We start from the raw sequence: 230,686 nt of genomic DNA, 5'->3' as shown, positions 1-230,686 counted from the left end.
AAAGGCTTATCGGCCGATCAGAAACAAAAAGTATCTATGGGTCGCGGTTTGGTTCGCGACAATGTGTCGGCAATTTTGTTTGATGAACCGCTTACGGTTATCGATCCTCAGTTGAAATGGAAATTGCGTCGTAAGCTCAAGCAAATCCATGAACAGTTCAACATCACCATGGTGTATGTGACTCACGATCAGCTCGAAGCGTCTACTTTTGCCGATAAAATCGCGGTGATGTACAACGGACAAATCGTCCAATTCGGTACACCACGAGAATTGTTTGAAAATCCGGCTCATACCTTTGTTGGTTACTTTATTGGTAGTCCAGGCATGAACTTCTTAGACGTCGAGCTAAACGACACGCTGACCTTTGGCGGCCATGAAATAGCCACCAGCGGCGCCATGCTTACGCGTTTAAAAGCCATGAACGCCAGCAACATCAAGATAGGCATTCGTCCAGAGTTTGTTCATGTTTGGGATGGTAAGAATAACGATGCTTTTCCAGTAGAAGTGGATTTCGTAGAAGACCTTGGCACTTACAAGATTTTATCTTTCTTGTTCAATGGTCAAATAATGAAAGCACGCCTTAGCGAAGACCAACAAGTACCTTCTGGACAAATCTATGTGAGCTTTCCGGAGCAGTGGACAAAGGTCTATGTGGATGAATACCTGGTGGACCTAAGTATTCAAGCTGTCGCTACTGCTATCAATAACGATAAGGAGACCGACCATGCAAACTAAAGTCGAAAACAATAAGGCGTGGCTCCTTGTTATGCCTGTTTTCCTTATTGTTGCTTTCTCTGCCATCATCCCTTTGATGACCGTAGTGAACTATTCGGTACAGGACATATTTGATCCTCAGACGCGCTACTTCGTTGGCACAGAGTGGTTCAAACAAGTCATGTTAGACAGCCGCTTACACGAAGCATTGCTGCGCCAATTTATCTATTCCATCACCATTCTTGCAATAGAAGTCCCGCTGGGTATTTGTGTTGCCTTGATGATGCCAACCAAGGGCCGAGGCGCATCGTTGGCTTTGATCTTAGTGGCTATCCCTCTGCTAATTCCTTGGAACGTAGTCGGTACTATTTGGCAAATCTTCGGTCGTGCAGACATTGGGTTATTCGGTGCGTTTATGAATTATATCGGTGTCGATTATAATTATGCCTCCAACCCGACGGATGCCTGGCTAACCGTAGTATTAATGGACGTCTGGCATTGGACTCCCTTGATAGCCCTTTTATGCTACTCCGGTTTACGTGCAATCCCTGAAGTGTATTACCAAGCGGCACGAATTGACCAAGCCTCTCGGTGGGCGGTGTTCCGCCATATCCAACTGCCTAAACTAGCGAATGTTTTAGTCATCGGCATGTTATTGCGCTTTATGGATTCTTTCATGATCTACACCGAACCGTTTGTATTAACCGGCGGTGGTCCTGGCAGCTCAACGACATTCTTGAGCCAAGCCTTAGTACAGCAAGCCATAGGACAGTTTGACCTTGGTCCAGCCGCGGCATTCTCATTGGTGTACTTCTTAATCATCTTGCTCGTGTGTTGGGTTTTCTACACCACCATCATGAACATGCAAAAAGACAAGTAGGAGCGGATCATGACTCAATCATCAACACCTATATCACACAATAATGATTCTCATGGAGGAGCATCACACGGCTATAAAGTCACCAAGGAGCAAGCCCCGGTTTATAGCCGTGCGGAGCGTAAAGCCCGCAATGCAAATACTCGCGGCCGCTTTGGTCTGGTGCTCTATGTGATTTTGTTGCTATTGCCTATTTATTGGCTCATCAACATGTCATTTAAAACCAATACTGAAATTCTCAGCGGCTTGTCTTTCTTCCCTGCAGATTTCACTTGGGAAAACTACGCCAAGATTTTTAGTGATTCAACGTGGTACATGGGTTACGTCAACTCGATTTTTTACGTTTCCATGAATATGGTCATTAGCTTATTGGTCGCATTACCTGCTGCTTACGCCTTTAGCCGCTATAAGTTTATTGGTGATAAGCACATGTTCTTCTGGTTGCTTTCAAACCGTATGGCACCACCAGCGGTGTTCTTACTGCCTTTCTTCCAGCTGTACTCTTCAGTCGGCTTGTTCGATACACACATTGCGGTGGCACTGGCTCATTGTATTTTCACCGTGCCTCTAGCTGTGTGGATCTTGGAAGGCTTTATGAGTGGCGTGCCTCGTGAAATTGACGAAACCGCCTATATCGATGGTTACTCTTTTCCAAAATTCTTTGTGCGTATCTTCATTCCTTTGATTCGCTCTGGTATCGGTGTGACGGCATTCTTTTGCTTCATGTTCTCTTGGGTAGAGCTGCTATTGGCGCGTACGTTAACGTCGGTCGATGCCAAACCTATCGCCGCTATTATGACGCGTACCGTTTCGGCTTCAGGAATGGATTGGGGTCTTCTCGCTGCGGCGGGTGTGCTTACTATTCTGCCAGGAATGTTGGTCATTTATTTCGTTCGTAACCATGTCGCGAAGGGCTTTGCCCTTGGTCGAGTGTAAGGAGAATCATTATGGCTTGGATGTCTTGGACATTACCTACTGCTCTATTCTTTATCGGCATTGCTGTGATCTTGGTCGGTATGACCACATGGCAAATTGTCTCACCTTGTGTGGAACGTCGTGGTTTTTTACCACTGGCAACCACTCGAGGAGATCGCTTATTCATAGGCCTGCTCAGCAGCGCCTTTATCCACCTCGCATTCGTTGCTTTAACGGATGTGAACATCGCGGTGGTAACCGTCCTGTGCGCATTTTGGATGATTATCCTAATGCGTTGGGGCTAGAGAAAGTATTCGTACTTTCTCTCATCAGCGTCCCTAATCAATAGGAACGATGGATTATCTGGCACGGAAGCCAATAAAAAAACTAAACTTTGTTGAGGTAAAACATGCGCTACAATAAGAAGAAAATTGCACTAGCCGCCTTACCCTTTGCTGTTATGTTGCACTCTGCCAATATTTGGGCCGATGCATACTCTGACGCAGCAGAAAAATGGGTAGATAACGAATTTACTGTTTCCACGTTGAATAAAAAACAACAGCTTGACGAAATGCACTGGTTTACCGACGCCGCGAAAAAATTCCGCGGTATGGAAATCAATGTTGCGTCAGAAACCCTAACAACGCACCAATACGAGTCTCAAGTATTAGCCAAAGCTTTCGAAGAAATCACTGGCATTAAGGTCAACCATGACCTTATTCAAGAAGGTGACGTCGTCGAAAAACTGCAAACGCAAATGCAGTCTGGTCGTAATATCTATGATGCTTACGTAAACGACTCTGATTTGATCGGTACGCATTTCCGTTACGGTAAAGTCGTTCCTATCTCTGACATGATGATGGGTGATGGTAAAGATTACACGTTGCCAACACTGGATCTTGCCGACTTTATCGGTTTAGATTTCACGACAGGCCCAGATGGTAAACTTTACCAATTGCCAACACAGCAGTTTGCTAACCTTTATTGGTTCCGTGCTGACTGGTTTGCTCGCCCTGACCTAAAAGCGAAATTCAAATCTATTTACGGCTACGAACTTGGCGTACCAGTAAACTGGTCTGCTTACGAAGACATCGCTGAATTCTTCACTGATAAAGTGAAAACCATCGATGGCGAACGCATTTATGGACACATGGATTACGGTAAAAAAGATCCGTCTCTTGGCTGGCGTTTCACCGATGCTTGGTTCTCTATGGCGGGTGCGGGTGATAAGGGTACACCAAATGGTTTGCCTGTGGATGAATGGGGTATTCGTATCAAAGATGCGTGTTCACCTGTTGGTTCAAGCGTCTCTCGTGGCGGTGCTACCAATGGCCCAGCGGCCGTTTATGCAACGACAAAGTACGTAGACTGGTTGCGTAAGTACGCGCCACCAGAAGCGCAAGGCATGACATTCTCTGAATCTGGTCCTGTACCAGCTCAAGGTGGCATCGCTCAGCAAATCTTCTGGTACACCGCGTTTACGGCTGACATGACGACTAAAGGTCTTCCTGTTGTAAACGAAGATGGCACTCCGAAATGGCGCATGGCACCATCTCCTGTTGGGCCATATTGGGAAGAAGGCATGAAAAAAGGCTATCAAGACGTTGGCGCTTGGACCTTCATGAACTCAACGCCAGACGATCGTCGTCTAGCGGCATGGATGTACGCTCAGTTCACAACATCTAAAACAGTCTCTTTGAAGAAAACCTTAGTAGGTCTAACGCCTATTCGTGAGTCGGATATCAACTCACCTGAAATGGCGGCTGCAGCACCTAAATTGGGTGGCTTAGTAGAGTTCTACAAAGGACCAGCTCGTAAACAGTGGTCTCCAACTGGAATTAACGTACCTGATTATCCTAAGCTAGCTCAGCTTTGGTGGCAGTACATTTCTCAAGCAGCCAGTGGCGAAGCGACACCTCAAGAAGCCTTGAACGGTCTAGCAGCGGCACAAGACAAAGTAATGGAACGTTTAGAGCGTGCTAACGTACAGCCTCTATGTGGACCAAAAATGAATACGCCACGTGACGAAGCTTACTGGTTGGCTCAACCAGGTTCGCCAAAACCGAAATTGGCGAATGAAAAACCACAAGGCGTTACTGTTTCCTATGACGATTTAATTCGCTCTTGGGAATAATATCACCTTACACTCTCTGAACGTTTGACCGGCTTAGGCCGGTCTTTTTTTAAGCAAAATATGGAAAGTCTAGCTTAATGAGTTGAGGATTTTTCTTTATTTACCAGTACTTTCAATTCGTCCTGCAAACTTTCGATTTTTTCAGCCAGTATGTGCTGCTGAGAAAGTGGAATTTGAGATATATCTTGAAGTGAGATTTTCTCTAAATCTTCGAGTAAATTGACCAAATGTGTCATGCCTTCGTCCTGTTTTTTCATGCTAGCTCTCTCCTTAAACTGCGTTTTGACTACTAAACATAGCTAACTTTTAAAGGTTACACTGTCATAAATCAGAAAATTTCTGTGAAAAATTAAAACCTTTATTAATTTGGGTCAAATACTTCGCACTAAGTCTTTTCTAATGAAACACTTACGAGTGCTTTAGCCAATCCGAACTTTATCTCAGCAACCAAAATTAAATTCTTTAAAGTTTACGTTAAGCACATCACTACACTGTGATTAGCGCATTTTTTGTAAAACACGTCCCAATTAAAGACCACATCAGGCAGCTTCCATCCACGAGACCATCAACTTAATGATGTCGCTGAAAATCTATATTTAAAAGCGTCGTAACTTAATAAGAAAAAAAAACGAAAGCCAGAAACGACTTTCGTTTTTTATTTGTTTGTTTAAAGAAGGTAACCACCTTCCACTTCTATCACTGCATTTCGCAGAGCGATAGAATCATCACCCAATAGGTACATAATAGCACCGACATGGTCAGCCGAGTTTAACCCGCGACCTAATGGCGTTGCCCGAAGGCTTTCAAACAAAGAGTCTTCCTGCTCTTTCGTCATGCCGGCTTTAGATTGAATTTCTGTCGCCGTCACACCTGGACGTACGATATTAATTCGCACTTCTGTGTTCGCCAATTCCATATTCGCCACACGAACTATTGCCTCAAATGCCGCTTTACTGGCAGCGTACGTGGCACAACCTTCAAAGCTTTTTGTCACCGCAATACTGGAAATAAACACCACACTAGCCGGTTTCGCGAGACTAGGTAGAAGCGCCTGTAAGGTGAAAAAAGGTCCTTTAGTATTAATTGTCATGGTTGTATCAAATGCGTCTGGCGTCGTTTCAGAAAAGACATCGGGGTAAAAAATACCAGCATTTAATACAACACCATCAATTACTTTGCCTTCGCTTTTTAAGGTTTCACCTAACCAGCGAATTTGTCCCATATCCGCGTTGTCTACAAGATACCCAGTCACACCAAGCGCCACTGACACTCGATCCAACTTAGATTGGTCTCGACCAGTAATAATCACGTTATGCCCCAAATCGATACAATGCTTAGCTAATGTAAAACCGATACCCGATGTCGCACCTGTAATAAGAAATGTTTTTTGGTTCATGTTATTTATTTACCCTAACTATGTGAGAGAACAAACACACATGTTATGGCTTTTTACAGTTTCTAATTAGATACCAATAAAGAAACATTAAGTTTCCCTATTGGAACTTTCAATATTCAGATACATCCCTTATTCTGTTTCTTTCGCTTGCCTATTTACTATAAGAAAATACACCTATGAAAGCCTTACTGAACCACCTTTCTCATCTGTATTTGTTTCAGGAAGTGATCCGCTTAGGAAGCTTTCAAGCCGCCGCTATACAATGCAATCTACCACGTTCGTCGGTGAGTAAAAAAATCCAGCAACTCGAAGCTCACTTAGGGCAAAGACTCATTCAACGAAGCTCACGTAAATTAAGCCTAACAGAAGCGGGGGTATCCTTATTAGATGCCAGTCAGCCACTTAAAGCTCTAATAGAAGACTCACAACGAGTCATGGAAGATCTAGATTTCACACCATCGGGAAAGGTAAAAATCAGCTGCTCTTCGCTCATTGGTCAACATTATTTGTTACCTTTATTTAGCCAACTACGAGAGCAATATCCTAATATTTCACTAGAACTGAGTTTAAGCGACAAATATATAGACCTGATTGAAGAACAAGTAGACATTGCCATCCGAATTGGGCACTTGCCAAATTCATCCCTAGTAGCAAGAAAAATAGGCGAGAAACGCTGGGGCTGGTACGCAAGTCCAGAGTACCTTGAAATATACGGCACTCCGACACACCCAAATGAATTAAGCGACCATCAATGTTTAGTCTTTAAAAACAGCAACATAGAGTTAAAAAATTGGCCTTTCGATAATGGTGATGGCCGAATAGAAAGCATTCAAATACAGAGTAACATTACAACAGATGATAGCAGAGCGCTTGTTGAAATGGCTCGCTTAGGGCTAGGAATCGTCATGATTGACCCATTGCTCATCCGCAAAGACATTGAGCAAAAAGCACTTATTCCTATACTGACCGACTGGAAACACCCTAGTACAGACCCAATCAATCTAGTCTGTTTAGGGCGCAACTATCGCAGTCGCGCTTCCACTAGTATCTGGGAAGCGCTTTATCAAACACTCAAGTTTGATTAGCCATTCAAGTATGAATTAAAAAGTCTCCATCAATATATAAGGCAAAAGCGGGAAGATCACCTGTTAAGCTAAACACAACAAGTAGCAACAAAAAAAGCCGAGTGACGCTAGCCAACCAGCACCTAATGTTTTTCCTGAAAAAAACGTTGGCTCAATTTGGCCGCCAAATGCGATCCAAATACAGGATGAGGAACAGGTGCCACCGCGAGTACAATATCGACAGATGGTAAGGCCGGCAGGTTCGAATTTTCAATAATGTCCAATCCATAGGAAACACTGGAAACCGCCATCGCACTGATACCTTGACCACGTCGTAATAAACTTTTTATTGCCGTCGCGCTGGAACTGCTGCACACCAACCGATATTCTCGACCTTGTTTTTCCAAACCATCAATGGCCGTGCTGTGGAACTTGCAATCCGGTTCGTACAAGAGCAAAGAGAGCGGCGTTTGGTTTTCTATTTCTGCGTAGGTTGCATCGTCGCCTTTTACCCAAACGCCTATATCGTGCTTAAGCAAATACCCTTCTTCAGCATCTGGTGAACGAGTCAAAATGGCGATATCTATCTTTCCTTGATCCAACATCAAACGCAATTGTGTGCTGCAATCACAAACAATGCGCAGGCTTTGTTGAGGAAGCTCCCGTCGAATGAAATCCACCATGGATGGTAAAATCGATTCGGCGTAGTCGTCTGGGCAGCCAATGGTTAAAGGTGGATGCTGTAAATGCGCCGAAAAATGCCCAAGCGCTTCATCGTGTAATGACACCAGTCGTCTGGCATAACTCACCAATTGCTGACCTTGTTCCGTCAGCGCGAGATTTCGCCCTTCCTTCACAAACAAGCTGTGACCCGTGTCTTCTTCGAGCCGTTTCATTTGCATGCTGATGGCGCTTTGTGTGCGAAAAGTTTGCTTGGCTGCACGCGTAAAACTACCCGTGTCGACAAACGCAATGAAACTACGAAGTGCATCAATATCCATGACGAAACCATTTATCACTATTTAGAATGGGAGGCATCAAAACTATTCGTTAGTCTTCACAAAAACAAGCAGTAATAATGAGTTCCACAAAAAGGAGCGCAACACATGAAACTCATTATCGGCAACAAAAATTATTCCTCTTGGTCTTTACGAGGCTGGTTGGCATTAAAAGCCTTCGATGTTCCATTTGAAGAAATAAAGCTCAGTTTGTTTAGCGACGAATTCTATACAGAACTTGCTAAACACTCTCCTGTGGGTAAAGTGCCGGTTTTGGTAGATGGCGATTTGAGCGTGTGGGATTCTCTTGCCATTTGCGAATACATTAATGAAACCTATTTAGACGGAAAGGGCTGGCCAGTAGACAAGAGCAAACGAGCCGTGGCACGCTCTGTTGTTGCGGACATGCATTCTGGACTGTTTGGTATTCGCACTGAGATGCCAATGAACTGCCGAGCACGACGTCATGTCGAACTGAGCGATCAAGCCAAAAAAGAAGTCGCCACGCTGGATGCGCTTTGGTCAAAATTACGCGCCGAAAACGCACAAAACGGCGACTATTTGTTCGGCAAATTCAGCTTAGCCGATGCCTTTTTCGCGCCTGTTATGTTTCGTTTTAAAACGTATGGCATCGCGTTGTCGGCAGCGGCAAGTGACTACCAAACTACCATGCTCATGCACCCAGCGATGCAAGAATGGCTTGACGATGCCATCGCCGAAACCGACGTCTACGCCGCAGGTGAAATAGGCGAAGCCGTTTAGGTTCTCGCAACATTTAGTCTCTCCAACATAAAAAACGAAAGCCCCTAATAGGGCTTTCGTATTTTCAATATGTCAAAGCGTCACTTATTAAATACCTCAGTTTGCTCGACTGACGCTTTAAATTTACCCATTGCCCGAATGCCCGAATGCCCGAATGGTATTCGACATTGCTGATCTACAAAGTAGGTCAAATTCATGTCATCCGTTTCAGAATAAAATTAGCTTTTGCCATAGTGCACAGGTGCTTCTTTCAAGTGAGCTCAATGGTATTATTCGCCATAGGCAAAAAATGCACTGAGACGCTAACGCTGAACGGGAAACCAATTCGATGACAACGACTGAATTATCTAAACTTGAAGACTTCCAAAACAAAGGGGTACTTAAACTCTCCAATGTCATCGATATTGAAAAGGTTGTCGATGTACGAACCCATTTTTGGCATGAAATTAACCGCAAATTTGGCATTAATGTCGATGAACCTAGCACCTGGTTTTCCGATACTAACAACCCTGTCGGAAACGCTCGCGCAAAACGATTGAACGGTATGGGCTCGATTATGCGAGATCTCAAAGCATCGGGTAAATTGGACGAAATAGAACATGCGATCCAGCCTGCTATCGATCATGTATTTGGCGCTCACGCATGGCGCCCTCTGGATCTTTGGTATTCTTTATTGAGTTTTCCAGGATCCGAGACGGTTTGGAATGTGCCCCATCAATCTTGGCATAATGATGAACCCACTGTGGTGGGAGACGCCGAACCTTGGAGTTTATTTGTCTTTGTATTTCTCGATAATGTGAGCGCGGACATGGGAGCCACAACCGTCGTTTCAGGATCGCACCGCCGTATAGCGTCTCTCGCCAAAGTACTCGGCACATCCAATAACGAAGCGTTAATAAACGCCTTTGAATCGGTGAATAGCGGACTTTTTGAAAACCCTAAAGACGTAACTCTATTGCCTATGGATCAGGTTTTAGAACCGCTAATTCAAGAAGACCCTTGGTTCCAAGCGCTGGTTAACGAAGGCCCCCCTGATAAACGCATCCAACGATTCATAGAGGAAGGCAGTACGCATAATAGTTTCGAACAAAAAGTCGTCCCATTAACTGGCGTGGCTGGTGATATCATTGTGTTTGATCCACGCTGCCTTCACACTTTTTCAGCGAATATTTCCAACCTTCCTCGACAAGTATTACGACTCGATTTTAGGCGCCAATGATAACTACCGACAAATGATCCTGCGTCGACATTTTTATTCAGACAATGAATAAGAATGCAGTCGCGGTGATTTCCCAATAAAATACAGCGCATACTCACTTCACTCTTCCTAAGGTTCTCATGACAACATTTACGCAACCCGATGATGACCTAGTACATGCGAGAAACGCGTTTGAAATCAGCGTGTCTAACTTTGCGACGGATCACACAGAAGTCGTTGCTGATATGCAGAAAGTGGTTGAAATATTGCTAACTAAAAAGCAGTTCGCTGAGGCATTAAAAGAGATAGAGCAATTAAAGAAGCTGGCCGTCACGAACAAAAAGATAAAAATCGCGATGCTGGAAATGAAAGGTCGTATCAAACAAGTGGGCGCTAGATCCGGTTTTCGATCCAGAGCCACCAAAAAATATACGACAAAAAATCCTAAGAGCGCTTAATCAAACCGAAAGCTCGATGCGGTCGTTCCGCCGAAAACGCCTTTTTCATGATAAACACACGTGGCTTGTGCGTTTTCTGCGGCACCAACAGCGACCATGAGTGGTATTAAGTGATCTTCTCTTGGATGACAAATTCGCGCGTAAGGCGCCTGCTCCCAATCGACTAATGACTGTGTTCTTTGCTCTGGCGTTGTGTGCATCAAGGCATTTTGTAACCAGGTATCAAACGCTGTTGACGGGACTTTGGCTTGCGGCCCCATCATGCGTAGATTGTGATAACTCAAGCCGCTACCGACGATCAATACACCTTCTTCACGCAATAGTTTCAGTGCACGACCAAGTGCCAAATGCTCCTCTGGATCAAGATTAGATTTGAGCGACAATTGTACCAAAGGGACATCCGCTTTTGGGTACATGACTTCCATCGGCGTGAACGCACCATGGTCAAAGCCTTTTTTGTCATCAAGTTCCACTGCAAAGCCAGCGTTTTTTATCAACGCAGCCACTCTTGAAGCCACTTCTGGGGAACCTGGTGCGGCGTATTTAACGTCATAAGTATGTGCCGGAAAACCGGAGTAATCGTATTCCATACCCGGCGTTGGATTGGATTGAACGCCAAAGGTTTTACGTTCCCAATGACCAGAAATCATCAGAACGGCTTTGGGTTTTTCTTTAAGCTGATTTGGCATATCTGCGAGCGCAGTTTCAAGATGAGCAAACATCGCACGCATGTCTGGAATGTAAGGCCAAGGGCCGCCGCCGTGGGAAATAAAATAAGTCGGTAACATAATGGTAAACCTCTGAAATAGCATAATTGGCCACCAAACTCATCGCTTCTTTGGCACAATTTGATGTTACTCAGTCTAGGCTTGCCACTGGGCTTGATCAATGCACATCTAGTTAACCCACTATTTCTAAATACGAAACAATATTCACCAACCCATTACTTATATTTCTTTTAAGTTCGATCAAAAAGAACTCATTAGTCACCTAATAAGTTCTTCAGAGGGTCAGTTGTTAACTTTTTTCATTACAAAAAACACGCAATCGATGGCCGTCTGGATCAAGTACTGTAAAGGTAGTTCCAAAGTCTAGCTCTGTGGTTTCTTGAATAATCTTCACACCTAATTCACGCCATTTGGCGTAATGAACTTGTAACGTACTAATACCATCCACGGTTAACGCCACCTCCATTGCACCTGCTTTCACATCGCCTACTTTAGGGATCACGTCATTTTTCGCCCACAGCGCAAATTTGTTGCCGGTTTCGGAGACAAACATGGCAAAACCGTCCATTGATTCCACTGGCTCTCGATCGAATAATGGACGATAAAAGTCCACGCTACGTTGAACATTGTCGACATACAAAATAATAAAGTTTGAAAGATCCATGCTGTTTTCCTATTCAATGTTTTGCTTATAAAAAAGCGTCGTTGCTGTCACCGAGTTTTGCCTCGATGACGATAGAATAAACAGCAGGTATGTCAGTTTCTGTCAGCAGTAATCAGTTGGCTTTTGTAGTGCTAATGTCATGAAGTGTCGCTCGCCAACGCTTTAACAAAGCATGGCGAGGTGTCGGATAACGCGTCTTTTCTAGTTCACAAGTCAGAAGTCGATCGGTACGAAAATTCCGAATTTCTTGTCGTAATTCACACCACGCTACCAACACACGGACTTCATCAAAATAACCCAATGCAAAAGGCCAAATACGACGCGTGGTTTTATTGTCTTTTAAGTCGTAATAGGTAATAGAAAGAATTTTTTCATCTCGGATCGCTAAGCGAACCTCAGGCATATTAACCGAGTCGATCACCGTATCTTTACTAGGACCAATCAGCAAAGAAGTGTCATCTAGTGTGTTCTTGAGTTCTGGCGGTAACACGGTGGCGATTTTATTCAGTGCGTTTTTTGCACCATCACTTAACTGGCTGTCAGTCCGTTGCGCCACCCAACGAGCGCCTAATACCAAGGCCTCTATTTCCTCATCATTGAACATCAAAGGCGGCAATAAAAAACCTGGCTTTAGGACATAACCCATTCCCGCTTCGCCTTCAATATTAGCACCTTGTTCTTGCAAGGTAGCAATATCGCGGTACAAGGTTCTTAGGCTAATTTCTAATGTCTCAGCAAGATGCTTACCTGCCACCGGATAACGATGGCTGCGTAGTAACTCAATCAGAGTAAGTAAGCGTTGGGAGCGAGACAAACTATTATTCTCCTGAAAAAGCCTTCATATTAGGCGGATAATCAGTGAAACCGAGTGCTAGCACATCCAAGGTAACGTCTTTAAAGCGCGCTAGTAACAATGCTTCTGCTTCAATCAGCGCATCGCTAATGGCTTTGTTTACCGCAATTTCAATGGGGCAAGACGTGTGTTCATCAGACAGTCCTATGGTGAAAACTGAACTGTCCCCCAGCGCATCATGAATGTCGAACAAGGTAATCTTGGATAGAGGGATCTCCAGCGACCAACCACCGCCGTGGCCTTTAACCGAAGTAACGTAACCTTTATCTCTCAAACCGGCCATGGTGCGGCGTACGACCACAGGATTGGTATTAAGCATACTGGCAATTTTGTCGGACGTTGCCGGAGCATCAAGCTGATCCATGTGAATCAATACGTGCAACATACGCGATAAACGACTGTCTTTTCTCATCAAAAATCTCATTAGCATTGATAATGCCGTTATTCTAACTCAGTTTTCATGAAACATTTAAAGTATCGTGAGTTGACTTTATTATTTCATGTAACTTATGATGTTTCTTGATGTAATTATTCAAACTTACAAATGAGGAACAAACTAATGCAACAAGATGTCATCATAATAGGCGGGAGTTTTGCTGGCTTATCCGCTGCTATGCAGCTAGTAAGAGGACAAAGAAAGGTGACGGTTATTGACGCGGGCGAACCCAGAAATCGCTTTGCCGACCAGTCACACGGATTTTTTGGATTAGATGGCGCATCGCCGCTGGCGATTCAACAGGAAACATACCGCCAATTACTAAAATATCCGACAGCCAGCATTGTTGAAGGAAAAGCGAGCGCGGTGGAAAAAAGTGCAGCAGGGTTCAACGTCACTCTGGAAGACGGTAGTACGCTGCACAGTAAAAAACTCATTTTAGCCACTGGTCTAAGAGACGAACTGCCCAATATTCCGGGGTTAAAAGAGCGCTGGGGTGCGACCGTCATTCATTGCCCTTATTGCCATGGTTATGAGGTGCGTAATCAACCACTTGGTGTCATCGCAAGCAGTGTGCTATCCGCTCATCAGGCGGGAATGATTCCTGATTGGGGGCCGACCACTTATTTTACTCAAGGTCTATACGAACCAGATGACGAACAACGTGCGTTTCTAATGAAACGCGGCGTGACCATTGAAAGCACGCAAGTATTAGAAGTACTCGGAAGGCCGCCAAAGATTTCCAGCGTATATCTTGCCGATGGCCGAACCATTTATATAGCGGCATTGTTTGTCGCTCCCAAAACACACATGTCGAGTCCCTTTGCAGAACAGCTAGGATGTGAATTCGAAGAAGGTCCGCTGGGTCTTGTCATTAAGACAGATGATTTTCAACAAACCAGTGTGAAAGGTCTTTTCGCCGCTGGCGATGTGTCTAATCCGATGCAAAACGCCACGCTCGCGTCGGCGTCTGGCGTTATGGCCGGTGTCGGAGCTCATAAGTCATTAATGCACGATTAAAAACAACACCGTCGCCTTTATCATGCCATTCAGAGGTAGAAAGCCAATTTTCACCTCTGTTTTGGCTCACTGGAATGCAAAACTCGTGTAATTAATATCTCCTTTGCTACGCTTTTTTTCGCCTCTACGTTGCCCACTCTGTGTTGAAAGCGCTTGTTAAGTAAACTCTACGTCATGAATATGAAATCCCAGATGACATAAGGGTTTCAGCGTATTTTCACGACATTTTTAAGCATCATAAAACAGGCTATGCTGTGAAAAAGAACGACACAACACAGATATTTATCAGGAGATAAAACATGTCTTTCAACATAGCAAAGCGCACTATTTTAAGCAGCATTATTGCCGCGTCATCTGTTTCAACCTTGGCGTTAGCGCAACAAGAAGAAGGTTTCACCGTAACGCCAAGTATTAGCTACTACAACATGGATGACGACCGAGTCATCAAGGATGACAAAGCCTATTCATTGGGTCTTGGTTATCAATTTAATAACCCTTGGGCAGTGGAGTTTGTTTACCTAAACGCCGACACGGAACAATCGAGCAGCGGCAGTAACGTCGATGTAGATCAATATCGACTAGACGGTTTGTACCACTTGCCAACAATCCGTTCGGCCAATCTCACGCCTTACCTAGCGGCTGGGGTGGGGACTACTGATTTTGGCAATTCGTCGAGCCACAACAACGTACAATTAAACGCTGGTGGCGGCTTGAAATACGCCGTAAATGATACGGTTTCCCTTCGTGCTGATTTCCGTTTGGTGGATGACGTAGAAGACCATCAAGTCGACAACATCACCTCGCTTGGCGTTCAAATGACCTTTGGTCGACCCTCCGCAAAATCGACTTCTGACGACAGTGGTTACACGCCGGTTGAAGCCACAACGTACACACAAATTGAGCCAGAACCAGAGCCGGTTTCAGCGACTGAACCACAGCAAGCCATTGAACCTGACGTTGCCAACACAAAAGCGGTACCTGCCGAAGACGTCATGCAAGACGAACCCGTAATGGTAGCGCCAGTTGTGGCTCAAAACGAAGAACCAGAATTAACGGAGCAAGCGCCCGAAGTCGCCGCATTACCTCCTGTTAAATTAAACGTTCTATTCGGTAACAACAAAACCGATGTGGAACAAAAGTACTACCCTGAAATAGAAAAGCTTGCCATGTACCTTAAAGAACACCCACAAAGCACCGTATTAATCGAAGGTCATACCGACGACAGCGGTGCCGCAAGCTACAATCAAACCGTTTCTGAAAAACGCGCTAAAGCCATTGCCGATGTGTTGATTAGAACCTTTGAAGTATCCGAAGATCGCGTCAGTGCCATTGGTTACGGTGAAGATACGCCTTTGTTTGACAATGACACCGCAGAACACCGCAAAGCCAACCGTCGTGTTGTGGCCATTATTTCATCGAAATAAAAACAACCACAAACTGTTCTAAAAACACAAAACGTCCGATGGAAACATCGGGCGTTTTTTTGCAAAATTGCTACTTTATGAACGTGCAGTGCTTACTTCTACCACAATCAATTTTCGTCATTCTGAAGTGAAAATTTACTGTAATAAGAAACGTATTTTCTACACTCTTTTACGCACTTTTTCATCGTCTAATCGCCCCAACACATCCCCATTGGTAAAGCTTACGTCATGATTGAGTAGCGGTGGTTCACGTCCTATTTTTTGCACTTTTTAGAGGGGCTTTTCAATAAAAAAATTGAAGCGTAATCTGAGTAGCGAACAACATAACACTATGTTCATTAGGAGAAATTCACATGTCTACCTCTTTTAAAACACGTACTCTTTTTAGCGGTGTCCTGATTGCTTCATCCATCGCGACCATGACCTATGCCGCAACGCCAAAAGAAGGCATCACAGTGACGCCGAGCATCGGCTACTACAACACAGATGGTGATAGACAAGCTGGCAATGATACATCTTACTCCATTGGAGTCGGCTACCAAACAAACAGCCCACTGGCCTTAGAGGCGGTTTACCTTCATTCAGATGCCAGTAAGCGCGGTCGCAACAACGATTTAGACCAGTACCGAGTTGATGGCTTATACAGCCTACCTGAGTTCACCACAGTGAGCTTAACCCCTTACTTGGCCGCTGGTGTTGGTATAACCGATGTTGATGGCGACTCAAACAACTTATTGGTCAATGCAGGTGGTGGCGTAAAATACGCCATTAATAGCGATGTCGATCTTCGTGCCGACTTCCGCATAGTAAAAGACATAGAAGACAACCATTTGGATAACGTTACATCGATTGGTGTGCAATACAGTTTCGGTATGCCAGGCCAGCAAGCGTCTAACTAAACGCTCGCAAGAACACGACTAGCCGAAAAAAGCCCCATCAAAACAAAAATGCCCAATGTTTCCATTGGGCATTTTTTATGCGTACTGTCCGTAAACCAAACCTTATGTCACGCCGCGATCCGCTAAAAAATCGCACACGCCTTTGGCCGCTAAACGCCCTGTGGCAAAACACGCCGTTAGCAAATACCCACCGGTTGGCGCTTCCCAATCTAACATTTCACCGGCACAAAAAACGCCCGGAACAGCGTTCAACATCAAGACGGAATCCACACTGCTTTCGCACACACCACCGGCGCTGGAAATCGCTTCATCGATCGACTTCGTTTTATAAAAACTCACTGGCACCGCTTTTAAACAACGCGCTAACGATTCCGGCGTATGAAACGCTTCTTTCGAGAAAAACTCATGCAGTAAAGCCGCTTTCACACCACTGATACCCAACGTACGTTTTAAATATTTACCAAATGATTCCTTCGCCTTGGTATTACGCAGTTTTTTAATCACTTGTTCTTCGTTTTGTAGAGGCAAAAAATCCATCAACAAAGACGATTGACCTGAATCATTAATACCATCTCGTAAGTACTTAGAAAAAGCATAAACCAGACTGCCTTCCATGCCGTCTTTGGTGACAATGCATTCGCCTTTTTTCGTCACCACGTGACCATCGTTTAAGGTGAAAGAAAACGCGACGTCTTTCAATGGACTGCCAGCGAACTTCGTTTGCAGATGCTCGCTCCACTCGCTGTAAAAGCCACAATTAGCACTTTGTAGTGGTGCAACCGAAACACCACTATCTTGTAAAGTAGACAGCCAAGCACCGTCAGAGCCAAGCTTAGGCCAGCTAGCCCCGCCCATCGCCAACACAATCGCATCCGCCTGAACGACAACATCGTCGCCATTGTGGTCAAACGTCACTCGGTTATTGTCCAATGCGATCATTTTGTGGCGCATATGGAATACCACACCCGACTCACGCAAACGCGTCAACCAATGACGTAGTAATGGCGCGGCTTTCATGTCTTTAGGAAATACTCGACCGGACGTTCCCACAAAGGTTTCAATGCCCAAGTTATGAATCCAATCACACAAGGCATCGGCGTCAAACTGACCGATTGCCGTGTCTAACCAATTGGCTTTGTCGTAATAACGTTGAATGAACTCAGGATACGCTTCGGAATGGGTAATGTTCATGCCACCCACACCAGCCAATAAAAACTTACGGCACGCGCTGGGTTTAGCGTCGTAGACATGAACCTGATGACCGGCGGCACAAATACCTTCAGCCGCCATCAAGCCCGCAGGGCCCGCGCCGACAACAATGACTGTTTTTTGCATTTGCACCACTTCTTGCATACTTGCCAACATCACTTTAAAGAGTTACTAAAAAAGAAGCGCATGATAAAGAATTTTGCTGCTAGCACCAATGGCTCACAGCAAAATAGTAATCGTTAGCTTATGTTTTAGGTTTACTCTGCACGCCAGCCGTCAACGCAAGTCGCATGGCCTCTTCAACGCCGACATCCAATTCAGTTAAGCGATCTCGTGAAATATACAGAGTAATTCCGCCAATTTGATAACTTAACGGCACATACACACCCACTAAGTCTTGCTCACCAAACAGCTGTTTTCCAGTTTGTTCGCCGGTCACAAACCCAATCACTTGAGCGCCGTTCCATTCCAGCGACACCACGTTTTTCATTTCTTTCTTTTCGGCGAGGTTGAACACCATCATCATGTCTTTGATCGCACCATAAATGGACTTCACCAAAGGAATGCGTTCAAAAATGTTATGACTGAGCTTCACCAAATAACGCACACCATAAAGATTGACCAAGAAACCAATCAACATCAAGGTGCCCAATGTGGCAAGGAGCCCCAATCCAGGAAAATACAAAACATCAGGAATCAGGAACAACAAGATCGGCTGAGCGAGTGCTTCTCCTGTGGCCAATAACCAATAAATCAAATACACCGTCAAGCCTATCGGCAAAACCGCGACCAAGCCTTTTAACAATAAAGAAATCAGTTTGTTCATTTTATGAATGATCCTATGAATTTGTTCACAGCATAACGCAAGCTTTGTGCCACACCTATGACTCTCGCACCACTTAACGAAAAGATTGCCGAAACATCATAGGCCTTATACTCTTTTGCTCAATATCTACTTATTTACTGTCTCTTATTACTCAACGGAGTAAAAATGTGAATTACAAACGTCTAGAAACCTTTGTCTGGGTTGCCTCATTAGGTAATTTCCGCAAAGCCGCAGAACGACTTCACACCACACAACCCGCGATTTCGGCTCGAATTGCGGGGCTAGAAGCTGAGTTAGGCGTCAAACTCTTTGAGCGCGAAGGCGGCTCAAGCCCAATTATGCTGACGTCAAAAGGCAAAGAACTGTTGCCCTATATTGAAAAAATTCTTTATCAAACAGAACAATTACGAAAACGCGCAGGCATTTCAAATGCATACTCTGGCGTACTGCGTTTGGGCGTATCGGAAACCATCGTCAACACTTGGTTGCCCGATTTCCTGTCGCGGCTGCACAAGGACATGCCCAACCTAGATGTCGAAATGACGGTGGATGTCACCGCGAACCTAACGACAAGTATCAAAGACCGAACCTTGGATTTAGGTTTATTAATGGGGCCAATTTCAGAGCCAAATATCATCAATCGTGAACTCTGTACTTTTTCGCTCTCTTGGGTCGCCAGCCCAACATTAGACTTACCAGATCGGCTCTTATATTTGGAAGAATTAGCTAAATGGCCAATTATTACTTACGCCCGCGCCACCAAACCCTATATAGAAATCAATCAAAAATTCCGTGAACTCGACGGACCACCAGCACACTTTTTTGCCTCGACTTCTTTAGCCGCCTGCCGCAGTTTAGCAATTGATTCCGTCGGTATTTCAACACTACCAAACATCATGATTACAAAAGAACTAGAAGCGGGAACTTTACGAAAGATAAAAGCCGTTTGGACGCCAAGCGACCTCACATTCACCGCGTCCTATTCGGATGAGCCGTTTAATCCCATTGCGGAAGTGGCGACCAATATCGCCGTCATCGCTGCTCAGGAATACAACAAAAAACAGAGCACTGATTAAAGCCTCAAGCCTAAAAATTCTGACAAGAAAAAAGCTTGGCGCTCTATACGCCAAGCTTTGAGAAATTCATAAAAAACACAAAACTAACCATTTACGATAGGCTGCCATTGTTTTGCCAAATCCAATAGTGCCTGATCCATACCATTGCCCGCAGTCAACATCAGCCCCATTGGCTCTTGTTGAAAGCAAAATGGCAAAGAAAGGCTACAGCCATTTAAGACATTCGCTAACGACGTATTACGCAAGCACAATACATTCAAACGATCGTATTCAGAGTCTTGTTCTAAATCAGACAACTTAGGCGCGACAACGGCAACGGTCGGCAGCAAGAAAACCGTATTCGGCTCATCCTCTGCCATCTGCTGAATAAATGCATGTCGAGCAGCTTGAGTCTGCTGAAAATCTTCAGATTTAATGGTGTTAGCACGCACTATGCGAGAAGCGACTCGCGGGTCAATGTTCGCCGTCGCCAAATCATAAGCCTTGCTATAAAAAGCCTGACATTCAAACGCCGAGAACTGCCATACAGGCAAGGTTTTGTAGCTTTCTAGTGCTGCAATAAAGCGTCGTTCAACCACAATACCCGCGGCCTCAAGACGCGCTAATTTCTCGTTAAAGCCTTGCTCAACCAGAGCATCCAAATCATTCATACCAAAGTTACTTGGCACGACGAATGTCAGTTGAGAAAGATCGGCTCCATTTTTCGTGCCAGAAGCCCCAGACAATATATGCCAAAGCCGTTCGCATTCTTCAACCGTTTTGGCAATAGGACCAACTGAATCAAGCGCATCTGATAAAGGCAAACTGCCTTCTCTTGATACCGTTTGCTGAGACGGTTTAAACCCCGTTAAACCACAAAATGCCGCCGGAATACGCAACGAACCACCCGTATCCGTACCCAATGCGGCATCGGCTGCGCCCAAGGCGACAGACGCGGCACCACCACTGGTTGATCCTCCGGTAATACGACCCGGATTTATTGGATTATCCGGCGTGCCATAATGCGGATTTAATCCCAATCCAGAATACGCCAGTTCCGTCATATTGGTGTGACCCAAGAAACTCGCACCCGCTTTTCTTAACAAGGCAACCGCCGCCGCATCCTGTAGAGCGGGCTGTTTGTTGATAAAAACGGATCCCGCTTGAGTTTTATAGCCTTCCACTTGAAACAGGTCTTTAATCGAAATAATTGCTCCGTTTAAGGGACCTTCTTGTGGTGCCACATAATCAAAAAGCTCTGTAAAAACGTTTCGCCCTTTTGCATCCAATATTTCCTGTGCTTGTTTCCACTGAGTAATCAACTCTCGGCCTTGCCAAGCAAAATTCAGTTGTTTTGATTGCGTCATACATTAGCCCACTGTTAACCATGCTTTGAAGGTGTCTTCACACGAAATAACCCCTCACGTTTTTCTGGAAAATTACCTTTATTGGACCACTCCGTCAAAGAGAGAATAATCGACAACGATCTCTTGATAAAAAAAATTGATCAAATAGCCCAAAAAAACACGATTAGACTTTTAAGGTAAGCTAGATCTACTCTTAATGAACCAATTGTGGCAAGAATAAGGAAAACGTTAATGAAGCAAGCACCGTCACCTTTACTGCAACAAACCTCTGATTTGCGCCACGCGATCCGCAATAAAACACATACCGGCGTGACTAGCGGCTTAGCGCAAGGCGCAATGCAAGGTAATGTGGTTATTTTGCCTGCGGATTGGGCAAGCGAATTTTTGCTTTATTGCCAGAAGAATCCTGTTTCTTGTCCTTTGATTGGCGTGTCTGAAGTTGGCAGCTTTGCCATGCCAGAACTTGGCGATGACATCGACATGCGCCACGACATCCCAGAATACTATGTGTATCGCAATGGTGTGAAAGTTGAAAGCCGCTCAGACATCGAGGATTTATGGCAAGATGACATGGTGGCTTTTGTATTAGGCTGTTCTTTTTCTTTTGAACATGCCTTGTCTCAAGCGGGCCTTACTCCTAGAAACATAGAAGAAGATGTGAACGTTTCTATGTTTGAAACCTCGATTGCCACCGTACCAGCAGGACGTTTTTTCGGTAACACCGTTGTAACGATGCGTCCATATACACCAAAAAATGCGATCCGAGCGATTCAAATCACCACACGCTTTCCAAAAGCACACGGTGCACCGCTACACTTTGGTACACCACAAGACATTGGCATTACGGACTTAAGCAAACCTGAATACGGTGACGCCGTTACGGTAAAAGAAGGCGAAGTCCCTGTTTTTTGGGCCTGTGGCGTGACGCCGCAAGTGGCCATTCGCAACGCTAAACCCCCTATTTGCATTACTCATGCTCCGGGTAAAATGCTAGTGACTGATATTTTGGACACCGATCTCGCGGTTCTTTAGGAAATTAAAAAAGAACTCAGCCTCCACACAGGGCTTAATACTGTGTAATACATAACAACAACGACATGTAAAAAAGGAACGAGAACTATGTTGAAATTAACCAGCGCGTTACTTATTGGTGGACTTGCGTCTACCGCCAGCTTTGCAGAAAAATGGCACATGCCTACGCCTTACGGAGACGGTAACCTACCGACTCAAATCGCTTATACTTTTGCTCAAGAAATCAAAGACAACACCAAAGGTGAACTTGATATTACGGTTCACTCCGGTGGTTCATTGGTTAAACACACTGAAATCCCTCGCTCTGTTAAAACAGGACAAGTACAAATCGGTGAAGTGTTTCTCGGCATTTTAGGCAACGAAAATCCTATTTATAAGCATGACAATATTCCTTTTTTAGCCACGTCTTTTGAAGACGCGCAAAAACTATGGGAAGCCGCTAAACCAGAAGTATCAAAACAACTGGATAAAGACGGTATGATGTTGCTGTACGCCGTAGCTTGGCCTGCTCAAAGCCTTTACAGCGAAGAACCGGTAAATACACTAGCTGACTTAGCAGGCACAAAAATGCGTGCTTACAGCCCGTCTACGTCACGCCTTGCGGACTTAATGGGTACGACACCAACAACGATTCAAGTACCAGACATTCCTCAAGCGTTTAGCACGGGGATCATCCAAGCAATGATCACGTCACCTTCTACCGGTGTTGACAGCCAAGCGTGGGATTATGTTAACAACTACACGGATATCCAAGCTTGGATCCCGAAAAATATTATTGTGGTGAACAAACGTGCTTTCCGCCGTTTAGATAAAGCCACCCAGCAAGTCATACTTGATGCTGCAAAACACGCAGAAGCAGCAGGTTGGACAAAAGTGGCAGCACGTGCAGAGAAAGATAAAGCGACCTTGGTTGAGAACGGCATGACCGTATCAGACCCTTCTCCTGCGTTGCTAAAAGAACTGCAAGCCATTGGTAAAACCATGACAGAAGAATGGACAGCTGAATCTCCAAAAGATGTTGGCGCTATTTTGTCTCGTTACCAGAACGGAATGTAAAGAGAACAACCCCTCCCTAGCCCTCCCCTTCCAAGACATAAGGGGAGGGGACAAGTGCTAAAGCCTGACCCTTTGAAGATATGAAAGGAAGGGACAAGTGCTAAACCCCGACTCTTTGAGATATGAAGGGGGGAGGCAAAGCTCTAAGCTCCTCCCCCTGACAAGGGGGAGGTTGGGAGGGGGTTCCATGAACCTGCCTCAATTCTCTTCAAAAAAGTGAACACTATGAGCCAAATAAAAGAAAAACTTTACCAATGCTCTGGCCTGTTGTCCGGTTTGTGTATCGTCATTATTACCTTGTTATTGTTAGCACAAATCGTTGGCCGCTTATTCGGTTTCATTGTGCCGTCTGCAGATGACTTTGCAGGCTATGCTCTGGCGTCCTCTACCTTTTTAGGGCTGGCTTATACTTTCCGTGAAGGTGGGCATATTCGTGTCACTCTGCTGATACAACGCTTCTCGCCTGTGCCTCGTAAAATACAGGAAGGCATTATCCTCATATTGTCTCTCGGGTTGCTGTGTTACTTGTCTTACGCTTGTTCTTATATGGTGTACGAATCTTACATTTACGACGAAGTCTCTTACGGCTACGTCCCTGTTCCTCTGTGGATACCACAAATGCCCGTTGCAATTGGTGTTATCGCGCTCAACTTAGCGATCTTGGATGCATTCATTATGGTGCTTAGAGGCAAAAAACCAACTTACAGTGAACAAGAAGACGCGCTGTCTTTGGAGGAAATCTAATGGATATGATGTGGATTTCAATCTTCTTGGCGGTTGCCATGCTCGTCCTTTTATCCTTAGGCGTTTGGGTGTCTTTTACCCTAATCGCCATTGGTGGTTTGGGCTTAATTCTTTCTGAAAATTATCAAGTCGATTTGCTTTTCGCGACGTCTAGTTGGGGCGCCAGCACCGCGTGGTCGCTGACGGCTTTGCCTCTGTTTATTTGGATGGGTGAAGTCCTTTTTAGAACACGACTATCAGAAGATTTATTCAAAGGTCTGTCGCCTTGGTTGGGCAACGTTCCAGGTAAATTATTGCATGTGAACATTCTTAGCTGCGGCATTTTTGCTGCGGTGTCTGGTTCATCAGCGGCCACCGCCGCAACGATTGGACGTATGACCTTGCCTGAACTGCGCAAGCAAGGTTACAGCGATCGCATGGCCATAGGTACGCTGGCTGGATCGGGGACGTTGGGATTACTGATTCCACCGTCGATTATTTTGATTGTGTATGGCGTTGCCGCTGAAGTATCTATCGCTCGCTTGTTTATCGCTGGCGCGTTACCAGGCTTATTATTAGTGTCCTTATTTATGGGTTTCACCATGATTTGGGGCCATCTGCACAAAGACGAATTACCTAAAACAACGGGGCATGAAACCAGCTGGTCTGCACGTATCAAAGGCTTACGTAAGCTCTTGCCTGTAGTCGGTTTGATTGGCTTTGTTTTAGGTTCTATCTACGGTGGTATTACCACACCGACCGAAGCCGCCGCCATTGGCGTAACAGGCGCGCTGATCCTTGCCGCTTGTACTGGCTCGCTCAGCCGTCATAGCTTCATGGAAAGCTTATTAGGCGCGGTAAAAAGCTCCTGCATGATTGGTTTCATCTTGGTTGGCGCGCACTTTTTAACGCTTGCAATGGGCTTCTTAGGCATTCCTAAAGCTTTGGCTGTGTGGATTGCGGGCATGTCGCTTTCACCGATGGAACTGATTTTATATCTGACGGTTTTATTTGTGATATTGGGCTGTTTCTTAGATGGTATTTCTGTCGTAGTACTCACCGTTGCCGTGATATTGCCTATGGTACAAGCCGCGAATATCGATCTGTTATGGTTTGGTATCTTCATTGTTTTGGTGGTGGAAATGTCGCAAATAACCCCGCCCGTTGGCTTCAATCTATTTGTGATTCAGGCCCTGACAGGGAAAAACATTCTCTATGTCGCAAAAGCCGCATTGCCATTCTTCTTGCTCATTGGCGTCGCGATTCTTTTGATCAGCATTTTTCCTGAAATTGTGACGTATTTACCGACCACCATGTCGCAAAATTAACCCGCCTCATTATTAAACAGGCAAGAGGAATCAAACATGAAATTAAATTGCGATATGGGCGAAGCATTTGGCGCTTGGACAATGGGCTTAGATGATAAAATTATGCCCTTTGTGGATCAAGCCAACATTGCCTGCGGCTTTCACGCGTCCGACCCATTAACCATGGCGAAAACCGTTGCCTTAGCCAAACAACACAATGTAACCATTGGCGCACATCCGGCTTATCCAGATTTGGTCGGCTTTGGCCGACGTAATATGGACATTGCACCAGCCGAGTTAAAAGCAATCATTCAATACCAAATTGGCGCGCTAAAAGGCCTTTGTGAAAGCCAAAACACCCAAGTGGATTACGTGAAACCTCATGGTGCTTTGTACAACACCATGATGGCGGATTTCACGGTATTAGAAACGGTAATGCAGGCGGTAAGCGAGTTAGACGCCACATTAATCTTGATGGTAATGGCCGTTCCAGAAGCACCTGAAATTAAAAAAATGGCTAAGAAATACGGCCTCACCATTTGGTTTGAAGCCTTCTCTGATCGTTTGTACACAGACGAAGGGCGTCTTATGCCACGCAAAGAACCCAACGCGGTTCATGCCAGCTTTGACCTGATTGAAAGACAAGTCGAGCAGTTATGCGAAACAGGCACGCTCACCACGGCATCGGGCAAACAGCTTGCCATTCATGCGGACACCATCTGCGTACACGGCGACGGCGCTCACGCCTTGGATGCTGTCACGCGCATTCGTACGCTGGTCGATCGACTTAAACTTAATCCTCCAAGTAAGACAAGCGCGAAATAAACCATGAGCCATGCAGATTTTCCGAACATTGACATGGTCAGTAATCAGGCTTGCTTACTGACCTTTAGTCACGTTATTAGCGAAGCGACCTCAAACTACATTGCCCAAGTGACGCAGAACCTAAAAAACCTTGCTGGCATTGTGGATTTGGTGCCGTCTTACACCACCTTATTGGTTGTTTTTGATGATGATCATTACGATCGTTTTGCCATTTTTAAAGCCATTCGCCAGACCATAGAGGCCATTGATCCAAACAACGTTTCCCTAATCGACAGCCGTGAAGTAGTGATTCCAGTGTATTACGGCCAAGAAGTTGGCCCAGATATGGAAGACGTAGCAAAGCATTGTCAGCTCAGCATGGAAGAGATCATTAAACGCCACAGTGAAACAGTTTATCGCGCCTACGCGATCGGCTTCACGCCGGGCTTCGCCTTTTTAGGCAATACGCCCGATGAACTGCATGTACCAAGAAAAACCACACCACGATTAAAAGTACCCATTGGTAGTGTGGCCATTGCGGAAAACCAAACGGCGGTTTACCCCAGTGTGACACCGGGTGGTTGGCAAATTATTGGCCGCACCCCCATTAATTTGATTGATTGGGGCAGTAAAAACCTCGCCCTGATTGCGATGGGCGATTCTGTACGATTCGAGTCAATTTCTCGAGATGAGTTCTTAGTACAAGGAGGTCAGCTCGATGGCTTTTAAAGTAATCAAACCCGGTTTATTGGCCTTAGTTCAAGATTTAGGCCGTCACGGTCATCAGTCTATTGGCTTAACCACTGGCGGCCCGATGGATGAAGTGGCGTTTCGCTGGGGCAATGCACTACTCGATAACGACCCCAATAGCGCGCAGATTGAAATCACCTTCGGTATGTTCACCTTAGAAGCACAAGCCAATACCAGCATCGCCATCACAGGTGCAGATCTTGGAGCAACACTGAACGATAAAAGTATTCCGCCTTGGCAAACTTACGCCATCAAAAAAGGCGACATTCTGGCGTTTCATCAACCTGTTTGGGGATTACGAGCGTACCTCGCGGTAAAAGGCGGGTTCCTTTGTGAACCCACATTAGGCAGCGTAGCGACCGTCATGCGTGAAAAAATTGGTGGCTTAACAAGTAAAGGTGACAAGCTGAAAAAAGGCGATTCACTTAGCTATCATACGAGCCATGATCACCAACAACGCGCCGTCCCTCGTTTGGCTATTCCAAATTATGGCAATAAAGAAATCCCGGTGATTTTGGGCTACCAATATCAATCCTTCTCGTCTTTAGAGCGCGCTAATTTCTTCTCCAGCGACTACACAGTGTCATCAAATTCGGATCGAATGGGTTATCGACTGGAAGGCAAAGCCGTTCACACGGAGCTTAAAGGCATTATTTCGGAAGGCATTGCGTATGGTGCGATTCAGATCCCGAAAGACGGCCAGCCGATTGTGTTACTACGCGACAGACAAACCATTGGCGGTTACCCAAAAATGGGCTGTGTGACGCGAGTCGGCGGCGGCATTCTTGCGCAACAAAAGCCAGGGGATATTATTCAATTCACGCCGATTACGGTGGATCAAGCCGAGCAAGAACGTCACCTGCAAATGGCGCGTCTTGCTCAATGGCGCTAGCGAATAAATGAACCCGCTGAAATGTTAACCGTGTGTCACTAACCGTAACACTTTCTTACAAAATTCCAGACTCCCCCCCCTCTTTATTATCCTAAACTGATTAAGTAACACTCAACCACGCAAATGCGTGGTTTTAGTGTCTCTAATAAAAAAATAACAATGAGAATGATTGTAGATGGTTAAGCTCCCTTTAAAAACCGCAGGAAAACTGCTTCCTCAAGCACTCATTTGGCTGTTGATTATCGCCGTAACGACCTCAACTTTCTTTGTCTATTGGATCACTCACGAGCAAAGCCTCTTGGTAAAACAAGAAAGACAAACGTACTTTCAGCAATTGATGTCTGAATACTCGTTAATATTTACCTACAGCTATCAGTATTTAGATGAACAGAGTTTGCAGCCGTACTTTCTTTCTTTGTTACGCCATGACGGCATTGATGCCGTAAAAGCGCAATTTGATAACGGCGTCATCATTGAAGAAAGTAAACTAACCACGCCGACGAATAACTGGTCGCTTCAAGCGCCGATCTACCAAAGTATTAACTCAAAAGAAACCATCGGCCAATTCTATTTATCCGTCAATACTGAGTTCCAAGACAGTCACTTAGGCCAGCTAAAAAAGAACCTTATCCTTTTATTTGTTTGCATTTGGACTATCTTACTGGCGTTTATTACGGTCTTTATGCATAAAAAGATAACGTCTCGCTTGTCACACATTTCATCGCAGCTAGATAGCCTGAAAGACAATGATTTCAATGAATCAACAACGCCCATCGGCTTAATGTTTGAGAAAAAATCAAAAAACGAAGTCGACGATGTCATGCTCAGTGTCATACGAATTTTGCGAATGAGCCGGGTGAGTTCTCGATTTAATAAACGCCAGTTTGGGAGCCTCAGTAAACAGCAAGAAAACAATGAACAATTGATTGAAGACCAATCCGAGATAATAGAAAGTTACACCCTTCATCTAAAAGAAACGCAGCATCAACAACAGGCAGTGCTTGATAGCCTTCCATTGCGAATTTTTTGGAAAGATAAAGAAGGCGCTTACCTTGGTGCTAATCGTCTTTACTTACAAGATATGGGCTGCGACATGGACACACTGATCGGTCACAAAGACGATGAGTTTTCGTGGCAAAAACGAGCGCAGTTAACCATGGCAGATGACCGATCAGTAATGGAATCTGGTAAAGGACAACACGACTTCAAAGAAAACATTTTACTGCACAACAATACCTGTGAATGGGTGATTAAAAGCAAACTGCCTTTATGGTCTTCAGAACAGTTCTCAGAACAAAAAATCCTCGGGATGATTGGTTTCTATCAACACATTGCAAACAGCCAGCCAGTTGACCTTAAGAAGAATGACGAGCGCTCATGATTCGACGTCTGACTCTTTATATCACCCTGTTTTTCTCTTGCTTAATAGGTCAAGCGTACGCTGACGAGCTGCGCTTTGGTTTTACCGGTCCGTTAACAGGACAGAATGCGTTCCTCGGCAACGAAGCAGTAAGAGGCATACGGTTAGGTTTTGAACGCATTAATAATCGTGGAGAATTGAATTATCGAGTGTCTTTATTTCCCTTAGACGATCAATATGAGCCGAGTAAAACGGTACCTCAAGTCGAAAGGTTAATTGAAAATGTTGGCGTGAAAGCCTTGATCGGGAGTATTGGAACGCCCACTAATCTGGCTACACTGGATACATTAGCAAAATACGGCATTCCACTGATTACACCGCTTTCGGGCGCGAAATCACTTCGTGCAGAACGCGCCGCACCGTTCATTTTCAATGTAAGAGCAAGCTATACTGATGAAGTGTATTTTTTAATCAATACGTTGACAAAGATATACAACATCCGTCCGGATGAAATTGCAATTTTCGCCCAAAAGGACAGTTATGGTGATGCAGGATTAAGCAGCGCCATGCAGGCGTTATCTCAAGCGGGACTAAAAGACCCAACGTCTGTATTACAGATTCGACACCCCCGAAATAACACAGAGGTCGATCATGTGGTGGCTGATATCTTGGGCGTGTTCCCAATACCAAAGGCCATTATTATGGTCAGCACTTATGAAACCACCAGCAATATCATTGAGCGCCTCGCGCAATTTGACATTCACCCACTCTATGCGACCTTGTCTCTCTCCGGTTTAGAAGCGATATCACTGCGCACAAAAAATACGTCCTGCAATATCATCATCTCGAAAACGGTACCGCCGTTAACACAGTCGGATTCTCCGTTGGTGAAACAATTTATCGAAGACATGGCGAAATCAGGCGATACATTGCCGCCCACCACAATACAATTTGAAAGCTACATCAATGCATTGGTGGTTGAACAAGCCCTTTTGCCGCTAAAAGGCATGCCCACGAGCCAAGCCATTGAAACCAGTTTGAAACAGCTCGCCGAAGACAACAAATACAACCAAAGCGAATCGATACTGCAGTTTTTTAATCAGAACAAACAGCGATTATGGATACAACTTATTGGCAACGGATTCAGTAAAGATATGGGTGCAGAACACAGCATGACACCCTCTCATTCCAATCGAGACCTAACGGACTAATATGATGAAAGCCTTAAAAAAACGTCCTTTATCTATCGCGCCACTCATATGGTTACTCACTGCTGTTGCCTTAATCTCATCTATTATTGGCGCAGTCATCCTAACGGCCACGTTGCAAGAGCTGTCACAACAACGACAAAGTCTAAGAGCAAAGCAGTCACTATTACTCGATGCCACCGCAGAAATTAGGGAAATAGTACCGGCTCAAAAAAATCGTCTTCGCCAAGCGTTATTTGACGGTTCAAACGAAATGTCGGAAGACCGGAGCAATGTGCAGCGCTATCAAGCGGCTGTTCTCGCCCTTCACAGCGCCTCGACGGGCAACACAGAAATCTCCAATATCACATCTCAACTGGAAAACAGTGGTCAAGAAATCCAAGCGCTGACCAGCAGAATTAACCGCTGGTACATATACAAATCCCGCTACCTCACGAAAAAAGAAACCACTAATACACAAGGCAAAACACTGGCTCATTTGGACAATTTGAAGCAGCTTATTTATTCCATGACAGGCAAAGCGAGGCTAAAAGAAAACGCGTTAATCTACCAATACAACACGTCAAAAAATGCTGAAAGAGACACACTGGCCAAGCAGTATTTAACACTGCGTTTGGCTAGGTTAGAATCCGCGCTTAATACCGCCATGGAAGACGTGACCACGCTTGAGCTCGCGGTGAGCGTGATTGTTCACTCAGATTCTCTCAATACCATCATCGATCTCAAAGACAATCAAATGAAGTCCTCTTTGGATCGTTTGGATTATGTCATCGCTGAAACCGCCAAGACTTACCCTGAAGCCGCCAAGATGCTGCAAGACGAACGTCACGCGCTTGGGGAAACCTTATTTGGTACAAACTATATATTTGACCAAAATGACCAAGTCATTCGATTGGGAGCAGGTGGCTTGTTTAAGGAGCGGTTAGAGCTGCGATTAATCGGCCAAGGGAAAACAGAACTCAATAACCAGCTGGAATCTATTTTTCTGCCATTGCCGAGGTTCTTGGACCAAATTGGCGAATTTGTACAATCCAACTCCAAGGAGTTAGAACAAGAAATCGGTGATCAGCTCACCGATGTGAGATTACGCATCATCTGGATCAGCGCCATCGGCATCGTCATTCTGCTGTTATTGGCGTGGGCCATTTCTCGTAAAATGACGCGCCAATTATCAGGGTTCGTAGAAAGTGAAGAACGCTTTCGTTCTATATTCGAAATCACACCCGATCCAGCTTGGATATTAGTCGACAAAAAAATGGTGGAGTGCAATCAGGCCGCTATTACTACGCTTCAATACCCAACGGTGGGGAAATTGCTCGGTACAGAGTTGAATCGTCTGTCGCCTGTCACTCAAGCGGATGGCGCGAACTCCATACTCAGTTTAGAAGACCATTTGGAAGAAGCGGCGCTCAAAGGCCACACGCTCACCGAGTGGGTCTTCCAGCGGACGGATGGCGAACTGATCTATGCCGACATGACCATTTTATCGATTGTTTTTGATAATAAACCCGCCGCCATTATTACTTGGCGAGACGTGACCGAACGCTATATGTCACAACAATCTCTCACTCACTACAAAGTTCAATTGGAAACGGAGATAGAAAAACAAACTCGAGAATTACAAGCGGCCAAAGAAATCGCCGAGAACGCAAACTTGGCGAAAAGTGAATTCCTCGCCAACATGAGCCATGAAATTCGCACACCAATGAACTCGATCATTGGCATGTCGTCTCTTGCACTTCAAACGGATCTGGACAGTAAGCAACGTAATTACATTGAAAAAGTCAGTTATTCGGCGGAATCCTTGCTGAACATTATCAATGACATTTTGGACTTTTCAAAAATCGAAGCGCGCAAAATGGACATTGAAAATGTGCCCTTCACATTACAAAACGTCGTCGATGATGCGGCGACCATTTTAGAGCTAAAAGTCGAAGAAAAAGAACTAGAGCTCATCATTGATATGCACCCTGATATTCCCGAAAAACTCATTGGGGATTCGACAAGGTTGCGTCAAATATTACTCAACCTTGGCAACAACGCGGTTAAATTCACCCAAAAAGGTGAAATTGTCCTGCGCATTTTGCCTTTCAAACAAAGCTCTGATGAACACATCATTCATTTCTCGGTACAAGACACAGGCATCGGTATCAGTAAAGAACAACAAGACAAGCTCTTTCAATCTTTTTCTCAAGCAGATACGTCGACCACCCGACGATTTGGTGGCACAGGGTTGGGGCTCGCCATTTCTAAGCGCCTGATTGAGTTAATGGGCGGCAGTATTTGGGTCGAAAGTGAAGAAGGCAAAGGCAGCACATTTAATTTTACGGTGTGTTTTCAGCATTGCGAAAACACACCAGTTGATTATTCATTTGATGACAAAACCGCCTTTAAACAAGTGCTCATTGTGGATGACAATGACACGGCAAGAGAAGTATTGCAGGCCAATGTGAAAGCGCTTGGTTTTGACTATCATAGTTGCAGCAGTGGACAAGAAGCTGTCCGTTATATTGAGTCTCTTAAAGGCAGTTCTCAACCTTATCCACTCATGCTAATTGACTGGAAAATGCCGGATCTCGACGGCATAGAAACCTGCAAAGCTATTTTGGAAAAAATACCCGACGAGTCCACGCTGACCTTGATCATGGTCACGGCGTATGGGCAAGAAGAAGCTCGTACTGCGGGCGCCAACCTTCCCATTGCAGGCTACTTGACCAAACCCGTTACGACCTCCAGTTTGTTTGATGAAATCATCAAGGTCTGCGGCCCTAAATCCCAACATATCATCAGCCAAAACGACTGCCAAGCTGACACTACGTTGTTGTGTCAGCTTGAGGGCGCAAACGTATTATTAGTAGAAGACAATGAAATAAACCAAGAACTCGCCGTCGAAATTTTGTCCAAATATGGCATTAAAGTCACCACAGCAAACCATGGCCAAGAAGCCATAGACATGCTTAAACCTGGACGTTTTGACTGCATATTAATGGATTGCCAAATGCCGATTATGGATGGTTATACCGCAACGCGTCACATTCGAACTCTGCCTGAATACGATGACACGCCCATCATTGCCATGACCGCGAATGTGATGCTAAATGACATTAAACAAGCTGAAGACGCGGGTATGGACGATCACATCGCCAAGCCAATTCATTTGGAAACCATGTTTGCCACCCTACTCAAATGGATTAAGGTGACGCCGTATTCTATGGCTCAAAAAACAATCGCTGCGACGCGCCACACGAAGCGCAATTTATTCCCCAACAGTCCAATCATTGACACCGAACTAGGGCTCGCAAGAACACAAACCAGCACCCTCTACATTCGATTGTTGAAACGTTTTTTAGCCACTCAAACGAACTTCATTCAGGAGTGTCGTACTTATCTAGACAACCAAGATCCGTTGGCGGCCACGCGACACGCTCATACCTTAAAAGGCGTCGCAGGCACATTGGGCATGACGGCACTGGAAACCTCATCAGGCAAATTGGAAAAAGCGCTTGATGACGCAAAAAATGATATTTCACCTATACTGTTTTTAGTAGAAAGTGATTTGAACCTCACTCTAAAAGCATTACAACATTGGCAGGACATCACTAAAGAGAGCGATAAAACTACGGAAAGCGATGCTCAAACTGTGCCGGCGATTGACGCAATAGCGTTACAAGAAAAACTAAACACATTAAAGACTTATCTAGACGACCATTTTGCGGAAGCACTCACGATTGCTGAAGAGTTGCTTCCTCATATGAAAGACCGCCAAACGCATAAACACATGACGAAGCTAATTTCCGCACTGAATGTGTATGACTTTGATTTGGCAATCGAACATTTCACTCTACTTAAACCGTATTTGGAAGGGCCTTGAGCTGTAATGATCATGACAGACACAAAATTTGAACACGGTACCATTGAACCATCGCTAGACAAACCCACGCTTTTGATTGTTGATGACACACCACAAAACATCGATGTATTGGTTGCCTCATTGTCTGATGAATACACCATAAAAGTCGCACTTAATGGCTTAAAGGCCTTGGCGATTGCCGCGACGAATCCACGTCCAGACATTATTCTGTTGGATGTCATGATGCCCGACATGGATGGCTACGAGGTCTGCAAACGCCTAAAAGAAAGCCCAATGACAGCAAAAATCCCTGTCATTTTCGTGACCGCAAAACACGACATCAAAGACGAAGAACGCGGCTTTGCAATGGGTGCGGTGGATTACATTATTAAACCCATCAGCCCACCGATTGTGCGAGCTCGAGTCCGAACGCACATCGCGCTATACGACCAAAACAGACAACTACAGAAAAAAGTCGCCGAACGCACCCAAGCGCTCGAAGCCAGCCAATTAAGAATCATCCATCATTTAGGCCAAGCCGTTGAATACCGAGACAATGAAACGGGGGCGCATGTTATTCGCATGAGTCACTACACTCGTTTTATTGCAAAAGCCTACGGTGGTAATGACGATTGGGTGAGGAAAATTTTCCTCGCGGCGCCCATGCATGACGTTGGTAAAATAGGCATTCCTGATTCCATTTTATTAAAACCGGGCAAGCTCACACCGGATGAATGGGAAATCATGAAACGTCATACCATTTTTGGCGGAGAGATTTTTTCTGATGACGATGATCCTATGCTAAAAATAGCGAAAACCATTGCCCTAACCCATCATGAAAAGTGGGATGGCAGCGGTTACCCCAATGGTTTAAAAGGCGAAGAGATTCCCATCGAAGGCCGCATTGTGGCGATTGCGGATGTGCTGGATGCACTGATGTCTAAGCGCCCGTACAAAGAAGCATGGTCACTAGAAGAGTCACTGGCCTATATTCAAGATAACTCTGGGTCTCATTTTGACCCAAGCCTCACACCCTTAATGGAAGGTATCACCACAAAAATTCTTGACGTTCGAAAACAGTATCCAGACGAATAGTGAAATCGTATTGATAAAACCAAGTCATAGCTTTAGACAATCGAAACATTAGAAAACAACAATTTCATCAATCGATCATTTTTCCTTAGTATGTGTTTTGTTGGTAACGCAAACACAAACACTTATTAGGAGATACACCATGATCAACACTCAAATCAAACCATTCAATGCAACCGCTTTTAAAACGGGCGAATTCGTAGAAATTTCTGAAAAAGACGTATTAGGAAAATGGTCTATCTTCTTCTTCTACCCAGCTGACTTCACGTTTGTTTGCCCTACAGAACTGGGTGACGTTGCGGATCATTACGCAGACCTTCAAGCACGTGGCGTTGAAGTCTTCTCTGTTTCTACTGACACTCATTTCACTCATAAAGCGTGGCATGACAGCTCTGAAACCATCGGCAAAATCAACTACTTCATGGTAGGCGACCAATCAGGCAAGATCACCAACAACTTTGGCGTGATGCGTGAAGGCCAAGGCCTTGCAGATCGTGCGACTTTCTTGGTCGATCCAGAAGGCATTATCCAAGCAATGGAAATCACAGCGGAAGGTATTGGTCGTGACGCAGAAGATCTAATGCGCAAAGTGAAAGCTGCACAATATGTCGCGGCTCACCCAGGTGAAGTTTGCCCAGCGAAATGGAAAGAAGGCGAAGCCACTCTTGCCCCTTCTCTAGACCTAGTCGGCAAAATCTAAGCTAACGGTTGGTTAGACCTGAAATAGGTCTTGGCTCCTTCTCCTAGAAGGAGCCAATCCACCGCCCCGCACATCACAACCTTTAAACACAGTACATTACTCAATCAGAAAACGGGGTTTACATCATGTTAGAAGCAAACATCAAACAACAGTTGGGCACATACCTACAAAATATCGTTAATCCGATTGAAATTACTGTGTCTACGAATGGTTCTGCAAAAGCAGAAGAATTACTTAGCTTAGCTCGTGAAATTACCGAGATGAAAAGCGACAAAATCACCTTGTCTGTCAACGAAAATTCAGCGGGTCGTGCACCACAAATGGCGATTGGTCCACTAGGGCAAGTGCCTCGTGTTCGTTTTGCTGGCATTCCAATGGGCCACGAATTTACCTCTTTGGTATTGGCATTATTGCAAGCAGGTGGTCACCCATCCAAAGCCGCTCCAGCAACGCTTGAGCAAATCAAAGGCTTGGACATAGAATTAAACTTTGAGGTGTACATTTCCCTCTCTTGCCACAACTGTCCAGACGTTGTGCAAGCCGTCAACTTAATGGCGGTGCTTAACCCTAAAATCACCGCCACCATGATCGATGGCGCCTTGTTCCAAGATGAAGTCGAAAAACGCGAAATCATGGCAGTGCCATCCGTTTATTTAAACGGCGAATTATTCGGCCAAGGTCGCATGACCCTAGACGAAATCCTCAACAAAGTAGACACAGGCGCAGCCAACAAACAGGCAACGGCCTTGTCTGAAAAAGCCCCTTACGATGTACTTGTCGTCGGTGGTGGCCCAGCTGGCGCGGCGGCGGCCATTTATGCGGCTCGTAAAGGCATACGTACGGGTGTCGTGGCAGAACGTTTTGGTGGTCAAGTGGCTGACACCATGGCGATTGAAAACTTCATTTCTATGAAAGCCACCGACGGTCCAAAATTGGTCGCGGGTCTTGAACAACACGTTTTAGATTACGACGTTGACCTGATGAAAACGCAAAAAGCGGTTCGTCTTGAGAAAAAAGAATTCGTTGAAATCGAACTAGAAAACGGTGCAATACTAAAAAGTAAAACCGTCATCTTAGCCACTGGTGCACGCTGGAGAGAAATGAACGTACCAGGTGAACAAGAATACCGAGGCAAAGGTGTCGCTTACTGCCCACACTGCGATGGCCCATTGTTCAAAGGCAAGAAAACTGCGGTTATTGGTGGTGGTAATTCCGGTATCGAAGCCGCGATAGACCTTGCCGGTATCGTAGAACACGTGACCGTTCTTGAGTTTGGTGACACATTACGTGCGGATGCCGTATTGGTGAAAAAAGCCAACTCTTTGCCAAACATCACCATCATCAAAAACGCCATGACAACCGAAGTCATCGGTGATGGTCAACGGGTTATCGGCCTAAAATACACAGACCGCTTAACCGATGAGTCACACCTTGTTGACGTTGCTGGGATCTTTGTTCAAATCGGCTTGGTGCCAAACAGCGAGTTCCTAAAAGACACACTGAAACTGACTAACAGAGGCGAAATCGTCATCAACGCACACGGCCAAACATCGATTCCAGGTGTGTTTGCCGCCGGTGACGTAACGACAACACCTTACAAGCAAATCATCATCTCCATGGGCGGTGGTGCAACCGCAGCCCTTGGCGCGTTTGATTACTTGATTCGTAACTAAACAGAACTGCGCAAAACATGTTAGTAGAATCCCCTTATTCTTACCGACGCACGCTATTCTTTTTAACCGCCCTCTGGCTTACCTAGAGGGTGGTTTTTTTTACTTTCTACGTTACAAAACTACCGCTCAAGTATTACTTCTTCGACATAAAAAAACAGGGTAATTACGCTGACGAGCGTCAAACGTAAAACACCCTGTTTTTATTGAACATATTAAATTCTTTTTTAAACGCTATGCAGAAGCTTTTTTGACGAACTGGGATTTCAGCATCATGTCGCCCGCGCCGTCGACTTTACAGTCAATATCGTGGTCGCCGTCAACTAGACGTTTGATGGTCGCTTTGGTGCCGATTTTTAGGACTTGAGAAGAACCTTTTACTTTTAGGTCTTTTGCCAAGGTCACTTTGTCGCCTTCTTGTAATAGTTTGCCGCTCATGTCTTTGATAATCAAAGCATCTTCGTCAACAACGACTTCGTTGGGGTTCCACTCGTGTGCGCACTCTGGGCAAATCAACATGGTTTGATCTTCGTACACGTAAGTGGAGTTACATTGTGGGCAATTAGGAAGACTCATAGTTATCACTACCTTTGGCGTATATGGGAAAATTTGGCGCATTATACCCTTATTTTCACTGTGGTTTTTGACCTGTGATAAAAAATACTTTCTTGCCCACGTTTCCACACCTTTTTACGCGTCTATTCTGATCGCCATTGGATGATCAGGATTAAGCTGTAACAAGTCCCAAAGGTTGCCATATAAGTCTTCAAATACGGCAACCCAGCCGTAATCTTGTTCTTTTGGCTCGCGCACAAAGTGAATGCCGATGTCGATCATGCGTTCATAATCTCGCCAAAAGTCGTCCGTATTGAGGAACAAAAAGACACGTCCGCCCGCTTGATTGCCAATGAAACTGTGCTGTTCAGGTTTAGATGCGCGAGCTAATAAAATGGAAGCACCAGTGGAATTTGGCGGTGCAACCACAACCCAACGTTTATCCTGTTCTGGCTGATACGTGTCTTCAACCAAGTCGAATTTTAGCTTATTGACGTAAAAATCAATGGCGTCGTCGTAATCTTTCACAACCAGTGCGATATGAACAATATTCTGCTTCATGGTGTTTTCCATTTCCTATGATTGACATATTGTCCAATTATGAAGGAGCCAAAGCGCTTTAAACACGCTTCTATCGAAAAACGGTGGACTCGTACGCTAAGAGGGAGTCAGTCCCGACATCCAAAAATTCGCAATGGTATGGCTTGGCGTTTGAGAGATTGAACCATCAACGGCTCTTTCTGACGGTTTGGTGTGGAAAATAGTCTGAGCAATATGACGGCCAGTGCGCTGTATGGCCGTGGTTTTATCGATACGTTTTGCTTGAAACTGTTGGAGCACAACATCGATATCATCGTGTTTTAATAATAACTGAGCTAACGTCCATGCGTCTTCTAACGCTTGGCATGCGCCTTGTCCTGACGTGGGCAATGCCGCATGGGCAGCGTCACCGATCAGTAATACATTGCCGTTGTGCCAAGAAGTAATAGGATTTATATCGTGAACATAAATGGTGTTAATCGATCCACTTTGTGACTGTTGTAACACGTCGGTCACTGGCTTTGGCCAATGCTGAAAACGCTGAATTAGGTCTTCTTGAGTAAAAGGCTGGTCACTTTTTCTTTTGGGTGAAGATGCCCAACCCGCCGCCCAGTAGCAGGTTTTGTCGTTTATGGGGACGATTCCAAAGCGCTCTCCATCACCCCAATAATCCTGAATGACGCCTTTGTCGATAAGCGTTAAAGGCGATTGGGTAATACCTATCACGTTGATAAAGCCTTGATAAATTGCTTCATTGTCGACAGGCAGTTCAGTACTCAATACGGCGATAATGTTCTGTCGAGCGGCGGAATGCATACGTCCGCCGGCGCCGATCACAAGATCGTATTCGGCTTTCAATTGAGCCAACTCTTCCGCTTGAATAGGATGAGAAAAATGGATACGTGCCTGCGTTTTTTGCAAGGCATCAAACAGGATTTCCATCAAATCTCGACGCAGAATACTGTAGGTTTCATACTGGGCCTGTCGATTAATTTCGTGGATCACCAGCCGACTTTTTTCGCGGAACGGCTCATTGAGCTGCTCACTAGAATACTGATCAAATCGCACCATACTTTTTGGTTTACCAGACACCTTAACAATGTCATCTAACAAGCCCATTTGCTTAAGCACGAAACTGGCATTTGGCCATAAGGTCACACCCGCCCCCAATTCACTGCCTACCTGTGGCCGACGCTCAAACACATTAACAAAATGGCCTTGCCTTGCGGCGAGTATCGCGAACGCCATGCCCGCTACACCCGCGCCGATAATCGCGATTCGTTTTTTTGCCGTCATAGTCATACTCAAGTCATCTCATTGATTAGAAGAGGGCTCAGTATTCATCAATCACGTCATGTGATAAATATGGGACTATTGGATTAATAAACCCATTAATTGAGTGAATTATGATTGAGAAAATAGAACTTCCTTGGCTACTCAGTTTTCAATCTGTATTCGAACGCCGTAGCTTTAAACAGGCGGCCGAGACGCTCGGTTTGCCGTCATCCAATGTCAGCCGACATGTTGCTTTACTAGAAGAAACGCTCAACGTACGTTTATTAGAAAGGACCACGCGGCGTATGTCGCCAACGGAAGCAGGACAAACGTTATACGATCAAATTCTACCTCTGTTGGCCGCATTGGATGAGGGTTTAGAGGGTATTTGTAAACAGGGTCAAGAAGTATCTGGTCACCTTCGCGTTATCATGCCAGATTTGCCTATTTTAGCGAAACAACTGGCTTCTTTTTGTGCCCGCTATCCCGATCTTACCTTAAGTTGTGACACGGGTTTGGTACCAACAAAAGGTCTGCTCGACGGCTTCGATGTGGTACTGCAATTCGGGCGTGGTGGTCTTGATGATTCGGACTGGGTCGCCACCGAACTAATGCGTTGGCCCAGTGTTGTAGTCGCGACACCAGAATTAGTGACGCGTTATGAAGGTCACTTGTCGTTAGAAAATCTGGTCAATTTACCTTGTATTACCAGCTTAAGCGCGCTGAGTGGCTCACCTTGGGTGTTTAAAAACGGCAAACAAACCAGTGCGATTCATGTCACATCACAGTACCGAGTAAACAGCGCGCACATAGCAAAAGAAGCCGCCTTGTCTGGACTTGGTTTTGCCATTCTTCCTCAACAAATCTGCCATGCGGACATTCAACAAGGCAAGCTCATCGCCTTAACCTTTGATAAAACACCAGAAGACCTTGTGCTGTACGCTTATTCAGGAAGACACAAACACTCGGCTAGAAAGGTCAAAGCGCTGCTTGATCACCTACATTTCGAGAAAATTTAAACACGTTAGGAAACGATCTAAACCAATATCCTCTTCAATGCGTATCAGTATTAATTGAAGCAATAGTAATGAAGAGGTATGGCAATGAAATTGGGGCTCATTTGGTTTGGTAATGATCTGCGCAGTACAGACCAAAAAATGCTGTGGCGAGCAGCACAAGAAGTCGACCAGTTAGTGTGTTTGTACTGTGACGAGCCTCACGTAAAACACCCCAGTCGTTACGCCACTCAGGGTATGTCGACGATTCGTCGTGACTTTCTATTAGAAGGACTTGACGATTTAGCCATGCATCTGGAAAGCCTAGAGCAAAGCTTGTTTGTCAGTCAACATGACGCGGCCACCAGTATTACATTACTTTTAAATGCGTTGCCGATTTCCCATATTTATCGCAATCATCATGGCGGTTGGGACGAGCAACAAACATTAAGACAAGTTGCCAATGATTTTCCGGATGTGCATTTTCATATCGACCATGGCTTAACGTTATTTGAACCATGGCAGCTGCCTTTTCAAGTAACTGCCCTGCCGGCGTCTTTTTCGACCTTCCGACGTTTGGTCGAAAACATTGATATTGCGTCACCAATGCCTATTGTCCGTGAACTGCCGCCTGCTCCTAATCTAAACTTGCCTCTTATTCGCCCTTGGCAAGTAGAGCCTATTCAAGGATTTCATACTTTTGTGGGTGGTGAAGAAGCTGCTCAACAACAACTAAGCGATTACTTTGCAACCGACCTTCCTCGTAACTATAAAGAGGTACGAAATGCCTTAGACGGTTGGGAAAACTCCACGAAATTGTCGCCTTGGCTAGCGCAAGGCAGTCTATCAGCCAAGCAAATTAAAGCCTGTTTAGACGTTTACGAGCGCGACAACGGCGCCAATGAATCGACGTACTGGATTTACTTTGAGCTGTTGTGGAGAGAGTACTTTCATTGGTATGCAACCTGTTATGGTAAAAAACTTTTCTTGCCCGGTGGTTTGTCTAACAAGCAGACACAAACCAGTTTCTACGCTGAACGCTTTCGTAAATGGAGCCAAGGCAACACGCCCTATCCGATCGTAAACGCCTGTATGAAACAGTTAAACAAAACCGGCTTTATGAGTAATAGGGGGCGTCAGATTGTCGCAAGCTGTTTAATCTACGAATTAGGCATCGACTGGCGTTATGGCGCCGCCTATTTTGAAGAGCAGTTGATTGATTATGACGTAGGTTCAAACTGGGGAAACTGGCAATACATTGCAGGCGTTGGCGCAGACCCAAAAGGCGGTCGTCATTTCAACCTAGAAAAACAAACCGAGCAATACGATCCGAATCAGCATTTTATTAAGAAATGGCAAGGCCATGAATTCGATGAACAACTGGACTCGGTCGACGCAGCAGATTGGCCGATTTCCCCGCATTAATGAAAACGAATGATACCCGAAAGCCTGTTATCGTTTGGTTGAAGCGCGACTTACGCCTAACCGATCATGCTCCGTTAACTCAAGCAATACAGCAGAATAGACCGATGATTCTGCTGTATATTTTTGAGCCTATTCTGCTGTCTGATCCTCATTATGATGAACGTCATTGGCGGTTTGTCTGGCAGTCTCTGGAAGACATGAATCGCCAACTTGCAGAGTATAACGGCCAAGTTCATATCATGGTAAACGATGCACAAACCGCACTTGAAGTACTGCACAAAGACACTCAATTTGACATATTGTTGAGCAGCGAAGAAATTGGTCTAGGCGTTACATTCCAACGAGACATCAACATTAAAAAATGGTGTTGGCAACAAGGCGTCGATTGGCATGAATCGCCAACGGGCGCCATCATTCGACCCCTGAAAACCAGAGAAAGCTGGGATCAAAAATGGCAAAAGACAATGCGTGCGCCCATTGTCGACATCGATCTAAATAACATTTTATGGCATAACGTAACCATTACAGAACCACGCATTCCAGAGGCTTGGAAGCAGTTTAGAAAGGGCATACAAACCGGTGGATCGACACTGGCGTGGCAAACATTAGAAAGCTTCTATGCAGGCCGCGGCAAAGATTATTACCGATCTATATCCAGTCCACTGACCAGCCGATCGGCTTGTACTCGTCTTTCCCCTTATTTGACTTGGGGAAATATTAGCTTAAGGGAGGTCTACCAAGACCTTCTATTGCACTGGGAAACAAAAGGCTGGCGGCGTACCCTTATCGCCCTCAGTTCGCGCTTGCACTGGCATTGCCATTTTATGCAAAAATTCGAGAGCGAATGCAGTATGGAATTCCAAGCAGTAAACAGTGGTTATGCGCAATTTCCTTATCGCCAAGACGATCAAGTCCCATTAGATTTGCAGGCATGGAGCAAAGGTATGACAGGATACCCCATGATAGATGCTTGCATGCGGGCATTACAGGCAACGGGGTATATGAATTTTCGTATGCGCGCCATGTTAGTCAGTTTTCTATGTCACCACTTGAACATTGATTGGCGTTTAGGTGTACACCATCTGGCACGACTTTTCCTAGACTTCGAGCCAGGGATTCATTATCCACAGTTTCAAATGCAAGCCGGAATCACGGGGACAAATACTATCCGTATTTATAACCCCGTAAAACAAGCACAAGATCAAGACCCTGAGGGCGAGTTTATCCGACGCTGGGTGCCAGAACTAAGCGAGGTACCGGCCCCTCTCATTCACGCACCCTGGGAGATCACACCCATGGAAGAAATGTTGTATCAATGCCAGATTGGCAAAGATTATCCAGCGCCTATTGTCTCCCTTGCTGAAGCGAGCAAAGCGGCTCGAGATCGCTTGTGGGGCTACCGTCAACAACCTAATGTAAAACAAGAAAAGCGGCGTATTTTGGCAACTCACGTTCGATTAAAGAGCAAGCCTCGCTCATCAAAAAAACTCTAAGGAAATCATTATGAGTCAGTACCACACACTACGTGTGATTCTTGGCGATCAATTAAACGCCGCGCATTCTTGGTTTCGTGAAAACGATCAGGGAATTTTATATTTAATCGCCGAATTACATCCCGAAGCAACGTACGTAAAACATCACATTCAAAAGCTGTGCGCTTTTTTTCTCGCCATGGAGTATTTTGCTAACGCGCTTAAAAGCGCAAACCACCAAGTGTGTTACCTAACGCTAGACGAGACCAAAAACCAAAGCTTAGAAACGGTCATTCTTACGCAGGCCGTCAAACACAAAGTAACGACTATTGAACTGCAACGGCCGGATGAATATCGTGTTTTACAACAATATCGATCACTTGAATCCAATACGACAAAGCACAGCGTCAGAGTGGTCGACAGCGAACATTTCTTATTGCCATTCGATGATATTTCGCAAAATTTTAAACCTCAGCACAGCGTACGCATGGAAAATTTTTATCGAAAAATGCGCCAGCGCTTCAACATATTGATGGACGTCGATGGCCAGCCAGAAGGGGGGCAATGGAACTACGACAGCGCCAATCGGAATAAATTAAAAACGAAAGACCTGAACGCCATTCCAGCGCCTTTGTGCTTTCAACACAACGTGCGTCATTTGCTCGAACGTATTGAGCGTCACGATATTGCGTCTATTGGTCGTGCAGAGCCTGACTTGCTTTGGCCCGTTACACGCCAAGATGCGCTGAATTTATTAGCGTATTTTTGCGAGCATTTATTGCCGAACTTTGGGCGCTTTCAAGATTCAATGACAAGCCAAACCCCACACAGTTGGAGCTTGTACCACTCGCGTCTGTCCTTTGCTTTAAACAGCAAACTGATCAACCCGAAGCACGTCATAAAATTCGCCATCACCGCTTATCACGAAAACGACGACATCGACATCGCTCAGATAGAAGGCTTTGTTCGTCAAATACTGGGGTGGCGCGAATACGTTCGCGGCATGTATTGGATCAACATGCCCGATTACAAAGAACAAAATGCGTTACAAGCAGAGCGAGATTTACCCGCGTTTTTTTGGAGTGGTGACACCAAGATGCATTGTCTTTCCAGCGCCATTGGACAATCACTCGATTACGCCTACGCGCATCATATACAGCGGCTTATGGTGACAGGTAACTTTTGCTTATTGACTGAGATACAGCCAAAACAAGTCGATGAATGGTATTTGGGGATTTATATCGATGCGTTGGAATGGGTGGAGTTGCCCAATACACGAGGCATGAGTCAATTTGCCGATGGGGGTTGGATTGCCTCCAAACCCTATGCAGCCAGTGGCAATTATATTCATAAAATGAGCGATTATTGTGGCTCATGCCATTATAAGGTAAAAGAAAAAACAGGCGAGCAAGCTTGCCCTCTTAATAGCCTTTACTGGCACTTCATGGTCAAACACCGCGAGCGCCTCGCAAAGAACCCACGTATTGGTATGATTTATGGTAACTGGGACAAACAAGACGACGCGCAAAAGCACGCCGTTTTACAAAGAGCAGAATGGTGTTTGGACAACATAGAAACACTGTAACTGTAGACTAAGAAACCACCGCCTACGCAAATTGATTAACGGATAACTCGACAATCAAATCACTACTAATATTTTCTAAAGCGGCTTCCAACTCAGGCAATGACAGGTTTTTTGGTACCGATAAGACCATTTCGGTTTTGAATAGCATATCAGAGCTCATCGGCGCAGGTTCGCATGAAGTGGTGAGTTCTTTCACGTTAACCATAAGAGAGTGCAGTACTTGAGACACTTCTTTAACAATACCTGGTCGGTCATTTCCAACAACAGACAAAGACAAAGTTGACCCTTCAGAAACACTCTGATTCGCCGCTTCTACCGTGACATGCAAGCCCAGTTTTTCGAAGTTTCGTAGCGCATTGATCAAGGCCTCTTGATGTTCTAACGGCACAGACAGGGTCAGGATACCGGCAAATTTATCCGCCAAATGTGCCATTCTACTTTCTAGCCAATTACCATGATGGCGGGAAATGGTATCGGATAGGCGTTCGACAAGACCTGGGCGGTCTTCTCCAATAAAGCTCAAGACAAGATGCTGCGACATAGGATTCTCCATCAATATTTTTAGAATTATGTAAAAGAATTAACCGCTTCACGCGACAATAAAATCAGCGTTATATCAAATCTAGACTACTGCAATTCACCCAGAGAGCCAAGCTAAGAGACACTCTCTTTTCGCTCAGCTTTTGTCTGCGTATGAAGAAACCAAAAACCCAACGCCGTCGCAATAAGACCAGAAACACCGCCCATGCCGATTGACCATCGCGCCCCAAGAGTATCCGCTACCCAACCCACTAATGGTGCGCCTAATGCAGTACTGCCCATTGCTGTGGCTAATACTACCGCCATCACTCGACCACGATAGCGTTTTTCTGTGGCCACTTGCATGTAAGATACGGTCGATGTTGTGAACAGCTGCAAACTCAATCCGAGTAGAATCAATAAAACAGCAAACGACCAAAATGATGCGCTAATAGACACTAAAAAGCAGCTTACTGAAAACAGTGCGGCGACATAGATCATCGAACGAAAAGAAGGGGAAGACCGTCGGCTTGCGGTGACCATAGCACCCGAAATAGAACCAATGGCCATCATGGAGATCAAGAAACCATATTGATCTGCATGGCCTTGGAAAACATGCACTGTCATAGCAGACAAATACACCGAAAAATTCATACCTAAACTGCAAATTAGAAATGACATAACGAGGATCACTGTCATTTCTTTGTACTGCCAAATATAACGAAAGCCATCTAAAAATTTTGCGACATCCGGCGTTGCCTTGCTCGTGTTGGGCGCCACGATAGATAAACGTTTTTTAAACAGATACAAAGCAAACAATAGCGGAATAAAAGACAGCACATTGATCATAAATACCCAGCCGGTTCCGATCAAAGCGATCAATATCCCAGCGATTGCAGGCCCAACTAACCGAGCACTATTAAACGCCACAGAATTTAAGCCGACCGCATTCGACAGTTCTTTTTCACTGACAAGATCGGAAACAAAAGCATGGCGAGCTGGCGCATCAAATGCGGCAACACAACCCAAAGCGAAGGCGCAAACGCATACTTGCCAATATTCCACCTGTCCGCTCAGCACCAGCAAACCTAATATCAAGGCCAACATGGCCATCAAAGACTGAGTAATAAAAAGCAACTTACGACGCTCCATGCGATCCGCCGCCCAGCCAGTGATAGGCAAAAGAAGAATTTGGGGGGCAAATTGCAAAAAGACCACAAAACCAACCGCTGAGGCATTTTGATCAGACAACTCGGCAATCACGATCCAATCTTGCGCTGTACGCTGTAGCCAAGCGCCAATATTAGAAATAAACGCACCACCAAACCAAAGCCGATAGTTTGGATTTGATAAGGATCGAAATGGTCGACTCAACTCAAACTCCTTCGATTGCTCAATAACATGTTCTTACATAACCTAAAAGCGTCATTTATCGTGTGATAACATAATACGGGGACACAATAAAAGGTGCTTATTAAACAAACTTTCTTGTAAAATAAATACACAAATTTTATGCTGTAAACCTATAGAATTATTAAAGATTCACTTTAATGTCACAATAGAACCATCACAAGCAGGTAGCCAATCGTGATCTTCAACAAAATGTCTCTGAAAGCACAGTTCTTGTTCGTAATTGCATTGCCATGCCTTGTATTAGTTCTGGTCGGTTGGGCCGGTTTATACGGTCTTGCAAATGCTCAACAACAAACCAAAAAACTCGCTGAAAACACCAGCGCTCCGATGCGATCGCTAGCCGAAGTTGCGTCTCGTATACCGCGTATGCGGGTCGGTATCGATGTGATGCTGCTACAAGAAATTCCAGCAATGCAGGATAAAAAAGGTGTATTAACACGCGTAAAAGAAACGCGTGCAGAAGACATTCCTGAAATGGATGATGCGTTGAAACAAGCCCTAAATGCTCAAGTAAACCCAAAAATACGCGCTGATGTACAAAAGATCATCGATATTTTTGCGAAAGTTAAAAGAGACGAACTAACACCAATGCTTGCCGCTCTAGAGAAAAATGATCTAGCAACGGCGCAAGAAATATACAAATCAAAATACGCTGCCAGCTACGGCGTCATGCGTAAAGCGGTTAACGCCATTCTTGACGATCTATTAACTCAGGGTGAGCAAAACTACGCGAAGAGTCAGGAAAGTTATGAGACCAGCCGAACAGAAATGTTGACGTTGATCATCGTCGCACTGTCGCTTTCTATTTTCTTAGCGTGGTTAATGTTACGTCGTCTTAGCCAACGAGTCTCCTATCTACAGCAACACATTTCAAGTGCCAGTGACAAACTTGACCTTGGTAATATGATGATACTGGATGGTAAAGATGAGTTAAGCGATATCGCTCTGCATTTTAACCAATTCATAACCAAAGTACGCACGGCAATTGAAGATGTTGCAGAGAACTCTCGTCAGCTTGCTCACACAGCAAATGATGTTGCGGCGAAAGCGAAGGCAACTCACAACAACTGCCTAAACGAACGCGATCGTACTACTCAGATCGCCACGGCCATTCATGAAATGGGCGTAACGGTAGAGAACATTGCAGAAAACGCGTCACACGCCGCAAAAGCAGCCCAAGAAGCCGATAAGCAAGCTCATCACGGAGCAGAGTTAGTTGCACGAGCTCGTAAAGGTGTCACTGCGCTCTCTACTGAAATACAGCACATCAGTACTGACATTGGTTCATTGGCCACACAAACCGATTCGATCGGTAGCATTTTGGATACGATTCGCAGTATTTCAGAACAAACTAACTTACTCGCACTAAACGCGGCGATTGAAGCGGCGCGTGCTGGCGAACAAGGTCGAGGGTTTGCCGTCGTTGCGGATGAAGTTCGTAATCTTGCAAGTCGTTCAGCTGAGTCCACCAACGAAATTCAGAAAATGATCGACAAACTGCAAGAGCAATCATCGAAAACAGTCGCCACCATTCAAACAGGTCAAGATCAGAGCAACACCGTTGTGACACAAGCGAACGAAGCCAACACATCACTTGAGCAAATCACAACGCACATCGGTAAGATTAGTGACATGAACATTCAAGTGGCTACGGCGACAGAAGAGCAGTCTCTTGTAGTGAACGACATGAGCAAAAACGTCGAAGAGATCAATCAACTGACGACCGAAACGTCTGAAATCGCGGATGAACTAACCGCCTCTAGTACCAACCTGCAAAAATTGTCTTCTCAACTGGATAAGCTGGTTACCCAGTTCAAATTGTAAATCCATTGCTAGACGGATCGTTAAAAACAAAAAAGGGAAGCGCATGCTTCCCTTTTTTTTTACCAATATTACGACCCTAGGTTAACTTATTTTTATCGTCTGCAAGACAAGCCGCCGCCGTAAATAATACATCCGTCGAACTGTTCAATGCGGTTTCAGCCGAGTCCTGTAAGACCCCAATAATAAAACCAACCGCAACAACTTGCATCGCGATCTCATTAGGAATATTGAACAAGCTACACGCTAATGGAATCAACAATAAAGAGCCACCAGCAACACCCGATGCACCACATGCCGATACCGCCGCAATAATACTAAGCAATAACGCTGTACCAAAATCCAATGAAATACCTAATGTATTCACCGCCGCTAAGGTTAAAACGGTAATGGTAATCGCCGCACCCGCCATATTAATCGTGGCGCCAAGTGGAATAGAAACGGAATAGGTATCCTCATCCAGCTCTAAACGCTGACACAAATCTAAGTTAACCGGAATGTTTGCCGCAGAGCTACGCGTAAAAAACGCCGTTACGCCACTTTCTTTCAAGCACTTAAACACCAAAGGGTAAGGATTACGGCGAATTTTCCAAAAAACCAATAACGGATTAGTAACCAGAGCGATAAACAACATCGCGCCAATCAATACCGCCAATAAGTGAGAATAACCAAGCAATGCTCCAAAACCTGTTTCGGCGATAGTGCTGGCAACCAACCCAAAAATACCAAAGGGCGCTAACCGAATAATCACCGATACAATACGGGTCACACTGCTCGCAAGATTCTGAAGCACAACCTTCGTTGCTTCAGAAGCATGACGTAAACCCAAACCAAAGCCGACCGCCCACGTTAAAATGCCAACATAATTTCCCTGCACAAGTGCATTGACCGGATTGTCGACCATTTTGAACACCAAGGTGCGCAACACTTCACCAATGCCCTGCGGCGCGCTCTGGCTTAAGTCGGGCGCAACCAGACTCAGTTGAGTGGGGAACACAAAACTGAATACCACTGCCGTTAAGGCCGCCACAAAGGTGCCAGCTATGTACAAGATAAGCACAGGACGAATATGGCTTTGCTGAGCTTGTTTATGATTAGCAATAGAGGCTATTACCAGTAAAAACACGAGAATCGGCGCGATTGCTTTGAGTGCCTTTACAAAAAAACCGCCCAGCAAATTAGTAGACAACGCCATGCTCGGAGAAACATAGGCCAACACAACACCACAGAGGATACCAATGGCTATTTGTAGCACTAAACTGCCGCGCATATAGCGCTGCAATAACGATGGTTTAGAATGAAACGTCATGAGAAAAGGGTCCATTGAAATTTTCGAAAAAGCACCTTACTGCATACCACCGTAAAAATGAACCATTTTGGGGCATTATTAATACTGTAATAGTAGCGAATACAGTAGACACCATCTTTTAGATCGTAAAATGCTAGGCCTTCCAATATCACCTTAAGTTTTCGCTCCACTTCCACACTTTGTTCTTAAAGCAACCCTTGAAGTTAGTCCGCGTTAAGCCCATATTTCTTGCATACACAAACCCTTATTAAGGAATTGAAATGTCGAATTTGTTGGACAAGTTAAACTGGCGTTATGCCACGAAAAAAATGGATTCAAGCAAAGCGGTTGAGCAAGAAAAAGTGGATCGTATATTAGAAGCCATTCGTCTGACGGCGACATCAAGCGGTTTACAGCCGTACGAAGTGATTGTGGTAACCAATAAAGAATTACGTGAAAAGATTGTTCCTCATGCTTGGAATCAAGCTCAAATCACCGATGGCTCTCACCTTTTGGTTTTTGCAGCGTGGGACAACTACACAGAAGATCGCATCAATGAGATGTTCGACCTAGTCAATGACGAGCGAGGCTTCAAAAACGAAGGCTGGGAAAACTATCGCCAAATGATATTAGGCGCTTACCCTCCTCGTGATGCAGAAGTCAATTACCAACACGCGGCTCGTCAAGCTTATATTGGCCTTGGTACAGCATTGATTGCAGCGGCAGAAGAAGGCGTTGACAGTACGCCAATGGAAGGGTTTGATCCTGCTAAAGTAGACGACATTCTAGGACTCACAGAACGAGGTCTTCGTTCTGTTGTTCTATTACCTCTAGGCTACCGTGCCGAAGAAGGCGATTGGCTAAAAGGCATGAAAAAAGTACGTCGTTCTACCGCGCAATTCATTACAGAAATGAAATAACACATTCAATCGTATTATTTTTAATAATGAAAAAAACGCCAATCGTCTTTGGCGTTTTTTTTGCTTATACCGTATGAAAAATATTTTTGCCTGCGTAAAAAAGGATCGACAAGATGATAAAGTACATTGGATTACTCCTCATTAGCGTATTACTGAGCGCTTGTTCAACAAATGACAGCTGGCGCACAGCAAGCCGTGAATCTGCGGGTATTGCACCTGCACCGGAAACAGAAAAAGAAGCTGTCATTGAATTCTATGCTGCAGATGCCTACAGCTGGCGCGGTTGGTTTGCGGTTCATACCTGGGTTGCCACAAAAGAAAAAAACGCAACTGAATACACGGTATATGAAGTCGTTGGCTGGCGAGTTAATCGCGGATTGCCTGCATTATCAGAATACAAAACAGCCACACCCGATCGTTATTGGTTTGGAGCAAAACCAGAAAAAATTCTTTCTATCATTGGTCCAAATGCCGACGCTCTCATTCCAAAAATTAGCGAAGCAGTAAAACACTATCCTTGGGCAAACGAATACACTGTATTCCCAGGCCCAAACAGCAACACCTTCCCAACGTGGATAGGACGGCAAGTGCCTGAACTTGATCTTAATATGCCGTTCAACGCCATTGGCAGCGGTTACGCCGACAAAGGCTAATGCCTGGTGCTCCGAGGTATTTTATGCCTCGGAAATTAAGTTAGTATTTAGAAAGCCGCTATATTGACCCATCATGGCCCTTACGCTACGTTGCCATGTGTGAAATATTAGACATACTAATCTTGTCGCTAGAATAAATGATCCAACCAATTCTCTAATCAAGACAGTAATAGCTTAACTTGTACTCGTTTCACGAGCCCTTCTTAATAAGGTAATAAATGGCGATGGATTTCGAAGCGAAAAAAACCAAACAACGTCTGCTATCCGAATTGGATTTTAGTTCACTAACATCTCAACAAAAATCCATTTTCATGCAACGGTTCGATGTGAGCTTCCTGTCTCTTTTTGAACAATTATTTCCGCTCTATGGGCACTGTTACGATCTGCATTACCATTTAAAAATATTGCTGCAATCCTTGATGGATTTTCAGAAAAAGAAGCGTCCAGTCCAAATCAAAGATAAATCCGACTTTTGGTTCGAATCAAATCAAAACGTCGGTATCGCGGTATATGTGGATTTGCTGGCAGACGATTTAGCGTCTTTGATCGATAAAATCCCTTACTTTGAATCATTAGGAATTAATTATCTGCATTTAATGCCGCTGTATTTAGCACCAGAAGGCAACAGTGACGGCGGCTACGCTATTTCAGATTATCGTACCGTCTCGCCAAATTTGGGCAGCAATAAAGACCTGAAAGACCTCGCTTCTGCGCTGCATAAGAAAGGCATTCGCATGGTTTTAGACTTTGTTTTTAACCATACATCAGACGAGCACCGCTGGGCAGAAGCCGCCAAATCGGGCGATAAAGAGTACCAAGCGTATTACCACTTACTAAACGAAGAGGACGCCGTAGAATACAACCAAACGGTACGCGAGATCTTCCCGCAGGTTCGTCGCGGTAGCTTCACCCATTTACCCGAATTAAACCGTCATGTTTGGACTACCTTTAACTCTTTCCAGTGGGATTTAAACTATTCAAACCCTGCGGTTTTTGTTGCTGTGGTGGACGAAATGTTACACCTAATTCTAAATGGTTGTGATGTATTGAGACTGGATGCCCTTGCTTTTGTATGGAAAGAAAAAGGCACGGTTTGCGAAAATCTTCCTCAAGCACACAACCTGATTAAAGCCTTTAAAACCTGTTTAGACATTGCCGCACCTCATGTGGTTTTTAAATCCGAAGCCATCGTTCATCCTGACGAGGTCAACAAATACATAGCCGCAGACGAATGCACACTGTCGTATAACCCGTTAATGATGGCGCTATTGTGGGAAAGTCTGGCTACACGACAAACTCACTTGTTGTATCAATCACTCGAACGCAGCTTTCAAATCCCAGAACACACCAATTGGGTTAACTACATTCGCTGCCATGACGACATTGGCTGGTTATGGGACGACGCCATTTCAGATCGACTCGGTATTAACGGTATCGGCCACCGCCGCTTTTTGAATCAGTTCTACACGGGTCAATATGAAGGGTCTTTCGCCGCAGGCGTGCCTTTTCAGGAAAACCCAATAAACGGAGATTGTCGTGTTTGTGGCACTTTAGCGTCACTCGCTGGAGTCGAAATCGCGATAAAAGCCGGCGATACCGTTTTACTCGATCATGCCATCAAGCGTATTCGCGTATTAAACGGCATTAACTTTGCCATGCCCGGTATACCATTATTGTATCAAGGAGATGACCTTGGTGTGCTCAACGATGATGACTATTTAACGGATCCAACGAAAGCAGAAGATAGCCGCTGGGTGCATCGCAAGAAGCTCATTCAAAAGGATTTCGTCTTAGCACAAGACAAAGCGACACCGCAGGGCAAAATCGCTCAGATGATCCGAGAGATGATTCAAATCCGCAAAGCTAATTCCATTTTTTCTGCGCAAGCGTTTGAATTGGTTTCATTGGGCTGCGAACACCTATTCGCCTTCAAAAGAACCTCGGGGAATAAAACCCTTTTGGTTATCGCGAACATGAGTGAACACCTCGTTCCTCTTGGTCAGTCTCTAAGCAACGTTATCGGGCAACATTCAGTATTCAACTTGCTAGACAAAAACGAGGTTGATTTAGCGTCTCTCGATTCCATTAAACCGCTGGATATTCTCTGGTTAACAAAGAGTTAGACTTGTCTATTATCCTCAAACCTTAATGTCGAAAACAATCTACTAAGAGCATAAAAAACGGATTCACTGCAAAGTGAATCCGTTTTTCTTCATTCAAACTATTTCGATCAGTGCTTTGTCATGCCTGGATTTGGAATAAAGTTAATCACAACTTCTTCTGCTTCGGGTGAGCTACTGTGCGGTTGGTTTACCCGCGTGACAATTTCAGTCGGCTGCGCCTGAACCACTGTCGACTGGACATCTTCATAGCCACAGGATATGCATTCACGAAACTGTTTCTCAGCGTCATCATCACGCCACGCACGAATCTTATCCATCTCACTACAGCGTGGGCACACGGCCCCCGCGATAAAACGTTTTACTGTCATAATTTCAATTACCTTTTAACGCTATGCCGCGATGCCACTGTGTCTCAATAACGCATCCGTACTTGGCTCACGTCCACGAAATTCAGCGAACAATTGAGCGGCTGGACGAGAACCACCATTGGCTAATATGGTATCACGGAAGTGCGCGCCCGTATCCGCATTGAAGATACCGTCTTCCTCGAATTTAGAGAACGCATCCGCTGACAAAACCTCAGCCCATTTATAACTGTAGTAGCCCGCGGCATAACCACCAGCAAAGACATGCGAAAAGCTGGTTTGGAAACGGTTAAACTCTGGTGGTGTTGTAACCGCCACTTTGCTGCGGACATCGTCAATAACAGATTGAACAGAGATACCTTTTTTGTATTCCATGTGCAGACGAAAATCAAATAACGAGATCTCCAGCTGACGCATCATTTGCATACCCGATTGGAAATTTTTCGCCGCGAGCATTTTGTCTAGTAAGTCCTGAGGTAAAGGCTCACCGGTTTCATAATGTCCTGCGATATGCGCTAAGGCTTCTGGCTCATAACACCAGTTTTCCATGAATTGGCTCGGTAATTCAACCGCGTCCCACGCCACACCATTGATACCTGATACGGATGAAACCTCTACTTGGGTCAGCATATGATGCAAACCGTGACCAAATTCATGGAACAAGGTTGTTACTTCGTCATGTGTTAACAAAGCGGGTTTATCGCCAATTGGTGGCGTGAAATTACACACAAGATAAGCAATGGGCAGCTGTAGGCGATTGTCGCTTAAACGGCGACGTGTACGACAAGAATCCATCCACGCGCCACCACGTTTTGCTTCACGCGAATAAGGGTCTAGATAGAAACGAGAGATGTCTTCGCCGTCTTTACTGATCGTAAATAACTTCAAGTCATTGTTATAGCTATCAAATTCTTTTTCTTCACGAATATCCACACCGAACAAAGTTTGTGCCACGTGAAACAATCCTGACAACACCTTATTCATTGGAAAGTAAGGACGAAGCTCTTCTTGAGAAATACTGTACTTATGCTGACGCAATTTTTCAGCGTAGTAAACCATGTCCCAAGCATTGAGCTTTTCGACGCCATTTTCGTCTTTTGCGAAAGCCGTTAGCTGCGCAAGGTCTTGTTCTGCCGAGCTTTTTGACTTCCCTGCAAGGTCTTGTAAGAAGTCGATAACCTGCTGACCGTTCTCAGCCATTTTGGTGGCGACCGACAATTCAGCGTAATTATCAAATCCCAATATCTGTGCCATTTCATGACGCAATGACAAAATCTCATCGATCAACGGCGCGTTGTTGTATTTGATATCACCGCCCTGATCCGAAGCACGAGTCACAAACGCGCGATACATTTCTTCGCGTAGTTCCGCATTGTCAGCGTAATTCATCACAGGAATGTAAGAAGGGAAATCCAACGTAAATAACCAACCTTGTTGCGATTTAGCGTCCGCCATTTGTTTGGCTTGAGCAAGCGCAGACTCTGGTAAGCCGGCCAATTCACTTTCATCTGTAATCAACTTGCTCCACGCTTGTGTTGCATCCAAAACGTTTTCACCAAATTGACTGCCCAACTCAGATAAACGCTGGCTCATTTCGCCGTAGCGCTTTTTAGCGCCACCTTCTAAACCAACACCTGATAATTCAAAGTCACGAATCGTTTGAGTTAACGCTTCCGTTTGCGCTGGCGTTAGGTCTTTCGCGACCTCACTGTCAGCCAATGTTTTGTAGGCTTGATAAAGCGCTTTGTTCTGACCAAGATCCGTATAGAACTGAGTCAATTTTGGTAAACACGCATTGTAAGCCGCTCGAAGCGCTGGCGTATCTTTTACCGAGTTTAAATGCCCAATGGGCGACCAAAAGTTATTAAGGTCGTCGTGTAATTGATCCAGTGGTAAAACAAGGCTTTCCCACGTTGGGTTCGCGTTTTCACTCACACAAGCATCAATGGCATTTTTGTTAATCTCAAGAAGCGCGTCCAAGTCGGATTCGATGCTCGCAACATCGACGCCGGTAAAATTTGGCAAGCTGGTCGCATCCCATACAGACTGTGACATATCGTGGTATCCTTTTATGAAATTTAAGGCCGTTTGACTCGGCGTTTTCGCATTTCCATACCGTCGTCTTAAAACGACACAGTAAGAATGTACTAATGATCTCTATGCTTAATAAGATAGGTGGTCTTTGTCGTTTTTCAATGCGTCTACCGCTATTGTATTAATAGTTCCTTCATTTATAACGTAAAACATTCTGTATAGAGAGGATTTATGGTGATGAAATCTTTCCGTGGCAAAATGCCACAACTCGGAGACCGAGTTTGGGTCGATGAAAGCGCAGTTATCATTGGCGATGTCACCATTGGTGATGACAGCTCAGTTTGGCCTTTAGTCGCCATTCGTGGCGACATGCACAGTATCACTATTGGCGCTCGCACCAGCATTCAAGACAACTCCTGTTTACACATCACTCACGCCAGCACTTACAAGCCTGAAGGTTACCCTTTGTCGATTGGTGATGATGTGACGGTCGGGCACATGGCAATGCTGCACGGCTGCACCGTCGGCAGTAGAGTGTTAGTAGGTATGGGCACCACTATTTTAGATGGCGCCGTCATTGAAGACGAAATCATTATCGGTGCAGGTTCATTAGTACCACCTGGTAAACGTTTAGAATCTGGTTTTATGTACATGGGGTCGCCAGTAAAAAAAGTTCGTCCGTTAAACGAAAAAGAAATCGAATACTTTCAATACGCTGGCCTAAATTACGTCAAGCTGAAAGATGAATACCTCGCAGAAGCCGAACTTTTGCCTAAGAAAGAAGACTAAAACAGCTAAGTCGAAAAAATCGACTATTTTGTAATAAAGCGAGCACTAACATCGTCTAACCATTGCACATGATCCGAGGCTTAAATGACTAATGTGAACCTATCTCCAGAGATAGACAATTCAGCAATGACGAACGCATTTCATGATGCCGAGTTTATAGCAGAACTGCGTAGACAAATGCTGAAATTTGCAACATTGCAAGTTCGAGATAGCCAACTAGCAGAAGATGCAGTGCAAGAAGCCATGTTATCGGCGTATCAACATATTGATCGTTTTGCTCGGCAATCAGCCTTTAAAACGTGGGTTTTTTCTATCTTGAAAAATAAAGTGATTGATTTGTTACGTAAAGAAAAGCGCCATACTGCCGTCAGTCAGTTAGAAGATGGTCCAAACCTAAACGGTGAAGAATTAATGGACCAATTATTCAAAGACAACGGTCACTGGCAAAAGCATGAACGCCCACAAAAATGGGATCAACCAGATCACGAGGTAGAGAATGCCCATTTTTGGCGTGTGTTTGATGCTTGCTTGAATGCGTTACCAGAAAAATATGGCCGATTCTTTATGATGCGTGAATTTCTAGAAATGGAAACACCAGAAATCTGTCATAACGAAGAAGTATCGGTTAGCAATCTTAATGTCACCTTGTATCGTGCTCGACTACGTTTACGAGAGTGTCTAGAAGACAATTGGTATCAAGCTAAGGTGTCCTAACATGTTGAACTGCAAACAAGCGACCCAAATGCTCTCTGAAAAACTTGACCGACCGCTTTCGACAAAGGAAAAGCTGAGTCTAGGAATACACACTTCTATGTGCTTACCTTGTCGTCAATTTGGTAAGCAAATGCAAGAATTGCGTTTTATTTCAAAGCGTTATACAAAAGGCGAAAACGAGAGTGAAAAATAATGTGTTTCATCTGTAATAAACGCAAACCTCGCTACGTCAAAGTAATGTAACAATAAGACTTCCCTGTCTTTCCCTTTATATCGAATGAGGATCTGCCCATGAAAAACAAAACAGCATCACTAGCACTTGCACTTGGTACTGCCGTCGCTATCTCTGCGGTATCTGTTCCTGCACAAGCCGCAAGCAAAGAAAAATGTTACGGCGTAGCACTTGCTGGACAAAACGATTGCGCTGCTGGCCCAGGCACCTCTTGCGCTGGTACATCTAAAGCTGACTACCAAGCAAATGCATGGAAATTGGTTCCGGCTGGTTCTTGTGTCGACATGGAATCTAAAACGTCTTCAACTGGCCACGGCCAACTGAAAGCGTTCTAAGAGACGGATACACAAAATGTCTCCTGTTCTTTCTGAACAAGCGCTTACGCAAGCCGAAGATGCTCCCTTTTCTTCGCGCTTTGCGGAGCGTTTTCTTTCTCGTTCCGGTATCAGTCTAAAACCCGCGTACTACAAACATATCTTAGCTGAATTACCTGACGTCGGTTTCTTTGAAATTCACGCCGAAAACTATTTGAGCAAAGGTGGGCCAGCACGTCATTATTTGCCACTAATTCGTCAGCATTATCCAATGACGATACACGGCGTCGGATTGTCTATCGGCGGCGAACATCCTATTAATACGCAACATCTCGATCGAGTTGCGCGATTAGTCGATGAGGTAGAGCCTGAAGTCTTTTCAGAACATTTAGCTTGGTCTTCGCACGACAACGCCTTTTTAAACGATTTACTGCCTGTTGCCTATGATGAGGCAACATTACGCAGAGTGTGTGAGCATATTGACCAAATACAGGCACGCCTAAAACGCCAAGTATTAATCGAAAATCCATCGACCTATTTTGAGTTTAACCGTAGCGAAATGAGCGAAATCGCCTTTCTGACGGAGATGAGTAAGCGCACTGGCTGCGGCTTACTTTTAGACATTAACAACGTGGAAGTGTCTTGTTTTAATCACGGTCAAAACCCTTACCATTATATGGACGCGTTTCCTGTTCGTGCTGTGGGACAAATGCATTTAGCCGGTCACACCACAGACAGTAACCTCGTTGTTCCATTAAAAATAGACAGTCATGACGAACCCGTATCGCAAGACGTTTGGTCTCTTTACCAATATACCTTAGCATTGACTGGTGATTGCCCTACACTGATTGAACGCGATGGTAACCTGCCGCCTATGTCGATATTGCTTGAAGAAGCGAACATGGCAAACCGCATACGAGAGTCTATCCCACCATTGGAGATACGCCGTGAACACGTCATTTAAAACCGCCTTACTCACGGAGGACACTCGCTTTTATAACGAGATCAAAGCCCCAAACATACAACAACAAGAAGTCAGGCTAAACGTTTACCGCAATAACGTGGTGGTCTCATTGATTGACGCTTTATGTGATATTTTTCCTGTGACGGAAACGCTTGTGGGGGACGTTTTTTTCCGCGCGATGGCGCGAATATATTTGTTAGAAAACCAACCTAGTTCACCCATTATCAGCGAATATGGTGTGAACTTTTCAGATTTTATCCGCACTTTCGCACCAGCAGAAAACCTTCCTTTTCTGGCCGATGTCGCCGCACTCGAACATGAAATGTTAACGCTCACTCACAGTGAAGAATACAAAACCCTTGACCATGACGCCGTTTCTACTGCGTTCTCATCGGTAGAAGATCCTAGTGTTTTATTGCTGAACGTTCCACCAACCACAAAAATCTTAGCGTCACCTTTTGCCATTGGCTCTTTGTACCAAGCGCATTTTAGCGATGGGCACCAACGTCTTAACAAAGTCGATATAAACAAAAGTGAATACTTACTGCTAATCAAGTCTCACCTTTACGCGCAACTCCATGTCATCCAAAAAGAAGAAGCGATTTTTATTAAAAACCTAATGCAACAAAGATCGCTCGAAGACGCCGTACCGGATTCAGATTTGTTTGATTTAGGGAAAACATTGGCGAAACTGATTGAATGGAAAGTGCTAACTCAAATCAAATAACACCTAAAAATAAGGAATGAATCATGCTGTCTTTTATCAATAACAAAAGCGAGGCGATATTTCGAAAAATACCTGAGTCTGTGATTTTGCTGGTGGCTCGTTTTGCCATCGCGGCGGTTTTTTGGCGCTCAGGCCAAACTAAAATAGAAGGCTTCTCTCTCGATTTGATTGCGATGAAAGTAGAGCTTGGTTTACCAAGATTGGCCGAATCAACTGGCTTCTTATTTGAATATGAATACGATTTACCGCTGATTCCACCTATGGTGGCGGCGATACTTGCGACATTGGCAGAGCATGTTTTACCCATTTTGATTCTAAGTGGGCTTTTTACTCGTCTTGCTGGGTTTGGTATCGCGATGATGACGCTAGTGATTCAACTGTTTGTTTACCCTGATGCTTATCCAACGCATGCGACTTGGTTGGCCATCGCCTTGTTATTAATGTATCGAGGAGCGGGAGTTTTCTCTTTAGACCATTGGCTAGCAAAACGCTAACCAATGGTACTCTCAAGTCGTCATTATTAATGATTCACTTTTTGGCATTAATTCTTTGGTAAAGTAAACGTAGAGGTGGCTTGCTGCGTTTGCTCTGCCGCACCAGATAAGGTGTCGGTGAGTTGACTCAAGCGCTTCGATGTCGCTTCATTACTCGCCGTCACCTCCACAATACGAGTCACATGTTGCGTAATATCACCGGCCTCTCTAGCTTGCTGCTGAGCCAATTGAGACAAGTCATCTAAGCTATGTAGTGACTTAGCAGAATCCGCTTCTAGCTGGCTTAACGGCGCGATAACATCTTGAATTTGCGCGACTCCTTGGCGCATTTTTTCTTGGCCGACCACCATCTCGTCAGAAATTTGTACCGATAAATTGCCTATCGTCGTGATGACAGTATCAATGGATGCCGTAACGTCAGCGGTATTGGTTGCTAAGTTACGCACTTCGTCTGCAACAACCGCAAAACCTCGGCCACTTTCGCCCGCACGCGCGGCTTCAATGGATGCGTTTAGGGCCAATAAATTTGTCTGCTCCGCAATATTACGAATACTGTTTACAAAATCCGTGACCGTACTCGCACTTTCATTCAGTTTCGCCACAGCATGAGACGTTTCTTCAATGTAAGCAGCCACGGCATTAATGTCTGTTGATGCTGAGGTGATCACTTGTTTGCCATGCTTCGCTAAATCATGGGCCGCTTCGGCTTGATTTCGAGACACACTAACATGCTCGGCCATGACGTTGGCCGCGCGGGATAACTCACCAACTGAACGTTGAATGTCACTCGCCATAGCGGATTGTGTATGAGAGCCTTGTTGAACACCTTCCACACTGGTGTGTATTTCACCCACCACACCTACGACCGTTTTGGCGCTTTTATCAATTTTTTCGATCACCCCAGCCAAACTGATACGCATGCGCTTAACACTGTCCAACAATTGACCGATTTCGCCTTTTTGATTGGTGATAATGGCTTGCGAAAGATCACCGCGAGCAAAATTGTCCAGCAACGTCATCACATAATTCAATGGATTAACAATGCTGCGAGTGATCAACACGGACATAACAAGGCCAATCAAGATGGCCAAAATACCCACGCCGACGATCAACCAAATTGCCATTTCAGACGCCGTCAACACTTCTTGCTGACGCGCTTGCATCATATTGCGTTGATCCTCGGCTAAAGCGTGCGTTTGTTTTAAAAAGATTTGCAACTCGTCGCGAGTAGAACCCGCCATGAGCTTTTTGGCATCTTCCAGTTCACCAAACTCTAGCGCTTCAACCGTCGATTGCAGTGCCCCTTGATACACTTTGCGCTGTGCTTGTAAGTCTTCAATGATCGACTTGTCTTTCGCGGTTTGTACCAAGCTGGCCATCGTTTCTAAATTGTCGTCCAAGTTTTTATTGCGCGCATCGATCTCTTTGTAAATCGCAACACGAGCATCACGATCTTCGAGCACAAACAGTAATAATAAACGGCTCGCTAAGCTTTCAGCGTTAACATTTAGCTCGCCCGTTAGCTCAACCAAGGCTGCATTTTCATCAACGATGCCGCGAATGTTGCCAGACAAAAGCTGAAAACGAGAAGCAGCCAACACCATCACCAGCACCAACATTACCAGCAATACTAAATAACTCGTCCTAAGACGACCTCGAATACTCGTAAAACCTAGCATGGACAAACCTCTTTGATGAATTATTTAGATCAGACAAACACTTCTTATATTAGACGTAATACCCTCTTTATTTATTACAGACTACAGGTTTTAGCCTAATAAAAAGCCACTTGGCTTTCTAAACGAAGAAAACAAAGTGGCTTCCATCCTATATTACGAACTGGACGTTTAGCGCTTGCGCTTAAACGGTAACGTGTAAGCAATTAAAAATAGCATTGCAGCGCATACCACCACGCTTGGCCCCGTCGGTGTGTCCCAACGATAAGATGCCCATAAACCGCCACACACGGCTAAACAACCAATTAAACTGGCGAAAGACGCCATCTGCACTGGCGTGTTAGACAGTTTTCGCGCCGTCGCAGCGGGAATGATCATCAAAGAGGTAATCAGTAACACGCCAACAATTTTCATCGCCACCGCGATCACCAAGGCCACCAGCAACATAAGTAATAGACGAATCGCTTCTACCGGATAGCCTTCTACTTTTGCCAATTCTTCGTTCACTGTCATTGCCAAAAGCGGCTTCCAAAAAACAATCAACAAAGTAATAACGGCAAAACCGCCAGCGTAAATCCAATACACATCCATTTGGTTGATCGCCAGTAAATCACCAAACAAATAAGCCATCAAATCAATACGAATATTATCGAGAAAACTCACCGCGACCAACCCAAGCGACAACGCAGAATGCGCCAAAATACCCAACAAAGTATCCGTAGCGATAATGTGTTTCTTCTGCAATGTCACCAGCACCAAAGCCAAGCCGACACACAATACAATAATCGCGAGGTTCAAATTGATGTCGAATAAAAAGCCCAGCGCGACGCCCAACAACGCCGAATGCGCCAAGGTATCACCGAAATACGCCATACGCCGCCAAACAACAAACGCGCCCAACGGCCCTGCAACAGCCGCCACACCCAACCCACCTAACAAGGCTCTGAGTAAAAGATCTAACATGGTATTACTGACTCCAAACTTAGCAAAACGGAATAATTTTAATGGTGCTGACAATCGGTATGAGTATGGGTGTCACTATCCGATAAAATACCACCGTGCTCGTCATGAACATGGTCATGCTGGTGGGCATAAATAGCGATGGACTCATCCGCGCCAGGCACGCCAAACAAAGCTTGATAAGCTGGATGACCGGTCACGTGCTGCGGACTACCGGAACAACAAACATGTTGATTAATACACACCACAGTGTCCGTTTTTGCCATCACCAAATGCAAATCATGCGACACCATCAAAACACCACAATCAAGCTCGTTTCGAATGCCTTCAATCAGGTTATAAAGCTCCACCTGACCGTTCACATCCACGCCCTGCACCGGTTCATCCAATACCAATAGGTTCGGTCGATTTAATAACGCCCGCGCCAACAAAACACGCTGTGTCTCGCCTCCAGACAACACATGAACCTGGGAATGAATAAGATGCGCAATGCCCAGTTTTTTAAGCGTCGGAAGAATTTGATGTTTATCGACACCACGCACCAGCGCCAAGAAATGCTTCACTGTGAGCGGCAACGTCGGATCAATATGAAGCTTTTGCGGCATGTAACCAATACGCAGCGCTTTGTGACGCACGACCTTTCCTGACGTCGCTTCTTGCAACCCCAGTAAGATGCGTATTAGCGTACTTTTTCCGCTGCCATTGGGGCCAATCAAAGTGACAATTTCACCTTCACTGATGCTCATATCAATACTTTCGAGCAACACGCGGCCATCGAAAGCAATGCCGATTTTATCAAACGCCACTAGCTGTTTAGTCATGCGCTTGCTCCAGCCACTTTGGCTTTGCACTTTGCACACAAGCCCGTTAGTTCAATGGTTTCTGCGCGCAGCTCAAAGCCTTGCTGAGCGGCTTTGGCAATCAGCGCAGCATGAATATCTTGGTAGTCAAACTCCATGACATTGTGACAATCGTCACAAATCAGAAAATAGCCTTTATGGGCTTTATCAGCATGAGCGCAACCCAGGTAGGCGTTCATTGATTCCACCTTGTGAATCAAGCCCGCCGCCAATAAAAAATCCAACGCACGATACACAGTGGGTGGCGCAGAGTTAAAACCTTCCTCTGCCAATTTTGCCAATAACTGATACGCGCCCAACGGACGATGGCTTTCCCAAATCAGCTCCAATGCGCGACGGCGGACTTTCGTCAAACGCTGACCTTGTTGCACACACAAGGTTTCTGCCGTGGCGAGTGCGCTATCAATACAGTCGCTGTGATTATGACCAGAACCTTGATGATCCTGTGGCTCTATGTGTTTCATTAAAACGCCCTTCCTGCATTGCTTAAATAGCTCCAAATCATGGAACCACTGATGATGATCAAAGCGAAAGCCGCCACAAAGCCAAAGGCCCGCGACACTCTTTGTCGCCAGACTTTATGTTCGCTGCTTAACGCTAATCCGGTATCTCGTACAAACACACTTACGCCCGCCAGCGCCGCCACCGTAATGGCAGTGCCAAGTGCCATCGCGAACGTCGCCACCAGCCCCCACACAAAAATGCCCGCGCTCAATGAGAACAACAGCACCAACACCGCCCCTGTACAAGGGCGAATCCCGACGGCGACCACCATCGCCCAAATACTACGGCGTGCTGTTTTCGCTTCTTGTTCATGGGACGAGCAACACGCATGACTGTCATGTGCGTGCGAATGGTCGTGTGCATGAGCATGAGAATGACCCTGAGCATGATGATGACTTTCAGGGTGATCATTGGAATGGTCATGTCCGCAACCTGATTGACCGCGCAACAAACGCACCAAGATCCAGACACCGATCAAACCCACCGCAGCAAAGCTCGCAATCTCAAAAAAACGGCTAATCTGCATGGCTTTGCCCGCTAAGGAAAACACTTGGCTAAGCACCAAAATAACCGCGACAGCCATCACGGCCTGAACGCCAGCGCACAAAAAGGCCAAGCTTATTCCGCGGCGCAGCGGCGCTTTGCTCGCTAGCATATACGCTGAGATGACCGCTTTACCATGACCTGGCCCTGCCGCATGAAAAACACCATAAAAAAAGCTAGTACTGACCAACCCCCATAACAAAATAGGGCTGCCTTCTTTACTGATGGCGCGCACTAACGTCACCAATTCACGATGAAAACCGGCCTGTTGGGAAATGACCCATTGAATAAAATCTTGATACACCGGAAAGTCCATCGCGGCATAAAGTGGCGAGTGTAAAAATAGAAAGGATAGAAAGAAAAAAGCGACGTTCTTCGCCATGATTGGCTCTCACTCGATAGTGGGTTTAAATTGTTATGATATAACACTTCAAACCCAAGGAGAAGCCAAAGCCCTGAAACGCCGCATTTAGTGCCAATTTAACTAGTGCAAAGTTAACCTAGCGCAAACGTTAGCTGACAACAGGATTTAAAAAGCCCATCACGCCACTCATAAAGATCTGTGCGGCCATGGCGGCCAAAACCAAACCGGTGATTTTAGACAACACATTCAGTCCAGTGCGGCCCAGCAATTTCTCGATAAAGGAAGCAGAATACAAAATCAGCGCCAAGGTACCCAGCGCCAATAACAGGCCGCAAAGACCGATGACCAAATCCCAACCCTGCAATTCAGCACCGTAAACCAGAATTGTACCTATGGTCGCCGGCCCAATAATCGTTGGAACCGCCAATGGCACAACCGACACGTCGTCTCGTTCTTCGCTCGGCATACCAACTGCATGATTGCGCGTACCGTCTTTGACCAAACTCAACGCTGACATAAACAACAAAATGCCAGAACCGATACGGAAAGAATCCAGCGTAATACCCAACACCGAAAACAACGCGCCACCGAAAAACAACAACACGATCGCAATCGCCACCGACGCGATAATCGCTTTATTGGCGACCTGCTTGCGTGATGCCGCTGACTCACCGCGTGTTAACGCAAGAAACATCGACAACACAAAAAACGGTGCGAACAAAAAGAAAAACTTAATCCAAGTCGAGATCAATAAGCTCATTTAGAGAATTATCCAAAAAGCATCCGGCAACGCGATCAGCGTTGACTCAATGCGAGTTTTATACCAAAGCCCACCAGCAATATGCCCGTTAAGCTATCCAAGACCTGCGCCACTTTTGGTCGCGCCAGCCAAACTCGCGCCTTATGAACCATAAGCGCAAGAAACGTTTGCCACACCATCGCGATGATAAAGTGAAGAGAGGCCATAAAGAGTGACTGAACCAAGGCGGAATGACTCGGATCAATAAACTGTGGCAAAAATGCCATGTAGAAAATAATCGGTTTCGGATTCAGTACATTCGACAAAAGCCCCTGACGAAAACTGCCCCAAGCGGTTAAGGTTTTGGTCGTGCTGACGTCCTTAAACGTCATGCCAACGGGTTTCAACGCACTTCGAATCGCCTGCACACCCAAATACACAAGGTACGCCGCGCCAACCAGCTTGAACGCCGTAAACAATCCGGCTGAACCGAGCAAAATAACCGACAGCCCTAACGCTGACACCGTCGCATGAGCGAACAACCCCATGCAAATGCCCAAGCTGGTCAAAAATCCTAAACGCCAACCACCAGACGCGGCATTTCGCATCACAATAATCGTATCAACCCCAGGGCTCATCGTAAGAATAGTAATCGCAGCTAAAAAGGGCAACCATTGGAAATGCTCTAACATGTATTTTCTACCTTGAAAAGAAACGCAAAAAAAGACTCAAACAAGAAACTAAGACCGACAGGTCAAATCCACCCAAAATGCCACTGACGTTTCAGTCGCTTCACGTTCCACCGGCGTACAAGCCTCAGATAAAGCGCCAGACAAACGCACTAACCCTTCTTCCAACGGCTCCATGGCGAAGTACAGTTCATCATCACCAAACGCCAAGCTTAGCGTCGTAGTTTCAAGGTTTACGGAGGAAGGTAAATCAATACCCAAGCGAACCCACAACATCATATCTCGAATACTCACATCCAAGATGCGCACGTCTTTTGGCGTCATGTCCACGCCATCTTGCTTCATCTTGATAAAATAACCGTACTTATCAAAACTCGTCAACACTTCGATCATGTCGAGCTTTTCTTGTCCCGTGAACGCGCCGTCTGCGTCAATATCGTATTCAGCAATGAGGCTCGTCGAGGTAAAAAGATCCAAACCCCACTTCGCTTCAAGATGGTCTATTTGTGCTCGTTCTACGGTGACGTCATATTGTGAGTCGACCCAAACATGTGGGTGCGCCATCGCCTGATTTACAAACAACATACTGGTCAACACAGTGCTGACAAACAAACCAAGCCAAAAACGAGTCATAGGGTTACACCAATGCAGGCACGTAACGAACACGCGCTTCTAAAATACGTTGAAACTCAAGCGGGTCATGTTGCTGCGCCAATCGAACCGGATCGTGCTTAGCACCATGCCACGCTTCCAAACGCGACAACCAAAATCGCAATGCCGCAATCCGCAACATGTAAGGCCAAGCAAGGATTTCTTCGGCGCTAACATCGCGTTCATGCAAATAGGTTTTTAACAAGGCGCGGTACTTGGTCATGTCCAATTCGCCCGTTGTCATATCAGAACACCAGTCGTTCACCACAATGGCTAAATCGTACATCGCCCAAGAATGGCAAGCGTTGTAAAAATCGATAATGGCTGACAGTTTGTCGCCTTCAAACAAGGTGTTGTTGAAGAATAAATCCCCATGAATCGTGGTTTTTGGAAGGTCTTTGTGTTCCGCCATAAATGCATCAAATTCTGCGATTTGTGACATAAGCAATTGCGCTTGCTGTGGTTCTAATTCTACTTCAATCGCGTTGCTCGTTTTATGCCACCATGCCACACCACGGTGACTATCGCGGTGTTCAGGGAAATCTTCACCAGCAATGTGTAATTTGGCCAAGGCTTCGCCCATCAATCGGCACGAAGTCACATCGGTCTGCTTTAACTCACTGCCTGGAAAACAATCCACAATAATCGCTGGACGGGCATTCACTTCACGTAGTCGCTCGCCATGAATATCGATCAACGCGGCAGGCACATTAAAACCTTTGTGTTTCAAATGCGCGACCACATCCAAAAAGTACGGCACTTCATCTAGATCAAACTCTTCAAACAGCGTCACCACGTACTTCCCCGTGGTGGTAATCAAAAAGTAGTTGGTGTTTTCTACGCCACCGGAAATGCCCTGAAAAGACACCAGTTCACCTAAATAATAATCGGCCACCAAGGCCCGCATGTCAGAATCAGAAAGGGATGTGTAAACAGCCAAGTTGTACTACCTATTTATTATCAAAAAGAGGACGCGAGTAAGAAAGCGCCTATGCTCCACAATAAGCAATGAAAGGTCAATTCGTTCTGTCTAAATCCGTCGCTTATTCCTTATATTTGTTCCCTACTTTCGTTCTATCAGCCCCATCCATAGGGACATTTCTTAACAAAGTGACAACAGAGTTTGAAAATGAAATGTGTATACTTTGTGCAGAAGAGCAATAAATCAGACCACATGGGGCCTTAATGGACGACAGAAACGATCAAAAAAACATACTGATTCCCGCAACGTATCGACTACTCATCGTCACTCTGTTAAGCAGTATTATTTATACCGTTTTATTCAATATCTATTCGACTCCTTTTACTATCCATGCCTTTCAGCCCGGTATTATTTTCTTTCTGCATTTTACGCTGCTCATTTACTTATATAAAAATCCTATCAGAAGAGTCCACCGTGTCATCAATGCCTATGGCGCCGTCATACTTTTTACCACGGTGCCAAACACCTTGTACTTCACTATTAGCGCTTGGCAAGGGGATTGGCGCTTTGTAGACACCTTTCCGCCGTTTTCAGGAATGATCATTTTAACCACCACCTTGATGATGCTGATGCTGCCTGAAAAATACAACAAACTGGCGGTCATCACTTGGATTTTAAACGCCTTTCCCGTGCTTCTGTTTTTATTGACTCACCAAGAAGAGCTTCAAACACCCAGAGGATACGATCTACTTTTTCTCTTTGGTCCGGCCAGTCTGTTGATTTTGCTGATCGTCCCTTACCAGCGTGGCATCAATAGTCACATGAACAAAATCGTTTTTGATTTACAGCACTCTCAACAAGCCGCCGAACGAGACTTTTTAACCGATGTGTACAATCGTCGAGGCTTAGAAGGCTGGCTAAACAACGTCAATCCAAGCACGAAAGCGTGTGTATTACTGATGGACATTGATCACTTCAAAGCGGTTAATGATCGCTTTGGACACTCGATTGGCGACAGAGTCTTGATCGAATTCGCCTCTCGTTTACGTACTGTTTATCAAGGCAAATATGGATTAGCCAGATGGGGTGGCGAAGAATTTCTAATTGTCATACTCAACCCTAAAGCCAATAAAACCAAGGTTCTTGCCGAGTTATTCAGAAGCGCCATTAACCGGTTGCCTTACAAAGACGTTGGTAAAGTGACGGCCAGCATTGGGGTATCGTCCATTAATGAGATCAAACACTTTTCTACCATGGTAGAAGAAGCCGACAAAGCCGTCTATTTCGGTAAAGACAATGGTCGCGACCAAGTTGCCTTATACCGCGACACCCTAGAAAAACCGCAAAACAACGTCGATTAATTCGGCTTTAGACTGCAAAACACATCACAAACACATAGAATAGACCTCATATTTGCCGATCAATAAAGAGGTCTTATTTTGGCTACGGATTCAACAACACAAACATCCCCAATGGTCTTGGTAGACGGTTCGTCTTACCTTTACCGAGCTTTTCACGCGATTCCACCGATGCACACCAGCGACGGCCACCCTACCAACGCCACGCGCGGTGTGATCAGCATGATCCGCAGCCTAATCAAAACTTACCCAGATTCTCCGATGGTGATCATCTTTGACGCCAAGGGCAAAACCTTCCGCGACGAGATCTACAGCGAATACAAAGCACACCGTCCGCCAATGCCGGATGATCTTCGACCACAAATCGAGCCCATTCATCGCATGGTCGAAGCCATGGGCTTGCCGCTGGTGATCATCGATGGCGTAGAAGCCGACGACGTGATCGGCACCATCGCCAAACAAGTGGGCGAAGCCGGCCGTGAAGTCGTCGTTTCCACTGGCGATAAAGACATGGCGCAGTTGGTCACCGACAAAGTCACCTTAGTGAACACCATGAACAACACAGTCATGGACATCCAAGGCGTGAAGGACAAATTTGGCATTCCGCCCGAACTCATCATCGATTATCTCGCACTCATGGGCGACAAAGTCGACAACATTCCTGGCGTACCGGGTGTGGGCGAAAAAACCGCGCTTGCCTTGTTACAAGGTTTGGGCAGCATCAAAGACATTTACACACGCTTAGACGAAATCGCCGCCTTGGGCTTTCGTGGTTCGAAAACCATGAAACAAAAAATGGAAGACAACAAAGAAATGGCCGAGCTGTCTTACACCTTGGCGACCATCAAATGCGACGTAGAACTGCCGTTTAATTCCCTCGAATTGAAAAACAACGAAGCCAACAAAGACGTCTTAAAAGAATGGTTTGCCAAGCTGGAATTCAAAACGTGGCTGACAGATCTAGACAAAGCGCCGAGCGTGGAAACCGCCAGCGATACCGTTAACACGGAAGGCCAAGCCGCCGTACCAACGGCGTCCAACATCGAAGCAAACTACGAAACCGTACTCGACAAAGCCTCTTTCAATAAGTGGCTAACCACTATTCAAACGGCCGAACTGACGGCCTTCGACACGGAAACCACCAGCCTAAACTACATGGCAGCAGAATTGGTCGGCGTGTCTTTCTCGGTAGAAGCAGGCGTAGCAGCTTACGTGCCATTTGCCCACGACTACGAAGGCGCACCAGAACAACTTGATCGCGCTTGGGTACTCGAACAGCTCAAACCTTGGCTTGAAGACGACAGCAAAGCCAAAGTCGGCCAACACCTGAAATACGACGCCAACGTACTGAACAACTACGACATCACCTTGCGTGGCATCGCGTACGACACAATGTTGGAATCTTACGTGTACAACTCGGTCAGCTCTCGTCATGACATGGACACACTGGCGAAAAAGTTCCTCGGACACACTTGTGTGAGCTTTGAAGAACTCGCGGGCAAAGGCAAAAAGCAAAAGACCTTCAACGAAATTGACCTAGAACAAGCGGCCTTTTACGCCGCGGAAGACGCCGACATCACCTTGCGCCTTCATCAAGCGATTTGGCCACAAGTCGAAAAAACACCGGAACTGGTCAGCATTTTTAAAGACATCGAATGCCCACTTATTCCCGTCTTGGCGAAAATGGAACAAACTGGCGCTTTGATCGACCCAGAATTGCTGCATATCCAAAGCACCGAGATTGGCGCGAAGCTACAAGAACTGGAAATCAAAGCTCACGAACAAGCGGGTGAAAGCTTCAACTTAAGTTCACCAAAGCAACTGCAAGTCATCTTGTTCGAAAAACAAGGCTTGCCGATCATCAAGAAAACGCCAAAAGGCCAGCCATCTACCGCCGAGCCCATTTTGCAAGAACTGGCATTGGAGCACGAACTACCGCGTTTAATCATGGAACACCGCACGCTGTCTAAATTGAAATCCACCTACACAGACAAACTGCCAGAAATGATCCAGAAAACCGGTCGTATTCATACGTCGTACCATCAAGCGATTACCGCCACGGGCCGTTTGTCATCGACTGATCCAAACTTACAGAACATCCCAATTCGTTCTGCCGAAGGTCGTCGTATTCGCCAAGCTTTTATCGCGCCAACTGGCTACAAGCTAGTGGCTGCCGACTACTCGCAAGTCGAATTGCGCATCATGGCTCACCTGTCCCAAGATCCGGGCTTATTAGACGCTTTCACAAAAGACGCCGACGTGCATAAAGCCACCGCAGCGGAAGTCTTCGAAGTGAGCTTAGAAGAAGTTACCACAGAACAACGCCGCCGCGCCAAAGCCATCAACTTCGGCTTGATCTACGGCATGTCTGCCTTTGGTCTAGCGAAACAGCTTGGCATTGGTCGCCCAGAAGCAGGCAAATACATCAAACGCTACTTCGAGCGTTACCCAGGTGTGCAGCAATACATGGAAAACACCCGCGAAGGCGCGAAAGAAAAAGGCTATGTAGAGACCATCTACGGCCGCCGTTTGTACTTGCCAGACATCAAAGCGAAAAACGCCATGATGCGCCAAGCCGCCGAACGCACCGCGATCAACGCCCCGATGCAAGGCTCCGCCGCCGACATCATCAAACGCGCCATGATCAAGATGCACGACTGGCTAGCAGACACCGACCTAGACGTGAAAATGATCATGCAAGTACACGATGAACTCATCTTCGAAGTCGCCGAAAAAGACCTAGAAAAAGCCCAAGCAAAAATTGTCGACATCATGGAAAACAGCAGCAAAATCGACGTACCTTTATTGGTAGAAGCGGGAGTTGGAGACAACTGGGACGAGGCGCATTAAGCGCCTCGGATCTAAAAGACTATCCTAAAAGGGGTCAGATCCCTTTTACCATCAAAGAGAGTAAATATGGATATACGAACGGAAAAAGTCAGCTTTATAAATAGCCTTAATCTACCAGAAGATGAAAAAGACGCTATTAGCCTAGCTATAGATTGCCTTATAGATAATGAGTCTTTATCTGAAGATATTCCAATAGTAGTAACTAGCTATGATGATTACAAACGTAACTGTGTTTTGCAGATAATACAAAAATTCTGTGAGGGAATATACCCTAACGCAGCTGAAGACTTATTCGAACCAGAAATATTAAATATTTTTGGTAAAACAGGCGAAGCTGCGTGTATAGCCCTTATTAAAAAATTACAATCTAGCTACTCAATGCTTTATTGGGCAGACAGTCCTTCATGGTTTTCTAGCTTACCTTCTGGACTGTTCCATGTTATTAGTATTGAAGGAAATAAAGTTTCTCGTGGATTAAATCAAAAAAACAGTCACCCTACAAAAGTTACTCGAACATACAATGATGACACTTTAATTGCAGAACTTTTCAATACATTTAGTCATTCAACTAACGCTCAAATCACCAATACAAAAGCTGCTGAAGAAAAATTTTATGATGAATGCAACTCAGGTTTGATTAGGCCACTTCCAGCTCCTACTGGCTTATTCTTTGAAGAAGAAATAACCATATCGTCCCCTGACTGGCAAAAATTAGCCTGTGTAGCAATTCGCCGTTACCAATCAAAAGAATGTAAGGATGGTATGAATTGGAATATTTCAGACCAAGGCTGGAGCGGTGTCGTTGCATATCCATTGATAGAAAAAATTCAAAACATAACGGACTCAGGGTTTAGAGAATGCCTGATTGGTTTAATCACCATCAATATTAAAGACCCCAAAAAACCCTATTTATCTACAGCTTGGATACATCCGTTTTATCGTCAAAAAGGTAAAATGAAAGCTCTATGGAGGATATTAACGGAGAAATATGGAGAACTAGATGTTGAAGAACCAAATTCAAATATGCAGGCATTTTTAAAAGCAGTAAAGACAAACGCTTAAACCAAGCTAATTCTTTTAATAAGAAGATGAGAAAATATGGAAATCAAAGAAAAATACCAAAACTTCATAAAAGGAAATAAAAAAGAAACAAAATTGTCTTTGATCTTATTTCCATTAACTTTTGTTTATTTAATTACCTTCCAGTCGATAGCACTTGATAATAAAATAGCAGGAATTTCAATCTTAGCTGGAATGTCATTTGTCTTTTCTCTTACAATATATTTAATGTCAAAATATTACGGATCTCCAAGATTCTGGGGGTGTTATGTAGTACTAAGAAAAAAAAGGTTTTATAAAGCATCGCTTGCTCTTGCATTCATTTCATGGTCTCTCTTTGTTTTTTCTAAAGGTGGTGAAAACGTCGAAATAAAAGAATATATAAATTCTATTATTACTAATTCATTCGAAACAAACTCAACAATAAGGTTTATCTACGAAAGTAATATTTATATTTCTATTTTTATATCAATAATTTTAGCCGAACTGCTCTTCTCTATTTTTTGCCCAGTTTCATTAAAAGGAAATTATGAAAAATTTTCAAGTGAATTATTTCATAGTTTATCTGTGAAAAAACAAGTCAAAACCACTCTAAAAATGCTAAGACAAAAAAAAGAATATCTATTCGATAAAAACAAAGAAAACATTGATTTCGATATATCTTCACTAGAAAACTACACTTTGGAAAAACCTAGTGAAATATATGATATTTTAAATAGACACTCTTATTTAGTTATGAACTGGATCGGATATTTATGTACAATTCTGATGTTAAGTGTTTATACAATTCCATGTTTCAATATATCTTTAGCTTTGTTAAATTACTATAAAAGTACCAATTAGCTGAGGATAATTAGAGTCAGATGAAAATCACTCCTTCTGACTTGGCTTCCGCCCTCGCTTCATAAGCGAAACTCGCCTGCCCGTTAGCGTTTCAATCTCTTCTTTAAACCTGCCATTCCCCACGGCCATGTCGGGCTGTAGGTATTCGGGTGCATATAAAAAACTATTCGCGGGTACGCTGTAAGTAGATCACGTACAGTCCACTGGCAATGACAATGCCCGCTCCTACAATGGTCCACCTGTCTGGTAGTTCGCTAAATACTAAGAAGCCGATAATGGTGGCAAACACCAGTAAACTGTAGTTGAACGGTTGTAATACCGAGGCTGGCGCATACTCTAGCGCTTTCACTAGCAATAGCTGCGCAGCAACACTCATAATCGAGATCACGGCCAATAAAACCCATTCCTGCATGCTTGGTGCACGCCATGCCGTCACACCAAAGAGGGTTGCACACACAAAGCCGATCAACGCCATATAGAGTATGTTGGTATGAAAGCCATCACCCGCTGAACTCACCTGACGAGTTACGACGTGGTAGCAGGCAAAACACAGGGCGGCGGTTAATGGTATCAATGACTCAGGTTTGAAGACGTCCAACCCAGGCCGAAGGATAACGAGCGTTCCGGCAAAGCCGACACAAACCGCTAACCAAGATTTCATGCTTACCCGTTCCCCTAAAATGGGTGCCGCCAAGGCAATCGCCATCAATGGGAACGCCGCCATCAGCGAATGGGATTCTGCCAAGCCAAGATGACGCAGAGCTAGATTAAAAATCGCAATCTCAGCGATGGATAATAAGGAGCGCAATACTTGTAACTTAGGTCGAACAGAACGCAATGCATGGCGAATGGTGCTGGTGCGTGACACCCAAACAATGGCAAACAGGGCAAATACCCAATAGCGCACTAATACCACTTGCGCCACGGACATATCCTGCACGAGGATTTTCGTCACAGCATCTTGTGACGCGAATACCAACATCGCCGCTAAACATAACAGCACACCTTTTCCCACTAAGGTGCGCTCTGCTTCCATTTCCAATGGGCTCATTTGATTATTCGCCTTTAATCGTTCGTTTAATAATCGACGAACAATTGGGGTCAGATTAAAATTAAGCTCTCTGACTTGGCTTTCGCCCTCGCTTCATAGGCGAGACTCGCCTGCCCGTTAGTTTTTCAATCTCCTCTTTAAACCTGCCATTCCCCAATGCCATGTCGGACTGGGTGGTTGTACGTACTCGACCTAGTTCCTCATCTGATACATGTACTTTGAACAATGCTTGGTATCGTTTGGCGCGATCTTTTTGCTGGCGACTCAATTGGATATAGAGGTCATGGGGTTGCCAAAGCTCACTTTGTAGCTCTAATGATTCTTGGGTATGAAAACGATAACTTGACCATTTGTAGTCGGCTGGGTGTTTCACCATATTGGCCCTGACAGGGTTTAGCTCAATATAGCGCTGACAGATAAATAGATACTCTTCTGCATTAATCACACAAGACTTAAAGCGCCCTTCCCACAATGTGCCTGTTCTTTGGTAGGTGTGGTTAAAATAGCGAACGTAGCGACGACCAAGTGCCTGCATCATGAGCGATATGCCATTTTCCATCATTGGCGTCGCCAGTAAATGTACATGATTAGTCATCAGTACCCATGCATGTACTTTAACGCCAAACTGTTGAGCGTATTCCGTTAGCCAATGCACATAGGCAATAAAATCGTCTTCGCTTGCAAAACACACTTGGCGGTTATTACCGCGTTGAATAATGTGTTGTGGAATGCCCACAGGGCAAAGTCTGGGAAGTCTCGCCATATTTCATTCCTTTGAAATAAGATGAATTTAAATAATGCTGAAACGAACATCCTGTTCATTAAAATAGTTGTACCCACATATTACGATAGGTAGCCCACAAGACCAAGTTGTCGCTATTTTCATCTGACCCCAATTTAAGTTTGCTCTTGTTTATGACGCTTTAAAATAGGGTAAGCCGTTGCGACCAATAGCGAGCAAAGGCGTTGCAAGTCTCGCAATATATCCATGTGGATTTGCGACGAAGCCAACGTGGCGGGAATTTGCTCTCGAATCCGGCGCGTATGTTGCTCACGACACAAGGCGAGCTTATTTCGGTAGACGTGTTTTGCATCGACCAATTCGGTGGCAAGGGCAGGATTTTTTGATACGTAAACGGCTTGGGCTAAACGGAAGATTTCGAACAGCTCTGAGAAGAGCGTGTCTAATTCGTTTTCACCTTGCTCTGAAAAATGAATCTTCTCTTTGTGTTTCTTGCGCGCAAGCACCATGAGACTGGCGTCAATAATATCCCCCACATGCTCCAAACTCGTCACAAAGCTAAAGGCATCCTGCCAGCTATGTTGCTCTTCAGACGAATTTTTGATGTTTTCAATGGCAGCCAAATAATACGTCACTTCACGATGTATTCGATCAATATCATCATCCAGCTCTTTAATTCGATTAATGTGCTTCCCGTTGCTGAACGTTTTAGGCGTGCTTTCCAACATCTGATAAGCAATATCGGCAATGCGTAACGTTTCATTGGTCACGTTTGCAATCGCTCGGACAGGGTGTTTAATGTCTTCTTGTGATAAGTAAACCGACGTAAATCGCTTATGTACATCGCTCTCTGTGTGATTCGGTGACACATATTTTTTTAAAAAGCCTGCCCAGAAAGGCAGCATGGTGAGGAATAAAATACCGTTAATGGCATTGATCATGACATGGAAAATCATGGGTGAGTCTAAGCCAACTTTTGCCAAGGAAATCCATCCTGACTCTTGAAAAAAATAAATCAGTAAACCAATGATCACGGCGCAGGAACGGATGACTAGGTTTCCTATTATCACCAATCGACCTTTGGCACTCAGCCCCCAACCGGAACTGAGAGCTGGTAAGGCGCCACCAATATTAGCCCCAATAACCATGATCATCGCCATGTCTAAAGAGATGGCGCCATCGGTGACAAGATGAGTAATAATCAGAATAACGGCCAAGCTGGAATGGACGAGCCAAGTAAATAAGGCAACAAGAAAAAGCGTTAAGAGTGTGTCGTGCACCAATATACTGGTGAGGTAAGTCATACCATTGCCAGAGCGCATATCGGCAGTGCTTCTGGCAATAAGGGATAAGGCAAGGAGTAACAGGCCAAGACCAAGACAAATACGTCCCCAGTATTTATGTTTTCGTTTTGAGGATTTTTGAAAACTGATATAGCCAATGAGTAACAGCAACGGAGAAAGCACAGAAAGATCGAAACTGAGCAACATTGCCATGAGGCTTGAGCCTATCTCAGCGCCGACCACCAAAGCTAAAGCGGGAACCAGTCCCAATGCGCCGGTGGCAACAAAACCTGCCGCTAAAAGTACAACAGCGGTGCCGGACTGCAATGCGGCAGCGGCGATACCACCTAAAGCCGCAGCCTGTAAGCGGCGACGCGTCATTAGACGAATGGCATTTTCTAAACTTTTTCCGTAGGCGCGTTCGAATCCTGTGCGCACCATACGAATTCCCCAAAGTAGTAGGGTGATGGCGCCAGCCAATTGAATAAGCTCATACATAGTAATGTCCCATCATAGACTAACTGACCAGACGTTTTGTGGAGGTTTATGGTTGTTTGTTAGTCGCTATTATATTGAGTTTTACCGACACAGTAACAAGATTGAGTTATTGGGGGCGGTTTACTTACGACGCCCATTCATCTCATTCAGTGATGTTTTAGAGTTGAAGGCTGTATCGTGGCAAGATTGTATATCGTTGTGTTTGAACGTAAGATTTTGCTTTATTCATTCTTTTAAAACACTAAGAGTATTAATTAGTTATAGCGTAAAATTAAATAATTGCACAATATAAATGCAGAATTGTGCAGAATTGGGGTCAGAATTGGGGTCAGATAAAAATTAAGCTCTCTGACTCGATTTCCGCCCCCGTTTCATAGGTATCACACGCCTACCGGTTAACTTTTCAACCTATTTTTAAATCTATCATTCCCCAATGCCATATCGGACTGGGTGGCTGTGCGTACTCGATCTAGTGCTATTTACATCTGACCCCAATTTATCTTAAACGACCTATTTCGGTGCAAATTTGACGTGTTTTGTCCGCCTGTTTCTTGATGAAATCGTTAGAATCGAGTTTTACTATCACGGCTGGAGCTAGGCGGGGAAATGGAATTCAATATAAAGCTTATTTTTAGTGGCATCGCCATTGCGTTGGCGATCATTGGCTTTGTGCCTTACATTGCGCTGATTTTACGCGGCCAAGTAAAGCCTCACGTGTTTTCGTGGATGATTTGGGGCATCACCACTACCATTATTTTCTTTGCTCAACTAGAAGCCGAGGGCGGCATGGGTGCATGGCCCATTGGGTTATCAGGGGTTATTACGATTTTCATTGCCATATTGGCTTATATGAAGCGCGGCGATGCCACTATCACCAGATTGGATTGGGGCTTTTTGGGCGTTGCTTTGGCATCGTTGCCCCTGTGGTACATGACCAATGATCCGTTGTGGACGGTGGTGATTTTGACCACGGTCGATATTATCGGTTTTGGGCCTACCTTCCAAAAAGCCTACCGTAGACCCTTTGAAGACAGCCGTATTTTCTTCATGATTATGATTTTACGTAATGCGTGTTCCGTTGTGGCGCTCGAAGCGTACTCCGTTACCACGGTACTGTTTCCATTCTGCTTAGCGGTAGGTTTTTTGATTTTACTCGTTATCCTGCAACATCGTCGCATCGTACTGTCCCAGCAAGTGGCTTAATTTAATCAACGTCCATTTGCGCAGACACTTAAGGTGCGCCTGAAATTATTTGCACTATTTTCATCTGACCCCAATTTTAGACCCCAATTTTAAAAACCACACTTTTATGCGCATAAAAAAGTGGCTTTGATTAATTTCTAGTCTATTCCTTCCATGTTCTATATTCTTGCGCCCCATAGACGGGGCAGTTTCAAGCTTATTAAATCCGACAAGAGACAGTGAATGGCAAAGCGTAAATTCGATATTTTTAGTAAAGCATGGACGATTATTTGGCGCGCTTTACTCTTGTTGGTTGTCGTCTTGTTGTTGCTTCGGTTTGTGCCGCCCCCGACAACGGCGTTTATGTTACAAAGCCCTTATCCGGTGACTCAAGATTGGATAAGCATCGATAAGCTACCGTCTTACATGCCGTTGGCGGTGGTGGCTTCCGAAGATCAGCGTTTTCCTAATCACTTCGGTGTCGATTTTGCCGCTATTAGTAAGGCGCTAAGCCAATACGACGATGGCGACAGTCTTCGTGGTGCCAGTACAATTACGCAGCAAACGGCGAAGAATCTATTTCTTTGGTCAGGTCGAAGCTTTGTTCGCAAAGGTCTGGAAGCCGGTTTTGCTGTGAGCCTTGAAACACTTTGGGGTAAGAAACGTATTTTAGAAGTGTATTTAAACATCGCGGAATTTGGCCAAGGCATTTACGGTGTCGAAGCCGCAAGCCAACATTATTTTGGTCGATCGGCCAGCAAACTCACCATGAACCAAGCTGCACGATTGGCCATCATGCTACCAAGCCCACGCACTCGAAGCCCTAACGATTTAACCTTTTACCTTCGTCAAAGAGTGATCTGGGTTGAACGGCAAATGCAGCAATTAGGTTCTGATTATCTAACACCGCTTCTTGATTGAAATGGAACCATAACCACATCATGTTTTAAGAGTTCTGCCCCCTTTTAAATGCTAGAATCGCGCCTTATTCCGATTAGGTTTTACTTTAAAGGCAGGCTATGACCGTTCTTCTGATGACCCCACCGATGACCCAGTTAAATACACCGTACCCAGCGACGGCGTATCTGACCGGTTTTTTACGCTCTCGGGGCTATGAGGCGGTGCAGCGTGACCCTGCCATCGAGCTTTTTCTTGAGATGATGACGGCGCCCGCGCTGGATATTATCCGTCAACATGTGGAAGACAATTTCGAGTCATTTGAAGACGATGAACTGCCCGATGTGATCTACACCTTTATGGCGGAGTTTGATCGTTATCGCCTCGCGGTTGAACCGGTTATCCGCTTTTTACAGGGCAAAGACCCAAGTCTTGCGCTGCGTATTGTTTCTCGTCGTTTTTTCCCAGAAGGTCCCGCGTTTGATGCCATCGCTCAGATGGAAGCGGTATCTGGCGACATTCTTAAAACCGCTTTTGGCAGTTTGGGTTTACAGGACAAAGCCAAGTATTTGGCGACCTTGTTTATCAATGACTTATCGGCGGTGATTACCCAAGGCGTTGACCCGTATTTTGAAGTCAGCCGTTACGGCGAGCGTCTTGCGGCGGCGAATCCAACCTTCGACAACCTCTACGACACCGTAATGGGAGAGCCCAGTTTTAGCTCCGAAATTCTGGAACAATTAGTCGAACAATATCTTGAAGAAACGCAACCCAGCGTGGTGGCGTTAACCGTGCCGTTCCCCGGCAATATGTTGGGCGCGCTGCGTATTGCGCAAACCTGTAAAGCCATTAATCCTGACATTCCAATCGTCATGGGCGGCGGTTTTGTGAACACCGAATTGCGCGCACTAAAAGACCCACGTGTGTTTGAGTTTATCGATTTTATCTGCCTCGATGATGGCGAACGCCCTTTTATGACCTTGTTGGAATACTTTGACGGCAAACGCGAAATAGACGACTTGGTGCGCACCTACTTCCTCGCGGAAGACGAAAACGGCGAACAGTACGTACACTACAATGAAAACCCTGAACTGCATGACATCCCACAAACCGATGTGGGCACGCCCATTTACGATGGTTTGCCATTGGGCGAATACCTTTCCTTGTGTGAAATGCTTAACCCGATGCACCGCATTTGGAGCGATGGCCGCTGGAACAAGCTGACCATTGCCCACGGTTGTTACTGGCGTAAATGCAGTTTTTGTGACGTCACGTTGGATTATATAGACCGCTACGATGCCGCCGGCGCGGATATTCTGGTGGACCGAATCGAAGAGTTGATCGAAGAAACCGGACAAACTGGCTTCCACTTTGTCGACGAAGCCGCGCCACCAAAGGCTTTGTTTGCACTGGCAAGGCGCCTGATAGAACGCGGCGTGGTAATCAGTTGGTGGGGCAATATTCGTTTTGAAAAAACCTTTACACCAGAACGCTGCCAGTTGTTGGCGGATTCCGGTTGTGTCGCGGTCAGCGGTGGACTTGAAGTCGCGTCCGACCGATTGCTAAAACTGATGAAAAAAGGCGTGAGTGTCGAACAAGTCGCTCGCGTCACCAAAGCCTTCAGTGATGCGGATATTTTGGTTCACTCTTATTTGATGTATGGCTTCCCCACTCAAACCGAGCAAGAAACCATCGATGCGTTGGAAATGGTACGTCAGATGATGGCCCATGGCTGTTTTCAGTCTGCTTTCTGGCACCGATTTGCGGCCACCGCACACAGCCCGATAGGCATTAACCCTGAAGAGTTTGGCATCACCCTCGCTGAACGCCCTGAGATTTTGTTCGCTGAAAACGATGTGGATTTCACCGATCCAACAGGGACAGATCACGACATGTTGGGCGAAGGACTGCGTAAAGCGCTCTACAATTACATGCACGGTATCGGCTTTGATCAGCCGATGAACTTTTGGTTTGAGCAGCCAGTTAAACGCACACTGGTGAAAAAAGAACTGATCTCGAAAGCGATAAACAATTTGATTGTTAGCAGTTAAGCGCAGCAGCTGAAGAGCTTTTTGGCAAATAACGGTGATCAGATAAAATAGCTTTTTCTGTATGACCCATTTTTTCTTATTATTTCTTATGTTTATAATTGGCGTTCTAATAATGATATAGGAACTCAGTCAAATGAAGATTATGCCTTCAGTACTTCCTGTTATGCTGCTTTCTGCTTTTTCCATTAATGCCAGTGCTGCAGACTGTGGTTCCTTTACCATAGCTGACATGAACTGGAACTCCGCAAGTCTGATTGCCCACGTTGATCAATTCATTCTTAATAACGGCTATCAGTGTGATGCCGAGCTTATTGCTGGTGATAGTGTCCCAACGGGCGTATCGATGATTGAAAAGGGCAAGCCCGATGTTGCGCCCGAGCTTTGGACCAACGGTATAAAAGAAGCGCTGGATAAAGGCGTGGCTGAAAAACGCCTTCGCTACGCTGGAAAATCCTTGATTGATGGTGGTGAAGAAGGCTTTTGGGTTCCCGCTTATTTAGTCAAAAAATACCCAGAAATGGCCACCATTGAAGGGGTTATCAAGCATGCCGATTTATTTGTCCACCCTGAAAGCGATACCAAGCACGCATTTTATGGCTGTCCTGCAGGATGGACATGCCAGATTACGGCAGAGCATCTTTTTAACGCGCTTAAACTAGACGAAAGTGGTTTTGAACTGATTGATCCAGGCTCTGGTGCGGGGCTCGCCGGTACCATTTCTAAAGCCTACGATCGAAACCAAGCTTGGTTTGGTTACTACTGGTCACCGACGCCTGTATTGGGCAAATACAACATGGTGAAAGTGGACTTTGGCAGTGGCGCAGACGTAGAGGAATATCGTAACTGTACGACTCAGCCAGACTGTGTGTCGCCAAAAGTGACCATGTACCCACCTTCTCCGGTGCAAACGATAACGACAGAATCATTTGCTCAACGTGAGCCACAAGCCTTTGAATACTTCGCAAAACGCGGCTTTACCAACCAACAAATGAGTACGTTATTAGCGTGGATGGAAGACAATCAAGCAGACGGTGAAGCGGCTATGTATCACTTTTTAGAGCAGTATCCTAAAACGTGGAAAGCATGGGTTTCTAGTGACGTTGCTGCGAAAGTAGAAAAGGCACTCTAATTTTTAGCCTTCACTCGCTCCTTCTCGCTTTTCAAGGAGGAGCAGTGTTTCAGTCATCAATACGCTTCATACCTTCATCACGCGGCACCTGACGCTAGCTTTTATTTAGACAGTGATGCTACTCTTTTGGTATATGGCTGGATGCTAGGAGAGAGAGATTGTTTAATCCCAATTATTATTTATTGGTCACTGCCTTTTTTGTTTTCTTGAGCGTGATGACCAGCGCTGTGTACTTTAAGTTGGCTTGGGCATGGTTTGCCTTGTCGTTCTTTACTGTCAGTCTTGCTTACCTTCTCAACAAACCGACTATTTTTCGTAAACGTTCCGATGGCACTGTGCCTATTTATATCCGCTGGGTATTTATGCCTTTTTTATGGAGCACTCAGCTTTATAACAGTTGGGCGAGAAGCACGGATACGGTTCCTGCATTACAAAAAATAGACGAGGGTTTGTACCTTGCAAGACGACTGTTTCCTTCCGATATTCATGACATAAAAAACGAAAATATCAGTGCGGTGTTAGATGTCACGGCGGAGTTCAGCTCGATGAACTGGATAGCTTTTCAAGCCAATATAGATTATTTAAACATTCCCATCCTTGATCATTCTGTTCCCTCTGATACGCAAATACAGCGCGCGCTAAACTGGATTCACACTCACCGCAAAACAGGTCGCTCGGTGGTGGTGCATTGCGCCTTAGGCCGTGGTCGTTCTGTTTTTATGATGGCGGCGTATTTACTTAGTCAGAACCCTACATCTTCACCCGCTGAGGTGATGAATAAAGTACGCGCTATTCGCCAAACTGCGCGGCTTAACAAACGACAGTTTAAGCATTTAACACAAGCGTTAGACGACAAACGCTTGGTGGTTCGCAATACAGCATGGTTGATCGCGAACCCTGTTTCTGGAAGACGCCAGTGGGAAGAAGATCAAGAGACGATTTTGCGCTATTTATCGGCCTACTTTGATATAACGGTCAAAACAACGACACCAGAAATAAACGGCACGGTACTGGCTAAAGAGGCGGTAAAAACATCGCCTGATATGGTGATTGCTTGTGGCGGTGATGGCACCATTACCGAGGTAGCGGCGGCGCTAGTAGGAACCCATATTAAGCTGGGTATTATTCCTTTTGGTACCGCGAATGCCTTAAGTCACGTGCTGTGCGGGACTTTGTCGAAAGTCGCCTCACTGGAAACCATGTGTTTGAATTTGATCGACGGCTGCGAGCAACGGATCGACACCGCCACCTGTAATGGCGAGTTAATGCTGTTACTTGCTGGGGTTGGATTTGAGCAACAAATGATTGAAAAAGCCGACCGAAGCAAAAAGAACACCAGTGGTCAGCTCGCCTATTTACAAGGCTTGTGGGAAGCCATTAGTCAGAATGAGGTCCATGAGTTTACCGTACAACTGAACGATGACGAACCGTTTACCATCAAGACTCCGAGCTTAACCATCGCCAATGCCGCGCCTATCACCACCTTGTTAGCGCAAGGGAAAGGCGTTCCGAATATCATGGATGGCAAATTGGACTTAACCTGGTTAGATCCTGAGCGTATGCAGATTTTAAATTTGGCGGAATTAGCCTTGCTAGGGATGGGGGATAGGAATGAAGACAATGAAACACCAGAAGGTAACAACGGTGTGTTTCATCGTACGGCTCAGCGTGTCACGGTGGATATAAGCCAAGTCGGCCATTATGTCGTCGACGGTGAAGAACGCCAAGCAGATAAGCTTGAAGTGGTGGTGAAACCTCAATCTTTGAGCGTCGTCGTACCAGAGTCTGCACTGGGCTAAAGACTACACTTGCGTTTGTCCTTTTTTTTACAATCCAAAAAAAACCAGCTATCACCCTTAGTCTGTGAATGCTGGCTTTCGATTTTTCTCGGTCTTACATCGTCCATTTATCTTAGTATTGAGTAGTCACTTGCAGTGCTTTCATTTCGTCGTGGCACTCTTTCATTCTAACTTTGACGCGTTGAAGCGTGACTTCACAATCCTGCGCTTGTTTTTTCTCTAACGCAGCGTCGATTTCGACTAGCACCTTGTCTTCCACTTCTTCTAGCTGATCAACATAAGTGAAGGTGGAGTCACTAGAGATCTTAGACAATAGCTTGGTATACGCTTGGCGCGCTTTTACCGCATTGCTGGTGTCGCTTTCTGGATACCCATCTTCTTGGACGGCGAATTTTTGCAGTTCTGCAACCGCTTCTTCTTTAGCGCTGATCATGCGATCAAAGAAGGCTTGATAAGTGGTGTTGTCCAATTTAGTTGTCGCTTCTTGGTAGAATTCAATGCCGCCGTTCATCACTTTTATAATGTCTGAAATATGATTTGTTTGAGCCGTTTGAGTTTGCATGTTTCCTCCTGATTAGCGTTTCGTTGACTTCGTTTTCATAATGACATTTATCCTAATGACATTTATCCTAATGACATCATTCAGTCGCTCTTTTTTCCTAGTCTCTTTCTTGCTAAATAGAGCACCCTTAGGGAAAAGAGACGACTTTACTATGAGTGTTAAGCAGCCTCTTTTTGCAGTGCTTTCATTTCGTCGTGACACTCTTTCATTCTGACTTTGATCCGCTGAAGCGTGACTTCACATTCCTGCTTTTGCTCTCTTTCAAGAGCAAGGTCGAGCTCTTCTAGCACTTTGTCTTCCACTTCTTCTAATTGATCAATGTAAGTAAAGGCGGTGGAATCGCTGGAAACCTTAGATAGCAAATTGGTGTAAGCTTGACGCATTTTCACCACATTATTGGTATCGGTCTCTGGTTTCCCTTGTTCTTGGACAGCGAATTGCTGTAGCTCTGCCGCAGCTTCTTGTTTGGCGCTGATCATGCGATCAAAGAAGGCTTGGTACGTGGCGGTATCCAGTTTGATTTTCGCTTCTTGGTAGAATTCAATGCCACCATTCATCACTTTTATAATGTTTGTAATGTGCTTAACTTGATCTGTTTGAGTTTGCATGTTTCCTCCTGATTAGCGTTTTGTTTATGTCGTTTTGCTGATTACATAGTTGGCGATAGAGCCCATAAAAACAACCAAGTTTCTGGGAATACACATAGACTCCATACTTTGTGCAAGAAGTAGAGACTCTTTTACAATCCCCATTTTTCTTAAAATTTGTAGCGGTTTTATTATTCACACTTAAGCCTCAACCCTTGATCTAAGGCAGCTTGCACGCCTTTCAAATGTGCCACTATGGTGAAAAGCATGTATTGCTGATCCCTGCCACCACGAAAGGAAATGTGTGATGATTGATAAAACACTGTCTACGTTTGATATTCCTACGACCGCGCCAGAAGGCTTTGAACACGAGCCAGATGCAACACGCGATTTCTGGCATCATCAACCGCTAAACACCCTACCGCCATACGATTTTATTGCGCCATACGCGCGTCATAAAACCTTACCCACGCCCGGAGTAGAAAATCGCAACGCGTGGATTATTGGTGGAGGCATTGGCGGTCTTGCGGCGGCCTTTTATCTGATTCGTGATGGACACATGCCCGCTGAAAACATCACCATTTTTGAGGAAATGGATGTGGAAGGCGGTTCTATGGACGGTTCTGGTAATCCTGAAGAGGGCTATATTATCCGTGGTGGCCGCGAGATGAACTGGAACTACGATACCTTGTGGGACCTATTTCAAGACATTCCTGCGGTGGAACTGCCAGAAGGCTATTCTGTACTCGATGAATACCGCCTTATTAATGACAACGATCCAAACTATTCCAAAGCGCGTTTGATGCATAAATGTGGCACGCTGTTGGATTCGAGTGATTTTGGTCTAAACAAATCTCAGCAATGGGAATTGATTCGTTTGATGCTAAAACGCAAAGAAACACTCGACGACATCAGCATCGAGGATTATTTCAGTGATGGGTTCTTAAAAAGCCACTTTTGGTTCCTTTTCCGATCAATGTTTGCCTTTAAAAATTGCCACAGTCTGCTGGAAACCAAACTGTATTTACACCGCCTACTCGACTCAATTGATGGCTTTGGCGATTTGTCCTCTTTGGTTTTTCCTAAATACAATCAGTACGATACCTTCATCAAACCCTTGGCGGATTTTCTACGCGACAAAGGCGTCACCTTTCAATTTAACACTCGCGTGAATGACCTTGATCTCTCGCTTTCGGGCGATAAAAAAACCGTCACCGGCATCCAAGCCGAGGTAATAAACAACGGAAAAACAGAAGCTCAGCGTATAAACGTCGGATTGGGGGATCTAGTCTTTGCGCTGACAGGGTCAATGACAGAACACACCGCTTATGGCGATATGAACACGGTTCCAGAACTTGATTGTGGCAGACATGATCCGGGTGAACACAGCGGATGGTCGTTATGGAAGAATCTGGCGAAAAAATCCCCTGTATTTGGTAAGCCAGAAAAGTTCTATGGGGACGTAGAAAAATCCATTTGGGAATCTGCGACACTAACGTGCAAACCCTCTCCTTTGATCGACAAGTTGAAAGCCTTGTCTGTCAACGATCCGTATTCTGGCCGTGCAGTCACAGGTGGCATCATCACGATTACGGACTCTAATTGGCTGCTGAGTGTGACTTGCAACCGTCAGCCGCATTTCCTAGACCAGCCTGACGATACGCTGGTGCTTTGGGTCTATGGATTATTAATGGACAAGCAAGGTAATCGCATTCAAAAAACCATGGCACAATGTACTGGTAAAGACATTCTCACTGAGCTTTGTTATCACCTTGGCATTGAAGATCAGTTGGATGAGATTGTTGCCAATACCAAAGTGCGACTCGCACTGATGCCCTATATTACCTCGCAGTTTATGACACGAGCGGCGGGAGATCGCCCTCATGCCGTGCCCGAAGGCTGTACTAATTTGGGCTTAATTGGGCAATTCGTAGAGACGCGTAACGATATTATTTTCACCATGGAAGCGTCTGTTCGTACCGCCCGCATTGGTGTATATAAACTGCTGAATATCCCCAAACAAGTGCCGGATATTAGCCCAACGCAATACGATATTCGTAACTTGATCAAAGGCGCGCGGGCGTTAAACAGCGGGAAACCTTTTGTTGGCGAACGCCTGTTGCATCGCCTGCTCGACAACACTTACTTTGCGCATATTTTGCCGCCACTTCCTGAACCGGAAGAGTCGAAACAATCTCGTTTTGAAGAGGAAATGCACGAACTGCTCGGCAAAGGCAGTAGTGCCATGCATACATTCAGCGGCTGGGTTACATCGCTTAGAGAGAGCTTTTCAAGCAAGGATAAAAAATAAGAAGGAAGAGCACGCTAACGTGAAGGCTTAACCTGCCCATTTCACACAAACAAGTGACTAAGCGTGTTCTGTAGAGAATCAGCTTAGTCACTTGATATAACCGCATACCGTTTACACGCCCCACTCAATTTTCTTTCTCTTGTCAGAGATGAGTGCCTTCAACCTAGGAACACTTCTTGTTTCTACTGGTACTTTTTCTACCGGTACTTTTCTACGGTAAACTCTCACTGCTATTTTAGTCAGACGCTTTTAATTTCAGCTTGTGTCCAACTTGAACAATAGCATCAAGCGCTGGAATCAATTCTTGACCAAACGCCGTCAGCTCATATTCAACAGAAGGTGGTGAGGTTGGAAGGACATTTCTGTTTATGAGTCCACGCGCCTTTAATTCCGTCAATCGAGTAGACAATACTTTGGCTGAAATCGGTGGAATATCCACTCTCAGTTCATTAAAGCGCCTTGGTTCCATACGTAAACACCAAATAACGTTAGGAGCCCATGCGCCAGAAATGAGTGCCATACAGTCCGTCAGTGCACAGGGTTCTGGTGGAAGGGGACTTTTATTTTTTCGTAGTTTCAATGCCATAAAGGTAATCAAGTTACTGGAGAGAAACCTGATTTTATAGGTTACCTATAGTAACTAGCAATAGGTTAGATACTATATATCTACTTATTCATTAATCTATGGACACATTATGAAGCTTTATTACAAAACAGGCGCCTGCTCAATGGCGTCACACATCCTCCTAAACGAACTAAATTTGCCGTTTGAACTAGAAGAAGTGGATACCGATAAAGGCACGACCAGCCAAGGCATTCAATACAACACCATTAATCCAAACGGTTATGTTCCCGCACTAGGGTTTGATAATGGCGACGTACTCACTGAAAACATTGCGATACTTCAATATTTAGGCAATTTAAGCCCAGAACAGGCACTCATGCCTTCTAGCGATAGTTTTGAGCATACCCGTCTGCAAGAGCTTTTAGGTTACCTTGCTACTGAATTACATAAAGCCTATAGCCCATTTTTTTCAAATATTGCCTTGAACGCTGACACAAAAAAACGAACGGAAGAAAAAATAGCCAAACGTATTGAGTCCATTGAAACTCGCTTAAAGGATGGTCGCCACTTTTTGATGGGGCAACATTATACGGTTGCGGATGCCTACGCATTTGTGATTTTGAATTGGTCTAATTTTATTGGTTTATCACTTGAGCGTTGGCCCTATACCGATGCCTTCATGCAAAGAGTCTATAACCGCCCAGCAACCCAGAAAGCAATGCTCGCTGAAGGCCTCATTAAAAGTGAGGCACTCTAATGGACGCATTCTCTGACATTACAACGGTACTCAATCGCTATTTCGACACGCTCTATTACTGTGACCTTGATAAGTTCGATATGGTGTTTCATGAACGAGCGATCTATATCACAGCAGATGAATCACCCACTTTGTGTTATGAGATGGGTGAATACCGAAAAATCATTGCACAGAGAGAATCGCCTGCCTCCCGCCAAGAACCCAGAAAAGATTGTATTGATGGCATCGAATTGGCTGGTGAAAATACTGCCAGAGCCAGAGTGAGATGCGCCATTGGGTCGCGGGATTTTGTGGATTTCTTAACCCTAATCCGCGAGGGTGGTCAGTGGAAAATTATTGCAAAAGTCTTTCAAATCATAGAAAAATAGGAACGAAACATGCCCTACGTAAATATAAAAATCACCCGTGAAGGTGTTACACAAGATCAAAAATCCGCCCTAATCAAAGGCGTAACCGATTTATTAAAAGAGGTACTCGGCAAGTCACCAGCAACCACTTTTGTGGTCATCAATGAAGTCGATCTAGAAGACTGGGGAATAGGGGGTTTACCTGTAGAAGAGTATAGAAAAACGCTCGATAAACCCTAACAAAAGAGTTGTTTTAGCGAGACTCACCGAAGTATTGTACTGCGGTAAGCGTCTACTAAAAAAAGCGTAACCTCTAAAAAAGCGTAACCTCTAAAAAAGCATAACCACTAAAAAAGAGTCTCTACTAAAGTAGCGGCTCTTTTTTTTCAAACCAGCAATGCTTAAATGACAAATCATTGCGTGTGATGCCTTTTTTTGATGACGTAAATAAGCACTTTTTCATACTCGTCGTTAAAGACTTTTGCCAATAACGAATGCCAGCGGCGGCCGATGATTCGCTTAAGTGGTTGATGTCGATTCTTAAGTTAAGGAAAAGCAGCTTATTTAGATTAGAATGTTTGCTTAGACAAAAAACCAATAACAAAAAGCGGATTGATTCATCACAGAACAATAAGCGGAGTTGAAATGCCATTAAAGAAACTAGAAAAACTCTCGCAGGCAGCCAACACTTACAAAGCCATTTTGAATGCGATGGAAGAATGGGTCGTTATTGTCGACCATCAAGCAAAGATTTTTTTCATCAACCGACCTTATGCACGCTTTCTCGGTGTAAAGGCGGAGGATGTAAAGGGAAAAAAGGTCACCGACGTCATTGAAAACACTCGCATGCACATTACCGTGCAGACAGGCCAAGCGGAACGATTGTCTTTTCAGAAGATTTTAGGCAGCAACATGATCGCCAGCCGGTTTCCTATCGTCGATCAGGGCGAGGTCATTGGCGCGGTGGGCACAGTGATTTTTCATGATACTCATGAATGGAAACAAATTAATAGCCACATAAAAGCCCTTCTGGCCGAGCAAGATTTTCAATACCAAAAAAGCATCGCCTCCGACAAGGTCAACACGGGCGCTAACTTTCACCTAAATGACATCATCGGTGACAGTCAGGTAATGAAATCCTTGAGTGCAAAGGTTACGCAAGTGGCCTCTGGTGACGTAACAGTATTAATTCGTGGCGAATCTGGAACAGGGAAAGAGCTGTACGCCCACGCTATCCACCAGCTGTCTGATCGAGCGGAATTTCCATTTATTAAAGTCAATTGCGCCGCGATCCCAGAAAATTTGCTGGAAAGTGAATTGTTCGGCTATGAAGAAGGCGCGTTTACCGGTGCAAAAAAAGGCGGCAAGCCCGGTAAATTCCAATTAGCCAATGGCGGGACTTTGTTTCTCGACGAGATCGGCGACTTACCTTTGTTGATGCAAGCCAAACTGCTTCGTGTATTACAAGACCGAGAAGTCGAGTCCGTGGGCGGCATAGGGTCAACCCCGTTGAATATTCGCCTGATTACCGCAACACATCGTCCATTAGAAAGCTTAATAGAAAGCGGGGATTTCAGAGAAGATCTTTACTATCGTATCAACGTGGTGGCGATTGATCTTCCTCCACTGCGAGAACGCCGCGAAGACATCGCCAAACTCGCCGATTTTTTCCTACAAAAGCTGTCTAGAAGAACGGGGCGCCGCGCCCCTAAACTCACTGTGCAAGCACTGACTGCCATGCTGGCGTACAACTGGCCAGGCAATATCCGTGAGCTTGAGAATGTCATGGAAGCGGCGTTCTACACCAGTCACGATAGAAAAATTCCGCTTTCATTATTACCCACACAACTGTCTCACACCGAAAGCCTATCGCCGCAAAGCCATGCGCCTCTTGGTATCATGCCACCTGCTGGCAGCCTAAAAGATCAGCTCAATGCAGCAGAGAGAAACATCATCAAAATAGCCTTGATCGAATGTGGCGACAACCGAACAAAAGCCGCGAAGCAACTTGGTATCAGTAAATCTACTTTCTACGAAAAGCTCGATAAGCACGGAATAAGCTGATCATTCGGTTAGACACAATATGCAAAAAAATAGCAAGAAACACACTGCACCGTCCTAAAAATCGGACGGCGTCTTTTTTTTCGGACTACGGTTAGAGTGAAAGAGGTCTGTTTACTATAAAAACCGTCCAGTTTTTCGGAAAAATACTTCTTCCATTTTTATAAAAAAACAAAAAAATACGTTAACCATTTGAAAGTAATGAAGTTTATTTTTATGGCACTCTTCTTGATAAGGCCATAGGCAGCACCATAGTTGCCTATGGCGTACACGGGACAAGCAATGCTCTCTACGATTTGAAAGAACACACAATAAAAATAATAGGATTAAAAAAATGAAAAATGCTTTGATAACAGCAACTTGCTTAACCACATTAAGCTTCGCGATGCCTTCTTATGCAGACTTCGACAAAGTCCGCTGGCAAGTACCCATGGCGTTCTCTTCATCTTTAACGGCACTGGGTGACACCATGCCGGAAGTGTCAAAAATGCTCAGTGACATGAGTGGCAAAAAAGTCAAACTTCAAGTGTTCGAACCCGGTTCGTTAATCCCTGCCCTGAGTATTTTTGATAACGTCAGCTCAGGAAATGTTTCTGCGGGTTACTCTTGGATGGGCTACGAATGGGGACAAATCCCAGCGGCGGCACTGTTTGGCGCAACGCCATTTGGCCTTGAATCAAATGAATTTACCGCTTGGATGTATTATCACGACGGCGATAAAATGCTCAAAGAACTGTTCAAGCCTTACGATGTTTATCCTATTCTTTGTGGCACCATTAGCCCAGAAGCGGCTGGCTGGTTCCGAAAAGAAATCAAATCCGTTGATGATCTAAACGGTCTTAAATTCCGCGCAGCAGGTCTTGGCGGTGAAATCATGTCTGAATTCGGCATGTCGATCAATGTCTTCCCTGGGGGCGAACTGTATCAAGCCTTAGAAACCGGCGTTTTGGATGGCACTGAGTTCTCTATTCCTACGGTGGATGAGCAGCTTGGCTTTTATCAAGTGGCCAAACACTACTATCTTCCAGGCTGGCATCAGCCTTCGACTAACCAGTTCCTTTATATCAATATGGATGACTGGAATAAGCTCAACAAGCAAACGCAATCTTTGATCGAGAATACCTGTGTGGCCGCCAACACTCTGTCTATATCTAAATCAGAAGCGCTACAAGGCGGTGTATTGACTCGGTTTAAAGAAAAAGGCGTACAACTGCATCAGTATTCTCCTGAAATCTTGAGCGCCTTTGAAGAAGCAACAGACAAAGTCATGGCGCGTCATTCTGCTGAGAACCCTGAATTCAACAAAATCTACTCTTCTATGAAAGCCTTCCAGAAAGAGCACAGCACTTGGAAAAAATTCGGCTACTTACCACGTGATTGGGGTACGAAATAACTCTATTTGAACTCTGTTAAGTGAGTCGGCACCTTATGGTGCCGACGTTTTTCACTGGGTGTATAAACCATCCGGAATCAAAGGGGAAAGACATGTCCGATCCATCAACTGAATTGAATTTAGCTGAAATCGAGGCGAAATTATCGCATTCCAATATTGCCGAGCTACCTCATACCAAGGTGTCACACTGTCTCGAATCTTTTATTGAAAAAATGGGCCAATGCATTTCTTGGATATGGTTAGCCTTAATGCTCCTAATCGTGGGCAATGCCCTAATGCGCTACTTTTTCAATACGACGTTTGTGGCGTTAGAGGAACTGCAATGGCACTTGTACGCCGTTGGTTTCATGCTCGGTCTGTCCTACTGTTTTATTCACGATGGTCATGTTCGCGTCGATGCGCTGGCTGAGCATTGGCCTATGAAACGAAGAGTGTGGGTTGAAATCGTTGGGATCAGCCTTTTATTATTGCCCTTTTGTTTTGTGATGTTTAGCTATGCCCTTCCCTTTGTTGAGCGGTCTTACCGACTAAACGAGGTATCGCCATCTTTTGATGGTCTGCCAATGCGTTGGATTCTCAAGTCATTCATTTTGATCGCACTGGCTTTGTTGATCATGGCGGCCACTTCTCGCTGGCTTCGCTGTGTCGCTTTCCTTCGAGGCGTATCTACTCATAACCGCCATTCAAAAGGCTAATTTTCAGGGGAAGTTTGTGTTCGAAGCATATGAACTCTTAGTTATAGCCATGCTTGGCTGTTTTATTTTATTGATTTTTTCTGGCTTTCCAGTTGCTTGGATTCTCGCAGGGTTGGCGATTGTCTTCAGTGTCATTGGTGTTTTAACGTCTCAATATCTGGATTGGGACACCTATTACATGAATGATTGGCGCATTTACGGCACCATCGTCCAAAGGATTTATGCCCAAATGAGCAATTGGGTGCTCGTCGCCCTGCCTATGTTTATTTTCATGGGACTCATGCTGGAACGTTCCGGTGTCGCTGAACGTTTGATGGTGAACTTTGTTAATTTGTTTGGTCGATTCCGAGGCGGGCTTGGAGTGGCCGTCATTTTAATCGGTATCTTGTTTGCGGCGTCAACGGGCATCGTTGGTGCGTCAGTGGTGTTGCTGGCCATGTTGTCTATGCCAGTGATGTTAGAGCAAAAATATTCACCTTCCTTCGCCAGTGGTATTGTTGCTTCGTCGGGAACCTTGGGGATTTTGATTCCGCCTAGCATCATGTTGATCATCATGGCGGATCAACTGTCTCTCTCCGTCGGTAACTTATTTATGGGGGCGCTCATTCCGGGGTTATTACTCGGCGCCTTGTACATTGTCTATGTCATCCTTTCCGCCATATTTAACCCATCAGTCTGCCAACCTCCACAGAATTTACCTCCCGTTACCATGGGATTAATCTGGTCTGCGCTAAAAGCTGTTTTTCCGCCTCTCGCTCTTATTCTTTCGGTTTTGGGCTCTATTTTTATGGGAATTGTGTCGCCAACCGAAGCCGCTGGCGTTGGGGCATTAGGCGCGACGATATTGGCTATTTTGAACAAACGCTTCAACATGAAAATGCTGGCCGAAGTCTGTCGTAAAACCACGATCACGACCTCCTTTGTATTCGGAATATTCTTAGGCGCAACGGCCTTTGCGGTGGTATTAAGAACACTTGGTGGCGATGAGTTCATCAGCGATTTATTGCAAAGCATCCCCTTGTCACCCGCAGGCATCATCGTGGTCATCCTTTTGATCGCTTTTGTCGCTGGCTTTTTCTTAGATTGGCTGGAAATCAGTTTGATCCTACTGCCGCTTGTCGGACCCGTCGTTGTCGCATTAGATTTCAATTTGGTGTGGTTTGTAGTGTTGTTTGCTTTGGCACTACAAACCTCTTTTTTAACGCCTCCTGTCGGCTTCTCTCTTTTCTACCTCAAAGGTGTCGCCCCCCCTGGCGTGACCACGCTACACATATACAAAGGCGTCATTCCATTCGTCCTTTTGCAGTTGTTGGCGGTACTTTTGGTCTTCTTATTTCCAGACCTCGTCCTTTGGTTACCAGAAGTAATTTACGGTTAGCCGCTTGCTTTCCAGTTTGGAGAATGAAAAATGAACAATAAAACAGTCTTAATTACGGGAGCGGCCAGTGGCATAGGGTTAGAGATTGCTCATGCATTTCTCAAATCCAATATGAGTGTCGCTATTTTAGATTTCAGTCAAAGCGCAATCGAAGAGGCTAAAAATCAGCTGTCTGAATTTAATCAACACTGTGCTTTTTTTGCCTGTGATGTCACCAACGAAACGCAGTTTATGGGCGCCATAGATTCCGCCATTGAGCAATTTGGCCACATCGACATTCTGATCAATAATGCTGGTGTTCAATATATTGCGCCCATTGAAGAATTTCCTTCAGAAACGTACCGTCGGTTAATCGACATTATGCTGATTGCGCCCTTTTTGGCGATCAAAAAAATTCTGCCGCTAATGAAAGAAAAAGGCGATGGACGAATCATTAATATGGCGTCAATTAATGGTTTAATCGGTTTTGCAGGGAAAGCAGGCTATAACTCCGCCAAACATGGCGTAATTGGTCTCACGAAGGTCGCAGCACTTGAAGCGGCGCCTTTTGGTGTGACCATCAATGCGCTGTGTCCCGGCTATGTGGACACGCCCTTGGTAAGAAATCAGCTGGAAGACTTAGCCAAAACGCGCAATGTGTCTCTCGACCATGTGCTGGAAGAAGTCATTTGGCCACTGGTACCGCAACGGCGCTTACTCACAGTAGATGAGATTTCGGACTACTGTTTGTTTCTCACCAGCCCTTCAGCAAGAGGCGTGACCGGACAAGCCATCGTCATTGATGGAGGATATACCGCTCAGTAAAGACGGACGACATCGTCCTCAAGTACGTTTCAGAAAAAATGACCTTAATGTTTCTTTAAGGTCATTTTTTTGTGTCATATTGACGCTAGAACAAAAAATCTAACAATAATTACACCTGCCCTCTATAATAAAAATCTAAAATTTACGTCATTAGGAATACATCACTATGAGTCATCTTCATACTGGATCTTGCCTGTGCGGCGCGGTTAAATTTGAATTAGAGGGCGAATTTAAAAAGTTTTTCCTTTGTCATTGTAGTCGTTGTCGAAAAACATCAGGCTCGGCCCATTGCGCGAGTTTATTCGCGCCGGGCGCTGCATTACGCTGGTTAAGCGGAGAAGAAAAACTCAGTTTTTATCGACTAGAAGATACAAACTTTGCTCGTACTTTTTGCTCGGTTTGTGGGTCAAATATACCTACTGATGCAAAGTCACGAGGCTTAGTCGTTGTTCCTGCCGGCTGCTTAGACACAGATGTCGACATAACACCCCAAGCGCATATATTTATGGACAGCAAAGGCAACTGGGATCAGCGCTTAGTCGATGTTCCAGCGTTCGACGGTATGCCAAGCTAAAAGACTTTCAATCCATCCAGCACCCATGACAAACGAGCGCCATTATTGAACGCGTTTGTCATGGGGTGTTTTATATCAAAAACGAGAACCACTCAAAGCTGACTTAATCGCTGTGCTGCGTCTAATAAGGTGCTTTCTTCTTTGGCGAAGCACAAACGAATAACCCGCTGGTTTTCAGGCGGATGCTGATAAAACACACTAATGGGAATCGCCGCGACGCCCACTTCATCAATCAGCCATTCGCAAAATGCCACATCATCCAAATCACTAATGTCGCTGTAATCTAACAATTGAAAATACGTGCCTTCACAAGGCAACAGGGTGAAGCGGCTGTCGGCCAACGCATTTCTTAGCACGTCCCGTTTTCGCTGATAAAACGCCGCTAATGCCGTACTTTCCTCAGGTAATTCACGTAGGTGCTCTGCCAAGGCTTGTTGCAAAGGCGTTGCCGTACAGAAGGTCACAAATTGATGCACCTTACGAAGCTCTGCCGTTAACGCCGGTGGGGCAACGACATAGCCGACTTTCCAGCCAGTAAGGTGAAAACTTTTCCCGAACGATGAGACAACAAAACTCCGTGTTGCAAGCTCAGCGTGTTTGTGAACGCTTACTATAGACTTTCCGAAATAAATAAACTCATACACTTCGTCGGACAACACATAAATGTCACGACTCTCTATCGCTTGCCATAAGCAATCCAAATCTTGCTGAGTCCAGCAACTGCCTGTTGGGTTATGTGGCGTGTTGATCAAGACCAAACGCGTTTGATCGGTCAGTAATTTTTCAAACGCGTGCCAATCTGGGCGAAAGTCCGGTGCAAACAAGGTCACTCGTTTACAAACGCCCCCTGCGAGCGTCACGGCCGGTTCATACAAATCGTAAGCGGGGTCGAACAAGATCACTTCATCGCCTTGATGGATGATCGCAGCAATGGCATCAAAAATGGCTTCTGATGCGCCGCTGGTAATAGTAATTTCATCCAGCGCACTGACCTTGCGGTCATAGTGACGTTCAATTAAACCCGCCACCGTGTCTCTTAATAATGGCAACCCTGTCATGGGCGAATACTGATTGTTACCCGTTAACAACGCTTGTGACGCGCGCTGTAATAATCTCGCATCCGGCGGAAAATCGGGAAACCCTTGCGACAAATTGATCGCACCTTTTTCCGCCGCTAACGCCGACATTCTAGTAAAAATGGTGGTGCCGACAGACGGCAGTTTTGAAACAACATGAGAAGCAATGGTCACGTTAGATTTACCTTAAAAAGAAATGATTACCGCCAAGTTAAAAGACTTCTACTTCAAACGTCAATGGGCTTTTTTTTGAAAAATATACAGCCAAATGAATGCCATTCAAAACGCACAAAAAAAAACGCCAAGGCAAAGGCCTTGGCGTTTTTAAGCCGTCGGTTTTCTATGACAGATTACGCGGTCATAAATGGGTAGTCTGTGTACCCTTCTGCGCCTGACGTGTAAAAAGTGTCGGAGTTTGGTAGGTTCAACTCTGCACCTTCTTTAACTCGCTCAACGAAATCAGGATTCGCAAGGATGCCTGTACCAAATGCCACGCTGTCCGCTTGACCATCCGCAATAACTTGGTTCGCTTCTTCAGGGCTGTAACCCATGTTAACCATTAAGTGGCCTTTGTAAGCACCACGGGCCACACTCACCACATCCGCTTTTTGTAAGCCAAAGAAGTCGGCGCGCATCAAATGCACATACGCCAAATCAAAGCGATTTAGTTGCTCAGATAAGAAGTGAGTCCACGCGATAGGATCGCTGTCTTTCATGCTTTGGAAGCTGTTCAAAGGTGAAAGGCGTAACCCCACTCGGCCGCTACCAAACACACCGGTTACGGCTTCAATCACTTCGAATAGGAAACGTGTGCGGTTTTCCAACGAGCCGCCGTATTCGTCTGTACGCTGGTTCGCGCTGTCACGTAAGAACTGATCGATCAAGTAACCATTCGCGCCGTGAATTTCTACACCATCAAAGCCCGCTTCTTTGGCGTTGATCGCGCCTTGTCGGAAATCGTTCACAATTGCTTTGATTTCACTTACGGTCAACTCACGAGGCACGGTATACGGTTTTTTACCTTCCGGCGTATGCGTTTCACCTTCGATTGCAAGTGCGCTTGACGAGACGGCGTCTTTACCGCCATTCAGTAACGGGTGCGCAGCGCGACCACCATGCCAAATTTGCATAAAAATACGACCACCGGCTTTATGAACCGCGTCTGTCGTTAGTTTCCAGCCTTCAATTTGCTCTTGCGAATAAATGCCTGGATCATCTCCAAAAGACGAGGTGCCTTCAGTTACCATAGTACATTCAGTAATTACCAAACCAGTACTAGCACGTTGAGAGTAATACTCTGCCATCAAAGCGTTTGGTAGGTGCCCAGGAGCGCGTGTGCGCGTTAATGGCGCCATTACAAAACGGTTTGGCAGTTCTAAATCGCCTAATTTAACAGGGCTAAATAGTGTTGTTGCTGTGTTAGTCATTATGAACTCCAGAATAAGTTTCAATCTTGATATCAAAGATAAACACTACATATGGCAGTAATTCAAAAAAACAATCTCGTGCACTTTCTTTACTGAATAGTCGCTCAATTAATAACCTTTTCAGTGCTTGCAGACCCACTTTGCAAGGACTATATTGCGAGCACCAAGACGGTGTTCTTATCGTCTTTTCTTTGACCCTATTAAACGCTTTTGCGTGAGGGATTTCACCACGATGGTATCTGATTCCACTAAACCAACACCCTTTGGCACCTTGTTAGGCATAGCGCCAGGCAACGTCCCTGTTTACTCGTCTGATTATGATTCTGCCGATGACAACGAGTTACCCAATCGTCATGCTTACCGCAGTTATGTGGACGGCGTTTTCATGGGTTACAAATGGCAATGTGTTGAGTTTGCTCGTCGTTGGTTGTATCTCAATAAAGGCTACATCTTTGATGACGTCGCCATGGCGTACGATATTTTCCGCCTGACGTCCGCTCGACTGATTGTCGACGAAAGCCGCTTACCGCTGAAATCGTTTCGCAATGGATCCTTGCGTCATCCAGAAGTTGGCTCCTTGTTAATTTGGAGCGAAGGCGGCGAATTTGAAGTCACCGGCCATGTCGCCATTATCACCAAAGTCATGCCGGATCGCCTGCATTTGATTGAACAAAACGTCGGTCACCACGTTTGGTCTGAAGGGCAAGACTATTCCCGCGAACTAGAAGCACGAATCAGCGACGATGGCGGCTACTGGTTACGCTGCTCCTATGGTGACGCTTCTATTTTAGGTTGGGTCATTCAAACCGACGATGACCAGCATGCAGAAAATATTGAGCCTGACGATCCAACACTTTTCGATCTACAACTACGCCATGTGCCGGACAAGGGTCAAGCCACACGCGCTTGGTTAAATATCGCCAATCCAGCGGAAGAAGCCTTTGTCGATATGATGGGTGGACACAAACTCGCCAGCCGAGTCGAAGACGACCACAAATACATGGTCATGACCGAGACCGCTGAACGGGAACTGAAACGCGCGACGAACGAATTGCACGCTTTGTTTATGCACGCGACAGACTACGTATTACAAAACGATGAACTGTTATCTAGCTTTAACATTCCACCGGCGTTATGGCCGAAGATTCATCAATCTTGGGACAATCGTCGTAATCAAATGATCACTGGAAGGTTCGATTTCAGCGTATCCGCACAAGGTATCAAGGTTTACGAGTACAACTGTGACTCGGCTTCTTGCTATATGGAAGCGGGGATTATCCAAGAGAAATGGGCCAAGCATTATGGCGGCAATGAAGGAGATGGTTCAGCTACGGAACTGATCGACGAATTGATTGAAGCGTGGAAAAACAGCGACGTGAAAGGCGTGATTCACATCATGCAAGACACCGACCTTGAAGAAAACTATCACGCTCTTTTCATGAAACGCACCATGGAAAAAGCCGGATTAAATTGTAAAGTGATCAAAGGTGTCGCCAACTTACGTTGGGACGAAGAGGGTGATGTGGTCGATGCCGATGGCGTCAAAATTCGCTGGGTATGGAAGACTTGGGCATGGGAAACCGCGTTAGATCAGATTCGTGCTGAATGTGACGACGATGAACAACGCCTACGGGATTATCAGACTGATACGCCGCGCAGTACAGCACCACGCTTAGTGGATGTGTTATTGCGCAAAGACGTGATGGTATATGAACCACTTTGGACACTTATTCCGAGCAATAAAGCGATTTTACCCGTTTTATGGATGCTTTTCCCTGATCATCCTTATTTATTGGAATCGTCTTTTGAACTAAGCGACTCTCTTAAAACCAACGGATATGTGAGTAAACCTATTGCTGGCCGTTGTGGCTTTAACATCAGTTTATTCGATGGTGAAGACGCTTTGATGGAAGAAACAGCGGGTCGTTTTTCCCATCAGGACCAAATCTTTCAAGCACTTTGGAAACTGCCCGACATTGAAGGCTACCGCTCACAAGTCTGTACTTTTTCCGTGGCTGGACACTATGCTGGCAGCTGTTTGCGCGTTGATCCAACATTGGTCATCACCAAAGACAGCGACTTAATGACCTTACGCGTTATTGAATAATAACTACATGCCTAATAGGTATGTAGGACAAAGGTAGAAAGGGCACATAAAGAAAGAACAATATCGCCAGAAAAGGGAATAACCAGCGGTATTGCTCTTACCTTTAACTATGTATTAGAACGAATAGTTAAAACGAACACGTGCCGCGGTTGTTTTATCATTGGCGCCAGTGGCAACTTTATCCGCGGTGGAGTAGGAGCCTGCTAATGTAACTGTCGCATTTTCAATGTCTAATACTGGCATTGTGTAAGCAACATACGTCGTTAGCAAGGACGGATCATTGCCTGTTTTGTTATCAACATTCGATCCAATCACACCCAAACCAAAATTCCCATAGGTCATGTTTGCCGCAAAAGAAGATACCTTCTGATCGGTATTATCATCGTCCATGAAAGCAGCAGAAAGATTAACGTTCGCAGCGGCAACATCAAAATTTGCCGTTAAAGCATAACCGGATTGACTAACATCGCCACCCGCCGTTAAGTCGTACTTAACGCTTTCAAAACCAGCCGTGAACGTTGCAGTATCCGTGATAAACGTAACAGATGGGCGAACACCTGAGATAGCGGCTGTATCATCACCCGCTGTATCATCATCACCAAAAATAGTATCAATTTCGAATTTTACGTTTTCACTCGCATTGAAATGGAAAGCAATTTGTCCACCATCATCACCAGCACGGCCACGTACTTTATTCGCTTGATAAACATCAACATTAGCAACGTGTTCGACCATGGTGTCTTTACCAAGCGGAAATAGATTCACTCCTTCAAAACGACCAAGCTGGACATCCCAAGCATTATTGCCCAGCTGGATAAAAGCATCGTCAACGGTTGCTTCACCATCCGTATTTAGCAGAACAGTTCCTTTACCTGCGAAGAAGTTATCACCTGCAGTATGTTTACTGTATGCATTCAACTCAACACGACCATTTTGGTCATACGTCGTATCGCCTTCCGCCTTAGAAATAGCATCGGTATTTAACTCGAAATTAGCATCAAAAGAAGGGGCGGCATGAGCAGCACTGACAGACAAGATACTGCTAATAATAGCAGTATGTAGAATAGATTTTTTCATGATTATCAGACCTAAATGTATGTTGTTTTTATAATAAATAGAGCTTGTCAAAAACATATGTTTTCAAAAACAATGATACATTTTGGTAACTTTATTACAACGAAACGCAGTTGATAATTATTCTTATTTTTTACTTAATTCCTAAAAATAAAAACGATACACCTTAATTGATTGTTAAATAACAATAAAAATACGAATCTGATTAGATGATAAAAAACAATAAGAAAAAAATAAGAATATAATTTTCAACCTTCTCTTTATTTGGTTATTTAATTACATAAATATATGTCAGTAAATCCGAGCTAGATAGAAAGAGTGGCACAATAATTCATGCTCTGAATGAAGGTGTATTGCCACCTTAGTCTCGCCCTTTAAACACCTCGACTTGTGCCATCTCAAAGACTCATGCAGACTGTCGCGCATCGACAATAAACCACAACTTAGGTCTGCCCTATGAAATGCCCTCATTGCGAAGCAAAACTGCCGTTCTCAACCGTTAAAAAAAGCCTGCGCCGAGCGCAAGTTTGTCGAAATTGTGCGGAAGGCTTTACACTCACCATTAGCATTAGTCGTATGTTTTTACTTTTACTTCCCGTGGCTTTCAGCTTATTCATGATCAGACCGATTAGCCTTCACTGGGGAATCGATCCCACTTTTTTCTCAGCCTTAATCGTCGTGCTGTATGGGCTATCGTGTTTAACCATACGAAAGCGGTCACTTTGATAGGTTACGCCATACAATGGCACAGCCTTCACCTTTTACTTCATCATACAAAGTAAATAATAAGGCCGACCTCTTTTATGCAATGCTACACTAGCGCCATTATTCAGCGCCTTTTATAACCAGCGAGATACCCATGAATTTTACCTCTTTAGGACTTCTTAAAGAAATCACCGATGTCATAGATGAATTAGGCTATGCAATTCCCACCCCCATTCAGCAAGCTGCCATTCCTGCCGTACTCGCACAGAAAGATGTCATGGCTGGCGCCCAAACAGGGACGGGGAAAACGGCGGCGTTTGCCTTGCCTCTTCTACACAAAATACTACAAGCTAAAAGTACAAATGATGCCCCTCGAATCCAGGTTCTTGTGTTGACGCCCACTCGTGAGCTTGCACAACAAGTCCATGCTAGCTTTGTAAAATACAGTAAGAATCTCCCCATAAAGTCCGTTGTCGTTTATGGCGGTGCGAGCATTAATGTACAACTTGATGCACTAAGAAATGGTTGTGATGTATTGGTCGCAACACCGGGGCGATTGCTTGAATTGGTCATGAAAAAACTAATTGATTTAAGCGCCGTGCAAACCTTGGTGTTAGATGAAGCCGACCGAATGCTCGACATGGGCTTCATTATCGATATTCAAAGAATACTGAAGACCCTCCCTTATAAGCGGCAAACGTTGTTCTTTTCCGCCACCTTTAATGACGATATTTTTGCACTCAGTAAAGTCTTATTAAAAGACCCTCAACTCATTGAGGTCGACAATCGTAATACAACGGCAACTCAAGTTGAGCAAACCATTTATGCCGTTGATAAAGATCGAAAAAGCGCGCTTTTATCGTATTTAATTGGCTCAAAAAATTGGCAGCAAGTACTTATATTTACTCGTACTAAACAAGGTGCAGATGAATTAGCAAAAGAAATGCAGAAAGACGGGGTAGCGACCCAATCTATTCACGGTGATAAATCTCAAGGGGCACGCGATCGTGTCTTAGCGGACTTTAAGGCTGGCAAAGTGCGAGCACTAGTGGCAACCGATGTCGCAGCACGAGGCATCGACATTGAACAGCTACTATATGTAGTGAATCACGAACTACCTTATAACGCAGAAGATTACATTCATCGAATAGGCAGAACAGGACGCGCTGGCGCAACGGGGCTTGCTATTTCCTTAGTCTCTGAAAAAGAGCGCTATTTACTCACCGATATCGAAAAGCTCGTCGGTGAGCAATTTGTTCCCCAGTGGTTGCCAGGATTCGAACCTGATTTAAATAAAGTAGATAGCCCTAGCAAAAAGCGTGAGCCGTCTAAAAAAGAACAAAGAGCAAAAGCGCTTGGCTTACATTCTTCAAAAGATAAAAAGCCAAAGAAAAAGCGCCGTTAGACCATTCATATCCAAACCACCCTGAATGTAGACTTAGCACGGCTACGGATAGTACTTCTGTAGCCGTTTCTTATTAAACAACCCTCTATTATCCCCACACCATAAAATACCAATCGAATCTGATCATCTCACTCTTGCCTACTTCTCGTTTGGTTTTGCTAAAACCCTCCGACTGTCGCTTCACATTATCAAAAAACACAAAGCAATCCTGTTTTACTCATCACTCTATCCCCCTCGATCAGTCTATTTCTCTATTTAATGCCCCTGCCAGACTACGGCATGAAAAAAATACGGGGAAACACATCAATTTCATCTAAACCCACCCCCTCTTATAACCTTTTATTTAAAAACCACACTCGATCGTCACCAAGAGTGAAAAACACCTATTTTCCGATAAAAACGGCAGCTTTATTTCAAATAAAATCAATAAATCAACTGTAAAATTATTGTCAATTTACACAAATACACGTAGTATTTACGGAACACTCTACACCGTAGTTTTTAGCTTAATGGAATATTTATATACCAAAAGGTAATAAGAAATGATGAAAAGCAACGCCGAATTTCTGGACGCCGCATCCGAAAGAGAATGTGCTTTTTATGTGGATTATTTACTGAAAAATATAAGAAGCGCTTCGCTAAAAAACTTACGTGGTAACTCGCCAACAGAACGCGTAAATAAACTGAATGAAGAGTTAGACAATCTCATTAAGAAAAACCGGGCTCCTCAGAATTTTTCAACTCAGATGCGCTCTGCTTTTAAATCCACTCAACTTCCTTCCAGTTATTTTCGATGGCTAGATAAAAAAGACGAACGATTGTGCAACTGGGCTTGGTGTTATCTAAAAGGCAAAACCAAGAAAACAGAAACCGACCTAGAAAAAGACGTCATTAAAGACAGCGAGCTGCTGTTACTGGCAGAAAAAGCCTTTACTATAGAAAGAGAAAACGCGGCAGACAGACAAAGCGATGTTCTTACCGCTTTTTATGATGGTGAAGCGGACGCTCAACAACAACAAGACATCCTTGATCATCTTAAAAGTAAATGGCAGGACATACGTACAAATGAAGGCATAACGCATTGGTTCGAAGAAAATAACCCTTCCCAATGGGCTTGGGCCTGGTCTTACCTCCAAAACATCACGCAACGACCGCTAGAACCCGCTTGGATACCAAGCAACGATTCAGAAAAAAAAGCAGCGGTTATTGCTACTATCGATTTATCTGATAACGTAGACCGTAAAGCACTCGTCATTGATAAAATGAAGAAGGCATGGAGTCAGAAAAAATTTCGAGAAAAATCGAGTGGTAAAAAGCCTTACAGCATCAGTATGACGCTAAATACAAAGCAAAAGCTAAATGCATTGGCAGAGGAAAAAGGTATGAAAATCAATGATATGGTTGAATATCTAGTCAAAAATGAATATAAAAAACGTAATTTCAATGAATAGCCCTAATGATGAAAGGGTAAAAATGATTTCGCCTCACCAGAAATATAGTCTAATTTCTATTTCTGGTAGTTTCATTTGTCATCTAATCACTGTATAACGAGCCGCATGAAAATCCCTAAAAGAATACAACCCCTCATCGAAGATGGCTTAATAGACGAAGTCCTTCGACAATTAATGAGCGGAAAAGAAGCGACTGTCTATGTAGTACGCTGTGGATCAGAAATCCGCTGCGCGAAAGTCTATAAAGAAGCCGGTAAACGCAGTTTCAAGCAAGCTGTGCAATACAGAGAAGGTCGAAAAGTTCGCAATAGCCGACGCTCACGAGCAATGGAAAAAGGCTCTAAGTTTGGTCGAGACGAGCAAGAGAACCTTTGGCAAAATGCAGAAGTGGATGCGCTATATCGTTTAGCCGCTGCCGGTGTTCGTGCACCTACGCCTTACGGTTGCTTTGATGGCGTCTTGCTAATGGAGCTTGTCACTGACGACAGTGGCGAAGTTGCACCTCGCCTGAATGATGTCGTGCTTAGTGAAGAACAAGCCAAACGAGATCATGACACCATAATCAAAGACATTGTACGCATGCTGTGCGCTGGCTTAATTCATGGTGATTTATCTGAATTCAACGTACTGGTTGATTCCCATGGCCCTGTCATCATTGACTTACCTCAAGCCGTTGATGCTGCCGCCAATAACAATGCGGAATGGATGTTAGAGCGCGATATCAATAATATGCGTAACTATTATGGTATGTCTGCGCCCGAATTACTTGAAACGAAATACGCCAAAGAAATTTGGTCATTGTTTGAAGCTGGCAAGCTAACGACAGAAACCGTACTAACTGGTTTATTTGATGAACCAACCGAAGAAGCCGATGTAGACTCTGTCCTAACGGAAATTAAAGAAGCGTTTGAAGAAGAACAAGAACGCTTGGCTCGAATCAACACGGCAAATGACGACGAAGATTAGTGTTAAAATCCTTCGCGACTGCGTTCTGATTTTAAATAAAATAGATACAGATTTTCCGCATTAACCTAAGAGAGCAACAGCCATGGCTTTTGCTCTCTTAGCTGCCTCTAGGTCACCCGCAACATAGGCTTGTGAAATCGCCCCTTCTTTTAATACACTGACGCTTTGTGCCAAGTCCGATGGCACCAACGCTGACGAACAACCAACCAGATTAGCTTGAATAAAAGACGTAATATTCTGTTTATGCTTTTGGCACAAATCATTCACTGTATGGTTAGAAAACTCACCATTTGCCTTCACAAAAAAGCAGCCTTTAAAAGGCAGCAAAACATCCACCCGGTCATGAAACCAATCATCAAGAGCATCAAATAACGCCAAAATCGCCGATTTACCCTCTCCTGCTGCCATCATTCTTGATGTAAGCCAATCCATAAAGACCTGATCTCTATAAATAAGCACCGCTTCAACCAAAGCATCTTTGCTACCAAAGTGACGATAGAGCGTTTTTTTTGCCACACCTGTTTCTGCCAAAATGGCATTAACGCCCACAGCGTGAATGCCATGCTCGTAAAAAAGTTTAAACGCCGTATGTATCAATAAATCAGGTTTAGACATTGCTTTCCCCTCTTGCCGTAAAAGAATATTGACATAGGTGCACAGACTTGTCTACCATCAAGGAGACAGATCGGTATACCTCATTACACACTCAAATAAAGGACTTACTCATGCGATTACATAAGTTTAATGTACTTTATCGCTCTCGAATTTTTGCTATTTTTTTGGCGGGCATGGGGGCGACAGTCTGCATTTTCATCATGGCACAAGGTGCACAAATAGCACCTTCATACCTTGGAATCATGGCGCCTTTTGGCGCAACCATGGTTATTCTGTTTGCATTACCCAAAAGCCCATTAGCGCAACCTAAAAACATCCTCGGAGGCCACCTACTGACAACGGCCATTGGCCTAATCACTTTGTATTATTGGGAAGTGACGCCCATCAGCATCGCTATCAGCGTTGGGTTAGGCGTTTCTTTGATGATGCTAACAAACACTCTGCACCCTCCAGCAGGGGCGAACCCAATCTTAGTACTGTCACTCAACGTATCGTGGGACTTTTTATTCACGCCAGTTTTGTCAGGGTGTTTGCTCATTGTACTATTTGGATGGTTTTATCATAATTGGATTTCACGCATAGGTTACCCACTCAGATTAAAACCTTAAAAACGTGAAGGCGGTGAATACTTTCTGTTATTGCTCATGACTATTCGTGTTTTTTCTATGTGGGTCTTTTTTAACCAGCTATTTAATGTATAATTTCGCTCCGTATTTGGTCAACTGGTCGAATACGGAGTAAAACTTAATCGAAAACAGACGGTTCGTTTCAACAATCGAACACCTATATTTGGGTTCCCTCACCCCAATCAAACGAAAAAGGTCACAATATGAGTACGTTCACTACAGAGCAACAAGCTAAGGCTTTGCTTTATCTTGCGATGTTTCACCTGCTAATCATTGCTTCGAGCAATTACCTAGTACAAATTCCCTTTACTATTTTAGGGTTTCATACCACTTGGGGTGCGTTTACCTTCCCTTTTATCTTTTTAGCAACCGACTTAACCGTACGAATTTTCGGTGCGTCATTAGCACGTAAAATCATTTTTTTAGTGATGATTCCCTCGTTAATCGTATCGTACGTTTTGTCTGTTCTGTTCGCTCAAGGGGCATTTCAGGGAATTGAGACCTTGTCCTCATTCAATGGGTTTGTAGGACGAATTGCGATAGCCAGTCTTTTGGCGTATTTACTTGGTCAGGTACTTGATATTCAAGTATTTAATCGTCTTCGCCAACTTAAAAAATGGTGGATTGCACCGGCGGCATCCACGTTATTTGGTAATGGTTTAGACACCCTGGCGTTCTTTGGCATCGCCTTCTACCAGAGCCCAGACCCTTTCATGGCACAGCATTGGCAAGAGATTGCACTGGCGGATTTTGCGTTTAAGTTAATTATCAGTCTTGGTTTATTCATTCCAATGTACGGCATATTGCTTAATTATCTAGCGAAAAAGATAACGACGATTCAGCCAGACTTTACATTGGTTGGCGCTAGGCCATAAAACTATCCCCAAAGATCGCCAAATCGATCTCGATGACTCAAATACAGTCGTAGGTCGAACTCTAATTGATGGTAATCAGGCTCCATATAACAACAAAGCTTATAAAAAGCTTTGTTGTGTTCTTTTTCACGTAAGTGAGCCAACTCGTGTACCAATATCATTTTTAGTAACGGTTCTGGTGTATTTCGGAACAAGGACGCGATACGGATCTCATGCTTTGCTTTCAGTTTATTACCTTGCATACGAGACACATAGGTATGCAAACCAAGCGCATTGTTGATAACGTGAATTTTATCGTCATAGATAACTTTGCTGATGGGAGAAGAGCTGCGCATAAAATGATTTTTTAGCTCTATTGCATAATCATAGAGTGGGCGAGTGCCACTTAGTTCATGAGCTTTAGGGTATTTTTTAAGTAACAGCTCACCGGTTTTTTCAGCGTCTAACAACGCTTCTACTTGACGTTGAATTTGCTCACTATAGCCCCTCAAATAACCACTAGATTGGTTTTTTGGGCGAGTGGCAGATGGTGTCTTGGGCATAAAAGGCAATATCCTGAAAGGCGATAAACAACGTTAAAAATCAGGTTAAAACATCGACTCCATGCCGTTTTATAGCGTCAATCACTAACCTCACTTCTCACCGAATATTATACCGTACTTTCTAGTATTCACCGCGTTACAACTCTCACCGTTTCCAACCAATAAATCCTTGCATGAGGGGAAATCAAAAAAATAAATAGAAGTGGCTTTGTTAGTATATGAAGCTACGCAGTGCGTGAATCGCTTCAATCCTCTAAAAGATACACACAATTTCGCCCTAACGCCTTGGATCTATACAAGGCTTTATCTGCTTTATTTAAGAATTCATCGACCGAACAACGACCGCCTTGTTTAAACGCCACGCCCAACGACACTGTAATATGAATCTTTTCGTTATCTGGGCTGAACAAGCTGCAATTTTCAATGTTTGCACGCAGCCTCTCAGCGATCAGTAAGGCTTCTTTTTTCCCTGTAAGTGGCAATAAAATAGCGAACTCTTCCCCTCCAATTCGGGCGATTAGATCTTCTTTCCGCAAGATAGACAGGCTCGTTTCTGCAAGTTTTTGTAGCGCTAAATCACCCGATTTATGACCATAATCATCGTTTACTTGTTTAAAATGGTCCACATCCATCATCATAATCGCTAAAGATAAATGCGCTTCCTTCGATTGATTAAGAATAGTTTCACATTGTTCAAAAAATTGTCTCCGGTTTGCCAGTCCGGTTAAATGATCGAAGTGCGCTCTTCGCTCAAGCTCTTCCTGCACCCTAAAGTTCTCAATGGCAATACTCGCCAAATTACTCGCGAAGTTAATAAGTTCGAAGTCTTTATCTGTCGGAGAAGAAGGGAAACGCTTATAAATAGCAAAGGTGCCTAGTAAGTCGCCTTTAGAAGACATAATAGGGTCTGACCAGCAAGCCGCAACATCTGCTTCACGAGCAAGCTGAGTGAAGTTTTTCCAATATCGATGCGTATGAATGTTGTCAACAATAACACGCTCACCTAAGTGAGCCGCGGTACCGCAAGAGCCAACATTAGCACCAATTTTAATGCCATCAATCGCGTTATTATAAAAATCTGGGAGATCCGGCGCAGCGCCGAGTTTTAAACATTGATTGGCTTTATCAAATAATAAAACACTGCATAATGAGAAGGGGCTTTCTTGTTGAACCTGTTTCACAATAACATTAAGAATATCTTTTAATGCAGAGCTCTTTGCGACCATCTCGAGCATTTCACTGCGAGCACGCAGTCTTTTTTCAGCAATGCAATAATCAGTAACATCACTGAAGTACCAAAGCCGCTTATCTCCCACTAATGAAAAAGTCACGCTGACTTGCTTGAGCGAACGATCTTTGCAATGCAGCATTGTCTTTAATGCATGCGCGACATCGCTTTCTTGGCATTCCTTGATCCAAGGCTCTATGACGTCTTGATAGTATTGAGGTTTTGATGACACACTCGAATACCAACTTTCAATATTGGGTATATCGTCCAAGGTATAACCGAAAAGGTCGCGAAAAGCCTTGTTTACGTATTCAATACGGCCGGAAGAAACACTAGACCAACCAACGGCAACAGGGGTGGTGTTTAGAACATCTTCTAACCGAATGTCATCCTTTGAGTTTATATCCATACAAATATCCACTAAAGAGCATTCTTATATAATATTTAGGGTCAACAGACATAGACACGCGAGAGCCCGAAACAAAACAAGATAACGCCCAATATTTTTTGTATGATTTTTGTACAGCGCTTTTTATTTACCTAATTAAGCACATGATCCAAATCCAGCCACAACTGTGAGCTCGCTGCCCACACTGGATTCCCATTCAATAACCCATCATTTTCAAGAAAGTTAGGCACTCGACCTCCCGCCTCTTCAATCAGTAACAGACCCGCTAGAGCATCCCAACTATTGAGATGAGATTCGAAATAGCCATGCACCAACCCTGAAGCAACATGAGCCAGCATTAAAGCGCCAGCGCCAAAACGTCGATGCTCGACATTGTTCGTATCCAACACCGCAAGAAGATCAAAATACGCCTGCAATGGCCGACGATTAGAGCGCCCGACGCCAATAATCGCTTGCCCCTTTTCAGGCTCTTGGATCGTGAGTGAAGCACCATTTAGATACGCGCCTTTACCACGCTGCGCAAAGAAAAATTCGTCTCTGTCCGGTGCGTAAACAAAGCCAAGTTGAATAACGTCATTAATCACGTAAGCGACGGAAATACACCAATAGTCCATGCCTTGAAGGTAGTTTGTTGTACCGTCGATTGGATCGATCACCCAAACGCCACTTTTCTTGGTATCCGTTCCTAGCACCAAACCACTTTCTTCTCCTAAAAAACCATCCTCAGGAAACAAGGCATGGATCACCTCTTTTAGCTCGTTTTCTACACTCACGTCTGCTTCAGAAACGAAATCTTGTCGTCCTTTGACCGTGACCGACAATCCAGACTGGCGAATAACCTGAGCACGCTTTCCAGCTTTCTTAATTGCCGATTCTAAAATTTGGTATTCATGTTCCATTCTATGGCATCCTTTTATTAATCGAATCCACATCTGGAGATGTGTTTCTAATCATTAATTTGACGGGAATTTCTTCGAAACGCTGACGAATATGTGGATCTTGTCCTCGTGCTTCCAAGCAAGTCAAAACCCGCTGTGCGGTTTGCTGTACGTCTTGATGAATCGTTGTTAATCGGTAGCTGTATTGCGTCGTTTGAAGCGTGTTATCAAAACCAATTATGTGAAAATCGTTTGGCGCATCAAAGCCATTTTCACGCATGCCATCTAAAAAACCGCACGCGAGTTGAGCGTTGGCGCAAAAAATACCATCGACGCGTTTTCCTTGCTCACAAAAAACATGAGCGGCTTTTCTGCCGCCTTCGTAGCCATCGGCTTGCGCGGTTATTTCCAAAAAATCAGACACATCAAAAGCATGCTCTTCAATCATCATGTGACGAAAAAGGTCGCCTCGATTAATGCCAGACCACGTCGAATTTTCATAGTTCAACCAACCCACACGAGAACAACCAGAGCGAATCAATTGCTCCGATACGAGCACCGCCGCCATCTGGTTATCCGAACAAACAAAATCCACGTCGGGAATGTCCATATGACGATTAATGCCAACGACAGGAATATTGTGTTGAACACACTCTTTGACTAAATTCGCTGGCGGCTGCCCCGATGTGACAATCACCCCAGACACTCGAAATTGCGTAAAACGTCGAATGGTCATTTCTAATTCGTCATCATCTCGCACCTCCGTTACCAGCGCTTGATAACCCTTTCGTTGGATTTCGCTCAATAAGCCTTCTAGCAAACTACTGCGAAAAGGATCACTTAAGCGCGCGACCACAACGCCGATTAACTGACTGCGTTTGCGGTTTAACCCTTGCGCCAAGAAATTCACTTGATAGCCGAGTTCATTGGCGGCTTTGACTATTTTTTCGCGCGTCTCGCGCGCGACACTGCCGTTATTACTGAATGTACGAGACACGGCCGCGCGCGAGACACCAGCGAGTTTTGCGACATCTTCCGCCGTGACTGAGCCTCTTTTTCGAGTATTCGTCAATTTTCTATCCCTTTTCTGTTGAAGCTGAGCCCAGCGGAATAGAACCGACTGAGGTAGAATCCAGCGTGTGCTGAACATAGTTATCATCGTCCAAATCAATAACCAAACCGTCTTGGCTGACAAATAAGTTGGGCGTATGCCGAACAGCATCAAGCAGACTAGGAATCGCCGCATCAAAGCAATGATAAATACCCAGCGCTTTGGCGCTCGTCTGTGCTAGTAATCGTTCACAGTCGGGGAAATCTCCATGGGAAGAGTCTGTTGGCAAAGCATCAAAAGACGCACATTCTTGAAAAGCGATATCAGCACCAAGCATTAATGCTTGGCTGGCGGCCGTTGGTCGTCCGTCGCCGCTAAAAAATACTGTTTGCTGGTCAATCTCAATTCGAATCGCTCGATTGGCCATTTCATGTTGTGTATTGGCGGTGCGAATCTGCCAATGCTTCCACTCAAAAGCATCATGAATATCCTGCCAATGAATCTCAAAGCACACCTCTGTTTCAGGCCAAACCGACAATGCCACCAACGCTTCCAATGGCTTTCGTTGTTCTGCTTGGCAAAAAATTGTCAACGGCTCAGTGCGTTGAAAGCTTTTCCACTGATTAATCAGTGCCGCTAACCCAGAACTGTGATCAGGATGGATATGCGTAAAATAAATTACCTGTATGTCATTCACGCCAATATCACGCTGCCAAATGGCTCTTGGCACCGTCGGTCCACAGTCGATGAGCCATTGGTTTTGCTGTGAATCGATGATCCTAATGGAAGAAGTATTGTTGCGCTGAGAAAACGCGCTACCACAACCAATCACGTCAATTTTCATACTGTCTCACCAAGATGTCTTTTTAGTTTAATTAAATTGTCATAAAGATCCGACAAAGTAGGCACCCATCATGTCGGTTATAGATTGCATTTTTTTTACAGAACGATGAACACGTGTTCATTTCATGAAAAAAAGTGAAAAAAATCTCCGGCAAACGTTTTATTGCACTTGGAGCAAGGCATGGCGCACTTACAAATAGAAAATCTACAAGCGGGCTACGGTAATAAGTTGATCTTGAACAACATCAACCTACACGTCGAGCAAGGAGAAATGATTGCCTTACTTGGCCCATCCGGCTGTGGAAAAACCACGTTGTTGAATGCGCTGTGTGGTTTTGTTCCCGTCAGTCACGGTGAAATCTTCTCCGGTCAGCGTGCCATCTCTCAATTGCCCGCTGAAAAACGCAACATCACCATGGTCTTTCAAAACTACGCACTATGGCCTCATATGACGGTGTCACAAAATATTGCCTACGGCCTAAAAGTGAAAAAAATAAAACGCGCGGAGATAGACGTTCGCGTGGCGGAATTGTTAGACATCGTAAAACTTAACGGATTAGAAAACGAAAAAGTCACCGCACTGTCTGGCGGACAGCGTCAACGTGTCGCCTTGGCGCGAGCGTTGGCGATTCGTCCCGATGTATTGGTGCTTGATGAGCCGCTTTCCAACTTAGACGCCAAAGTCAGGTTGAGCGTACGCCACGAGATCAAAGCGTTGCAGAAACAACTTGGTTTTACTTCGCTGATCGTCACCCATGACCAAGAAGAAGCCTTAGTCATGGCGGATCGCATTGCGGTATTAAATCAAGGTCGAATCGAACAGATTGGGACGCCAGAAGAAATTTACCATCACCCAAGTACGCCTTTTGTGGCCGATTTTATGGGCGCAGACAATCATATCGACTGGCCATTATCGGACGACGCTTTCGCTTTAAACCTTGGCGGTCAGCTAGACAATCCAAGCAAACCCTCGAGTGTGTATTTTCGTAGTGAAAACGTTTCGCTCTCAACTCAAAAAGGCCCCGAAAACGACTTAAGCAACAATGGCTTAATCATCAAAGGTGTCGTCGAGCAAAGTGCGTTTTTTGGCAATAATTATCGAATTAGTGTGCGCTGCGGGAAGCACACAATACAGGCAGAACATGATCAAAACCTGTCTGAACAGACTCCCGTGACTTTACGTGTCCTACCCGATGCACTGCATATTTACGCTCAAGACGTTGAGCATTCAGTGTTTCAAACAACCATGCCATTTCAGTCAAATTAATGAGGATAAACCATGTTCTATAAAACGAAGATAGCTGTACTTGCCGCCATTGGTCTTACCCAATTTTCAGGTTTTGCACACGCACAGACCACATTAAATGTGGTTTCTGCCGGCGGTCAAAATATGGTCGACTACGTAAAAACGTACCTCGCCCCAAAATTTGAGGCGTCACATCCAGGCGTAAAAGTGAATGTCGTAGGCACAGGCCCTGGCGATGCAGGTTCTCATAAAATCAAAGAAAAGCTGTCAGCACAAAACAGCAGCGGCTTGGATTCTTGGGACATTGATGTTGCTGTTGTTCACCAAAAGATTGGTGGCGAGATGGTGGAAGGTGGTCTGCTTTCAAAATATCGAACAGACATCAAAACAGGTAAAATGGTCACTCGTGACAGTGCTATAAATGCGCTTGGCGTAAACGTAGAAGGCTATGTCATGCCGATGTTTCATAGCCAAACCGCCATCGCTTACAACAGTGATTTCGTGACCAACCCACCAACGTCTTATGACGAACTCGTCACATGGACGCAAAAGCATCCAAAGTCCTTTGGCTACAACGGCATTAAAAACGGCATGTCAGGGGTGAGCTTTGTAACCGGTTGGATTTATGCCTACGGTACCAAAGCAGACACGCTTTCCAGCGCGCCTTATGACAAAAATGTCGCTGCATCATGGGACAAAGCCTTCGCAGACCTTAAAGATTTCAACAAGAACATCACCTTTACACCAGGCAACGCTGGCACATTGGATATGTTAAATCGTGGCGAAATTTTCATGGGGCCTGTTTGGGTCGATATGTTCTACAGCTGGAAAGAGCAGGGCAAAATCCCACCATCAATGAAATTATCTTTGATCGCCCCAGGCATGCCTGGCCAACCTATGTACTACGTGACGCCAACAAAAGCCGCACACCCAGAGCTTGCTCGTGAATTTATCGAACTAGCAACAAGCCCAGAAATACAGGCCGAAGGCATTGTAAAACGCTTTAACTGGTACCCAGGTATTGATGCTGAACAAGTGAAGAGCAAGCTAGACAGCGCAACATGGGAAAAGCTTTTTGCCGAAATCACACCAAGCGATTTAGCAAAATACGGTAAGAGTTTCCCAATCGGACCTTATTTTGACGACATCAAAGAAGGTTACGAACGTAACGTTTCTAACTAGGTTATTGAGTATCTAGTTGAGCCATTGAGTGCATTCATCACTCGACTAACGCCCTGAGTTATTTTGCTCAGGGCGATTTTATCCCGTGTTCGTTATTGGAAAAAAGAAATATGCGTCAAACGACATCACATAACCTTTGGCTGGTCGCACCCGCTGCACTCATGGTCGGTATCTTCTTTTTATACCCTTTGTGTTTCTCGCTCTATTCCGCCGTGACCTTGGACGAAGGTGGCTTTACATTAATTCATCTACATAAAGCCTTTGAATTGTATTCAAAAGACATGCTCTTTACCGTTTTCATTGTGCTGATTTCGGTGTCTATTTTAGCGGTTTTATCGATTTCCATTGCGGCGCTAATTACCCTGTCGCCGTTCCGTATTTTAGTCGGCTTGCTGGGTTTTCTTTATCGCTTGCCTTTGTTTATTCCCTTCATTGTCACTGCACAAATGATGCGGACTTTTTTAGCCAAGAATGGCCTGATGAATAACGCCTTTATTGAAGCGGGCTTGTTAACACCAATGGAAACCGTGTCCTTCCTTGGTTGGACGGGCATTATTATTACGTTTGTTTGGAAGCAAATGGCTTTTTCTACTTTGTTAATCTCTGGTGCGATGGCGGCGTTGGACGATTCACAAATACGTGCCGCCCGTAATTTAGGCGCGTCTCGTTTTCGCATTTTATTTCAAATCATCTTGCCGCAAATTACGCCAAGTATTGGTGTAGCCATGGTGTTATCCACTGTCACTATTATGTCCGTGCTGTCGGTTCCTCTAATGATTGGCACAGGTTCTCCGACCATGATGACCGCAGACATGGCGTTTCGAATTAATTCCTACGGCGATTATCACGTCGCGAATGCGCTTGGTTTGGTGTCGTATGCCATTTGCGCTGGCTTGGCTTGGTTTTACCTTCGTCAGAATCTAAAAGAAAAAGGAGCTGTTTGATGAGCACTACACGAAACTCAAGTCTATTTGACCGTTTGAGCGTCCGCTCTTTGCGCCTGAATTTCTGGCTACAAAGCTTGTTTATATTACTGCTCGCCTTGGTCCTGTTTGGCCCGATCGTCAACCTATTAATTTGGACAGTAACAGAAACTTGGTACTTCCCGCATTCACTGCCAACGCAATGGGGATTCAAGTATTGGCATCAAGTCTTTAACCCTTACAGCGACGTGTCCAGCTCCTTGCTCACCAGCTTATTGATTGCGGTTTTAACCGTCCTCGTTTGCTTGTTGGTTTCTGTACCAGCGGGTTATGCGCTGTCAAAACAGAGCATGCCATTTCGAGTCTTTTGGATGCTGTTGTTTTTGATTCCACAGGCGTTTCCAAATCTCACTGTATACATGAACATTGCCCGTCTTTTTTACGACTTCGGACTGAACGGTACTTTGTTGGGCGTGATATTAGTACACAGCGTGCATGGTTTGATGTTTTCGATTTGGATCAGTGTGGCGGCGTTCAGCTCAACAGATCCTATGCTAGAACGTGCGTCTCGAAACTTAGGCGCTGGACCTTTTTATACCTTCTTCCATATCGTTCTCCCTCAAGCGGCTCCGGGTCTTGTGGCGAGCTGCATTTTTGTCTTCTTAGAATCATTAGATGAATTCACTGGCACCTTCTTTGTCGGGGCCCCAAACATCAGCACTCTGCCACTTTTACTTTATACCGCCAGTATGGAAGGCAATTATCAAATTGCGTCTATTACCGCCTTGATTTTGCTCGTGCCTTCTATCTTATTTATGGTGATTATTCATAAGTTCATGCGTCCTGAGATGCTGTCTAAACTGGGGAAATAATCACGTTAAGAAAACAGAAACAGCTTAAACGCCGCCAGGGCCGACATAATACGGATCATCCACTTGAACTGGATTGGGTTCACTTTCTTCAAGAAATGAAAACCAATAAACGAGCCAATGATCAGCCCTGGAATCGCGTATAAGCTGGCTTCTGTACTCTCGACCGACAATAAACCGAGGCCGATGTAAAAAGGCAATTTCACCAGATTAATAATGAAAAACGCCCATGCCCGAGTGCTGACATACGAGGCTTTCTCCAATTTTTGCTCTAGTAAAAATAAGCTAAAAATCGGCCCCGCAGCATTGGCGATCATACTAATCACGCCGCCAAAGAACCCCATTGAATAGGCCGCCCAAGGCTTACGCATAAACGCAGCAGGACGAAAGTCGAGGTAAAGCCCCAATCCAATCATCGCGATAATGGTCACGCCGAGGAAGGTCAGAAATTGATCGGCGTCGACATTGGCCAAAAAGTAACTTCCTACAAATACCCCCAAAAAAGCCAAGGGAAGAAATCGCGCTAAAACAGACCAATCAATTTTGCTTCTATAACTGGCAATCGCCATTAAATCGGTAATGATATAAAGCGGCAACAAGACGCCCAGCGCCTCAGGGCCAGGAAACGCAATCATCACAATCGGCAACACCAGCAATCCCATTCCGCCGACTGAAAATTTTGAAAAGCCGGTAATCAAACCAGCCAAAAACAACACAGCCAATGACAAATCCACTTATTCCTCCTTATTGATTGATAACGACAATTGGATAACCAATCTGTTCGTTTATGCGTGCAATAATACGGCAAATAATGAACAATAAATAATCTCGTTTTGTTATTAAAACGATCATATTTAATTATCATATGGTGTCATTATGAAACTCGATCAACTCAGAGCTTTTATTGCGGTTGTCGAAACAGGAAGTTTTCGTTCTGCAGCGGATGCAATACACAAAACTCAGCCGGGCATCAGTGCCGCCGTCAAAACATTGGAAGCACAATACGGGATTTTGTTATTTGACCGAGACAGCTATCGCCCAACGTTAACCGCCGAAGGTCATGCGTTTTTTCAACAAAGTAAAAAACTAATTTCTCAAGCGCAACAGCTGGAAAACCTTGGCCATGATTTGGCCAAAGGCATCGAAGCGCCGCTGCACCTTTGCTTAAGTCAGATGGCTGTCGATAACAACTGCATGATGCGAATCAAAGCCTTTCAGAAACAGTACCCAGACACGTCTTTAGACATCACAACAGACCACTTATACGGCGTACAAGAAGCACTCACCAAGAATCAGTGTGAGATAGCCATTGGGCCACGATATGGTTTAGATGATCGACATGCCTTTATTGAGTTAAACAAGATCTCCATGGTGACGGTGGTGAGCCCAGAGTTGCTCGATACGCTCAATCTCAGCGGCAGCAAAGTAAAACAACAATCGCTTTATGGCATTCCGCAAATTTTAGTCACCAACACCACCGCGAATTCCGCCGAAAACGGCCACCGATACATACTGCCGACGGGGAAGCGTTGGTACGTGAATGATTTCCAGACAAAAAAAACCATGCTGATGCATGGTCTTGGGTGGGCACGAATGCCCAAACACATTATTCATTCCGAACTGGAAAGTGGTCAGTTGATTCCGATCGATGTCGAAAATTTTACCTCACAAAGCCAACTGCCGATTTTTATGATTCGCTTACGCCATCAAACACAAAGCTATCAGGCCAATCTTTTTTGGGAAATGATGAAGGCTCTTTCTAATAAGTCCGATGACAAAATGAACGAATAGAAATTATGGTTTCTTGTTCAACGTCCAATCATAATCCAAGAACTTGATGTCCACTTTTTTGTTATCAAGCGCGGTTTTTACGCTGTCAGGTAACGACATAGAAGACGCATAGTGGCTGATAAATGCTTCTAATGAGTGATAACCTTTCCAGCCTTTTTCAAAGTCTTCACGATACCATTTAAAGATAGAAGACAGTTCTAATGTCTTACCATTCAAACGGTTACGACTGCTATCGGCTAGAAACAATTGCGTTTGTGTCTGTAGCAAACTGTCGACGTTATCGCCTTGGAAAGCTTGATTCGCCAAGGCAGGACAACCAATGCTGGCGCAATTAACGGCAAAGTGAATGCGAGGATCCTTGTAACGATCTGAACCACGAATCAGCGTGTGCTCAACATCATCCAAAGAACGCGTTTTTCCTAATAAAGGAATAAACTCTTTGCTCCAAGGAGAGCTAAAAAAGCGGCCTAGGTCTTTGATTGATTTTAAGTCAGGCCATTTCGTAAGAATTAAATCGACAGTCCAAGCATTGTAAGCATTGATCAAAAACGCCAATTGCTCATTCTTCGGCCAGCCATCAAATTCAAACTGGCTAACGTTTTCTAACGTTTTTAAATAAGCGTCCAAAGACGCTTTATCATCTGCAAACCCTTGGTAATCCACTTGGCTTGCTTTACCGCCTTCAAGTAAATGAACATTCTGTTGCAGTAACGCATTCCATGATGAGTGATCAAAGACGTTTTCAGCATTGGCCACCGCACTTTGCAGTCCAATAACAGCGAACAAGGTAATCAGCCACTTTTTCATCCACTTAACCTCGACGCCATGTGTGGTATTTTTCGACCCAAGCCAATATACGCTCTGGTGTATGAGCGCGTTTCCACTCGCCTGCTGCGTATTTATTGGATTCCGCCCATGTTGGGTATGTATGAATCGTGCCTAAGATTTTATTCAAGCCTAAGCCGTGTTTCATCGCCAAAACAAACTCAGCCAATAACTCGCCAGAATGCTCTCCCACAATGGTAACGCCCAAGATTTTATCCTTCCCTGGCACGGTTAAGACTTTCACAAAGCCTTTCGTCGCGCTTTCTGCAATGGCGCGATCTAGGTCATCAAGGCCGTAACGAACCATTTCATAAGCGATGCCTTGTTCTTTCGCATCTTGTTCGCTTAAGCCAACGCGAGCCACTTCAGGATCAACAAAGGTCGCCCATGGAATCACTCGGTAATCCGCACGGAATTTTTTGAATGTACCAAACAACGCATTCACCGCCGCAAACCAAGCTTGATGAGCTGCAACGTGAGTGAATTGATAAGGGCCAGCCACATCGCCTACCGCAAAAATGTTCGGAAACAAGGTTTCAAGGTAATCGTTGGTGACGATAGTACGCTTGGTTTCGACGCCTAAGTTTTCTAAACCGTAACCTTCAAGACGTGCTTGACGACCAACGGCACAAAGTAGCGCATCAAATTCAATCACGCTTTCAACACCGTCTTTTTCAACGATCAAGCGCTTAACATCACCTTCTTTTTCACAACGAATCGCATTATGAGACGTCAGGGTCGTTACGCCATCGGATCTCATGCTTTCTTGAACAAGTTCAGACACTTCTTCGTCTTCTCTGGCCATAATTCGCGCTGCACGTTCGACCTGAGTCACCTTAGAACCTAAACGAGCAAAACTTTGCGCCAATTCAGAACCGATTGGGCCACCGCCTAATACGACAAGACGTTTTGGCGCTTCATCGAACTTAGCAAATTCTTCCCACAAGTTATCACTGGTGTAATAACCCACGTCATTCAAACCCGGTAAATCAGGGACAAATGGACGCGCGCCCGTCGCCAGCACAATACTCCGCGCCGTCAGACGCTGAGTACCACCATCATTTAGCTTGATTTCTACTGTCCAAGGATCAATTAATTGAGCGTAACCTTGTACGACGTCTACACCAAGATTCGTATAGCGCTCTACGCTATCATGAGGCTCTATTTTACTAATCACATCATGAACACGCGCCATGACTTTTTTGAACGAAAAGGTCGGTTCACTGCTGTCTAAACCGTAGTTTTCAGCATGGCGCATTTGCTGCGCCACTTTCGCACTCTTGATCAAAGCCTTACTTGGGATACATCCATAGTTAAGGCAATCACCGCCCATTTTATTGGCTTCAATTAGTGTCACTTTGGCTTTTACCGCCGCTGCAATGTAAGCGCTTACTAAACCACCCGCACCAGCGCCAATAACAATAAGGTTACGATCAAATGTTTTTGGCTTCGTAAAACCCGCGTACACACGACGCGCTTTAATAACGTTCAATAATTTTTTTGCAATCAAAGGGAACACGCCTAACAAAACAAAAGACAACAACAAGGAAGGCGATAAAATACCGGATAAACTTTCTAACTGTCCCAATTGCGTCCCCGCATTAACGAAAACAAACGTGCCCGCCAACATACCTACTTGGCTGACCCAATAAAATGTCACCGCGCGAATATTCGTCAGTCCCATCAACAAATTTATTAAAAAGAAAGGGAAAATAGGAACAAGGCGAAGCGTAAACAAATAAAACGCGCCTTCTTTTTCAACGCCTTCATTGATCGCTTTAAGACGATCACCAAAGCGCTTTTGCACCATGTCTTGAAGTAAGTAACGAGAAACAAGAAACGCCAAGGTCGCACCAATGCTACTAGCAAAAGAAACGATAAGCAGACCCCAACCTAAACCAAACAATGCGCCCGCCGCCAGTGTCATAATCACGGCACCGGGTAAAGACAAGGCAGTCACAATGACATACAGAATCAAAAATGCGCCACCAACAAGCAGAGGGCTTTCAGCCCGCCATACTTCAAACTGAGCGAGGCCGGACTTCAAACCCTGCAATGTTAATAACTGGTGCAGATCAAAATAGAAAAACCCCGCAGCCAAAATAGCGATTAACACCAATAATCCGATTTTCTTCATTACCAACGCTCCAACAGAGTCTTTCAACTCAGGAAAAATAAAATTACTCAATTAAGTGAATGTTAGTTAGACACAATACAGGCTCGAATTATTACAGCAAGGTAGATTATTTTTTTAAAGTAAAAGCCAGAACACACAAAATAAATACGAGAGAGGAAGAAAGGAAGGCCGCGTTTAGCGAGGCAAACGCGGTTTAGGTAAGAAAGCAAACTACTAATAGACGGTTTTAATGCGCCCAGCCAAAAGACTAAACAAAATACCGAAACAACAAACACACAATACCAACACCACCAGTCCAGACAAACCATAGGCAACCAAGGCAGTGGCAAACGTTGGCGGCCCTACTGTGGCACCAAGATTACCAAATTGAGCCAGCAAACCATAACCTTGAGCCTGTTCGCTTGGGTTACGTGCCAACGTTGGAATCATTGCCAACGAAGCGCCTGGCACCATACCAAGAAACAACACCATAACACCGACCACCAAACAAAATAGCAACGCCGTATCGCCAATCAATGACAAAACCAGCGCACTGACCGCCACACCAGAATAAGCGACCAACGCCACTCGTTGAGGTCGCATCAAATATTGTGCAATAGCGCCCGCTAAAAATGTTCCGCTGGTGGTAATTAAAGGCAATAGAACCAACATCCACTTCTGCAAAGACAGGTCATTAATCAACCCCGGCACGTAAGTCAACACAGACACCAGAGTGCAGGTATAAAACAGGAAAACAAAGCTCGGTAAAAGAGCACGTGGATTACGGTAAATCCTCATCATTTGAGAAAAGAATCCACCTTGGTTGTCAGCGGCAGGCACCAAATCCAACACAGGGTTTTTCCTCAAAATGACAAACAACACGACACCGATGGTCGAAATCAAAATGCCATGACTCAAAAACAATGTAGACAATCCATATTGGTCTAAAAGACTCTTACCAGCCCAACCGGATACCGCAAACGCGACACCAAAAAACGTTCCCCAGATGCCCATCGTCAAGGATTTATGCTGAGGCGCACTTAACTTCGCAATTAACGTTGGCGCCGCCACAACAACGCCTAACTGAGAAAGCCCTTCTAGTATTCTGGTGATAAATAGCACATTAAACGGCGGCAAAAAAGACTGGATAAACGACAAACTGCCACCCAGCAGCAAAGCACCGACCAACACTTTTAAATACCCTACACGGCTAGCAATCATCCCAGCCGACACACCAAATACCAAACCAACCAACCCTACAGCAGACAGTGACGCGCCAGTTAATGTTGCCGTGGTTTGATAATGATTTAACAAGGTTTCAAAGGAGACAGAAAACTTGGCAAATTGCATTGCGGCAGAAATCCCAGCAATCCAAAGCAAAATGATTTCCAACCATTGAGTTTTTGGAGCAACAACCGACGAATAAGAGGGGGTACTTGGCATTAAGCTTCCTTTTGTAGATCAAATATAAGCCATCAAAACCAAGCGACGCACTTAAAGTTGACCTTATGGACAAATATAGAGCGCTATTCTAAAACAAAAAGCACCAAGATTGGGCAGGTATTTGCGGAATCAAAAGAGGAAATAATGCCGTACGAGAGCAGCATCTCAAACGGCAAAAAAATAAGAAGATAAAAAAATCAGCGAAAAGCCTGACCTATAAAGCACCAGACTTTTTACCATCAATGCTATTGAGCCGTTGGCGCTAAATCCGCTCTTTTCAGCTCTTTCATACGCAAACCAATATTACCTAGAATCAACACCAAACCACCGACTATCTGATAAGCCGTTAGTCCCATGTCTAAGAACAGCCAATTAATGGCGGCGGCAAACACAGGAAAAGACAATTCGGCCAAGGTGGCGAGTTGTGCGGGGACGGTTTTGAGCCCTTGATAGTAGAACCACATGCCGATGAATCCGCTTAACAAGGCCATGACGATAACCAAGCTGAAATCCACCGATGTCATCGTGGTCAAGCTATCAGATTGCGCCAGTGCCAAAGGCAATAACACCAATAAACCCGCCACAAAACGACCCGACATAATAGCATTCGCTGGCATGTGTTGATGCGACAAATATTTACCACACACGGTCGCGGCGCCCCATGCAATAACCGCAATCAGCGTGTAGCCATAGCCTTTTAAGATACTCACGCTATCACTAGAGTAATGCCATTGCGCATCGCCTAACAAACGCAGGTCTGGCCACATCATCACAAAGCTGCCAAATAAAATGACCGCTGCCCAGCGAAGAAAGTCCCCTTCAATCCGTTCTTTTAAAAGCCAATACGCCAGTAATATCGCCACGATTGGCTGCAATTTTTGAAGCAGGATAACAACGGTTGGATTCAAATAATGAAAGGCTTCGGTGAACGCCAAGGTTCCCATCGCCGAGCCAATGCCGCCAATAAAAAACAAACATGAAAAGCCGCTTATCGACATATGACGATAAACATGGCGATAGCGCCACAGCATAGGGCTGACAAACAGCACCAAGGTGAGATGTTCAATTAATACAATTTGTAGAGTGGAATAACCCGCGCCCAACAAAGGGTAGCGAATTAAGGTATCAAGTGCCCACGTGAAACACGCGATCATGATAAAGAATGTACCTGCCATCTTTGGTTTCTCCAAGCGAATAAGATGTACAGGGGTGATGAGGAATATACCAAGCCGTTTACACACCCAAAGGATAGGCAAACTAAAACGCATACATGGCGCCAACGAACAGAACCATCACTCAATAAAGAGTCATGTTTTTTTCGTTGCTTGGTCGATCTTCTATCATCCGGACTGTAACCGTCGGCTCTGGAGTCTCACCAGATCTGCTGACCTTAATTCGATGTACACAACGACAGGTTCGTCATCGCAACCAAAAGAATTAAGCGCTCGCGGGCTGTTCGATTAGATTTAGCAAACCTATTCAAAATCACCGCCGGTGGGGAGTTTCGCCCCGCCCCGAAGTTCGATTATTGTAAATAATTTATCGTCTAACTTTAAACGCATCACCTTATTTAGGCAATAAGAACTGTGAGCACGATAATGAAATACTCTGTTTCTAACGTGCGTCATATTCCTATACACTCACTCTCTAAAAATAAACACTCATTGAAAAGGATGATTTCAATGCAAAGCTCTTCTCGAAGTGGCATTTTTTATGCGTTAACGGCGTTTACTCTATGGGCAATCGCGCCTATTTATTTCAAAGAAATGTCTTTCGTGCCTGCGACGGAAATCCTTGCCCATCGCGTGATCTGGTCCTGTCTTATCGTCTTGGTTTTAATCATTTTACTACGCTATACCAATGCGTTGAAAACCGTTTTGCGATCACCTAAAACGCTGATGGCCATGCTCGTATCGACGATTTTGATCGGGGTGAATTGGGGTACATTTATCTGGGCAATACAAAACAATCAAATGTTAAGCGCCAGTTTGGGATATTACATTAACCCATTAATTAGTATTTTATTGGGTGTCATTTTCTTTAAGGAAAAGCTGGATAGGGTACGTAAAGCAGCAGTCGTTCTGTGTTTTTGCGCCGTGGTTTTTGAAGTCATTCAGTTTGGTTCATTGCCTTGGATTGCGCTTTCCCTAGCGATTACCTTTGGATTTTATGGTTTAGTGCGTAAGAAAGTAGCCGTTGATAGCTTTACCGGCATGGCGATTGAGACCGCCATTCTTTTGCCTTTCGCTCTCTTGTATTTAATGATGAGTGATTCCCCTACTGCAAATATTTTCGGAAATAATGCGAGTGTAAATTGGTTACTGTTTGCTGCGGGTCCTGTCACTATGGTGCCGCTGATGTGCTTTGCAGCGGCGGCGAATCGAGTCAGTCTTGTGACACTGGGTTTCTTCCAATACATTGGTCCAACGGGGATGTTTTTTCTGGCGGTGTTCTTATATGACGAGCCATTAAGCGTAGAAAAACTCACAACCTTCGTGCTTATTTGGTCCGCTCTTGCCATGTTGATTGTGGACTCTATTCGTCGCATACGAAAAACTAAAGCGGCGAACTTCACGGCTAAAAAAGAAACTCTGTAACTCTACCCATTTATACATGACTCACTACGGGTCATGTATTCTCAACAATCTAATTCATACCAATTAGTCGCATCGAAATAGCTCTCTTTTTTGTTTCTTTTTTCCATCTTAGGCCCCACAATCGCGGCCTGTTTGGCCACTGACTATTTAAGATGAAGATCATCACTTTCGACGCATTAAGAACGCTCCACTTACCTCATGTGAGGTATATCAAACCCGAGTCCATGTACGAACATCTAGACGAAATAAAACAAGCCGATTGGCTTCTTTTCCCTCAGTACTGGCAACTTAATGCTCTGATTTATGGTCTTAAAAAACGTATTTTCCCAAGCCTTGCCTCTTATATGATAGGCCACGATAAAGTAGAAATGACGCGTACATTTCGTACCCTCGTACCACAACAACATCCTTATACTATCATTGCAGCAAATACGCCTTATGAAGCTGAACGAATCTGGGATGAAATGCCGTCGCCATTTGTGGCAAAAATTCCACGCAGCAGCATGGGGAATGGCGTATTTTTGATAGAAACACTCGGCCAATGGCGCGACTATATCGCTCAATCTGATGTGTTATATGCTCAAGAGTATCTGCCAATAGACAGAGATATGCGTATTATTTGGGTCGGAAATAAAATCGTCAGCGGTTATTGGCGCTTGCAATCAGACAATGGTTTTCATAATAACGTCAGCCAAGGCGGACAGGTGGAAGTTGCTCTGATCCCAAAAGAAGCGCAAGACCTAGTTACCTATCTCGCTGAATCTTTAGATATTAACCACGCAGGATTTGACATAGCTATGGTTGGATCAGTGCCTTATGTAATTGAATTGAATCGTATTTTTGGCAATCAAGGATTGAAAAATATTCAACACGGCGTCAACACAGAGCTGCTCAACTATCTAAATGAGCAACACTTACTGTCGACGGCTAACTTAATAGTGCAGCCCGTTGGATTTTAAGAACCGATTTGAAAGTAGAATAAAAAAAATAGGAAAATAGCGGCCATGGTTTGTCATACCGTCATGTCTATTTTGTAACAAAGAAAGTAAAGGTCCTATTTCTGCATTGCCAACATCTCCATATTATCCAGCGCGGCTTTTAATGCTTTCGCCACCTCTACGCTGAGACGCGTTTTTCCTGAGCAATCATTAATAGCCGACGCATAATCTGTTAAAAGCTTTTTCTGTGTGTAGCGTTCATTAAGATGTCGAAAAAAAGACTTTCTTTGTCTTTCAAACAGCCTTTGCATCAGCTTTGCTCTATCCGCATTTCCTCCGTACATACTTAACAACTTGGGAGTAATAATGTCATGTTGGAGAAACTCACTATAAGCAGACAAACCTTTGTGAATGCGTACCATGTCACCAGCATCATATTGGTCAGAAGATTCGTCTAATTTTATATCCACAAAATCCACCAGCGCAAGGCAGGAATTTATTTCGTTAATAGCCGGTCCCGCGGCAATTATTACCGGCGAGCACATCAAACTAAAGATAAAGATGAGGTTCTTATGCATTCCCAAAGCCCTTCTCCTTTTTAGTATTTGGAAAAACAGATCAAAGACGTTCCACAAACAACTCAACGTCACTTGCACAAAGTAACACTAAGGCTAGGTTAAAAAAAGTTATTGTGAATTGTTCTCAATATCATTTCATACTTTTCTATTGTCATAAAAAAGAAAGGTGAAAAGACTGCAACTTAGCAAAAACCATTGATGAAAACATCACCAGACGATTCCTTATAAGACTCGTTTTGTTAAAAGTACTTTCCATTGAGCTAAAAAACCATGAATACGATCAACGTTACGCACATCGAATCCAATGTAATGTAAACTATTCAAACTGTCAGGAAAGTCGTGATTTAACATTCATCAGAGCAAAAACATGAACAAGCGCAATGCCACTTCTGCCGATGTCGCCATTTTGGCGGGCGTTTCTCAATCAACGGTATCGAGAAGTTTTGACCCAAATAGCCGAATATCTGAGTCAACACGTCAGCGTGTTTTTGCCGCCGCAGAGCAACTGGGTTATCAGGTAAATAAAGCCGCGCAAACCATGATTAAACAGCGCAGCGATCTGGTCGGTCTTGTCACCGCTGGTCTGGAAGATCCATTTCGTTCTGAGTTTCTACATAAGTTAATCATCGAAGTGCAAAACTGTGGACTTCGTCCCATGGTCATGGACGTATCCAATCGACAAACCATCGATGAAGACTTACAAGGGCTGATTCAATATCAACTCAGCGGCGTCATTATAACCTCTGGTACACCCAGTGAAAATATTGGCAAAGCCTTCATCAAACACGGTACCCCAGTGGTATTAGTGAATCGAACTGAGCATTCTGACGAGGCAGACATCGTCAATTTAGACAATGAAAATGCTGGGGCCATGGCCGCCGAAGCATTCCTCAAATCCGGTAAAACCAACCTTGTGGTCGTACGAGCCAAAAGCCCAAGCTTCAGTAGCGTAATGCGCGCTAAAGGTTTCTTAAACTATCTACACCCTTATCTGGATAAAGGTATCGTTCAGGCAAGTGAAGTCTTTTGTGAAGCTGGTAACTATGAAAGTGGTTACCAGATTGCCACCCAAATATTGGCACTTAAAAACCGCCCAGATGGTCTTTTTTTCTGCATGGATCATATTGCCTGTGGTTTTTTAGATGCCGCGAAAAAACAACTGTCCACCAGCGACCTACTATCAATCGGGGTAATTGGCTGTGATGATGTGGCCCTCGCAAGCTACAAATCGTACGATCTAACCACGCTCAGACAACCTTCAACAACCATGGCAAAAGCGGTGATGCAAACGCTGCTAAATCGATTGAAGTTACCCTCATCTCCTCCGAGTAAACAAGCTATTGCGGCTAAACTTATCTACCGCTCTACCTTAACAAAACCCTCCAGCAATTAATTTCACCCACCAATAATCAGGTTTTTTACCCTCGGTATTTCGTTACCTATTGATCACAATAGAATTTTTATTTCGTTTTTATTTTTTTTGAAATTAACCTTTCGTTATAGTAATTTGCCTAGTATGCTTATTTGGTTGTTCATACGTATGCACAACTATTCAAAACATCAGGAGGCAATATAAAAATGAAAAACTCTCCCTATATCCTTAGCCTTGCTCTCGCGACAGCGGCGACACTCAGCGCCGCACCTGCGATGGCAAAAGGTAAGCTAAATGTTATTTGTTCAACCGATACAGATTGGTGTAGCTTGATGGAAACAAGCTTTGAAGCAGAAACAGGCATTGATGTCGCTCTTATTCGTAAGAGCTCAGGCGAAGCTTACGCTCAACTGCGAGCGGAATCGAAAAATCCAAAAATTGATATTTGGTGGGGTGGCACCGGTGATCCACACCTTCAAGCAGCGGCAGAAAAACTCACTCAAGTGTATAAACCTAAAGCCCTTCCTGATCTACGTGATTGGGCTCAGAATCAAGCAAAAGTATCCGGTTATCGTACTGTCGGTGTTTACGCGGGCGCACTGGGCTTTGGCTACAATGAAGACATTCTGAAATCCAAAGGACTTCCAGCACCACAATGTTGGAAAGACCTCGCCAAGCCAATCTACAAAGGCGAAGTGCAAGTTGCCAATCCTAATTCATCCGGCACGTCATACACGGCATTGGCGACTTTTGTGCAAATGATGGGTGAAGATCAGGCATTTGATTACCTTGCTCAGCTGCACAAAAACATCAACCAATACACAAAATCTGGCTCCGCGCCGATTAAAGCCGCGTCCAATGGTGAAACGGCCATCGGTATCACCTTCATTCACGACATCGTCAAACAGGTGAAAAAAGGTTACCCCGTCAAAGCCGTCGCACCTTGTGAAGGCACTGGTTATGAAGTGGGATCGATGAGCATAGTAAAAGGCGCTCGTCACTTAAAAGAAGCCAAAATCTGGGCTGAGTTTGCCTTACGTCCTGACATTCAAACCATGGCCGATAAAGCCAACGCGTATCAAGTACCATCGAACAAATTGGCAACAACGCCGCCAGGCGCGCCTGATTTCGATACTCTAAAACTGATCGATTACGACTTTGCAAAATATGGGTCCGCGGACACGCGCCAACATTTGTTGCAACGTTGGGATGCTGAGATCAAATCTCTACCACGTTAATCATTCAGACATACTTGGTTTTTCCTGAGATCTACTGGGTCATCGCGCCCAGTAGAGATTCAAGTTACTGTTTGGAGTATCGATCGTGAAACACTCTTTTATCCCGTGGCTGTTACTCGGCTGGATCGGTTTTTTACTGATGCCTTGGTATCTGCTCGAAGACGGCTTTTGGTCATTTGTTTGGTTAACCGATGGTTACCCAACCGACTTATATTACGCGCCAGCGATTTTACAAGGAATGCTTGGTGACAAGCTCTGGCTGCTGCCGTTAGCCTTACCTTTAATCGCACCATTACGACTCATTTCGTTACAAAAAAATGACCCAAGATACAGTCGTTATCTGATTTTTTCGGGAGCTCTCGGCCTTATTTACATGATGAGCCAAGGCTTTGCCATTGGCATCAGTGGCTGGCAGTTTGCTGGGTTAGACACCTTATTTGGTGAGTTAGAACAACAACAATACGGCTTTGGCTACGGCGCCATGCTCTGCGGTTTGTCTTTTTTGATGCTATTAACCACAGGGCTTGCTGCGACCGGTTTTTTGAAGGGTGATGTGTTTGTCACTGGCAGCATAGGTTTGATCGTTGCCTTGGTTGGCTTGTTTGTCTTTTTCCCCGTTAGCCAAGTATTGCTTAGCGCCTTTATGAATAACGACGGCGTATTTGCACCGACCGCGTTCTTTGGCAAATTATTTAGCGATAACATTTGGTCATTATCGTGTTTAAGCGATGGTTATACTTGCGGCACCGCATGGAACTCGCTGACGCTGGCCGTTTTGACTGCCACTATCACGACCTTGCTCGGTTTGTCCTTCGCATTAGTGGTCACACGCACTGGCTTTCGTTGGAAAAAATCGTTACGCCTGCTCACCGTTTTACCGATTATCACACCGCCGTTTGTCATTGGTTTGGCGCTGATTCTATTATTTGGCCGCTCTGGCGTGGTGACAGAAATCTTCGCTGATGTGTTTAATATTGAGCCAGGTCGATGGATCTATGGCATGCCCGGTGTATTGTTCGCCCAAGTACTGTCTTTCACTCCCATTTCTTTTTTGGTGTTGATTGGCGTTGTCGAAGGCGTCAGCCCTTCTATGGAAGAAGCGTCTCAAACCTTGCGAGCAAACCGCTGGCATACTTTTGTTAACGTCTCTCTGCCGCTCATGCGTCCAGGCTTAGCCAATGCCTTTTTACTGGCCTTCATTGAAAGCTTGGCCGATTTCGGTAACCCAATGGTGCTTGGCGGTGATTTTGATGTTCTTTCTACGGAAATCTTCTTCGCCATTGTGGGGGCACAAAACGACCAAGGTTATGCCGCAGTATTGGCCATCATTTTGCTATTTTTCACCTTGAGTGCCTTTTTTCTACAGCGTCATTGGATCGGTAAGAAATCGTATACTACCGTGACTGGCAAAGCGGATTCCGGCACGTATATGGGCTTAAACCATGGAATGAAGTTAGCCTGCTATATGACGGCTTTGCCTTGGGCAGCGTTAACCATCGTCATTTACGGCATGATCATGTTTGGTGGCTTTGTGCAGAACTGGGGCTACGACAACAGCTTTACCTTTCAGCACTATCAGGATGCATTCTCTATTGGCTGGGGCGAGTTTGGTGTCATTTGGGAAGGCGCCGCGTGGGATTCTCTGTGGACGACACTGAGTATTTCAGCCATTGCCGCACCATTCACCGCCATCGTTGGCTTGCTCACCGCTTACCTATTGGTACGTCAGCAGTTCAAATGGAAAAGCGCTTTTGAGTTTGGCACCATGCTGAGTTTTGCTATTCCAGGCACGGTTATCGGTATCAGTTATATCCTTGCCTTTAACGTTCCACCGTTGGAACTCACTGGCACGGGCGTGATTCTAATTATCTGTTTTGTCTTCCGTAATATGCCTGTTGGTGTACGCGGTGGCATTGCGGCGATGAGCCAATTAGACAAGAGCTTAGATGAAGCCTCATTGACCTTGGGCGCAAACAGTCTAATGACGTTCCGACGCATCATACTTCCGTTATTACGTCCTGCGATTATCGCGGCGTTGGTGTATAGCTTCGTACGAGCCATCACCTCGGTCAGTGCGGTGATTTTCCTTGTCAGTGCCGATCACAACATGGCGACGTCTTACATTATTGGGCTGGTAGAAAACGGCGAGTACGGCATTGCCATTGCCTACTGTAGCGTACTGATTCTAGTCATGTTGACCACAATCATCGGCATCAATGTGTTTGTTGGGGAGCGTCGCTTAAGACGCAACGTATCTGTCTCTGCCTCAACGACATCATCCTCTAATTCAGGCCCTTCTCTAAAGGAGAAACACGCATGAGTCTTCATTACAAATCAGGCTCAGTGAGCTTTGAAAACGTCATTAAAACCTTTGGCAATGTGACTGCCATTGATAACGTATCTTTCACTATTGAACCGGGTAACCTTGTCACCTTATTAGGGCCAAGCGGTTGCGGAAAAACCACTACGTTACGAATGCTGGCGGGGCTGGAACACCCAACGTCTGGGCGCATCATGATTGGTAACAAAGACGTTACGCATCTGCCCGCGACCGATCGTGACGTCAGCATGGTGTTTCAATCTTATGCTTTGTTTCCTCACATGACGGTGGCCGAAAACGTCGCCTATGGTCTGAGCGCCAGCGGCGTGAACAAAGTCGAAGCCAAAGAAAAGAGTGAGGAAGGATTAGAGTTGGTCGGCTTAGAAGGTTACGGAGAACGTTTTCCCAGTGAATTATCGGGTGGTCAGCAACAACGTGTCGCCGTGGCACGCGCGTTGGTTCTCGAACCCGAAGTGCTACTGCTTGATGAACCCTTATCGAACCTAGACGCCAAATTACGTCGCCATGTTCGTGAGGAGATCCGCGAACTTCAGCAAAAAATCGGTTTGACCGCGGTTTACGTCACCCATGATCAAGAAGAAGCGCTTGCCGTGTCTGATCGTATTATTGTGATGAACCGCTCGGTGATTGCTCAAGAAGGCAGCCCTCGTGAACTGTATGAGGCGCCCGCCTCAAGTTTTATTGCCGACTTTATTGGCGACGCTAATCTAATCGACGCCGACATCATCGCCACCGATGGCCACACCGCGGAAGTGGCCGTTGGCGCATTGCGTTGTTCCTTGCCACAACGTGACTTTAGCAAGGGCCGCGTACAGTTGGCGGTACACCCAAGTTCTGTCCGGTTATCCAAGCTTGATCATCAATCTACAGGGCTCACTGGCAACGTCAGACGAGCAACCTATTTAGGCAACCAAATGCAATACGATGTCGATTCTGAAGTGGGTAGCTTATTCGTCGTTGACTATCGTGTTGAGCAAGCAATTCCCGTCGGTTCCGATGTGTCTATTGCGTTTTCAAATCGCGGTCTTGCGTTAGTTAAGACAGCTTAGAGTGGAGTACAACTCATGTTTTTAGCTCATAACTTAGTAGATCAAGCGGTTCTTGACCGATTCGAACAAGCCGAAAAAGTGATAAAGGTCGCCGGCGCTCAGGCTCTAGATTATTTTCGAAATCGAGACAAACTCGTGGTTGAAACCAAAATGGAGCCCCAAGACGTGGTAAGTATTGCCGACCGTAATGTAGAAATTGCCATCATTGAAGGCTTACAAAAACACTTTGCGCAAGATGGCTTCCTCGGCGAAGAACAAGGCACCACCAAGGGTGACAACGAGTATTTGTGGGTGATTGACCCAATCGATGGCACAGCGTGTTTTCTCAACGGCATGCACTCTTGGTGTATTTCGATTGCCCTAATGGTGAACGACAAAATCGCGTGCGGTCTGATATTTGATCCAAACAGCAACGAACTTTTTAGTGCTATCGCGGGTAAAGGCTGTTTTGTGAACGACAAAAAAGTCGAAACCCTCAAAGTAAATTCCGTACAAGAAGGTGTGATGGGAGTGGGAACGTCTCATAGAATCCCATCCTCTCTTTGCGTTAACTTTATCGAAAAGTTATTAAGTGAAGGCGGTATGTTCATCCGTAATGGCTCTGGCGCGCTCATGCTGGCCTATGTGGCGTCAGGTCGCCTGATTGGTTACTACGAGCCCCACATCAACTCTTGGGACTGCCTAGCAGGTCTCATCATGGTGGACGAAGCCGGTGGCGTAACCAACGACTTTTTAGAAGGGGAAGGACTACTCAAAGGCAACCCTTTGCTGGTGTCTGCGAGTGGGCTCAAAAAATCACTCAACAAAATGACAGGCATTTAATACTCTAAACGGATATCTCCCAACTTCGCCGCCTTGCTGTTTTAATCAACAAATAGGCGGATTTTTTTGTGTTTTTTTCTAAAAAATTAAACAAGGCTCAAGACGAGATCGTTGGCGCCGTTTTATTCAATCGTTTTGGACGTTTCTCCCAGCGCACTTTAACTTCAAACTGCTGGCTGTCTTCGTCATCCGACGCGGTTACCTTTAGCCGCAACAACCCTTTTGGATCAAGCTGTAATGTGCCTTCTTTTTCATCACTAAACTCCAGCTTTCCTTTGCAAAGTCCCTTAGAAAGCGCTTTTAGTACATCTTGAATATCGTCTGGATCAAGCAGGGCTTCGTATTTAAATTCTGTTTTCGATTTCATAATGCTTATTCGTAGATTCCTTGTAATTCTTGGGCAGTCATTACTTTGGCCGTTGGATAATCGCAGCTCAGGCCAACAATACCTGCGTCCTTGTCTATTAATGTCGCGCCGATACCGTAGTGTTTTAATCCTTCTACTTTTCGTGAATGGGAATCCAGCGTGATGTCCGCCTCCACATGAACCAATCCCTTTTTAATGGTAATGCGCTGACCTTGTTGACGATTGATATGACCTTGTACCACCACATGAATACCTGCTTTGTGAATCGCTTCCACACCACGCGCCGTCAAAGGAAGGTCAGCGTCCCGATACTTAGTACGAAACGTATTGGCGATAGAACTGTAGTAGAAACTGAATAAGTCGCGACGTTTCAAATTACGGTGAAACGCTTTGTTCGCGTAGTTTGTGCCACTTTTTAGTAACATTTGCCCCATGCTATCGTCCAGTCCAGCGTGAAGAAATAGAAACGACCCACGCTTAGCAACCAATTCCATCTTGCGGAAAAACCAGTTAAATTCGCCTTTTTTATACAGAAACAACTGCTGACATTTCAACGATGTCGCATACACCTGCCGCAAACTTAAGCCGGCAGACAGACAATGTTTTTCGAAACTGTGATTCTTCGTTTCCATTTTTCGCACTTCACGATCGATACCTTCTGACGTCAAAAAACCGGCGGCGTGAAATGGAAATTCTTTAAACCAATCGTCTCCAGGGAAAAGCAGCTTACGGCAGGCGTCCTCATCGGGGATTTTTTTGTCCCATTTTGTGTCTGCTAAATATTCGTCAAACACTTCACGAAACAGCGGAACCACTTTCTTTCCCATTCGAACGAAAAAATGCTGATTGCCCACGTCTTTTTTACGCGCCAACGCCAATAAACCCATTAACAAACGCAAATCGTGATTGCCCGCCAGTAGCGTCACCCGTGCTTTAAGCTTATAGAGCTGCTTCACGCTGCGCAGCAATGCAAGGTTACTCGGCCCCTTATCCAAGCAATCACCACCGACAATAATTTCTGCCTGACGACCTTTTTTCGTCAAGGTAAGATGGCCTAATCCGGCTTTCTTTTTACGCTCTGCGACACCAGCGGCAATCAAAGAGGCTTCAAAAGCGAATGCATCGGCATGCGGATCGGAAATAAATACCACGGACCGCTTTGGCCAACGTATTTTGTTCTTTTTAAAGCGTGGTGGCGTTTTATTGGTGGCCAAAACATGACTGTTTACCGAGCTATCATCCCGAGGCCACGACGTCCATTCACTCGGTAAACGAGCAATAATCTCCGTGTGATTAGGACGATCTATAATAGCGGGAATAGGGCTCTGCATACTTGGCTTACCTTTAAAATTAGATGACAAATCACTTTTTACATTCGGAATATTTAATCGGGTACATCATGGGTTTGACGTTGCTTCCACTCTCCGAACCCTTTTTTTATTGGCTGATCGTTAGAAAACTCCAACACGATGGGATGGCCATAAAACATACTTAGCCGTTTAATATCGCAAAATTGTATGACATTTAAATGAAACGCCCCATGACGTATCGATGCCCCATGCCCCACCAACAACTTAACCAGACCATCGCCTTCATGATTACCTTCAAATATGGAGTGCTGAGATCGCCAGGCTTGAATATGATCCGCCACTCTTTGACCTGCTTGTAGCAATGACTCGGCACCATCGAAAGGCAAACAATAGTCGCTGTCTGATTTCCAATTTTCTGGCGGTGTGGAGAAACGCGGATCCAGCGCTAACACCCTTTCGATTTCTTCTACAGGCAAGTTGGCAACGGCGCCAACACTGCGCTCACACAAAGTAGGAAACGACACCACTTGTGGTTCTCTATCAAAATGTTCACGTAATTCTTCGATGTAAATCATCGCCGTCTGCCACGCTCGCAATAAAGTCGACGAGTCCACTTGTGGATCCAGTCGCAGACCATTGCGCGTTAACCACTCACCAAACGTGCGGGCTTGTTGTCGCACCTCTTGCTCACCTTCCTCGGTTAGAGGGAAAGGCTGCAAAGCGCTCGGCACATTTTTCAACTGTTCGTAAGCACCGTGGCGAATCAGCGCGATGCGAGCGATCATGGTTGATCCAAGGTAGCAATCAAATCATAAGCACGGTCAAAATCGATTTTTCCCGTTAAACGATAAACGTCCACATTCTCGAGTTCGCTGGCATAGTGCGCCACAGAGTCAATGGCATTGAGATCCGTAAAAGCACCGTCTTTATCTTGATAAAAAGGCCCTGGGCGTTTGCGCAGTCCTTCTATCACGTCGGCTTGTTGTAATAAATTGACTCGTTCTATTTGTGTCGGTTCCGAGCTGTCCAATGACCAATCAAGCATAATCAGGCGAGCCAAATTACCCGCTAACTGCACACGGTTTTCACCATAATTGTCTTCGATCTGTACATCGTACTTCTCCTCTAATGACCATAGTTCATTTCGAGGTATTTGGCATAATACGTCTTGTCGAGATTCCGGCAGAATGTGACGCAAACGATCGGAATGCAGCAAGGTACCAGGGTTTACCCGAGGCAGTTTTGCCAAGCCAATCGCGGACGTTCCATGTGCGGTTTTTTTCAGCAAAATACGATCATTGGTGAGAAAATCACGTTCTGTATTTTCGAGACAACGCAGCATTAGCGTGGATTTACCGCCACCAGAGCCTGCTGCAATAGCTGTTACTTCACCCTTTACACTAAACCCAGACGCATGACCTAAAGTAAAACCTTGGCGCAAGTAATGGTTAAGGAATTGGTTATTAATAAAGTTAATAATTTGCGCTAAATTGGCCGCGCAAGGGCCCACTGCTATGGCTTTTTCTGTCCGTTGTAAAAAGGCCATGCCCGTTTTGAATTTTTTAATCCAACGGCCATCCGCTACATCAAGAAAACCTTCTTTTCGGCCTTGTTTGCCCGCTTCTCTAGGCACTTCTAACCAATCCAGTTCATCACCAACGGCGCTTTGCTCTATGACATACAAGTTCAACGACGACGTCACACTCGTATTTGTTTTTAAATAACTACGATAATAATCGGCCAAGCCAGCGAGTAACATGGCTTCATTGGAATGCACTGTGATAGACAACTCAGCAAATGTCAGTCGGATATCATGAACGCAATGGGTGAGCCCTTCATCCACATGGGATAGGTTCAATAATGTTTTAATCATGGTTTGGTGATCTCCTTCAAAATATAGTCGGCGTACACACTGGCCGCGTCGATATTACACCCTTCTAACGCGCCTTTAAAACCACCGAATGCCGACACTTCAAACACGACTGGACCTTGATCCGTCAAGGCAATATCGACGGTAGTGAAGCTCAAGTCATAACAAGATTGCGCTCGACGACCCAGTTCAATCAGTGCCGCATCTGGCTCAAACAATTCATATTTTCCACCACTGTTAATCGTGGTATTCCAAGAGTCTTTGTTGCCAACACGGGCATAAGTACAAAGGTATTCACCACCCACAAACACCATACCCAGATCACGACCATCCAGTTTCACGGTTTGCTGAATGTAATAAATAGTCTGACTCTGGCGATACGTTTCCAATGCGTTGCGAACAAATTCGTCGCTGTCGTCTTCGGTCAGCATAATCATGCCGCGTGCTTTGGTGGAATACAGCGGTTTCAAAATCGCTGAGCCAAATTCTCGCACCGTCGTAAACGCTTGCTCTGCGCTTTCGGTGACGCGTGTCTTTGGCATCGGAATATGGCCTTGCTGCAACGCCAATGTGCCGCTCAATCGATTCACCAAGTTACCAACACTCTGCGTTGGGCTGAACATTTTCACGCCAGCACGCTCCGCATAAGACAGCATGTGGATGCGATCTTCTGTGGCAGGCGAATAGACTTCACTGATCTTTTTAATAATCAAACCGTCCAGTGTCATTAAGTCGAGGTCTTGATACATTAGTTGCTGAGTGTCTAAACGCAATTCGACCTGATTCATGTCGATCACCGCACGAAATCCCGTGCGCTCTTCTAATCGATCGGCCAACACTTCCGTAGACCATTTCCCAGGGATACCAATGACCCCGATTTTTGGCTTATTCAACATAAAGTTCTCTCAATGGTAAGGTGAATGTCTGAGCTTGTTCCGGCGTCAGTTTCGCTAAACGTTCCAGCAAATATCGAGCGCGTAAATGCATACGAGACGCCAGTTTTTTATCAAAAATAAAACGCGTGGAGGTGGCAAATGAACGCGCTAAACCTGCGGCCAGCCGTACTTCAAATGTCTCATCTTGTTGTCGATTAGCGAAGCGTCGCCCAAAGTGATAAACCGCTTTGGCACTGTCCATCATCTGTTTTCGAGTGACGCCACTGAGCACTTGCAAACGATAGATAGACACCATTAACACCGACAAATCCTGCACATAATCAAAGTAAGACGCGCGATGCAGATCGATAAAATAAATACGCTGTTCAACATCGTCATAGATCAGGTTATCAACGTTAAAGTCTCCATGAGTCAGCACTGAAAAGGGCGCGCGCCATTGCGTTTCTTGTATGGCAACCCTTTCAACCAATTCATCAAAACTGGCACTCACATAACCACAAATCCGTTCTTCATCTTTAAAAAACTCAGGATGAACCCTGCGACTGTCGCCAATCCGTTTTTGCAGCTGAAGCATAAACTTTGCCGAGCAAGATTCTGGCGTTAGCGTGGTTTTCCATGTCTTATTGAGTGTTTTAAACAAAATATTAAGCGCGGCCTGAGCGCCGTCTTTATCCCCATCAAGCAACAGTTTCTCTAATGTTTTGCCCGGAATATGCTCGATCAACAAAGACGATTGCTCATTCTCTTCGCCATTATTCAGCCTCCCTGTTTGAGAAAGAACGCTGGGCGCAAGCCGAGGGTCGATAGTGCGCCAATGATTCACACCCGCCACTTCCTCGTCAATTTTGATGCGATCTCCCTCTTTGTAGACCGCGAGCACATTCTTTCCAGACTCGCTTTTATGCGAGATCGCCGCAATCGCGCTGCCAGACCGAGTTAATGCTAGGCGCCTGACTTTTAGATCTTTCAAGTTGTAGTTAAGGTTGGATGCACTGTCCAATAAATGAGGGTAATTCTGCAAGGTCGCCACTTGACCAAGATCCGCTTTAATCAAGGCTTCCGCGACCACACTTAATTGTTCAATCAATCGTTTCAAACTGACATTGCTTAAAATCGCCGCTTGTAACTGCTCATCGCTCAGCGTTAATTTCGCTTGTAATGTCTGAGCTTGCAGCTCGTTGTAACTGGCCAGCAGCTTATGAGTGCGTCGGCCCAATTTGATGCCCGTGCGACGTCGGTTATCCGCCACACCGACTTTAACAAGGCGTAAAGCGCGTCGTATACGCTTGGCCAATTTACAACAATCTTGGCCTGCAGGGTGTTCATAGGGCGCGCTTAACGTCCCTTCACGCACGCAATCAAAGCAATGCTTGGTCAACATCTCAAGCGCGATCACTAAAGAATGCATGCCGCTAACTTGGGCGTGAAAGGTTGTATTGACTTTACGGCGCTCTAATAAGCGAGCGGTTTCAATGTCTGCTTTCTCACGCAGCGCTTGAACATAGCCACGTCGACCACGAATATTGGGCAGCAATCCGGTAGCACCTGATGTGAAAAAAAGTTCTACAATATGGCAGTGTGTTTCGACTTCATTCAAGAGAAAATATACATGCTCTTGAAGCGTCAATAAAACGGGGTTTGAAGGCATAAATAGGTTCACCTTAAATACATTACTTCAGACTATACAGATACTAGAAAACATCGAGATGACAGATATGTTACAGATCGATGTAAAATCGTCGAAAACTCACAAAGAAGATCAAAAAACAGCCAACTTAGCATAACTTTTAAAATATGAAGTCATTACTATAAAATCAAATCCCATTGGGATACTTAAAGAATGGTCATGATTAGACAGATTTTCAAGCACTAAGAGGAGGTCACATGAAAGGACCAAGCCCAGACGAAAAAACGCTCATGTCGGGATTTCAGCAAATAGGTTATTTGAAAAATTTCAAAAGAAGGTGACTTACCCTATAAAGGCGATGCAAAAATAGGCAACGATGTGTGGATTGGTTACGACGCCCCGATCATGCTTGGAGTCATGATCGGGAACGGAATGCTGAGAAAATTGCCCAGTATCTAGACGCGATCGTCGTTGCTGATTCGAGTCGGTTACAAGCAGTAAAAGACGGCTAATACTCTGCAATCAGCACTCGGCAATCAATAATTAGCCCCATTAGAAAACCAACAAAATAACAGTCAGCAAACGCGCCAAGATAACGTTGTTACCATCCGCGTCGATCTGCGAAGTCATGCCATTTCATAATGGCGGGCAGAAACCAAGGTTTTCCGGTGTATAACGGGCGCGTTTTGAAAGGAAAATCATCAAACGATGTTTTCCCTTCGGTGAGGTTAAGCGCCTGTTGAGCGATTTTTCGACCAAAATAATTGGCTCGTCCTACGCCTGACCCGCAATAGCCCATGGCGTAGTGCATATTGTCCATTTTGCCAATGTGCGGCACATGGTCAAAGGTGTACGCCACATAACCCGACCACGCATAATCAATTTTCGCTTCCTGTAGCTGAGGAAACGTACGGATCATAAAGTCCTGTAAATATTTCGAATACAACTGAGGTTGATCACCTTTACCAAATGCTCGGCCGCCAAACAAAATGCGTTTACCATCTGGCGAAGGTCGATAATACGCCACCAATCGTTCAGTGCCGCCATGGGCGCGTAATTTCGGACTGACGGAGCGAACGAGTGACTCAGGCAGTTCTTCTGTTGCGATCATCGCGGAGCGAATAGGAATGACACGACGTTTGAATTTGCCAAATTCGTTTCCCGTGTAGCCATTCGTGGCAATAATCACTTGATCTGCGTTGATCATGCCGCCATCAAATTGTACTTGGTGGTGATTCCCTTGCTTAGTAACGCCTCGAACCATGGTGTGTTCTAGCATTAATACGCCCGCTTGTTGGGCGATTTGGCAAAGCCCACGATGCAGTTTCGCTGGTTGTAACGTGCCATCCGTAGGATACACAACGCCACCATAATAGGCATTTGAGCCAACTTCTTGGAATTGATCCTGACGACTCACCGCAATCGCAGGAAAATCGACCACCTTCGCCAGCGCTTCCGCTTGCTCGATTAAGTCAGCGTAATGGCTAGGATGACTGGCGCCACGAAATCGGCCGCATAAGGACAAATCACAATCGATCTGTTCTTCTTTGATGAAGTCCACCAGCCAATTAAACGCCACCAAACTCTCTTTTATCGTTGAGTGAACACTGTCACGACCGTATTGGCGCTCCAGTCCTTCTACGCCCAATTTGCTGAAACTTGGGCCAAGTAACCCACCATTTCGACAACTGGCTCCTTCCCCCAAACGACCACCCTCAAGCACAACCACTTTTAGACCCGCGCGAGCTAAGGTAATGGACGCAGAGATTCCGGTAAACCCACCGCCAACAATCACTACATCCACTTTTTGTGGGATTTCAAACCGGGCATTAGAGTGAATTTTGCTCGCCAAAGACGTATCCGCCAGCCAATAAGGCATGTTGCTATACGTCGATCTGTTTTTTGCCAACATATCGATTTCATTCCATAAAAATAAGGGAGGTGTACGCGCTCGTTAACTTAGAGCACGTGTTGTAAAAATTCTTTTGTTCTGTCCCATTGAGGGTGAACCAATACTTGCTCTGGCGGACCGACTTCAACAATTTCACCATCCGTCATAAACACCACTCGATCGGCAACTTGTCGTGCAAACTCCATCTCATGGGTAACGCACACCATGGTCATACCGGTTTTGGCTAAATCAACCATCACATCCAAGACCTCTTTGACCATTTCCGGATCCAGAGCGGAGGTTGGTTCATCAAACAGCATAATTTTGGGTTCCATCGCGAGAGACCTAGAAATCGCAACGCGTTGTTGCTGGCCTCCCGATAGTTGCCCCGGATAACGCGACGCTAAATTGGCGATGCCAACACGATCCAATAGGCCCATCACTCTCTTTTCAGCCTCTCTTTCCGACATTTTACGCAACCACATCAACCCCAAAGCGCAGTTTTGTAAGACGGTAAGGTGAGGAAAAAGGTTAAAATTCTGAAACACCATGCCCATGGTTTGGTGTATCACTTTATGACTCTGGCTATCCCGAGAAAGCGGCTGATCAAAAACCGACACAACACCTTCTTGGTATTCTTCAAGATGGTTTAAAGAGCGAATTAAGGTCGACTTGCCTGACCCAGAAGGTCCGCAGATCACCATAATTTCGCCTTCAAAAATATCTAATGACACATCTTTTAAAACATGATGATCGCCATACCATTTATTCAAGTTCTCAATTTTTATCGCCGTATTGGTCACGGTTTTCTTAGCTAAATTTGCCGATGGCAGTGTCATTAGTGATCCACCTTAAGACGTTTTTCAAGATTCAAGCTGTACTGGGACATGCTGTAACACAAGACAAAGAACAAAACGGAAATCATCACCAAGGGCTCCGTATGCAATCCCACCCAATCCTTGTCATTCGCAATGTTTCGCGCCATCAACATGATGTCGAATAAACCAATAATCGAAACCAATGTGGTGTCTTTCAGCAAGCTAATAAAAGACGTCATGATATTGGGAATCATCATTTTTAGAGCCTGAGGCAAAATAACCAACACCATGGTATGTAAGTACCCTAAACCGAGCGTCGCTGCGGCTTCGTATTGGCCTTTTGGAATCGCCTGCAAGCCGCCGCGAATGTTCTCGGCCATGTACGCGCCAGCAAACAAACACACCGCCACCAGAACTTGAGTAAGCTTATTAAACTCCATGTCCGCCGGTAAAAAGATCGGCAACAAGGTCACCGCCATGAACAGCACCGTAATTAAAGGAACAGACCGAACCAGCTCGATAATAATCATCGAGATCCAATGAATTACAGGCAGTTTAGAACGACGACCCAACGCCAATACCACGCCGACCGGAATCGCCATCGTGATGGCAAACCCCGCGATAATGAAGGTTAAAAACAACCCGCCCCAGCGTTCAATCGCAACCGGTTCCAATGCAACATAGCTGAGTCCAAAAGCGATGAACAACGCCACCAATAACAAGATCGTCAGAAAACTAAGCAGATGAATGCGACGCTGTACCCAACGCGACACCAGTGGAACAAACAACTCGTTTAGACCTTTTTTCCCAAGCCCCGACAAAATCCAGTTGGTGTAAATAATGGTTAAAAAAGCCAATGCAAAACAGGTCATCGTGCCATGAACCAGCCCCAGCTCAGCACCAAAACGTCCACCTAAGAAAAGATACGCACCCACAAAAGGATATAAGCCGATCCAAGACAGTAAAATAAAGTTTCTCAACGCCACGCGCTTAGACATCAGCGGCAATAACCACGCCAGACCAAGCAACACGCCGCTGTTGACTCGCCATTGTTCTTCCAGTGGAAAACGGCCATAGATCAAACCGTTAAACCAACTGATAACACCTGCCCAACACGCACCATCTGGGCTGATATCCATACATTGACGACGATTATCGGCGATAAAAACAGCATTAAAAACCGCCCAATCCAAGATGTATTTCAATAAATAAAACAACACAACCGCAACACACAAGGTCAATAAACTGTTGCCAATACTATTAAAACAACGATGACGAATCGCACCGATAATTCCTCTTTCACTCTTACGAGGAGGACGTGATGGTGTTGGTACGAATTGCTTCAAAGCAGGTTCATTGTTCACATTCAAATCGTCCATTTATCGCACCTTATATTGCACACTGTCGTTGAACTTGTTGAGCAAGTAAGAGATCAGCAAGCTGATGAATATATAAAACCCCATGACCATGAAGATAATTTCGATCGCCCGGCCGGTTTGATTCATCGAGGTCTGCATAAAGACAGAAACCAGCTCAGGAAAGCCAATGGCGACCGCCAACGACGAATCTTTTGTGGCGGCTAACCAAGAATTGGTCATCGGAGGAATAATGGAACGGATTGCCTGAGGAATCAGAATCAAGCGCAATGACTGAACACGCGAAAAACCAATGGTAAACGCCGCCTCAGACTGACCCCGATCAATGGATTGCATTCCCGCACGAACCGTTTCGGCAATGGCCGCCGATCGATACACTGTCATGGCGACAAACGCAGCACCAAAAGAGGCGGGGAGAAACGCACCGCCGCTAAAATTGAATCCCTGTAACGTCGGAATAGACAAAGACAAGGAATGGGAAATAAACCAAACGGCCCAGCAAGCAGCAACAGCCCAGAAGACTAAGCCGATATAAAAACCTGCAGAACGAGAACCAGACACCTTGTAATACGGTTTGGACCAGCGGAAAAGACCATAAATCGCGGCACCTAAAGCACCAATCAGAGCGAAAATCCATCCCCATGAAAAGGCACTTTCCAATGAAATAACATAAAGTCCACGATTATTAAGAACGAGCCATTCGCCCAAATGGTAGCTTTGGCGTGGGGCTGGCAAAGTAGAAAAAACCACCGTAAACCAAAAAATAATTTGGATTAATAATGGCACGTTACGCACAATTTCTACGTACCAACGAGCCAGTTGAGAAACCAATGGGTTCGCTGATAACCTTAAGATCCCTACCGCCGTCCCTATGATGGTACCGACCACAATCACGCAAAAAGACAATATAAGCGTATTAACAATACCAACGAAAAACACTCGCCAATAACTCATACTGGAATCGTAAGGAATTAAGCTCCAGCTAATATTAAAACCAGCGGTAACTTGCAAAAAATCAAAACCAAACGTCATACCAAGTCGGTTGAGGTTTTCACTGGCATTGGAAAACAAGAACCACAAACCAAACAAAACAGCCGCGAGGACAACCGCTTGTAAAACCACCGCTCGATATGAGTCATCGTTAAGCAATAACCTGTTCTTTTCTATCAGGGACAAAAATAAATTCGTTTGCTTAGGTGTATTTTTTGACGGTTTGGATACAGAGGGCTGAGTCATATCTATGTACCGAAAGAAGATAAAAAATCAAAGTAAAGACAGGTTGATTTGCATCAACCTGTCTCTATCATTACTAGCGGAAAGATTTGGCGTACATCATGCCGCCATCTTTCCATAACGCATTTAGCGTGCCTTCTCGATCAATACCCAACACACTGTTTGGTCCTACGTTGCGCTCGTATATTTCACCGTAATTTCCTACGTTTTTAATCACTTGGTACGCCCAATCCTGAGGCAAACCTAATCCTGTATGCAAATCCCCTTCGGTACCCAATAAGCGTCTTACGACAGGGCTTTGAGTTTCAGCACGCATTGTTTCTACATTCTTAGAATTCACACCAAACTCTTCTGCTGCGACCATGGCTGCAAATGTCCATTTCACAACATTCGCCCATTCGCTGTCGTTTTGTTTTACCGCAAAAGATAAGGCTTCTTTAGAAATCGTTTCAGGCAGAACCATATAGTCATCTGGATTCGGAGCAGCAGAACGCTGAGCGGCCAAACCAGATTTGTCATTGGTTAGCGCGTCACAGTTTTTATTAAAAAAGGCCGTATTACGAACTGAGGAATCGTCGAATACCACGGTTTTGATGTCTAAATTGTGCGCCCGACTGTAATCGGCGATGTTTAGCTCACTGGATGTTCCGGTCAGTACACAAACCGTGGCACCCTTAAGTTCTTTTACCGACTTCACGCCCAAATCTTTACGTACCATAAAACCTTGGCCATCGTAAAAATAGGTATCTAAAAAATCCAGTCCTTGCGCGGCATCACGCGAAAGCGTCCACGTCATACCTTTTGATAAAATGTCACCCTTACCACTTTTAATCGAAGTAAAACTTTGAGCCCATTGAACCGGCAAAAATTTCACTTTAGAAGCGTCGCCAAACACAGCCGACGCCACGCCTCGACATATATCAATGTCCATTCCCTGCCATTCACCCGCTTTGTTTAAGCTGTAAAACCCTGGAAATGAGTTGCCAATAACACAATTTACATAGCCGCGCTCTTTGACCGCGTCTAGTGTTGATACTGTATCCGCTGCATAGCTGTTTGCCGCTAAAAGCGTGCTTGTTGCAGCGAGTACCATAGAAAATTTATTCATTGTTCGTTCCTTTTATATGCTGTTGAATTTTTAATTTCTTTTTATTCGGCACCCCCTCCCAACCTCCCCCTTGTCAGGGGGAGGAGCTAAAGTTATCGCCTCCTTCCCTTTGGCAGGGAGGAACTAAAACTCTTGTTCCCTCCCCTTTGGCAGGGAGGAACTAAAACTCTTGTTCCCTCCCCTTTCTTCAAGGGGAGGGTTAGGGAGGGGTTGTAATACCGTGATTGCATCGTTTTATTAAATTTTCTGATGCAGGTCAAACAACTAACCGTTAAGATCTTATGTTAAGATTCTACATAATCATAATGAATATTATAAATGGTCTAATAACTTTAGGTTATGCCTATGAACATCAATAAACTGCGTATATTTCATGAAGTCTTTGTCACAGGGAGCATTACACGAGCCGCTGAGCGCAGCAATGTAAGCCAGCCTGCCGCCAGTAAAATGCTCGCCAATTTCGAAGATGAAATCGGCTATAAACTGTTTGTTCGTAATAACGGCAAGCTCATTCCAACGGATGAAGCGCTTTATTTGCATGGCGAAGTTTATGGTTTACTGCAAGGCGTCAATCATTTACATGACAGCATAAAAAGTGCGAAAAATAATAAAGTGGGAAGGCTGCGTATTTGCACAACTTTTGGCCCGTCTTACCAATTTCTACCCGAGCTCATCGCGGAGTATATGACCAATAACCCAGGTGTGGAGGTAAGCTTACACCTCTCGGCCTGTACAGAGATTCGTCAAGGCATCGCGTCAGGGCAATACCAAATTGGCTTGGTTGATAAAGCACAAAGCTCATCAAAACACGATTCAGTAGCCTTTAATTTAGCCTGCTATTGTGCCGTGCCTAAAAACCACCCCGCCGCCCAATTAGACGTCATTACTCCACATGACTTACAAGGTCTCAACTGGGTTACACTCGATTCAGAAAATGCCACCACGAAAACGTTAAAACGCATTTATGCTGACATCGGACTGCCATTTAATCGAACCTTAGAAGTCCACACCACGATCCACGGTCTTTCATTTGTTAATTTAGGCATGGGCGCAACACTGGTCGATATTCTGAACTGTCGTTACTTTGATAAGGTATTCCAATTACCCAATGTCGTCTTGAAACCTTTTTCGCCAAACATAATAGAACCGCTAGAAGTTCTGACGTCTAACTTGAGCCCTCTTTCGGGGATTGCCAAAGACTTTTATGACGCTCTTATCAGCAAACTAGAAGCCCAAACCCAACTAGAAAAAGGCCAGAGCCATGCAAATGGGCGATAACCACCGCTGCGCATGGGCGAGCGCTGCGCCAGACTTCCCTGATTACCACGATACGGAATGGGGCTTTCCTATTGATGATGATCGCCGTTTGTTTGAAAAGCTCTGCCTAGAAACCTTTCAATCAGGATTGAGCTGGCGAACCATTCTGACTAAGCGCGAAAACTTTCGTAGTGCCTTCCAGCATTTTGACTTCAACAAAGTCGCGCTATTTAGTGACAAAGACGTTGAAGCGCTTTTAGATAACAAAGGGATCGTGCGTAACAAACGCAAGATTCTCGCCGTCATCAACAACGCCAAACGCGCCCTAGAAATGATCGAAAAAGAAGGTTCACTAGCGGCTTTCCTCTGGCGTTACGAACCCGACGAAAGCACACTTCCGCCACCAGAAACTCAAACGACCTGCGATGAGTCTGTCGCCCTGTCTAAAGAGCTCAAAAAGCGAGGCTGGCAATTCGTCGGTCCAACAACATTGTACGCCTTCATGCAATCCATGGGACTGATCAACGACCACGCGGAAGACTGCTTTATGCGAGAGAAGATAGATAGAGCGAGAAAGGAGTTTGTGAGGCCTTCATAAATTAAGAGCGACGATAAGTTTAAAAAAAGACATTATTTAAAATGACAATATTGTCATTGTTCAAAAAACACTCTACATTTTGTCAAGGAATCGTAAATAAAAAAGGCAATTGGTATGCGTGCTCTGCTCCCTCTCACTTTTATCTCATTACTAACCGCTTGTTCAAACACTCAACTTAATGTGGTGGATAGTCTAACCGTCTCCGCTCAGAACGATGGCGTTGGAATGCATCCCACCAAGTGGTTTATCCAAGGCCACCCATTACAAACAACCTATGTTTCTTTGAATGGGCAACTAGGGCTAAGGGTCGGACAAGTTTGTGTCGCAAGTGGCTATCGCTCTCCTTTCACGTCTAATTGTCTCAATACACTCGGTTATTTAGCAGCTACAAACCAAGATTCAAACTTAGAATATAAAGGAAGAATTTATCAAGAATATTACTCTTCTAAAAGCGATGAGACACCTCAAAGTAAAACCATTGTCGATCTACTTAAAGCCATCAACGAAGAAAAGAAATTATCTTTAAAATACGTCACTTCAAATACACATTTTTTAGCCTGCTTGACGAAGCATCCAATTCAAGACGTAAAAAACATAACCTCTGATGAAAAACGGCAGGCACTATCGGCTTGCTCGACACAGAGAGAAACAAAAGAAAAAGCGCTACTCGCATTACAAGAAGCCAGCTTGAAAGTAGAAGCGCTCGCCATCGCACCAAATCAAATAGTCTATAACTGGGCAGAAAACCATGAGTTGAAAAGTGGCGTGGTTGTTCAATCAGAGTCAAATTCGGCAACCGTAAACTCAAATAAAAAGGCCTCTGGTTATACTGTAATAAAGGGTCTAATTATTGAACGCTATCAGATGTCTTGCTCTGAACTAGGATTACTCCAAAAGCGCCCCGACGCTGGCCGATTAAAAATCGTTACCATGACCTTGGCGGCAGAAGAGCTGTATTACAACGCTAACGAAGAAGCTAGCCTTTCTTTAAATGCCGCATTTTCATTCACCCCAGATGAACTCAAAATGCTATCTAAACTATTGGACAAAGATGGGAAAGCACTAAAATTAGACATTCAAGCCAGCATAAATGCCAGTAGAACCATTGCATCAAAAGGGTATTTAACCAACCCAGAGATTACCCTTAATAACTATAAAGACATCACTATACCAGAGGCTTTCGAAGCCAAAAAAATGACCCGCTCAATTAAACCAAGCCTAACCTATTACGCAGTATTGTCAGACGTAGACACTCTCGCCTGCAATTAATCAAAACACCTCAATAAAGTCCCAATGATAGACACCTATCATTGAGGTCTTTTCATGCCCTCTTAATACAGCGTCCATTTTTTGCACTTAAGTTGTGCAAAAATTAATCATTGCATCGAAACATTTTCGGTCTTAACGTCATTTGTTGCTGGTCACAGAATGCACGATTAGGGCTTTTAAAAACGCTTTGAATGATGGACAGTGATAAAAATAAGAATGGTGCAGTGAAATAATTTATGTCAATTAAAGAGATAGCAACCCAGTTGGATTTGTCGGTATCCACAGTGTCACGAGCACTGAACGATTACCCAGACATTAGCCCGAGTACGAAGAAGCGCGTGTTGAAAGAAGCCGCGCGACAGGGTTACCAATTAAAAGGCGCCGATGCGGCACATTGGGTACAAGCAAAGCGTGTGATAACGGCGATTGTTCCAAGCCAAGACATGCAATATCTCGACACCATTCTTTCGAAGGTTCTTGCCGGAACTCGACAAGCGCTGCAAGCAGAAGGCTATTTACTGCAAGTGGTGGCAATCGATACTGGCAAGCAGGAATTAAGCGAGTTTGAACGCCTTGTCAAAGCCGGCGATCAGGACGGATTCTTGCTCCTTCGCACTCGGGTCAACGACCCAAAAGTCCATCGTTTATTAAAGCTCAACGTGCCTTTTGTGTGTTACGGACGCACCGAACGGGCAACGCAATTTGCGTGGTTGGATTTGGATAATTACCAAGTTGGCCATTTAAGCCTGACTCGCCTTTACGAACAAGGCCATCGTGACATTGGCGTGGTCTCGGTGAGTGAGCGATATTTTTTCGCTCAAGAAAGACAACGCGGCATTCACAACGCCGCCGAGCAAGTTGGGCTTTCGATTGCGTCCGAACACTGTCTAGAAGTCGGTTTTGACGAGGAAGAAAATTACCTCGCTTGTGCCGAATTCCTTCTCCAGCACCCGAATATCACTGCGCTGATTTGCTTAACCAGCACCAGCGCGCGCAGTGCCGCTTTGGCGGTCATGCGATTGCACAACACTCGATTCAACCATAAAGAAAAAGTGTGTGTGATTGGTTGCGATACACCCGTTGATGAGCTGACCGCCAGTATGGGGATCACCAGCATTCAGCAAGCGCCACCCGCACAAATTGGTGAGCAACTTGCCAGCATGATGGTGTCGCGCATCAAAGGGGTTCCGGTGAAGGACTTACAAGTCGTTTTAGCGCCGGGCGTCGTAAAAACAGGCTTTTAGCCAGCTGGTTTTTAGTCAATAGGCTCGGAACACTCGTATAAAAATAAATGAGGAAACGACAATGAAAAATTCTCTGCTCGTCACCAGTGCCGTACTGGTCAATGGACTGCTTATCAGCTCGCTCGCCAGCGCCGCCACGGTGGAATTCTGGACCGCACAAACGCAAACGGATCGACTGAAAAACATCGAACTGCTCGCCAGCACGTTCGAAGCCTTAAACGATGGCGTCACCGTCAACGTCGTCGCCGTAGATGAAAATGAAATAGCGACTCAAATGGCCGCCGCTGTTGCCGCTGGTACCACACCACAGCTTATCGAAGTGAATTCCGAGATCATCATGGCGCTCGGTGAAGAAGGCATCGTCGATGAAAAAACACACCAAGGCGTCATCAATGACATTGGCAAAAATCGCTTCCACAAAGGCGCACTGACCACGCTAACCTCGCCATCTGGCGATTATTATGGCTTGCCTTATCATGGTTGGATTCAAGGTATTTGGTATCGTAAAGACTGGTTCGATGAAAAAGGCCTCGCCGCGCCAAACACATGGGAAAACATCGAAACCGCTGCCAAAGCGCTGACTGACAAAGCCAACAACCAATACGGTATTTTGGTCGGCACCAAACAAGACAGCTACACCGAGCAAGTCTTCACACAATTGGCATTATCGAATAACGCCGCCGAGTTCGACGCCAAAGGCAATTTGATTTTTAACAGCGCCGAGACACTTGAAACCATCGAATATTACAACGAATTAGCCAAATACAACCCACCGGGACCACAGAACTGGCGCGCCCGCGATTATTACCTGCAAGGTAAAATGGCGATGTTCTTTTACTCCACCTACATCATGGATGACCTTTCCTTAGCGGAAGTCGCCAAAGGCTCGCTGTCCTCTGAGAACTTTAAAGAACTCAGCGGCGGCACCTTCGATCCGAACTTGGTCAAAAACACCGCATTCGCACCAATTATCACCCACAAAAGCGCCGCGTCTTACGGCACCTTGTCTGGCCTTGTCGCGTTAAAAACCAACAACGCCGACGACACGCAAGCGACCAAAGATTTCATCGAATTTATGTACGACCCTGCCAGCTACATCACCTTTTTGCACATGGCGCCAGGCGGCATGAATCCAATGCTTAAAGGCATCGCCGAAGACCCAGCGTACTTGGACGATGCCAATGGTGTTTTCAAACTGTATGGCGCGGATAAGATGATGCAAATCGTATCGGGCTTCGACGACATTCGCTCCTTCTCAGTGGTGAAAGGCAAAACCTTCCCTGCGTCTGGCGCCATTTTTGCCAAGTCGGTGATTCCTCGAATGATCTACGACGTGACGATTGAAGGCAAAGACCCACAAGCGGCGTTGGACAATGCAGAAGCGGAAATGAAAACCATCATGGGCGAATGACCCCCTCCCAGCCTCCCCCTTGTAAATGGGGAGGAGTAGGCTGTTGTTATTCCTTCCCCTTATCTTCAAGGGGAAGGTTAGGATGGGGTTGTTAACTTTTTAATCCCTTCCAGCCTCCCCCTTATAAAGGAGGAGGCAAGTGATCTGTTCCCTCCCCTTGTTAAGGGGAGGGCTAGGGTGGGGTTACATTTAAATAAGGGAAGTCGATATGTCTTCTATACTGGTCAAAAACGAAGCCCGCCTCGGCCTAAAACTGGTTGCGCCAGCCGTCGGCATTATCGGTTTGCTGGTGATTTACCCCATTTTGTTCAACGTCTACCTGAGTTTTTTTGACGTGCAACTCAACGGCAACAAGACCTTTGTGGGACTGAATAACTACACGGATTTGCTCGGCAATCCGCGTTATTACCATTCCATTGGCGTGTCGGTCATTTATCTCATCGGAACCGTAGTCGGCACCACGGTGTTGGGCTTAGCGGCGTCGATTCTGATGAATCAAGAATTTCGCTTTCGTAACATCGCTCGCGGTTTGATTCTTTTGCCCTATTTCGCACCAGTGATCAGCGTGGTGTTTGGCTGGCAGTTTATTTTCGATCCGGTGAACGGTATTTATAACCATGTGGTGGTCGATGTGCTGCACCTGACCGACACACGGGAAAACCTGATCGGTAATCCCGATTCGGCGTTGTTCGTGGTGATCTTGTTCGATATTTGGAAACATTTTCCTATCGCCTATTTACTGTTTCTCGCCAAATTGCAAAGTGTGCCAAAAGACCTTTACGAAGCGGCGGCCATCGACGGCCAAAACGCATGGGGACGTTTTTGGCATGTGACGTTGCCTGAACTGAGATTCGTCATTGCGACCGTGGTGTTACTGCGCATTATCTGGAATTTGAACCGCTTTGAGGACGTGTACTTACTCGCACCGAATGTCGAAACTTTGCCTATTTTTACCTATTACCAAGCCTTCGCTGGGATTGTGGATCAAGGCGGTGCTGCGGCCATTTCGGTTATTCAACTGCTGGTATTGGTCGGTTTAATTTGGCTGTATGTTCGAAAAGTACTCAAATGGTAAGACTTACATGGTTAGGGAAGTAGGTGAAACATTATGATGAATAAACGCACTCCTGTTCAATCAGTGATCTTGTACACCTTGGTACTTACCTTGGTGATTTTCTGCGTCTTTCCATTTTTGCAGATTCTTTCTACGTCGTTAAAACATCCGATTGATTGGGGCAATCCATCCTTGATTCCTCGCGTGTTGCACTTGGATGCGTATAAGGAATTGCTGGGGTTAATGCCAACAAAAGAAGTCGATGTGCCCGCTAGCGTGCAGCGATTGCTTGATAACCCTGCTTTGTCGACCGAGAAAAAACAGATGCTGCTGGCGAAGTTTAGCTCCGGCAGCGATGTCTTTCCCTTTGGCCGTTACATGCTCAATACCTTCGTGATCTCCTTTGTAACGGGCATTTGCTCGACTTTTTTGGCGTCTCTTGCGGCGTACGCGATTGCTCGATTACGCTTTCCAGCGCAATCCCTAATGGCAAATGGTGTGCTGTTTGTCTACATGGTCGGCGGCGTATTATTGATGGTTCCGCTCTATCAAATGAGCGTGAACGTGGGCTTGGCATCCAGCGCCAGCGGCACGATTCTTAGCCTGTTCTTGATCTACCTGATTCAGACCTTACCGGTCGCCATGTACATGCTGGGCAATTACTTCCGCTCCATTCCCTTCTCATTAGAAGAAGCCGCGATGATGGACGGCTGCTCAAGGGTAGAAGCCTTCTGGCGCATCATATTGCCTCTGTCGAAACCGATGTTATTTACCGTGTTCATTTATTGTTTTGTCATCGCGTGGAACGAGTACTTGTTCGCTTCCGTATTTCTAAAACAGTATCAAGATTTCCAAACCTTGCCGCTGGCATTACAAACCTTATTTACCTCGAAAAATGCCATCTGGGATCGCATCATGGCCGCGTCCATGCTGACACTTTTACCTGTGGTTATTTGCTTCATGCTTGCCAATAAACATTTGTCAGGCGGGTTAACCGACGGCGGCGTAAAAGGCTAACAATTCCCTCCCCTTAATAAGGGGAGGGTTAGGGTGGGGTTCAGTAATACCCCCTCCCAACCTCCCCCTTAGCAGGGGGAGGAGCTGAGAACACTTGATAGACAAAAATGTATGCAGAACAGCATCGGCTACGTCATACCAAAATTAGAAAGGAACTGGCAATGAGCTCTGTAATCTTAAGAAACGTAAACAAATCCTACGGCAACTTGCCCATAGTGAAGAACCTCAATTTGGAAGTAAAAGACGGTGAGTTCGTCGTGCTGGTCGGCCCAAGTGGTTGCGGAAAAAGCACCACTTTGCGCATGGTCGCAGGGCTGGAAGACATTACTCAAGGGGAAATCCAAATCGGCAACCGCGCCATTAACGACTTGCCGCCGCACAAGCGCAACATCGCCATGGTGTTTCAGAACTACGCGTTATACCCACACATGTCGGTACGGGAAAACATCGTTTTTGGCCTAAAAAAATCCGGGGCAGACGCCGACACCATCAAACAAAAACTCGCCGATGTATCAGAAATGCTCAAACTCGATGACTATTTAGATCGTAAACCCGCCGACTTGTCTGGCGGCCAACGTCAACGCGTTGCCATGGGGCGCGCCCTCGCTCGGGACGCGGACGTGTATTTGTTCGATGAACCTTTATCGAATCTAGACGCCAAACTTCGACATCATATGCGTTCCGAAATCGCTCGTATTCAGCATCAATACAGCATAACGGCAATCTACGTCACCCACGATCAGATAGAAGCCATGACGCTGGGCGATCGCGTGGTCGTGATGCGCGATGGCATCGTCGAACAAGTCGGTACGCCGATGGATATTTATCTACAACCGACCAACACCTTTGTGGCGACGTTTATCGGCTCGCCCGCGATGAACTTATTCGAAGCCACAATAGAAGGCGACGACCTTGTATTCGATAACTATCGCCTTCCAGCGTCAAAAATTGCCAATGTAGATCTGCACGATCTTCGTTCTCACGACACGGTATTGATCGGTATTCGCCCTGATTTCTTTGAAGACAGCGCACTGTCGTCTCTGAGTGATAATCTGTTTGAATTCAATGATATAAAAGTGGAATTAATAGAGAATCTTGGCTTCGACAAAGAAATCATGTTCACACTCGGCGGCGAAGACGCCAAGGCCAGACTTGACCTACGCTCCCACGTAAAACGCCAAGAACACATCTCGCTGTCCGTCGATTTGAATCGCGTCTTGTTATTCGATACGAGTCCACAGGGCATGTTGATTAATGCGGGGGACGTTTAAAGAAAAGTTTGAATACATAACCTAGGCTTTATGAGCAACAGAGACAGTATTTTAAAGGACTGTAAAGATCCTTTTTCTCATTAAAAAATGACGAAGAAGCGACTTTGTGTTTTTAAATAGGGCTGATGGCGACACAAAATTGATTTTTACCGTCCGCTTTCGCTTCGTATAAAGCTTGATCCATTTGTCGTAAGCAATCGCGATGCTTACTGGCTTGATGGTCTGACAGCCCTATACTAACGGTTATCTTTCGCCCTACATTAAAATCATGAGCGGCAATGTTTCTGTTAAGCTTTGTTAAGCTTTTTTGTAATTTTGTTAAATCAGATTCAGAAAAAATAATGACAAATTCTTCGCCGCCCCAACGGCCAACGATATCATTTGGCCCAACATTATTTTTTAGCTGTTGTGCTAACTCTATCAGCACTTTGTCACCTTCCTCATGACCAAATAGGTCGTTTACTTTCTTAAAGTCATCTACATCGATCATCGCCACAAATAAATTATTTTTTGAACTCAATAATTGATCTTCTAAATAGCGCCGATTACGTAATTTAGTGAGCGCATCCATCGTTGCCAACTCTTGCAGCTGGCCATTAGCTTCTTCCATCATCGAGTAAGCCTTCCGACGGCTCGAATCATAAAAAACAGACACCATTAAGATAAGAAAATAAATCGCCGAGAAATGTATTAAATTAATAGGAAGAAAAGGGGCTGGTTCCCAAGTATCCATTTGAGAGGAACAAAAATATAAAACACACACAAAGTTAATCGCGCTTAATACAGCACCAAACCGATACCCTAAAAGAAAAATACCCAGTACGGGGGTTAAAAACGCGAATGCTAGAGCAAACTCTTCGTTTCCATCAATCAAAATCAGTATAAAAGAATCGACGGTCACAATGGTTTGCAAAATAACGGCGGCTACTTGAGGACGTTTTTTTACCAATAGGTAATACCCCCCAAGCATGCAAAATATAAGGCCAATAACATTAGAAATGAGCATAGGAACATAAAAAGCCACAACAAGATTGTAGTAGCTAAAAAAAGCGAACCCAGAAGAAATAATCAAAAGAGCAGAAAATAAAAAACTTCGGAAACGAAAGTCTGGATGGGTATGTTTGACTCCAAACGATTTTTCTAAAAAAGTAACCATACAAATCCCAAATGGTTTATCAGTGCATAACCCTTATATCGCTGTCCATTATTAACAATAATTAAAGTTAGCGGCATTATTCAGCTGATCAATTATAAACACTATTTTGGTTAAAATCCGGCCATGTTTTGTTATTTTTTATATATCACTCCTTACTTCGACCGCGCTTTAAATCGCAGACACACCCCAACCGTCACTCGATCTGGAGTGCCTTTGATATCAGCTCTCTAGTAATACACATCAATACCAAAAGTCGGCCTTTCGCGATGTCCTTTAACCTTTATCTTTACTCGGCTTTTAAATCAGATCTGCCATAGGGTGCTTTGTTTTGGTTAAGCCCTCTCGTACACCGCTTTTATTCTCATCATTTTGGTTTTGGCTGAGTTTGAATTTACCTTGTATGTCCGTCACTTCTATTTCTACTCCAACAACAGCAGCTTGTAGTCTATCTATGTATTCCTGTGGTGCATCGGACATTGACCAAGGAGCAGACTGGGTTTGCTCATGTGTGTTGGTGAGTTTTTCTAACAGTGCCAGCTTCCACTCAACGTCATAAATGAATTCGATTGAGCCTTTGACATGAACAGCTTGATAATTCCACGTTGGGACGGCTTTGCCATCACGTTGTTTCGATGGATACCAGTTGGGCGAGATATAGGCATTATCACCTTGGAATATAACCAATACATCCGCTTTGTTCGCGACTTTTTGCCAAAGTGTATTTGCTTTGGCGATGTGTCCCTGTAGGAACACTTTGCTGTCAGCATCGACGTGGACCAGCATGGGAATATGATCGGCGTTTAAACCCTCTGTGCCGTTGGTCACTAGGGAAGCGAAAGGAAATGCTTTAATGAATTCAAGCAACTCAGCTTGATCTTTCACTTCGAAATGTTTTGGTGCGTACATTGATGGCTCATCCTTTATTTAGAGTACAAATAATCAATCACTCAATAACGCAGCGGCACTGCCACACACCGTCATCACAAAAAGGAACCATTTTAGGTGATTTGGGTTGGCTTTGATGGCCATTTTTACGGCAAGGTAAGAACCCAACATGGTGCCAGACGCGAGGATTAAACCAGGAATCCAGAGGATTTGGTCGTTCCAGATAAACACGCCCAACGCCAACGCGGTGAAGCCAAGCGTACAGACCATTTTTAATGCATTGGTACGGACAAGGTCATAACGCAATGTGCCAGCTAATGCCGCAATCAAGATGAAGCCCACGCCTGCTTGAACAAATCCACCGTAAATCCCAGCAATGAATAAGGCGATCCATGCGCTTGGTTTTTCACTTACTTTAAACGGCACAGTGCCTTCAGGTGGCGCAATTAACGTAGGGCGAATGATCATGATTAACGTCATGCCGATCATCGCGCTTAGCAACAGCGGCTTAAGCCATGTTTCGGGCGCGTAACTTGCTGCAAAAGCCCCCACTACACCACCAAGTAAAGACGGAATCATCACTGGCATAATGTCAACGGTGTCGAGTTTTTTAGCTTGACGGAAACCAAACGTCGCGGTGACATTTTGTAAAAATACACCCACACGATTGGTCGCATTGGCGATGTCAGCTGGCATACCCATAACCATTAACGCCGGTAACGTTAAATTAGAACCGCCACCCGCCAGCGTGTTAATAATACCGGCGATAAACCCAGTGCCGATCAAAAGGCTAACCGTAAACAGGCTGTAATCCATAACATCGTCCTTAAAAAGACTCGTATGCGAGTCAGAAAAGTATCAAAAGAGGAAACGGATAATAAGGAGAATCGGACAGAGTGACAAAGGATTCTTCACGCTATTCAAATAAACTCGCTCTTCGATAAAAAATTAAAAATGCTCGTCCAGTTTTCGGTTGTTGCGCACACGGATATCACGCTAACCTGTTTGAGTGGAAAAAACACTGGCGATCTACAACGGACAGCAGCATGTTAATAACAAATGAAAAGCAAGCCGATGGCTATTACCAAGCCTTGATCAACCGAGAGCCTAGCTTTGTCGGGGTGTTTTTTGTGGGTGTCAAAACCACGTCGATTTTTTGTATTGCGACGTGCCGAGCGCGCAAACCCAAACGTGAAAACGTACTGTTTTATAGTCATTTTAAAGACGCAATGGACGCGGGGTTTCGTCCTTGTAAAGTCTGTCGTCCAACAGAGAATGCGCATGAAGCGCCTCACGAAGTAAAAGTGGCGATGGATTTGGTACGAGACTGCACCAAAGCAAAAATCACCGATCAGCAATTAAGAGAAGCCAACATACGACCGATCTTTGTTCGACGCTGGTTTAATCAACATTACGGCATGACGTTTCAAACCTTTCAGCGTATGTATCGCATTAATTATGCGTTTCAGGAATTGAAAACAGGAAAAAGTGCGACTAACGCTGCGTTGGATTCAGGCTACGACTCTTTGAGTGGTTTCGGCTACACTTTTAAAAAGCTACTCGGCCATTCGCCGACCCTTCATTTGGAGAATGCAGTGATTCTAATCGACCGACTTACCACGCCCATTGGCCCTATGTTTGTGTGTGCCACGGACGACGGTATTTGCTTGCTTGAATTTGTTGATCGACGCATGTTAGAAACCGAGTTTGAAGATTTACAGCGTCGTTTAAAAGCGCCGATTGTCGCGGGCGAAAACGCACATACGAAGCAACTTAAACAAGAATTAGAAGAATACTTCTTAGGCAGCCGACAAGACTTTACCGTGCCGCTTCAAACGCCAGGCACCGAATTTCAAAATGGCGTCTGGCAAGCGCTTGGCACGATTCCTTATGGCGAAACCGCAAGCTATCAAGAACAGGCCACGCGTTTGAATAACCCCAAAGCGGTTCGAGCCGTCGCTCGCGCTAATGGTATGAACCGCATTGCCATCGTGATTCCTTGTCATCGGGTAATTGGTAAAGACGGCAGTTTAACCGGATACGCAGGCGGATTAGAACGAAAACGCTGGTTACTTGACCATGAAAAAGCGCACTGCTGATGCACAGTTTTGCTTACAAAACTGTCTCTCAAGGTACCTAGTTTCATGAATACATCAAGGATGTGTCATGGCAACGTAATTTCCCTCTACAGCGCTTGAATTACACTCTCAGCAAGTCCATCGTGTACACTTTGATTGCTATAAGATGGAATTCAACATGCCTACCAACATTGTCGCTGTATATGGAACACTTCGCGAAGGTTTAAATAATCACACGTTAATTTCGGAATGCAAACGCATCGGTCTTGGCTGGTTAACGGGCTTTCGCATGCACAATTTAGGCGATTACCCAGGTATTGTGTCGACCCATGACGACGGTGGTCGGATTAGGGTGGAATGGTATGACGTATCGGATGAAATTTTAGAAGAATTAGACCGTCTCGAAGGGTACGACCCAAATGCGGTGGACGCTTCCATGTACATTCGAAAACGTATTTTTTCACCGTATGGCCGAGGCTGGATTTATCTATACAACAAATCTTTAGACAACGCGCCCTATATGGAAGCTGGCGATTGGGAACGATTTTCTAGAACGACTATAACTCACCAAAGCGCACAATCGGCGTAGACAGTATTTGTGCCGCTTGGGTACTTTGCAGTTGGGTGATATTCGCCACACTTGCTTTGACTTGGGCTTCATTCGTTAACAAGCCAAATCGCACCACAAAGTGTTTTGATTCACCTGCGTCAATTGTCGGCACCAAGCCTAAACCGCGCTGATAAGAACGGTTATACGCAAAGCTGGTGCCCGGTTCGATGCCGACAACATAACCTTGCTCTACCGTGTCCGTATTTTTCCACACGGTCAGCACGGGCAAGGTGTCCGTTTGATAACTCACTTCTATGCCGCAGCGTCCGCTGGCATTGTGTAATAAAGCATGAGAAAAGCCATTCTCGTCGCTCAGTGGTCGAATATTAAACACCATTTCATCAAAGTCTTTCGTTGGCGCTGGCATTTGGTTCCAGTCACTCAAACCGCCTACAGCGTAGTCATTAAAAGGCGACAGTTCCGCAATAGGAACATGCAGCTGCGCGCCCTTTTCAAGAATCGGTTGCGCAAAATTATTGTGATAAATCGCTTGGTATTCGCGCGGGTAACTGCCTTTGTTGGTCAGCGTGTCTTCGACCAACAAATAGGGTTCGTCTGGCGTCAAAGACAAGGCCGTTTGCAATTCAAAGTTAGTGAACTTAAAGCGTTTTTCGTCGACTCGACCGCGTAACGTCACACGATAAGGCGGCTCTTGCTCGACTTCTAAAATCACCTCGTCAGCGGGCGTGTTTTGGATTCGTCCATGCAAGGTCAAAAACTCATCGCCGTCTTGGCCTGGATGCCCTGCCCATTGATAACCACAGCGCACAATCATTTCATTAAAACCATCCAACCAACCGATGCCGCCAGACGCTTCTTGATGAATAAAGCTCGGGTGAACCACTTCCTTAACAGGAGAATCCCAACCAAATCGAATGTCTTCTCCAGCCACATTTTTCCTAACGACATCCAGAACCGCCATGCCGCGTGTCGGCACAATCCGCACGACAGAATCGCCAACGGTTAACGTAATCAATCGAGAACCTGTTTGCTTCCCGCCCATCAAACAAGTTTGTCGAATGCTAATCGGAATGTCTTTAGGCAAGCCCATTAATTCTGCGGACAGCGACAAATTACCAACATCAATATGTTTTTGATTACTAAGAAGAACAAGTTGAAACATGGACACGACTCCAAAGACAAATCCATCATGCTAGCGCGAGCATGAACACATGGCTAAACACTAGAATACATTGCTCTATTTACCCAATGTCCCTTCTCGCTTATGGGTATAGTCCTCGTACGAGTCATTGTATTGACTCATGCAATCATCGTATTGATTCGACTTTAATCGCTGACAAGAATGCGCATGGTTGTTTTGTAGATTGCTGTATAACTCTTTTTTACTACAGCCAACCACCGCCACAATAAGCAAAATTGGGAATAGAATTTTCATGGTACGAAGTGAACCTTTCCGATTTGAATTTAGGAAAGGTTAGCACGTCAAAAAAGCTACCGCACGCAGCGGTTAAAAGTCCCCCGGCGCGCACTGTAAGCAAGTCAGTCCCAAATTACGCCAACCTTTAACGACGGCATCGCGATCATCCAACACCAACCAAGGGGAAAAACCATCCGCATGAATTTGCTCTAACAAGGCTTTTTTCACCTCTTCATCAGGCACGGCATCGGCGCCTTCTGGGCGAAGATAAATGCCATCGCACGGTATATTGTTTTTTTGAATCCATTCAAGCGAGTGCTGTTTATGAGATTCTGGGCGACCACTGCAAATCAAAATATGTTGACCTTGTTGCTTGAGAATATTCACCAAACGCAATATATCTTCAATCACTGGCGCATGCTTCATGTGTTCGAAGAACGGGTCCCAGTGTTTTTCAGCACCCAATACCCAATGGGCAACTTGAGTGTGATCAAATTCAGCAAGGGTGCCATCTAAATCAACAATAACGGCGTTTGGCATCATAAAACTTTTCCTTTAAATGGGGTAATAGTCCAGCCGTTTTCATCTTGGCTGGGAACGAAAGAAATCGGGGTCACGTTGCCAATTCTGGGGCAATACGGTGTGCCATTAATGATATTGTTCAACACGCGGTACACGCCTGAATGCGCAATGATTAACGGCCAATCATGTTCACTTAAAATGGTGTTTAGCGTGCTGATCACGCGCGTTTCAAAGTCTTGCCAAGATTCGCCATTAGGCGGCGTAATTTCGTAGGCGAGTTGCTGCTCAATCGGACAACCTTCTAAATCGCCCCAATTGCGCTCTTTAAGCTGTTCGTAAGGCACTATAGCTTGCTCTGGCACTGCATGAAGCGCGGTTTGTTGTGTGCGTTGTAGTGTGCTGGTAATCACCGCGCTCCACTCAATAACACTTAGAATCGGCGCCGCTTGTTGGGCTTGTTGAACGCCTTTTTCACTCAACGGACTATCAGTAAAACCACCAATAAGATAATTAGCATTAAACGTACTCTGAGCGTGGCGTGCGAACACAAAGGGTTTATGGGTTAACGTCATAATGTTGCTCAATTTTGCTCTGTGAAAGATAAGTCTGTGTAATATTTGCCTGTGACGTCACACTAGAACCAAGGGCGGTTTTCCATTCATTTAGGTCTTTCATGTGATGAAAGAGCGGCGAGCACACATCGCACTCAAGATGATCGACAAGGCGCTTTAAATCTCGCTTACGCGGATGCACATTCCAACGGACAAAATGCGCCTTGTCTTCGCTGACGGCTTGTCGGGCGTGTTCAGGAAGATGTCCGGTATAAACGGGTAAATAACGCTCGGGCTGCTGTAATAACACCGCCGCTTCGCCGCTCATGCCATCGGGATCACCGCATAACACCACCTTGGCATCTGGGTTAAACGGCTGACTCTTAATGCGTTCTAAGATAGGACGAACCTCGGTGCAAATACCTTCTATTGGTGCCGCCAAAGCGGACTCTGGCGACAAACAATCTTCGCCTAAAGTCCAATCATCGAAACCAAAGGATGTGAGCCAACAGGCAATTTCTAACGCGCGTCCACTTTGTGGTACCGGCATCAACAACGCTCGTTCATCGCCAAGGAAATTCACCAAGGCACTTTTGCATTGCTCTAACGAATTGTCATATAAACCATAGGATGCATCGAGCAAGGCGATGCTGGCTTTCGGCGGCATGGTGAAAGGATACAGGGTAGATTCCAGACTGAAATCACCGCTGTAAAACACCCCCTTCCCAATATTAAGGTGTAGCCAAATGCCGCCAAACGAATGCCCAGCGGAACCAGTGGTGACTTCAACGCCTTCAACCACCGTCGTGCCGCAAACCGGCAAGGTCTGTAGATTCAGATGACTCGGCAGCTGTTGCTGCACCAACAAGGTCGCATAAACCGGTACCTTGATATCTACGTCGTCTAATCCGCCCATGTGATCTTGGTGATCGTGGGAAATGAAAATAGCATCGAGATTGTCAGGTTGTGTCCAGCCTTTGGCTTCGCCTGCTTCTAACGCGCCACCAGCATCGAGCAAAAAACGCAGCGTTCGAGCGTGAGGTGACGCTTGATAAGTGATCAAAATAGCCGCCGCCGTTTTTCGACCTGCGCCGCTGAGAATCTCAACGCAGACCTTCATGATTCACTCTCAAGCGACCAAGCTTGCCCAAGACGCACATGATGCACGCTTTCAAGTGTCATCGGCACATCGCTGTAGGCCGATAACGTCTGGCCATTGTTTAGCATTAACTCGATGTCATAACGCTCTCCACGGAAAATACAGTGGCGAACGGTCACTGCGAGCGGTTTTGAATTCGCCACATCGGCGCTCGCATCAACAAACGCAATATCTTGCGGTCGAACCAACACATTGCTGGAGACTGTTTGTGGCAAATAGCCATCAATCAAACGATGTAAATCGGCGCTATTAATGTATTGCTGTGGCGCAATCGCTTCCACGTTTAATACGGAACCTCGACCAATAAAGTTCGCCAGCCAAGTGTTCTTCGGCGTGGCGTACAATTCCTGTGGCGTTCCCCATTGCACAAGTTGGCCTTTGTTTAATACCGCGATGTGATCCGCCAACGACATGGCTTCGGATTGATCATGAGTCACATAAACGATGGTCGCTCCGGTGCGCTTGTGAAACGCTCGAAAGGTTTCTTCCATGGTGGCACGTAAATGACGATCTAAATTCGCCAGCGGCTCGTCAAACAACACCACATCCGGTTCAGTCACCAAACTTCGCGCCAATGCCACACGCTGACGTTGTCCGCCGCTAAGCTGCGCTGGTAATCGATCGGCATAGTCTTCAAGCTGAACGATCTCTAACGCTTCTTGGATGCGTCGATTGCGCTCGGCGGCAGGGATTTTTTGCACCTTAAGCGGATAACCGACATTGTCTTTTACGCTCATGTGCGGCCACAGTGCGTAGGATTGAAAAACCATGCCGAAGTTTCTATCTTCGGTGGGAACATGTCGCTTTGCGCTCGAAAGACAGTCCGTACCGTGAATAATTTGTCCGTCTGAAACGGGTTCAAATCCCGCTAACATTCTTAAAATCGTCGATTTACCACAGCCACTCGGACCAAGCAGCGCGACAAACTCGCCCGGTTCAATGGTCAAACTCAAGCCTTTAACAACGGGATCGCCATGAAAAGATTTATGTAGGTTGTCTAATATTAATCGTGCCATGGAATCACTCCTTTTGGCAGACGCGAAGCAAACAAGCTCAATAGGCTCATCAGCCCTGCAACCAGTAACACCACCAGCACGGCAATGGCAGAAGCCAGTACGCTGTCGCCACTTTCATCTAAGTTAAAAATCAGCACGCCTAAGGTTTCGTTACCCGCACTCCACAACAAAGCCGACACCGTCAGCTCATTAATCGAGATGAGAAACACCAATAATCCACCCGCAAAAAAAGCCGGTGCTGTAAGAGGTAAAATAATGTCGATCAAACGCTGTATTGGTCTTGCACCAGCAAGCTGAGCGGCTTCTTCTAATGCTGGGTCTAGCTGTGACATCGCACTTAACACTGGCTTCAAGCACACGCTCAAAAAGCAAGAAAGGTACGCCAAGAAAATAATCCCCAACGTGCCGTACAAACTCACTTCGATAAAAGGTAATGGCTTGGCAAACAACAAGATAAAGGCGATCGCCAAAACAATACTGGGGATGGCGTAAGGCACTTCGATCAAGCTGGCAATCACAGCTCTGGTGCGCATTGGTAAACGCATCAACAAATAGCCCAAAGGTAAGGACACTAGCATCAACACCAAAGCGCATGAGAAGGCCAAGAAGGCGCTGTTTTCAAACGCTCTTGAAGTAACGCCTTGGCGGCTGATCATCTCGTAAAATGCAGACAAGGTAATGGTGTCGGACGTCAGCGACATGCCCAAAGCAGGCACGAGCGAACTGACGACCAAAGCAAACAAAGGCGCCACCAAAATAAAGCAAAGTACCAAGGCCAACAGTACTTCCAATGGCAAACGCCAGCGCTGTAACCGAAACGAAATCGACTGGGCTGTGTGACCCAACAAGGCATAACGGCTACGTTGCTGTAACCATTGCTGTAACAACATGCCCGCCAACACCAATAAAGCGATGATCATCGACAGCCCAGCCACTTGGCTCAGCATATCGTTACCGAATCCCGCCATTTGCTGATAAATCAAAGTGGGTAAAACAATGTAACCGGCGGGAATACCCAGCATCGCAGGAATACCAAAATTACCCAGCGACGAAACAAATGCCAATGCGGCACCCGCGATAATCGCACTACGACACAGCGGCACGATGATGTCGAACCAAACTCGGCACTGAGACGCTTTCGCCAGCTGTGCGGCTTCCATTAAGTCTTGCGGTAATGCAATGAGTTGCGTTCGAAGCGCGAGATACACCAAAGGCGCACTTTGGATGCCCAACAACAAGGCAATGCCTTCTGCTGAATACATCGGCTGCGGGCTGCCTAACGCTGGCGCAATGCCCAAGGTGTTTAAAATAGGACTCGCAGGACCAAACAATTGTAACCAGCTCAACGCCGTGACTTGAGGTGGAATCATCATCGGCAACATGAAACAAAACACCCAAATTGCGCGACCACGAATGTTCGTCAAGGTGACAATAAAGCCAAAACCGCAACCCAGAATCACCGCAATCAAGGTGCCTAAACCAGACGTATAAAAACTGTTTCTCAAGGCAACCCAAGTACGCTCACTGCGTAATACTTCTGCCAAAGGTGATGATGCCGAAAAGGTAACATGACTTAGCGCTTCCACCAGCAAGCGCAAACTGGGCACGACGCTCAAGGTCGCAATCAATATGAAGAGTCCGATGGACAACCAGCGAAGCTGGCTGTCCATCGTCAATCCATCCATCACACGTGCTTTTAACAAAGAAGGTGTCATTCTGCTTAACCTTCAAAGATCTTGCTGAAGCGGGCTTTATTCACTTCATTGTTTTCTAGTGTCTTCGCCGCATCGAATGGCATCAAACGAATCGCGTCACGCTTAGGAAAACCGGCTGGGACGCCGATGTCACCACGTGCGGGCAAATAACCTTGCTCCAATACCAGCTGCTGGCCGTCTTTGGACAATAGAAAATCAACAAAACGCTTCGCGGCCACTTTGTTTTTCGCGCCTTTCATAATGGCAACAGGTTCCGTCACCATGCTTACGCCCGTTTTAGGGAAGATAAACTCGATTGGCGAGCCTTTCGCTGCTTCGCGAATTGCCAAGAAATCCACAATCACACCATAAGGTTTTGTACCTGACGCAACGGCTTTCAATACGCCACCGTTGCCACCTTGTGCTTTCATTTGATTAGCATGCAATTGCTCGTAGTAATTCCAACCCAGCGATTTGTCATCCGTTAACGTCGCAAGGTGAATCAGCGCGGCGCCAGAATACAAAGGGCTTGGCATCGCTACTTGATTTTTATACTCAGGCTTCACCAGATCCGACCAATCGGTTGGTTGTTGTAGTGCTTTTTGATGACGCACAATGCCCGTCGTGATCAATTTTGTGCCGTAGTAATAACCCTTGTCGCTGTATAAGCTGTCTTCGTATTGTGTGCGATTAGGGCTTAAATAGGATTCTAAATAACCGTCCGACACCATGGATTCCATGGTCACGCTGTCGGCGATTAACAACACATCAGGTTTCACCACGCCGGAAGACAATTCAGCGCGCAACTTAGTCATCAATTTCGTGGTGCCATCGCGAACCCATTCCACTTTAATGTCTGGGTTTGCCGCTTCAAAAGCGTCCACTGTCATTTGCGCGTCTTTGTTTGGCTGACTGGTGTACAGGGTCAACGTCTCTTGAGCTTGCGCAGAAAGAGGAAAAGCAAGTGCCGCTGCGCATATCAATAAAGTCTTCTTGACGGTCATTGGGAAACTCTCTTTTTGGTAAGGGAGCTGCAACAATACCGACATAATTTGACACTATAGTGACAAAAAGTTTTCGTTTAATGGTGGTTTTCTTTCGTTTCGAAAATCATCTCGAAAAAACACAATAAAAGAGACTGAATCACTATGAATAAGCGCCACTATGACATTGTCCAATGGGTGAATTTACAAGGGCGGCAGACATTACAAGCCGTCGCAGACCAGTTTTCGGTTTCGGTGCAAACCATTCGTTCGGACATTCGATTATTAGCAGAAAAAGGACTAATACTGCGTAGCCACGGCGAAGTAATTCCGTTTCCTCATCGCGAAAATATCAGTTTTGACCAACGACGGATTCGCCATGCCGCAGGCAAAAAGCATATTGCCGACCTTTGTGTGAGCAAGATTGCGGATTATCAATCGATCTTTCTCGGCAGCGGTTCAAGTGTTGCTGAAGTGGCTAGCCAACTCGCACCGTTCAAAGGTCTACAAGTAATGACGACCAATCTGCATGCCGCGCGCAACTTATGTGAACACCCAGATTGCGAGCTGACGATTTCAGGCGGTCGAGTGCGAATGCGCGACCAAGATGTGATTGGCGGAGATGCCATGCGTTTTTTCCAGCGTTATCGCGCCGACATTGGTATTTTTTCCGTCGCGGCAACCAATAAACAAGGGCATTTGTTTGATTTTACCGACGAAGAAGTCATGGCCAGAGAAGCGTTAGTAGAACATTGCCACTATCGTATTTTGGTGATCGACAGCACCAAATTCGATACGGAGTCTCGCTGTTTGTGGGGGAAAATGAGCGATTATGATTGCGTCATCACCGACCAACAACCTGCACCTGCTTTATTAAGCACTCTCACTTATCAGGGCGTCGAAATATTGTATTAAGCACCTTCAGTTATCAGGATATTGAAATACTGTATTAAGCAAAAAACATGTTGAGTCAGTGATAACACGCTCATCCATATTGACCTATTCTAGATAACAAATCATGGCAATCTCGAATTGTGTAAAAATGCACTTGCTCTCGGTCTTTGTATCAGACTATTGTCTTAGTACATATATTGTATAGATTGAGGTTTTTATGAAGTCCCCCCTTAGAATCAGTCAGCAGATAGGTATAGGCTTAGTCGTTATTCTTTTACTCGCTCTAGCCAGTATTTATCTCGTCATTGAAGTAAAAGTAAAGCCCGATCTAACCGATGAACGCCAAAAACAAATAGCCGTTAACCAACAAGGATTAAGTGAACTACTCAGCGCGAAGCTGGAAAAAATTCAACTTCTCACCAGCACACTGGCTATCGCGGGTTCTCAGCTTCCTAAAGATGAAGCCCTCTTCAAAAAAGTATTTCCTAGCATTATTAACAATCACGACGACAAAAGCATTGCTGGTGGTGGTATTTGGCCCGAGCCCTCTGCTTTTAATAAGGGAACAGAGCGTCGCAGTTTTTTCTGGGGCCGCGATGGTTCTAAAATGAGCTATTTAGATGATTATAATGACCCAGCAGGGTCTGGGTATCATAACGAAGGTTGGTACAAAGTCGGTAAAACCGCATCGGTTAAGCTTTGTGCATGGTCTGAAGCCTACATTGACCCTGTCACGAACATTCCAATGGTGACCTGTACGATTCCAATGAAAGAGAACAGTAAATTCACCGGAGTCTCCACTGTCGATATGATGTTGGATGGCATCACGAAAACGCTAGAAAAATATGGCACAGAAAATCAAGGTTATGTATTCGCTATTGACCAAACGGGGCAAGTATTAAGTTTTCCAAAAGGCCAAGCCGCTTTAGTCAAAAATGATGGCAGCATGCTGACCGCAAACCAACTTGGAAGCGAATTACCTTGGTTGAAACCCGCGCTGGTTAAGCTGACCGGTAGCAAACAAGTCGTCTCTCTTGATTATGATGAGATCTTGGGTGGTGCGGCTTATGTTGATTTATTCAAACACCCTCAAACAGGTTGGACGATTGGTTTAGTCGTTCCCAAAGCTCGCATGATAGAAACGGCCCAGAATATGGGGTGGTTCCTTATGCTAACGATCGGCGCGTTGTTAATCATTGTTAGCATCATTGCCGTTTCCTTTTTCCGCAGCTTACTGGGTAAGGTCAATCAAACGACGCAGCAAATCCAAGACCTAGCCGATGGTGGCAGTACTCAAGAGTTGGTTGTTGGTAAGTTGAATGAACTGGGCGATTTACGTCAAGCCGTTAACGCTTATGGCGATAAGTTGAAAAAATTGCTTGAACAGATTCACATAGAGTCCGCGAACCTAGTGGGTGATGCGGGTCGTCTAAGCAAATTTAGTAACGACTTTTTAAGCAAAGCCAACAGTTTGAGCGATGAAAATATCACGCTTGCCGCGGCGACTGAACAGCTCGGTGCCACTTCTCATGATGTCGCCATGTACGCCAACGAAACTAAAGTTACCGTTGAGCGGATACATAAGGACGTTCGTAACAGTGGTAAAGAAATGAATACGGTTATTGAAACCATGCGTTCATTAACCAGTGCGATGAAACAAGCACAGACAAACATCCTCCAACTCGATGAAGACAGTCGTCGCGCCAATGGCATGTTAGGCGTGATCCGAGATATCGCAGAGCAAACTAACTTATTGGCACTAAACGCCGCTATCGAAGCTGCACGGGCCGGTGAAACGGGTCGTGGGTTTGCAGTGGTGGCTGATGAAGTTCGAAATCTTGCGGCGAAAAGTGAAAGCTCCGCGGTCGAGATTGAGCAGGTACTAGGCCGCTTACAAATAGCGTCTAAAGAATCTGTTACCTCAATGGAGCTTGGTCACAGTGAAACAGAAAGGGCCGTAACAACCGCAGAATCAACAGCAAGCCATTTACAGCAGGTGGTGGATGCGTTCTCGCAAATTACGGACCAAGCAACGCAAATTTCCGTAGCCGCTGGGGAACAACAAAAAGTGTCTCAGGATTTGAGTATGTTTGTGTCTCGATTGCAGGAACTGACAGGCAGCAATGCCAGTGACTCAAGTCACCTTAGTCGTATGAGTAAAGAAATCGATGCGATTGCAAATCGACTCAACGAACTAAAATAAACACTCAAACAGAAGCGTGAAAAAAGCTCATGATGGCAACATCATGAGCTTTTTTATTGTCGTAGAAGAGGTCAACACCCTAGAGAAGGTGCGAATAATATGCCACCCAACTATTGGGAGAGAATTTATTTTATAACATTGAAACTGGAATGTTTTCTTTTGAAAAAACATAACATCAAAATAAAAACCGTCACAATGGTGATAAAGAGCATGAATATTTTCATAGCAACTATCACACCAAAAAGATCGGCTAATACACCACTAAGAACGACAGGAATTGAAAAACCAGCGTAAGCATAAATAAATAAGTCAGCCGTGGCTCTCGCTCTATTTTTAGGGTCCCTAGAACCAAATTCATATAAGGCAGAAAGATAGAGAAAGCCGTAACTTGCCGCACTGGTGATAGAAGAGCCAATAAGAATTAAAGAAATTGAAGAAGTGACAGACCCTAATATAATCACAAAAAAACCGACAGGAATAAAAATAAGGCCTAGAGAGAGCGACTTAAACGAGCTTATTTTTCTTGCTAGAGGTTGACATAGAAAGCCTACAAATATCCCAAGAAAAATAACCAGTCCAATCCACTGGTCTAATTTCAATGCCTTAAGCTCTAAAGGGACGACGGCAATGATCATGCCTGTTGTCGCCCAAGATAGCATCATAGCGAGTCCATATACCCATGTTCCTGAAGGAAAAACAGGTAATCTAAACAATGAAAGATTTTTTGTTTTATCCGTCTTCGGCATCATAGCTGATGCCATGATGAGCACCGCTCCCAATATAAAAAGAACAATATAACTAACAGGTAAAAGAGTTGGTCCGTATAAACTAAGACTAAAGCTCGTCGCTAATGCCCCACTGCCAAAACCGAGAGAGGTGGCAGAAGTAACAAGAACAGTTGCAGTGCCCGCCTTATTTTCACCTACTAGCTCTGTCATATAAGCGGCGCCAGACGTTGTTGCTAACCCTGTACCAACGCCAAGCAACAGTCGAGCAACAAAAAGACTGGCCCAACTTGGAGACACCACTAACAACGCCGTTGCGGCGATACCTAGGACCAATGAGATAATAATTGGCCCCTTTCGTCCTACACGGTCAGACAGTCCTCCAAGGAAAAGTAACGTCGGTAGTAACCCTGCCACATAAGCGGCAAATGCAATGGTGACAGCAACGGAGCCAACATTACTTTCTTGAGCATATACGCCATATAACGGAGCTTGTAAATTGACGGCAAAAGTGACCGTAAATAGAACAAGCACAAGCAAGGAGGGATACACATACTTTTTGATCATTATTAATGATTTCATTCCTTAAAATTATCGAGTTGATAATTGAATGAAGAGTATAAATAACCAACAAAGCCACATAAATTCTTTTGAAATGAACTGTATTTAACGTAATGGTTAACATTCGTTAAAGCTAAACGAGGTTGTATTAAAGGTAAAAATACAATAAAGGCAGCAAAAGAAGGGCATGAAAAAACCAGTAGAGTACAGACAGCACCTCACTGGTTTAACTTAAAAGTGTTAACGTGCTTTAGAGTAAAGCCTCATAAAAAAGGCCAGTATTTGGCAATCAGTTTATGCATTCTTCGTCGATAAGGCGGTCGTAGTAACGCTAAGGTATTTGGCCCACGCTTACGCAGTACGGACTTACTATGAGAGAAAGTGCGGAAACCTTCTTCAGCATGGTACGCCCCCATTCCAGACGCCCCAATACCACCAAAAGGCAAATCCGCTTGCGCCACTTGAATGAGCGTGTGATTAATCACCAAACTGCCGCTCACAATTCGTTCTTCACATCGCGTCTGATCGTCACTTTGTTGCGTAAATAAGTACATAGATAAAGGTCGAGGTCTTTGCTGAATATAAGACAACGCCTCATCCATATTGGAGTACGTCAAAATCGGCAATACAGGCCCAAATATCTCGTCTTGCATCACGCTTAATTCATCACCTGGCTGATGAACGATATGAAAGGCCAGTTTTCCATCACTTTCTACCGGCCCTTGCGGCATCAAATTGTCACATTCGACACCAGCGGCTCGCGCTTCGTCTAAATAACCTTTCAGGCGGTCCAACTGACGGGCGTTAATCAAACTGGTGTAATCCGAGCTCAATACACCGTCAGGATAATACGCCGCCAGTTCCTGCTTTATATAATCAATTAGGGTGTGTTTTTGATCATGATGACAAAATACATAATCGGGTGCGACGCAGGTTTGTCCTGCATTAAGCACTTTGCCGAACACTAACTTTTTCGCGGTGTCTTTTAAGTCAGCAGAAGGCGCCACAAGCAAAGGCGATTTACCGCCTAATTCTAATGTGACTGGCGTTAGATGCTTGGCAGCGTTGCGCATAATAATGTGACCCACTGAGGTCGAGCCGGTAAACAATAAATGGTCAAACGCCAACTGGCTAAATTCGTTGGCAATTTCAGCTTCCCCTTCGACGACTTCGACCCAATTCTCACCAAGTGATTGATCCACTATGTCACGCAACACGCGATTCGTTTCTGGACAAAACTCCGACATTTTCATCATCACTCGATTTCCCGCCGCCAACGCCCCCACTAAAGGCCCCAGAGACAGTAAGACAGGATAGTTCCAAGGTGAGATCACTCCTACTACACCTTTTGGTTGATAGAGCACCTTAGCGCTCCCTGGCAGCGTACTAATGTGTACACGCCGACGAGACGCCTTCATCCACTTCGATAAATGTCGTTTGGCGTGTTTTATTTCTCCCATAAGGGGAATGAGCTCAAGCAATCTAGACTCTTGCGGAGCACGGTGTCCAAAGTCTGCCAGCAAAGCGTCTAACAAAGGCTCTTCATTAACCAATAACGCCGCTTGTAAACGCTGCAAACATTGCCGACGCTCTTCTAGCGTTGGAAAAGGGGTTTGCTGAGTCAAATTTTTCAGCCGAAAATACGCCAAGTGAATCTCATCTTTAGAAGAAAAAGAAGGTGAAACGGTTGCTGTCATTATGACCTCTTCTTATGTGCATTATTATTTTATGATCAAACCCTGATACGCATTGTGCAATCTCTATTTTATGGCGACGATTATTGATCAAACCTGCGCTTCATTAACTACACTATCTAATGACTCACAAAGAATGCAAGGAGCAAATCATGGCGACTATTTTATGTTATGGCGATTCTCTCACTTGGGGACGTATTCCTAATGGAGGACGCTACCCTAAACATTTGCGCTGGCCTGCCCTCTTAAACGGGTTATTAGGCAGTCAGCATCAAGTCATTAATTTCGGTTTACCGGGACGAACCACTCTCTGGAATGACCCCTTCTTAGAAGGCAGAAATGGCTTAGCGTACCTCCAAGCGGCATTAGAAACCTTTGGTCCTGTCGATATTTTAATCTTAATGTTGGGAACCAATGATCTGAAGCGGCACTTTCATGTTGGCGCCTTCGAAGCAGCAAAAGGCGTCGAGAAACTGATCGAGAAGTCAAGAATGCCAGATTCTCACGATTTTCCTCACCCAAGCCTTGTAGTGATCGCTCCGCCAAATATTTTATCCCCAACGGGCGTTATGGCGGAGAGTTTTGACGGAGCCGTTGAAAAGTCACAACATTTTCATCAACACTACCAAGATATTGCCGTTCATAACCATTGCATTTTCCTTAATGCGGCTGGCGTTTTACAGCCCAGTGAGGCTGATGGCGTGCATTTAGACACAAAAGCAAATGAACAACTCGCCCAAGCGGTTTATATGCTTATAAAAGATACAATAAAGAGCTAATTTATTGTTTTTAAATGCTTTTTTATAAAATCAAGTTAATTTCAATGAAAGATGGAAATATAATCAGTCATTAAATATTAGATTTTTAAGATGTATTCTCTTCCCATAATCTTGCTTATAGCCCTTGACAAAACAGGCAATAACTTGCAACCGAGAAGGAAAGAATGAAAATCGTATGATATATGCACGATTCTTTACAAATACTCGCTTTTTAATGAAATAATCCATCGTCTAAATTTTCTTGCACAAACTTATCCACAGGAGATTTAGGCGAATCGTCCTTATCCAAATATCAATAAAAATGCCAGTAAATCGTGCAAAAACACTAAAAAACACCCTTCTGTATGCCTGATATTCGTATTTTTTGTACCTCGTAATCAACGAGTAAATCCGTATGATCTAGTAATAACGAACCAAGACAAAAGGAAAAAACAATGAAAGTCAGTTTCATCGGACTAGGTACTATGGGCTACCCAATGGCAGGACACGTTAGCAAAGCGGGGCACACTGTTGTTGTTTATAATCGTTCATCTGAAAAAGCCCAAAAGTGGTGCGAAGAACACACAGGCACGTTCGCCAATACGCCAGCATTAGCCGCTCAAAACAGCGACGTTGTTTTAACCTGTGTGGGTAACGATGACGATTTACGCGCGGTGTATTTAGGGCCTGATGGTGCTTTTCAAAACGCCAAAGTAGGCACTTTATTTATCGACCACACAACCGCTTCGGCAGAGGTCGCCAAAGAGCTTCATCATGCCGCTCAAGAACGTGGCTTCTTCTTTATGGACGCACCAGTTTCGGGCGGTCAAGCCGGTGCCGTGAACGGTGTGCTTACGGTGATGATTGGCGGCGAAAAAAACGATTTAGATAAAGCCCAGCCTGTACTCGATTGTTATGCAAAAGCCAGCACATTAATGGGGCCAGTCGGCAATGGCCAAATTGCAAAAATGGTCAACCAGATTCTTATCGGTGGCGTGTTATCCGGTTTGTCAGAGGGCATTCGTTTTGCTCAAAAAGCCGGCCTGGACGTCGCTACGTTAGTCGATACCCTAAAACATGGCGCTGCGGGTTCTTGGCAATTAGAGAATCGCGGTGAAACCATGTCAAAAGATGAGTTTGATTTTGGCTTCGCCATCGAGTGGATGCATAAAGACTTAGGTCTTTGTTTGGCTCACGCTGAAAAAATGGGGTTAGCGCTGCCCCTTACTCAAGCCGTCGATCAAGATTATCAAGATCTCATGGCAGAAGGCCGAGGTCGCCAAGACACGTCTGTATTGGTAAAAGCGTTCGATAAAAAATCCTAAGCATACCTAACATCACGCGCTTTGGTATCGGTTAACCTCCGAAGCGCGTTCTTTATATTACTTCCTTGTTTTATCACTTCTTTATTCTCTTTATCGCGGCCTTATAATGGGCTGTATCGGAATTTTATAGTCAAAATAGCGTGTTATTTTTAACCCATTAAAAAAAACGCCCTCTTTTTTTCCACATTTCTTACAATCCAGCTTTATAGCCAAAACCTTTGTTTTCAAGGCTCTCCGGCTCTTATCGTTAGTTGGTATTCATTCCACGCATAGGCTATATCGTTATTTCGATTGGTCATTTAGATAGGCTTGAGTAATCTTCAAAGACGCTGTTTTTGGTGGATCTTCCACCAACTATGGCTAAAGGGGGCTCAAGGATGAGGCAGAACAACCCCATTTGAACTAGGAGTTTGGATGGGGTTTGTTTCTCATATTAAATAAAGAAGGCTCTTTACCCGCCAAAAAAATCACAAAAGTAACGAACACCTTAATTCGACTTCCCACGTGTTTAACACGAAATATAATTACGTTAATGGAGAGTTTCAATGAAAAAAGGGCTAGCAAAACTTACGCTTGCACTCATGGCGGCTGGAGCAATTGGCACTTCTGCTCACGCTGCATCCACACTGGTTTATTGTTCAGAAGGTAGCCCTGAAGGCTTTAACCCTGCGTTTTACACGTCTGGAACGACTTTTGATGCAACATCCAAAAACATGTTCAACCGTTTGGTTGAGTTCAAACTGGGCACAACAGAAACAGAGGCAGGCTTAGCAACAAGCTATGACGTCTCTAGCGACGGTCTTGAATACACTTTCCATTTACGTAAAGGCGTGAAGTTCCATTCTACGAAAGACTTCAAACCGACACGTGATTTTAACGCTGACGATGTCATTTTCACGTTTGATCGTCAGGGTAACAAAAACAACCCTTACCACACTGTATCTGGTGGCTCTTACGAGTACTTCACCGGTATGGGCATGGATACTTTGATCAAAGAGATGGTGAGAGTCGACGACTACACGGTCAAATTTGTATTGAATCAACCAGAAGCACCTTTTGTTGCTAACTTGGCAATGGACTTTGCGTCGATCTTTTCAAAAGAACAAGCCGATGTTCTGATGAAAGCGGGTACGCCTGAAAAATTGGATCTTGATCCAGTTGGCACCGGTCCTTTCCAAAAAGTTCAGTATCAAAAAGATTCTTTGATCCGCTACACAGCGTTTAAAGACTACTGGAAAGGCAAAGCGAAAATCGACCGTCTTGTTTTCTCTATCACTCCAGACGCTTCTGTTCGTTATGCGAAATTGAAAGCAGGCGAATGTGATGTGATGCCTTACCCGAATCCAGCTGACCTTAAACAGATGGAATCTGATCCAAGCATCAACTTAATGAGCCAAGAAGGTTTGAACGTAGGTTATTTAGCGTTTAACACTCAGAAAAAACCTTTTACTGATATTCGTGTTCGCCAAGCTCTAAACTATGCAACAAATAAGAACGCGATTATTGATGCGGTTTTCCAAGGCGCAGGTAAAGCGGCTAAGAACCCAATTCCGCCAACCATGTGGTCTTATAACAAGAAAGTTGTGGATTACCCATACGATCCAGTGAAAGCGAAAAAACTATTAGCTGAAGCAGGCTACCCAGATGGTTTCTCAACCAATATTTGGGCAATGCCAGTACAACGTCCATACAACCCAAATGCCCGTCGTATGGCTGAAATCATGCAAGAAGACTGGTCTAAAGTGGGCGTGAAAGCCGAAATTATTTCTTACGAATGGGGTGAATACCTAAACCGTTCTAAGAAAGGTGAGCACGATACGGTATTGCTAGGTTGGACTGGTGATAATGGTGACCCAGATAACTTCCTATACGTATTGCTAGGTTGTGACGGCGTTGGCGGATCTAACCGTGCACAGTGGTGTAACGAAGAATTCAACAACCTGTTGCTGAAAGCAAAACAAACACCAAACAAAGCTGAGCGTACGACACTGTACGAAGAATCTCAGGTTGTCTTCAAACGTGAAGCGCCTTGGGTAACGATTGCTCACTCTGTTGTGTACGAGCCAATTCGTAAAGAAGTGAAAGGCTACAAAATCGATCCACTTGGTGGTCACTACTTCTACAACGTAAGCAAATAATAGACGTTTAGAAATAAGTCCTTCGGACTACAAAACACCTACTCGCTGGGACGCGAGTAGGTGTTTTGTTGACCGAGCACCTTGCTCGATCACATAACATCGCAAGAGAGCCCGTCCTTTATGTTCCAATTTATTTTTCGTCGCTTAAGCCTCGTTCTTCCAACTTTCATCGGAATAACCTTGCTGACTTTTACCCTTATTCGCTTAATTCCCGGAGACCCCATCGAAGTGATGGCCGGAGAACGCGGTGTGAGCGCAGAGCGCCATGCCGAACTTAGTGCCCAATTAGGCTTTGATCAGCCGTTGTATGTTCAATACTTTCATTACGTAACCGGTGTTTTACAAGGTGACTTAGGCAACTCTCTAATCACCCGAGAACCCGTGATGAAAGAGTTCCTCACTCTATTTCCCGCCACCATAGAATTGGCAACTTGTGCCGCTATCTTTGCTATTTTTATTGGTTTACCCGCCGGTATTTTTGCGGCGGTTAAACGCGGAACCATTATTGATCACTCGGTGATGACCTTTTCTCTCACTGGATACTCGATGCCCATATTCTGGTGGGCACTGTTATTAATGCTGGTGTTTTCCGTCAACCTAGGTTGGACGCCCGTCTCCGGGCGGATCGACGTTACCTATTGGATTGAGGATGTCACCGGCTTTATGCTGATTGACTCATTATTATCTGATGAAGCTGGCGCGTTTACTTCGGCTGTTTCACATCTCATTTTGCCCAGTATCGTCCTCGGCACGATTCCTATGGCTGTAATCGCTCGTATGACGCGTTCTTCTATGTTGGAAGTGCTAAGCGAAGACTACATTCGAACGGCTCGTGCGAAAGGCATTGCCCCTTGGCGAGTCATCGTGATTCATGCGCTGCGCAACGCCTTGATTCCTGTCATTACCGTGATCGGTTTGCAGGTCGGCATTTTGCTGTCTGGGGCGATTTTGACCGAAACCGTGTTCGCTTGGCCGGGCATTGGTAAATGGTTAATCGAATCGATCGGACGTCGTGATTACCCCGTTGTACAAGGCGGTATTTTGATTGTCGCTTGTATCATCATTGTCGTGAATCTCTTAGTAGATATTACTTACGGCATTGTAAATCCACGTATTCGACACAGCCGATAAGGAGACGTTATGACAACTTCTATAAAAACGTCAACGGACAGCGGCGTCGTCACTGCGCCAGTGCCCATGACGCCATTTCAAGAGTTCTGGCATTATTTTCGCACCAACAAAGGCGCAGTCGCAGGCCTTATTGTTATCGCATTGATTTTCTTCATGGCCATTTTTGCCAACTTTGTGGCACCACATTCACCATCCGATCAGTACCGCGATGCGCTTTTGTTACCACCAGCGTGGTTAGAAGGCGGAAACTGGTCTTTTGTATTGGGAACCGATGACGTAGGTCGCGATATTTTATCGCGTTTGATCTATGGTTCTCGTCTTTCCATTGCTGTTGGCATCGTGGCCGTTACCGCGTCTTTGGTAATAGGAATTTTACTTGGTCTTGTGGCTGGGTATTTCAAAGGCATGATCGACACTGCAATTATGCGCATCGTCGACATCATGTTGGCGATGCCAAGCTTGCTTTTGGCCATTGCCATTGTGGCGATTTTAGGGCCAAGCATCGTCAACGCTGCGCTCGCCATTTCCATTGTCTCGCTGCCGCATTATGTGCGTTTGACTCGTGCTGCCACTATGTCGGAAATGTCTCGTGATTACGTGACATCGTCTCGCGTGATCGGCGCCAGTCCATTGCGTTTGATGTTTGTTTGTATTTTACCAAACTGTTTAGCGCCACTTATCGTGCAAGCCACTCTTGGCTTTTCTAGTGCGATTCTTGATATGGCGGCGTTGGGCTTTCTGGGTCTTGGCGCGCAGCCACCCACCCCAGAGTGGGGATCTATGTTGGCCAATGCGTTGCAGTTCGTACAGCGCGCGTGGTGGGTAGTTACTTTCCCCGGTTTGATGATTTTGATCACCGTATTGGCGTTTAACCTCATGGGCGATGGCTTACGTGATGCCCTTGATCCCAAGTTGAAACAGTAAGAGAGGTTTTTATGTCACTGTTACAGTTGGAAAATTTAAGCGTTACCTTCGGCAATTTTCGCGCCGTGGATAACATCAGTTACAAGGTCGAAGAAGGGGAAGTTCTCGGCATCGTTGGGGAATCGGGCTCAGGCAAAAGTGTGAGTTCTTTGTCTATCATGGGCTTAATCGATTTTCCCGGTAAAGTCAGCGCCGATCAACTGACCTTTGAGGGTCAAGACCTTCAAGCCATGCCAGAAAAGCAACGTCGTAAGCTCACCGGCTCTGACATTGCGATGATCTTCCAAGATCCGATGACCAGCCTTAACCCTTGTTTTACCGTGGGTTATCAGATTATTGAAGCCTTGAAAACCCATCAAGGCGGTAGCAAAAAAGAACTGAAAGCGCGCGCCATAGAACTATTAATTCAAGTGGGGATCCCAGCGCCAGAGTCACGTTTAGACAACTACCCACATCAGCTCTCAGGCGGTATGAGCCAACGAGTGATGATTGCCATGGCCATTGGCTGTAATCCACGTCTATTGATCGCTGACGAGCCGACAACGGCGCTTGACGTAACCATTCAAGCGCAGATCATCGACTTGTTGATTGATTTACAACGTCAAAAGCAAATGGGTTTGGTGTTAATTACTCACGATTTGGCCTTAGTCGCCGAAGTCGCTCATCGCGTGATTGTTATGTACGCTGGTCAAATCGTTGAATCTGGCCCTGCGTCAGAAGTATTCAGCACACCAAAGCACCCATACACGCAAGCCTTACTTGCATCGCTACCAGAATCGGCAGCGGGTAAAGCACGACTTGAAGCCTTACCAGGCGTGGTGCCGGGTCAATACGATCGTCCTTTGGGTTGTTTGTTAAGCCCTCGCTGCCCTTACGCGACAGACCATTGCCGCAAGGTTGAACCTGCGAACCAAGGCGACCTTGATCGCCAAGTGAAGTGCCACACGCCATTGGACAGTGAAGGGAGACCATCCACATGAACCAACCCGACAATTCATTCGACAATACATTAGATAAGCAATTAATTTTAAAAGCGGAAAACCTAAAGCAGCATTATCAGGTAAAACAAGGCCTCTTCAAGCCAAACGCAGTAGTGAAAGCCGTCGATGGTATTAGTTTCAATCTTGAAAAAGGCAAAACCCTTGCAGTAGTAGGCGAATCTGGCTGTGGTAAATCCACCCTTGGTCGCATGCTCACCATGATTGAAACACCGACTAGTGGTAGCTTGGCTCACCTAGGTGAAGACTTACTAACTTTGAGCGCAGACGCTCAAGCGAAGTTACGTCAGAAGATCCAAATCATCTTCCAAAACCCTTATGGCTCATTGAATCCACGTAAGAAAATCGGCTCTATTTTAGAAGAACCTTTGGTAATCAATACCACGCTTTCTAAAGCTGAACGCAAAAAGAAAGCTCTCGCTATCATGGCGAAAGTGGGTCTAAAGACAGAACATTACGACCGCTACCCGCATATGTTCTCTGGTGGACAACGTCAGCGTATTGCCATCGCTCGCGGCCTTATGCTCGACCCAAACGTCATCGTCGCAGACGAACCTGTGTCAGCGCTTGACGTATCGGTTCAAGCGCAAGTATTGAACTTAATGATGGATCTGCAGGAAGAGTTTGGTTTGAGCTATGTGTTCATCTCCCACGACTTGTCTGTGGTGGAACACATCGCCGATGACGTGATGGTAATGTATCTAGGAAAAGTGGTTGAACAAGGTTCGTGTGCACAACTGTTCGAGAACCCAAAACACCCTTATACCTTGGCATTGTTGTCTAGCACGCCGCAGCTTTCGCCAGAAAAACGCCGTACCCGTATCAAGCTGGAAGGCGAATTGCCTTCGCCGCTGAATCCGCCATCTGGCTGTGCTTTTCACGGACGTTGCAGTTATGCAAACGACCGCTGCAGCAGTGAAACACCAGTATTGAGATTAGACAGCGATGAAAGTCAAGAACAAGGCCACTTGATTGCCTGCCATGCGGTAGAAGAAAATCGTATTGAAAGCTTAGTGGAAGGCGCTGCTTAACCAACAGCGGCACGAAAAGGACATTCACTCCCAGTGAATTTTTAACGCCCGAAAGGGCGTTTTTTTATGGCTAAATTATATGTATGCCTTATTGCCAATACAAAGACATCATAAATTTATATTGTTTACTATACCAATAATTGATATCTACAGCACTAAATTGGATGACTAAGTCCCCACCCCAAGCATTACACTTTATACTCTGAGAAAAGCCATTCAACGCTTTGCTCAGATTGCTAACTTATAAAAATAATGAATGCATTGGTGTCAGTATGAAGTTTGATTTTTCTATCTACGACCTTCAGGTCGCAGAAGCTTCTTCGCAAACGCTCACGAAAGTGTTACTGGACAAGGGATTTGGAGAGTATCGTTTCATTCAGAGTACGCCTCTGAAGCAGCTTGCAAAGTTAAGATTTAAAGAATTCGGACCGCTTTCTATTTTGGAATACGAAGCAGGCGCCGTCACCACGATTCGCGCGTCTAAAGGCACGAATGCCTACTACCTACACATCATTCTCGCAGGTCAGAGTATCGGTAAATCCAATAACGAAGAACGCACATTAAAAACAGGCGACTCCATTTTAGTGATGCCCGGCACTCGATTTGAATCACATAACACCAAAGACTGTCGGAAACTCATCGTCAAAATACCAACCGACTTTTTGCACCAAACCGCACGAAAATTTGGCTATATTTCGACCAAAGAACCGATTCAATTCGAGCATAAAACAAACGTATTCCCAATGACGGGGCCGTTGTTTAATTTACTAAATGACATGTTACAGCAGGATAAAAGCACACTGTATGATCGAGCCTTGGTCTATTACTGCAGGCTGTTCAATAGTGCCATTTTGACTATGTTCAACAACAATTTTAACCAGTCTTCTCTTGCGGCTTTGTCGGTGCATCGCCATATAGGACGCTTGCGGAATTATGTACTGGATAATATTACCGCCGACATCACGATCGATGAATTAGCCAATGTATGCCAAATAAGCCGCAAGTCTCTGTATAACCTTTTTGAAAAAGAAGCAGGCCTAACGCCTTCTGTTTATGTGCGCCGCCTCAAATTGGAAAGCGCCTATTCCGAATTAAAGAACAACGAACACATTAGAAACGTGACGCAAGTGGCATTAAAATATGGCTTTACTAACTTGGGAAGATTCTCGGCTCAATACCGTGAACAAATTGGGGAGCTGCCTTCGCAAACGCTGCGGGATTTTGCACCTTAATTCGGTTCTAAAAAGAACAAACTGGGCAAAAGGGTAAAGCCCAGTGTGTTCTTGTCAGTGCTCTTTATTAAAACTTGTACATCGCCATGACTTCAACTTGCTGTCCAGCAGGACGCGTTGCTATATTGCCGCTCGGTGCACCATTACTGGCTGCACTTTGATCTCGTAGCTCTAGACCAAACTCAAGCCCAGGAACATAGGCGTAAATCATGTTTGCGGTTGTGATTTTAAGCGTGTCATCCGCAAGGCTTGAGGCATCGGTCGTGACCTGACCATAACGCAGGTTCACTCGCAGTTTGTCGCTTACCTTATGACCAATGCCCGCAGAAAACCCACTCACCGTTAATAGATCGCCATTACCGTCTAATTCCGAAGATCCGGCGGTTCCAGCTGCGCCGTTGTAGCCCCAGCCTGCGTATATTGCTGCACCTTTACCGGAAAATCCGCTTAACGATACGCTTGTATCACCAAACTTCAGCTTAGTCGCTAAGGACAACGTCGTCCCAAATTTAGACTCACTGTCTGTCGTCACGGAAGGCGTTGTGTCGACATCACGACCAGTGGCAGTGACGTTAAACGCATGACCTTCTGCCGTTCGATGTGTATAACCCGCGACTAGATCAGGGGTGCTTGCATTGCTATAAACTGGATCTTGCATCGTTAAGCGCATGCCGTCTTTTGCATAATGCACAACAAGATCTGGCCTTACTACCGCACCGTTTCCTGAGACAGTACCAATACCTGTTCCGTAGAAATTAATCATTTCTGTATCAAAAGGTGCATTGGCAAAAAACTGCCCTGTCCATGTTTGACCGATGGTTAAGTTATCGACCGTAATCGTGGCGTGACGCAAACGAAACACAGAAGAAGTACCTCTAAAGTCACCTTCTATAAACCCTTTTAGACTGTGGTCACCTTCTGTGCGGCTGGTTGTGAAGTTCAAACGAGACTGACTGGCACTTCCTTCAAAAGTGCTGCTTCCTTCATCCGGGTTATTAAAAACGCCTTCGGACTTAAGATAGCCTCCTACGCTAAATTGAGTGCCATTAAAATCACCTAATTCTAGAGCAAACCCTTGAGAGGAAAGGCTTGCAACGATAACGGCTTGCGCAATTTTATTTTTCATTAGCATCTTGATACCACTCTGTTTTTATCATTTATATTTATTATGAGAAGCCAATATCGCAAAGAGCCGTTCAATGAAATAGCCACATAGTGCAATCTTTGTCCATTGAGTGAAAAGAGTATAAAAAAAGAGAGGGCTTGAAGAAAAGCAAACGCAAACGCAGAGAGGACAGGGAAGGCAGTGGAAATAAGCAAAAAACCACGAGCGGTTTTTTGCTTTTAAAAACGCTTATTTAAGCTCGGAACTGTTTTTGCAACCCCATCAAGAAATTACGCAAAATTTGGTCTTTGCATTCGCAGTAATGACGGTTGTCTGGCTTGCGGAAAAAAGAGCTCAGTTCATGCTTGCTAAGGTTAAATTCTGCCAGTTGCATGATGTCTAAAATTTCTTCTGCTTGCAGGTTCAAAGCGATACGCAGTTTCATGAAAATAGTATTGTTGGTTAGACGCTTTTCAGGTTCAGGTTGTGGTCCTTCACGTTTACCACGCTTAGTGTTAATAAAGCCATTTAGAAACGTCGCCATCTCTAAGTCGATCATATCAACAAAGCCTGCGTCGTCGTCTTTCTTCAACCAGCTAACCACTTGTTCTTGTGTGGCAACACCATCGGCAGAGGCAAAAATGTCTACAATGGACAGTTCTTTAAGATCAAAAGTGTAGCGAAGACGGCGCAAGATATCGTTATTGTTCACAGTAAATTCCTAGTGTTAGGGTGTCAGCGCCATCAACATAATGGGCTGTGAGATTCATACCTGTCACTTTAACAGAGTTGAGAAAAGCGCCCTATTCATTATTTGAAAAAACCACCGTATTTTGAGCTACCATTAGTCCAGAATAAATAGTCCACAATAAAAAATACAGCCTAACGTCCACAAATAAAGGAATAGCTCATGGTAAGTACAGAGTTTTTAATCACTTCTCTTATTCTAGTTCTGATCCCTGGCACTGGCGTGATTTACACCCTCTCAACAGGGCTTTTTCAGGGAGTGCGAGCCTCGTTTGCGGCGGCTTTTGGCTGTACTTTAGGCATTGTGCCTTCCATGTTAGCAAGCATTTTTGGCTTAGCCGTAATTCTTAATACCAGCGCGTTGGCGTTTCAGGTCGTGAAGTTTGCTGGCGTAGCTTATCTGCTCTATCTAGCGTGGTGTATGTGGACTGAAACAGACGGCTTAACATTAGGAAATAAAGAAGCGCAAAACATCAATCTATTTCAAGTCGCGCTGAAAGGCTGTTTGATCAATGTATTAAACCCAAAACTTACTCTCTTTTTCTTAGCGTTTTTACCTCAGTTTATTGTGACCAATATTGGCTCTACTGTTGGCCAAATGCTGCTACTTGGCGGTATTTTTATGGGGATGACTCTCGTGGTTTTTATTCTCTACGGGGTACTTGCTAGCAAAGCGCGCCAGTACTTAATCGGCTCCTCTAACGTGGCAAAATATCTACAACGAGCCTTTGCCGCGAGTTTCGCTTTATTGGCCGCTAAATTGGTCTTTACTGAACGTTAACCATCTAAATAGCCACTAGTTTTCTCATCTCTATCCTATTTAGTGAGCAAGAATGTGTCGGTTTTGATATTGGTGTTGAGTTCCTATAAACGTTACCCTTATCACTCATTAAATAAGGAAGCCTTATGAAATTCCAATCCATTCTCTGTACCTCTCTCATGTTATGCAGTGTATCTATCTACGCAACCGAGCTCACTCACTGGCCCGAAAGCGTTGCTGAAGAACTCAATACAATGATCGAGAAAAATGCGAATACTGGTGCTTATGCTGTATTCGATATGGATAACACTAGCTACCAGTACGATATAGAAGAATCTCTATTACCCTATTTGGAAATGAAAGGTTTGTTAACCCGAGAATCGATGGACGCATCGTTAAAGTTGATTCCATTCAAAGACACCGCTGATTACAAAGAAAGCCTAAACAGCTATTACTATCGTCTCTGTGAGATTGATAATTTAGTCTGCTACCCGTGGGTCGCTCAAATCTTCGCTGGATTCACCTTAAAAGAACTCAAAGGTTATGTAGATGAAGTGATGGCTTACAATAAACCCGTTCCAATCACCTATTACGATGGTGACAAGGTCGTAAAAAGCAGCGTAAATACACCTAAAGTCTTTACCGGTATGACGGAGCTTTATAGCCGCCTTCAAGAAAATGGCATTGAAGTTTATGTGATGACGGCGGCGAGCGAAGAAATCGTACGGATGATCGCCAGCGACCCTCAATACGGCTATAACGTAAAACCAGAAAATGTTATTGGTGTAAACATGCTGTTAAAAGACATGAAAACAGGCGATTTAACCACGTCAAGACTGCAAATCAAGAAGGGGACGTATGATCAAGAAAAGAACCTTGATTTACAACTAACCTCCTTCTTGATGAACCCTATGACATGGTACGAAGGCAAACTTGGTTCGATTCTTGGGTGGATTGATCAGTGGAAAAAACCAGTATTAGTGGCGGGAGATTCTCCTCTTTCCGATGGTTACATGTTGTTCAACGGTACAGATACCGATAAAGGCGGCATGCGTATTTGGGTCAACCGCAAAGCGAAATACATGAAGCAGATGGAAGCGTGGTGGGATGATGCCGCTAAGCAGCAATCCGCTCTAGGTCAGCCAGTTACAGCAGATAAAAACTGGTTAGTCGTGACGCCAGATCAGTTACATTAAAATATACAGCAATAGATAAACAAAAAACGCGCACTCTGTGAAGATTGCGCGTTTTTTTGTTAAGTCAGAAGCTTAGGTCCTAGCGTTTTTTTGGTTGTCGGCCTTGATAAATCGCGTAGCCTTTGTCTCGGAAAAGACGAGTATGAGAACCCAACGCGGCGTCTAACATCGGCGGATAGCGTAAGAAGTCATTCGCCACAACAAACAATTCACCGTTCAATGTTAAGTGCTGTTTGATCGTCATGAAAAAGCTTTCCGCAATGCTGTAGTCGGTATTTACACCCTTGTGAAAAGGCGGATTTGAGACGACATAATTGAAGCGGCCTTTTACTTCTGACAAACCATTCGAAGCAACCAAGGTAACCGCATCACTTAGTTGGTTTGCCGCAAAAGTTAATTCCGTTGCCTTTAACGCCAATGCGCTGTCATCCAGTGCGGTAATGTGTGCGCCTGTTTTATTGTGTAGCCAAAGAGAAAGAATACCGTCGCCACAACCAAAGTCGAGTATGCGAGCGTTGGCTACGTCACTAATAAAGCGATGCTGGTTCAGTTGGTTCAAGAAAAGCTCAGTGCCTTTGTCTAATTTACCGTGACCAAACACGCCCGGCAAACTGCATAGCGTCACACTTTGTCCTGCCACGTCTTGTTTCCACGTCACAATCCAGTCTTCGAACACAAAAGGTTTAGCAGGACGTCGCTTGAAGCCGCTGTAAAGTAAACAGTGCTTAGCGCCATCATGCTTACCTACTTCGTCCAAACCGACTTCTAGACGCTTCATAGAAGATTTTACGCCGCTTTTATTGTCTCCCACTAACCATACTCGACCGCCTTCTTTTAAAAGAGGCAATACTGCGGCTAGTAAGTAGTCTAATAATTCTTTGGCTTTTGACTGATAAATCACAATGTGATCAAAGTCACCGCCATTGTCGACAGACCATTGTGCGGACAACGACAGTTTCTCTTCCGCAAAACCGACTCGCGACAAAGCATCATAAATGGTTTTTGATTGGCACCAAGCATACACATCGGCTTGTTTGCTTAAATTCAGAGGATAAATGTCTTCTGGATTGGCAAATAAAATTTTGCCAGACAGTTCGTCTTCGTTGCGTGCCAGTAATTGGCTCGTCGAGTTAAGATTCATAAGTTACGGATAGCTCTTTAATAGTAAGGGTGGTTACAGGCGCTAATAATATATTCAAACGTTCTGTAGCAAGGTCTGGTTGCACTCTAGGATAACGGGGTGCTTTTCGGTCATTCAGCAGAGGCGATGTCCAGCCTTTGGTTAACGTCAGAAAATCTTGTGTGAACGCATCGCCATATTCTAAGCAGCCAGACAAAATAACATCAAGATAGCTCAACGCAATGGGGCAATGATGATGAGGCTCAACCACATCCCTAGTATGATAAACCCAATACGTGCCTTCTGGTAAAGGATCATCTTGATACGCTATTAACTGTTCAGCTTTAAGCATGACTCGCTGATAGCCTTTTTCTCGTTCATCAAACAAAGGAAATTGATCGTATGGTACTTCGACTAATACGCCATTGCAGGCTTTTTCCGGTGCTTCAATAACCGCAACCGAGCTCATACCATAATCGACTGACATCACCGACCAATGGCGTTCAAAACCCTGCAATTTAACTGGCCAAACATTCCCCGTTTCACCCGTCATTGCACGACTTTCGCCATTGATTAGGCTTCCATAGCCCAAAATAAAGTGTCGATCTAATGAGCTCATGCCAGCCTCCAGACAAAACCAAGATAATAGATAAGTGCGCATGATAACGTGTGCCTCTAGACAGTACTAGCTTATGTCTACATTGATCGACAAAGACACAAAAAATGCCTTAAAGCTTAAAGCGTTTCCCATGAGAGCGAACAACAACCTCGTAACAATTTGTCATCTGGTTTTGCTCAATGAAGCAGGTTATTGTTAAACCATCGTCGGTAAAAATACAGGGAGAATGATATGAACAAGCCTATTTTGCTGATCACTGGCGGAGGGAGAGGCATTGGGGCTGCAACCGCTAAGTTGGCAGCCCAACAAGGTTATCGAGTCATTATTAATTATAGAAAGAGCGCAACGTCGGCAGAGCAAGTCGTCGCCGATATTCTCGCCTTTGGCGGCTTAGCGCATTGCATTCAAGCCGACATAAGTGATGCGGAACAAGTCACCGAGTTATTCGATCACATTCATACTCATTGGGGCCCCATCAGCGCTCTCGTGAACAACGCGGGTATTTTAGAAACTCAAATGTCGTTTTCTCAAACGGATCTGAGCCGCTGGAAACGAATTTTTGAAACCAATGTCTTCGGGACGATGCTGTGCAGCCAAGCGGCCTTTAAGCACATGGCAATCAGCCAAAACGGCTCGGGCGGCAGCATTGTTAACGTTTCATCTCTTGCTTCTGTATACGGTTCTCCAAATGAGTATGTGGATTATGCCGCAAGCAAAGGGGCGGTAGACTCTTTCTCTAAAGGTTTTGCATTGGAGGTCGCAAATGATGGCATTCGCGTAAACGTCGTTCGACCCGGTTTGATTTACACCGATATGCACGCCGACGGCGGCGAAGCAGGACGCGTTGATCGCATCGGCCCCAATCTACCATTACAACGGGGTGGGCAACCAGAAGAAGTCGCTGAAGCAATCCTCTGGTTACTCAGCGACAAGGCCAGCTACACCACGGGTGGTTTTATTGACGTGGGTGGCGGTCGCTAACCTAACAAGGCCTCACCTTATTTGGTGACAACGCATTGGAAAGAACTCGCTTTAAGAAGATCGCCTTTTTTATACTTGGCGTAAGATGGGTAAGGACACAAAGGGCGTGTCATACCAGCCATGCGAGCGGTAATTTCTGGATTTTCAGAGCGAGTGGTCGCCATCACTTCCTGAGGAGTTTTTTTCCTTTCTACCCATGAAACTAATGGCTGAAGCATATCGAATTGATCCGCCGACGGCCCGCCCTGACCATGAGGCATACCGGGAACTCGATACAAGCGCACAAACTCAGGGGCTCGACCTTCTAAAGCGAAATTCAAGAAATCATACCAGCGCATGGTGTCTTTCACTGAAAAAACCGGATCGCTGTTACCGTGGAAAATCATCATTTTTCCGCCCAACCGTTTGAACTCAGTTAGTGTTGGTTTTACGGCATCAGGCGGGGTCATGATCGACATCGCCGATTCTTTAAATTGATTATTCGTCCCATAAATTTTGGGCGCATCTTTGTCAAAATCAAACGCCAATAAATACTTTTCAAGCGAATACACGTCGCCAACGACATTAGTAAAAGGCGTGGTGAATATGTGTGCTAGAGAAGCGGCGCCCATCACGACGCCAATTGGCTTATTGCTCCAAGCGGATATCGTGCTTTCTACTTTCCACATGCGCCAATTTTTAGAACGAATACCCGCGTCGTAGTCCCAACTGGTGTACAACGCTTGGTTTTTTGAGTTGTGTGGTCCTTTGTGCATGCGAATCAAAGCGGCGACTTTATTGAGTGATAAACAGTCTCGATCAAAATTACTGGTGCAAACCAAGGCTTTTGGCTGAAAGACATTTTGACAAGCTTCTGTAGCAAAAATCATATCGTCATTGATGCCATCTAGTGCGTCACATTGATCAAGAATGTTTTTCGCAAATACATCTAAGTCTCGCGTGGTTAACGCTTGACTAATATCGTCGCTGACTCGATGTAAAGCCTGAATATCCCAAGCATGTTGCAGCGCGGCCTTGGGTAAATTAAAACCAGGATACCCGACCAATAGGCCATCAAACATATCAGGGAAACGAGACGCAGCGACCATCGCTATACGGCCACCATTGGACTGACCGATGCCGTAAGAGTATTTGATCGGAGCTTGGTAGTAGCTTTCAACCAAAGAACGAGCGACGGGATTTAATTTTTGAACAGCGCCGTAACCGTAATCACGACGTGCTTCTGGGTCATGACCAAACACGGCACCGCCAGCAAGGCCAGCTTCAGGGTTAGCCCTAGCGTCGTGCCCACCATTACTAGAAACAACTGCAAAGCCTTGGTTAATCGCATATTGTGAACCGAGAAGCCCCGTAACAGACCCTAATGCTGGCTTCACTTCGCCATCATTTCCGCCATTAAACTGATAAGCAAAACGGCCTTGCCAAAAATTGGGCAGTCGCAACTCAAATTGTATGGAATATAATTTACTATCAACCCCTATTCGTTGAGCCATAATTCCTGTGACCAAACAATAAGGGCTTCTTACCTCTTTATCTGGCCTCTGCATGACGGCCGTAATCTGAACGTTTTCTGGCGCTTTGGTTAATAACGCTTTGCAATGCACCGCATCGGCATACGCTGCGTTAGAAGCGAGCAAGCAGAGCATTATTACCGGCGCCAATAAAGTTAAAAGCGTTTTCATTCACATCATCCTTTTTGATTGTGGACGTCAAACCAACGTTCTATTTCAAACGATAACGACTATAGGATAAAACGTTATTTTTAAAAATGAGATTCAACGAGCAAGCATTCAAAATAACGAATAATTGACAAAATAGGAAGTTAACAAGGCGGGGGGAAATTAGTGGAAATAAAAAACGAGCCAAGAAGCTCGTTTTTGTGTGTGGCTTAATGTGCTGCAAACACCAGTAAATTCGGTGACACTTCGTTAAAATCTAGCGCCATCGTCACGCTAAGTGCCGTGACAGTAATGATAGAAAAGAAAAACACTTGTCGTGCCCAACCATTTACATCAATACCTGGACGATACCCTCGTAACGCCATGGCAAGCCACCAAAGGCTGGTTGCCAAAGCAACGACCATAAAGCCAATTCCAACATAACCCGTCAGCGGTAAAAGCGCTGCTACTATCGCAAAGAGGGCAATGTGAAAAATGATATGTCGTTTAGCTTTCGCTATACCTTGAGAAACAGGCAATACAGGAATGCCCGCCGCTTCGTAATCTTTGTAGCGAAAAATAGCGATAGCGTAAGAATGTGGCATTTGCCAAATGCAAAACATTGCCAGCAATATCGCAGCACCAGCATCAAACTGACCCGCTGCGGCACAATAACCTACAACAGGAGGCACAGCGCCAGATAAGCTACCAACAAAAGTCCCATAAACGGACTTGCGCTTAAAGTAAAGTGTGTAAAAACCAACATAAACCACATAACCGAATACCGCAAAAGCGACGGCGACCCAATTAGTGAAAAATGCGAGTAAACCAAAACCAACAATACCTAATACAACACCATGGAAAAAAGCGGCTTTGCCTGACATTTCTCCGTTTACCGTCACACGGTTACGTGTACGCTGCATTTTGGCATCAATATCTCTATCGACAAAGTTGTTAATGACACAGCCAGAAGCAACCACCAACGACAAGCCAATCACAGTCGCTAGCATAAGAATCCAGTCAATCTCGCCACGAGAGGCTAGAAAAAAGCCCCCCGCAACAGAGATGAGGTTGCCCATAATGATGCCTGGTTTAGTTACCTGAAGATAACGCTTAAACATCATTATAAGCTCCCATCGGACGCGCATTATTTAAAATGAAAGAAGTCCGCATATTCATCAAATAATTCTGCTTACATCATCATTGCGTTGGAGGCGTAGATAATCCATACGGATAACGCGACAACCATCACAATAATCACTGCAGAAAAAATGAATGAATAAGTATCCAGCTTGCCTTGGTCAGAGAAGTTCAAGTGAAGGAAATACTTCAAGTGAACAAAAATCTGCACAACTGCTAATAACACAATAGTGATATATGTTGGACCTTTATCAAACGCTTCCGTCATTACCATCCAGAATGGAATGCCTGTTAAAATAACAGACAATACAAAACCGGTTAGGTAGGACTTAACGCTACCGTGTAAATTTGCTTCAGAAGAATGATCGCTCATTAGATCGCCCCCATCAGATAAACAACGGTGAAAACACAAATCCAGACAACATCCAAAAAGTGCCAGAATAAACTTAGGCAACTAAGGCGAGTCAAAGCACGCCCAGTAAGACCCGTTTTCATGACTTCAATCATCATGATAAACATCCAAATCAAACCAGCGGTTACGTGTAAGCCATGAGTACCCACTAGGGTAAAGAAAGCTGACAAGAACGCACTTTCTTGCGGACCGTTACCGTTAACGATTAGGTGATGGAATTCATAGATTTCCATCGCAATGAACACAGCGCCCAATAAAAACGTAACAGCCAACCAAGATAGGGTGCCTTTTTTGTTTTTACTGTGCGCGCAGATCATTGCAAAACCGTAAGTGATACTTGAAACAAGTAGCGCGGCGGTTTCAACCAATACGAAGTCTAATTCAAAAATCTCTTTACCAGACACACCACCAGCTGTGTTCATAAAGAGCACAGCGTAGGTAGCGAAGACGGATGCGAATAACAAGCAATCCGTCATTAGGTAAATCCAGAACCCAAATACCGTATTTCCACCAGTATCGTGGTGCTCGTCGTGATGCGCATCAGCTTCGTGAGCGTCGTGCGTATTCATATGTGTAGTACTCATGATTACCCCTTAGCCACGTTATCTAGGTGCTCATTTTCGATCCGAGCGATTTCATCAGGCTGAACATAGTAATCAACATCTGTTGTGTAGGCACGAGCAATAAAGGTCACGATAGAACCTACTAAGCCAACAATTGCCAACCACCAAATATGCCAAATCATTGCAAAACCAAACGCCGTAATAAGAGCACCAATGATAATCCCAGCCTTAGTGTTTTTAGGCATGTGGATTGGAGCATAGGTTTCTTTACGAACATAAGCTTGGCCTTTCTCTTTCATATCAGTGAAAGCGTCGATGTCAGACACGACAGGCACTTCTGCAAAATTATAGTACTGCGGTGGAGAAGATGTAGACCATTCAAGAGTGTGGCCATTCCATGGGTCACCAGTAGTGTCCATGTTTTGCGCACGATCTCGGAAGCTGACATACAATTGTAGTAACTGACAAATAATGCCGGCCAAAATAACAAATGCGCCAACCAATGCAATATATAACCAGATGTTCCAATCAGGATTATCCGTGTGATTTAGGCGGCGTGTCATACCCAAGAAGCCCAACACGTACAATGGCATAAAGGCTAAGAAGAAACCGACTAACCAACACCAGAACGCCGCTTTACCCAACTTAACGTTAAGGTGAAAGCCCATCGCTTTAGGGAACCAGAAAGCAAAACCAGCAAGATAACCAAATACCGCACCACCAATGATGGTGTTATGGAAATGGGCAATCAAGAACAAGCTGTTATGCAATACATAGTCAGCACCTGGTACAGCAAGTAGAACACCTGTCATACCACCGATAGTGAACGTCACCATAAAACCAAGCGTCCATAGCACCGGAACCGTCACACGAAGGCGACCACGGTACATAGTGAACAACCAGTTAAACAGTTTCACACCCGTTGGTACCGCGATGATCATCGTCATTACGCCAAAGAAAGCGTTAACATTTGCGCTGGAACCCATGGTAAAGAAGTGATGCAACCATACGATAAAGCCAAGAATGGAAATCGACGCCGTTGCCCAAACCATGGATTTGTAACCGAACAAACGTTTACCAGTAAAGGTAGAAACGATCTCAGAGAAGATACCAAATGCTGGAAGTACAAGAATGTACACCTCAGGGTGACCCCATGCCCAGAACAAGTTGATATACATCATTGAGTTACCGCCACCATCATTCGTGAAGAAGTGGAAGTCTAGGTAACGGTCAAGTGTCAACATGGCCAATACAGCTGTCAAAATTGGGAACGATGCTGCGATCAAAATATTGGCCCAAGTACAGGTCCAAGTAAAGATCGGCATGTCCATCAATTTCATACCAGGTGCACGCATTTTGAAAACAGTAGCCAAGAAGTTAACTGCTGTTAATGTCGTACCGATACCGGATATCTGCAGTGCCCAGATGTAATAATCGACCCCGACACTTGGACTATACTGCAAACCAGACAGCGGCGGATAAGCCACCCAACCTGTTTTAGCAAATTCGCCAAGTCCCAAAGAGATGTTAATCAAGATCGCTCCAGACACCGCTAGCCAGAAGCTAAGGTTGTTTAGGAACGGGAAGGCAACATCACGAGCACCAATCTGTAGTGGCACAACAATGTTCATTAGACCAATCATAAATGGCATAGCCATAAAGATGATCATAATAACACCGTGAGCTGTAAAGACTTGGTCGTAATGATCCGGAGGTAAATAGCCAGGGTCACCGTTCGTTGCTAGCGCAAGCTGCAAACGCATCATAATGGCATCCGCAAAACCACGGATTAGCATTACTAACGCTAGAACGATATACATGATACCCAGTTTTTTATGGTCAACAGATGTCAACCAATCACTCCAGAGTACGCCGAGTAATTTGTGCTTGATAAGTAGGAAAGCGAGTACACAACCCACGATCGCAACGACACACAATGTGCCAATAACGATCGGGTCGTACGGAAGAGCGTCCCACGATAGTTTGCCTAAGAGTGCAGACATTATTTTTCAACCTCCGTATGCATATCATGCGATGAGTCTTGAGACTCGTCATGATTCATATCACTATGATTCATTTCACCATGACTTGAATCGTCGTGAATCATTTTAGGTTCAAAAGAAGTTCCTTTCAGCAATTCAACTTGACCATGATCTTTCATAAACTTCGTAACGTTGTCCATGAAAATGCTTGGTTCAATTGAGTTGTAATACTGAACTGGAGTTGGTTCATGATGATGTGCATCTAGATCAAATTCAGCAAGCTTCTCGTAGGACGTTTGATCCAATATGCCATTGTTGATGACATCATGAGTTCCAGCCTTAACACCTTCAACCCAAGCATCAAAATCAGCTTCTGTTGGAGTAGCGATCGCATCGAACTTCATACCAGTAAATCCGGCACCGCTATAGTTTGCGGAAATACCGTCAAATGTACCTGGTTCATTAGCAATCAAATGAAGCTTAGTCACCATGCCTGCCATCGAGTAAATTTGACTACCCAGCTGCGGAATGAAGAAAGAGTTCATCGTGCCTTCAGATGAAATTTGGAAAGCAACAGGAACGTTTGCTGGGAATCTAAGCTCGTTCACAGAAGCAATACCAAGGTCCGGATAGATAAACAACCACTTCCAGTTCATCGAAACGACCTGAACATTGATGTGATCTTTATCCGATTTCAAAGGTTTATAAGGATCCAATGCATGGGTAGATTTCCATGTAATCACGCCAAGAATAATGACGATGACAATTGGAATAGCCCAAACAATAGTTTCAATTTTTGTGGAGTGCGACCATTTTGGTTCGTAGATTTCGTCACGACCTTCACGATATTTCCAAGCGAAATAAAGTGTCATGAAGATGACAGGAATCACAACAAGAAGCATCAACAAAGTAGCAACAATAATAAGTTGCTTTTCTTCAATACCAACTTGCCCTTTAGGATCGAGCACACCACCCTGACAACCGGCGAGCAAGCCCACCATTACCGCCAAAGCGACTTTACTTAGGATACGAGTTAACAAGAGAATCATCCTCTAACCCCGAGGTTCACAAAACTGCCACTTGACCATCAAGCAACAGAACGAAAATCCGGCAATGCCGGGTATTTCAGTAAAGATCACCACACTGAAAACAGCACAAAGACCATTACCTAGTTAAGAGTATTAACGCAGCAATAGTTTTTTTGGATCACCTAAATCTGAAAAAGGGAGCTCTACATCTCTTCGTGTATCGTGCCTCAGCACGATAGGAATACCCATAAGGGGCACCAACACGAGTTAAAAAGAAGGCCATTTTTTGGCGAGCAGGGTTGATATTTATCATAAGGGACAAATAACTAACCAATAACAGGGTGATTAATGCGAGACCAGAAAGTAGCCCCGAATTAAGAATAGGTTCGACAGATGAAGAGAATAATGTAGTAAATACAAAGAAGCACAAAAACAAGCAAGATACGGTAATAAATGGGCGCATAGAAGCCGCCAAAGCGCTGGATAACGAATGCACAGAAAAATGCAGAATGTCTTGAAAAATGTTCAATTTCTTCATCCAATCCATAAAAACTAAAATGAAAATGCTGTTTTTATTCGTGTCATACGATTTTAAGTGTGCGGAATATAGCAAAATTTAAACAACCGCACAAAGTCTAGTTTAGCCTTTGTTCCTGTTTGCTTCACGGTCTTTTCGTAAAAAATCACATTCTTGTCTTGAGTGAATCTCGACAGTTCAACCTGAAAACACTGAGGTTAGCACTCTTTCACTACAAAATCCTTACAAATTGTAAGCCTTACACATTGTCTAATATCTCGGTAAACCACTTTTCTAGTGCGATAATTATTTTTTTCATTTTTTCTTCCGATGGTCCACTAAAACCCAACACAAAGCCAAATCGACCGTCATGATACTGTTTGTGAGCAAAATGCTCAGACAAGGTAGAAAGAAGAATATCGTTCTTGGCAATGTCGTGGGCAATCCTCTGATCTAAAACAGCCTCTGTGCGAATCAAAGAAACAAATTCGGGTTTAATTTCAATCAAGACATGCATACCGCCGCGTGGTTTTTTCCAATCAAACCACCTCGCTAAATGCGCCTCTAATAAAATTAACAGCGCATCACGCTTGAGCCGATAATGCCGACGCATACGATTCAAATGGCGGTCGAAATGCCCTTGCAGCATAAAATCCGCCACCGCTGGCTGTATGGGCAAAGACGCGGATGACCCTAACTCTCGTTGGCTTTGCTGTAAGACCGGCACATGTACCACTGGTGCGACAATAAACCCCAACCTTAAGCCGCGAAACAGCACTTTTGAGAAGCTGCCCACAAAGAAAACCCGATCTTTAGCCTGATCATGAACACTCACTGTTTGCATAAATGGCACATTACTCCGACCTTGATACACAAACTCATTATCATAATCGTCTTCGATCAACCACCAGCGTGCATTCGTCATTTGCATCGCTTGAATCCACCGCTGACGACGAACTGAGCTGATGCTCACACCAAGTGGGTATTGTCGATTTGGTGTCATTACCGCCACATTCGAAACAGTGTCACTCGCGGGCAGGCACGGACCTTCTTCGTCAATAAGCAGCGCTCCGGTTTGTTCATGCGAACGAATGGCCTCGCGGATGGGCGGATAAGTGGGTTCTTCCGTCCACCACTTAATAGTTTGAGCTCCTACGCTATCATCTGAATCCGTCTCTGAACGAGCCAATAGCGTGATTGCATGTTGCAGGAGCAGCAATGAATCACGAGCGCCCGCCGTCACAATCACTTGCTCAGCCACACACTCAAGACCACGAACGCGATACAAATAGTCAACAATGGCTTCTTTTAAGTCTGGGTATCCGGTCAAATAACCACCTTGCAACACGGTTAAGTCTGGATTTAACCAACTTCGCCGCATGCTTGCTGCCCACTCCTTGGTTGGAAACACGGACACATCAACACCCGAATCAAATGCCAACGTTCCCAAGTGCTTCTGAGTAGATGGAACAGAAGAACCCTGCATTCTCTTCAAGCGATTACTCACCATCGGCAACGCCGCAACGAACACTCCGCGCTTTTCTTCACTGGTTAAAATGCCTTCTGCAATTAACTGGTCATAAGCCCGTGATGTGGTACTCCGTGACACGCCTAACGATCCAGCCAAAAAACGAGAAGAGGGCAGTTTGTCACCCACAGACAATTCTCCCGATACCACGCCCTGCTGAATTTGCCTCATCAGTTGTTGGTAATAGGGTGCTCCGCTTTCATCCAATGAAAAACGTAAACTAGCAATCGCATGCTTCATAACTGGCCTGTTTTTTTATATCTATTCTGGCTATTTTTAAAGAGGCCAGCCTTCTCTATTCTGTTGTTATATAGACACGAATCAACAATGACAAGGATTTAGAGTATGAGCGATTCTCTCGAAACAGCGTTAAGTAAAGTGAAGCGTGGGCCAAACCGCGCTCAATACGACAAAGAAACCGCGTTTAATATTATGGATGCTTCATTAATGTGTCATGTTGGTCAAACGAAAGACGGACAAGTCTTTGTCACGCCAACGTGCCATTGGCGCGATGGCGACTACTTCTACTGGCACGCTCATTCCAAAGCGCGTAACGTCAAAGGCCCAATCGACGAACCAGAAAAGGTGTGCATCAATATTTCCCAATTGGATGGTTTGGTCATGGCGCGCTCAGCGATGCACCATTCGGTCAACTATCGCTCCGTAACTTTATTTGGTATTCCAGAACTGATTGATGATAAAGAAGAAAAGGTTCGTCAATTTAAACTATTTTTAGACAAAGTTAGCCCCGGCCGCTGGGAGACATTACGACCCGTCAATGACATAGAGATAAAAGCCACAGGCTTAGTACGAATCAAAATAGAAGAAGCGTCAATCAAGATGCGAGCAGAACCACCGATTGATGATCCAGAAGACAACGATTGGCCTGTTTGGGCTGGCGTCATTCCGTTAGACAAAAAATGGGCGGAGGCAGAGCAAGATCCGATTCAAACAAAAGATTTCGCCTTACCAACCAATCCAAACGCCTGCTGATCTTTTATTCATAAAACAACGTCATCAACCGACATTGCATAAAATTTGATTGGTTAACCAGAGTCGCCCTGCGGCTCATGGTGCCACATCATTTCCCCTTCAAATTAAGCCCGCTCTCGCCAAATCGAATAAACCCATTTTTTATGCACCATTTGTGCACATTGCAGTGGTTTTTGCCTTGCGGTTTTCAATAAATTCGCTAATCTTGCAAACTTTTTTAAGCTTCGACGCGTTTCTTAGGGTGCTTTTTATCAAAATGCATTCCTATCATTCAACCCACGAACAATAAAACAATCGATATTATCGAATTAAGGGAGAGCCTTACATGGCCGCCATCATAGACTTTTTAAATACGATTTTCTGGAGCTACATCCTCATTTATGGCCTCCTAGCGGTGGGAGTATATTTCACATTGCGTTTAGGCTTTATCCAAATCCGCCGTTTTCCAGAGTTTATCCGCACCGTTCTTAAAGCACCGCAATCAGACCGTGGTGGTATCTCTCCTTTTCAAGCGCTTTGTACGAGCCTTGCCTCCCGAGTTGGAACCGGCAACATGACTGGTGTAGCAGTCGCTTTATTTTTAGGAGGACCTGGTGCGATTTTTTGGATGTGGGTTGTTGCTGTAATTGGCATGGCGACGGCTTACGCAGAAAGCACTCTTGCACAGCTTTATAAAATGCGCGACCAAAATGGCCAGCTTCGTGGCGGCCCTGCGTTTTATATCAGCAAAGGGTTAAAAGCCCCTTGGGCTGGCGCGGTTTTCTCTCTGGCGCTTATTTTAGCCTTTGGCTTAGTCTTCAATGCGGTGCAAGCAAATTCAATTGCGGGGGCTATGGAAGGCGCGTTTGGGATTGATACCAACGTAACAGGTTTGGTGATCATGGCATTGGCAGCGATTGTGATCTTCGGCGGTATCAAGAAAATTGCACGCTTTGCCGAAATCGTCGTGCCATTTATGGCCGTGCTGTATCTTTTGGTCGCGTTATACGTGATTTTCATGAATATCGAAGAAGTTCCTGCTGCGTTCGCGTTAATATTTAAAAGCGCATTTGGTATCGAACAAGCCGCTGGCGGTGTGTTAGGTGCGATGCTTAACGGCATTAAACGCGGTTTGTTCTCGAACGAAGCCGGCATGGGCTCGGCGCCAAACATCGCTGCCGTGGCCACACCCAACCCTCACCATCCATCATCACAGGGTATGGTTCAATCATTGGGTGTGTTCATTGACACCATTCTAATTTGTACCGCAACCGCCTTGATGATTCTACTTTCTGGTGCGTTAGGGAACGGTCAAACAGGTATCGCCTTGACTCAAACCGCATTGACAACACACATCGGCAGCGCAGGGCAGTATTTTGTTGCGGTTGCTATTTTCTTCTTCGCGTTCACCTCCATCATAGGTAACTACAGTTACGCAGAAAATGCACTGACGTACCTTAAATGGGCAAACAAACCGGGGATTTTCATTCTGCGTATTTTGGCACTCGCAATGATTCCATGGGGCGCATACGAAAGCGTGGCAATGGTATTTAATGTTGCCGACGCAGCAATGGGCTTAATGGCGACCATTAACCTGATTGCGATCATGATGTTGTCTGGAACCGTGGTGAAGTTAACAAAAGACTATTTTTCTCAACTTAAAACCCATACACCGGTTTTCAACTCAGACGACTACCCAGAAGTACGAGATGACATTGATCTAACCGTTTGGGACGAAAAACCTCAGAAATAGAGGGGTTCATCTAACGCTCGATCGACACTCAATAAAAAACCGCTAACCTTTTTGATTAGCGGTTTTTTTCATCTCAACATTGTCTGTCGAACCTACATTTTATCAACAATTTTTTGCGCTAATTTATGCAAAAATGGCCCTGCAATGAACGCGACAACCCCAGCCACAGGCCAAGCAAGAAACCACGCATGCATCCAAAAAGATAAAAACTCCGGATCTAAGCCGATGTTCAAATAGGTAATCCACGCCGACATGATCAACGTGAGCGTAAAGGACATAAGCAAAGCAAAAATGAATCTGTGTTTCACGTAACCATCCTATATATCAGTTTTTATTAATATAAGATTAGCAAACATCCATACCAGTAACATAACGATATTTAACAAACACGGGGTTATTCACCGTGCACCAAGCTTATTGGCGAACACCTTAGTCTAAAAATGAAAACTTGGTTACACTAACCAAAACATCAACTCTCTTTATCCGATATTCCCAAAGGACAAGCATGGAAAACTTAATCTGGTGGCAATATGCCTTAATTGGCGCCATTTTTATTTGGAGCGGTTTTGTCCGCAGTGGCTTAGGATTTGGCGGTGCCGTACTCGCTTTACCATTCCTATTACTAGTGAAAAACGACCCATTATTATTCTTACCGATCATTTCCGTGCATTTACTCGTATTTTCGAGCTGGATTGCTTGGCAAGGAGCGAAAAAGACCAAACAGCAAGCCATCCTCGCAGCAGAGCGAGGTGAAGCGCCGAAAGAAGAGCAGGGCAACATTGCATGGGGTTACTTGAAAAAAGCCCTCGGCATCATGATTGTGCCCAAACTGATTGGCGTATTTGGTTTATTAACCTTACCGGGCAACATCGTCACCGGCGTGATTTTTATCATCGTCTCCATATTCGCTGTGTCTTATATTCTCAATAAACCGTTTTACACCAACAACAAATTCCTCGACACCATCTTCCTTATGCTCGGCGGCTACGTCAGCGGCACCTCCTTAATCGGCGCGCCGCTCATCGTCTCCGTCTTCGCCACCAAAGTACCGCGTCACCAACTTCGCGATACCTTGTTTGTGCTCTGGTTCATTCTCGTAATGATCAAAATGGTGTCTTTCCTCATCGCTGGCATCGACCTACAACTTATTCATCAGCTTTGGTTATTACCATGCGCTTTACTGGGCCATGTGTTTGGGCAAAAGCTCTACAACCGCATTCAAAAAGCCGAAACACCCGTCTTCTTCCAATTCGTCGGCTGGGCGCTCCTCATCGTTTGCGGGTTTGGTTTGTATTCGACGTTCATGCTTTGAGGTTATTGGGTATTGCAGCTCAGCCATAGCCCGTGAAAGCATTGTTTTTTTTGTAGGTCGGGATTTATCCCGACAACAATACATTGTTGTCCTAAAGGCATAACCTACAAAATCTAGTCATTTACACCAAGTGTATATTAGTATTTTTGAAGACGTTTTAATTCCTCTCTTTCTCCATAGAAGAATTCTGTAACATCAAGATCAGCTCCAATTTCGTCCTTCCATTTATAGAGTAGTTCGGTTGTGACGCTTTAGCCTGTATACGATCAGGAAGGCAAACATGCATAATAAAGCAGAGGTAATCAATATATAATGGAAGCCCCCATATAAATAGAGGACACCGTAAGATAGTGCAGCGACCATTGTTCCTCCATATGCTACCGCACTGTATATGCCAATGAGCCTTACTCGTTGACGATAATCGAGCTTGCTGAGAATGGACACGAGGCAATTTAAGGCAATCTGGTTAATTAGCCCCCAAAATGCACATCCAATTAGTAAGCTCCAATAGTGATTTGATAAAATCAATAATAACAAGTAGATTCCACATACTAATAATAGAGTGGGGGATATAACCTCCCATGAGTCTCTTTTATCAATAAATTTTCCTAAAAACATTCCAGCAACACCAAACCCAAATCCATAAGATAAAACAACCATACCAGCATATACTACGGAGTAGAGTAACTTCTGTTGTATATAGCTTCCCAAAAATGTGTAGGTTCCATAAAAGCTAACCATGTACAAAAAAGTTATAATAAATATGGGTTTTGCCATTGGAACTTGAAAGGCAGACTTTAGGGAGGTAACGGTAGAAGAACTTTCTTTAGAAGGAAGTAGAGAATATCCTAATGTAGATATAGATGACAATATGAAAACAAAAAAATAGGAATATCGCCAAGATAGTAATTCTGAAATAAAGGCACTTAATGGAACCCCAGCAACCATAGCTAATGACCAGCCAGAAATAACTTTTCCTAACGTTGCAGACTCTTTTCCCTTTGGTGCAATAATAGCTGTCATCGAATACAAGGTTGGAAGTAAAACTCCCGCACTTAACCCAGTTATAATTTGTGCTACCACAAGCATGATCCAGTTTGTTGCAAGACCTGTAATTAATATCCCAATAGAAAGTATTGTTCCTGTGAGGAGTAGAGTTGATTTCGAACCTATACGTTGTGGAAGGCCAGTTAAAAATAACCCTCCTAAAGCCATTGCTCCACCGTACGCAGATATAGACCAAGCAATTTTTGTAACATCTGTATTAAGAGATTGAGCAATATTGCTCAAAATTGGACTCATTAAAAAAGCATTTGATCCAATTATACTAACACCGACTAGTAAAATAATTGTTTGAAATAAAAATAGATTTTTTTGCTTAAACATATTAAATCTCACCAAAAATAGATTGAACTATATGACCTTTTTGAATTAGGTACTAAATGTTTCCATCATTATGTATTGACACGATTTTTTTGAAGGTTCATCCTTAATGGTGATTAGATCCGCGATATAACTTGTGAAACATATCCAATTTTACTTTCCAAGTATTATTGCATTATCATTTGTTTAACCGCTTCAATTTTTAAATCTTCGATATAACGTTTTCCACTCATAATTCATCTCATGTTTACCTATTATTATATAACTATGAGATGTCTACAAAAGTGGACCCATAACACCAATGAAAAATCTATTTTTTACAAATCTCAAATCTATGGGTTCGTTTTAATCATAATATTAATGGTTTAAACTCAAACCTATTAAACAGTATTAACGTGGATTAACAAGGGATGGAATTCATATGGACTCAAAAACGAATAATATTAGGCCAGATAGAGCCGAAAGGGTTAAGTTAGATAAGATTGACCGGAAATTATTAAGGCTGCTTGCTAAAGATTCGGATAAAACGTATTCAGAGCTTAGTGAATTGGTTTTTCTCTCTCCGCCGGCAGTGCATGAGAGAGTGCAAAAACTTAGAAGAAATGGTGTGATAAAGGGAACTCATGCAGTTTTAGATGGACCTAGCCTAGGGTGCTCGTTATTAAGTTTTCTGCATGTTGAAGCAGAAGGTTCTGTTAGGATGGATATGCTAAATGAGTTTTATTCGATTGCAGACGTTGAAGAAATACATTCGGTCGCAGGTGAAACGAATATTATATTTAAAGTCCGAACTAGGGATTCAATTGATTTGGAAAAGCTGATCGAAAAGGTTCAACTAGTTGATGGTGTTAAGAAAGTTAAATGCTTTGTTGTTCTTAGCTCTAAACTTGAACGTGGCCCTCAACCAGAAATGGATGATCTTTCTTAGCTATTTAACGCCATTCCAGTGCTCGGCTCTGAATAGAAAACGATCTCTACTATTTCCAATTTATATATTCGCGATTGAAGTTCAAAACGCCACCATCAACACTCAAGAGAATAGTCTCTGGTTTTGCCAAGTGAAATGCAGATTCATGGTATCGATACAATTTTCGTCTGTGGATTTGGCTTGTACTCGACGTTTATGCTTTGAGGTTATTGGCTTTAGTTTGTCACTTGCGGCCAACTCAGTCACAAAATCAACCTCTAGCAGATAATTGTGCGAGATATTGATCTTGTGACTACTTGTTGAAATGAGAAAGTTTAGTAGGCCGGATGAATCGAGGCACGAGATGTAATCCGGCATTACCACACATAAAAAGACACATGACACAAAATTCTTCGGGCAAACCAACGCCGGATTACAGTCGTTCCTCCCTCATCCGGCCTACAAATAAATCAATGACGAGGCGTTGGTCTTTGTTGTCTTGATAAGCGCGGCTGAGCGGCTAACTAAGCTCGCGAGGATTCAGTCAGTTGATCAACCAAGTAGACGATGGATTGATACTCAATGCCGCTGTGCTCTGATAAACCAATCTCGCAGGTGCGGCTGTTTGAATAACCCACTTCACAGCCTTCTACTGCTTTGGCTAAGGTCTTTAAAGCGCTGGCGTTAAGTTCGGGTGTCGAGAAGCCTTTGTCGCCCGCAAAGCCACAGCAGGTAATGTCTGGCGGAATCACGACTTCATCGGCAAGTTGATGTGCCAATTGCACGAAGCTGTCGGCAAGTCCCATGCGAGTTGTGCTACAGGTAACATGAAGCGCTATTTTGCCGAGCTTTTCTTTCACCCTTAGATTGGGCATCACATGCGTTGATAGAAAGCCCACTTGTTCGTGTAATTCTAAGCGAGGATCCAGGCTTTCCTTCATACGTAGCAAGCAAGGACTCACGTCACAAACAATAGGTATGCGGCCATTGTCGCTCGCGGCTAACAATAAACTATTGAGATCATTGGCTTTTTGGTTCGCCGCTTCGAATTGGCCTTTCGACTCAAAGGCCATACCACAACATTGGCTGTCGACATTATTAGGTACAATGATGTTGTAACCGGATTTTTCAAGTACAGAAAACATCACCGCCATTACTGAACGTTTGTCTTCTGCATTGGGTCCTGCGCCCATGACACGCGTTGCGCAACTTGGGAAATAAACCACTTCTTTCAGTGTATCAGTATTTTTTGAATCGCTACATTCAACGGTTGGAATCAAGCCCGCCGGTTTCGGCATTTGATTGTGCCATTTAGGCACTACACCGCCAGACACTTTATTCAAAGCGCCCGTCGCCATGCCCATACCTTTGTTACCCAAAATATTACGCGCGCCATTCGCTACCATTAATCCAAGCTTAGCGGTTTTGGTGACACCTTCAAAATGATCCGCGACCCAATAGCCGACTTTACTGTCTGGGTTTCTGTCGTGTCGTAGCTCTCTCGTTAAATCACCCGTGTTGATGCCAACAGGGCATTGAGTAGAACACAAACCACACGCAGCACAGGTGTCTATCGATTGATAATCATAGTCTTTTTGCAATCTCGCCAAGCGTTCTAGATCTTTCCCAGAAGCCCGTAAACTCTGAATCTCACGCCAGATAACAATACGTTGGCGAGGACTTAAAGTTAGCGATTTAGAAGGGCAAACGGGTTCACAGAAACCACACTCAATACAGGTATCAACCTTGTCATTTGCCTTTGGCATAGGTTTCAAATTTTCCACATGCAAGTTGGCATTGTGGGAAAGAATCACATCGGGATTCAGCAAGCTTTGCGGGTCAAACGCCCGTTTGATTTCCCACATAATGTCATAGGCTTCTTTGCCCCATTCCAGTTCCACATAAGGCGCCATGTTTCGGCCTGTGCCGTGCTCTGCTTTCAGAGAACCTTGGTACTTCACCGCAACTAATTGCGCGACGTCATCCATCAACGCGGCATAGCGACTCACTTCTTTCGGATCATCAAAGCCTTGTGTGAAAACGAAATGTAAATTGCCTTCTAAAGCATGACCGAACAAAATCGCTTCGCTGTAACCGTGTTTTTGAAACACGCCTTGCAGCTCTACAACACCTTCTGCTAACTGCTCGACCGGAAAGGCGACGTCTTCAATAATTACGGTTGTGCCGACTGGGCGCACAGCACCAACGGCTGGAAACAAGCCTTTGCGGATTTTCCAATAAGAATCATAAATAACTTTGTCTTGAGTGAAATCGATGTCGTTGATGGCTTTCAATCCACCTAAAGCGTGAGTAACAGCCTCAAGGTTTGCAGACAATTCCTCCGCCGTTGCTGCCCGAACATCCACCAATAACCCCGTTGCTTGCGAACCTAAAGAAGACAAAATTTCCGGCATGCCCGGTTTGCCTTCTACGGCTTTTAATCCTGCACGGTCAATGAGTTCCACAGCCGACACTGGCGCGCTTTTCAACGCAGTTACCGCTCTGCACGCCAGTTCCATATCGTTAAAGAAGATCATCGCGGCGGCTTTGATGGGATGATCCAATACAGTTTCATAGGTCACTTCGCTGATAAAACCAAGCGTGCCTTCTGAGCCAACCATCAAATGCAGCAGAATGTCGAACGGATTTTCGAAATCGATCAAGCTGTTTAAACTGTATCCTGTGGTGTTTTTTAAACGATATTTGTGTCTAATTTTATCGGCCAGTTTGGTATTGTCTTTCACGCTCTTAGACAAGCGTGTCAGTGTATCTAGTAAATCTGCATGGCGATTACCAAACGCCAAACGGCTGGCGTCATCAGCAGTGTCTAACATTGAACCATCGGCGAAAATTAAACGCGCACTTTGAATCGTGTGATAACTGTTTTGCGCCGTACCACAGCACATGCCGCTGGCGTTATTCGCCGCGATGCCACCAATCATACATGCATTGATGGACGCGGGATCTGGACCGATTTTTCGTTGAAACGGCGCGAGTATTTGGTTGGCTCGCGCGCCAATAATACCGGGCTGAAGAGAAACACTATGGCCATGTTGATGAATTTTATAGCCTTTCCACTGATCGGATAATTGCATCAAGATGGAATCTGTTACCGCTTGCCCCGACAAGCTAGTCCCCGCGGCACGGAACGTCACAGGTAGATTGCGCTTTCTGGCTTCTTTTAACACCAACTGCACGTCATCTTCGTTGTCTACCCGCACCACGAGTTGCGGAATTAATCGATAGAAACTAGCATCCGTCCCGTACGCTAAGGTTCGAAGTGGATCTTGGATCAATCGAGACTCATCAATCGCGCCGTTTTTAGCGTCTTTCAAGGCAAGGTATAGATCACGGTATTGCGCTGCTTTATAAGCAAGCGAATCATTAGCAGTTGAGGCAGAGTTCATCAGACATTCCACGGCGAATAGCCTATTTCTTATTATCAAACAATAAATGCTAGACAAATTGGTAAGACCAATTTACCTTCTGAATACAAGGAACATTAAGAAGCTAGAGAAACTTTGTCAACTACTAGTTTAGACTACATTTCGTGCATTTTAGCGACAATATCAATTGGTTTTACCACTTTTCAAGTTATACACAGAAGTCTTTGAAGAAACTATTTTTAGGAAAATTCATGGAAAACAATCAATTTGGTCGCGTTAAACAACCTAAAATCTCCGACATCATAATGAAAGAACTCGAAAGCATGATCGTAGAAGGCAGTTTCACGGCGGGGCAAAAACTTCCAGCAGAGCGTGAACTGGCCGCACGATTTGACGTGTCGCGTCCGTCGTTACGAGAAGCCATTCAAAAGCTGATCGCTCGCGGCGTATTATTCAGTCGTCATGGCGACGGCACTTATGTGTCTGAACAACTCGGCAGTTCTTTTGCCGATCCGCTGCAAGATTTACTCTGCGCCCACGACGAGTTCTTGTACGACCAATTGGAATTTCGCGATGCGCTAGAAAGTCTTGCCGCTTATTACGCCGCATTGCGCAGTACCGACGCCGATAAAACCAAACTCACACAGTGCTTTACTCAGCTGGTAGAAGCCAACCAAAACCAAGCTTTCGCGCTGGAAGCCAAGCTCGACGTAGAGTTTCACATGATCATTGCCGAAGCAGCCCATAATGTGGTCTTGTTGCACACGCTACGCAGTCTGCACGCGGTGTTGGCAAAAAGCATTTCGAGTAATTTAAAGAATTTATTCGAGAAAAAAGCCGCACGGCAGCGTGTTATGGAACAGCACACTCACCTTTATCAAGCCATCATGGAAGGTAAAGCAGAAGAGGCGAGAGCCGCCGCTCACACGCACTTGGTATTTGTGGAAGATAATTTACTTAAAATGCGCCAAGAGGAAACACGGATACAGCGCTCGCTACGAAGAAACGAGCACCAAAATCCGCGTTGATAGGATTACTGGTTTTTAAACCAAACACCTTTCTTCATATTTTGTAAATAACACCAATATAACGTGACCGCTCTAGCAATGAACAACACAGCAAGACTAAGCCATAAACCATGATTGCCTAAGCCTTCGTCACCCAGGTGTTGAGAAAAATACCAAACAGGGAAAAATACGCCGACGACGCAGATGATCATGGTATTTTGCATCTGTTTTACGCTGGTTGTACCGATGAAAATCCCATCCAACATAAACGACCAAATACCCAACAGTGGAAAGAAAACCAACCAAGGTAGGTACAGTGCGGCGTCGTCACGTACGCTTTGTACGTTCGTTAGTAAGCCAATGATTTGGTTGCCGAAAAGCCAGAAAATGAACATCAAAATCAAAGCGGCCAACAAAGCCCAATAGGTTGAAAGCTGTATCACTTTCTTAAAGTTAGCCTTGTCTTTGCGGCCATAATATTCGCCGCACAAGGCTTCTACAGAAAACGCAAAACCGTCTAGCGCATTGGAGATGATCATCAAAAAAGTCAGTAAAACGGCATTAGCAGCAAGAATCGAATCTCCTTGGCGTGCGCCCTGAGCGGTAAAAAATAACATCACCAACAACAAGAGAATAGTGCGCACAAATAAGTAACGATTCACTTGCACCAATGCCACATATTCACGCCACTGCGCCAACGCACGCATAGGCACATGACCCGAGAAGCCTTTCAGCTTATGCCACGCTAAAACGCCCGCGACCGTCACGCCGATGTAATGCGCAAACACCGTCGCCCAAGCAACGCCATCACTGGCCATTCCTAAACCATAAACGGCAAAATAATCAAGCGCCATGTTAGCGACGTTGATCACCAGTAACATCCACAGCGCGCCCTTGGAATACTGCACGCCAAAAAACCAGCCCATTAAAGCGTAACCTGCTAATACCGCTGGCGCACTGAAAATTCGTGCTTCACAATAAATGCGTGCCCAAGGTTCAACATCCGCACTGGGCGCCATCAAATGAATAAAAAGATCGATTAAAGGGGCGCGAAACAGTATCAGCATTAAACCGATGAAAACGCCCATTAGAATCGACTGCAACAGCAACTCACGAACCCGTCTATCATCGCCTTGGCCCAGAGCTTGAGCCGTCAATCCTGTTGACCCCATCCGCAAAAAACCAAACGCCCAAAACAAAAAGCTGAACACACTTGCTCCAATCGCGACAGCACCAAGATGTGTTGCCGTTCCCAAGTGTCCAACGACCGCCGTATCAACCAAACCAAGTAGGGGTGTTGTGATATTTGAAATCATCGGCGGCCACGCCATATGCCAAATCTTACGATTCAATGGGGCGTTTGCACGATGTGCGCAAAAGATAGAATTTAGGGATAATTTCGACACACGAGGCTCACTTGTGGATATTTCATATTTTGTGGATAAAAATCAACCAGACTAACCATTCTTACGCGTAACGATTTGTGGAAAATCATAGCAGTTATTCACATTTAGCGTCAGACCTTCCTATCATTGTGCACTTTTTAGACAGAAGGAGACTATTCATGACCATTAATTTCGTATTTCAATCACTTGTCCACATAGCAAGAAAATAAAAAACAGTTGATTATATATTTCTTAAATATTGGATAACTCATGCTTTTTTCCACAATCTGGCTCGCATCGTCGTATAAATTTGCTAAACTTGCGCTTATTTTTCATCTTCCGGAGAAAACTTATGCCCAAGCAACTTAAACCCTTTATTGAAGGTTTGGCCGTCGGTTGTGTTTTTATTAGTATCACTATGTTGTTTGAAATTCCGTTGTACATGAGTTTTATCATCGGCGCTTTGGCCGCACTAGGCGGCTATCGTAACTCCATCAAAATGGATCGTGAAAAAGCGGCTAAAAAAGAACAAAATCAACCGAACACCTCCAAACAAGACATAGAATAAAATGGCCGATTCTAACCCGCCTGTTTACGGTGAAAGCGATGGCACCTTACAAAAAGTGGGCGGTATCGCTGGTTTGCAATCACTGGTAGAAGCATTTTACCGCATCATGGAAAACACACCAGAATACCGACCGTTATTTGACATGCATCCAAACAACCTTGAACTGACCATCGACAAACTGGTGTCTTTTTTATCAGGCTGGATGGGCGGCGAAAAATTATTTACCAAGAAATATGGGCCTATTAGCTTGCCTCAAGCCCATGCTCACCTAATCATCACTGAAAAAGAAAAAGCCATGTGGTTAAACTGCATGGCCGCCGCATTAGACGAACTGGGTTACCCAGAAGACGTAAAAGCGTACCTACTTCCGAAGCTTAAGTTCCCTGCTGAACGCATTCGACAAGTCAGTGCTGCTCGGCATAATGCTTAACATCTTTTAAAACCCCTCCCTAACCCTCCCCTTGAAGATAAGGGGAGGGAACAAAAAGCCTTAGCTCCTCCCCCTGTCAAGGGGGAGGTTGGGAGGGGGTTTAACTTCGTACTTCTTTGGTCACACGAATCCCCAAGCGTTTCGCTAATCTTGCTAGGTTCGCTCGATCCATGGATAAATGCTGGGCGGCTTTAGTCCAGTTTCCCTCTGTTACTTCTAATGCTTGTCGAATCATGTCACGCTGGTAAGTCTCTGTTTTTTCTCGTAAATCGATAGGCTCGTTAGATATTATAGCGTCTTTCTGCGTATGTTCTATCACACGCTGTATCTCTTCTTTATCACTTTTTTCAATTTGTAACCCCGTTAAATGCGCAGGTGAGATAACGGTAATACTCGTTGGGCTTTCGTCTTTGGCGCTCTCTGCCTTTGCAAATAAGGCCGCGCGCGAAATCACATGCTCTAGCTCTCGGACGTTACCAGGCCAATGGTAGGTTTCTAGCAGATTGATTGCTGATGGCGATAACGTCAGTTGCTGCAAGCCTAATTTACGACGAAAGCGCTCAGCAAAAAAACCCGCGAGTAAAGGAACATCGCCTTGGCGATCTCGCAACGCCGGCACTTTTATAGGAAACACACTAAGTCGATGAAATAAGTCGGCACGAAAACGATGCTCCGCGACTTCCGTTTCCAGATGTCGGTTAGTGGCCGCAATAATTCGCACATCCACTTTGCGAATTTGGTCTTTACCCACCGCTTGGATTTCTTGATTTTGAATCGCTCTGAGTAATGATCCTTGCACTTCTAGTGGCAATTCACCGATTTCATCCAAAAATAATGTACCACCATCTGCCAATAAAAATTTGCCTTGGCGATCGCGATCGGCGCCCGTAAAAGCGCCTTTTACATGACCAAACAGCTCACTTTCGATGAGATGATGAGGAATCGCTGCGCAGTTGACATACACCATAGGCGCTTCAAAGCGAGAGGAATGTTCGTGCAGTGCACGCGCCACCAGCTCTTTACCAACACCGGTTTCCCCTTCGATCAGGATGGCAAAATCTGACGGTGCAACCAAATCGATAGACTGTTTAAGTTCTTGTATGGCCTTACTTTGTCCAATCATCTCGAGAGTTTGTTCGCTCATCACTTTTAAAACATGCTGGGCATGTTGCGACTTATTCTCTAATTGCTCCATTAAGATGGCGGTGTTTAAGGTCATCGCGGCCATGGTGCCAATGATTTCTAAAGCGCGAGCATCTATGTCATCAAAAACGCCCGGCAGGATACTGTCTAACGTCACAGCACCAATCAATTTTCCTTCCAAATACAAGGGCACACCCATACAAGAATGCACTCGCAACTGCTCATCATGACCCAGCACCATGCCATCGTATGGATCTGGAAGAGGGGAATCGGCCGCAAAGCGAACAGGATAATGCCCGCCACAAATCGCTTTTAACCTCGGGTGCTCCGCAATTGTAAAGCGTCGACCCATTAAGTCTTCTGACAAGCCTCGCTGAGCAATCGGCGTCAACACCGCATTATTATGGATCAGCAATACAACCGCATCGCAATTGATCGTGGCACGTACGGCGTAGACTAATTGTTCAAAACGATTGGGTTGTGTCACCGCACTGGCAAGATCTAAAGCAAAGCTAAGTAGGGCGTTATTGGAAACCTGATTCATGATCATCAACTTATAAGAAGAAAGACTAACCGTGTCATTTAGACTCTAACATATCATATCGACTTATTATTTTGTGAGTCTTATTGACTCTTTATCAAACCTGTAAAACGTAAACACATGATTTATAAGTATTTTATTAGTTGGCACGTTCTTAGCAATACTGTAGATAAGAAATTGTTATTCATCGTTTAAAAGGAAACAAAAATGTTATCTCAACAACACATAGACACAGTTAAAAGTACAATCCCACTGCTTGCTTCCGCAGGGCCAGCGATTACTGAGCACTTTTACAAACGTATGTTTTTGCACAACCCTGAGCTAAAACACGTATTTAACATGACGCACCAAAAGACTGGCGGTCAACCTGCGGCCTTATTCAACGCCATTGCCGCTTACGCGACGCACATCGACAATCTAGAAGTGCTCACCAGCGCCGTCATGCGTATCGCTCATAAGCACACCAGCTTTAACATTCAACCAGATCAATACGATATTGTCGGCCACCACTTAATCGAAACATTGCGCGAACTCGCACCAGATGCTTTCACCAAAGACGTTGAAGAAGCGTGGGTTGCAGCTTATGGTCAATTGGCAGGCATCTTTATCAAAATAGAAAGCGACCTTTACAAAGAACGCGCGGCGCAAGCCGGTGGTTGGACTGATTTCCGCCGCTTTCGTGTCGCATCAAAAACACCTGAGTCTGATCTGGTTACCAGCTTTGTATTTGAACCAATCGACGGTGGTCCAGTCATTGACTATCTTCCAGGCCAATACTTGGGCATTAAATTACATCCAAAAGGCAACGAGTACGATGAGATACGTCAATATTCGCTATCAACAGCGCCAAACAACCAGACATATCGCATCAGTGTAAAACGCGAAGGCAGTGACGACATGGCCGGTGTTATGTCCAATTATCTACACGATCACCTAAACGTAGGAGACGAAATCGAAGCCATGCCACCAGCAGGTGACTTCTTCTTTGAAGACAAGCAAACACCTGTCGTACTCATTTCTGGTGGTGTTGGCTTAACACCAATGCAAGCCATGCTGAACACATTCGCAAAACAAAGCTACGCGCAACCAGTCCATTATTTGCACGCTTGTGCAAACCAAGGCCAACATTCCTTTAAAAGCCATGTAAACGGGCTAAAAGGGTCTTTGGCGTTAAACGTACACACTTGGTATGAGCAAACAGACAAAACAGAAGAGGGCGTTTATCAAGGCAACATGCAACTGGACGTCATCAAAGAAGGTTTGCCGATTTCGAATGGCGAATTCTACTTATGCGGTCCGGTTGGCTTTATGATGTTTGTTAAGCAACAGCTGTTAACGCTTGGGGTAGAAGCAGATCGTATTCATTACGAATTGTTTGGCCCTCACAAAGACGTGTGATTTTAACCCCTCCCTAACCCTCCCCTTGAAGATAAGGGGAGGGGATGAGATACGCGCTAAATCACTGACTCCTCCCTGTGCTAAGAGAGGATGAGATACCCGCTAAATCACTGGCTCCTCCCTGCTGCTAAGGGGGGATGAGATACGCGCTAAATCACTGGCTCCTCCCTCTGCTAAGGGGGGATGAGATACGCGCTAAATCACTGACTCCTCCACCTGCTAAGGGGGAATGAGATACGCGCTAAATCACTGGCTCCTCCCTCTGCTAAGAGGGGATGAGATACGCGCTAAATCACTGGCTCCTCCTCCTGCTAAGGGGGATGAGATATGCGCTAAATCACTGGCTCCTCCCCCTGTTAAGGGGGAGGCTGGGAGGGGGTTTTACTTCTCTTTAAAAGGCAAAAGAGCGTGAGTATCTTGATGATATCCACGCACTGATTCCGCTTCTTCTTCACAGAAATTACCAATCGCATCACGAAAACCTTCATGAGCAATATAATGAATGCTATGGCTAAAGACGGGCTCAAAGCCGCGGGCGATTTTGTGTTCTCCTTGCGTGCCCGGATCGAAGTGCTGTAAGCCTTTTTCAAGGCAAAATTCAATACCTTGGTAATAACACGCTTCGAAGTGCAAACAATCAACTTCTTCCAAACAACCCCAATAACGGCCGTATAATGAGTGATTGTCGAAGAAACACCATGACGCCGCGATCGCATCCTCACCTCGGCAAGCTTGTACCAAAACAATTTTCTCGCCCATGGTGTCGGCTAATTGGCCGAAAAACTCACGCGTTAAATAACCTTGCTGACCGCGTTTGGCGTACGTCGATTGATAGCACAAGTAAAAGAAATCGATCTCGGCCGACGTCAGTTCATTGCCTAGCGTTCGAGTAAGATGAATGCCTTGCTTGGTAACCTTGTCTCGCTCTTTGCGCGCGGCTTTGCGTTTGCGGCTGGAGAAGTGAGAAAAGTAGTGTTCCATGTCCTGATAGTCACGATTGAACCAATGAAACTGACAGGAAATACGATGCAGAAGGTCTTTGTTTGACGCGAATAAGGCGGCGTGTTCTGGCTTGGTAAATAACAGATGCCAGCTTGAGAAACCTCGATCTTGGTTTGCTTGTGTCATCAACTCCGCAAGCGCAGGGTACAAATGAGAAAACTGAACATCATCGCCTTTTGGATCAAGGCGAGAAAAAATTCTTGAACCTGTTACCGGGGAGAAGGGAATCGCCCAAATACGTTTAGGAAAATAATCCATGCCGTAACGCTGATAGGCGTCCGCCCATGACCAATCAAAGACAAATTCACCCTGAGAATGGGTTTTCAAATAGGTTGGCGCAATAGCAAGTGGAACATCATCATCGTCCATCACCAGTAAATATTCTGGATACCAGCCAGTGCCATCACCGATACTTTTGCTTTGCTCTAAGGCTTTATGAAAGGCAAATTGCGCAAAGGGATAACGCGTTTCTCCAATAGCCGCCTGCCACTTGGATTCACCTATTTGATCAACAGAATTGAACCACTGCGCTTTCATACGGTGTCCTTTCGTTCGCTTATTTTACTGATCAGCTGGCTTCCATTTGTTTGCGCATCAAGGCAACCAGGCTGGCGGTGTCAGGACGAACCTGACGCCATAGATAAAACGCTTCTGCGGCTTGACCCACTAACATACCAAGACCGTCTGCTCCTTTGCCGCCATGGTCATCGGCCCATTGCAGAAACACCGTGCGCTCTTTGCCGTACATCATGTCGTAACACCATGTTTTCGAGCCCGCTAATTCGTCTTTTAACGGTGGTAGACTACCGGACAAACTCGCCGATGTACCATTGATTATGATATCGAATTCGCCTTTTAAACCTTCAAACGTCGAGGCTAAACAATCAAAAAGCTCGGCCAACGCCTGCGCTTTTTCGACCGTACGATTGGCAATGGTGACAGATTCTGGGTTCTCAGATAAAAGAGGTTCAAGCACACCACGCACCGCGCCGCCAGCGCCTAAAATCAACACGCGCTTGCCGGTTAATGCTTGCCCATGATTATGCGTTATGTCTCGAACCATGCCGATACCGTCGGTATTGTCGCCGAAAATGTCGCCATTTTCACTCATAAGCAAGGTGTTCACTGCGCCAGCTTGTTCTGCTCGCTTGCTTAATACGTCACACATGGCATAAGCACGTTCTTTAAACGGCATCGTAATGTTCATGCCTTTGCCGTCGTTGGCAAAAAAATCTCTTACTTGGCGCTCAAATTGAACATCGTCGCCTAATAGTGTCGAATAGATAAGTTCTTGCTGTGTTTGCTCGGCAAAATGCTTATGTATGCTAGGCGATTTGCTGTGAGCAATCGGATTACCAACCACGGCGTATTGATCCAAAATATGTCCTCTTATTTATTCTGTAAAACGCAATTTCTGTGAGCCGGATATCATTCAGCCCCAGCAAGCCAATCTTTCGATGTCAGATAATAGTCGGTTAACTTGGCCTCTTCACTGCCAGGTTCAATGTGGTACTCATACGTCCAACGTACTTCCGGCGGTAATGACATCAAGATGGATTCCGTACGACCTAAGCCGCTTTGCAAACCAAAGTGCGTACCTCGGTCGAACACCAGATTAAATTCAACATAGCGTCCACGTCGATGCAGTTGAAAGTCACGCTGCTGCTCGGTAAAAGGCAGGTTTTTACGACGCTCTAATATAGGCAAATAAGCTGTTGTGTAGGCGTCGCCCACGGCTTTCATCATGCTAAAACACTGCTCGAAGCTGCCTTCGTTAAAGTCGTCAAAAAACAAACCACCAATACCACGAGGTTCACCGCGGTGTTTTAGATAGAAATACTCGTCACACCATGTTTTAAAGCGAGAATAATAGCCTTCACCAAAGGACTCAACGGCATCGTGTGCCGTTTGGTGCCAATGAACACAGTCTTCATCAAAGCCATAATAAGGCGTCAGATCAAAGCCACCGCCAAACCACCAAACGGGTGCCATCCCGTCTTTATAAACAATAAATAAACGCACATTAGCATGAGAGGTGGGCGCCATCGGATTATTGGGATGAATCACCAGAGACACGCCCATGGCTTCGAATCGGCCGCCTGCAAGCTCAGGGCGATCCGCTGTTGCGGAAGGCGGAAGGTTATCGCCCATCACATGCGAAAAATTCACACCGCCTTTTTCAATGACATCGCCACCCGCGATGACACGCGTTCGTCCGCCACCGCCGTTTGGTCTGTCCCAAGCGTCTTCTTTAAATCGTATAGAAGGTTCGACCGTTTCTAAAGACGAGCAGATCGCATCTTGAAGAGAAAGTAGGTACTGTTTAACCGCATGAATGTCTAAATCATGAGGGGAAGTTGAGCGCTCAGACATATCTGGCTCCATTTAATCGAATACTAAAAGAAATCATGCCGTTAACTTTTTATAATTAATAAAGTTTAGTGCCATCAGGCCGGCTACGCAGCAAACTCAAAATCCACATGTACTGCTCAGTATGAGTTTCAATCATGGCTTCTAATGCCTTATTCATCACAATGGCATCTTGAGTGTCATCGCCCGTAGGAAAGTTCTCAAGCGCTGGGAAAATATGCAGTTCATACTTGCCTGTTTTTGCGTTATAGGCTTGAAACATTGGCACGATATTGGCTTTTGTTAATTTGGTTAGCTTGCCTAACCCTTTCATGGTGGCTTTTTCAGCGCCGAAAAAGGGCACAAAAACCGAATGCTGTGCTCCTAGATCTTCATCAGGCAGGTAATAACCTACATACCCTTTTTTAACCGATTGAAGAAAAGGTTTGATGCCTGCACTTCTAGGGTAAACAACACCACGTCCGTACTGCATACGTTGGGTGTGCATCAGCCAATCGGTTAATGGGTTTTTTTGAGGTTTCATAATGGTTGTCACTGTGTAACCAAGCGAGGCTAACATTGAACCCGTGTAATCAATGGACCAGCAATGCGGCACCAAGGTAATGACATTTTCGCCTCTATCCAACAAAGGAAACAGATTCTCACCGCCAATGATGTCATTGCGGCTTTCTTTGTACTTATCGCTACGAACCAACAGTTCACCGTACGCAAAACAAAATTGAGCTGCGGTTTCTAAACTCTTACGTAAAATGGTTTCTCGCTCTTGTAACGATTTTTCTGGAAAACAGTGCTGAATATTTAAGCGAGCACGTTTTAACGCCCCGCTTTTTTTCTTCATAATCAAAGGAACAACTTTCGTCGCTAACTTGTCACGAATACGAAAAGGCACATAAGCCAAAACAAGCGCAAACAGCACTATCAGCCAAGTAAGCCAAAACCGTGGGGCAAGAAAACGCCATGCAAACTTAGGGTTATGTAGATTTTTATCTGATGCGGTCATGTAGGTCGTTTCATTCATTTATAAGTGAATTTTTCTATTGGATAATCATGTTACCCCAAGGAAGCCGTTACTTTATATAGCGTCTCTTATTTAACGTATACCATTCTCCAATAAGACAAGGCTCTTTCAAAAAAATCGGCATTACCGGTTGCTTGGACCAAAACAGAGGCGCCATGGAGTGTGGCGAGAAACTGAATCGTTTGAGTTTTCGCCTGCACTTCCTGCAAAGACGCCAAGCGCATAAAAAGCAACGTTAACCATTCTATTTTGACATTATAAAATGCAGCAAGAGCAGCGCTTACTTCGTCTGGCAGGATATGTTTATCCGCCGTCAGCATGGTGCAGAGGCTCATATTCTGGTGGTCAACAATCTTGGCCTTAAAGCCATTAATGAACCCCTCCAGCATAGCGTTAGGGTCGAGACTCTCATCATTTGGGTTTGGTAGCTGCGCTGAAAACTCATTGATATAACGGGTCATGACCGCCGAAGCAAGATCGCCTTTGGTTGGATAATGGTAGTGAACACTTGCACTCTTAATACCGACTTCTTCTGCAATATCGCGAAAACTAAACGCGCCATAGCCGCCTTGGATAATTAAACGCTCCGCGGCGTCCTGTATTTTGTTTTTTGTATCATTTTTCTCAACGGTCATTAAGGTATCTCATCGCAAGATTTGTCTATCTGGTGATAGGTATTTTATTGACCCAACGTAAATCCACAAGTTATATTTAACCTACCTAGTGATAGATAGCTTCACTCTTCCTCACAAAAACAATGAACGGAGTAAATAATGACATACGATCTTGTGGTTTTAGGCAGCGGTCCTGGCGGTTATGCGGCCGCCTTTCGTGCTGCGGATTTAGGGTTAACCGTTGCCATGATAGAACGTCATAACACCTTGGGTGGCGTTTGTCTTAATGTTGGCTGCATTCCCTCCAAAGCACTTTTGCACGTCGCCGGAAAAATCCTCATGGCCGATGAACCAGCCCATGGCGTGCAATTTGCCAAACCAACCATCAATCTAGACGAGGTTCGGCAACACAGACAATCGACAGTAGACACATTAACTGGCGGCCTCACAATGATGGCTAAGGGAAGGAAGGTCACCGTCCTGCATGGCGAAGGGAAGTTTGACTCCACAAGCTCCATTATTGTTACCAAAGAAGGTTCAGAGGAAAAAGTAGAATTTAAAAATGCCATTATTGCCGTCGGTTCTCGTGCTATTAAGCTGCCTTTTGTGCCTTACGACGACCCACGTATTTTAGACTCCACCAGCGCACTGCAACTCGAGCGAATTCCTGAGCATCTATTAGTCCTTGGGGGTGGCATTATTGGCTTGGAAATGGCCACGGTTTACCAATCACTCGGCGCGAAAATCACCGTCGCGGAGCTTGGTGAGCAAATCATGACTGGCGCCGACAAAGATCTCGTGCAAGTCTTCGAGCAAGTAAACAAAGATCGCATGACATTTTTGACCAAGACCCAAGTCACCAACATAGAAGCCACACCCGAAGCCTTGAATGTCACCTTGCAAGACAAAGATGGCGAACGCAATCTAGCGGTAGACGCCGTACTCGTCGCTGTTGGTCGCTCTCCCAATGGTAAAACCGCTGGTATTTCTGACGTCGGGGTTGAGCTAGACGAACGCGGATTTGTATTGATTAATGACAGGTGTCAAACATCTGTATCTAATATTTACGCCATTGGTGATGTAACTCATGGCCCGATGCTAGCACACAAAGCGTCTCACCAAGGCCACGCGGCGGCCGAAGTGATTGCGGGCCACAAGGTGGACTTCCTACCACTGGCGATTCCTTCCATTGCTTATACTTTTCCAGAAGTGGCCTGGGTTGGTTTAACGGAAACCGAAGCGAAAAAACAAGATATCGCCGTCAAAAACGCTGTTTTTCCTTGGAGCGCCAGCGGTCGAGCCATCGCGTCTGGCGTGACTCAGGGCAAAACCAAACTCATCTATGATGAAATTACCGAACGTGTCTTAGGCGCTGGCATCGTTGGCTCTCATGCCGGCGAATTACTTGGGGAACTGACTTTAGCCATCGAATTCGGCGCCACACTGGAAGACATCGCCTTAACGATTCATGCCCATCCAAGTCTTCATGAAACGGTTGGCTTAGCAGCGGAGTTAGGTGCTGGGACGATTACCGACCTGCCGAATAAGAAAGCGAAGAAACAACAGACTAACTAAAAAACATTTCTTCATTAACGTATGAGAAAAACAAATCCTTTTATCGTGAAAGCGATAAAAGGATACTTAAATCTGTGGCTAGCTTACATAAACAATATGTTGCTCGTCATCATAACTAAAATTGAGAACAATCTGGATTTGGTTTTCTTCAAGATGCAGCTTAGAGACAAGATCAAAGGTGCCTTTTTCGGCTTTCTTCGCGAGTTCTCTTAACTGCCTCTCTAGCATCTTCCAAGCGATAGCGTCTCTTGATTCATCAAAGCCATCATCGGCTCTAGAAGTCGTCCGCAGCCAACTGAAATAGACCAACGAATTGGCTTTGATATCAAAAAAATCGCCGTCCTTTGTTTCCAGATAGACAAATCCGTGAGCGGTAAATTCGTTCGACAAATACGCTTTCCACTGCTGCATAAACTGCTCTAAATAAGGCAATTTTTTCTCCTAAATGAACCACATTTCAACGGCTCGATTTTAGCTGGTAAACCATCAAGTTCAACCCCTCCCTAATCCTCCCCTTCGAAGACATAAGAGGAGGGGGCTGTAGTTCTCTCTGCCAATGCACATGAAATGAGCAACGCTTTTTTATACGTCGTCTGCACGCCAAAACAGATTTTCTCTCAAACAATGTTTGAACAACATCAAACATTGAATTGATAGCTTCTCATTTTTCAAACTTCGACCATTGCCTACTATGGATTGCTATTAACAGTGCGATTGTTAGTCTAAAGATTCACTTATTAATAAACCTACATCGCCAAGCTTGGAGTCTTATATGAAAGCAATACTATCTCAGCCTACTCTATTAAAAAGCCATTCTTATATTGGAGGCGAGTGGGTCGGTGCTAAGTCGGGTAAGACGTTTTCGATTACCAACCCTGCAAACGGTGAACACATTATAGACGTCGCAGACTTAGGTGCGGAAGAAACAACGCTGGCGGTTGAAGCCGCTGAAAAAGCCCAAAAAGAATGGCAAGGCCGAACAGCAAAAGAGCGTGCTACTTTATTACGTCGCTGGAATCAGCTGATTTTAGACAACCAAGACGACTTAGCGACCTTGATGACATTAGAGCAAGGCAAGCCGCTTGCTGAAGCCAAAGGGGAAGTTGCTTATGGCGCGTCCTTTATTGATTGGTTTGCCGACGAAGCGCGTCGCTTGAATGGCGATGTGATTCCAACATTTGCCAAAGACAAGCGCATATTAACGATAAAACAACCCATTGGTGTGGTCGCCGCTATTACACCATGGAACTTTCCTATCGCAATGATCACTCGTAAAGCCGGCCCAGCGTTGGCGGCGGGTTGTACTATTGTCATCAAACCCTCTGACGAAACGCCTTTGTGTGCGCTAGCGCTAGCGGAGCTGGCACATCAAGCGGGTATTCCGGCCGGTGTGTTAAACGTCGTGGTTGGACAAGACGCAAAAGCCATTGGTGGCGTATTAACGGGTCATCCTACGGTGCGTAAATTGTCATTCACTGGGTCAACGCCGGTTGGTAAATTACTGCTGTCGCAATGTGCGCAAACCGTAAAACGTACCTCGATGGAATTGGGCGGCAACGCGCCTTTCATTGTGTTTGACGATGCAGACCTAGACGCCGCCGTAGAAGGCGCGATTGCGTCTAAATACCGTAACGCTGGCCAAACCTGTGTTTGTGCAAATCGCCTGCTGATTCAAGAGGGCGTGTACGATGCTTTCGCTGAAAAATTAGCGAAGCGGGTAGCGACATTCAAAACAGGCGACGGTTTTTCTGACGGCGTTTCCATTGGTCCGCTTATTAATAATGCGGCCATCAGCAAAGTCGAACAGTTGGTGAGCGATGCGATTGCCAAAGGGGCAAAAGTACTCATCGGCGGAAGCAAGTCAACGGCGGGCGAGCGTTTCTTTGAGCCAACCATTTTGACTGGCGTGACCGAAAACATGGACATTTTCTCTAACGAAATATTTGGTCCTGTTGCGCCCTTGTTTAAATTCAAAACCGAGGAAGAAGCCGTTGCCATGGCGAACAATACCCCATTTGGCTTGGCGTCTTACTTCTATTCCCAAAATATTGCGCGTATCTGGCGTGTTTCTGAAGCCTTGGAATACGGCATGGTGGGCATTAACGAAGGCATTATTTCCAGCGAAGTCGCGCCATTTGGTGGTGTGAAAGAGTCAGGAAGTGGCCGCGAAGGTTCTCAATACGGTATCGACGAATACGTTGAAATCAAATACATGTGCATGGGTGGATTAGCGTAACCCGCTACTAAACAACTTACGACATAACACAGACTCTTTATGGTGGACGCCACGTGTTCCCAGTGGCTTCCAAAAAATTTAGAGCCATCTATTGATAAGGTGAAGAAAAATGAACAACGCTGATCTACAAAAACGTAAAGAGAGTGCTATCGCTCGTGGCCAAGCTAACATGGCGCCAGTCTATGTTGACCGTGCTTTAAACGCTGAGATTTGGGATGTGGAAGGCAAACGCTACATCGATTTTGGTGCTGGTATCGCCGTCGTCAATACCGGCCATAATCATCCTAAAGTAAAAGCTGCGGTACTCGCACAGCTAGAACGCTTCACTCACACTTGCGTGATGGTTAGCCCATACGAATCCGCCGTAGCATTGGCTGAAAAGCTAAACGCGGCGGCTCCGGGAGACACTCCTAAAAAATCTATTTTTGTCACTACTGGCGCTGAAGCCGTCGAGAATTGCGTGAAAATAGCCCGCGCTCACACTGGCCGCCCAGGTATTATCGCGTTTAACGGTGGTTATCACGGCCGTACGAATATGACGTTGGGTCTAACAGGAAAAGTGACGCCATATAAAATTGGTTTCGGTCCTTTCCCCAGCGATATTTTCCATATTCCTTACCCCAATGACTATTTAGGCATTACCGAAGAACAAGCACTTGCTGACCTTCAATTACGCTTTATTTGTGACATTGAACCTTCTCGTGTTGCCGCTATCATCATTGAACCCGTTCAAGGTGAAGGTGGTTTTTACAAAGCCTCAGCAAGCTTTTTGAAGAAGCTTCGTGCCCTGTGTGATGAGCACGGAATGTTACTTATCCTTGATGAAATTCAATCGGGGTTTGCGCGTACAGGCACTATGTTCTGCCACGAACAAGCTGGCATTGAAGCAGACCTTATGACCACAGCAAAAGGCATCGCTGGGGGGATACCACTAGCAGCCGTTGTTGGTAAAGCAGACATTATGGACGCTCCAATCCCAGGCGGCCTAGGCGGGACGTACGGCGGTTCTCCTGTCGGTTGTGCGGCAGGCCTTGCGGTATTTGACGTGATAGAAGAAGAGAAACTATGCGATCGAGCGACACAAATAGGCGCTCGTTTTGTCGATCATCTAACCGCACTACAAGCGGACTATCCACACATTATTGGTGATGTACGTAACGCTGGCGCGATGATCGCGGTGGAGTTTGTACACGACGGTGATGTGAATAAACCTTACCCAGAGCTTGCTAAAAAATTGTCGGCAAGCGCTTCTGAAAACGGCCTAGTGTTATTGTCTTGTGGTATTCGCGGCAACGTTATCCGTTTCCTACCTGCGTTAACCATCGAGATGGACATCATCGATGAAGGCATGAGCATCTTTAAGCGCTGCTTCAAAGCGCTTGTTTAAGCCTTTTAGAACTCGATAAGACAGTACCTTACTATAATAATACTTACTTAAAGCCACGGCGGTAACGTTGTGGTTTTTTTATTTTTTAACATCTCCTTTTCATTCAATATTCTCATCAAATCATTCACTTATTAAGTACCAACTTCCTTAGATAGCCCCTCTTTTTGTTCGATTTTCTTTGTTTAATTTTTAAGTCTTTCTTGACGTCCTTAATTTCAAAATGTATTTTGTATCCAATATCCCGTAAAACAAAAATAAACTCTCTAAAGAAAGGAATATTCAAATGAAGAAAATAATAACGGCGCTTTTGTCTATCGCAGCCCTGAATTCCATCGCGGTCACAGCAGATACGCTAGATGATGTGGCAGACAGAGGAACGCTACGCTGCGGCGTGGTACTTGATTTCCCGCCGATTGGCTATCGTGATGCGAACAACGAACCTGCAGGATTCGACGTGGATTACTGTCACGATCTTGCTAAGTCGCTGGAAGTGGATGTAAAAATAATGCCTCTCACATGGTCTGAACGCTTACCGGTTATCGCGACAGGTCGCGCTGATGTTGTGTTTGGTGGCACCTCTGACAGCTTGGCGCGTGCACGAACGGTCGGCTTTAGTATTCCTTATGCCATTTATTACTCTCAGGGAGTGGTGAATTCAAAAAGTAACATTACATCAATTGACGATATTCGCGGCAAACGTGTTGCCGCCGCGCTAGGCACTCTGCCAGAGCAGGAGTGGTTAAAAATCGCAGCGAAATGGGGCGAAGAAAACTTATATCAGAGCTACCAATCTGAAAACGAGGTTTTTCTTGCTGTCGCTCAAGGCAAGGCCGACATCGGTCTTACGACGAACACCGCCATTAAACCCATCACTCAGCAGTACGCTAATTTAGAAGCAGGCCCTCGTATGCCTTGGGTGGCGGATTACACTTCCATTGTTGGCAAACGCCAGGATGTCACTTGGTTAAATTACTTAAACTTGTTTGTAACCCATCAAGTTCGTTCAGGTCGCTACCAAGAGCTTTGGGGCAAATATGTTGGAAGTGATGCACCTGATCTGCGTATACCTGGCGTCATGTATTAATAAATAGAGGATGACTCATCGCTTTCCCTCTTGTGATTAGAGGGGAAGCCTCAGGAGATACCAGAATGTTTGATTATAATTTCCATTGGCGGCCTGTTTTAAAAAGCCTTCCCGACCTAATCCAAGCGGGTTTTGTCACCCTTGAAATTGCCTCCTTAGCGATGTTTTTAGGTGTTGTTATTGGTCTTTGCTTGGCGTTAATGCGCATGAATATGAAAGGCCCACTAAAGTGGTTTGCTGTAACCTGGATCGAAATCGCACGTAACACACCCGCACTGTTCCAGCTGTTCTTTTTTGGCTTTGGTTTAGGTGCTTTTGGCATCAACTTATCGCCTTTTACTATTATTTTAACGGGCCTCAGCTTTAACTGCGCAGGCTACCTTGCTGAAAATTTTCGCGGCGGCTTCCAAGCCATTCCCGTGATGCAAATCAACTCGGCTCGCTGTTTAGGCATGAACAGTTGGCAGGCTTACACTCGCATTGTCATTCCTCAGGTTTTACGGATTGTCTATTACCCCATCACCAATCAAATGGTCTGGGCGGTACTAATGTCTTCTCTAGGCATGCTAGTTGGCTTTAAAGAACTCAGTGGGGAAACTCAGTTCTTTGCCAGTAAAACCTTCCGCGTATTCGAGTATTTTGCTGTCGCAGCTGTTATTTACTATGTCATTGTCAAAATAGTACTAGGGGCCTCTCGCTTGTTAGCGATGCGTCTATTTCGATATTAACGAGGCTTTATATTATGCAAGAACCTATAAGCTTCTTTACTGGTTTTAATCCAAATGACCTTTGGTTTCTAGGAGAGGCGGCACTTAAAACGCTCTGGATTTCCATACTGTCGATTACCATAGGCAGTGTGATGGGCTGTGTTTTCGGTTGGGTACTCCATGAAAGCAAATCGGTGGCCGGTATCATCCTTGCCCCTATTTTAGATGTTTTTCGCTCTGTCCCTCTGCTTATTCAGTTGGTGCTTTTTTATAATTTCGCCCCTATGGTTGGTTTGGACCTTAACCCGTTTCTTTCTGGTGTTGTCATTCTGACTTTCTATACCGCGTCATTAGTTACCAACGTAGCAAGAGGCGGAATCGAGTCCGTTGAGACGTCCATGCGTCGAGCCTCTCGTTCTCTTGGTCTCACTTACTGGCAAGATTTGTTTCATGTTGTTCTGCCCATTGGCGGTCGTACTGTGTTTCCTGCTTGGATCGGTGTTGTACTTGGGGTGATGAAAGACAGCGCGTTGGTCTCTGTGTTGGGCTATGTGGAGTTACTTAAGGCCAGTCAAATTCTTATTACTAGAACACAAGAACCCTTGCTCATACTGTCTATCGCTGGCGCGTTTTACTTTGCGCTTTCTTATCCAATTTCACTTTATGCTTCTAAATTCGAAAAAAGGTGGGCGAAATGATTCAAATACGTGATCTGCATAAACACTTCGGCGACCTTCATGTTCTTAAAGGCATTAACCTCGATGTCAGTAAGGGAGAAGTATTGTCCATCATTGGCTCTTCAGGCTCGGGGAAATCCACCTTGCTGTACTGCATTAATGGTCTTGAGGCCATTCAGCAAGGTACGGTTCATATCAATGGCACCGATGTACACGCTAAGAATACTGACATTAACAAATTGCGCCAAAAGCTGGGGATGGTATTCCAACAATGGAACAGTTTTCCTCACTTAACCACCTTAGAGAATGTGGCATTGGCTCCTCGTATTGTAAAAGGAAAGTCTAAGGAGGAAGCTCTAGAGCTTGCCGCTAAACAGTTAAAACACGTTGGGCTGGGCGACAAGTTAAAAAATTACCCCGTTTCATTGTCTGGTGGTCAACAACAACGCTTGGCCATAGCGCGCGCGCTCGCTATGGAGCCAGAATACATGTTATTTGATGAAGCGACGTCGGCACTGGACCCTGAAAAAGTAGGCGAAGTTCTCGACACCATGCGTCTTCTTGCAGAAGAAGGGATGACGATGATTTGTGTTACCCATGAAATGGGATTTGCACGAGAAGTCTCCGATAGAGTGGCTTATTTCCATGAGGGAATCATGGAAGAAATTGGCCCACCACAACAAATTTTTGAAGACGCTCAGTCAGAACACACGCGTAAATTTCTTATGAATGTCCGCTAGCCTATGGCAGTTTAAGACAACTTATATTATTAGTTTAAGCAAGCAACACTAAACACACATTAATTAATGAAAATAAAAAGGTAACAGGATGAACAAAGATATTTTTTACGGCGTAATACCGGCTTTAATGACACCATGCAAAGCAGACCGTACACCGGATTACGACGCCTTAGTGAAAAAAGGCAAACAGATGATAGAAGCAGGGATGTCTGCTGTTGTGTATTGTGGATCCATGGGTGATTGGCCGTTGTTGACGGATAAAGAGCGTATGGAAGGCGTAGATCGCCTTGTGAAAGCGGGCGTTCCCGTCATGGTTGGTACTGGTGCGATCAATACGAAATCGGCTGTCGCTCTCGCGGCCCATGCCGAGAAGGTCGGTGCCGCTGGCCTCATGGTCATTCCACGTGTTTTGTCTCGTGGCTCGGTGATTTCTGCGCAAATTAATCATTTCAAAGCCATTCTTGCGGCGGCACCGTCTATTCCAGCCATCATCTACAACAGCCCTGTATACGGTTTTGAAAC

General features: G+C 45.0%; 212 protein-coding genes and 1 riboswitch (2 of these 213 only partly in view). Of the genes, 118 read left to right on the top strand and 94 right to left on the bottom strand.

What is annotated here, in order from left to right; translation table 11 throughout:
- From MP3633_RS01300 to MP3633_RS01280, 5 genes are all read left to right on the top strand, one after another.
- Nucleotides 1-735 carry the 3' portion of an ABC transporter ATP-binding protein gene (locus MP3633_RS01300; RefSeq protein ID WP_176334155.1) on the top strand. The gene continues 411 nt to the left of window position 1, outside the view, so the window shows 735 of its 1,146 coding nt (coding positions 412-1,146); its start codon lies beyond the left edge, outside the window; its stop codon occupies nt 733-735.
- Nucleotides 725-1,594: a carbohydrate ABC transporter permease gene (locus tag MP3633_RS01295; protein ID WP_176334154.1), complete on the top strand. Its 870-nt coding sequence runs from the start codon at nt 725-727 to the stop codon at nt 1,592-1,594. The genes MP3633_RS01300 and MP3633_RS01295 overlap by 11 nt, the downstream gene beginning before the upstream one ends.
- A gap of 9 nt (nt 1,595-1,603) precedes the next feature.
- Nucleotides 1,604-2,527, top strand: a complete 924-nt coding sequence (locus tag MP3633_RS01290; RefSeq protein WP_217909034.1) for a carbohydrate ABC transporter permease — start codon at nt 1,604-1,606, stop codon at nt 2,525-2,527.
- A gap of 11 nt (nt 2,528-2,538) precedes the next feature.
- Nucleotides 2,539-2,811, top strand: a complete 273-nt coding sequence (locus MP3633_RS01285; RefSeq protein ID WP_112135557.1) for a DUF2160 domain-containing protein — start codon at nt 2,539-2,541, stop codon at nt 2,809-2,811.
- A gap of 104 nt (nt 2,812-2,915) precedes the next feature.
- On the top strand, nt 2,916-4,640 hold the full coding sequence (locus MP3633_RS01280; protein ID WP_176334153.1) for an ABC transporter substrate-binding protein: 1,725 nt from the start codon (nt 2,916-2,918) through the stop codon (nt 4,638-4,640).
- Between the two features lie 74 nt (nt 4,641-4,714).
- Here the strand turns inward: MP3633_RS01280 and MP3633_RS01275 are convergent, their stop codons facing one another.
- Both MP3633_RS01275 and MP3633_RS01270 read right to left on the bottom strand, forming a co-directional pair.
- On the bottom strand, nt 4,715-4,897 hold the full coding sequence (locus MP3633_RS01275; RefSeq protein WP_176333943.1) for a hypothetical protein: 183 nt from the start codon (nt 4,895-4,897) through the stop codon (nt 4,715-4,717).
- Between the two features lie 410 nt (nt 4,898-5,307).
- Nucleotides 5,308-6,036 (bottom strand): SDR family NAD(P)-dependent oxidoreductase, encoded by a 729-nt coding sequence (locus MP3633_RS01270; RefSeq protein WP_176334152.1) that lies wholly within the window; start codon nt 6,034-6,036, stop codon nt 5,308-5,310.
- Nucleotides 6,037-6,212: 176 nt separating this feature from the next.
- On the opposite strand from MP3633_RS01270, the gene MP3633_RS01265 reads away from it, so the two are divergent.
- On the top strand, nt 6,213-7,121 hold the full coding sequence (locus MP3633_RS01265; protein ID WP_176334151.1) for a LysR family transcriptional regulator: 909 nt from the start codon (nt 6,213-6,215) through the stop codon (nt 7,119-7,121).
- A gap of 122 nt (nt 7,122-7,243) precedes the next feature.
- Here the strand turns inward: MP3633_RS01265 and MP3633_RS01260 are convergent, their stop codons facing one another.
- A complete protein-coding gene (locus MP3633_RS01260) occupies nt 7,244-8,101 on the bottom strand; it encodes a LysR family transcriptional regulator (protein WP_176334150.1) in 858 nt (285 codons plus the stop codon).
- A 105-nt stretch (nt 8,102-8,206) separates the two neighbouring features.
- Between MP3633_RS01260 and MP3633_RS01255 the strand changes: the two genes are divergently transcribed.
- The 3 genes from MP3633_RS01255 to MP3633_RS01245 all read left to right on the top strand — a co-directional run bounded on the left by MP3633_RS01255 (nt 8,207) and on the right by MP3633_RS01245 (nt 10,516).
- Nucleotides 8,207-8,860, top strand: a complete 654-nt coding sequence (locus MP3633_RS01255; protein ID WP_176334149.1) for a glutathione S-transferase family protein — start codon at nt 8,207-8,209, stop codon at nt 8,858-8,860.
- Between the two features lie 328 nt (nt 8,861-9,188).
- Entirely contained in the window at nt 9,189-10,079 is an 891-nt protein-coding gene (locus tag MP3633_RS01250) for a phytanoyl-CoA dioxygenase family protein (protein WP_176334148.1), read from the top strand.
- Nucleotides 10,080-10,198: 119 nt separating this feature from the next.
- Nucleotides 10,199-10,516 (top strand): hypothetical protein, encoded by a 318-nt coding sequence (locus tag MP3633_RS01245; protein ID WP_176334147.1) that lies wholly within the window; start codon nt 10,199-10,201, stop codon nt 10,514-10,516.
- On the opposite strand, the gene MP3633_RS01240 is transcribed toward MP3633_RS01245, so the two are convergent.
- From MP3633_RS01240 to MP3633_RS01225, 4 genes are all read right to left on the bottom strand, one after another.
- A complete protein-coding gene (locus MP3633_RS01240) occupies nt 10,513-11,304 on the bottom strand; it encodes a DODA-type extradiol aromatic ring-opening family dioxygenase (protein WP_176334146.1) in 792 nt (263 codons plus the stop codon). The two genes, MP3633_RS01245 and MP3633_RS01240, sit on opposite strands and share 4 nt — an antisense overlap.
- Nucleotides 11,305-11,533: 229 nt before the next feature.
- Entirely contained in the window at nt 11,534-11,908 is a 375-nt protein-coding gene (locus MP3633_RS01235; RefSeq protein WP_176334145.1) for a VOC family protein, read from the bottom strand.
- Between the two features lie 112 nt (nt 11,909-12,020).
- Nucleotides 12,021-12,722, bottom strand: a complete 702-nt coding sequence (locus tag MP3633_RS01230) for a helix-turn-helix transcriptional regulator (protein ID WP_176334144.1) — start codon at nt 12,720-12,722, stop codon at nt 12,021-12,023.
- Between the two features lie 4 nt (nt 12,723-12,726).
- Nucleotides 12,727-13,173 carry an Rrf2 family transcriptional regulator gene (locus MP3633_RS01225; RefSeq protein WP_176334143.1) on the bottom strand — a complete coding sequence of 149 codons (447 nt, stop codon included), beginning with the start codon at nt 13,171-13,173 and terminating at the stop codon, nt 12,727-12,729.
- Nucleotides 13,174-13,320: 147 nt separating this feature from the next.
- Between MP3633_RS01225 and MP3633_RS01220 the strand changes: the two genes are divergently transcribed.
- The 3 genes from MP3633_RS01220 to MP3633_RS01210 all read left to right on the top strand — a co-directional run bounded on the left by MP3633_RS01220 (nt 13,321) and on the right by MP3633_RS01210 (nt 16,540).
- The gene (locus MP3633_RS01220) at nt 13,321-14,217 is read left to right on the top strand and encodes an NAD(P)/FAD-dependent oxidoreductase (protein ID WP_176334142.1); all 897 of its coding nucleotides are present in this window, start codon (nt 13,321-13,323) and stop codon (nt 14,215-14,217) included.
- Nucleotides 14,218-14,516: 299 nt separating this feature from the next.
- The gene (locus tag MP3633_RS01215) at nt 14,517-15,641 is read left to right on the top strand and encodes an OmpA family protein (RefSeq protein WP_176334141.1); all 1,125 of its coding nucleotides are present in this window, start codon (nt 14,517-14,519) and stop codon (nt 15,639-15,641) included.
- Nucleotides 15,642-15,994: 353 nt separating this feature from the next.
- On the top strand, nt 15,995-16,540 hold the full coding sequence (locus MP3633_RS01210; RefSeq protein ID WP_176334140.1) for a porin family protein: 546 nt from the start codon (nt 15,995-15,997) through the stop codon (nt 16,538-16,540).
- 102 nt (nt 16,541-16,642) lie between these two features.
- On the opposite strand, the gene MP3633_RS01205 is transcribed toward MP3633_RS01210, so the two are convergent.
- Nucleotides 16,643-17,875 carry a TIGR03862 family flavoprotein gene (locus MP3633_RS01205; protein WP_244959759.1) on the bottom strand — a complete coding sequence of 411 codons (1,233 nt, stop codon included), beginning with the start codon at nt 17,873-17,875 and terminating at the stop codon, nt 16,643-16,645.
- A 118-nt stretch (nt 17,876-17,993) separates the two neighbouring features.
- Nucleotides 17,994-18,575: a DUF502 domain-containing protein gene (locus tag MP3633_RS01200; RefSeq protein WP_112135588.1), complete on the bottom strand. Its 582-nt coding sequence runs from the start codon at nt 18,573-18,575 to the stop codon at nt 17,994-17,996.
- Between the two features lie 167 nt (nt 18,576-18,742).
- Here MP3633_RS01200 and MP3633_RS01195 point away from each other — a divergent pair, with 167 nt between their 5' ends.
- Nucleotides 18,743-19,651 (top strand): LysR family transcriptional regulator, encoded by a 909-nt coding sequence (locus tag MP3633_RS01195; RefSeq protein WP_176334138.1) that lies wholly within the window; start codon nt 18,743-18,745, stop codon nt 19,649-19,651.
- Between the two features lie 83 nt (nt 19,652-19,734).
- Here the strand turns inward: MP3633_RS01195 and MP3633_RS01190 are convergent, their stop codons facing one another.
- On the bottom strand, nt 19,735-20,997 hold the full coding sequence (locus tag MP3633_RS01190; protein WP_176334137.1) for an amidase family protein: 1,263 nt from the start codon (nt 20,995-20,997) through the stop codon (nt 19,735-19,737).
- A gap of 231 nt (nt 20,998-21,228) precedes the next feature.
- Between MP3633_RS01190 and MP3633_RS01185 the strand changes: the two genes are divergently transcribed.
- The 13 genes from MP3633_RS01185 (at nt 21,229) to ahpF (ending at nt 37,444) form a co-directional block, all read left to right on the top strand.
- Complete coding sequence (locus MP3633_RS01185; RefSeq protein WP_176334136.1) at nt 21,229-22,029, top strand: putative hydro-lyase; 801 nt, start codon at nt 21,229-21,231, stop codon at nt 22,027-22,029.
- 87 nt (nt 22,030-22,116) lie between these two features.
- Nucleotides 22,117-23,085 carry a TRAP transporter substrate-binding protein gene (locus tag MP3633_RS01180; protein ID WP_112135595.1) on the top strand — a complete coding sequence of 323 codons (969 nt, stop codon included), beginning with the start codon at nt 22,117-22,119 and terminating at the stop codon, nt 23,083-23,085.
- A 225-nt stretch (nt 23,086-23,310) separates the two neighbouring features.
- Nucleotides 23,311-23,829, top strand: coding sequence for a TRAP transporter small permease (locus MP3633_RS01175; RefSeq protein ID WP_176334135.1), 519 nt, complete (start codon nt 23,311-23,313; stop codon nt 23,827-23,829).
- Nucleotides 23,829-25,136, top strand: a complete 1,308-nt coding sequence (locus MP3633_RS01170) for a TRAP transporter large permease (protein WP_112135596.1) — start codon at nt 23,829-23,831, stop codon at nt 25,134-25,136. The genes MP3633_RS01175 and MP3633_RS01170 overlap by 1 nt, the downstream gene beginning before the upstream one ends.
- A 36-nt stretch (nt 25,137-25,172) precedes the next feature.
- Nucleotides 25,173-25,940: a 5-oxoprolinase subunit PxpA gene (locus MP3633_RS01165; RefSeq protein WP_176334134.1), complete on the top strand. Its 768-nt coding sequence runs from the start codon at nt 25,173-25,175 to the stop codon at nt 25,938-25,940.
- 3 nt (nt 25,941-25,943) lie between these two features.
- Nucleotides 25,944-26,648: a 5-oxoprolinase subunit PxpB gene (gene pxpB / locus MP3633_RS01160; RefSeq protein ID WP_112135599.1), complete on the top strand. Its 705-nt coding sequence runs from the start codon at nt 25,944-25,946 to the stop codon at nt 26,646-26,648.
- Entirely contained in the window at nt 26,638-27,561 is a 924-nt protein-coding gene (locus MP3633_RS01155; RefSeq protein ID WP_176334133.1) for a 5-oxoprolinase subunit C family protein, read from the top strand. Before pxpB ends, MP3633_RS01155 begins: the two co-directional genes overlap by 11 nt.
- A gap of 175 nt (nt 27,562-27,736) precedes the next feature.
- Nucleotides 27,737-28,942 (top strand): PAS domain-containing protein, encoded by a 1,206-nt coding sequence (locus MP3633_RS01150; protein ID WP_176334132.1) that lies wholly within the window; start codon nt 27,737-27,739, stop codon nt 28,940-28,942.
- A complete protein-coding gene (locus tag MP3633_RS01145; protein ID WP_176334131.1) occupies nt 28,939-30,132 on the top strand; it encodes an ABC transporter substrate-binding protein in 1,194 nt (397 codons plus the stop codon). Before MP3633_RS01150 ends, MP3633_RS01145 begins: the two co-directional genes overlap by 4 nt.
- Nucleotide 30,133: 1 nt before the next feature.
- Nucleotides 30,134-34,000, top strand: coding sequence for a response regulator (locus tag MP3633_RS01140; protein ID WP_176334130.1), 3,867 nt, complete (start codon nt 30,134-30,136; stop codon nt 33,998-34,000).
- 12 nt (nt 34,001-34,012) lie between these two features.
- On the top strand, nt 34,013-35,074 hold the full coding sequence (locus tag MP3633_RS01135) for a response regulator (protein WP_176334129.1): 1,062 nt from the start codon (nt 34,013-34,015) through the stop codon (nt 35,072-35,074).
- 139 nt (nt 35,075-35,213) lie between these two features.
- Entirely contained in the window at nt 35,214-35,771 is a 558-nt protein-coding gene (gene ahpC / locus MP3633_RS01130) for an alkyl hydroperoxide reductase subunit C (RefSeq protein WP_176334128.1), read from the top strand.
- A 125-nt stretch (nt 35,772-35,896) separates the two neighbouring features.
- Nucleotides 35,897-37,444: an alkyl hydroperoxide reductase subunit F gene (gene ahpF, locus MP3633_RS01125; RefSeq protein WP_176334127.1), complete on the top strand. Its 1,548-nt coding sequence runs from the start codon at nt 35,897-35,899 to the stop codon at nt 37,442-37,444.
- 231 nt (nt 37,445-37,675) lie between these two features.
- Here ahpF and MP3633_RS01120 read toward each other — a convergent pair whose 3' ends face one another.
- The 3 genes from MP3633_RS01120 to MP3633_RS01110 form a co-directional block, all read right to left on the bottom strand.
- Entirely contained in the window at nt 37,676-38,017 is a 342-nt protein-coding gene (locus MP3633_RS01120) for a zinc ribbon domain-containing protein YjdM (RefSeq protein WP_112135616.1), read from the bottom strand.
- 114 nt (nt 38,018-38,131) lie between these two features.
- Entirely contained in the window at nt 38,132-38,557 is a 426-nt protein-coding gene (locus MP3633_RS01115) for a VOC family protein (RefSeq protein ID WP_176334126.1), read from the bottom strand.
- Between the two features lie 96 nt (nt 38,558-38,653).
- A complete protein-coding gene (locus tag MP3633_RS01110; RefSeq protein ID WP_176334125.1) occupies nt 38,654-39,832 on the bottom strand; it encodes an FAD-dependent monooxygenase in 1,179 nt (392 codons plus the stop codon).
- Between the two features lie 110 nt (nt 39,833-39,942).
- On the opposite strand from MP3633_RS01110, the gene MP3633_RS01105 reads away from it, so the two are divergent.
- From MP3633_RS01105 to MP3633_RS01090, 4 genes are all read left to right on the top strand, one after another.
- Nucleotides 39,943-40,830, top strand: a complete 888-nt coding sequence (locus tag MP3633_RS01105; protein WP_176334124.1) for a LysR family transcriptional regulator — start codon at nt 39,943-39,945, stop codon at nt 40,828-40,830.
- Between the two features lie 78 nt (nt 40,831-40,908).
- Nucleotides 40,909-42,231: a DASH family cryptochrome gene (locus MP3633_RS01100; protein ID WP_244959757.1), complete on the top strand. Its 1,323-nt coding sequence runs from the start codon at nt 40,909-40,911 to the stop codon at nt 42,229-42,231.
- The gene (locus MP3633_RS01095; protein ID WP_244959755.1) at nt 42,210-43,724 is read left to right on the top strand and encodes a cryptochrome/deoxyribodipyrimidine photo-lyase family protein; all 1,515 of its coding nucleotides are present in this window, start codon (nt 42,210-42,212) and stop codon (nt 43,722-43,724) included. The genes MP3633_RS01100 and MP3633_RS01095 overlap by 22 nt, the downstream gene beginning before the upstream one ends.
- 10 nt (nt 43,725-43,734) lie before the next feature.
- The gene (locus MP3633_RS01090; protein WP_176334122.1) at nt 43,735-45,288 is read left to right on the top strand and encodes a cryptochrome/photolyase family protein; all 1,554 of its coding nucleotides are present in this window, start codon (nt 43,735-43,737) and stop codon (nt 45,286-45,288) included.
- 22 nt (nt 45,289-45,310) lie between these two features.
- On the opposite strand, the gene MP3633_RS01085 is transcribed toward MP3633_RS01090, so the two are convergent.
- Both MP3633_RS01085 and MP3633_RS01080 read right to left on the bottom strand, forming a co-directional pair.
- On the bottom strand, nt 45,311-45,829 hold the full coding sequence (locus MP3633_RS01085; protein ID WP_176334121.1) for a glycine cleavage system transcriptional repressor: 519 nt from the start codon (nt 45,827-45,829) through the stop codon (nt 45,311-45,313).
- 113 nt (nt 45,830-45,942) lie between these two features.
- Nucleotides 45,943-47,181, bottom strand: a complete 1,239-nt coding sequence (locus MP3633_RS01080; RefSeq protein WP_176334120.1) for an MFS transporter — start codon at nt 47,179-47,181, stop codon at nt 45,943-45,945.
- 213 nt (nt 47,182-47,394) lie between these two features.
- Here MP3633_RS01080 and MP3633_RS01075 point away from each other — a divergent pair, with 213 nt between their 5' ends.
- Nucleotides 47,395-49,044, top strand: coding sequence for a methyl-accepting chemotaxis protein (locus MP3633_RS01075; protein WP_217909033.1), 1,650 nt, complete (start codon nt 47,395-47,397; stop codon nt 49,042-49,044).
- Nucleotides 49,045-49,120: 76 nt separating this feature from the next.
- On the opposite strand, the gene sstT is transcribed toward MP3633_RS01075, so the two are convergent.
- Nucleotides 49,121-50,350: a serine/threonine transporter SstT gene (sstT, locus tag MP3633_RS01070; protein ID WP_176334119.1), complete on the bottom strand. Its 1,230-nt coding sequence runs from the start codon at nt 50,348-50,350 to the stop codon at nt 49,121-49,123.
- A gap of 260 nt (nt 50,351-50,610) precedes the next feature.
- Here sstT and MP3633_RS01065 point away from each other — a divergent pair, with 260 nt between their 5' ends.
- From MP3633_RS01065 to MP3633_RS01055, 3 genes are all read left to right on the top strand, one after another.
- Nucleotides 50,611-51,249: an NAD(P)H-dependent oxidoreductase gene (locus tag MP3633_RS01065; RefSeq protein ID WP_176334118.1), complete on the top strand. Its 639-nt coding sequence runs from the start codon at nt 50,611-50,613 to the stop codon at nt 51,247-51,249.
- A gap of 113 nt (nt 51,250-51,362) precedes the next feature.
- Entirely contained in the window at nt 51,363-51,902 is a 540-nt protein-coding gene (locus MP3633_RS01060) for a DUF3750 domain-containing protein (RefSeq protein WP_176334117.1), read from the top strand.
- 218 nt (nt 51,903-52,120) lie between these two features.
- Nucleotides 52,121-54,025, top strand: coding sequence for an alpha-amylase family protein (locus MP3633_RS01055; protein WP_176334116.1), 1,905 nt, complete (start codon nt 52,121-52,123; stop codon nt 54,023-54,025).
- A 107-nt stretch (nt 54,026-54,132) separates the two neighbouring features.
- Here the strand turns inward: MP3633_RS01055 and MP3633_RS01050 are convergent, their stop codons facing one another.
- Together MP3633_RS01050 and prlC are read right to left on the bottom strand one after the other, a co-directional pair.
- Nucleotides 54,133-54,393 (bottom strand): YheV family putative zinc ribbon protein, encoded by a 261-nt coding sequence (locus MP3633_RS01050; protein WP_176334115.1) that lies wholly within the window; start codon nt 54,391-54,393, stop codon nt 54,133-54,135.
- A gap of 21 nt (nt 54,394-54,414) precedes the next feature.
- A complete protein-coding gene (gene prlC, locus MP3633_RS01045; protein WP_176334114.1) occupies nt 54,415-56,445 on the bottom strand; it encodes an oligopeptidase A in 2,031 nt (676 codons plus the stop codon).
- A 210-nt stretch (nt 56,446-56,655) separates the two neighbouring features.
- Here prlC and MP3633_RS01040 point away from each other — a divergent pair, with 210 nt between their 5' ends.
- The 7 genes from MP3633_RS01040 to MP3633_RS01010 all read left to right on the top strand — a co-directional run bounded on the left by MP3633_RS01040 (nt 56,656) and on the right by MP3633_RS01010 (nt 60,658).
- Nucleotides 56,656-57,213 (top strand): gamma carbonic anhydrase family protein, encoded by a 558-nt coding sequence (locus tag MP3633_RS01040; protein WP_176334113.1) that lies wholly within the window; start codon nt 56,656-56,658, stop codon nt 57,211-57,213.
- Between the two features lie 84 nt (nt 57,214-57,297).
- Entirely contained in the window at nt 57,298-57,927 is a 630-nt protein-coding gene (locus MP3633_RS01035; RefSeq protein WP_176334112.1) for an RNA polymerase factor sigma-70, read from the top strand.
- 1 nt (nt 57,928) lies between these two features.
- Nucleotides 57,929-58,120, top strand: a complete 192-nt coding sequence (locus tag MP3633_RS01030) for a zf-HC2 domain-containing protein (protein WP_112135649.1) — start codon at nt 57,929-57,931, stop codon at nt 58,118-58,120.
- Between the two features lie 98 nt (nt 58,121-58,218).
- A complete protein-coding gene (locus MP3633_RS01025) occupies nt 58,219-58,494 on the top strand; it encodes a BufA1 family periplasmic bufferin-type metallophore (RefSeq protein ID WP_176334111.1) in 276 nt (91 codons plus the stop codon).
- Between the two features lie 16 nt (nt 58,495-58,510).
- On the top strand, nt 58,511-59,437 hold the full coding sequence (bufB, locus tag MP3633_RS01020) for an MNIO family bufferin maturase (RefSeq protein ID WP_176334110.1): 927 nt from the start codon (nt 58,511-58,513) through the stop codon (nt 59,435-59,437).
- A complete protein-coding gene (locus tag MP3633_RS01015) occupies nt 59,421-60,164 on the top strand; it encodes an HvfC/BufC N-terminal domain-containing protein (protein WP_176334109.1) in 744 nt (247 codons plus the stop codon). The genes bufB and MP3633_RS01015 overlap by 17 nt, the downstream gene beginning before the upstream one ends.
- Nucleotides 60,165-60,187: 23 nt before the next feature.
- A complete protein-coding gene (locus tag MP3633_RS01010; RefSeq protein WP_176334108.1) occupies nt 60,188-60,658 on the top strand; it encodes a DoxX family protein in 471 nt (156 codons plus the stop codon).
- Between the two features lie 47 nt (nt 60,659-60,705).
- On the opposite strand, the gene MP3633_RS01005 is transcribed toward MP3633_RS01010, so the two are convergent.
- The 9 genes from MP3633_RS01005 to MP3633_RS00965 form a co-directional block, all read right to left on the bottom strand.
- On the bottom strand, nt 60,706-62,337 hold the full coding sequence (locus MP3633_RS01005; protein WP_176334107.1) for a methyl-accepting chemotaxis protein: 1,632 nt from the start codon (nt 62,335-62,337) through the stop codon (nt 60,706-60,708).
- A gap of 168 nt (nt 62,338-62,505) precedes the next feature.
- Nucleotides 62,506-63,297 (bottom strand): zinc ABC transporter permease subunit ZnuB, encoded by a 792-nt coding sequence (gene znuB, locus MP3633_RS01000; protein ID WP_112135660.1) that lies wholly within the window; start codon nt 63,295-63,297, stop codon nt 62,506-62,508.
- A gap of 38 nt (nt 63,298-63,335) precedes the next feature.
- The gene (gene znuC, locus MP3633_RS00995) at nt 63,336-64,115 is read right to left on the bottom strand and encodes a zinc ABC transporter ATP-binding protein ZnuC (RefSeq protein WP_112135662.1); all 780 of its coding nucleotides are present in this window, start codon (nt 64,113-64,115) and stop codon (nt 63,336-63,338) included.
- Nucleotides 64,112-64,618, bottom strand: coding sequence for a Fur family transcriptional regulator (locus MP3633_RS00990; protein ID WP_112135664.1), 507 nt, complete (start codon nt 64,616-64,618; stop codon nt 64,112-64,114). The genes znuC and MP3633_RS00990 overlap by 4 nt, the downstream gene beginning before the upstream one ends.
- Nucleotides 64,618-65,583 carry a nickel/cobalt transporter gene (locus MP3633_RS00985; RefSeq protein WP_176334106.1) on the bottom strand — a complete coding sequence of 322 codons (966 nt, stop codon included), beginning with the start codon at nt 65,581-65,583 and terminating at the stop codon, nt 64,618-64,620. Before MP3633_RS00985 ends, MP3633_RS00990 begins: the two co-directional genes overlap by 1 nt.
- A 130-nt stretch (nt 65,584-65,713) precedes the next feature.
- Nucleotides 65,714-66,325, bottom strand: a complete 612-nt coding sequence (locus tag MP3633_RS00980) for a MarC family protein (protein WP_112135668.1) — start codon at nt 66,323-66,325, stop codon at nt 65,714-65,716.
- Nucleotides 66,326-66,360: 35 nt separating this feature from the next.
- A complete protein-coding gene (locus MP3633_RS00975; RefSeq protein ID WP_112135669.1) occupies nt 66,361-66,996 on the bottom strand; it encodes a LysE family translocator in 636 nt (211 codons plus the stop codon).
- Nucleotides 66,997-67,044: 48 nt separating this feature from the next.
- Nucleotides 67,045-67,626, bottom strand: coding sequence for a DUF1007 family protein (locus MP3633_RS00970; RefSeq protein WP_176334105.1), 582 nt, complete (start codon nt 67,624-67,626; stop codon nt 67,045-67,047).
- A 4-nt stretch (nt 67,627-67,630) separates the two neighbouring features.
- A complete protein-coding gene (locus MP3633_RS00965; protein ID WP_176334104.1) occupies nt 67,631-68,584 on the bottom strand; it encodes a homoserine kinase in 954 nt (317 codons plus the stop codon).
- Between the two features lie 245 nt (nt 68,585-68,829).
- On the opposite strand from MP3633_RS00965, the gene MP3633_RS00960 reads away from it, so the two are divergent.
- From MP3633_RS00960 to MP3633_RS00945, 4 genes are all read left to right on the top strand, one after another.
- Nucleotides 68,830-69,927 (top strand): GGDEF domain-containing protein, encoded by a 1,098-nt coding sequence (locus tag MP3633_RS00960; protein ID WP_176334103.1) that lies wholly within the window; start codon nt 68,830-68,832, stop codon nt 69,925-69,927.
- Between the two features lie 111 nt (nt 69,928-70,038).
- Complete coding sequence (polA, locus tag MP3633_RS00955) at nt 70,039-72,774, top strand: DNA polymerase I (RefSeq protein ID WP_176336681.1); 2,736 nt, start codon at nt 70,039-70,041, stop codon at nt 72,772-72,774.
- A 66-nt stretch (nt 72,775-72,840) separates the two neighbouring features.
- The gene (locus MP3633_RS00950; protein ID WP_176334102.1) at nt 72,841-73,836 is read left to right on the top strand and encodes a GNAT family protein; all 996 of its coding nucleotides are present in this window, start codon (nt 72,841-72,843) and stop codon (nt 73,834-73,836) included.
- A gap of 36 nt (nt 73,837-73,872) precedes the next feature.
- Nucleotides 73,873-74,676, top strand: a complete 804-nt coding sequence (locus MP3633_RS00945) for a hypothetical protein (protein WP_176334101.1) — start codon at nt 73,873-73,875, stop codon at nt 74,674-74,676.
- Nucleotides 74,677-74,839: 163 nt separating this feature from the next.
- On the opposite strand, the gene MP3633_RS00940 is transcribed toward MP3633_RS00945, so the two are convergent.
- The 3 genes from MP3633_RS00940 to MP3633_RS00930 all read right to left on the bottom strand — a co-directional run bounded on the left by MP3633_RS00940 (nt 74,840) and on the right by MP3633_RS00930 (nt 78,250).
- Nucleotides 74,840-75,727 carry a DMT family transporter gene (locus MP3633_RS00940; protein ID WP_217909031.1) on the bottom strand — a complete coding sequence of 296 codons (888 nt, stop codon included), beginning with the start codon at nt 75,725-75,727 and terminating at the stop codon, nt 74,840-74,842.
- A 61-nt stretch (nt 75,728-75,788) separates the two neighbouring features.
- On the bottom strand, nt 75,789-76,490 hold the full coding sequence (locus MP3633_RS00935) for a transposase (RefSeq protein WP_176334100.1): 702 nt from the start codon (nt 76,488-76,490) through the stop codon (nt 75,789-75,791).
- A gap of 134 nt (nt 76,491-76,624) precedes the next feature.
- Complete coding sequence (locus MP3633_RS00930; protein WP_176334099.1) at nt 76,625-78,250, bottom strand: Na/Pi cotransporter family protein; 1,626 nt, start codon at nt 78,248-78,250, stop codon at nt 76,625-76,627.
- Between the two features lie 606 nt (nt 78,251-78,856).
- Between MP3633_RS00930 and MP3633_RS00925 the strand changes: the two genes are divergently transcribed.
- From MP3633_RS00925 to MP3633_RS00905, 5 genes are all read left to right on the top strand, one after another.
- A complete protein-coding gene (locus MP3633_RS00925) occupies nt 78,857-79,453 on the top strand; it encodes a hypothetical protein (RefSeq protein ID WP_176334098.1) in 597 nt (198 codons plus the stop codon).
- Nucleotides 79,454-79,675: 222 nt separating this feature from the next.
- Nucleotides 79,676-80,353 carry a monofunctional biosynthetic peptidoglycan transglycosylase gene (gene mtgA, locus MP3633_RS00920; RefSeq protein WP_176334097.1) on the top strand — a complete coding sequence of 226 codons (678 nt, stop codon included), beginning with the start codon at nt 79,676-79,678 and terminating at the stop codon, nt 80,351-80,353.
- Nucleotides 80,354-80,451: 98 nt separating this feature from the next.
- Nucleotides 80,452-82,380: a B12-binding domain-containing radical SAM protein gene (locus MP3633_RS00915; protein WP_176334096.1), complete on the top strand. Its 1,929-nt coding sequence runs from the start codon at nt 80,452-80,454 to the stop codon at nt 82,378-82,380.
- 142 nt (nt 82,381-82,522) lie between these two features.
- Nucleotides 82,523-83,509 (top strand): ABC transporter substrate-binding protein, encoded by a 987-nt coding sequence (locus MP3633_RS00910; protein WP_423794642.1) that lies wholly within the window; start codon nt 82,523-82,525, stop codon nt 83,507-83,509.
- A 158-nt stretch (nt 83,510-83,667) separates the two neighbouring features.
- Nucleotides 83,668-85,308, top strand: a complete 1,641-nt coding sequence (locus MP3633_RS00905; protein WP_176334094.1) for a diacylglycerol kinase family protein — start codon at nt 83,668-83,670, stop codon at nt 85,306-85,308.
- A gap of 112 nt (nt 85,309-85,420) precedes the next feature.
- Here MP3633_RS00905 and MP3633_RS00900 read toward each other — a convergent pair whose 3' ends face one another.
- Together MP3633_RS00900 and MP3633_RS00895 are read right to left on the bottom strand one after the other, a co-directional pair.
- Nucleotides 85,421-85,870, bottom strand: a complete 450-nt coding sequence (locus MP3633_RS00900; protein ID WP_176334093.1) for a PA2169 family four-helix-bundle protein — start codon at nt 85,868-85,870, stop codon at nt 85,421-85,423.
- Nucleotides 85,871-86,028: 158 nt separating this feature from the next.
- A complete protein-coding gene (locus MP3633_RS00895) occupies nt 86,029-86,478 on the bottom strand; it encodes a PA2169 family four-helix-bundle protein (protein ID WP_176334092.1) in 450 nt (149 codons plus the stop codon).
- A gap of 286 nt (nt 86,479-86,764) precedes the next feature.
- Here MP3633_RS00895 and MP3633_RS00890 point away from each other — a divergent pair, with 286 nt between their 5' ends.
- Complete coding sequence (locus tag MP3633_RS00890) at nt 86,765-88,768, top strand: oleate hydratase (RefSeq protein WP_176334091.1); 2,004 nt, start codon at nt 86,765-86,767, stop codon at nt 88,766-88,768.
- Nucleotides 88,769-89,003: 235 nt separating this feature from the next.
- Here the strand turns inward: MP3633_RS00890 and MP3633_RS00885 are convergent, their stop codons facing one another.
- Complete coding sequence (locus MP3633_RS00885; protein ID WP_204359663.1) at nt 89,004-89,288, bottom strand: winged helix-turn-helix transcriptional regulator; 285 nt, start codon at nt 89,286-89,288, stop codon at nt 89,004-89,006.
- Between the two features lie 175 nt (nt 89,289-89,463).
- Between MP3633_RS00885 and MP3633_RS00880 the strand changes: the two genes are divergently transcribed.
- From MP3633_RS00880 to MP3633_RS00840, 9 genes are all read left to right on the top strand, one after another.
- Nucleotides 89,464-90,090, top strand: coding sequence for a glutathione binding-like protein (locus tag MP3633_RS00880; RefSeq protein ID WP_176334090.1), 627 nt, complete (start codon nt 89,464-89,466; stop codon nt 90,088-90,090).
- On the top strand, nt 90,090-90,458 hold the full coding sequence (locus MP3633_RS00875; protein ID WP_176334089.1) for a nuclear transport factor 2 family protein: 369 nt from the start codon (nt 90,090-90,092) through the stop codon (nt 90,456-90,458). Before MP3633_RS00880 ends, MP3633_RS00875 begins: the two co-directional genes overlap by 1 nt.
- 9 nt (nt 90,459-90,467) lie before the next feature.
- On the top strand, nt 90,468-90,677 hold the full coding sequence (locus tag MP3633_RS00870) for a tautomerase family protein (RefSeq protein WP_112135720.1): 210 nt from the start codon (nt 90,468-90,470) through the stop codon (nt 90,675-90,677).
- A 405-nt stretch (nt 90,678-91,082) separates the two neighbouring features.
- A complete protein-coding gene (locus tag MP3633_RS00865; RefSeq protein WP_176334088.1) occupies nt 91,083-92,501 on the top strand; it encodes a sigma-54 interaction domain-containing protein in 1,419 nt (472 codons plus the stop codon).
- Nucleotides 92,502-92,832: 331 nt separating this feature from the next.
- Complete coding sequence (locus MP3633_RS00860; RefSeq protein ID WP_176334087.1) at nt 92,833-93,891, top strand: TRAP transporter substrate-binding protein; 1,059 nt, start codon at nt 92,833-92,835, stop codon at nt 93,889-93,891.
- A gap of 92 nt (nt 93,892-93,983) precedes the next feature.
- Nucleotides 93,984-94,586 (top strand): TRAP transporter small permease subunit, encoded by a 603-nt coding sequence (locus MP3633_RS00855; RefSeq protein WP_112135728.1) that lies wholly within the window; start codon nt 93,984-93,986, stop codon nt 94,584-94,586.
- Between the two features lie 16 nt (nt 94,587-94,602).
- On the top strand, nt 94,603-95,964 hold the full coding sequence (locus MP3633_RS00850; protein WP_112135730.1) for a TRAP transporter large permease: 1,362 nt from the start codon (nt 94,603-94,605) through the stop codon (nt 95,962-95,964).
- A gap of 30 nt (nt 95,965-95,994) precedes the next feature.
- Complete coding sequence (locus MP3633_RS00845) at nt 95,995-96,768, top strand: 3-hydroxybutyrate dehydrogenase (RefSeq protein WP_176334086.1); 774 nt, start codon at nt 95,995-95,997, stop codon at nt 96,766-96,768.
- A gap of 166 nt (nt 96,769-96,934) precedes the next feature.
- Nucleotides 96,935-97,342: a GFA family protein gene (locus tag MP3633_RS00840; RefSeq protein ID WP_176334085.1), complete on the top strand. Its 408-nt coding sequence runs from the start codon at nt 96,935-96,937 to the stop codon at nt 97,340-97,342.
- A gap of 92 nt (nt 97,343-97,434) precedes the next feature.
- Here the strand turns inward: MP3633_RS00840 and MP3633_RS00835 are convergent, their stop codons facing one another.
- Both MP3633_RS00835 and MP3633_RS00830 read right to left on the bottom strand, forming a co-directional pair.
- The gene (locus MP3633_RS00835; RefSeq protein WP_176334084.1) at nt 97,435-98,592 is read right to left on the bottom strand and encodes a methionine aminotransferase; all 1,158 of its coding nucleotides are present in this window, start codon (nt 98,590-98,592) and stop codon (nt 97,435-97,437) included.
- Nucleotides 98,593-98,768: 176 nt separating this feature from the next.
- Nucleotides 98,769-99,845 (bottom strand): alkene reductase, encoded by a 1,077-nt coding sequence (locus MP3633_RS00830; protein WP_176334083.1) that lies wholly within the window; start codon nt 99,843-99,845, stop codon nt 98,769-98,771.
- Nucleotides 99,846-100,077: 232 nt separating this feature from the next.
- On the opposite strand from MP3633_RS00830, the gene gss reads away from it, so the two are divergent.
- Nucleotides 100,078-101,952, top strand: a complete 1,875-nt coding sequence (gene gss, locus MP3633_RS00825) for a bifunctional glutathionylspermidine amidase/synthase (protein ID WP_176334082.1) — start codon at nt 100,078-100,080, stop codon at nt 101,950-101,952.
- A 114-nt stretch (nt 101,953-102,066) separates the two neighbouring features.
- On the opposite strand, the gene MP3633_RS00820 is transcribed toward gss, so the two are convergent.
- On the bottom strand, nt 102,067-103,029 hold the full coding sequence (locus tag MP3633_RS00820; protein ID WP_176334081.1) for a carbohydrate porin: 963 nt from the start codon (nt 103,027-103,029) through the stop codon (nt 102,067-102,069).
- Between the two features lie 856 nt (nt 103,030-103,885).
- On the opposite strand from MP3633_RS00820, the gene MP3633_RS00815 reads away from it, so the two are divergent.
- The 3 genes from MP3633_RS00815 to MP3633_RS00805 all read left to right on the top strand — a co-directional run bounded on the left by MP3633_RS00815 (nt 103,886) and on the right by MP3633_RS00805 (nt 107,553).
- The gene (locus MP3633_RS00815; protein ID WP_176334080.1) at nt 103,886-105,136 is read left to right on the top strand and encodes a DEAD/DEAH box helicase; all 1,251 of its coding nucleotides are present in this window, start codon (nt 103,886-103,888) and stop codon (nt 105,134-105,136) included.
- Between the two features lie 542 nt (nt 105,137-105,678).
- Nucleotides 105,679-106,587, top strand: coding sequence for a hypothetical protein (locus tag MP3633_RS00810; RefSeq protein WP_176334079.1), 909 nt, complete (start codon nt 105,679-105,681; stop codon nt 106,585-106,587).
- Between the two features lie 105 nt (nt 106,588-106,692).
- A complete protein-coding gene (locus tag MP3633_RS00805) occupies nt 106,693-107,553 on the top strand; it encodes a PA4780 family RIO1-like protein kinase (protein ID WP_176334078.1) in 861 nt (286 codons plus the stop codon).
- Between the two features lie 60 nt (nt 107,554-107,613).
- Here MP3633_RS00805 and MP3633_RS00800 read toward each other — a convergent pair whose 3' ends face one another.
- The gene (locus tag MP3633_RS00800; protein WP_176334077.1) at nt 107,614-108,168 is read right to left on the bottom strand and encodes a TetR/AcrR family transcriptional regulator; all 555 of its coding nucleotides are present in this window, start codon (nt 108,166-108,168) and stop codon (nt 107,614-107,616) included.
- Between the two features lie 110 nt (nt 108,169-108,278).
- Here MP3633_RS00800 and MP3633_RS00795 point away from each other — a divergent pair, with 110 nt between their 5' ends.
- Both MP3633_RS00795 and MP3633_RS00790 read left to right on the top strand, forming a co-directional pair.
- Nucleotides 108,279-108,776: an HPP family protein gene (locus tag MP3633_RS00795; protein ID WP_176334076.1), complete on the top strand. Its 498-nt coding sequence runs from the start codon at nt 108,279-108,281 to the stop codon at nt 108,774-108,776.
- A 221-nt stretch (nt 108,777-108,997) separates the two neighbouring features.
- Complete coding sequence (locus tag MP3633_RS00790) at nt 108,998-109,669, top strand: 7-cyano-7-deazaguanine/7-aminomethyl-7-deazaguanine transporter (protein WP_176334075.1); 672 nt, start codon at nt 108,998-109,000, stop codon at nt 109,667-109,669.
- A 2-nt stretch (nt 109,670-109,671) separates the two neighbouring features.
- Here the strand turns inward: MP3633_RS00790 and MP3633_RS00785 are convergent, their stop codons facing one another.
- From MP3633_RS00785 to MP3633_RS00765, 5 genes are all read right to left on the bottom strand, one after another.
- Nucleotides 109,672-110,211 (bottom strand): YgjP-like metallopeptidase domain-containing protein, encoded by a 540-nt coding sequence (locus tag MP3633_RS00785; protein WP_112135752.1) that lies wholly within the window; start codon nt 110,209-110,211, stop codon nt 109,672-109,674.
- Between the two features lie 245 nt (nt 110,212-110,456).
- Nucleotides 110,457-111,848: a sensor domain-containing diguanylate cyclase gene (locus MP3633_RS00780; protein ID WP_176334074.1), complete on the bottom strand. Its 1,392-nt coding sequence runs from the start codon at nt 111,846-111,848 to the stop codon at nt 110,457-110,459.
- Between the two features lie 131 nt (nt 111,849-111,979).
- Nucleotides 111,980-112,747 (bottom strand): inositol monophosphatase family protein, encoded by a 768-nt coding sequence (locus tag MP3633_RS00775; protein ID WP_176334073.1) that lies wholly within the window; start codon nt 112,745-112,747, stop codon nt 111,980-111,982.
- A gap of 1 nt (nt 112,748) precedes the next feature.
- Nucleotides 112,749-113,798 carry a LacI family DNA-binding transcriptional regulator gene (locus MP3633_RS00770; RefSeq protein ID WP_176334072.1) on the bottom strand — a complete coding sequence of 350 codons (1,050 nt, stop codon included), beginning with the start codon at nt 113,796-113,798 and terminating at the stop codon, nt 112,749-112,751.
- Nucleotides 113,799-113,802: 4 nt separating this feature from the next.
- Nucleotides 113,803-114,621, bottom strand: a complete 819-nt coding sequence (locus MP3633_RS00765) for an MBL fold metallo-hydrolase (RefSeq protein ID WP_176334071.1) — start codon at nt 114,619-114,621, stop codon at nt 113,803-113,805.
- 180 nt (nt 114,622-114,801) lie between these two features.
- On the opposite strand from MP3633_RS00765, the gene MP3633_RS00760 reads away from it, so the two are divergent.
- From MP3633_RS00760 to MP3633_RS00745, 4 genes are all read left to right on the top strand, one after another.
- The gene (locus MP3633_RS00760; protein WP_176334070.1) at nt 114,802-115,887 is read left to right on the top strand and encodes an ABC transporter ATP-binding protein; all 1,086 of its coding nucleotides are present in this window, start codon (nt 114,802-114,804) and stop codon (nt 115,885-115,887) included.
- 12 nt (nt 115,888-115,899) lie between these two features.
- Nucleotides 115,900-117,048, top strand: a complete 1,149-nt coding sequence (locus MP3633_RS00755) for an ABC transporter substrate-binding protein (RefSeq protein ID WP_176334069.1) — start codon at nt 115,900-115,902, stop codon at nt 117,046-117,048.
- 110 nt (nt 117,049-117,158) lie between these two features.
- Entirely contained in the window at nt 117,159-117,992 is an 834-nt protein-coding gene (locus tag MP3633_RS00750) for an ABC transporter permease (protein WP_176334068.1), read from the top strand.
- The gene (locus MP3633_RS00745; RefSeq protein ID WP_176334067.1) at nt 117,992-118,843 is read left to right on the top strand and encodes an ABC transporter permease; all 852 of its coding nucleotides are present in this window, start codon (nt 117,992-117,994) and stop codon (nt 118,841-118,843) included. The genes MP3633_RS00750 and MP3633_RS00745 overlap by 1 nt, the downstream gene beginning before the upstream one ends.
- Nucleotides 118,844-118,848: 5 nt before the next feature.
- Here the strand turns inward: MP3633_RS00745 and MP3633_RS00740 are convergent, their stop codons facing one another.
- Complete coding sequence (locus MP3633_RS00740; RefSeq protein ID WP_176334066.1) at nt 118,849-119,574, bottom strand: sulfite exporter TauE/SafE family protein; 726 nt, start codon at nt 119,572-119,574, stop codon at nt 118,849-118,851.
- A gap of 142 nt (nt 119,575-119,716) precedes the next feature.
- Between MP3633_RS00740 and MP3633_RS00735 the strand changes: the two genes are divergently transcribed.
- Complete coding sequence (locus MP3633_RS00735) at nt 119,717-120,631, top strand: LysR family transcriptional regulator (protein WP_176334065.1); 915 nt, start codon at nt 119,717-119,719, stop codon at nt 120,629-120,631.
- A 3-nt stretch (nt 120,632-120,634) separates the two neighbouring features.
- Here the strand turns inward: MP3633_RS00735 and MP3633_RS00730 are convergent, their stop codons facing one another.
- The 4 genes from MP3633_RS00730 to MP3633_RS00715 form a co-directional block, all read right to left on the bottom strand.
- Nucleotides 120,635-121,438: a DUF547 domain-containing protein gene (locus MP3633_RS00730; RefSeq protein ID WP_176334064.1), complete on the bottom strand. Its 804-nt coding sequence runs from the start codon at nt 121,436-121,438 to the stop codon at nt 120,635-120,637.
- A gap of 4 nt (nt 121,439-121,442) precedes the next feature.
- Complete coding sequence (locus MP3633_RS00725) at nt 121,443-123,593, bottom strand: FAD-dependent oxidoreductase (protein WP_176334063.1); 2,151 nt, start codon at nt 123,591-123,593, stop codon at nt 121,443-121,445.
- Between the two features lie 213 nt (nt 123,594-123,806).
- The gene (locus MP3633_RS00720) at nt 123,807-125,015 is read right to left on the bottom strand and encodes an MFS transporter (RefSeq protein WP_176334062.1); all 1,209 of its coding nucleotides are present in this window, start codon (nt 125,013-125,015) and stop codon (nt 123,807-123,809) included.
- A 245-nt stretch (nt 125,016-125,260) separates the two neighbouring features.
- A complete protein-coding gene (locus MP3633_RS00715) occupies nt 125,261-126,190 on the bottom strand; it encodes a DMT family transporter (RefSeq protein ID WP_176334061.1) in 930 nt (309 codons plus the stop codon).
- 153 nt (nt 126,191-126,343) lie between these two features.
- A riboswitch (FMN riboswitch) is annotated at nt 126,344-126,541 on the bottom strand.
- 156 nt (nt 126,542-126,697) lie between these two features.
- On the opposite strand from MP3633_RS00715, the gene rarD reads away from it, so the two are divergent.
- Both rarD and MP3633_RS00705 read left to right on the top strand, forming a co-directional pair.
- Nucleotides 126,698-127,612: an EamA family transporter RarD gene (gene rarD, locus MP3633_RS00710; RefSeq protein ID WP_176334060.1), complete on the top strand. Its 915-nt coding sequence runs from the start codon at nt 126,698-126,700 to the stop codon at nt 127,610-127,612.
- A 152-nt stretch (nt 127,613-127,764) separates the two neighbouring features.
- Entirely contained in the window at nt 127,765-128,571 is an 807-nt protein-coding gene (locus MP3633_RS00705) for an ATP-grasp domain-containing protein (RefSeq protein ID WP_176334059.1), read from the top strand.
- Nucleotides 128,572-128,666: 95 nt separating this feature from the next.
- Here MP3633_RS00705 and MP3633_RS00700 read toward each other — a convergent pair whose 3' ends face one another.
- Nucleotides 128,667-129,128 carry a hypothetical protein gene (locus MP3633_RS00700; protein ID WP_176334058.1) on the bottom strand — a complete coding sequence of 154 codons (462 nt, stop codon included), beginning with the start codon at nt 129,126-129,128 and terminating at the stop codon, nt 128,667-128,669.
- A gap of 367 nt (nt 129,129-129,495) precedes the next feature.
- Here MP3633_RS00700 and MP3633_RS00695 point away from each other — a divergent pair, with 367 nt between their 5' ends.
- The 5 genes from MP3633_RS00695 to MP3633_RS00675 all read left to right on the top strand — a co-directional run bounded on the left by MP3633_RS00695 (nt 129,496) and on the right by MP3633_RS00675 (nt 135,950).
- On the top strand, nt 129,496-130,521 hold the full coding sequence (locus tag MP3633_RS00695; RefSeq protein WP_176334057.1) for a LacI family DNA-binding transcriptional regulator: 1,026 nt from the start codon (nt 129,496-129,498) through the stop codon (nt 130,519-130,521).
- A 185-nt stretch (nt 130,522-130,706) separates the two neighbouring features.
- Complete coding sequence (locus tag MP3633_RS00690; protein WP_112135799.1) at nt 130,707-131,738, top strand: ABC transporter substrate-binding protein; 1,032 nt, start codon at nt 130,707-130,709, stop codon at nt 131,736-131,738.
- A gap of 85 nt (nt 131,739-131,823) precedes the next feature.
- The gene (locus MP3633_RS00685; protein WP_244959754.1) at nt 131,824-134,058 is read left to right on the top strand and encodes an ABC transporter permease; all 2,235 of its coding nucleotides are present in this window, start codon (nt 131,824-131,826) and stop codon (nt 134,056-134,058) included.
- Nucleotides 134,055-135,128: an ABC transporter ATP-binding protein gene (locus MP3633_RS00680; protein WP_176334056.1), complete on the top strand. Its 1,074-nt coding sequence runs from the start codon at nt 134,055-134,057 to the stop codon at nt 135,126-135,128. Before MP3633_RS00685 ends, MP3633_RS00680 begins: the two co-directional genes overlap by 4 nt.
- 15 nt (nt 135,129-135,143) lie before the next feature.
- The gene (locus tag MP3633_RS00675) at nt 135,144-135,950 is read left to right on the top strand and encodes an inositol monophosphatase family protein (RefSeq protein WP_176334055.1); all 807 of its coding nucleotides are present in this window, start codon (nt 135,144-135,146) and stop codon (nt 135,948-135,950) included.
- A gap of 97 nt (nt 135,951-136,047) precedes the next feature.
- Here MP3633_RS00675 and MP3633_RS00670 read toward each other — a convergent pair whose 3' ends face one another.
- From MP3633_RS00670 to MP3633_RS00645, 6 genes are read right to left on the bottom strand one after another with little or no spacing between them, the layout of a single operon-like run.
- Nucleotides 136,048-136,317: an amphi-Trp domain-containing protein gene (locus MP3633_RS00670; protein WP_112135804.1), complete on the bottom strand. Its 270-nt coding sequence runs from the start codon at nt 136,315-136,317 to the stop codon at nt 136,048-136,050.
- 5 nt (nt 136,318-136,322) lie between these two features.
- A complete protein-coding gene (locus tag MP3633_RS00665) occupies nt 136,323-137,648 on the bottom strand; it encodes a metallophosphoesterase (RefSeq protein WP_176334054.1) in 1,326 nt (441 codons plus the stop codon).
- Nucleotides 137,649-137,701: 53 nt separating this feature from the next.
- Nucleotides 137,702-138,412 (bottom strand): histidine phosphatase family protein, encoded by a 711-nt coding sequence (locus tag MP3633_RS00660; RefSeq protein ID WP_176334053.1) that lies wholly within the window; start codon nt 138,410-138,412, stop codon nt 137,702-137,704.
- Complete coding sequence (locus MP3633_RS00655; protein WP_176334052.1) at nt 138,409-139,500, bottom strand: HprK-related kinase B; 1,092 nt, start codon at nt 139,498-139,500, stop codon at nt 138,409-138,411. The genes MP3633_RS00660 and MP3633_RS00655 overlap by 4 nt, the downstream gene beginning before the upstream one ends.
- A complete protein-coding gene (locus MP3633_RS00650; protein ID WP_244959753.1) occupies nt 139,497-140,393 on the bottom strand; it encodes a GAK system ATP-grasp enzyme in 897 nt (298 codons plus the stop codon). Before MP3633_RS00650 ends, MP3633_RS00655 begins: the two co-directional genes overlap by 4 nt.
- Nucleotides 140,383-142,041, bottom strand: a complete 1,659-nt coding sequence (locus MP3633_RS00645) for a phosphotransferase (protein WP_176334051.1) — start codon at nt 142,039-142,041, stop codon at nt 140,383-140,385. The genes MP3633_RS00650 and MP3633_RS00645 overlap by 11 nt, the downstream gene beginning before the upstream one ends.
- A 359-nt stretch (nt 142,042-142,400) precedes the next feature.
- On the opposite strand from MP3633_RS00645, the gene MP3633_RS19025 reads away from it, so the two are divergent.
- Nucleotides 142,401-142,532, top strand: a complete 132-nt coding sequence (locus MP3633_RS19025) for a hypothetical protein (RefSeq protein WP_280526391.1) — start codon at nt 142,401-142,403, stop codon at nt 142,530-142,532.
- 89 nt (nt 142,533-142,621) lie between these two features.
- On the opposite strand, the gene MP3633_RS00640 is transcribed toward MP3633_RS19025, so the two are convergent.
- The 5 genes from MP3633_RS00640 to MP3633_RS00620 all read right to left on the bottom strand — a co-directional run bounded on the left by MP3633_RS00640 (nt 142,622) and on the right by MP3633_RS00620 (nt 148,446).
- Entirely contained in the window at nt 142,622-143,932 is a 1,311-nt protein-coding gene (locus MP3633_RS00640) for an NAD(P)/FAD-dependent oxidoreductase (RefSeq protein ID WP_176334050.1), read from the bottom strand.
- A gap of 47 nt (nt 143,933-143,979) precedes the next feature.
- A complete protein-coding gene (locus MP3633_RS00635; RefSeq protein WP_176334049.1) occupies nt 143,980-144,750 on the bottom strand; it encodes an amino acid ABC transporter ATP-binding protein in 771 nt (256 codons plus the stop codon).
- Complete coding sequence (locus tag MP3633_RS00630; RefSeq protein WP_176334048.1) at nt 144,750-146,108, bottom strand: amino acid ABC transporter permease; 1,359 nt, start codon at nt 146,106-146,108, stop codon at nt 144,750-144,752. Before MP3633_RS00630 ends, MP3633_RS00635 begins: the two co-directional genes overlap by 1 nt.
- Nucleotides 146,109-147,341: an amino acid ABC transporter permease gene (locus tag MP3633_RS00625; RefSeq protein ID WP_176334047.1), complete on the bottom strand. Its 1,233-nt coding sequence runs from the start codon at nt 147,339-147,341 to the stop codon at nt 146,109-146,111. It abuts the gene before it with no gap.
- 73 nt (nt 147,342-147,414) lie between these two features.
- Nucleotides 147,415-148,446, bottom strand: coding sequence for an amino acid ABC transporter substrate-binding protein (locus MP3633_RS00620; RefSeq protein WP_176334046.1), 1,032 nt, complete (start codon nt 148,444-148,446; stop codon nt 147,415-147,417).
- A gap of 345 nt (nt 148,447-148,791) precedes the next feature.
- Between MP3633_RS00620 and MP3633_RS00615 the strand changes: the two genes are divergently transcribed.
- From MP3633_RS00615 to MP3633_RS00580, 8 genes are all read left to right on the top strand, one after another.
- On the top strand, nt 148,792-149,724 hold the full coding sequence (locus MP3633_RS00615; RefSeq protein ID WP_112135821.1) for a LysR family transcriptional regulator: 933 nt from the start codon (nt 148,792-148,794) through the stop codon (nt 149,722-149,724).
- On the top strand, nt 149,708-150,301 hold the full coding sequence (locus MP3633_RS00610; RefSeq protein WP_176334045.1) for a DNA-3-methyladenine glycosylase I: 594 nt from the start codon (nt 149,708-149,710) through the stop codon (nt 150,299-150,301). The genes MP3633_RS00615 and MP3633_RS00610 overlap by 17 nt, the downstream gene beginning before the upstream one ends.
- Before the next feature lie 114 nt (nt 150,302-150,415).
- The gene (locus MP3633_RS00605; RefSeq protein WP_176334044.1) at nt 150,416-151,570 is read left to right on the top strand and encodes a hypothetical protein; all 1,155 of its coding nucleotides are present in this window, start codon (nt 150,416-150,418) and stop codon (nt 151,568-151,570) included.
- Between the two features lie 236 nt (nt 151,571-151,806).
- Nucleotides 151,807-152,814 carry a LacI family DNA-binding transcriptional regulator gene (locus MP3633_RS00600; RefSeq protein WP_176334043.1) on the top strand — a complete coding sequence of 336 codons (1,008 nt, stop codon included), beginning with the start codon at nt 151,807-151,809 and terminating at the stop codon, nt 152,812-152,814.
- A 61-nt stretch (nt 152,815-152,875) separates the two neighbouring features.
- A complete protein-coding gene (locus tag MP3633_RS00595; protein WP_176334042.1) occupies nt 152,876-154,225 on the top strand; it encodes an ABC transporter substrate-binding protein in 1,350 nt (449 codons plus the stop codon).
- Nucleotides 154,226-154,433: 208 nt separating this feature from the next.
- Nucleotides 154,434-155,300: a carbohydrate ABC transporter permease gene (locus MP3633_RS00590; RefSeq protein WP_176334041.1), complete on the top strand. Its 867-nt coding sequence runs from the start codon at nt 154,434-154,436 to the stop codon at nt 155,298-155,300.
- Between the two features lie 33 nt (nt 155,301-155,333).
- Nucleotides 155,334-156,296, top strand: coding sequence for a carbohydrate ABC transporter permease (locus MP3633_RS00585; RefSeq protein WP_176334040.1), 963 nt, complete (start codon nt 155,334-155,336; stop codon nt 156,294-156,296).
- A gap of 161 nt (nt 156,297-156,457) precedes the next feature.
- Complete coding sequence (locus tag MP3633_RS00580) at nt 156,458-157,567, top strand: ABC transporter ATP-binding protein (RefSeq protein WP_176334039.1); 1,110 nt, start codon at nt 156,458-156,460, stop codon at nt 157,565-157,567.
- A 112-nt stretch (nt 157,568-157,679) separates the two neighbouring features.
- Here the strand turns inward: MP3633_RS00580 and MP3633_RS00575 are convergent, their stop codons facing one another.
- From MP3633_RS00575 to MP3633_RS00565, 3 genes are all read right to left on the bottom strand, one after another.
- Entirely contained in the window at nt 157,680-158,723 is a 1,044-nt protein-coding gene (locus MP3633_RS00575) for a GGDEF domain-containing protein (protein WP_176334038.1), read from the bottom strand.
- Between the two features lie 297 nt (nt 158,724-159,020).
- Nucleotides 159,021-159,629, bottom strand: coding sequence for an FMN-binding negative transcriptional regulator (locus MP3633_RS00570; RefSeq protein WP_176334037.1), 609 nt, complete (start codon nt 159,627-159,629; stop codon nt 159,021-159,023).
- 33 nt (nt 159,630-159,662) lie between these two features.
- Complete coding sequence (locus tag MP3633_RS00565; protein ID WP_112135835.1) at nt 159,663-160,424, bottom strand: sulfite exporter TauE/SafE family protein; 762 nt, start codon at nt 160,422-160,424, stop codon at nt 159,663-159,665.
- Between the two features lie 230 nt (nt 160,425-160,654).
- Between MP3633_RS00565 and MP3633_RS00560 the strand changes: the two genes are divergently transcribed.
- Nucleotides 160,655-161,707, top strand: coding sequence for a bifunctional transcriptional activator/DNA repair enzyme AdaA (locus tag MP3633_RS00560; RefSeq protein ID WP_176334036.1), 1,053 nt, complete (start codon nt 160,655-160,657; stop codon nt 161,705-161,707).
- A gap of 157 nt (nt 161,708-161,864) precedes the next feature.
- Complete coding sequence (locus MP3633_RS00555; RefSeq protein WP_244959752.1) at nt 161,865-162,275, top strand: gamma-glutamylcyclotransferase family protein; 411 nt, start codon at nt 161,865-161,867, stop codon at nt 162,273-162,275.
- Here the strand turns inward: MP3633_RS00555 and MP3633_RS00550 are convergent.
- The 8 genes from MP3633_RS00550 to MP3633_RS00515 form a co-directional block, all read right to left on the bottom strand.
- Complete coding sequence (locus MP3633_RS00550; RefSeq protein WP_176334034.1) at nt 162,244-163,419, bottom strand: aldose 1-epimerase family protein; 1,176 nt, start codon at nt 163,417-163,419, stop codon at nt 162,244-162,246. The two genes, MP3633_RS00555 and MP3633_RS00550, sit on opposite strands and share 32 nt — an antisense overlap.
- A gap of 75 nt (nt 163,420-163,494) precedes the next feature.
- A complete protein-coding gene (locus MP3633_RS00545) occupies nt 163,495-163,692 on the bottom strand; it encodes a hypothetical protein (RefSeq protein ID WP_176334033.1) in 198 nt (65 codons plus the stop codon).
- A 72-nt stretch (nt 163,693-163,764) separates the two neighbouring features.
- Complete coding sequence (locus MP3633_RS00540; protein WP_176334032.1) at nt 163,765-164,217, bottom strand: phosphatase domain-containing protein; 453 nt, start codon at nt 164,215-164,217, stop codon at nt 163,765-163,767.
- Nucleotides 164,214-164,768: a histidine phosphatase family protein gene (locus MP3633_RS00535; protein ID WP_176334031.1), complete on the bottom strand. Its 555-nt coding sequence runs from the start codon at nt 164,766-164,768 to the stop codon at nt 164,214-164,216. Before MP3633_RS00535 ends, MP3633_RS00540 begins: the two co-directional genes overlap by 4 nt.
- A complete protein-coding gene (locus MP3633_RS00530; protein WP_176334030.1) occupies nt 164,752-165,867 on the bottom strand; it encodes an MBL fold metallo-hydrolase in 1,116 nt (371 codons plus the stop codon). Before MP3633_RS00530 ends, MP3633_RS00535 begins: the two co-directional genes overlap by 17 nt.
- Nucleotides 165,864-166,922: an ABC transporter ATP-binding protein gene (locus tag MP3633_RS00525; RefSeq protein WP_176334029.1), complete on the bottom strand. Its 1,059-nt coding sequence runs from the start codon at nt 166,920-166,922 to the stop codon at nt 165,864-165,866. Before MP3633_RS00525 ends, MP3633_RS00530 begins: the two co-directional genes overlap by 4 nt.
- Nucleotides 166,910-168,592 carry an ABC transporter permease gene (locus tag MP3633_RS00520; protein WP_176336677.1) on the bottom strand — a complete coding sequence of 561 codons (1,683 nt, stop codon included), beginning with the start codon at nt 168,590-168,592 and terminating at the stop codon, nt 166,910-166,912. Before MP3633_RS00520 ends, MP3633_RS00525 begins: the two co-directional genes overlap by 13 nt.
- A gap of 50 nt (nt 168,593-168,642) precedes the next feature.
- Nucleotides 168,643-169,620 (bottom strand): ABC transporter substrate-binding protein, encoded by a 978-nt coding sequence (locus MP3633_RS00515; protein WP_176334028.1) that lies wholly within the window; start codon nt 169,618-169,620, stop codon nt 168,643-168,645.
- Between the two features lie 144 nt (nt 169,621-169,764).
- Here MP3633_RS00515 and MP3633_RS00510 point away from each other — a divergent pair, with 144 nt between their 5' ends.
- Both MP3633_RS00510 and MP3633_RS00505 read left to right on the top strand, forming a co-directional pair.
- Nucleotides 169,765-170,514, top strand: a complete 750-nt coding sequence (locus MP3633_RS00510; RefSeq protein WP_176334027.1) for a DeoR/GlpR family DNA-binding transcription regulator — start codon at nt 169,765-169,767, stop codon at nt 170,512-170,514.
- A gap of 196 nt (nt 170,515-170,710) precedes the next feature.
- On the top strand, nt 170,711-172,696 hold the full coding sequence (locus MP3633_RS00505; protein WP_176334026.1) for a methyl-accepting chemotaxis protein: 1,986 nt from the start codon (nt 170,711-170,713) through the stop codon (nt 172,694-172,696).
- 125 nt (nt 172,697-172,821) lie between these two features.
- Here MP3633_RS00505 and MP3633_RS00500 read toward each other — a convergent pair whose 3' ends face one another.
- Both MP3633_RS00500 and MP3633_RS00495 read right to left on the bottom strand, forming a co-directional pair.
- Nucleotides 172,822-173,988 carry an MFS transporter gene (locus tag MP3633_RS00500; protein WP_176334025.1) on the bottom strand — a complete coding sequence of 389 codons (1,167 nt, stop codon included), beginning with the start codon at nt 173,986-173,988 and terminating at the stop codon, nt 172,822-172,824.
- A gap of 257 nt (nt 173,989-174,245) precedes the next feature.
- Entirely contained in the window at nt 174,246-175,679 is a 1,434-nt protein-coding gene (locus MP3633_RS00495; RefSeq protein ID WP_176334024.1) for a coniferyl aldehyde dehydrogenase, read from the bottom strand.
- A gap of 149 nt (nt 175,680-175,828) precedes the next feature.
- Between MP3633_RS00495 and MP3633_RS00490 the strand changes: the two genes are divergently transcribed.
- From MP3633_RS00490 to MP3633_RS00455, 8 genes are all read left to right on the top strand, one after another.
- Nucleotides 175,829-176,455 (top strand): SGNH/GDSL hydrolase family protein, encoded by a 627-nt coding sequence (locus tag MP3633_RS00490; RefSeq protein WP_112135851.1) that lies wholly within the window; start codon nt 175,829-175,831, stop codon nt 176,453-176,455.
- 434 nt (nt 176,456-176,889) lie between these two features.
- Nucleotides 176,890-177,759 carry an NAD(P)-dependent oxidoreductase gene (locus MP3633_RS00485; RefSeq protein ID WP_176334023.1) on the top strand — a complete coding sequence of 290 codons (870 nt, stop codon included), beginning with the start codon at nt 176,890-176,892 and terminating at the stop codon, nt 177,757-177,759.
- A 545-nt stretch (nt 177,760-178,304) separates the two neighbouring features.
- Nucleotides 178,305-179,897 carry an ABC transporter substrate-binding protein gene (locus MP3633_RS00480; RefSeq protein WP_112135854.1) on the top strand — a complete coding sequence of 531 codons (1,593 nt, stop codon included), beginning with the start codon at nt 178,305-178,307 and terminating at the stop codon, nt 179,895-179,897.
- A gap of 120 nt (nt 179,898-180,017) precedes the next feature.
- Nucleotides 180,018-181,028 carry an ABC transporter permease subunit gene (locus tag MP3633_RS00475; protein WP_112135856.1) on the top strand — a complete coding sequence of 337 codons (1,011 nt, stop codon included), beginning with the start codon at nt 180,018-180,020 and terminating at the stop codon, nt 181,026-181,028.
- 9 nt (nt 181,029-181,037) lie between these two features.
- A complete protein-coding gene (gene dppC / locus MP3633_RS00470) occupies nt 181,038-181,952 on the top strand; it encodes a dipeptide ABC transporter permease DppC (RefSeq protein ID WP_112135858.1) in 915 nt (304 codons plus the stop codon).
- An 11-nt stretch (nt 181,953-181,963) separates the two neighbouring features.
- On the top strand, nt 181,964-182,932 hold the full coding sequence (gene dppD / locus MP3633_RS00465) for a dipeptide ABC transporter ATP-binding protein (RefSeq protein ID WP_112135860.1): 969 nt from the start codon (nt 181,964-181,966) through the stop codon (nt 182,930-182,932).
- Nucleotides 182,929-183,981, top strand: coding sequence for a peptide ABC transporter ATP-binding protein (locus MP3633_RS00460; protein ID WP_176334022.1), 1,053 nt, complete (start codon nt 182,929-182,931; stop codon nt 183,979-183,981). The genes dppD and MP3633_RS00460 overlap by 4 nt, the downstream gene beginning before the upstream one ends.
- A gap of 272 nt (nt 183,982-184,253) precedes the next feature.
- Nucleotides 184,254-185,213 carry an AraC family transcriptional regulator gene (locus MP3633_RS00455; protein WP_176334021.1) on the top strand — a complete coding sequence of 320 codons (960 nt, stop codon included), beginning with the start codon at nt 184,254-184,256 and terminating at the stop codon, nt 185,211-185,213.
- A 67-nt stretch (nt 185,214-185,280) separates the two neighbouring features.
- Here MP3633_RS00455 and MP3633_RS00450 read toward each other — a convergent pair whose 3' ends face one another.
- Both MP3633_RS00450 and MP3633_RS00445 read right to left on the bottom strand, forming a co-directional pair.
- On the bottom strand, nt 185,281-186,339 hold the full coding sequence (locus MP3633_RS00450) for a hypothetical protein (protein WP_244959751.1): 1,059 nt from the start codon (nt 186,337-186,339) through the stop codon (nt 185,281-185,283).
- A gap of 232 nt (nt 186,340-186,571) precedes the next feature.
- Nucleotides 186,572-187,030: a YehS family protein gene (locus tag MP3633_RS00445; RefSeq protein ID WP_176334019.1), complete on the bottom strand. Its 459-nt coding sequence runs from the start codon at nt 187,028-187,030 to the stop codon at nt 186,572-186,574.
- 198 nt (nt 187,031-187,228) lie between these two features.
- Between MP3633_RS00445 and MP3633_RS00440 the strand changes: the two genes are divergently transcribed.
- Nucleotides 187,229-187,846 (top strand): LysE family translocator, encoded by a 618-nt coding sequence (locus MP3633_RS00440; RefSeq protein ID WP_176334018.1) that lies wholly within the window; start codon nt 187,229-187,231, stop codon nt 187,844-187,846.
- Nucleotides 187,847-187,971: 125 nt separating this feature from the next.
- Entirely contained in the window at nt 187,972-189,021 is a 1,050-nt protein-coding gene (locus tag MP3633_RS00435) for an HAD family hydrolase (RefSeq protein WP_176334017.1), read from the top strand.
- 79 nt (nt 189,022-189,100) lie between these two features.
- Here the strand turns inward: MP3633_RS00435 and MP3633_RS00430 are convergent, their stop codons facing one another.
- Both MP3633_RS00430 and MP3633_RS00425 read right to left on the bottom strand, forming a co-directional pair.
- Complete coding sequence (locus tag MP3633_RS00430; protein ID WP_176334016.1) at nt 189,101-190,162, bottom strand: class I SAM-dependent methyltransferase; 1,062 nt, start codon at nt 190,160-190,162, stop codon at nt 189,101-189,103.
- Nucleotides 190,152-190,760: a gamma-glutamylcyclotransferase family protein gene (locus MP3633_RS00425; RefSeq protein WP_112135884.1), complete on the bottom strand. Its 609-nt coding sequence runs from the start codon at nt 190,758-190,760 to the stop codon at nt 190,152-190,154. The genes MP3633_RS00430 and MP3633_RS00425 overlap by 11 nt, the downstream gene beginning before the upstream one ends.
- 231 nt (nt 190,761-190,991) lie before the next feature.
- On the opposite strand from MP3633_RS00425, the gene MP3633_RS00420 reads away from it, so the two are divergent.
- Nucleotides 190,992-191,741 carry an SDR family oxidoreductase gene (locus MP3633_RS00420; protein WP_176334015.1) on the top strand — a complete coding sequence of 250 codons (750 nt, stop codon included), beginning with the start codon at nt 190,992-190,994 and terminating at the stop codon, nt 191,739-191,741.
- Between the two features lie 17 nt (nt 191,742-191,758).
- On the opposite strand, the gene MP3633_RS00415 is transcribed toward MP3633_RS00420, so the two are convergent.
- The 7 genes from MP3633_RS00415 to pdxR form a co-directional block, all read right to left on the bottom strand.
- On the bottom strand, nt 191,759-193,423 hold the full coding sequence (locus tag MP3633_RS00415; RefSeq protein WP_176334014.1) for a tannase/feruloyl esterase family alpha/beta hydrolase: 1,665 nt from the start codon (nt 193,421-193,423) through the stop codon (nt 191,759-191,761).
- A gap of 206 nt (nt 193,424-193,629) precedes the next feature.
- Entirely contained in the window at nt 193,630-194,520 is an 891-nt protein-coding gene (gene cyoE / locus MP3633_RS00410; protein WP_176336676.1) for a heme o synthase, read from the bottom strand.
- A gap of 71 nt (nt 194,521-194,591) precedes the next feature.
- Complete coding sequence (gene cyoD / locus MP3633_RS00405; RefSeq protein WP_176334013.1) at nt 194,592-194,912, bottom strand: cytochrome o ubiquinol oxidase subunit IV; 321 nt, start codon at nt 194,910-194,912, stop codon at nt 194,592-194,594.
- On the bottom strand, nt 194,912-195,535 hold the full coding sequence (gene cyoC / locus MP3633_RS00400; protein ID WP_176334012.1) for a cytochrome o ubiquinol oxidase subunit III: 624 nt from the start codon (nt 195,533-195,535) through the stop codon (nt 194,912-194,914). Before cyoC ends, cyoD begins: the two co-directional genes overlap by 1 nt.
- A 2-nt stretch (nt 195,536-195,537) precedes the next feature.
- A complete protein-coding gene (gene cyoB, locus MP3633_RS00395) occupies nt 195,538-197,517 on the bottom strand; it encodes a cytochrome o ubiquinol oxidase subunit I (RefSeq protein ID WP_176334011.1) in 1,980 nt (659 codons plus the stop codon).
- Entirely contained in the window at nt 197,517-198,545 is a 1,029-nt protein-coding gene (cyoA, locus tag MP3633_RS00390) for a ubiquinol oxidase subunit II (protein WP_217909030.1), read from the bottom strand. The genes cyoB and cyoA overlap by 1 nt, the downstream gene beginning before the upstream one ends.
- A 755-nt stretch (nt 198,546-199,300) precedes the next feature.
- Nucleotides 199,301-200,809, bottom strand: a complete 1,509-nt coding sequence (pdxR, locus tag MP3633_RS00385; RefSeq protein ID WP_176334009.1) for a MocR-like pyridoxine biosynthesis transcription factor PdxR — start codon at nt 200,807-200,809, stop codon at nt 199,301-199,303.
- A 105-nt stretch (nt 200,810-200,914) separates the two neighbouring features.
- Between pdxR and MP3633_RS00380 the strand changes: the two genes are divergently transcribed.
- Together MP3633_RS00380 and MP3633_RS00375 are read left to right on the top strand one after the other, a co-directional pair.
- Nucleotides 200,915-201,562 (top strand): pyridoxamine 5'-phosphate oxidase family protein, encoded by a 648-nt coding sequence (locus MP3633_RS00380; protein ID WP_176334008.1) that lies wholly within the window; start codon nt 200,915-200,917, stop codon nt 201,560-201,562.
- Between the two features lie 325 nt (nt 201,563-201,887).
- Nucleotides 201,888-203,294, top strand: coding sequence for an alanine/glycine:cation symporter family protein (locus MP3633_RS00375; protein WP_176334007.1), 1,407 nt, complete (start codon nt 201,888-201,890; stop codon nt 203,292-203,294).
- A gap of 92 nt (nt 203,295-203,386) precedes the next feature.
- Here MP3633_RS00375 and MP3633_RS00370 read toward each other — a convergent pair whose 3' ends face one another.
- Entirely contained in the window at nt 203,387-203,602 is a 216-nt protein-coding gene (locus MP3633_RS00370) for a DUF2798 domain-containing protein (protein WP_176334006.1), read from the bottom strand.
- 197 nt (nt 203,603-203,799) lie between these two features.
- On the opposite strand from MP3633_RS00370, the gene MP3633_RS00365 reads away from it, so the two are divergent.
- Nucleotides 203,800-204,606, top strand: coding sequence for a sulfite exporter TauE/SafE family protein (locus tag MP3633_RS00365; protein ID WP_176334005.1), 807 nt, complete (start codon nt 203,800-203,802; stop codon nt 204,604-204,606).
- A gap of 225 nt (nt 204,607-204,831) precedes the next feature.
- Here the strand turns inward: MP3633_RS00365 and MP3633_RS00360 are convergent, their stop codons facing one another.
- Nucleotides 204,832-205,992: an MFS transporter gene (locus MP3633_RS00360; RefSeq protein ID WP_176334004.1), complete on the bottom strand. Its 1,161-nt coding sequence runs from the start codon at nt 205,990-205,992 to the stop codon at nt 204,832-204,834.
- A 418-nt stretch (nt 205,993-206,410) separates the two neighbouring features.
- Here MP3633_RS00360 and MP3633_RS00355 point away from each other — a divergent pair, with 418 nt between their 5' ends.
- Nucleotides 206,411-206,917: an Lrp/AsnC family transcriptional regulator gene (locus MP3633_RS00355; protein WP_176334003.1), complete on the top strand. Its 507-nt coding sequence runs from the start codon at nt 206,411-206,413 to the stop codon at nt 206,915-206,917.
- A gap of 503 nt (nt 206,918-207,420) precedes the next feature.
- Here the strand turns inward: MP3633_RS00355 and MP3633_RS00350 are convergent.
- Complete coding sequence (locus MP3633_RS00350; protein ID WP_176334002.1) at nt 207,421-210,303, bottom strand: FAD-binding and (Fe-S)-binding domain-containing protein; 2,883 nt, start codon at nt 210,301-210,303, stop codon at nt 207,421-207,423.
- 230 nt (nt 210,304-210,533) lie between these two features.
- Between MP3633_RS00350 and MP3633_RS00345 the strand changes: the two genes are divergently transcribed.
- Nucleotides 210,534-211,310 carry an FCD domain-containing protein gene (locus MP3633_RS00345; protein ID WP_176334001.1) on the top strand — a complete coding sequence of 259 codons (777 nt, stop codon included), beginning with the start codon at nt 210,534-210,536 and terminating at the stop codon, nt 211,308-211,310.
- A 5-nt stretch (nt 211,311-211,315) separates the two neighbouring features.
- Here the strand turns inward: MP3633_RS00345 and MP3633_RS00340 are convergent, their stop codons facing one another.
- Nucleotides 211,316-212,620, bottom strand: coding sequence for an MATE family efflux transporter (locus MP3633_RS00340; protein ID WP_176336675.1), 1,305 nt, complete (start codon nt 212,618-212,620; stop codon nt 211,316-211,318).
- Between the two features lie 406 nt (nt 212,621-213,026).
- On the opposite strand from MP3633_RS00340, the gene MP3633_RS00335 reads away from it, so the two are divergent.
- Nucleotides 213,027-213,242, top strand: a complete 216-nt coding sequence (locus tag MP3633_RS00335) for a hypothetical protein (protein WP_176334000.1) — start codon at nt 213,027-213,029, stop codon at nt 213,240-213,242.
- Between the two features lies 1 nt (nt 213,243).
- On the top strand, nt 213,244-213,672 hold the full coding sequence (locus MP3633_RS00330; RefSeq protein WP_176333999.1) for a group II truncated hemoglobin: 429 nt from the start codon (nt 213,244-213,246) through the stop codon (nt 213,670-213,672).
- A 100-nt stretch (nt 213,673-213,772) separates the two neighbouring features.
- Here the strand turns inward: MP3633_RS00330 and norR are convergent, their stop codons facing one another.
- Nucleotides 213,773-215,359 carry a nitric oxide reductase transcriptional regulator NorR gene (gene norR, locus MP3633_RS00325; RefSeq protein WP_176333998.1) on the bottom strand — a complete coding sequence of 529 codons (1,587 nt, stop codon included), beginning with the start codon at nt 215,357-215,359 and terminating at the stop codon, nt 213,773-213,775.
- A 204-nt stretch (nt 215,360-215,563) separates the two neighbouring features.
- Between norR and hmpA the strand changes: the two genes are divergently transcribed.
- Nucleotides 215,564-216,754 (top strand): NO-inducible flavohemoprotein, encoded by a 1,191-nt coding sequence (gene hmpA, locus MP3633_RS00320; RefSeq protein WP_176333997.1) that lies wholly within the window; start codon nt 215,564-215,566, stop codon nt 216,752-216,754.
- Between the two features lie 381 nt (nt 216,755-217,135).
- On the opposite strand, the gene MP3633_RS00315 is transcribed toward hmpA, so the two are convergent.
- The 5 genes from MP3633_RS00315 to MP3633_RS00295 form a co-directional block, all read right to left on the bottom strand.
- Nucleotides 217,136-218,293 (bottom strand): GNAT family N-acetyltransferase, encoded by a 1,158-nt coding sequence (locus MP3633_RS00315; protein WP_176333996.1) that lies wholly within the window; start codon nt 218,291-218,293, stop codon nt 217,136-217,138.
- Between the two features lie 31 nt (nt 218,294-218,324).
- Nucleotides 218,325-219,134 (bottom strand): shikimate dehydrogenase, encoded by an 810-nt coding sequence (gene aroE, locus MP3633_RS00310; RefSeq protein WP_176333995.1) that lies wholly within the window; start codon nt 219,132-219,134, stop codon nt 218,325-218,327.
- A gap of 50 nt (nt 219,135-219,184) precedes the next feature.
- Entirely contained in the window at nt 219,185-220,129 is a 945-nt protein-coding gene (hemF, locus tag MP3633_RS00305) for an oxygen-dependent coproporphyrinogen oxidase (protein WP_176333994.1), read from the bottom strand.
- Nucleotides 220,130-220,184: 55 nt separating this feature from the next.
- Nucleotides 220,185-221,126, bottom strand: coding sequence for a lauroyl-Kdo(2)-lipid IV(A) myristoyltransferase (gene lpxM, locus MP3633_RS00300; protein ID WP_176333993.1), 942 nt, complete (start codon nt 221,124-221,126; stop codon nt 220,185-220,187).
- 86 nt (nt 221,127-221,212) lie between these two features.
- On the bottom strand, nt 221,213-221,779 hold the full coding sequence (locus MP3633_RS00295) for a TetR/AcrR family transcriptional regulator (RefSeq protein WP_176333992.1): 567 nt from the start codon (nt 221,777-221,779) through the stop codon (nt 221,213-221,215).
- A 138-nt stretch (nt 221,780-221,917) separates the two neighbouring features.
- On the opposite strand from MP3633_RS00295, the gene lpdA reads away from it, so the two are divergent.
- Nucleotides 221,918-223,333 carry a dihydrolipoyl dehydrogenase gene (gene lpdA, locus MP3633_RS00290; protein WP_176333991.1) on the top strand — a complete coding sequence of 472 codons (1,416 nt, stop codon included), beginning with the start codon at nt 221,918-221,920 and terminating at the stop codon, nt 223,331-223,333.
- Between the two features lie 78 nt (nt 223,334-223,411).
- On the opposite strand, the gene MP3633_RS00285 is transcribed toward lpdA, so the two are convergent.
- Nucleotides 223,412-223,765, bottom strand: coding sequence for a hypothetical protein (locus MP3633_RS00285; protein WP_244959750.1), 354 nt, complete (start codon nt 223,763-223,765; stop codon nt 223,412-223,414).
- Between the two features lie 340 nt (nt 223,766-224,105).
- Between MP3633_RS00285 and MP3633_RS00280 the strand changes: the two genes are divergently transcribed.
- The 7 genes from MP3633_RS00280 to MP3633_RS00250 all read left to right on the top strand — a co-directional run.
- Nucleotides 224,106-225,569 (top strand): NAD-dependent succinate-semialdehyde dehydrogenase, encoded by a 1,464-nt coding sequence (locus MP3633_RS00280; protein WP_176333990.1) that lies wholly within the window; start codon nt 224,106-224,108, stop codon nt 225,567-225,569.
- A 109-nt stretch (nt 225,570-225,678) separates the two neighbouring features.
- Entirely contained in the window at nt 225,679-226,956 is a 1,278-nt protein-coding gene (gabT, locus tag MP3633_RS00275; protein ID WP_112135356.1) for a 4-aminobutyrate--2-oxoglutarate transaminase, read from the top strand.
- Nucleotides 226,957-227,239: 283 nt separating this feature from the next.
- The gene (locus MP3633_RS00270; RefSeq protein WP_176333989.1) at nt 227,240-228,040 is read left to right on the top strand and encodes a transporter substrate-binding domain-containing protein; all 801 of its coding nucleotides are present in this window, start codon (nt 227,240-227,242) and stop codon (nt 228,038-228,040) included.
- 65 nt (nt 228,041-228,105) lie between these two features.
- The gene (locus MP3633_RS00265) at nt 228,106-228,768 is read left to right on the top strand and encodes an amino acid ABC transporter permease (protein ID WP_112135359.1); all 663 of its coding nucleotides are present in this window, start codon (nt 228,106-228,108) and stop codon (nt 228,766-228,768) included.
- Nucleotides 228,769-228,782: 14 nt separating this feature from the next.
- Nucleotides 228,783-229,445, top strand: coding sequence for an amino acid ABC transporter permease (locus tag MP3633_RS00260; protein ID WP_112135361.1), 663 nt, complete (start codon nt 228,783-228,785; stop codon nt 229,443-229,445).
- Nucleotides 229,442-230,164: an amino acid ABC transporter ATP-binding protein gene (locus tag MP3633_RS00255; protein WP_112135363.1), complete on the top strand. Its 723-nt coding sequence runs from the start codon at nt 229,442-229,444 to the stop codon at nt 230,162-230,164. The genes MP3633_RS00260 and MP3633_RS00255 overlap by 4 nt, the downstream gene beginning before the upstream one ends.
- Nucleotides 230,165-230,252: 88 nt before the next feature.
- Nucleotides 230,253-230,686: the beginning of a dihydrodipicolinate synthase family protein gene (locus MP3633_RS00250; RefSeq protein WP_176333988.1), read on the top strand. Its footprint extends 529 nt past the window's final position; only the first 434 of its 963 coding nucleotides appear in the window; the start codon lies at nt 230,253-230,255; the stop codon falls past the right edge of the window.

The organism is Marinomonas primoryensis (assembly GCF_013372285.1).
Taxonomy (GTDB): domain Bacteria; phylum Pseudomonadota; class Gammaproteobacteria; order Pseudomonadales; family Marinomonadaceae; genus Marinomonas; species Marinomonas primoryensis.
Note: the sequence above shows the minus strand (reverse complement) of the source record. Positions and strands in the feature narration are given on the sequence as shown.

What these genes read in the sequence shown, in the direction of transcription:
- MP3633_RS00270 (WP_176333989.1), top strand. Translation starts at nt 227,240, where the DNA reads ATGAAGAAAATAATAACGGCGCTTTTGTCTATCGCAGCCCTGAATTCC.
- MP3633_RS00380 (WP_176334008.1), top strand. Translation starts at nt 200,915, where the DNA reads ATGAGCGATTCTCTCGAAACAGCGTTAAGTAAAGTGAAGCGTGGGCCA.
- MP3633_RS00930 (WP_176334099.1), bottom strand. Translation starts at nt 78,250, where the DNA reads ATGTATGAGCTTATTCAATTGGCTGGCGCCATCACCCTACTACTTTGG.
- MP3633_RS01170 (WP_112135596.1), top strand. Translation starts at nt 23,829, where the DNA reads ATGGATATGATGTGGATTTCAATCTTCTTGGCGGTTGCCATGCTCGTC.
- MP3633_RS00875 (WP_176334089.1), top strand. Translation starts at nt 90,090, where the DNA reads ATGGACGCATTCTCTGACATTACAACGGTACTCAATCGCTATTTCGAC.
- MP3633_RS00555 (WP_244959752.1), top strand. Translation starts at nt 161,865, where the DNA reads ATGCCTACCAACATTGTCGCTGTATATGGAACACTTCGCGAAGGTTTA.
- cyoA (WP_217909030.1), bottom strand. Translation starts at nt 198,545, where the DNA reads ATGATTCTCTTGTTAACTCGTATCCTAAGTAAAGTCGCTTTGGCGGTA.
- MP3633_RS00840 (WP_176334085.1), top strand. Translation starts at nt 96,935, where the DNA reads ATGAGTCATCTTCATACTGGATCTTGCCTGTGCGGCGCGGTTAAATTT.
- MP3633_RS00950 (WP_176334102.1), top strand. Translation starts at nt 72,841, where the DNA reads ATGGATATACGAACGGAAAAAGTCAGCTTTATAAATAGCCTTAATCTA.
- MP3633_RS01190 (WP_176334137.1), bottom strand. Translation starts at nt 20,997, where the DNA reads ATGACGCAATCAAAACAACTGAATTTTGCTTGGCAAGGCCGAGAGTTG.
- lpdA (WP_176333991.1), top strand. Translation starts at nt 221,918, where the DNA reads ATGACATACGATCTTGTGGTTTTAGGCAGCGGTCCTGGCGGTTATGCG.
- MP3633_RS01035 (WP_176334112.1), top strand. Translation starts at nt 57,298, where the DNA reads ATGACTAATGTGAACCTATCTCCAGAGATAGACAATTCAGCAATGACG.
- MP3633_RS00925 (WP_176334098.1), top strand. Translation starts at nt 78,857, where the DNA reads ATGGAATTCAATATAAAGCTTATTTTTAGTGGCATCGCCATTGCGTTG.
- MP3633_RS00615 (WP_112135821.1), top strand. Translation starts at nt 148,792, where the DNA reads ATGAACATCAATAAACTGCGTATATTTCATGAAGTCTTTGTCACAGGG.
- MP3633_RS01025 (WP_176334111.1), top strand. Translation starts at nt 58,219, where the DNA reads ATGAAAAACAAAACAGCATCACTAGCACTTGCACTTGGTACTGCCGTC.
- MP3633_RS01040 (WP_176334113.1), top strand. Translation starts at nt 56,656, where the DNA reads ATGGTGATGAAATCTTTCCGTGGCAAAATGCCACAACTCGGAGACCGA.
- MP3633_RS01155 (WP_176334133.1), top strand. Translation starts at nt 26,638, where the DNA reads ATGGCTTTTAAAGTAATCAAACCCGGTTTATTGGCCTTAGTTCAAGAT.
- MP3633_RS00755 (WP_176334069.1), top strand. Translation starts at nt 115,900, where the DNA reads ATGTTCTATAAAACGAAGATAGCTGTACTTGCCGCCATTGGTCTTACC.
- ahpC (WP_176334128.1), top strand. Translation starts at nt 35,214, where the DNA reads ATGATCAACACTCAAATCAAACCATTCAATGCAACCGCTTTTAAAACG.
- MP3633_RS00480 (WP_112135854.1), top strand. Translation starts at nt 178,305, where the DNA reads ATGAAAAAAGGGCTAGCAAAACTTACGCTTGCACTCATGGCGGCTGGA.
- MP3633_RS00780 (WP_176334074.1), bottom strand. Translation starts at nt 111,848, where the DNA reads ATGGATATAAACTCAAAGGATGACATTCGGTTAGAAGATGTTCTAAAC.
- MP3633_RS01290 (WP_217909034.1), top strand. Translation starts at nt 1,604, where the DNA reads ATGACTCAATCATCAACACCTATATCACACAATAATGATTCTCATGGA.
- MP3633_RS01180 (WP_112135595.1), top strand. Translation starts at nt 22,117, where the DNA reads ATGTTGAAATTAACCAGCGCGTTACTTATTGGTGGACTTGCGTCTACC.
- MP3633_RS01105 (WP_176334124.1), top strand. Translation starts at nt 39,943, where the DNA reads ATGATTGAGAAAATAGAACTTCCTTGGCTACTCAGTTTTCAATCTGTA.
- MP3633_RS01140 (WP_176334130.1), top strand. Translation starts at nt 30,134, where the DNA reads ATGATGAAAGCCTTAAAAAAACGTCCTTTATCTATCGCGCCACTCATA.
- MP3633_RS00355 (WP_176334003.1), top strand. Translation starts at nt 206,411, where the DNA reads ATGGACTCAAAAACGAATAATATTAGGCCAGATAGAGCCGAAAGGGTT.
- MP3633_RS01120 (WP_112135616.1), bottom strand. Translation starts at nt 38,017, where the DNA reads ATGAGTCTTCCTAATTGCCCACAATGTAACTCCACTTACGTGTACGAA.
- MP3633_RS01220 (WP_176334142.1), top strand. Translation starts at nt 13,321, where the DNA reads ATGCAACAAGATGTCATCATAATAGGCGGGAGTTTTGCTGGCTTATCC.
- MP3633_RS01235 (WP_176334145.1), bottom strand. Translation starts at nt 11,908, where the DNA reads ATGGATCTTTCAAACTTTATTATTTTGTATGTCGACAATGTTCAACGT.
- MP3633_RS01090 (WP_176334122.1), top strand. Translation starts at nt 43,735, where the DNA reads ATGAGTCAGTACCACACACTACGTGTGATTCTTGGCGATCAATTAAAC.
- MP3633_RS00730 (WP_176334064.1), bottom strand. Translation starts at nt 121,438, where the DNA reads ATGAAAAAGTGGCTGATTACCTTGTTCGCTGTTATTGGACTGCAAAGT.
- MP3633_RS00440 (WP_176334018.1), top strand. Translation starts at nt 187,229, where the DNA reads ATGGTAAGTACAGAGTTTTTAATCACTTCTCTTATTCTAGTTCTGATC.
- MP3633_RS00900 (WP_176334093.1), bottom strand. Translation starts at nt 85,870, where the DNA reads ATGCAAACTCAAACGGCTCAAACAAATCATATTTCAGACATTATAAAA.
- MP3633_RS00675 (WP_176334055.1), top strand. Translation starts at nt 135,144, where the DNA reads ATGTTTTTAGCTCATAACTTAGTAGATCAAGCGGTTCTTGACCGATTC.
- MP3633_RS00460 (WP_176334022.1), top strand. Translation starts at nt 182,929, where the DNA reads ATGAACCAACCCGACAATTCATTCGACAATACATTAGATAAGCAATTA.
- MP3633_RS00945 (WP_176334101.1), top strand. Translation starts at nt 73,873, where the DNA reads ATGGAAATCAAAGAAAAATACCAAAACTTCATAAAAGGAAATAAAAAA.
- cyoE (WP_176336676.1), bottom strand. Translation starts at nt 194,520, where the DNA reads ATGTTTAAGCGTTATCTTCAGGTAACTAAACCAGGCATCATTATGGGC.
- MP3633_RS00595 (WP_176334042.1), top strand. Translation starts at nt 152,876, where the DNA reads ATGAAAAATTCTCTGCTCGTCACCAGTGCCGTACTGGTCAATGGACTG.
- MP3633_RS00435 (WP_176334017.1), top strand. Translation starts at nt 187,972, where the DNA reads ATGAAATTCCAATCCATTCTCTGTACCTCTCTCATGTTATGCAGTGTA.
- MP3633_RS00575 (WP_176334038.1), bottom strand. Translation starts at nt 158,723, where the DNA reads ATGGTTACTTTTTTAGAAAAATCGTTTGGAGTCAAACATACCCATCCA.
- MP3633_RS01030 (WP_112135649.1), top strand. Translation starts at nt 57,929, where the DNA reads ATGTTGAACTGCAAACAAGCGACCCAAATGCTCTCTGAAAAACTTGAC.
- lpxM (WP_176333993.1), bottom strand. Translation starts at nt 221,126, where the DNA reads ATGACCGCATCAGATAAAAATCTACATAACCCTAAGTTTGCATGGCGT.
- MP3633_RS00450 (WP_244959751.1), bottom strand. Translation starts at nt 186,339, where the DNA reads ATGAAAAATAAAATTGCGCAAGCCGTTATCGTTGCAAGCCTTTCCTCT.
- MP3633_RS00540 (WP_176334032.1), bottom strand. Translation starts at nt 164,217, where the DNA reads ATGATGCCAAACGCCGTTATTGTTGATTTAGATGGCACCCTTGCTGAA.
- pxpB (WP_112135599.1), top strand. Translation starts at nt 25,944, where the DNA reads ATGAGCCATGCAGATTTTCCGAACATTGACATGGTCAGTAATCAGGCT.
- cyoD (WP_176334013.1), bottom strand. Translation starts at nt 194,912, where the DNA reads ATGAGCGATCATTCTTCTGAAGCAAATTTACACGGTAGCGTTAAGTCC.
- gss (WP_176334082.1), top strand. Translation starts at nt 100,078, where the DNA reads ATGGTATCTGATTCCACTAAACCAACACCCTTTGGCACCTTGTTAGGC.
- znuB (WP_112135660.1), bottom strand. Translation starts at nt 63,297, where the DNA reads ATGTTAGATCTTTTACTCAGAGCCTTGTTAGGTGGGTTGGGTGTGGCG.
- MP3633_RS00600 (WP_176334043.1), top strand. Translation starts at nt 151,807, where the DNA reads ATGTCAATTAAAGAGATAGCAACCCAGTTGGATTTGTCGGTATCCACA.
- znuC (WP_112135662.1), bottom strand. Translation starts at nt 64,115, where the DNA reads ATGACTAAACAGCTAGTGGCGTTTGATAAAATCGGCATTGCTTTCGAT.
- MP3633_RS00495 (WP_176334024.1), bottom strand. Translation starts at nt 175,679, where the DNA reads ATGACAGCAACCGTTTCACCTTCTTTTTCTTCTAAAGATGAGATTCAC.
- MP3633_RS00940 (WP_217909031.1), bottom strand. Translation starts at nt 75,727, where the DNA reads ATGAGCCCATTGGAAATGGAAGCAGAGCGCACCTTAGTGGGAAAAGGT.
- MP3633_RS00645 (WP_176334051.1), bottom strand. Translation starts at nt 142,041, where the DNA reads ATGCCTTCAAACCCCGTTTTATTGACGCTTCAAGAGCATGTATATTTT.
- MP3633_RS00815 (WP_176334080.1), top strand. Translation starts at nt 103,886, where the DNA reads ATGAATTTTACCTCTTTAGGACTTCTTAAAGAAATCACCGATGTCATA.
- MP3633_RS01055 (WP_176334116.1), top strand. Translation starts at nt 52,121, where the DNA reads ATGGCGATGGATTTCGAAGCGAAAAAAACCAAACAACGTCTGCTATCC.
- MP3633_RS01060 (WP_176334117.1), top strand. Translation starts at nt 51,363, where the DNA reads ATGATAAAGTACATTGGATTACTCCTCATTAGCGTATTACTGAGCGCT.
- MP3633_RS00515 (WP_176334028.1), bottom strand. Translation starts at nt 169,620, where the DNA reads ATGACCGTCAAGAAGACTTTATTGATATGCGCAGCGGCACTTGCTTTT.
- MP3633_RS00475 (WP_112135856.1), top strand. Translation starts at nt 180,018, where the DNA reads ATGTTCCAATTTATTTTTCGTCGCTTAAGCCTCGTTCTTCCAACTTTC.
- MP3633_RS00715 (WP_176334061.1), bottom strand. Translation starts at nt 126,190, where the DNA reads ATGGCAGGTACATTCTTTATCATGATCGCGTGTTTCACGTGGGCACTT.
- MP3633_RS00545 (WP_176334033.1), bottom strand. Translation starts at nt 163,692, where the DNA reads ATGAAAATTCTATTCCCAATTTTGCTTATTGTGGCGGTGGTTGGCTGT.
- cyoC (WP_176334012.1), bottom strand. Translation starts at nt 195,535, where the DNA reads ATGAGTACTACACATATGAATACGCACGACGCTCACGAAGCTGATGCG.
- MP3633_RS00455 (WP_176334021.1), top strand. Translation starts at nt 184,254, where the DNA reads ATGAAGTTTGATTTTTCTATCTACGACCTTCAGGTCGCAGAAGCTTCT.
- MP3633_RS00700 (WP_176334058.1), bottom strand. Translation starts at nt 129,128, where the DNA reads ATGCATAAGAACCTCATCTTTATCTTTAGTTTGATGTGCTCGCCGGTA.
- MP3633_RS00695 (WP_176334057.1), top strand. Translation starts at nt 129,496, where the DNA reads ATGAACAAGCGCAATGCCACTTCTGCCGATGTCGCCATTTTGGCGGGC.
- MP3633_RS00490 (WP_112135851.1), top strand. Translation starts at nt 175,829, where the DNA reads ATGGCGACTATTTTATGTTATGGCGATTCTCTCACTTGGGGACGTATT.
- MP3633_RS00820 (WP_176334081.1), bottom strand. Translation starts at nt 103,029, where the DNA reads ATGAAAAAATCTATTCTACATACTGCTATTATTAGCAGTATCTTGTCT.
- MP3633_RS00880 (WP_176334090.1), top strand. Translation starts at nt 89,464, where the DNA reads ATGAAGCTTTATTACAAAACAGGCGCCTGCTCAATGGCGTCACACATC.
- MP3633_RS00565 (WP_112135835.1), bottom strand. Translation starts at nt 160,424, where the DNA reads ATGGATTACAGCCTGTTTACGGTTAGCCTTTTGATCGGCACTGGGTTT.
- MP3633_RS00530 (WP_176334030.1), bottom strand. Translation starts at nt 165,867, where the DNA reads ATGAAGGTCTGCGTTGAGATTCTCAGCGGCGCAGGTCGAAAAACGGCG.
- MP3633_RS00570 (WP_176334037.1), bottom strand. Translation starts at nt 159,629, where the DNA reads ATGTACGCACCAAAACATTTCGAAGTGAAAGATCAAGCTGAGTTGCTT.
- MP3633_RS00680 (WP_176334056.1), top strand. Translation starts at nt 134,055, where the DNA reads ATGAGTCTTCATTACAAATCAGGCTCAGTGAGCTTTGAAAACGTCATT.
- MP3633_RS01295 (WP_176334154.1), top strand. Translation starts at nt 725, where the DNA reads ATGCAAACTAAAGTCGAAAACAATAAGGCGTGGCTCCTTGTTATGCCT.
- gabT (WP_112135356.1), top strand. Translation starts at nt 225,679, where the DNA reads ATGAACAACGCTGATCTACAAAAACGTAAAGAGAGTGCTATCGCTCGT.
- MP3633_RS00360 (WP_176334004.1), bottom strand. Translation starts at nt 205,992, where the DNA reads ATGTTTAAGCAAAAAAATCTATTTTTATTTCAAACAATTATTTTACTA.
- MP3633_RS00365 (WP_176334005.1), top strand. Translation starts at nt 203,800, where the DNA reads ATGGAAAACTTAATCTGGTGGCAATATGCCTTAATTGGCGCCATTTTT.
- MP3633_RS00915 (WP_176334096.1), top strand. Translation starts at nt 80,452, where the DNA reads ATGACCGTTCTTCTGATGACCCCACCGATGACCCAGTTAAATACACCG.
- pdxR (WP_176334009.1), bottom strand. Translation starts at nt 200,809, where the DNA reads ATGAAGCATGCGATTGCTAGTTTACGTTTTTCATTGGATGAAAGCGGA.
- cyoB (WP_176334011.1), bottom strand. Translation starts at nt 197,517, where the DNA reads ATGTCTGCACTCTTAGGCAAACTATCGTGGGACGCTCTTCCGTACGAC.
- MP3633_RS00890 (WP_176334091.1), top strand. Translation starts at nt 86,765, where the DNA reads ATGATTGATAAAACACTGTCTACGTTTGATATTCCTACGACCGCGCCA.
- MP3633_RS00260 (WP_112135361.1), top strand. Translation starts at nt 228,783, where the DNA reads ATGCAAGAACCTATAAGCTTCTTTACTGGTTTTAATCCAAATGACCTT.
- MP3633_RS00855 (WP_112135728.1), top strand. Translation starts at nt 93,984, where the DNA reads ATGTCCGATCCATCAACTGAATTGAATTTAGCTGAAATCGAGGCGAAA.
- MP3633_RS00865 (WP_176334088.1), top strand. Translation starts at nt 91,083, where the DNA reads ATGCCATTAAAGAAACTAGAAAAACTCTCGCAGGCAGCCAACACTTAC.
- MP3633_RS00330 (WP_176333999.1), top strand. Translation starts at nt 213,244, where the DNA reads ATGGCCGATTCTAACCCGCCTGTTTACGGTGAAAGCGATGGCACCTTA.
- MP3633_RS01205 (WP_244959759.1), bottom strand. Translation starts at nt 17,875, where the DNA reads ATGCAAAAAACAGTCATTGTTGTCGGCGCGGGCCCTGCGGGCTTGATG.
- MP3633_RS00735 (WP_176334065.1), top strand. Translation starts at nt 119,717, where the DNA reads ATGAAACTCGATCAACTCAGAGCTTTTATTGCGGTTGTCGAAACAGGA.
- MP3633_RS01150 (WP_176334132.1), top strand. Translation starts at nt 27,737, where the DNA reads ATGGTTAAGCTCCCTTTAAAAACCGCAGGAAAACTGCTTCCTCAAGCA.
- MP3633_RS01185 (WP_176334136.1), top strand. Translation starts at nt 21,229, where the DNA reads ATGAAGCAAGCACCGTCACCTTTACTGCAACAAACCTCTGATTTGCGC.
- MP3633_RS01085 (WP_176334121.1), bottom strand. Translation starts at nt 45,829, where the DNA reads ATGTCGCAGCATCTTGTCTTGAGCTTTATTGGAGAAGACCGCCCAGGT.
- MP3633_RS01175 (WP_176334135.1), top strand. Translation starts at nt 23,311, where the DNA reads ATGAGCCAAATAAAAGAAAAACTTTACCAATGCTCTGGCCTGTTGTCC.
- rarD (WP_176334060.1), top strand. Translation starts at nt 126,698, where the DNA reads ATGCAAAGCTCTTCTCGAAGTGGCATTTTTTATGCGTTAACGGCGTTT.
- MP3633_RS01275 (WP_176333943.1), bottom strand. Translation starts at nt 4,897, where the DNA reads ATGAAAAAACAGGACGAAGGCATGACACATTTGGTCAATTTACTCGAA.
- MP3633_RS00845 (WP_176334086.1), top strand. Translation starts at nt 95,995, where the DNA reads ATGAACAATAAAACAGTCTTAATTACGGGAGCGGCCAGTGGCATAGGG.
- MP3633_RS01225 (WP_176334143.1), bottom strand. Translation starts at nt 13,173, where the DNA reads ATGAGAAAAGACAGTCGTTTATCGCGTATGTTGCACGTATTGATTCAC.
- MP3633_RS00990 (WP_112135664.1), bottom strand. Translation starts at nt 64,618, where the DNA reads ATGAAACACATAGAGCCACAGGATCATCAAGGTTCTGGTCATAATCAC.
- MP3633_RS00790 (WP_176334075.1), top strand. Translation starts at nt 108,998, where the DNA reads ATGAGTACGTTCACTACAGAGCAACAAGCTAAGGCTTTGCTTTATCTT.
- MP3633_RS01050 (WP_176334115.1), bottom strand. Translation starts at nt 54,393, where the DNA reads ATGACAGTAAAACGTTTTATCGCGGGGGCCGTGTGCCCACGCTGTAGT.
- MP3633_RS00605 (WP_176334044.1), top strand. Translation starts at nt 150,416, where the DNA reads ATGCGTGCTCTGCTCCCTCTCACTTTTATCTCATTACTAACCGCTTGT.
- MP3633_RS00860 (WP_176334087.1), top strand. Translation starts at nt 92,833, where the DNA reads ATGAAAAATGCTTTGATAACAGCAACTTGCTTAACCACATTAAGCTTC.
- MP3633_RS00775 (WP_176334073.1), bottom strand. Translation starts at nt 112,747, where the DNA reads ATGGAACATGAATACCAAATTTTAGAATCGGCAATTAAGAAAGCTGGA.
- MP3633_RS00785 (WP_112135752.1), bottom strand. Translation starts at nt 110,211, where the DNA reads ATGCCCAAGACACCATCTGCCACTCGCCCAAAAAACCAATCTAGTGGT.
- hmpA (WP_176333997.1), top strand. Translation starts at nt 215,564, where the DNA reads ATGTTATCTCAACAACACATAGACACAGTTAAAAGTACAATCCCACTG.
- MP3633_RS01115 (WP_176334126.1), bottom strand. Translation starts at nt 38,557, where the DNA reads ATGAAGCAGAATATTGTTCATATCGCACTGGTTGTGAAAGATTACGAC.
- MP3633_RS00485 (WP_176334023.1), top strand. Translation starts at nt 176,890, where the DNA reads ATGAAAGTCAGTTTCATCGGACTAGGTACTATGGGCTACCCAATGGCA.
- MP3633_RS01280 (WP_176334153.1), top strand. Translation starts at nt 2,916, where the DNA reads ATGCGCTACAATAAGAAGAAAATTGCACTAGCCGCCTTACCCTTTGCT.
- MP3633_RS00895 (WP_176334092.1), bottom strand. Translation starts at nt 86,478, where the DNA reads ATGCAAACTCAAACAGATCAAGTTAAGCACATTACAAACATTATAAAA.
- MP3633_RS01210 (WP_176334140.1), top strand. Translation starts at nt 15,995, where the DNA reads ATGTCTACCTCTTTTAAAACACGTACTCTTTTTAGCGGTGTCCTGATT.
- hemF (WP_176333994.1), bottom strand. Translation starts at nt 220,129, where the DNA reads ATGTCTGAGCGCTCAACTTCCCCTCATGATTTAGACATTCATGCGGTT.
- MP3633_RS00935 (WP_176334100.1), bottom strand. Translation starts at nt 76,490, where the DNA reads ATGGCGAGACTTCCCAGACTTTGCCCTGTGGGCATTCCACAACACATT.
- MP3633_RS00805 (WP_176334078.1), top strand. Translation starts at nt 106,693, where the DNA reads ATGAAAATCCCTAAAAGAATACAACCCCTCATCGAAGATGGCTTAATA.
- MP3633_RS01100 (WP_244959757.1), top strand. Translation starts at nt 40,909, where the DNA reads ATGGCAATGAAATTGGGGCTCATTTGGTTTGGTAATGATCTGCGCAGT.
- polA (WP_176336681.1), top strand. Translation starts at nt 70,039, where the DNA reads ATGGTCTTGGTAGACGGTTCGTCTTACCTTTACCGAGCTTTTCACGCG.
- MP3633_RS00795 (WP_176334076.1), top strand. Translation starts at nt 108,279, where the DNA reads ATGCGATTACATAAGTTTAATGTACTTTATCGCTCTCGAATTTTTGCT.
- MP3633_RS00630 (WP_176334048.1), bottom strand. Translation starts at nt 146,108, where the DNA reads ATGGACGATTTGAATGTGAACAATGAACCTGCTTTGAAGCAATTCGTA.
- MP3633_RS00660 (WP_176334053.1), bottom strand. Translation starts at nt 138,412, where the DNA reads ATGATCGCTCGCATCGCGCTGATTCGCCACGGTGCTTACGAACAGTTG.
- MP3633_RS00635 (WP_176334049.1), bottom strand. Translation starts at nt 144,750, where the DNA reads ATGACACTGCCATCGGCAAATTTAGCTAAGAAAACCGTGACCAATACG.
- MP3633_RS01245 (WP_176334147.1), top strand. Translation starts at nt 10,199, where the DNA reads ATGACAACATTTACGCAACCCGATGATGACCTAGTACATGCGAGAAAC.
- MP3633_RS00960 (WP_176334103.1), top strand. Translation starts at nt 68,830, where the DNA reads ATGGACGACAGAAACGATCAAAAAAACATACTGATTCCCGCAACGTAT.
- norR (WP_176333998.1), bottom strand. Translation starts at nt 215,359, where the DNA reads ATGAATCAGGTTTCCAATAACGCCCTACTTAGCTTTGCTTTAGATCTT.
- MP3633_RS00560 (WP_176334036.1), top strand. Translation starts at nt 160,655, where the DNA reads ATGTTAATAACAAATGAAAAGCAAGCCGATGGCTATTACCAAGCCTTG.
- MP3633_RS00505 (WP_176334026.1), top strand. Translation starts at nt 170,711, where the DNA reads ATGAAGTCCCCCCTTAGAATCAGTCAGCAGATAGGTATAGGCTTAGTC.
- MP3633_RS00760 (WP_176334070.1), top strand. Translation starts at nt 114,802, where the DNA reads ATGGCGCACTTACAAATAGAAAATCTACAAGCGGGCTACGGTAATAAG.
- MP3633_RS00335 (WP_176334000.1), top strand. Translation starts at nt 213,027, where the DNA reads ATGCCCAAGCAACTTAAACCCTTTATTGAAGGTTTGGCCGTCGGTTGT.
- MP3633_RS00655 (WP_176334052.1), bottom strand. Translation starts at nt 139,500, where the DNA reads ATGATTAAAACATTATTGAACCTATCCCATGTGGATGAAGGGCTCACC.
- MP3633_RS00280 (WP_176333990.1), top strand. Translation starts at nt 224,106, where the DNA reads ATGAAAGCAATACTATCTCAGCCTACTCTATTAAAAAGCCATTCTTAT.
- MP3633_RS00720 (WP_176334062.1), bottom strand. Translation starts at nt 125,015, where the DNA reads ATGCCAAGTACCCCCTCTTATTCGTCGGTTGTTGCTCCAAAAACTCAA.
- MP3633_RS00265 (WP_112135359.1), top strand. Translation starts at nt 228,106, where the DNA reads ATGTTTGATTATAATTTCCATTGGCGGCCTGTTTTAAAAAGCCTTCCC.
- MP3633_RS00650 (WP_244959753.1), bottom strand. Translation starts at nt 140,393, where the DNA reads ATGTTGAATAAGCCAAAAATCGGGGTCATTGGTATCCCTGGGAAATGG.
- dppC (WP_112135858.1), top strand. Translation starts at nt 181,038, where the DNA reads ATGACAACTTCTATAAAAACGTCAACGGACAGCGGCGTCGTCACTGCG.
- MP3633_RS00975 (WP_112135669.1), bottom strand. Translation starts at nt 66,996, where the DNA reads ATGTTAGAGCATTTCCAATGGTTGCCCTTTTTAGCTGCGATTACTATT.
- MP3633_RS01135 (WP_176334129.1), top strand. Translation starts at nt 34,013, where the DNA reads ATGACAGACACAAAATTTGAACACGGTACCATTGAACCATCGCTAGAC.
- MP3633_RS00550 (WP_176334034.1), bottom strand. Translation starts at nt 163,419, where the DNA reads ATGTTTCAACTTGTTCTTCTTAGTAATCAAAAACATATTGATGTTGGT.
- prlC (WP_176334114.1), bottom strand. Translation starts at nt 56,445, where the DNA reads ATGTCACAGTCTGTATGGGATGCGACCAGCTTGCCAAATTTTACCGGC.
- MP3633_RS00980 (WP_112135668.1), bottom strand. Translation starts at nt 66,325, where the DNA reads ATGAGCTTATTGATCTCGACTTGGATTAAGTTTTTCTTTTTGTTCGCA.
- MP3633_RS00665 (WP_176334054.1), bottom strand. Translation starts at nt 137,648, where the DNA reads ATGCAGAGCCCTATTCCCGCTATTATAGATCGTCCTAATCACACGGAG.
- MP3633_RS00610 (WP_176334045.1), top strand. Translation starts at nt 149,708, where the DNA reads ATGCAAATGGGCGATAACCACCGCTGCGCATGGGCGAGCGCTGCGCCA.
- dppD (WP_112135860.1), top strand. Translation starts at nt 181,964, where the DNA reads ATGTCACTGTTACAGTTGGAAAATTTAAGCGTTACCTTCGGCAATTTT.
- bufB (WP_176334110.1), top strand. Translation starts at nt 58,511, where the DNA reads ATGTCTCCTGTTCTTTCTGAACAAGCGCTTACGCAAGCCGAAGATGCT.
- MP3633_RS00585 (WP_176334040.1), top strand. Translation starts at nt 155,334, where the DNA reads ATGATGAATAAACGCACTCCTGTTCAATCAGTGATCTTGTACACCTTG.
- MP3633_RS00255 (WP_112135363.1), top strand. Translation starts at nt 229,442, where the DNA reads ATGATTCAAATACGTGATCTGCATAAACACTTCGGCGACCTTCATGTT.
- MP3633_RS01270 (WP_176334152.1), bottom strand. Translation starts at nt 6,036, where the DNA reads ATGAACCAAAAAACATTTCTTATTACAGGTGCGACATCGGGTATCGGT.
- MP3633_RS00830 (WP_176334083.1), bottom strand. Translation starts at nt 99,845, where the DNA reads ATGACTAACACAGCAACAACACTATTTAGCCCTGTTAAATTAGGCGAT.
- MP3633_RS00625 (WP_176334047.1), bottom strand. Translation starts at nt 147,341, where the DNA reads ATGACTCAGCCCTCTGTATCCAAACCGTCAAAAAATACACCTAAGCAA.
- MP3633_RS00640 (WP_176334050.1), bottom strand. Translation starts at nt 143,932, where the DNA reads ATGTTGGCAAAAAACAGATCGACGTATAGCAACATGCCTTATTGGCTG.
- MP3633_RS00590 (WP_176334041.1), top strand. Translation starts at nt 154,434, where the DNA reads ATGTCTTCTATACTGGTCAAAAACGAAGCCCGCCTCGGCCTAAAACTG.
- MP3633_RS00340 (WP_176336675.1), bottom strand. Translation starts at nt 212,620, where the DNA reads ATGGCGTGGCCGCCGATGATTTCAAATATCACAACACCCCTACTTGGT.
- MP3633_RS01010 (WP_176334108.1), top strand. Translation starts at nt 60,188, where the DNA reads ATGCTGTCTTTTATCAATAACAAAAGCGAGGCGATATTTCGAAAAATA.
- MP3633_RS00430 (WP_176334016.1), bottom strand. Translation starts at nt 190,162, where the DNA reads ATGAATCTTAACTCGACGAGCCAATTACTGGCACGCAACGAAGACGAA.
- MP3633_RS00985 (WP_176334106.1), bottom strand. Translation starts at nt 65,583, where the DNA reads ATGGCGAAGAACGTCGCTTTTTTCTTTCTATCCTTTCTATTTTTACAC.
- MP3633_RS01260 (WP_176334150.1), bottom strand. Translation starts at nt 8,101, where the DNA reads ATGGATATTGATGCACTTCGTAGTTTCATTGCGTTTGTCGACACGGGT.
- MP3633_RS01285 (WP_112135557.1), top strand. Translation starts at nt 2,539, where the DNA reads ATGGCTTGGATGTCTTGGACATTACCTACTGCTCTATTCTTTATCGGC.
- MP3633_RS01110 (WP_176334125.1), bottom strand. Translation starts at nt 39,832, where the DNA reads ATGACGGCAAAAAAACGAATCGCGATTATCGGCGCGGGTGTAGCGGGC.
- MP3633_RS01240 (WP_176334146.1), bottom strand. Translation starts at nt 11,304, where the DNA reads ATGTTACCGACTTATTTTATTTCCCACGGCGGCGGCCCTTGGCCTTAC.
- MP3633_RS01145 (WP_176334131.1), top strand. Translation starts at nt 28,939, where the DNA reads ATGATTCGACGTCTGACTCTTTATATCACCCTGTTTTTCTCTTGCTTA.
- MP3633_RS01255 (WP_176334149.1), top strand. Translation starts at nt 8,207, where the DNA reads ATGAAACTCATTATCGGCAACAAAAATTATTCCTCTTGGTCTTTACGA.
- MP3633_RS00350 (WP_176334002.1), bottom strand. Translation starts at nt 210,303, where the DNA reads ATGAACTCTGCCTCAACTGCTAATGATTCGCTTGCTTATAAAGCAGCG.
- MP3633_RS01005 (WP_176334107.1), bottom strand. Translation starts at nt 62,337, where the DNA reads ATGCTAGGTTTTACGAGTATTCGAGGTCGTCTTAGGACGAGTTATTTA.
- MP3633_RS01215 (WP_176334141.1), top strand. Translation starts at nt 14,517, where the DNA reads ATGTCTTTCAACATAGCAAAGCGCACTATTTTAAGCAGCATTATTGCC.
- MP3633_RS00520 (WP_176336677.1), bottom strand. Translation starts at nt 168,592, where the DNA reads ATGGACAGCCAGCTTCGCTGGTTGTCCATCGGACTCTTCATATTGATT.
- MP3633_RS00375 (WP_176334007.1), top strand. Translation starts at nt 201,888, where the DNA reads ATGGCCGCCATCATAGACTTTTTAAATACGATTTTCTGGAGCTACATC.
- MP3633_RS01265 (WP_176334151.1), top strand. Translation starts at nt 6,213, where the DNA reads ATGAAAGCCTTACTGAACCACCTTTCTCATCTGTATTTGTTTCAGGAA.
- MP3633_RS00690 (WP_112135799.1), top strand. Translation starts at nt 130,707, where the DNA reads ATGAAAAACTCTCCCTATATCCTTAGCCTTGCTCTCGCGACAGCGGCG.
- MP3633_RS00970 (WP_176334105.1), bottom strand. Translation starts at nt 67,626, where the DNA reads ATGACTCGTTTTTGGCTTGGTTTGTTTGTCAGCACTGTGTTGACCAGT.
- MP3633_RS00725 (WP_176334063.1), bottom strand. Translation starts at nt 123,593, where the DNA reads ATGAAGAAAATCGGATTATTGGTGTTAATCGCTATTTTGGCTGCGGGG.
- MP3633_RS00745 (WP_176334067.1), top strand. Translation starts at nt 117,992, where the DNA reads ATGAGCACTACACGAAACTCAAGTCTATTTGACCGTTTGAGCGTCCGC.
- MP3633_RS00910 (WP_423794642.1), top strand. Translation starts at nt 82,523, where the DNA reads ATGCCTTCAGTACTTCCTGTTATGCTGCTTTCTGCTTTTTCCATTAAT.
- MP3633_RS00295 (WP_176333992.1), bottom strand. Translation starts at nt 221,779, where the DNA reads ATGACCGTTGAGAAAAATGATACAAAAAACAAAATACAGGACGCCGCG.
- MP3633_RS01065 (WP_176334118.1), top strand. Translation starts at nt 50,611, where the DNA reads ATGTCGAATTTGTTGGACAAGTTAAACTGGCGTTATGCCACGAAAAAA.
- MP3633_RS00750 (WP_176334068.1), top strand. Translation starts at nt 117,159, where the DNA reads ATGCGTCAAACGACATCACATAACCTTTGGCTGGTCGCACCCGCTGCA.
- MP3633_RS00765 (WP_176334071.1), bottom strand. Translation starts at nt 114,621, where the DNA reads ATGAAAATTGACGTGATTGGTTGTGGTAGCGCGTTTTCTCAGCGCAAC.
- MP3633_RS00425 (WP_112135884.1), bottom strand. Translation starts at nt 190,760, where the DNA reads ATGAGCTCATTAGATCGACACTTTATTTTGGGCTATGGAAGCCTAATC.
- MP3633_RS00620 (WP_176334046.1), bottom strand. Translation starts at nt 148,446, where the DNA reads ATGAATAAATTTTCTATGGTACTCGCTGCAACAAGCACGCTTTTAGCG.
- MP3633_RS00315 (WP_176333996.1), bottom strand. Translation starts at nt 218,293, where the DNA reads ATGAAAGCGCAGTGGTTCAATTCTGTTGATCAAATAGGTGAATCCAAG.
- MP3633_RS00800 (WP_176334077.1), bottom strand. Translation starts at nt 108,168, where the DNA reads ATGTCTAAACCTGATTTATTGATACATACGGCGTTTAAACTTTTTTAC.
- mtgA (WP_176334097.1), top strand. Translation starts at nt 79,676, where the DNA reads ATGGCAAAGCGTAAATTCGATATTTTTAGTAAAGCATGGACGATTATT.
- sstT (WP_176334119.1), bottom strand. Translation starts at nt 50,350, where the DNA reads ATGACGTTTCATTCTAAACCATCGTTATTGCAGCGCTATATGCGCGGC.
- MP3633_RS01250 (WP_176334148.1), top strand. Translation starts at nt 9,189, where the DNA reads ATGACAACGACTGAATTATCTAAACTTGAAGACTTCCAAAACAAAGGG.
- MP3633_RS00885 (WP_204359663.1), bottom strand. Translation starts at nt 89,288, where the DNA reads ATGGCACTCATTTCTGGCGCATGGGCTCCTAACGTTATTTGGTGTTTA.
- MP3633_RS01165 (WP_176334134.1), top strand. Translation starts at nt 25,173, where the DNA reads ATGAAATTAAATTGCGATATGGGCGAAGCATTTGGCGCTTGGACAATG.
- MP3633_RS00870 (WP_112135720.1), top strand. Translation starts at nt 90,468, where the DNA reads ATGCCCTACGTAAATATAAAAATCACCCGTGAAGGTGTTACACAAGAT.
- MP3633_RS00580 (WP_176334039.1), top strand. Translation starts at nt 156,458, where the DNA reads ATGAGCTCTGTAATCTTAAGAAACGTAAACAAATCCTACGGCAACTTG.
- MP3633_RS00670 (WP_112135804.1), bottom strand. Translation starts at nt 136,317, where the DNA reads ATGAAATCGAAAACAGAATTTAAATACGAAGCCCTGCTTGATCCAGAC.
- MP3633_RS00525 (WP_176334029.1), bottom strand. Translation starts at nt 166,922, where the DNA reads ATGGCACGATTAATATTAGACAACCTACATAAATCTTTTCATGGCGAT.
- MP3633_RS00810 (WP_176334079.1), top strand. Translation starts at nt 105,679, where the DNA reads ATGATGAAAAGCAACGCCGAATTTCTGGACGCCGCATCCGAAAGAGAA.
- MP3633_RS00500 (WP_176334025.1), bottom strand. Translation starts at nt 173,988, where the DNA reads ATGATCAAAAAGTATGTGTATCCCTCCTTGCTTGTGCTTGTTCTATTT.
- ahpF (WP_176334127.1), top strand. Translation starts at nt 35,897, where the DNA reads ATGTTAGAAGCAAACATCAAACAACAGTTGGGCACATACCTACAAAAT.
- MP3633_RS00345 (WP_176334001.1), top strand. Translation starts at nt 210,534, where the DNA reads ATGGAAAACAATCAATTTGGTCGCGTTAAACAACCTAAAATCTCCGAC.
- MP3633_RS00510 (WP_176334027.1), top strand. Translation starts at nt 169,765, where the DNA reads ATGAATAAGCGCCACTATGACATTGTCCAATGGGTGAATTTACAAGGG.
- MP3633_RS00420 (WP_176334015.1), top strand. Translation starts at nt 190,992, where the DNA reads ATGAACAAGCCTATTTTGCTGATCACTGGCGGAGGGAGAGGCATTGGG.
- MP3633_RS00705 (WP_176334059.1), top strand. Translation starts at nt 127,765, where the DNA reads ATGAAGATCATCACTTTCGACGCATTAAGAACGCTCCACTTACCTCAT.
- MP3633_RS00415 (WP_176334014.1), bottom strand. Translation starts at nt 193,423, where the DNA reads ATGAAAACGCTTTTAACTTTATTGGCGCCGGTAATAATGCTCTGCTTG.
- MP3633_RS01200 (WP_112135588.1), bottom strand. Translation starts at nt 18,575, where the DNA reads ATGAACAAACTGATTTCTTTATTGTTAAAAGGCTTGGTCGCGGTTTTG.
- MP3633_RS00535 (WP_176334031.1), bottom strand. Translation starts at nt 164,768, where the DNA reads ATGACGTTAACCCATAAACCCTTTGTGTTCGCACGCCACGCTCAGAGT.